Origin of the sequence: Croceitalea vernalis (assembly GCF_031846405.1) — a bacterium.
Lineage (GTDB): Bacteria > Bacteroidota > Bacteroidia > Flavobacteriales > Flavobacteriaceae > Croceitalea > Croceitalea vernalis.
In genome coordinates this window covers 1,095,761-1,326,446 of sequence record NZ_JAVRHU010000001.1, presented here as the reverse complement: position 1 = coordinate 1,326,446, position 230,686 = coordinate 1,095,761, and the positions used below count along the sequence as shown (strand labels likewise).

The 230,686-nt window shown below is 34.8% G+C and carries 196 protein-coding genes, 3 tRNA genes and 2 riboswitches (2 of these 201 cut by a window edge); of the genes, 70 read left to right on the top strand and 129 right to left on the bottom strand.

Annotated elements, in window-relative coordinates; all coding sequences use genetic code 11:
- A protein-coding gene (gene yihA, locus RM520_RS06000) for a ribosome biogenesis GTP-binding protein YihA/YsxC (RefSeq protein ID WP_311387323.1) crosses the window boundary here: on the top strand, nucleotides 1-7 show its 3' portion. Its footprint begins 605 nt before the window's first position; only the last 7 of its 612 coding nucleotides appear in the window; the start codon falls outside the window, past its left edge; it ends in the stop codon at nucleotides 5-7.
- On the opposite strand, the gene RM520_RS05995 is transcribed toward yihA, so the two are convergent.
- Complete coding sequence (locus RM520_RS05995; protein WP_311387322.1) at nucleotides 8-382, bottom strand: GTPase; 375 nt, start codon at nucleotides 380-382, stop codon at nucleotides 8-10.
- 78 nt (nucleotides 383-460) lie between these two features.
- On the opposite strand from RM520_RS05995, the gene RM520_RS05990 reads away from it, so the two are divergent.
- Nucleotides 461-934: a hypothetical protein gene (locus tag RM520_RS05990; RefSeq protein ID WP_311387321.1), complete on the top strand. Its 474-nt coding sequence runs from the start codon at nucleotides 461-463 to the stop codon at nucleotides 932-934.
- A gap of 29 nt (nucleotides 935-963) precedes the next feature.
- On the opposite strand, the gene gldC is transcribed toward RM520_RS05990, so the two are convergent.
- Both gldC and gldB read right to left on the bottom strand, forming a co-directional pair.
- Nucleotides 964-1,299 (bottom strand): gliding motility protein GldC, encoded by a 336-nt coding sequence (gene gldC, locus RM520_RS05985; protein WP_311384794.1) that lies wholly within the window; start codon nucleotides 1,297-1,299, stop codon nucleotides 964-966.
- Entirely contained in the window at nucleotides 1,300-2,274 is a 975-nt protein-coding gene (gene gldB, locus RM520_RS05980) for a gliding motility lipoprotein GldB (RefSeq protein WP_311387320.1), read from the bottom strand. It abuts the gene before it with no gap.
- 65 nt (nucleotides 2,275-2,339) lie between these two features.
- Here gldB and nadE point away from each other — a divergent pair, with 65 nt between their 5' ends.
- A complete protein-coding gene (gene nadE, locus RM520_RS05975; RefSeq protein WP_311387319.1) occupies nucleotides 2,340-3,143 on the top strand; it encodes an NAD(+) synthase in 804 nt (267 codons plus the stop codon).
- A 160-nt stretch (nucleotides 3,144-3,303) separates the two neighbouring features.
- On the top strand, nucleotides 3,304-3,933 hold the full coding sequence (locus RM520_RS05970; protein WP_311384791.1) for a response regulator: 630 nt from the start codon (nucleotides 3,304-3,306) through the stop codon (nucleotides 3,931-3,933).
- Nucleotides 3,934-3,985: 52 nt separating this feature from the next.
- On the opposite strand, the gene dnaG is transcribed toward RM520_RS05970, so the two are convergent.
- Nucleotides 3,986-5,956 (bottom strand): DNA primase, encoded by a 1,971-nt coding sequence (dnaG, locus tag RM520_RS05965; protein WP_311387318.1) that lies wholly within the window; start codon nucleotides 5,954-5,956, stop codon nucleotides 3,986-3,988.
- A 74-nt stretch (nucleotides 5,957-6,030) separates the two neighbouring features.
- On the opposite strand from dnaG, the gene RM520_RS05960 reads away from it, so the two are divergent.
- Complete coding sequence (locus RM520_RS05960; RefSeq protein WP_311387317.1) at nucleotides 6,031-6,270, top strand: zinc-ribbon domain-containing protein; 240 nt, start codon at nucleotides 6,031-6,033, stop codon at nucleotides 6,268-6,270.
- A gap of 77 nt (nucleotides 6,271-6,347) precedes the next feature.
- On the opposite strand, the gene RM520_RS05955 is transcribed toward RM520_RS05960, so the two are convergent.
- From RM520_RS05955 to rsgA, 13 genes are all read right to left on the bottom strand, one after another.
- On the bottom strand, nucleotides 6,348-7,433 hold the full coding sequence (locus RM520_RS05955) for a hypothetical protein (RefSeq protein ID WP_311384788.1): 1,086 nt from the start codon (nucleotides 7,431-7,433) through the stop codon (nucleotides 6,348-6,350).
- 81 nt (nucleotides 7,434-7,514) lie between these two features.
- Complete coding sequence (locus tag RM520_RS05950) at nucleotides 7,515-8,252, bottom strand: hypothetical protein (RefSeq protein ID WP_311387316.1); 738 nt, start codon at nucleotides 8,250-8,252, stop codon at nucleotides 7,515-7,517.
- A gap of 10 nt (nucleotides 8,253-8,262) precedes the next feature.
- Entirely contained in the window at nucleotides 8,263-8,835 is a 573-nt protein-coding gene (locus RM520_RS05945) for an RNA polymerase sigma factor (protein WP_311384786.1), read from the bottom strand.
- A gap of 136 nt (nucleotides 8,836-8,971) precedes the next feature.
- Nucleotides 8,972-9,949, bottom strand: coding sequence for a polyprenyl synthetase family protein (locus RM520_RS05940; protein ID WP_311384785.1), 978 nt, complete (start codon nucleotides 9,947-9,949; stop codon nucleotides 8,972-8,974).
- Between the two features lie 132 nt (nucleotides 9,950-10,081).
- Entirely contained in the window at nucleotides 10,082-11,122 is a 1,041-nt protein-coding gene (gene rlmN / locus RM520_RS05935) for a dual-specificity RNA methyltransferase RlmN (protein WP_311387315.1), read from the bottom strand.
- Nucleotides 11,123-11,138: 16 nt separating this feature from the next.
- Nucleotides 11,139-12,323 carry a hypothetical protein gene (locus RM520_RS05930; protein ID WP_311387314.1) on the bottom strand — a complete coding sequence of 395 codons (1,185 nt, stop codon included), beginning with the start codon at nucleotides 12,321-12,323 and terminating at the stop codon, nucleotides 11,139-11,141.
- Nucleotides 12,324-12,457: 134 nt separating this feature from the next.
- On the bottom strand, nucleotides 12,458-13,507 hold the full coding sequence (gene queA / locus RM520_RS05925; protein ID WP_311384782.1) for a tRNA preQ1(34) S-adenosylmethionine ribosyltransferase-isomerase QueA: 1,050 nt from the start codon (nucleotides 13,505-13,507) through the stop codon (nucleotides 12,458-12,460).
- Between the two features lie 84 nt (nucleotides 13,508-13,591).
- Complete coding sequence (locus RM520_RS05920; RefSeq protein ID WP_311387313.1) at nucleotides 13,592-14,821, bottom strand: 3-phosphoshikimate 1-carboxyvinyltransferase; 1,230 nt, start codon at nucleotides 14,819-14,821, stop codon at nucleotides 13,592-13,594.
- Nucleotides 14,822-14,863: 42 nt separating this feature from the next.
- Entirely contained in the window at nucleotides 14,864-15,190 is a 327-nt protein-coding gene (locus RM520_RS05915) for a nucleotide pyrophosphohydrolase (protein WP_311387312.1), read from the bottom strand.
- Between the two features lie 4 nt (nucleotides 15,191-15,194).
- On the bottom strand, nucleotides 15,195-17,207 hold the full coding sequence (locus RM520_RS05910; RefSeq protein ID WP_311387311.1) for a DUF3858 domain-containing protein: 2,013 nt from the start codon (nucleotides 17,205-17,207) through the stop codon (nucleotides 15,195-15,197).
- A 3-nt stretch (nucleotides 17,208-17,210) separates the two neighbouring features.
- Complete coding sequence (locus RM520_RS05905; RefSeq protein ID WP_311387310.1) at nucleotides 17,211-19,106, bottom strand: DUF3858 domain-containing protein; 1,896 nt, start codon at nucleotides 19,104-19,106, stop codon at nucleotides 17,211-17,213.
- 83 nt (nucleotides 19,107-19,189) lie between these two features.
- A complete protein-coding gene (dtd, locus tag RM520_RS05900) occupies nucleotides 19,190-19,642 on the bottom strand; it encodes a D-aminoacyl-tRNA deacylase (protein ID WP_311387309.1) in 453 nt (150 codons plus the stop codon).
- Nucleotides 19,642-20,592: a ribosome small subunit-dependent GTPase A gene (gene rsgA, locus RM520_RS05895; protein WP_311387308.1), complete on the bottom strand. Its 951-nt coding sequence runs from the start codon at nucleotides 20,590-20,592 to the stop codon at nucleotides 19,642-19,644. The genes dtd and rsgA overlap by 1 nt, the downstream gene beginning before the upstream one ends.
- A gap of 107 nt (nucleotides 20,593-20,699) precedes the next feature.
- Between rsgA and RM520_RS05890 the strand changes: the two genes are divergently transcribed.
- The gene (locus RM520_RS05890; protein ID WP_311384775.1) at nucleotides 20,700-21,137 is read left to right on the top strand and encodes a hypothetical protein; all 438 of its coding nucleotides are present in this window, start codon (nucleotides 20,700-20,702) and stop codon (nucleotides 21,135-21,137) included.
- A 67-nt stretch (nucleotides 21,138-21,204) separates the two neighbouring features.
- Here the strand turns inward: RM520_RS05890 and RM520_RS05885 are convergent, their stop codons facing one another.
- From RM520_RS05885 to RM520_RS05865, 5 genes are all read right to left on the bottom strand, one after another.
- On the bottom strand, nucleotides 21,205-21,879 hold the full coding sequence (locus tag RM520_RS05885) for a head GIN domain-containing protein (protein WP_311387307.1): 675 nt from the start codon (nucleotides 21,877-21,879) through the stop codon (nucleotides 21,205-21,207).
- A gap of 114 nt (nucleotides 21,880-21,993) precedes the next feature.
- Nucleotides 21,994-23,076 (bottom strand): bifunctional 3-deoxy-7-phosphoheptulonate synthase/chorismate mutase type II, encoded by a 1,083-nt coding sequence (locus RM520_RS05880; RefSeq protein WP_311387306.1) that lies wholly within the window; start codon nucleotides 23,074-23,076, stop codon nucleotides 21,994-21,996.
- A 62-nt stretch (nucleotides 23,077-23,138) separates the two neighbouring features.
- A complete protein-coding gene (locus tag RM520_RS05875) occupies nucleotides 23,139-23,996 on the bottom strand; it encodes a prephenate dehydrogenase (protein WP_311387305.1) in 858 nt (285 codons plus the stop codon).
- Between the two features lie 32 nt (nucleotides 23,997-24,028).
- Entirely contained in the window at nucleotides 24,029-25,174 is a 1,146-nt protein-coding gene (locus RM520_RS05870; protein ID WP_311387304.1) for a pyridoxal phosphate-dependent aminotransferase, read from the bottom strand.
- Nucleotides 25,171-26,001: a prephenate dehydratase gene (locus tag RM520_RS05865; protein WP_311384769.1), complete on the bottom strand. Its 831-nt coding sequence runs from the start codon at nucleotides 25,999-26,001 to the stop codon at nucleotides 25,171-25,173. Before RM520_RS05865 ends, RM520_RS05870 begins: the two co-directional genes overlap by 4 nt.
- Before the next feature lie 321 nt (nucleotides 26,002-26,322).
- On the opposite strand from RM520_RS05865, the gene gldA reads away from it, so the two are divergent.
- A complete protein-coding gene (gene gldA, locus RM520_RS05860; RefSeq protein ID WP_311387303.1) occupies nucleotides 26,323-27,216 on the top strand; it encodes a gliding motility-associated ABC transporter ATP-binding subunit GldA in 894 nt (297 codons plus the stop codon).
- Here the strand turns inward: gldA and RM520_RS05855 are convergent.
- The 22 genes from RM520_RS05855 to RM520_RS05750 all read right to left on the bottom strand — a co-directional run bounded on the left by RM520_RS05855 (nucleotide 27,213) and on the right by RM520_RS05750 (nucleotide 53,239).
- Nucleotides 27,213-27,872 carry a metal-dependent hydrolase gene (locus RM520_RS05855; protein WP_311387302.1) on the bottom strand — a complete coding sequence of 220 codons (660 nt, stop codon included), beginning with the start codon at nucleotides 27,870-27,872 and terminating at the stop codon, nucleotides 27,213-27,215. The genes gldA and RM520_RS05855 overlap by 4 nt on opposite strands.
- Before the next feature lie 17 nt (nucleotides 27,873-27,889).
- Nucleotides 27,890-28,927 (bottom strand): serine hydrolase domain-containing protein, encoded by a 1,038-nt coding sequence (locus RM520_RS05850; protein WP_311387301.1) that lies wholly within the window; start codon nucleotides 28,925-28,927, stop codon nucleotides 27,890-27,892.
- Nucleotides 28,928-29,067: 140 nt separating this feature from the next.
- Nucleotides 29,068-29,880: a head GIN domain-containing protein gene (locus tag RM520_RS05845; protein WP_311387300.1), complete on the bottom strand. Its 813-nt coding sequence runs from the start codon at nucleotides 29,878-29,880 to the stop codon at nucleotides 29,068-29,070.
- 8 nt (nucleotides 29,881-29,888) lie between these two features.
- Entirely contained in the window at nucleotides 29,889-30,989 is a 1,101-nt protein-coding gene (locus tag RM520_RS05840; RefSeq protein ID WP_311387299.1) for an acyloxyacyl hydrolase, read from the bottom strand.
- Between the two features lie 257 nt (nucleotides 30,990-31,246).
- On the bottom strand, nucleotides 31,247-32,245 hold the full coding sequence (locus RM520_RS05835) for a nucleotidyl transferase AbiEii/AbiGii toxin family protein (RefSeq protein ID WP_311387298.1): 999 nt from the start codon (nucleotides 32,243-32,245) through the stop codon (nucleotides 31,247-31,249).
- A gap of 3 nt (nucleotides 32,246-32,248) precedes the next feature.
- Entirely contained in the window at nucleotides 32,249-32,851 is a 603-nt protein-coding gene (locus RM520_RS05830) for a DUF6088 family protein (protein ID WP_311387297.1), read from the bottom strand.
- A gap of 481 nt (nucleotides 32,852-33,332) precedes the next feature.
- A complete protein-coding gene (gene metF / locus RM520_RS05825; protein WP_311387296.1) occupies nucleotides 33,333-34,286 on the bottom strand; it encodes a methylenetetrahydrofolate reductase [NAD(P)H] in 954 nt (317 codons plus the stop codon).
- 118 nt (nucleotides 34,287-34,404) lie between these two features.
- Nucleotides 34,405-37,557 carry a vitamin B12 dependent-methionine synthase activation domain-containing protein gene (locus RM520_RS05820; protein WP_311387295.1) on the bottom strand — a complete coding sequence of 1,051 codons (3,153 nt, stop codon included), beginning with the start codon at nucleotides 37,555-37,557 and terminating at the stop codon, nucleotides 34,405-34,407.
- Nucleotides 37,557-37,838, bottom strand: a complete 282-nt coding sequence (locus RM520_RS05815; RefSeq protein WP_311387294.1) for an antibiotic biosynthesis monooxygenase family protein — start codon at nucleotides 37,836-37,838, stop codon at nucleotides 37,557-37,559. The genes RM520_RS05820 and RM520_RS05815 overlap by 1 nt, the downstream gene beginning before the upstream one ends.
- On the bottom strand, nucleotides 37,835-38,833 hold the full coding sequence (locus RM520_RS05810) for a homocysteine S-methyltransferase family protein (RefSeq protein ID WP_311387293.1): 999 nt from the start codon (nucleotides 38,831-38,833) through the stop codon (nucleotides 37,835-37,837). The genes RM520_RS05815 and RM520_RS05810 overlap by 4 nt, the downstream gene beginning before the upstream one ends.
- Before the next feature lie 77 nt (nucleotides 38,834-38,910).
- Nucleotides 38,911-39,013: riboswitch (SAM riboswitch) on the bottom strand.
- A 145-nt stretch (nucleotides 39,014-39,158) separates the two neighbouring features.
- Nucleotides 39,159-40,220: an NAD(P)/FAD-dependent oxidoreductase gene (locus RM520_RS05805; protein ID WP_311387292.1), complete on the bottom strand. Its 1,062-nt coding sequence runs from the start codon at nucleotides 40,218-40,220 to the stop codon at nucleotides 39,159-39,161.
- Entirely contained in the window at nucleotides 40,217-41,035 is an 819-nt protein-coding gene (gene cobA, locus RM520_RS05800; protein WP_311387291.1) for a uroporphyrinogen-III C-methyltransferase, read from the bottom strand. Before cobA ends, RM520_RS05805 begins: the two co-directional genes overlap by 4 nt.
- Before the next feature lies 1 nt (nucleotide 41,036).
- Nucleotides 41,037-43,127, bottom strand: coding sequence for a HEPN domain-containing protein (locus RM520_RS05795; RefSeq protein ID WP_311387290.1), 2,091 nt, complete (start codon nucleotides 43,125-43,127; stop codon nucleotides 41,037-41,039).
- Nucleotides 43,128-43,246: 119 nt separating this feature from the next.
- Nucleotides 43,247-44,494, bottom strand: a complete 1,248-nt coding sequence (locus RM520_RS05790; protein ID WP_311387289.1) for a sulfate adenylyltransferase subunit 1 — start codon at nucleotides 44,492-44,494, stop codon at nucleotides 43,247-43,249.
- 2 nt (nucleotides 44,495-44,496) lie between these two features.
- The gene (gene cysD / locus RM520_RS05785; RefSeq protein WP_311387396.1) at nucleotides 44,497-45,435 is read right to left on the bottom strand and encodes a sulfate adenylyltransferase subunit CysD; all 939 of its coding nucleotides are present in this window, start codon (nucleotides 45,433-45,435) and stop codon (nucleotides 44,497-44,499) included.
- A gap of 96 nt (nucleotides 45,436-45,531) precedes the next feature.
- The gene (locus RM520_RS05780) at nucleotides 45,532-46,149 is read right to left on the bottom strand and encodes a phosphoadenosine phosphosulfate reductase domain-containing protein (protein ID WP_311387288.1); all 618 of its coding nucleotides are present in this window, start codon (nucleotides 46,147-46,149) and stop codon (nucleotides 45,532-45,534) included.
- Between the two features lie 6 nt (nucleotides 46,150-46,155).
- Nucleotides 46,156-46,422 carry a DUF2061 domain-containing protein gene (locus RM520_RS05775; RefSeq protein ID WP_311387287.1) on the bottom strand — a complete coding sequence of 89 codons (267 nt, stop codon included), beginning with the start codon at nucleotides 46,420-46,422 and terminating at the stop codon, nucleotides 46,156-46,158.
- A 161-nt stretch (nucleotides 46,423-46,583) separates the two neighbouring features.
- Nucleotides 46,584-46,994 carry an RrF2 family transcriptional regulator gene (locus RM520_RS05770; RefSeq protein ID WP_311387286.1) on the bottom strand — a complete coding sequence of 137 codons (411 nt, stop codon included), beginning with the start codon at nucleotides 46,992-46,994 and terminating at the stop codon, nucleotides 46,584-46,586.
- A gap of 34 nt (nucleotides 46,995-47,028) precedes the next feature.
- Complete coding sequence (locus RM520_RS05765) at nucleotides 47,029-47,286, bottom strand: hypothetical protein (protein ID WP_311387285.1); 258 nt, start codon at nucleotides 47,284-47,286, stop codon at nucleotides 47,029-47,031.
- A 22-nt stretch (nucleotides 47,287-47,308) separates the two neighbouring features.
- Entirely contained in the window at nucleotides 47,309-48,475 is a 1,167-nt protein-coding gene (locus RM520_RS05760; protein WP_311387284.1) for a trans-sulfuration enzyme family protein, read from the bottom strand.
- Nucleotides 48,475-51,858: a bifunctional aspartate kinase/homoserine dehydrogenase I gene (thrA, locus tag RM520_RS05755; RefSeq protein WP_311387283.1), complete on the bottom strand. Its 3,384-nt coding sequence runs from the start codon at nucleotides 51,856-51,858 to the stop codon at nucleotides 48,475-48,477. The genes RM520_RS05760 and thrA overlap by 1 nt, the downstream gene beginning before the upstream one ends.
- Before the next feature lie 88 nt (nucleotides 51,859-51,946).
- Nucleotides 51,947-53,239 carry an O-acetylhomoserine aminocarboxypropyltransferase/cysteine synthase family protein gene (locus RM520_RS05750; RefSeq protein WP_311387282.1) on the bottom strand — a complete coding sequence of 431 codons (1,293 nt, stop codon included), beginning with the start codon at nucleotides 53,237-53,239 and terminating at the stop codon, nucleotides 51,947-51,949.
- A gap of 121 nt (nucleotides 53,240-53,360) precedes the next feature.
- A riboswitch (SAM riboswitch) is annotated at nucleotides 53,361-53,468 on the bottom strand.
- A gap of 198 nt (nucleotides 53,469-53,666) precedes the next feature.
- Between RM520_RS05750 and RM520_RS05745 the strand changes: the two genes are divergently transcribed.
- Together RM520_RS05745 and RM520_RS05740 are read left to right on the top strand one after the other, a co-directional pair.
- Nucleotides 53,667-55,379, top strand: a complete 1,713-nt coding sequence (locus tag RM520_RS05745; protein ID WP_311387281.1) for a purine-cytosine permease family protein — start codon at nucleotides 53,667-53,669, stop codon at nucleotides 55,377-55,379.
- A gap of 3 nt (nucleotides 55,380-55,382) precedes the next feature.
- Entirely contained in the window at nucleotides 55,383-56,849 is a 1,467-nt protein-coding gene (locus RM520_RS05740; RefSeq protein WP_311387280.1) for a mannitol dehydrogenase family protein, read from the top strand.
- On the opposite strand, the gene RM520_RS05735 is transcribed toward RM520_RS05740, so the two are convergent.
- The 3 genes from RM520_RS05735 to metK form a co-directional block, all read right to left on the bottom strand.
- The gene (locus RM520_RS05735; RefSeq protein ID WP_311384744.1) at nucleotides 56,846-57,373 is read right to left on the bottom strand and encodes a DUF4442 domain-containing protein; all 528 of its coding nucleotides are present in this window, start codon (nucleotides 57,371-57,373) and stop codon (nucleotides 56,846-56,848) included. The genes RM520_RS05740 and RM520_RS05735 overlap by 4 nt on opposite strands.
- A 7-nt stretch (nucleotides 57,374-57,380) precedes the next feature.
- On the bottom strand, nucleotides 57,381-59,312 hold the full coding sequence (locus RM520_RS05730) for a CocE/NonD family hydrolase (protein WP_311387279.1): 1,932 nt from the start codon (nucleotides 59,310-59,312) through the stop codon (nucleotides 57,381-57,383).
- A gap of 144 nt (nucleotides 59,313-59,456) precedes the next feature.
- The gene (gene metK, locus RM520_RS05725; protein WP_311387278.1) at nucleotides 59,457-60,710 is read right to left on the bottom strand and encodes a methionine adenosyltransferase; all 1,254 of its coding nucleotides are present in this window, start codon (nucleotides 60,708-60,710) and stop codon (nucleotides 59,457-59,459) included.
- Nucleotides 60,711-60,970: 260 nt separating this feature from the next.
- Here metK and RM520_RS05720 point away from each other — a divergent pair, with 260 nt between their 5' ends.
- Together RM520_RS05720 and RM520_RS05715 are read left to right on the top strand one after the other, a co-directional pair.
- Nucleotides 60,971-61,585: a deoxynucleoside kinase gene (locus RM520_RS05720; RefSeq protein ID WP_311387277.1), complete on the top strand. Its 615-nt coding sequence runs from the start codon at nucleotides 60,971-60,973 to the stop codon at nucleotides 61,583-61,585.
- A 148-nt stretch (nucleotides 61,586-61,733) separates the two neighbouring features.
- Nucleotides 61,734-62,438 (top strand): energy transducer TonB, encoded by a 705-nt coding sequence (locus RM520_RS05715; protein ID WP_311387276.1) that lies wholly within the window; start codon nucleotides 61,734-61,736, stop codon nucleotides 62,436-62,438.
- An 80-nt stretch (nucleotides 62,439-62,518) separates the two neighbouring features.
- Here RM520_RS05715 and RM520_RS05710 read toward each other — a convergent pair whose 3' ends face one another.
- The 4 genes from RM520_RS05710 to RM520_RS05695 all read right to left on the bottom strand — a co-directional run bounded on the left by RM520_RS05710 (nucleotide 62,519) and on the right by RM520_RS05695 (nucleotide 69,260).
- The gene (locus RM520_RS05710; protein ID WP_311387275.1) at nucleotides 62,519-64,903 is read right to left on the bottom strand and encodes a sodium-translocating pyrophosphatase; all 2,385 of its coding nucleotides are present in this window, start codon (nucleotides 64,901-64,903) and stop codon (nucleotides 62,519-62,521) included.
- Between the two features lie 124 nt (nucleotides 64,904-65,027).
- The gene (locus tag RM520_RS05705) at nucleotides 65,028-65,558 is read right to left on the bottom strand and encodes an inorganic diphosphatase (protein WP_311384738.1); all 531 of its coding nucleotides are present in this window, start codon (nucleotides 65,556-65,558) and stop codon (nucleotides 65,028-65,030) included.
- Between the two features lie 70 nt (nucleotides 65,559-65,628).
- Nucleotides 65,629-68,124, bottom strand: a complete 2,496-nt coding sequence (locus RM520_RS05700) for a DUF5686 family protein (protein ID WP_311387274.1) — start codon at nucleotides 68,122-68,124, stop codon at nucleotides 65,629-65,631.
- A gap of 155 nt (nucleotides 68,125-68,279) precedes the next feature.
- The gene (locus RM520_RS05695) at nucleotides 68,280-69,260 is read right to left on the bottom strand and encodes a pyruvate dehydrogenase complex E1 component subunit beta (protein WP_311384736.1); all 981 of its coding nucleotides are present in this window, start codon (nucleotides 69,258-69,260) and stop codon (nucleotides 68,280-68,282) included.
- 170 nt (nucleotides 69,261-69,430) lie between these two features.
- Here RM520_RS05695 and RM520_RS05690 point away from each other — a divergent pair, with 170 nt between their 5' ends.
- From RM520_RS05690 to RM520_RS05665, 6 genes are all read left to right on the top strand, one after another.
- Nucleotides 69,431-70,177: an electron transfer flavoprotein subunit beta/FixA family protein gene (locus tag RM520_RS05690; RefSeq protein WP_311387273.1), complete on the top strand. Its 747-nt coding sequence runs from the start codon at nucleotides 69,431-69,433 to the stop codon at nucleotides 70,175-70,177.
- A gap of 4 nt (nucleotides 70,178-70,181) precedes the next feature.
- Entirely contained in the window at nucleotides 70,182-71,150 is a 969-nt protein-coding gene (locus RM520_RS05685; protein WP_311387272.1) for an electron transfer flavoprotein subunit alpha/FixB family protein, read from the top strand.
- A 91-nt stretch (nucleotides 71,151-71,241) separates the two neighbouring features.
- Nucleotides 71,242-71,871 (top strand): bifunctional nuclease family protein, encoded by a 630-nt coding sequence (locus tag RM520_RS05680; RefSeq protein WP_311387271.1) that lies wholly within the window; start codon nucleotides 71,242-71,244, stop codon nucleotides 71,869-71,871.
- A 13-nt stretch (nucleotides 71,872-71,884) separates the two neighbouring features.
- On the top strand, nucleotides 71,885-73,336 hold the full coding sequence (locus RM520_RS05675) for a NupC/NupG family nucleoside CNT transporter (protein WP_311387270.1): 1,452 nt from the start codon (nucleotides 71,885-71,887) through the stop codon (nucleotides 73,334-73,336).
- 151 nt (nucleotides 73,337-73,487) lie between these two features.
- Nucleotides 73,488-74,312, top strand: a complete 825-nt coding sequence (locus tag RM520_RS05670) for a thymidylate synthase (protein WP_311387395.1) — start codon at nucleotides 73,488-73,490, stop codon at nucleotides 74,310-74,312.
- Between the two features lie 14 nt (nucleotides 74,313-74,326).
- A complete protein-coding gene (locus tag RM520_RS05665) occupies nucleotides 74,327-75,583 on the top strand; it encodes a sensor histidine kinase (RefSeq protein WP_311387269.1) in 1,257 nt (418 codons plus the stop codon).
- 80 nt (nucleotides 75,584-75,663) lie between these two features.
- On the opposite strand, the gene RM520_RS05660 is transcribed toward RM520_RS05665, so the two are convergent.
- On the bottom strand, nucleotides 75,664-77,409 hold the full coding sequence (locus RM520_RS05660) for a hypothetical protein (RefSeq protein WP_311387268.1): 1,746 nt from the start codon (nucleotides 77,407-77,409) through the stop codon (nucleotides 75,664-75,666).
- 222 nt (nucleotides 77,410-77,631) lie between these two features.
- On the opposite strand from RM520_RS05660, the gene RM520_RS05655 reads away from it, so the two are divergent.
- The 5 genes from RM520_RS05655 to RM520_RS05635 all read left to right on the top strand — a co-directional run bounded on the left by RM520_RS05655 (nucleotide 77,632) and on the right by RM520_RS05635 (nucleotide 82,313).
- On the top strand, nucleotides 77,632-78,336 hold the full coding sequence (locus tag RM520_RS05655) for a response regulator transcription factor (protein ID WP_311387267.1): 705 nt from the start codon (nucleotides 77,632-77,634) through the stop codon (nucleotides 78,334-78,336).
- Nucleotides 78,333-79,826, top strand: coding sequence for a sensor histidine kinase (locus RM520_RS05650; RefSeq protein ID WP_311384728.1), 1,494 nt, complete (start codon nucleotides 78,333-78,335; stop codon nucleotides 79,824-79,826). The genes RM520_RS05655 and RM520_RS05650 overlap by 4 nt, the downstream gene beginning before the upstream one ends.
- Nucleotides 79,827-79,889: 63 nt before the next feature.
- The gene (egtB, locus tag RM520_RS05645) at nucleotides 79,890-81,050 is read left to right on the top strand and encodes an ergothioneine biosynthesis protein EgtB (protein ID WP_311387266.1); all 1,161 of its coding nucleotides are present in this window, start codon (nucleotides 79,890-79,892) and stop codon (nucleotides 81,048-81,050) included.
- A 16-nt stretch (nucleotides 81,051-81,066) separates the two neighbouring features.
- The gene (locus tag RM520_RS05640; RefSeq protein ID WP_311387265.1) at nucleotides 81,067-82,029 is read left to right on the top strand and encodes an L-histidine N(alpha)-methyltransferase; all 963 of its coding nucleotides are present in this window, start codon (nucleotides 81,067-81,069) and stop codon (nucleotides 82,027-82,029) included.
- 2 nt (nucleotides 82,030-82,031) lie between these two features.
- Complete coding sequence (locus tag RM520_RS05635) at nucleotides 82,032-82,313, top strand: DUF427 domain-containing protein (RefSeq protein WP_311384725.1); 282 nt, start codon at nucleotides 82,032-82,034, stop codon at nucleotides 82,311-82,313.
- 25 nt (nucleotides 82,314-82,338) lie between these two features.
- Here RM520_RS05635 and RM520_RS05630 read toward each other — a convergent pair whose 3' ends face one another.
- Both RM520_RS05630 and RM520_RS05625 read right to left on the bottom strand, forming a co-directional pair.
- Nucleotides 82,339-82,635, bottom strand: coding sequence for an isoamylase early set domain-containing protein (locus RM520_RS05630; RefSeq protein WP_311384724.1), 297 nt, complete (start codon nucleotides 82,633-82,635; stop codon nucleotides 82,339-82,341).
- Nucleotides 82,636-82,789: 154 nt separating this feature from the next.
- Nucleotides 82,790-83,875 carry an aminotransferase class V-fold PLP-dependent enzyme gene (locus tag RM520_RS05625; RefSeq protein WP_311384723.1) on the bottom strand — a complete coding sequence of 362 codons (1,086 nt, stop codon included), beginning with the start codon at nucleotides 83,873-83,875 and terminating at the stop codon, nucleotides 82,790-82,792.
- Between the two features lie 61 nt (nucleotides 83,876-83,936).
- On the opposite strand from RM520_RS05625, the gene RM520_RS05620 reads away from it, so the two are divergent.
- Together RM520_RS05620 and RM520_RS05615 are read left to right on the top strand one after the other, a co-directional pair.
- Nucleotides 83,937-84,323 carry a 2TM domain-containing protein gene (locus RM520_RS05620; protein ID WP_311384722.1) on the top strand — a complete coding sequence of 129 codons (387 nt, stop codon included), beginning with the start codon at nucleotides 83,937-83,939 and terminating at the stop codon, nucleotides 84,321-84,323.
- Complete coding sequence (locus tag RM520_RS05615; protein ID WP_311387264.1) at nucleotides 84,320-84,817, top strand: dihydrofolate reductase; 498 nt, start codon at nucleotides 84,320-84,322, stop codon at nucleotides 84,815-84,817. The genes RM520_RS05620 and RM520_RS05615 overlap by 4 nt, the downstream gene beginning before the upstream one ends.
- On the opposite strand, the gene murI is transcribed toward RM520_RS05615, so the two are convergent.
- The 8 genes from murI to RM520_RS05575 all read right to left on the bottom strand — a co-directional run bounded on the left by murI (nucleotide 84,814) and on the right by RM520_RS05575 (nucleotide 92,882).
- A complete protein-coding gene (gene murI, locus RM520_RS05610; protein WP_311387263.1) occupies nucleotides 84,814-85,596 on the bottom strand; it encodes a glutamate racemase in 783 nt (260 codons plus the stop codon). The two genes, RM520_RS05615 and murI, sit on opposite strands and share 4 nt — an antisense overlap.
- Before the next feature lie 70 nt (nucleotides 85,597-85,666).
- A complete protein-coding gene (locus tag RM520_RS05605) occupies nucleotides 85,667-86,176 on the bottom strand; it encodes an OmpH/Skp family outer membrane protein (protein WP_311384719.1) in 510 nt (169 codons plus the stop codon).
- 53 nt (nucleotides 86,177-86,229) lie between these two features.
- Nucleotides 86,230-87,057, bottom strand: coding sequence for an OmpH/Skp family outer membrane protein (locus RM520_RS05600; protein ID WP_311384718.1), 828 nt, complete (start codon nucleotides 87,055-87,057; stop codon nucleotides 86,230-86,232).
- A 104-nt stretch (nucleotides 87,058-87,161) separates the two neighbouring features.
- Complete coding sequence (locus RM520_RS05595) at nucleotides 87,162-89,834, bottom strand: BamA/OMP85 family outer membrane protein (protein ID WP_311384717.1); 2,673 nt, start codon at nucleotides 89,832-89,834, stop codon at nucleotides 87,162-87,164.
- The gene (uppS, locus tag RM520_RS05590) at nucleotides 89,806-90,546 is read right to left on the bottom strand and encodes an undecaprenyl pyrophosphate synthase (RefSeq protein WP_311387262.1); all 741 of its coding nucleotides are present in this window, start codon (nucleotides 90,544-90,546) and stop codon (nucleotides 89,806-89,808) included. Before uppS ends, RM520_RS05595 begins: the two co-directional genes overlap by 29 nt.
- A gap of 2 nt (nucleotides 90,547-90,548) precedes the next feature.
- Nucleotides 90,549-91,232 carry a type IX secretion system protein PorG gene (porG, locus tag RM520_RS05585; protein WP_311384715.1) on the bottom strand — a complete coding sequence of 228 codons (684 nt, stop codon included), beginning with the start codon at nucleotides 91,230-91,232 and terminating at the stop codon, nucleotides 90,549-90,551.
- Nucleotides 91,233-91,341: 109 nt separating this feature from the next.
- Complete coding sequence (locus RM520_RS05580; protein WP_311384714.1) at nucleotides 91,342-92,223, bottom strand: NAD kinase; 882 nt, start codon at nucleotides 92,221-92,223, stop codon at nucleotides 91,342-91,344.
- 2 nt (nucleotides 92,224-92,225) lie between these two features.
- Nucleotides 92,226-92,882, bottom strand: coding sequence for a CBS domain-containing protein (locus RM520_RS05575; protein WP_311384713.1), 657 nt, complete (start codon nucleotides 92,880-92,882; stop codon nucleotides 92,226-92,228).
- A 90-nt stretch (nucleotides 92,883-92,972) separates the two neighbouring features.
- Between RM520_RS05575 and RM520_RS05570 the strand changes: the two genes are divergently transcribed.
- The 7 genes from RM520_RS05570 (at nucleotide 92,973) to clpX (ending at nucleotide 100,022) form a co-directional block, all read left to right on the top strand.
- Nucleotides 92,973-93,689, top strand: coding sequence for a pyridoxine 5'-phosphate synthase (locus RM520_RS05570; protein WP_311384712.1), 717 nt, complete (start codon nucleotides 92,973-92,975; stop codon nucleotides 93,687-93,689).
- A complete protein-coding gene (locus RM520_RS05565; protein ID WP_311387261.1) occupies nucleotides 93,689-94,456 on the top strand; it encodes an alpha/beta fold hydrolase in 768 nt (255 codons plus the stop codon). The genes RM520_RS05570 and RM520_RS05565 overlap by 1 nt, the downstream gene beginning before the upstream one ends.
- Nucleotides 94,457-94,581: 125 nt before the next feature.
- A complete protein-coding gene (locus tag RM520_RS05560) occupies nucleotides 94,582-96,084 on the top strand; it encodes an SGNH/GDSL hydrolase family protein (RefSeq protein ID WP_311384710.1) in 1,503 nt (500 codons plus the stop codon).
- 67 nt (nucleotides 96,085-96,151) lie between these two features.
- Nucleotides 96,152-96,502 (top strand): phage holin family protein, encoded by a 351-nt coding sequence (locus tag RM520_RS05555; RefSeq protein WP_311387260.1) that lies wholly within the window; start codon nucleotides 96,152-96,154, stop codon nucleotides 96,500-96,502.
- 96 nt (nucleotides 96,503-96,598) lie between these two features.
- Complete coding sequence (tig, locus tag RM520_RS05550) at nucleotides 96,599-97,921, top strand: trigger factor (RefSeq protein ID WP_311387259.1); 1,323 nt, start codon at nucleotides 96,599-96,601, stop codon at nucleotides 97,919-97,921.
- 85 nt (nucleotides 97,922-98,006) lie between these two features.
- Nucleotides 98,007-98,684, top strand: coding sequence for an ATP-dependent Clp endopeptidase proteolytic subunit ClpP (clpP, locus tag RM520_RS05545; protein ID WP_311384707.1), 678 nt, complete (start codon nucleotides 98,007-98,009; stop codon nucleotides 98,682-98,684).
- Between the two features lie 102 nt (nucleotides 98,685-98,786).
- Nucleotides 98,787-100,022: an ATP-dependent Clp protease ATP-binding subunit ClpX gene (clpX, locus tag RM520_RS05540; protein WP_311387258.1), complete on the top strand. Its 1,236-nt coding sequence runs from the start codon at nucleotides 98,787-98,789 to the stop codon at nucleotides 100,020-100,022.
- Nucleotides 100,023-100,061: 39 nt separating this feature from the next.
- Here clpX and RM520_RS05535 read toward each other — a convergent pair whose 3' ends face one another.
- Both RM520_RS05535 and RM520_RS05530 read right to left on the bottom strand, forming a co-directional pair.
- Nucleotides 100,062-100,637: a hypothetical protein gene (locus RM520_RS05535; protein ID WP_311387257.1), complete on the bottom strand. Its 576-nt coding sequence runs from the start codon at nucleotides 100,635-100,637 to the stop codon at nucleotides 100,062-100,064.
- 191 nt (nucleotides 100,638-100,828) lie between these two features.
- On the bottom strand, nucleotides 100,829-102,358 hold the full coding sequence (locus RM520_RS05530; protein ID WP_311387256.1) for a GH3 auxin-responsive promoter family protein: 1,530 nt from the start codon (nucleotides 102,356-102,358) through the stop codon (nucleotides 100,829-100,831).
- Nucleotides 102,359-102,425: 67 nt separating this feature from the next.
- Between RM520_RS05530 and RM520_RS05525 the strand changes: the two genes are divergently transcribed.
- Entirely contained in the window at nucleotides 102,426-103,220 is a 795-nt protein-coding gene (locus RM520_RS05525) for a DUF2797 domain-containing protein (RefSeq protein ID WP_311387255.1), read from the top strand.
- Nucleotides 103,221-103,237: 17 nt separating this feature from the next.
- On the top strand, nucleotides 103,238-104,533 hold the full coding sequence (locus RM520_RS05520; RefSeq protein ID WP_311387254.1) for a serine hydrolase domain-containing protein: 1,296 nt from the start codon (nucleotides 103,238-103,240) through the stop codon (nucleotides 104,531-104,533).
- 29 nt (nucleotides 104,534-104,562) lie between these two features.
- On the opposite strand, the gene RM520_RS05515 is transcribed toward RM520_RS05520, so the two are convergent.
- The 5 genes from RM520_RS05515 to sppA all read right to left on the bottom strand — a co-directional run bounded on the left by RM520_RS05515 (nucleotide 104,563) and on the right by sppA (nucleotide 111,177).
- Nucleotides 104,563-105,441, bottom strand: a complete 879-nt coding sequence (locus RM520_RS05515) for a phosphatase PAP2 family protein (protein WP_311387253.1) — start codon at nucleotides 105,439-105,441, stop codon at nucleotides 104,563-104,565.
- Between the two features lie 82 nt (nucleotides 105,442-105,523).
- Nucleotides 105,524-105,862, bottom strand: a complete 339-nt coding sequence (locus tag RM520_RS05510) for an ArsR/SmtB family transcription factor (protein ID WP_311384700.1) — start codon at nucleotides 105,860-105,862, stop codon at nucleotides 105,524-105,526.
- Between the two features lie 115 nt (nucleotides 105,863-105,977).
- Complete coding sequence (locus RM520_RS05505) at nucleotides 105,978-108,668, bottom strand: AsmA-like C-terminal region-containing protein (protein WP_311387252.1); 2,691 nt, start codon at nucleotides 108,666-108,668, stop codon at nucleotides 105,978-105,980.
- A 36-nt stretch (nucleotides 108,669-108,704) separates the two neighbouring features.
- Entirely contained in the window at nucleotides 108,705-109,412 is a 708-nt protein-coding gene (locus RM520_RS05500) for a queuosine precursor transporter (protein WP_311384698.1), read from the bottom strand.
- 4 nt (nucleotides 109,413-109,416) lie between these two features.
- Nucleotides 109,417-111,177, bottom strand: coding sequence for a signal peptide peptidase SppA (gene sppA, locus RM520_RS05495; RefSeq protein WP_311387251.1), 1,761 nt, complete (start codon nucleotides 111,175-111,177; stop codon nucleotides 109,417-109,419).
- Nucleotides 111,178-111,246: 69 nt separating this feature from the next.
- Here sppA and folK point away from each other — a divergent pair, with 69 nt between their 5' ends.
- Nucleotides 111,247-112,404 carry a 2-amino-4-hydroxy-6-hydroxymethyldihydropteridine diphosphokinase gene (gene folK / locus RM520_RS05490; RefSeq protein ID WP_311387250.1) on the top strand — a complete coding sequence of 386 codons (1,158 nt, stop codon included), beginning with the start codon at nucleotides 111,247-111,249 and terminating at the stop codon, nucleotides 112,402-112,404.
- 112 nt (nucleotides 112,405-112,516) lie between these two features.
- On the opposite strand, the gene RM520_RS05485 is transcribed toward folK, so the two are convergent.
- Nucleotides 112,517-113,047, bottom strand: a complete 531-nt coding sequence (locus tag RM520_RS05485; protein ID WP_311387249.1) for an RNA methyltransferase — start codon at nucleotides 113,045-113,047, stop codon at nucleotides 112,517-112,519.
- 128 nt (nucleotides 113,048-113,175) lie between these two features.
- On the opposite strand from RM520_RS05485, the gene mutS reads away from it, so the two are divergent.
- From mutS to RM520_RS05465, 4 genes are all read left to right on the top strand, one after another.
- The gene (gene mutS / locus RM520_RS05480; RefSeq protein ID WP_311387394.1) at nucleotides 113,176-115,758 is read left to right on the top strand and encodes a DNA mismatch repair protein MutS; all 2,583 of its coding nucleotides are present in this window, start codon (nucleotides 113,176-113,178) and stop codon (nucleotides 115,756-115,758) included.
- A gap of 118 nt (nucleotides 115,759-115,876) precedes the next feature.
- A tRNA-Gly gene (locus RM520_RS05475) sits at nucleotides 115,877-115,949 on the top strand.
- 61 nt (nucleotides 115,950-116,010) lie between these two features.
- Nucleotides 116,011-116,097, top strand: a tRNA-Leu gene (locus tag RM520_RS05470).
- A gap of 100 nt (nucleotides 116,098-116,197) precedes the next feature.
- Complete coding sequence (locus tag RM520_RS05465) at nucleotides 116,198-116,797, top strand: Crp/Fnr family transcriptional regulator (RefSeq protein ID WP_311384694.1); 600 nt, start codon at nucleotides 116,198-116,200, stop codon at nucleotides 116,795-116,797.
- Between the two features lie 102 nt (nucleotides 116,798-116,899).
- Here RM520_RS05465 and RM520_RS05460 read toward each other — a convergent pair whose 3' ends face one another.
- Nucleotides 116,900-117,769: a bile acid:sodium symporter family protein gene (locus RM520_RS05460; protein ID WP_311387248.1), complete on the bottom strand. Its 870-nt coding sequence runs from the start codon at nucleotides 117,767-117,769 to the stop codon at nucleotides 116,900-116,902.
- Nucleotides 117,770-117,979: 210 nt separating this feature from the next.
- Here RM520_RS05460 and RM520_RS05455 point away from each other — a divergent pair, with 210 nt between their 5' ends.
- The 12 genes from RM520_RS05455 to RM520_RS05400 all read left to right on the top strand — a co-directional run bounded on the left by RM520_RS05455 (nucleotide 117,980) and on the right by RM520_RS05400 (nucleotide 130,020).
- Nucleotides 117,980-119,791: an acyl-CoA dehydrogenase family protein gene (locus RM520_RS05455; protein ID WP_311387247.1), complete on the top strand. Its 1,812-nt coding sequence runs from the start codon at nucleotides 117,980-117,982 to the stop codon at nucleotides 119,789-119,791.
- An 83-nt stretch (nucleotides 119,792-119,874) separates the two neighbouring features.
- Nucleotides 119,875-120,648, top strand: a complete 774-nt coding sequence (locus tag RM520_RS05450; protein WP_311384691.1) for a glucose 1-dehydrogenase — start codon at nucleotides 119,875-119,877, stop codon at nucleotides 120,646-120,648.
- Between the two features lie 9 nt (nucleotides 120,649-120,657).
- Complete coding sequence (locus RM520_RS05445) at nucleotides 120,658-121,869, top strand: acyl-CoA dehydrogenase family protein (RefSeq protein ID WP_311387246.1); 1,212 nt, start codon at nucleotides 120,658-120,660, stop codon at nucleotides 121,867-121,869.
- Between the two features lie 8 nt (nucleotides 121,870-121,877).
- On the top strand, nucleotides 121,878-122,957 hold the full coding sequence (locus RM520_RS05440) for a phosphotransferase family protein (RefSeq protein WP_311384689.1): 1,080 nt from the start codon (nucleotides 121,878-121,880) through the stop codon (nucleotides 122,955-122,957).
- Nucleotides 122,958-122,962: 5 nt separating this feature from the next.
- Nucleotides 122,963-123,349 carry a DUF1330 domain-containing protein gene (locus RM520_RS05435; protein WP_311387245.1) on the top strand — a complete coding sequence of 129 codons (387 nt, stop codon included), beginning with the start codon at nucleotides 122,963-122,965 and terminating at the stop codon, nucleotides 123,347-123,349.
- 14 nt (nucleotides 123,350-123,363) lie between these two features.
- Complete coding sequence (locus RM520_RS05430; protein ID WP_311387244.1) at nucleotides 123,364-124,119, top strand: SDR family NAD(P)-dependent oxidoreductase; 756 nt, start codon at nucleotides 123,364-123,366, stop codon at nucleotides 124,117-124,119.
- A 7-nt stretch (nucleotides 124,120-124,126) separates the two neighbouring features.
- Complete coding sequence (locus RM520_RS05425) at nucleotides 124,127-124,897, top strand: enoyl-CoA hydratase/isomerase family protein (protein ID WP_311387243.1); 771 nt, start codon at nucleotides 124,127-124,129, stop codon at nucleotides 124,895-124,897.
- 47 nt (nucleotides 124,898-124,944) lie between these two features.
- On the top strand, nucleotides 124,945-125,946 hold the full coding sequence (locus tag RM520_RS05420; RefSeq protein WP_311387242.1) for an NADP-dependent oxidoreductase: 1,002 nt from the start codon (nucleotides 124,945-124,947) through the stop codon (nucleotides 125,944-125,946).
- On the top strand, nucleotides 125,946-126,923 hold the full coding sequence (locus tag RM520_RS05415) for an NADPH:quinone oxidoreductase family protein (protein ID WP_311387241.1): 978 nt from the start codon (nucleotides 125,946-125,948) through the stop codon (nucleotides 126,921-126,923). The genes RM520_RS05420 and RM520_RS05415 overlap by 1 nt, the downstream gene beginning before the upstream one ends.
- Before the next feature lie 2 nt (nucleotides 126,924-126,925).
- A complete protein-coding gene (gene fabG / locus RM520_RS05410) occupies nucleotides 126,926-127,663 on the top strand; it encodes a 3-oxoacyl-ACP reductase FabG (protein WP_311384683.1) in 738 nt (245 codons plus the stop codon).
- A gap of 5 nt (nucleotides 127,664-127,668) precedes the next feature.
- On the top strand, nucleotides 127,669-128,133 hold the full coding sequence (locus RM520_RS05405; RefSeq protein ID WP_311384682.1) for a MaoC family dehydratase: 465 nt from the start codon (nucleotides 127,669-127,671) through the stop codon (nucleotides 128,131-128,133).
- A gap of 66 nt (nucleotides 128,134-128,199) precedes the next feature.
- Nucleotides 128,200-130,020: an AMP-dependent synthetase/ligase gene (locus RM520_RS05400; protein ID WP_311387240.1), complete on the top strand. Its 1,821-nt coding sequence runs from the start codon at nucleotides 128,200-128,202 to the stop codon at nucleotides 130,018-130,020.
- Nucleotides 130,021-130,026: 6 nt separating this feature from the next.
- On the opposite strand, the gene RM520_RS05395 is transcribed toward RM520_RS05400, so the two are convergent.
- Complete coding sequence (locus RM520_RS05395; RefSeq protein ID WP_311384680.1) at nucleotides 130,027-131,037, bottom strand: alpha/beta hydrolase; 1,011 nt, start codon at nucleotides 131,035-131,037, stop codon at nucleotides 130,027-130,029.
- A gap of 9 nt (nucleotides 131,038-131,046) precedes the next feature.
- Nucleotides 131,047-131,709 (bottom strand): hypothetical protein, encoded by a 663-nt coding sequence (locus RM520_RS05390; RefSeq protein ID WP_311384679.1) that lies wholly within the window; start codon nucleotides 131,707-131,709, stop codon nucleotides 131,047-131,049.
- 64 nt (nucleotides 131,710-131,773) lie between these two features.
- Here RM520_RS05390 and RM520_RS05385 point away from each other — a divergent pair, with 64 nt between their 5' ends.
- Complete coding sequence (locus RM520_RS05385) at nucleotides 131,774-133,027, top strand: NRAMP family divalent metal transporter (protein WP_311384678.1); 1,254 nt, start codon at nucleotides 131,774-131,776, stop codon at nucleotides 133,025-133,027.
- Nucleotides 133,028-133,031: 4 nt separating this feature from the next.
- Here the strand turns inward: RM520_RS05385 and RM520_RS05380 are convergent, their stop codons facing one another.
- The 7 genes from RM520_RS05380 to RM520_RS05350 form a co-directional block, all read right to left on the bottom strand.
- Nucleotides 133,032-134,966, bottom strand: coding sequence for an OmpA family protein (locus RM520_RS05380; protein ID WP_311384677.1), 1,935 nt, complete (start codon nucleotides 134,964-134,966; stop codon nucleotides 133,032-133,034).
- A gap of 11 nt (nucleotides 134,967-134,977) precedes the next feature.
- Nucleotides 134,978-135,970, bottom strand: coding sequence for a PorP/SprF family type IX secretion system membrane protein (locus RM520_RS05375; protein ID WP_311384676.1), 993 nt, complete (start codon nucleotides 135,968-135,970; stop codon nucleotides 134,978-134,980).
- A 7-nt stretch (nucleotides 135,971-135,977) separates the two neighbouring features.
- Entirely contained in the window at nucleotides 135,978-140,909 is a 4,932-nt protein-coding gene (locus RM520_RS05370; RefSeq protein ID WP_311387239.1) for a T9SS type B sorting domain-containing protein, read from the bottom strand.
- Nucleotides 140,910-141,028: 119 nt separating this feature from the next.
- Entirely contained in the window at nucleotides 141,029-141,910 is an 882-nt protein-coding gene (fabD, locus tag RM520_RS05365; protein WP_311387238.1) for an ACP S-malonyltransferase, read from the bottom strand.
- An 80-nt stretch (nucleotides 141,911-141,990) separates the two neighbouring features.
- Nucleotides 141,991-142,500: a gamma carbonic anhydrase family protein gene (locus RM520_RS05360; protein WP_311387237.1), complete on the bottom strand. Its 510-nt coding sequence runs from the start codon at nucleotides 142,498-142,500 to the stop codon at nucleotides 141,991-141,993.
- A gap of 39 nt (nucleotides 142,501-142,539) precedes the next feature.
- Nucleotides 142,540-143,271, bottom strand: coding sequence for a LytR/AlgR family response regulator transcription factor (locus tag RM520_RS05355; protein WP_311384672.1), 732 nt, complete (start codon nucleotides 143,269-143,271; stop codon nucleotides 142,540-142,542).
- A gap of 16 nt (nucleotides 143,272-143,287) precedes the next feature.
- Nucleotides 143,288-145,483 carry a tetratricopeptide repeat-containing sensor histidine kinase gene (locus tag RM520_RS05350; RefSeq protein WP_311387236.1) on the bottom strand — a complete coding sequence of 732 codons (2,196 nt, stop codon included), beginning with the start codon at nucleotides 145,481-145,483 and terminating at the stop codon, nucleotides 143,288-143,290.
- Between the two features lie 206 nt (nucleotides 145,484-145,689).
- On the opposite strand from RM520_RS05350, the gene RM520_RS05345 reads away from it, so the two are divergent.
- Complete coding sequence (locus RM520_RS05345; protein ID WP_311384670.1) at nucleotides 145,690-146,868, top strand: VWA domain-containing protein; 1,179 nt, start codon at nucleotides 145,690-145,692, stop codon at nucleotides 146,866-146,868.
- A 47-nt stretch (nucleotides 146,869-146,915) separates the two neighbouring features.
- On the opposite strand, the gene RM520_RS05340 is transcribed toward RM520_RS05345, so the two are convergent.
- Complete coding sequence (locus RM520_RS05340) at nucleotides 146,916-147,911, bottom strand: PorP/SprF family type IX secretion system membrane protein (protein ID WP_311384669.1); 996 nt, start codon at nucleotides 147,909-147,911, stop codon at nucleotides 146,916-146,918.
- Between the two features lie 210 nt (nucleotides 147,912-148,121).
- On the opposite strand from RM520_RS05340, the gene RM520_RS05335 reads away from it, so the two are divergent.
- From RM520_RS05335 to RM520_RS05320, 4 genes are all read left to right on the top strand, one after another.
- Nucleotides 148,122-149,018 carry a NifU family protein gene (locus RM520_RS05335; protein WP_311384668.1) on the top strand — a complete coding sequence of 299 codons (897 nt, stop codon included), beginning with the start codon at nucleotides 148,122-148,124 and terminating at the stop codon, nucleotides 149,016-149,018.
- 68 nt (nucleotides 149,019-149,086) lie between these two features.
- Nucleotides 149,087-149,287: a dodecin family protein gene (locus RM520_RS05330; RefSeq protein WP_311384667.1), complete on the top strand. Its 201-nt coding sequence runs from the start codon at nucleotides 149,087-149,089 to the stop codon at nucleotides 149,285-149,287.
- A 138-nt stretch (nucleotides 149,288-149,425) separates the two neighbouring features.
- On the top strand, nucleotides 149,426-151,453 hold the full coding sequence (locus tag RM520_RS05325) for a thioredoxin domain-containing protein (RefSeq protein WP_311387235.1): 2,028 nt from the start codon (nucleotides 149,426-149,428) through the stop codon (nucleotides 151,451-151,453).
- Nucleotides 151,454-151,539: 86 nt separating this feature from the next.
- The gene (locus tag RM520_RS05320; protein WP_311387234.1) at nucleotides 151,540-152,364 is read left to right on the top strand and encodes a mechanosensitive ion channel family protein; all 825 of its coding nucleotides are present in this window, start codon (nucleotides 151,540-151,542) and stop codon (nucleotides 152,362-152,364) included.
- A 2-nt stretch (nucleotides 152,365-152,366) separates the two neighbouring features.
- On the opposite strand, the gene tsaB is transcribed toward RM520_RS05320, so the two are convergent.
- From tsaB to gtfA, 25 genes are all read right to left on the bottom strand, one after another.
- Entirely contained in the window at nucleotides 152,367-153,041 is a 675-nt protein-coding gene (tsaB, locus tag RM520_RS05315) for a tRNA (adenosine(37)-N6)-threonylcarbamoyltransferase complex dimerization subunit type 1 TsaB (protein WP_311387233.1), read from the bottom strand.
- Between the two features lie 71 nt (nucleotides 153,042-153,112).
- Nucleotides 153,113-154,453, bottom strand: coding sequence for a TolC family protein (locus RM520_RS05310; RefSeq protein ID WP_311384663.1), 1,341 nt, complete (start codon nucleotides 154,451-154,453; stop codon nucleotides 153,113-153,115).
- 28 nt (nucleotides 154,454-154,481) lie between these two features.
- The gene (locus RM520_RS05305) at nucleotides 154,482-155,624 is read right to left on the bottom strand and encodes an efflux RND transporter periplasmic adaptor subunit (protein ID WP_311387232.1); all 1,143 of its coding nucleotides are present in this window, start codon (nucleotides 155,622-155,624) and stop codon (nucleotides 154,482-154,484) included.
- Between the two features lie 43 nt (nucleotides 155,625-155,667).
- Nucleotides 155,668-156,930, bottom strand: a complete 1,263-nt coding sequence (locus RM520_RS05300) for an ABC transporter permease (protein WP_311384661.1) — start codon at nucleotides 156,928-156,930, stop codon at nucleotides 155,668-155,670.
- A 1-nt stretch (nucleotide 156,931) separates the two neighbouring features.
- Nucleotides 156,932-158,167, bottom strand: a complete 1,236-nt coding sequence (locus RM520_RS05295; RefSeq protein WP_311384660.1) for an ABC transporter permease — start codon at nucleotides 158,165-158,167, stop codon at nucleotides 156,932-156,934.
- On the bottom strand, nucleotides 158,157-158,861 hold the full coding sequence (locus tag RM520_RS05290; RefSeq protein ID WP_311384659.1) for an ABC transporter ATP-binding protein: 705 nt from the start codon (nucleotides 158,859-158,861) through the stop codon (nucleotides 158,157-158,159). Before RM520_RS05290 ends, RM520_RS05295 begins: the two co-directional genes overlap by 11 nt.
- Nucleotides 158,862-158,956: 95 nt before the next feature.
- The gene (locus RM520_RS05285) at nucleotides 158,957-160,066 is read right to left on the bottom strand and encodes an efflux RND transporter periplasmic adaptor subunit (protein WP_311387231.1); all 1,110 of its coding nucleotides are present in this window, start codon (nucleotides 160,064-160,066) and stop codon (nucleotides 158,957-158,959) included.
- A 29-nt stretch (nucleotides 160,067-160,095) separates the two neighbouring features.
- On the bottom strand, nucleotides 160,096-161,355 hold the full coding sequence (locus RM520_RS05280; RefSeq protein WP_311387230.1) for an ABC transporter permease: 1,260 nt from the start codon (nucleotides 161,353-161,355) through the stop codon (nucleotides 160,096-160,098).
- 17 nt (nucleotides 161,356-161,372) lie between these two features.
- Nucleotides 161,373-162,623, bottom strand: a complete 1,251-nt coding sequence (locus RM520_RS05275) for an ABC transporter permease (protein ID WP_311384656.1) — start codon at nucleotides 162,621-162,623, stop codon at nucleotides 161,373-161,375.
- Between the two features lie 105 nt (nucleotides 162,624-162,728).
- On the bottom strand, nucleotides 162,729-162,950 hold the full coding sequence (locus RM520_RS05270; protein ID WP_311387229.1) for a hypothetical protein: 222 nt from the start codon (nucleotides 162,948-162,950) through the stop codon (nucleotides 162,729-162,731).
- Nucleotides 162,950-163,480, bottom strand: a complete 531-nt coding sequence (locus RM520_RS05265; protein WP_311387228.1) for a DUF420 domain-containing protein — start codon at nucleotides 163,478-163,480, stop codon at nucleotides 162,950-162,952. Before RM520_RS05265 ends, RM520_RS05270 begins: the two co-directional genes overlap by 1 nt.
- Nucleotides 163,481-164,221 (bottom strand): SCO family protein, encoded by a 741-nt coding sequence (locus RM520_RS05260; RefSeq protein ID WP_311387227.1) that lies wholly within the window; start codon nucleotides 164,219-164,221, stop codon nucleotides 163,481-163,483.
- A complete protein-coding gene (locus RM520_RS05255; protein WP_311384652.1) occupies nucleotides 164,202-164,834 on the bottom strand; it encodes a hypothetical protein in 633 nt (210 codons plus the stop codon). The genes RM520_RS05260 and RM520_RS05255 overlap by 20 nt, the downstream gene beginning before the upstream one ends.
- Before the next feature lie 96 nt (nucleotides 164,835-164,930).
- Nucleotides 164,931-165,314: a cytochrome C oxidase subunit IV family protein gene (locus RM520_RS05250; protein WP_311384651.1), complete on the bottom strand. Its 384-nt coding sequence runs from the start codon at nucleotides 165,312-165,314 to the stop codon at nucleotides 164,931-164,933.
- A gap of 51 nt (nucleotides 165,315-165,365) precedes the next feature.
- Nucleotides 165,366-166,340 carry a cytochrome c oxidase subunit 3 gene (locus RM520_RS05245; RefSeq protein ID WP_311384650.1) on the bottom strand — a complete coding sequence of 325 codons (975 nt, stop codon included), beginning with the start codon at nucleotides 166,338-166,340 and terminating at the stop codon, nucleotides 165,366-165,368.
- A 92-nt stretch (nucleotides 166,341-166,432) separates the two neighbouring features.
- Nucleotides 166,433-167,014, bottom strand: coding sequence for a cytochrome c oxidase subunit 3 (locus RM520_RS05240; protein ID WP_311387226.1), 582 nt, complete (start codon nucleotides 167,012-167,014; stop codon nucleotides 166,433-166,435).
- A gap of 8 nt (nucleotides 167,015-167,022) precedes the next feature.
- A complete protein-coding gene (gene cyoE, locus RM520_RS05235; RefSeq protein ID WP_311387225.1) occupies nucleotides 167,023-167,922 on the bottom strand; it encodes a heme o synthase in 900 nt (299 codons plus the stop codon).
- A 139-nt stretch (nucleotides 167,923-168,061) separates the two neighbouring features.
- Nucleotides 168,062-168,766 carry an energy transducer TonB gene (locus tag RM520_RS05230; RefSeq protein ID WP_311384647.1) on the bottom strand — a complete coding sequence of 235 codons (705 nt, stop codon included), beginning with the start codon at nucleotides 168,764-168,766 and terminating at the stop codon, nucleotides 168,062-168,064.
- Nucleotides 168,767-168,835: 69 nt separating this feature from the next.
- Nucleotides 168,836-169,222 (bottom strand): VanZ family protein, encoded by a 387-nt coding sequence (locus tag RM520_RS05225; RefSeq protein WP_311387224.1) that lies wholly within the window; start codon nucleotides 169,220-169,222, stop codon nucleotides 168,836-168,838.
- Nucleotides 169,215-169,595, bottom strand: coding sequence for a glycine cleavage system protein GcvH (gene gcvH, locus RM520_RS05220; protein WP_311387223.1), 381 nt, complete (start codon nucleotides 169,593-169,595; stop codon nucleotides 169,215-169,217). Before gcvH ends, RM520_RS05225 begins: the two co-directional genes overlap by 8 nt.
- A gap of 139 nt (nucleotides 169,596-169,734) precedes the next feature.
- Nucleotides 169,735-176,898: a T9SS outer membrane translocon Sov/SprA gene (gene sov, locus RM520_RS05215; protein WP_311387222.1), complete on the bottom strand. Its 7,164-nt coding sequence runs from the start codon at nucleotides 176,896-176,898 to the stop codon at nucleotides 169,735-169,737.
- A gap of 5 nt (nucleotides 176,899-176,903) precedes the next feature.
- Nucleotides 176,904-177,485, bottom strand: a complete 582-nt coding sequence (gene ruvA / locus RM520_RS05210; RefSeq protein WP_311387221.1) for a Holliday junction branch migration protein RuvA — start codon at nucleotides 177,483-177,485, stop codon at nucleotides 176,904-176,906.
- Nucleotides 177,486-177,501: 16 nt separating this feature from the next.
- On the bottom strand, nucleotides 177,502-179,796 hold the full coding sequence (locus RM520_RS05205; protein ID WP_311387220.1) for an NADP-dependent malic enzyme: 2,295 nt from the start codon (nucleotides 179,794-179,796) through the stop codon (nucleotides 177,502-177,504).
- Between the two features lie 88 nt (nucleotides 179,797-179,884).
- The gene (locus tag RM520_RS05200; protein ID WP_311387219.1) at nucleotides 179,885-181,210 is read right to left on the bottom strand and encodes an MFS transporter; all 1,326 of its coding nucleotides are present in this window, start codon (nucleotides 181,208-181,210) and stop codon (nucleotides 179,885-179,887) included.
- Nucleotides 181,211-181,333: 123 nt separating this feature from the next.
- Complete coding sequence (gene gtfA / locus RM520_RS05195) at nucleotides 181,334-182,791, bottom strand: sucrose phosphorylase (RefSeq protein WP_311387218.1); 1,458 nt, start codon at nucleotides 182,789-182,791, stop codon at nucleotides 181,334-181,336.
- 166 nt (nucleotides 182,792-182,957) lie between these two features.
- Here gtfA and RM520_RS05190 point away from each other — a divergent pair, with 166 nt between their 5' ends.
- On the top strand, nucleotides 182,958-183,983 hold the full coding sequence (locus tag RM520_RS05190) for a LacI family DNA-binding transcriptional regulator (RefSeq protein WP_311384639.1): 1,026 nt from the start codon (nucleotides 182,958-182,960) through the stop codon (nucleotides 183,981-183,983).
- Here the strand turns inward: RM520_RS05190 and queG are convergent.
- Nucleotides 183,972-184,895, bottom strand: a complete 924-nt coding sequence (gene queG, locus RM520_RS05185; protein WP_311384638.1) for a tRNA epoxyqueuosine(34) reductase QueG — start codon at nucleotides 184,893-184,895, stop codon at nucleotides 183,972-183,974. The genes RM520_RS05190 and queG overlap by 12 nt on opposite strands.
- Before the next feature lie 157 nt (nucleotides 184,896-185,052).
- On the opposite strand from queG, the gene RM520_RS05180 reads away from it, so the two are divergent.
- Both RM520_RS05180 and RM520_RS05175 read left to right on the top strand, forming a co-directional pair.
- Complete coding sequence (locus tag RM520_RS05180) at nucleotides 185,053-185,808, top strand: ABC transporter ATP-binding protein (protein WP_311384637.1); 756 nt, start codon at nucleotides 185,053-185,055, stop codon at nucleotides 185,806-185,808.
- Between the two features lies 1 nt (nucleotide 185,809).
- Complete coding sequence (locus RM520_RS05175) at nucleotides 185,810-186,988, top strand: ABC transporter permease (protein ID WP_311387217.1); 1,179 nt, start codon at nucleotides 185,810-185,812, stop codon at nucleotides 186,986-186,988.
- A 26-nt stretch (nucleotides 186,989-187,014) separates the two neighbouring features.
- Here the strand turns inward: RM520_RS05175 and RM520_RS05170 are convergent, their stop codons facing one another.
- Both RM520_RS05170 and ruvB read right to left on the bottom strand, forming a co-directional pair.
- Entirely contained in the window at nucleotides 187,015-188,358 is a 1,344-nt protein-coding gene (locus tag RM520_RS05170; RefSeq protein WP_311387216.1) for a cytochrome P450, read from the bottom strand.
- A complete protein-coding gene (gene ruvB, locus RM520_RS05165; protein WP_311387215.1) occupies nucleotides 188,359-189,381 on the bottom strand; it encodes a Holliday junction branch migration DNA helicase RuvB in 1,023 nt (340 codons plus the stop codon).
- An 86-nt stretch (nucleotides 189,382-189,467) separates the two neighbouring features.
- Between ruvB and RM520_RS05160 the strand changes: the two genes are divergently transcribed.
- Nucleotides 189,468-191,729 carry an acyl-CoA dehydrogenase family protein gene (locus RM520_RS05160; RefSeq protein ID WP_311387214.1) on the top strand — a complete coding sequence of 754 codons (2,262 nt, stop codon included), beginning with the start codon at nucleotides 189,468-189,470 and terminating at the stop codon, nucleotides 191,727-191,729.
- A 31-nt stretch (nucleotides 191,730-191,760) separates the two neighbouring features.
- On the opposite strand, the gene RM520_RS05155 is transcribed toward RM520_RS05160, so the two are convergent.
- From RM520_RS05155 to RM520_RS05115, 9 genes are all read right to left on the bottom strand, one after another.
- Entirely contained in the window at nucleotides 191,761-192,660 is a 900-nt protein-coding gene (locus RM520_RS05155; protein WP_311387213.1) for a GIN domain-containing protein, read from the bottom strand.
- Nucleotides 192,661-192,739: 79 nt separating this feature from the next.
- Complete coding sequence (locus RM520_RS05150; protein WP_311384631.1) at nucleotides 192,740-194,569, bottom strand: cytochrome c oxidase subunit I; 1,830 nt, start codon at nucleotides 194,567-194,569, stop codon at nucleotides 192,740-192,742.
- A gap of 42 nt (nucleotides 194,570-194,611) precedes the next feature.
- The gene (locus tag RM520_RS05145; protein ID WP_311387212.1) at nucleotides 194,612-195,676 is read right to left on the bottom strand and encodes a cytochrome c oxidase subunit II; all 1,065 of its coding nucleotides are present in this window, start codon (nucleotides 195,674-195,676) and stop codon (nucleotides 194,612-194,614) included.
- 26 nt (nucleotides 195,677-195,702) lie between these two features.
- The gene (locus tag RM520_RS05140; RefSeq protein WP_311387211.1) at nucleotides 195,703-197,058 is read right to left on the bottom strand and encodes a quinol:cytochrome C oxidoreductase; all 1,356 of its coding nucleotides are present in this window, start codon (nucleotides 197,056-197,058) and stop codon (nucleotides 195,703-195,705) included.
- Between the two features lie 13 nt (nucleotides 197,059-197,071).
- Nucleotides 197,072-197,641 (bottom strand): c-type cytochrome, encoded by a 570-nt coding sequence (locus RM520_RS05135; protein WP_311387210.1) that lies wholly within the window; start codon nucleotides 197,639-197,641, stop codon nucleotides 197,072-197,074.
- A gap of 1 nt (nucleotide 197,642) precedes the next feature.
- Entirely contained in the window at nucleotides 197,643-198,170 is a 528-nt protein-coding gene (locus RM520_RS05130; protein WP_311384627.1) for a DUF3341 domain-containing protein, read from the bottom strand.
- A gap of 2 nt (nucleotides 198,171-198,172) precedes the next feature.
- On the bottom strand, nucleotides 198,173-199,885 hold the full coding sequence (locus RM520_RS05125) for a helix-hairpin-helix domain-containing protein (protein WP_311387393.1): 1,713 nt from the start codon (nucleotides 199,883-199,885) through the stop codon (nucleotides 198,173-198,175).
- Between the two features lie 30 nt (nucleotides 199,886-199,915).
- The gene (locus RM520_RS05120; protein WP_311387209.1) at nucleotides 199,916-203,035 is read right to left on the bottom strand and encodes a TAT-variant-translocated molybdopterin oxidoreductase; all 3,120 of its coding nucleotides are present in this window, start codon (nucleotides 203,033-203,035) and stop codon (nucleotides 199,916-199,918) included.
- Nucleotides 203,036-203,064: 29 nt separating this feature from the next.
- A complete protein-coding gene (locus RM520_RS05115) occupies nucleotides 203,065-204,417 on the bottom strand; it encodes a cytochrome c3 family protein (protein WP_311387208.1) in 1,353 nt (450 codons plus the stop codon).
- A gap of 324 nt (nucleotides 204,418-204,741) precedes the next feature.
- Between RM520_RS05115 and RM520_RS05110 the strand changes: the two genes are divergently transcribed.
- Nucleotides 204,742-205,116 (top strand): SPOR domain-containing protein, encoded by a 375-nt coding sequence (locus tag RM520_RS05110; protein ID WP_311384624.1) that lies wholly within the window; start codon nucleotides 204,742-204,744, stop codon nucleotides 205,114-205,116.
- 70 nt (nucleotides 205,117-205,186) lie between these two features.
- On the opposite strand, the gene infB is transcribed toward RM520_RS05110, so the two are convergent.
- The 4 genes from infB to RM520_RS05090 all read right to left on the bottom strand — a co-directional run bounded on the left by infB (nucleotide 205,187) and on the right by RM520_RS05090 (nucleotide 210,023).
- Nucleotides 205,187-207,943: a translation initiation factor IF-2 gene (infB, locus tag RM520_RS05105; protein WP_311387207.1), complete on the bottom strand. Its 2,757-nt coding sequence runs from the start codon at nucleotides 207,941-207,943 to the stop codon at nucleotides 205,187-205,189.
- 43 nt (nucleotides 207,944-207,986) lie between these two features.
- Nucleotides 207,987-209,219, bottom strand: coding sequence for a transcription termination factor NusA (gene nusA, locus RM520_RS05100; protein ID WP_311384622.1), 1,233 nt, complete (start codon nucleotides 209,217-209,219; stop codon nucleotides 207,987-207,989).
- Between the two features lie 12 nt (nucleotides 209,220-209,231).
- Nucleotides 209,232-209,693 (bottom strand): ribosome assembly cofactor RimP, encoded by a 462-nt coding sequence (rimP, locus tag RM520_RS05095; RefSeq protein ID WP_311384621.1) that lies wholly within the window; start codon nucleotides 209,691-209,693, stop codon nucleotides 209,232-209,234.
- 258 nt (nucleotides 209,694-209,951) lie between these two features.
- Nucleotides 209,952-210,023 (bottom strand) — tRNA-Gln (locus RM520_RS05090).
- Between the two features lie 194 nt (nucleotides 210,024-210,217).
- On the opposite strand from RM520_RS05090, the gene RM520_RS05085 reads away from it, so the two are divergent.
- Entirely contained in the window at nucleotides 210,218-213,565 is a 3,348-nt protein-coding gene (locus tag RM520_RS05085) for a protein O-mannosyl-transferase family (RefSeq protein WP_311387206.1), read from the top strand.
- A 67-nt stretch (nucleotides 213,566-213,632) separates the two neighbouring features.
- On the opposite strand, the gene RM520_RS05080 is transcribed toward RM520_RS05085, so the two are convergent.
- The 3 genes from RM520_RS05080 to RM520_RS05070 form a co-directional block, all read right to left on the bottom strand.
- Nucleotides 213,633-213,929, bottom strand: coding sequence for a thioredoxin family protein (locus tag RM520_RS05080; RefSeq protein WP_311387205.1), 297 nt, complete (start codon nucleotides 213,927-213,929; stop codon nucleotides 213,633-213,635).
- A gap of 91 nt (nucleotides 213,930-214,020) precedes the next feature.
- Complete coding sequence (locus tag RM520_RS05075; RefSeq protein WP_311387204.1) at nucleotides 214,021-215,256, bottom strand: metallophosphoesterase; 1,236 nt, start codon at nucleotides 215,254-215,256, stop codon at nucleotides 214,021-214,023.
- A gap of 54 nt (nucleotides 215,257-215,310) precedes the next feature.
- On the bottom strand, nucleotides 215,311-216,033 hold the full coding sequence (locus tag RM520_RS05070) for a copper homeostasis protein CutC (protein ID WP_311387203.1): 723 nt from the start codon (nucleotides 216,031-216,033) through the stop codon (nucleotides 215,311-215,313).
- An 86-nt stretch (nucleotides 216,034-216,119) separates the two neighbouring features.
- On the opposite strand from RM520_RS05070, the gene RM520_RS05065 reads away from it, so the two are divergent.
- The 3 genes from RM520_RS05065 to RM520_RS05055 all read left to right on the top strand — a co-directional run bounded on the left by RM520_RS05065 (nucleotide 216,120) and on the right by RM520_RS05055 (nucleotide 220,978).
- A complete protein-coding gene (locus RM520_RS05065; RefSeq protein WP_311387202.1) occupies nucleotides 216,120-217,106 on the top strand; it encodes an isoaspartyl peptidase/L-asparaginase family protein in 987 nt (328 codons plus the stop codon).
- A 495-nt stretch (nucleotides 217,107-217,601) separates the two neighbouring features.
- Entirely contained in the window at nucleotides 217,602-220,436 is a 2,835-nt protein-coding gene (gene polA, locus RM520_RS05060) for a DNA polymerase I (protein ID WP_311387201.1), read from the top strand.
- Between the two features lie 167 nt (nucleotides 220,437-220,603).
- Nucleotides 220,604-220,978, top strand: coding sequence for a hypothetical protein (locus tag RM520_RS05055; protein ID WP_311384614.1), 375 nt, complete (start codon nucleotides 220,604-220,606; stop codon nucleotides 220,976-220,978).
- A gap of 35 nt (nucleotides 220,979-221,013) precedes the next feature.
- Here the strand turns inward: RM520_RS05055 and RM520_RS05050 are convergent, their stop codons facing one another.
- Together RM520_RS05050 and RM520_RS05045 are read right to left on the bottom strand one after the other, a co-directional pair.
- Complete coding sequence (locus RM520_RS05050; RefSeq protein WP_311384613.1) at nucleotides 221,014-221,184, bottom strand: hypothetical protein; 171 nt, start codon at nucleotides 221,182-221,184, stop codon at nucleotides 221,014-221,016.
- A 158-nt stretch (nucleotides 221,185-221,342) separates the two neighbouring features.
- The gene (locus tag RM520_RS05045; protein ID WP_311387200.1) at nucleotides 221,343-221,798 is read right to left on the bottom strand and encodes a MarR family winged helix-turn-helix transcriptional regulator; all 456 of its coding nucleotides are present in this window, start codon (nucleotides 221,796-221,798) and stop codon (nucleotides 221,343-221,345) included.
- A 189-nt stretch (nucleotides 221,799-221,987) separates the two neighbouring features.
- Here RM520_RS05045 and hppD point away from each other — a divergent pair, with 189 nt between their 5' ends.
- From hppD to RM520_RS05020, 5 genes are all read left to right on the top strand, one after another.
- Nucleotides 221,988-223,121, top strand: a complete 1,134-nt coding sequence (gene hppD / locus RM520_RS05040) for a 4-hydroxyphenylpyruvate dioxygenase (protein WP_311387199.1) — start codon at nucleotides 221,988-221,990, stop codon at nucleotides 223,119-223,121.
- 75 nt (nucleotides 223,122-223,196) lie between these two features.
- Nucleotides 223,197-224,354, top strand: coding sequence for a homogentisate 1,2-dioxygenase (locus RM520_RS05035; RefSeq protein ID WP_311387198.1), 1,158 nt, complete (start codon nucleotides 223,197-223,199; stop codon nucleotides 224,352-224,354).
- A 30-nt stretch (nucleotides 224,355-224,384) separates the two neighbouring features.
- A complete protein-coding gene (gene fahA / locus RM520_RS05030; RefSeq protein ID WP_311384609.1) occupies nucleotides 224,385-225,605 on the top strand; it encodes a fumarylacetoacetase in 1,221 nt (406 codons plus the stop codon).
- The gene (locus tag RM520_RS05025) at nucleotides 225,602-226,504 is read left to right on the top strand and encodes a flavin reductase family protein (protein ID WP_311387197.1); all 903 of its coding nucleotides are present in this window, start codon (nucleotides 225,602-225,604) and stop codon (nucleotides 226,502-226,504) included. The genes fahA and RM520_RS05025 overlap by 4 nt, the downstream gene beginning before the upstream one ends.
- The gene (locus tag RM520_RS05020) at nucleotides 226,504-227,601 is read left to right on the top strand and encodes a pyridoxal phosphate-dependent aminotransferase (protein WP_311387196.1); all 1,098 of its coding nucleotides are present in this window, start codon (nucleotides 226,504-226,506) and stop codon (nucleotides 227,599-227,601) included. The genes RM520_RS05025 and RM520_RS05020 overlap by 1 nt, the downstream gene beginning before the upstream one ends.
- Nucleotides 227,602-227,633: 32 nt before the next feature.
- On the opposite strand, the gene RM520_RS05015 is transcribed toward RM520_RS05020, so the two are convergent.
- On the bottom strand, nucleotides 227,634-228,221 hold the full coding sequence (locus tag RM520_RS05015) for a hypothetical protein (RefSeq protein WP_311387195.1): 588 nt from the start codon (nucleotides 228,219-228,221) through the stop codon (nucleotides 227,634-227,636).
- A 72-nt stretch (nucleotides 228,222-228,293) separates the two neighbouring features.
- Nucleotides 228,294-230,686, bottom strand: the 3' portion of a protein-coding gene (locus RM520_RS05010; RefSeq protein WP_311387194.1) for a DUF5916 domain-containing protein. 289 nt of this gene lie beyond the right edge of the window; 2,393 of the gene's 2,682 nt are visible here — the last part of the coding sequence; its start codon lies beyond the right edge, outside the window; its stop codon occupies nucleotides 228,294-228,296.

Here is a 230,686-nt window from a genome sequence, read left to right as displayed (position 1 = left end):
CCACTAATTAAACCCGTTCTTTGATTAATCTAATTAAAGCATGAGGTGTTTTTAGACTATTCATCTCATTTGCTGAAACCAATACTTCTAATCCCTTTTCACTTTCGATTAGTGCTATAGGAAACTCAAATTTATAACCAAACTTACTTGCGTACTTTTTAGCAAATTCATCCTTATGTAAGAATGTCATTTTATGGTCACTATTTTGTCGAAACTTTTTCCACGTGCTATTTTCACTAACTATACCAAAAGTTATTTCACAGAGCTTACAATCATAAGTAGATGGACTAAAGACCTTTTGCATGCTATCAAGTATTGCGTTCCTAGTACCTGATTTAGCATTATACACAAAAATAATTTTTTGCCTCAATTTCTTTTTCATTAGATAAAAATACGACCTATGATTAAAGAAGTAGTCTTATAAAAATGTAATTTACACTAGGAATACTAAAACTAGATAATGACCATGACGTCTCGAAACTTTTTAAAAACCATATCCATTATACATTTGGCAATGGTTATTGGTCCATTATTCGCTGCTACTATTTTTTACATGAATACTGAGATCATAACCAACGGTACACAAAATGATATTTTTATCTATGTATTTCCATTAATTGCTTTGGGTGGTATTTTTGCAAGTAAATATATGTTCAATCTATTTATTAAAAATTTAAAAAACCATAAAACCCTGCAAGCAAAACTCACGGGTTATCAAACCGCTTCTTTAATTAAATATGCACTAATTGAGGGTCCAGCTTTTTTAAATATTGTCTGGTTCAGTCAAACTGGTAATTTACTCTTCTTGACCATTGGGGGTGTACTAATCATATTTTTATTCACACAAAGACCCCGAGCTAATAAGATAGAAATTGACCTAAATTTAAACAGTGAGCATAAAAGCCAATTTCGAGATCTTGACAGGCCTATGTAGAAAACAAGAAATAGTTGCTTTAGTGAATATTAAGACTTCAACTCTAGCTTTTCTGCAAAATAGTCGCAAAAATCCTTCATGGTTGCTGTCATCTTTTCATCCTGAGTTGCTTTCATAAAAGTATCTGACATGGTCACCAAGGTCTGATGAAAGAAAATTTTCATTTCATCAACAGGCATATCTTTGGTCCAAAGATCAATCTTTAAAGATTCTTGGTTTTTACTATCCCAAACCGAAAGCATCATTGCTTTCGCGTCTTCATTATCAATTCCGCCATCTTGAGCCGACCAATTTAAGGATTCGGGTACGCGGTTTTCATCAAGACCTACAGTCAATTTAATTTCTGAAGTATGTTCAATTGCCATTTACTTTTTGGGTTTGTAGTTTGCTAATTTAAAAATATCATCTGCAGGCATATCTAAAAGTTCAACTATAGAAACTTCTTGATTCTTCTCCATGAAAGCCCTAATTATTTGCCATCCTATAAAACGACCAACTCGACCTGGAGATTCGTTATCAATTTCTTCTAAACCGAATTTAGAAAAAGGTGCGGGATCTAAGAACCTTCGATCTAGCTTCGCATCTGTACTATACAGCAACTCCCGTTCAATAAAATACCGCCACATTTGTTGCTCATTAGTTTTGGCCCATGCCATCTCGTCTTGCGTATAATTGATGCGCTGAAAATCTTCAATATCAGGTAGTAGCTTATCTTTTAAATATAGTTCCTTTCCATAATGAAGCATTCTTGAAAGAAAGGTTCTATTTCGAGGATATCTATTAATGGTTTTAGCAAAAGCACTTGCAATATCGGAGGTGAGATATTTTTCATCTAAGTTCTGAGCTACATAATTGGGTAAGCCGGCATAAAATTTATGATTACTACCTAAATAGTTGTCGAGGCCAATTAATAACAAAGTATCGGCAAGAACAATTCTATTTTCATATTGAACATCAGATATGATTGTTACTACTTTTGGAACTTTAAAAGAAGGAAAGTAATATTTGATATGCTTAAAAAGAGTGGTGATGTCTTCTTCTTTAACAACAAAACTTGCTAGATTCTTCTTAATTTCTTGCTGTAACTCTAATTGCAAAGTATCGGATAATTTACTAATCCAAACGCTATCACTATACTGCGGAGGAAATAAATAAGGATACCTAATCTTTAAAACTGGAATATCTTCTGGGGTTGCCTTTCCAAATTCAAGATCAAATCGAGATAGTTCAATCTTAAGTGGGATTTTAGCTATTTCCGTTTCTACTTTATTCTGGTCTTCACAAGCAGCAAGGCTTACTACTAATAAAGAAATTAGAAAGAATTTTAGGTTCCACTTCATTTTTAAGGTTCGACGGTTTAAATTTACGAAGCACAAAGGTAAATTTTTGAACTTAAAAGAAAGCTATGCAAACAGAAAAGGTCATTGATCATATTGTAACTTGGTTAAAGGATTATGCTCATAATGCTAATATCAAAGGATTCGTAATTGGGGTATCTGGTGGAATCGACTCCGCCGTAACATCAACATTATGTGCTAAAACTGGTTTAGACTTGTTATGTCTTGAGATGCCTATTCATCAAGGCAAGAATCAGGTGTCTAGAGCCGACAACCATATTGAATGGTTAATGACCAACTTTAAAAATGTGAACCGACAGCCGGTTAACTTAACTCCTGTTTTTGACAGTTTGGTTGATGCCTTACCTGAGGTGGATAATGAAGAAGAACGATTTATGTCATTGGCAAATACTAGGGCACGTTTACGAATGACCACGCTCTACTATTTTGCAGCAATTGAAGGATATTTGGTTGCAGGCACTGGTAATAAAGTAGAAGACTTTGGTGTTGGGTTTTATACAAAATATGGTGATGGTGGTGTTGATTTAAGCCCTATTGCCGATTTATTAAAATCTGAAGTTTGGGAGATTGGTCGCGTTTTAGGAGTTAGTAAAGAAATTATTGAAGCAGCCCCAACCGATGGCTTATGGGGAGACAGCAGAACAGATGAAGATCAAATTGGCGCTAGTTACCCAGAATTGGAATGGGCTATGCAGATGGATGATGATGGAAAAACATTAGAAGACTTTTCTGACAGAGAAAAAGAAGTGTTTGCGATATATAAAAGATTCAATACTGCAAATAAGCATAAGATGATTCCTATACCTATTTGCGAAATACCTGATTCACTAAAAGTTACCACTCAACGCTGATTACGTTAGTTAAAACGAATAAAACCCCAAAGATTCTGTGGTTTTAAGAAAAAAATTACAAATTTGTCCAAGTAAATAGTTAACTTGCCTTGCGTATTTTGTAAGCATTTATGTACTAAACACTATTTTAACTAAACAAATTAAAGTAAAATCTACCACAATGATCAATGTATTAATCGCTGACAGTCACCCGATTGTAAGACTTGGAATTAAACAAGTTTTAAACGCAACTTCAGATTTCGAAGTAATCGGTGATGCGTCAACAACTACTGAACTTTTTAAATTATTAGAGAAAGTTTCCCCTGATGTAGTAATGCTAGAAATGGACATTCCAGAAATCAACGGTATTGCAACTCTAAGAAAAATTAAGCAAGATTTTCCGAATACTAAGGTATTAATGTATAGTGGACAATCTGAAGATGTTTATGCTCTAAGTACTATTAGAGCGGGCGCTTTTGGCTATTTGTCAAAAACTGCAGACATTGACTATATTATTTCTGCTATTCGAAAAGTCGCTGAAGGAAATATGTTTATCACTAACGAATTAGCACAACGCCTAGCTTTTGATGAAGGCACACAGAAACCAAGAAGGTTCTTTAGAAAATTATCTACTCGTGAGGTTGAAGTACTTAAGCTATTAGCTAGTGGTAAAAGAAACAAAGAAGTTGCTGAAGGTTTAAACTTAAATGAGAAAACTGTAAGTACTTATAAAGCACGTTTGATGCGTAAATTAAATGTTGACAACTTGGTTGACTTGTTGCAACAAGCAAAAGCTTTAGAATTGTACTAGAAATTTTATAATTGAAATTTAAAAACCCCAGAAACCCTGGGGTTTTTGTTTTTTAAGAAAGCACTCGATTTAGTTTTGCATTTAATAGCTTGTTTAATTGCAAGTAATTCATGATTTCTTCTAAAACTTCTTGATTCTCGGTTTTAGCTTGGGTATCCTTTTGAAGATTAGCGATTCTGCCTTTTATTAAGTTGCAACGAAGTGTCAGAATAGTTTCACTCACTAATTGAGCTATTCCTTTATCTTTATCTTTAGGATAGATATCTTTTCTTTCCCAATCATGTAAAACATAACGCTCCTCTTCCATTAAAATTGAAGATACTTCCTGCACCGTTTCAGTATCTAATTCTGCCAAAAAAAGTTTTACAGAAAATTCTTCTGAGGCATTCAAATTTTCAATTAGGCGATAATAAATATTCTTAAAATTTTCATTTGATAGTTCAATTTCATCTTCTTGAAGGTCAAGATAAATCTTTTCGTAAACCTTAGCCTCAGTAGTTTCGGGCTCTAGAACTAAATCACCGTCTTTTGATTCTTTTAAAACTAAATCTTCAAATTCTTGTTTTTGGCTCCCATACAATAACAACAACTCAATTATTTTACGCTCGAGTTCAAATTGAACATCAACTTTTTCAACAACAGTTTCACTTTTTACAACTTGAAAAGCCTTTTGCTCTTGTTTTAACTTCTTATTAGAATCATAAGCTTCCTTCTTATCTATTTGTGCCAAGGTATTGTAAAGTACCTCTTCAGAAATCTGCATGATTTTAGCACACTCTTGAATATAAATCTCCTTTTGAATTCTATCAGGAATTTTAGCGATACTATTCACAATATCGCGAACAGTATCAGCACGCTTTATTGGGTCATTTGCAGCTTCTTTAGCTAATAAAGAAGTTTTGAACTGAATAAAGTCTTTTGCATTTTCTTCTAGATATAAAACAACATCTTCATAGGCATTATTCTTGGCAAAACTATCAGGGTCTTCTCCTTCAGGAAATGAACAAACCTTTACGTTCATTCCTTGTTCTAAAATTAAATCAATCCCTCGTAAAGAAGCTCTAAGACCAGCAGCATCCCCATCGAAAAGAACAGTTATATTCTTTGTGAGTCTATTAATTAATCTAATCTGCTCCGGAGTTAATGCCGTTCCGCTGGATGCTACCACATTCTCAATTCCTCGCTGATTCATTTGAATGACATCAGTATAGCCTTCAACTAAAAAACAGTTGTCTTCTTTAGCTATTGCTTGTTTGGCATAGTAAATACCATAAAGCACCTTGCTCTTATGGTAAATATCACTTTCTGGTGAATTTAAATATTTAGCCGCCTTTTTGTCATTACTTAAAATTCGCCCACCAAAGCCTAATACCCTACCACTCATAGAATGAATAGGGAACATTACTCGTCCTTTAAATCTATCAAACTTTCTAGTTTCACCTTCGGCTTGGTCTTTTACAATTGTTAAACCTGTTTTTGAAAGATATTCTAGTTTATAACCATCTTCCAAAGCACTTTTGGTAAAAGCATCCCATTGGTCCAGATTATAACCTAGAGCAAACTTTTTTATAGTTTCATCAGTAAAACCACGCTCTTTAAAATAGCTCAAGCCTATTGCCTTGCCCAATTGTGAATTCCATAGCGTTTCTATATAATGTTTGGACGCATATTCAGAAACCAAATACATACTCTCACGTTCATTAGCTTGCTCTTTCTGTTCGTCAGTTTGCTCAGTTTCTTCTATTTCAATATTGTACTTTTTAGCTAAGTATTTAATGGCTTCCGGGTAACTAAAATGTTCATGCTCCATTAAAAAAGCGACCACGTTACCGCCTTTACCACTGCTAAAGTCTTTCCAAATCTGTTTAACTGGCGAGACCATAAAACTTGGAGTACGCTCATCAGAAAAAGGACTTAGACCTTTAAAATTTGAACCAGACTTTTTTAACTGCACAAAATCACCAATAACTTCTTCCAAACGAGCCGTTTCGTATACATTATCTATGGTGGTTTTTGAAATCATTAAGCCTCTTTGCAGTTTCCGTAAATAGGAAAATATTAATTCTGTAAATTACAAACTCAAATGTAATACTAAAAATGATTCTTTTTTTCGGAACTAAACGCGGTAAGCGAAGCATTCAAAAATTACATAACGTTTCTTGTTTATACTGCACTCAAAATGATACCTTGACTGCCGTTTCACAACCCAATTATTTTCATTTATTTTGGATTCCCTTAATAAAAATAGGAACATCCCGCTATGCAGAATGTTCCCACTGTAAACGTGTTTATTATAAAGAAGAATTTTCAACTGAAATGGAAAAAGCTTTTGTCTAATTCTTCATTTTTATCTCCTTTATTTAGGATTTAGATAAACATAACTCTGCTTCCATACGGGAGATTGATTATAGTCTTTACAAATCAAATCGCAGACCTAAAGAAATGTTTCGTTGCTCAATTGGTGCATCTTGAAATATTGGGTTTAAATCATACTTAATGTATAATTGTGTTCCTCCAACGCCCGCATAAGCGCTTAAACCATATATTAAATCAGCCGTATTGTAATCTCTTTTAAATTTTTCTTTTATTCGATTTCCATTCTCAGAATATTTCAATTTTTGACGAGTGCCAATGTTAAACCCTCCATAGCCCCCAATTCCGAAACGGAAGCTTCTATCAATATCATATCGAATGGTTTTTTCAGTTTCTCTCACTCTGGAAGAGCCGAATTCAAGGTGGACCGGAAAGACCAAATTGTCCATTCTTAGTTTAGACTTATTCAATTCTAACGGGAATTCTTGTAATTCTGTTTGATCATCATTTTCAACAAAATACTGATTATCTTTAGGCTTCAACCCATTAAATTGAAAAGAAAAACCATAATTAATTCTTAGAGCATTTGAGTTTTCAAAAACCCTAGTTCTCCATTGCCAACCCATTTCGAAAAATCTACTTCCTCCTATTTTATAAGGTGAATCACTTAAAGATTGATCTTCAATCAATGCGTTATTTAAACCTATCGCAATAACAAAATCCGAGTAAGTACGTCGGTCATACTTCAAATCTCTTTTCCAATTTTTAGTACTGAAAAAAAACTCTTCTGCAGGTTTCCCATTAATATCTACCCCTATTCTTATTTGGTCTTCAACTAAGGTATCTGAATCAGTCATCATATCAGAAATTACAACTCCATCATTTCTTTCTAACAAAGCAATACGATTATCAATAATAGCAACTCTATTCTCTATATTCATAGCTCTTTTCTTCGCAGCTATTTCTTTCATTTCTTGTGCTTTTTCAGCCGTTATTACACCTCTTTCAAGTTGCTCATTGATACTTTTAATTTCAATTTTTAACGCATCTTTTTCTTGTGCTGTAATTCTTGCTTTTTGCTTCTCAAGTTTTGCGGTTTTTGTTTTAAAGCCGTCGTTTTGAGCTAATACGTTCTGTGTCAAAAATGCTAGAAACAAGGCTACTAAAAATGTACTTAATTTTTTCATGATAATTTAATTTAAGCCCTACTTACCCTATCCCTGGTTTAGAACCAGGGATTTGGATGAGTTGGATTGATTGATGAATATTTAATTATTTCGGTCAGCTACTGCAGTACGAACTTTAAAAAAGCCGTCTTTTAGTTTTTCAAACAGTTGTCCTCTAAAGGTTCTCTCAAGTTCATCTTCAGCTTCAGTAAGTAAAGCCATAGCATCTACTTTTCCATTTTCTCGTAATACTTTATCAGTTAACAGTTCCCGTTGAGCATTCATTAACAAAGAGTCAATTTCAGCATCTGTGACTTCTATATTCCGTTCCTCTAAGCTTGCAACCACATTAAGAACTTGATTCAACTTATTCTCTATTAATTCCTGTTCATTGATTGCGGCCTTTTTATAGTCTAAAATTTTCGTTTCTTTAGAATCGTTTAGTACCAAGTTCTTTTGCGCAGATTCTTCGATATTTAAAGTGGATTTCAACTCTTCTTTTAAAGGAATATCGATATCCGGAGTTTCTTGAACGATTAATACTTTATTCCGTTCTGTCTTTTCTTCTAAACTATTTTCAACCTCAAGTTTGCTTGGTTCCTTTTCAAGGGTATCGACAACTTGCTTGGTTACTGCATTTTCAATATCTGAATTGAAGTAAACAATTGAAATTAATAATACTCCAATAAAACTTGCGGCAATTGCATACCAATAGACATTTTTTCTCGCAGGTTCCACAACTTCACCAAGTTGAGACTCTATTTTATCCCAAGCACCATTAGAGGGCTGTACTTCCCTTTCTTGGAGTTTTTCTCTAATATGTTTCTCTAACTTATCCATTATTATGTTTTTAATTTCCCCCGAAACTAGTTCGAGAAGAAATTCCCTTTAATTTTAAATTTTCTTGAAGCAATTTTCGTGCTTTAAATAATTGAGATTTTGATGTACCCTCTGATATTTTTAACATTTTAGCTATCTCATTATGCTTATAACCCTCAATTGCATACAATACAAATACCATTTTATAACCTTCTGGCAAACTGTCTATCAAGTCTTGTACATGCTCCATGTCTAATATGGAATTGTTCTCAGAACTTATAAGCTCATTTTTCTCAAATACCTCGTCGTCAAAAACTACAAATTGTTTTTTCCTTAAATAAGAGATACTTTCTCTAACCATTATTTTACGAATCCAGCCTTCAAAACTCCCTCTATGTTCAAAAGTTTGCAGATTCTTAAAAACCTTCACAAAACCATTAACCATGACATCTTCTGCAAATTGAGCATCTTTAATATACTGACGACAAACACTTAACATCTTAGGTGCGAACTTTTCATAAATAGTTCGTTGTGCCTGACGATTACCTGCAATTGCCTTTTTTAACAACTGCTTTTCGTTACTATAAATTGAAATTATTTTCAATGGTTCTCAATTAGTCTTCTATAAAGATAGACGAGTGAAGTTTTAAAATGGTTGCCTGGTATTCTAAAAAAAATAATGTCGAATAAAGTGAAATTCCAAGATATTGAAAATGAGGCATTTTAAAAGAATGAAATAATTACTTCTTACGTTCAACAACGTAGTTCACCATCAAAGTCAAAGAAGCTTTATAAGGCGAATCGGGGTAATCATTTAACAAGGATAAAGCTTCATCTTTAAATTCAAGCATTTTCTTAACCGCATAATCAAGACCCCCTTGTTCTTTTACATAAGAGATGACTTCCTTGACACGTTTTTTATCCTTATTGTGATTTTTAATAGAATTGATTATCCATCTTTTCTTATCCTTATCACTTGTATTTAATGCATGAATTAAAGGCAAAGTCATTTTTTGTTCTTTAATATCAATTCCAGTAGGTTTACCTATACGTTCACTCCCATAATCAAAGAGGTCATCTTTAATTTGAAATGCCATTCCGCACAGTTCTCCAAATCTTCTAAAAATTTGAACTTCTTCCGAGTCTGGCATTACAGAAGCAGCGCCCATACTGCAACATGAGGCTATTAATCTGGCAGTTTTCTGACGAATAATTTCGTAATATACATCTTCAGTGATATCCAGTCTTCGAGCTTTTTCAATTTGAAGTAACTCACCTTCACTCATTGCTTTGACTGATTCTGAAATGATATGTAGTAAATCGTAATCTTTAGATTCTAAGGCGGTTAAAAGCCCTTTTGAGAATAGAAAGTCACCAACCAAAACAGCAATCTTATTTTTCCAAAGTGCATTTATTGAGAAAAAGCCTCGTCTTTTATTACTATCATCAACAACATCATCATGAACCAAACTAGCGGTATGAATAAGTTCTATTATAGAAGCTCCCGTATAAGTTCTCTCATTTACTTTTCCATTGTTCAGAAGTTTTGCCGTTAAAAAAACAAACATGGGCCGCATTTGCTTCCCTTTTCTATTTACAATGTAGTATGTGATACGGTTAAAAAGTGCCACTTTTGAAGACATAGATTCACGGAACTTATTTTCAAAAAGTTCCATTTCTTCTTCAATTGGTTCTCGTATTTGCGCAGCTACTTTCAACTAGAGAAAACTATAAATTGATTGGTTTTGTAGGTCAAAAGTAGGTAAAAAGCAACTCTTAGAATAGGTTGATAAAAAGTTTTCGGTAGAGCCCCTAAAACTGGGGTTATAAAGCAATAGCAATGCTTTTAACTATGATTTATTTGCTAGCTGCCCACATGCCGCATCAATGTCTTTACCACGAGAACGGCGAACTGTTACGGTAATATTATTTGCCTCCAATGTTTTTTGATACATATCAATGGCATTATTGGAAGCTTGCTGGAAAGCACCGTCATCAATTGGATTATACTCAATAATATTAACCTTTGAGGGAGCAAAACGACAAAACTTCACCAAGGCTTCAACATCTGCTTGTGTATCATTAATACCCTTCCAAACAACATATTCATAAGTAATTCTATTTTTAGTTTTACTATACCAATATTGCAACGCTTCTCGCAGGTCTTTTAAAGGAAAATTTTTATTGAATGGCATTATAGAAGTTCTTACTTCATCTATTGCTGAATGTAACGATACTGCTAAATTAAACTTCACTTCTTCATCCGCCATTTTTTTAATCATTTTTGGCACACCTGATGTCGAAACGGTGATGCGTTTAGGTGACATTCCTAAACCTTCTTTTGAAGTTATTTTTTCAATTGATTGGAGCACGTTTTTATAATTCATAAGGGGTTCTCCCATACCCATAAAAACTATATTACTCAAAGGTTTGTCAAAATATAGTCTACTCTCATTGTCAATGGCAACCACCTGGTCATAAATTTCATCAGGATTCAAATTGCGCATGCGTTTAAGCCTTGAAGTTGCACAAAATTTGCAGTCTAAGCTACAACCTACTTGACTTGAAACACAAGCCGTTGTGCGCGTGGCAGTAGGTATTAAAACAGATTCAACAATTAGTCCATCATATAACTGAACTGCATTTTTTATGGTACCGTCACTACTGCGTTGCATTTGATCAACTTTTATATGGTTGATTACAAAGTTTTTCTCCAACATTTCACGAGTTTCTTTTGAAATATTAGTCATAGTTTCAAAAGAATGTGCAGATTTTTGCCAAAGCCATTCATAAACCTGATTTCCCCGAAAAGCTTTATCGCCATTGGCAACAAAGAAATCACGCAATTGGTCCTTGGTAAGTGCTCTAATATCTTTTTTGGCGGATTCCATAATTAAAATAAGACTACTAGAGTTTTAAGCCAACTAGGAGCGATGCACTCCAAAATCTTCCCTCTATATTCACAAAATTGCTAAGAATATCTTGTGGTGTTTCGACCCTTAACCCAATAGAAAATTTTCCTTTATGATTATAGCCGCCTCCCACACTAAAATTAGATTCGGCTTTACCTTCTCTCTTATCTGTACCAACAGTTAATGAAGGATTAAAACCAAACTCGATATTGGTATAGGCTTCTAAAAATAATTTAGATTTATCATTAAGGAAAAAATAGTGCCTTAAGCCAATGGGGAATTCTAATGAACTAAATTCCACCGTAACATCTACCCCATTAGATGTGCTAGTTTCGTTGCTAACAAGTCTATAATTTGGATCAATAACTGCAGCCCACTTATTTTTATTAAAAGGAAAAACAAATTCCAATTCTGCCCCAAACCTATATCCAATTAAACCATTAACCTCATAAACTTGATCGATTGCTGTTTGTATCGAATTTGTGCTTATTCCCGCCTTTAAATAAAAATTGAATTTTGTTTTTTCCTTGTCATATTCAACGACAGTAGAATTACCGAAACAATTATTTATTTCTTTGAAAAATTTCTTTAATGAACTTTTTTCATAATTTAAACTATTCAGTCTTTTAAGAGTAATTACATCACAAGAGATGGTATTCTTTATTTGCTGTTTATATAATTGGTTTGTGCCAATTATATTGTCATTTTGCTTGTACCTCTTATAAACCAGTAGTTCAGGAATCATGTCTTTTTTTCCATAAAAAAATCGCCTTAAACTTTGATCAACATATTCATACAACACATATTCCCCTTCTATCAAAATTTTAAGGAATAAAGTTTCTTCTTTCAAACTAGGATTTCTTTCATAGCCTAATTGACTCATTGCATTACTACTTCTGTCAATTAAAACTTTGGACCTAAAATATTTAAATTGATTTTCAATTTCGAAACCAGAAACTGATTCGATAGATAAAGTAACAAATTGAGCGTCTAAATCAGTTTTGAATTGAAATTCAGTTGGATTGCTTTCCCAATCAATGTTTTTAATAAAACCGTCAATTCTGTTCTTATCATTATCAAAATAATACGCTTTTTCGAATGAAATTTGACCGACTGCATTGTTAAAACTTAAAGTTATTGCTAAAAGCACTAGGAGGTTCTTGAAAAACTTTTTATCCATTTTTATCATTTATTTAATATTTAATTAAAAAATATCAAGGAACTCAAGGCTCATCTATTCTGCCAAGAACAGATTCCATTAATAACGATACTTTGATTAAGTATTCAAGAAAAAAGAAAGTTTAAAACTCTTTCCTACAAGATTAACATCGCATCACCATAAGAATAAAACTTATAGCCTTCTAAAATTGCTTGTTTGTATGCCTTTTTCATTAAATCGTGACCCACAAAAGCAGAAATCATCATTAATAAAGTAGATTTTGGCAGGTGAAAGTTAGTCACCATGCAGTTAGCTATACTAAAATCATATGGAGGGAAAATAAATTTATTGGTCCAACCTTCAAAAGTATTCAGCTTATGATCTGATGAAACTGCACTCTCTAAACCACGCATTACAGTGGTACCAACGGCGCAAACTCTTCGTTTATTCGCTTTGGCATTATTTACAATCTCTGTAGCTTTTTCATCGATAACTAATTCTTCACTATCCATTTTATGTTTAGACAAATCTTCAACCTCAACAGGGTTAAAAGTACCTAAACCTACATGCAACGTGACCTCAGCAAAATCAATTCCTTTAATCTCCAATTTCTTTAATAAATGCTTAGAAAAGTGAAGCCCAGCTGTTGGTGCAGCAACGGCACCTTCGTGTTTTGCATAAATAGTTTGGTAACGCTCCTCATCTTCCGGAGTTACATCGCGCTTGATATACTTAGGTAATGGTGTTTGACCTAGCTCTCTTAATTTTCTTCTAAAATCAGTATATGAACCGTCATATAAAAAACGAAGTGTACGACCCCTAGAAGTTGTATTATCAATAACCTCAGCCACCAAACTTTCATCTTCGCCAAAATAAAGTTTATTACCAATTCTTATTTTACGAGCCGGATCAACCAAAACATCCCAAAGACGTTGTTCTTCATTTAATTCTCTTAATAAGAATACTTCTATTCTTGCCCCAGTCTTCTCTTTATTACCATATAAGCGAGCTGGAAATACTTTTGTGTTATTCAACACCATTACATCATCTTCATCAAAATAATCAATCATGTCTTTGAACATTTTATGCTCAATCTTTCCAGTTTCACGGTGAATCACCATTAACTTGGATTCATCACGATTCTCTGCTGGATACTCAGCTAATAATTCATCTGGAAGTTCAAAACTAAAATTTGATAATTTCATAAGCGTTTTTCGGTGTTTTATAAAGACGGCAAATATACAATCTGCGAATAGGGGTTGTCAAGTAAATAGACATTTAATTCAAACCTAAAGTTCCTTTACTTGAATTCCAAGGTGTTTCATATCACTCCAAAAATCAGGGTATGATTTAGATACTACCTCAGCATCGTTCATTTTTAATGGAATTTTTAACACTAAAGGTGCAAAGGCCATAGCCATTCTATGGTCATTATAAGTATCAATAGCTACATTAGGTATCATTTGATTTTCTTGCTTTAGCGTCAAGCTTTCGGCAGTAATAGCAACCGATCCACCAACTTTTTCAAGTTCGGTTTTCATTGCAGCCAAACGATCTGTTTCTTTAATTGGTAAAGTATGTAGCCCCGTTAAATGACAACCTATTGAAAGACCAAAACAGGTCACCGCAATTGTTTGTGCAATATCAGGAGCATTTTCGAGAGCTACCTCTATATGGTCAGTACTTATATCTTTTTCTTTGGTCAATTTTATCGTGTTATTTAAAAAAGTGGTCGAAACTCCAAAATCTTTATAAATTTCAGATAGGACGCTATCGCCTTGCAACGAATCTTTCTTATAGGACGAAAGTTTAATTTCACTACCCACTTCACTTAAAGCTACAATACTATAAAAGTAACTTGCAGCACTCCAGTCTGATTCTACTGTTAAAACTTCATCCTTTGCGCTATTCTTGGGGTAGACCTTTATTTGATTTCCTTCAAATTCTGTTCTTATTCCTATACTATTCAGCAGACTTAAAGTCATTTTAATATAAGGAACAGAGGTTATCTTACCGACTAGATTTATAACTATGCCATTCTCTAAACTTGGTGCTGTAAGCAATAATGATGAGATATATTGACTACTAATATTTGCTGGTAAATTAACAGTGCTCTTTACAAGTTTTTTACCCTTAATTTTTATAGGCGGATAGCCCTCATTACCATGATATGTGATTTCAGCTCCCAAATCTTTTAAAGCGTCAACCAATACCTTAATCGGTCTTTCCTTCATTCTTTTAGAACCAGTTAATACCACTTCTTTACCTTCTTGAGAAGCAAAAAACGAGGTTAAAAATCGCATAGCTGTGCCGGCATGGTGAATATCAACAGTTCCGTTGGTAACTTCCAAACCTTTTTGCATCACTTGTGCATCATCCGAATTGGAAAGGTTTTCAATTTTTAGATTAGGAAAAAGAGCTTGTAGCAATAACAATCTATTGGTTTCACTTTTTGAACCAGTAATCTGAATTTTGGAATTAAGTAAATTGCTTTGTGGAGCAGTAAGTTGAAGTTTCAATACGACCTATTTATAAATAAAAAATAAAAGCTCAAATATAAGTTATTTGAGCTTTTCATTATTGTGGTGACGGTCATGATCACGCTTTGTTTTCAAATCTAACTTTTTATCAAAAGCATGTTGCAAATCTATACCTGTTTGATTGGCCAAACATAAGACAACAAATAGCACATCAGCTAACTCTTCACCTAAATCCTTATTCTTATCGGATTCTTTTTCGCTTTGTTCACCATAACGACGAGCAATAATTCTAGCTACTTCGCCAACTTCCTCTGTAAGTTGGGCCATATTAGTCAATTCATTAAAATAACGAACTCCGTGAACCTTAATCCATTTGTCAACTGCTTTTTGTGCATTTTCAATTTGCATGGGTCTAGATTTTAGACAATACTATTTTTTCATTGTGTTTTACAACCATTTGGTTGTAAAACTCTTTCAAAGATGCATAATAATTTGGTGGAATTAAGCTTTTATTGATTGCCGTATTTGAACTAAATTGAATTTGATTTCCGTTCTGTTTGAATGTAAACTGAAATGAACCAAGGCCATCGGGTAATGCATATGAAGCTGATTCAGGTATTGATTCTATTTGATATCCTTCCGGAAGTTTATAATTAACCACTATTCTTTTAACTTGCGGATATATAAAATCAACAGGGTATTCTCTTGTTTCAAGCTTAAATGGGTTCTCATCTAAAGCCAAAAAAAGTGCTGGCCTAAAATAAATCTTTTCTGAAATTATTTCCGCTTGATTTTCTTTAACATATGCACAAGATTCTAATACTGGCTTACTATATTCTTTTTCGTTTTTAACTTCCAGTTCATCAATTTCCATCTCAACATATTTTGACTCCATTTCATCCATGATGTCTTCGACGCTTTCATCTTTATGATTTTTACGATAATTAAAGGCCATTTGCCCTGTGTTCTGTGTTCGCATCTTACCAGACACACTGCCATCATCTGACAGCTCTGCATTCATAAAGATTGATTTTTTAGAAACTAATCTATTAACCATGGAAACTTCCATTGAAGTACCGTCTTCTCTAATTAATCGACCATTCCAATTAAGGGCTCTACTTGGTAATATATTGATAGCACCCATTTTTTCGGTAGCATCCATTAAGTCTATTGATCCATTGCTATTTTCAATGGCTGCCACTACATAGTTAAAACCATCAGTGGTTGGAAAAAGTGGAATACCATGGGTTTTTGTGCTTACTAAGACGGGATTAGCTTTAAATCCAGCATAGCGCAGCATGGAAGTTAATAGTAAATTAATGTCTGCAACGTTCCCTATTTTATCTTCATAAGCTTTTTTAACTCCCTTATCACAACCAACACCGTTGTATTCATTCCAGTTCATTTTGTCTTTCACATGTTGATAAATAGCTTTTTTCAATACCGCAGATTCTGATTGACTCGAAATTAAAGCATCAATATCATCCTTAAAAAAACGCTGCTTTTTCAATTCATCACCAAAATCATCATATTTATAAATAGTTTCAGCGACATCATCCCATGACTTGCTATAGTTTTTAAATGGGCTGTTTGGAAATTGAGTAGAGGCAAGTTCAAAAGTTATTGCACTTCGATAATTATTAATGTTATCAGTGTAAGGCACTTTTTTTAGAGCCGGAATATTCCGTGATGAAACCTTATAAACATTCTCAAAAAATTCTAATTCACTTGTTCTTTTACCACCATTCAAACGTCCTGGATCACTTTCTTCTCTGTATTGTACCGTAAGTTTTCTATTTTTTCTTGATTGTTTAAGATTTATAGGATAAAAGCCTTTGCTGTACCTTTTGAAAATAAAGTATTGTGGAATTTCCACACTAATATCAACATGATTTACAGGAATACCATACTGAAACTGAAAATCATCCATATAACCACTTAAGTCAGACGTAATACTATATTCTAAGTCTATTACACTGCCTTCTTTTACGTTTGGCATACTGATAGAAACCTTGTTTCGATATTTACTTACATTCTCTTTGAAAACACCATCCTTTTTAAGTTTAACTTCATTAATTTTTCCGTTCTCATCATTAAAAGTATATCCTTTAACTTGACCAATTCTTTCCTCACCAGAGGTTGAAGTGTATAGCGGAATCTCAAAAGTGCCCCAGTCCAGACCTGATTTTTTATAAACTTTAATTCGGTAATGTGCGGACCTAACTGTTCTAAAACCTTCTGTCCCGTCGTATTTATAAAATAAGCGTTCTTTTTTATACAGAAAAGCGGCTTCCGCATCCTTATCTAAATGATGTTCTTTTTGAAGAACTTCTTCTTTTGACACTTTACCAAACTTAATTTTATTGTCTTGTGCAATAGTTATTGCACTTACCATAATGGCAATAATGAGTAATTTTAACTTCATAGTTTAGGCTTTAATCAATACTATTTTTGAATTATCTGATCTCGCAATTTTCTTTCTAAAATTTCTAAAATCTTCATAGCTATCTTTAGAGTATTTACCAGATTTAATGAGAAGTCTCCTTTTATAAATTAATCGATTCTCTGCTATTTTCTCCATGCTTATGGTGTATTCACCAAATTCAGTCTTAAGATTCACGGAAGAAATTAAAGACTCCACTTTAAAATCATCAGGAAGCGCTATTGTAAACTCGTCTTCATCTAAATAACCTCGTTTAATGATGACATCATGCCTTCTATTCCTGTAGCGTTTTGGAACAAAAAGATTTCGGTTAAGCATATTTGGAGCAAAAAGCACCTTATCTCCAGCTTTTGACAAGTAGCTATTTGAAGAAAGTGAAACTTTTTCTTTTAGTTCTATATTGTCTTTATCATTTTCAAATGAAATTTTAGTAAGATTGATATCATTAACATAATCCCAATACTCTTTATAATGAGATTCTTTTTCTTGTTCATCTTTTAAAGGCAATCTAAATTTTTGATTGTATTGAGTTCCACTACTTACAATTTCAACATTGGCCTGAACTCCATTTTCCTCAGAAATTGTAATATCAGCTTTGGTAAGCTGCCAATTATCTTTGTTTTCGTAAGCCCTAGATTTAACCAACTCACCACCATCAGGTGTAACTTTTAGCACATAACGGTTATCGGTAAAAGTGCCCAAATAGTCCGCAGGAACTATTTGACTTGTACATTCTAACCACAGCTCTTTATCATTCAAGGGTACATTTAAAAAGACATGATTACCTTGTAAAGAAGGGAATTCAGCATCGAGACTTCTTTGATCAGCATCAGCGTAAACAACCGTATAATAAGAATTAATACCAACAGCTTTCAATAGGGCCATTGTATAATTAGTCAATCCTTTACAATCACCATACTTTACTCGATTGACCTCTTCAGCACTAATAGGCATCCAACCACCAATACCCAATTGAACACTTATATACCTTGTATTGTTTTGAACGTACTCATAAATTTTTTCAACCTTCTTTTTAGGATCTTCTATTCCCGCAACTAGGGATTTTACTCCATTTATTGTTGATAAATTTAATTCTGCTTGACCCCTTAAAAGTGAATTATAAATCCATTTGCCATAATCACTCCAATTCTTGGCTTGACCATCAACGCCTTTTAAATGGAAACGCTCTAAAGCCAATTTAATAGACGGGGCAAAATCATAAAACTCAGGAGAATAATTTTCACCTTCAATCGCCTTTAGATTTTCAGCAGTATACTTTAATTTGTTACCAACAGATTCAACTGATATAGCGTAATCTTCAAGATTTTGTTCTTTTTTTCTTAAGGGAATTTTAGTTTTTAAATCAAAAATAAACTCACTCTTTTCAGTACTTACCCTATAACCATCTAAAAAGTACCAGTGCGGTAAAAATGCTGTATCCGCTGTTGTATATGTTTTCTCAAAAACTATGGTATACGGATAACTTACAGGAGTATATCGCAAAAACTTAACTCGAGAATCCGAATATAAAGTACCATCACCTGAAGCGCTTTGATCAATAAAATCTTTCTCCTTTATTTTCTTGATTTCTTTTCCTTGACTATCATAAACAAATGCTGAAAGAGTTTTTATCTTACTATTATCATCATAGAACGCGTAGGCATCTACATGTTTTTGACCATTTTCATTTAATACAGTAACTACTCTTCTCGAAGAAACTTCCATTGCATTATAAGCTTCAACAGTTATCATCATTTTATCTAATCGCACAACTGCATCGGCATCTTCTAATAATTCTGAATTAATAGAACTAAGGCTATATTGTTGATTTTGAGCAGATAAAAAAAGAGTAGTGAAGAGTAAAAAATAAAATAAGCGCATGCAGTGGTTAGGTTGGTTAGTACCTTAACGAAAAACTGCCAAGATTCTTACAAAAAAGTAGGAGAAAAACGATAAAGCTTTCTTTACTCTTTGTTTTTAGTATCTATGATGATTGTAACTGGTCCATCATTTAACAAGTCAACTTTCATATCAGCTCCAAAAATTCCAGTTCCAACATTTTTACCTAAATCCGTTTTCAATTGACCTATAAAACTCTCATAAAGCGGTATGGCTATATCTGGTTTTGAAGCCTTCATATAAGAGGGTCTATTTCCTTTTTTAACGGCCGCATGCAAGGTAAATTGACTAACAACAATAGCGTCGCCATTTGCTTCTAATATAGATTGATTCATGATGCCTTCAGAATCATTAAAAATTCTAAGGTTTGCTATTTTTCTTGAAAGCCAAGTAATATCTTCTTGGCTATCTTCATCTTCTATTCCAAGTAAAACTAACAAGCCCGTTTCAATTTGAGAAATGACATTTTCTTTAACGGTAACGCTCGCTCTAGAAACTCGTTGTATAACTGCTCTCATCAATCACTTTTATAAATATCCACACGATAATTTTCATCTTCACCTAAAATCATTTGCAAATAACTTCTATACCTGCTCCAAGCGATTTTATCATTATCTAAGGCTTCTTTAACAGCACATTTAGGCTCATCAACATGTAAACAATCATTAAACTTGCAAAAGCCTTTTAAGGCAAATAATTCTGGAAAGTAATCACCAATTTCATCATTTTCCATATCAACAATACCAAAACCTCTTATACCTGGCGTATCAATAATTTTAGCTCCAAAAGAAAGATCATACATTTCAGCAAAAGTGGTGGTATGTTGACCTTGAAGGTGTTGCTCAGAAATTTCGGCTGTTTTTAGCATTAAATTCTTTTCAATAACATTGACTAATGTTGATTTACCTACCCCCGAATTACCAGAAAACATACTAATTTTGTCTTTCATTAGGGTTTTTACCTCTTGAACATTTTCTCCTTTCTTTGCAGACAATTCAATGCACTGGTACCCTATTTTTCTATACAATTTTACTAGGGATGAAACTTCTTCTTTTTCTTCTTTACTGTAAGTATCAGACTTATTAAAAAGCAGTATTGCAGGTATTGCATATGCTTCTGCGGTAACTAAAAATCGATCAATGAAACTTGTATAGGTTACGGGGTTATTTAAAGTAACCAATAAAAATACTTGGTCAAGATTAGCAGCAATAATGTGTGTTTGCTTTGATAAGTTGACCGACTTGCGAATAATATAATTTTTACGGTCTTTAATTTCAGAGATAATTCCAACTTCTTCATCTCCATTTTTCTCTAGACTAAAAGTTACCAAATCACCAACAGCTATGGGATTGGTGCTCTTAATTCCTTTAATTCTAAACTTCCCTTTTATGCGACAATTATAGAAATCACCCTCCTCCGATTTAACGGTGTACCAGCTTCCGGTCGATTTATACACGATTCCCTGCATCAAAAGGTTTGTTCATAACAATTCATACAATAACAAAGAAACAATTTTCTTTTCTTAAAAATTGGTATTAAAATTGATAAGTCTTAATCAACAAAAACATATCAATTATGAAAAAAGTACTTTTTATTGCCTTTGTTGCTCTATTAGCAACATTTGAAATGAACGCTCAACAGTTCAAAGTTATCACTAGTGTTGAATCAATTGTACCTAATGGTTTAGGAAGATCAAGAATTGTGAATGCCATCGAAGAGAAAGATTACAAAGAATATACTAGTGTACAAACGGATGAGGACAATACTAGAAACAAATCAAAAAGAGGCGAAATTCGTGTAAAAAACTTTGAAGAAACTAAGCTTTTGAACTTTTTTAATATTGGAGGTATCCGTTTTCAAAACATCGCAGCAAATGATGCTTTATTAACTTCAATGATTAATGACATGGTTGCCAATGGATGGGAACTTGCTTTTGTAACAAGTGCTGTTGAAAGTGCAGGCAAAGGTGATAATCAAGGTATTTTTATTACGAGATATATCTTTAAAAAATAACCCTTCTTTCTCCAAATAAAAAAAGCCTCTCATTTCTGAGTGGCTTTTTTTGTTTTACATCTGATGGTTAATCAATTATACGTACTCTACCACCTACAAATGTTTTCTTATTCACCTTTTTAGGTTTTCCGTAAACCGTTACATCACCTCCGGCCTTTACATTTACATCAATTCTGTCTGATGCGAATACTTCTGCTTCTCCACCAGCTGATATTTTTACATCTGCAACAGCAGTTCTTAAATCACGACCTTCAAAGATTCCACCGGTATTTAATACAATTGTCTGATTTTCTGCCAAACCAGAGGCTTCAATAATACCACCTGTAACGGCACGCATCTCCGCATAATTCACATCCATACCTATCGTAATCTTAGCACCTTCTTGGGCTCTAAGTTCAATTTTATTCTTATCTATCAATTCATTACAAGTGATATGCGCACCTTCATTGGCATCAATCACATCCACATTTGTATAATACACTTCTATAAAAGTATCTTCACCCGTAAACTTTTTATCCAATTGCATACGGAGTTTCAGAATACCATCTTTATTCGCCCAAGTAATATCTTCCGTATTTCTTCCTTTTATAGTAATTCGATTTTCTTCTGATTGTATCAAATTGACCTCAATCAAGTCAAATACTTTGATTTCATTAAATTCTCCAACTTCCGTATCTATGGTTCTTTGAGCGTAGGTAGTAAGGGTAAATAATACCAAGCAAATAATATGTATTGATTTCATTCTAGTGTTTTTTGTTTCTTAAAAGATGAAGCAAGAATTAATTTGTTACAACTTAGAACAAAAAAAAGCCATTTCTTACAAAATGGCTTTTTTAATTAACATTATCTAAATCTTTTAGGCTTTTAAAATTCGCTCTTGGTGATTTATTGATTCTTGGTGGATGGCTTTAAACATTCTTAAAACAAACTCTTCACTCAATCCTTTACTTTCGCCTTCTAATATCATTTTGCCTAAAATGGCATTCCAACGGTTTGATTGTAATACCGCGACATTCTTCTGTTTTTTTAGTTCTCCAATACCATCAGCAACTTTCATTCTCTTCCCAAGTGTCTCGATAAGTTGATTATCAATAACATCTATTTGAGTTCTAAGATTACTTAATTTAGAGTTGTATTCAGCCTCTTTATCGTCTTCTTTACGAATTTTTAAATCTTCCATAATCTGAACTAAAGTATCCGGTGTTACCTGCTGAGCTGCATCGCTCCAAGCGTTATCAGGATCAAAATGTGTCTCAATCATTAAGCCATCAAAATTTAAATCCAATGCAGTTTGAGACACATCAAAAATCATATCGCGCTTACCAGTAATATGTGATGGGTCATTTATTAATGGTAAATCAGGGAACCTGTTCTGAAATTCAATAGCTAATTGCCATTCCGGAATATTTCTGTATTTAGTCTTCTCATAGGTAGAAAAACCTCTATGTATTGCACCTAACTTTTTAATACCAGCAGTATGCAATCTTTCAATACCACCTAACCACAAAGCCAAATCAGGATTTACTGGGTTCTTAACCAAAACAATTTTATCAGTGCCTTTTAAAGCATCTGCTAAATCTTGCATTATAAAAGGGCTAACAGTTGAACGAGCACCAATCCATAACAAATCAACATCATGCTCTAAGGCCAATTCAACGTGAGCCTTATTCGCTACTTCTGTAGCGGTCTTTAAACCAGTTTCTTCCTTTACTTTCTGAAGCCATTTAAGACCAATTGCACCTACACCTTCAAAATTACCTGGACGGGTTCTCGGCTTCCAAATACCAGCTCGGTAATAATTAACATCCGTATCTTTTAGCTCATGAGCAATTTTCAATACTTGTTCTTCAGTTTCAGCACTGCATGGTCCTGCAATTACTAATGGATGATGCAACGCCATATCATCCAACCATGTTCTCATCTCTTTTGAATTTTCCATAGGTACTCTTATTCTCTGTTTATTTCCACTTCGCTTAAACCAGCTTAGTATGTTTGTTGTTATTACTTGGTTAACGGTATTCCGTTTAAAATTTGCTTGATTTTATTGGTATTATTCATTTCACTGTAGACCCCTTCAAAATCATTCTTTTCAATCATCTTTTTAAAATGTTCTAGATTTTGAATGTATTCCGCTAAGGTCTCAATCACATTATCTTTATTTTGCTCAAAAATGGGTGTCCACATTGCTGGAGAACTTTTTGCAAGCCGCACTGTACTTTCAAATCCACTACCAGCCATGTCAAAAATATCACGTTCATTTTTTTCTTTTTCAATAACCGTCTTTCCCAACATAAATGAACTTATATGTGACAAATGAGATACATAAGCGATATGTTTATCATGAGCTTCAGCATTCATATATCGTATACGCATACCCATAGCTTGAAACAATTGCAAAGCTTTTTCTTGTAGCTTAAAAGCTGTTTTCTCTACTTCGCAAATAATGTTTGTTTTGCCATCATATAAATTCTCAATAGCAGCCTCTGGTCCTGAAAATTCTGTCCCTGCGATTGGGTGACATGCAAGAAAATTTCTTCTTTTGGAATGGTTTTCGACCACTTTACAAATCAAAGTTTTGGTAGATCCGGCATCAAAAACCACAGTATCTTCTCCGGCAGCATCTAATATTTTTGGCAACTCCTTAACTAAAACATCAACAGGAATCGCTAGTAATACCATATCCATTATAGCCAGTCCATCATAGTTTGTTTTTTTGTCAATCAACCCTAAATCAAGGGCTTTTTTAAGATGGGCTTCATTAGCATCAAAACCATAAAGTTCAGCAGCGGGGTAAATTCGTTTCACATCTTTTGCAAAAGAACCACCTATTAATCCAACACCAATTATTGCTACTTTCATAAGCCATATATAACCCTTCCAAAAGGAATTAATTACTCAAATCTTTTAATTGCCTCTCTTATTTTTTCTTCTTTTACGCAAAGTGAAAATCTAATATAACCTTCGCCATTACTACCAAAAATGGTGCCTGGTGCTATAAAAATATCTTTTGAGTAAAGCAAATTGTTTACAAAATCTTCAGCTTTGACTGACCCTTTCGGTAATCGAGCCCAAACGAACATACCTACCGCATCTTTGTCATAGGTTGCTCCAATTTTATCTATTAATTCGTACATCAAATTTCTTCGACTACGGTAAACTATATCTAATTCTTGAAACCACTCTTTGCCGCTTTCAAGAGCCGCAATAGCTCCTTTTTGAATCCCATAAAACATTCCAGAATCCATATTACTTTTCACTTTCAAAATAGCCTTGATATTCTCTTCATTACCTAAAACCATTCCAACTCTCCAGCCAGCCATGTTAAAAGTTTTACTTAGACTATTTAATTCTAAACAATGACCTTTAGCACCTTTAACAGAAAGCAAACTTATCGGGTCTTCCGTCAACACAAAACTGTAGGGGTTATCATTAACTAATATTATCTTATGTTCTGTTGCAAATCTTACCAACTGTTCTAATTTTTCTTTAGAGGCGGTCGCTCCTGTCGGCATATGCGGATAACTACACCACATGAGTTTTACTTTAGATAAATCTTGTTGACCTAAAGCCTTTAAGTCTGGAAACCAAGCATTCTCGGCATTTAAATCATAGGTCCTTGGTATCGCTTCGACCAGTTTCGTTACTGCGGCATATGTTGGATACCCTGGGTTCGGAATCAACACTTCATCTCCTTTATTCAAATATGCCATGCTTATATGCATGATACCCTCTTTAGAACCCATTAAAGGTAAAATCTCGTTCACTGGGTTTAAAGAAACACCAAACTTTAAATCATAAAACTTCGCTATAGCTTCGCGAAGTTTTGGTAAGCCCTGGTAGCTCTGATATTGATGCGCACCAACATCACTAATAGCATCTTTCAACACTTGTAAGACTTTTGCAGATGGCGCCAAATCAGGACTACCAATACCCATATTTATAATTGGCTTGCCATCATCTATCAAACCTCTTACCTCTCTTAATTTTTTAGAGAAGTAATACTCCTGAACCGATTTTAATCTATCTGCAGTTATCATCCTTTTCTCGCATTTTTATACTCGCCTAAAATTCTTAAATCTTCAGACATAATCTTTAACAAGGCTTTTCCTTTTTCAAAGTCTTCATACTTATCAAAAGTAACATCAACAAAAAAGGCATATTTCCAAGGAGTTTCTATTACTGGTAAAGATTGAATCTTGGTTAAATTCATATTACAATCACTCATAACATTTAAAACGGTTGCCAAACTGCCTCTTTTGTGATCAGTGATGAATCGCAATGAAGCTTTATTAATTTCTTTTTTTGGTAAAACCTTATTCTGTTTTTTCAGAATGATAAAGCGGGTGGCGTTATTTTTAATGGTTTGAATTTCAGGACTGATGATTTCTAAATCATACAATTCCGAAGCAACTTTAGGTGCAATGGCACCAATAGTTCTTAAATTTTGCTCTTGAATTCTTTTCGCAGTTTCAGCTGTATCAACATCTTCTACTAATTTAATTGTAGGGTATTGCTTGAAAAACTCCTTACATTGTAATAGTGCCATCGGATGAGAATGCACCTCGACTAATGATTCAATTGATACGCCTGGTTTTACCATTAGATTATGATGAATACTTAAGTAATGTTCACCTATGATATGCAGATTGTTGTGATATATCAGATTATAATTCGGAATAATTGATCCTGCAATTGAATTTTCAATGGCCATAACGCCTTTATCAGCTGTACCTTCTATCAAATGTTCAATAAGTTTGTCAAAGGATAAACACTCCACCAAATCAATGTCGTCTCCAAAAAAGTCCTTAGCGACCTGATGATGATTACTCCCCTTTATTCCTTGTATGGCTACTTTAAGTTTCATTCAATAAAAAAGTCCCGATGTTATATCGGGACTTCATTTGTTTTTTATACTTGGTGTATACTACAACAGTCCCGTACTTCCTTTAAAAAAGAAGTAGAAATAAAATCTGTTCCAGAAATACGTTTTTGTCATTTCGTTGTAATTCGTGGCTAAGATTAGGCAATACATTGAGAAATCAAAGATAGTGCTCAAGTTTTCAGAATTTTTTTAAGAATTTCAGTATTCGCTGAAAATAAATATGCTTAATTCTATTTTTTTTAAGAATATCGAAACGAATAATTAAGAATAGAAAATCTTATTTTTGAAATCAAATTCCATTTCATGTCCATATTTGTTGAAAACATTACCAAAACCTTTGGAAATCAAAAAGCCTTAAATGCTATTTCTTTTTCTATAAATAAAGGAGAAATTGTTGGGTTTTTAGGCCCTAACGGAGCAGGTAAGTCGACCATGATGCGTGTGTTAACAACATACCACCAGGCAGATTCTGGCAAGGCCAAGGTCAATAATTTTGATGTGAATGATGAAAAAAGTAAGGTTCAAAAAAATATTGGCTACTTGCCAGAGCACAATCCCTTGTATTCAGAAATGTACGTTAAAGAATATCTGGCCTTTAATGCAGATGTCTACAAGGTGGCTAAAGAGCGAATTGGTGTTGTTATTGAACAAACAGGATTAACTACTGAAGCTCATAAAAAAATAGGACAATTATCGAAAGGATATCGCCAACGCGTTGGTCTAGCAGCGGCTCTATTACATGACCCGGATGTACTTATTTTAGATGAACCAACTACCGGTTTAGACCCCAATCAACTTATTGAAATAAGAAAACTGATTCGTGAAATTGGTAAAGAAAAAACCATTTTACTTTCAACACATATCATGAAGGAAGTAGAAGCAGTTTGCGACCGAGTTATCATCATAAATAAAGGGGAATTGGTTGCGGACAAAAAATTGGAAGATTTAAGAGAAGATGAGCAACAAATCATTGAAGTAGAATTTGATTATCGTGTTGAGGAAGTTGTGCTCAACAAATTACCACACGTTATAAGTGTTACAAATACTGGTGGTTTTGTATATGACATCACCTTTAATACGTCAAAAGATATGCGCCCTGCAGTTTTTGACTTTGCTCATGATAACCAGTTAAAAACGCTTCAGCTTAGTAAAAAGAATAAAAATTTAGAAAGTCTATTTACAGAGTTAACCTCTTAAATCCTTTTTTTATCTACCCAAAAGGCTAATCCTGCCAGTATTAAAAAAGAAGCAAGTGCAGAAAAGGTCAATGCTTTTAAATCATTGTTAGCTGGTAATACATAATAGTTCAAATAATTAACTCCTATTAAAAATAGAACAAGACCAAAAGCTCCATATTTGCCCAGTTTAGTTTTAGCAACAGTTTGCTTCAGATAATACCAAAGTCCTAGTGCTAATAAAACTGCTTCTAAAATAAAAGTAGCAGCCTTGTTATGCCATAGACCAAGGCCAAAATAGGGTTCTTCATAAAGCAATGGTAAATCAGGGGTATGAACAAATAGGTCGGCAAACCAATGCGATAGCACTCCTAAGCCCAATACTATTGCCACTCTTTTACCTCGAGATCTTTTACGACCCCAAATCAAAAAATATATTCCACCAAAAATTAAAGCCCAAACTACACTACCTAGCAAACTGTGGGTAAACGGAAATTCCATTTTATAGTCATTGGTTTGAGTAAAACCAGGAATAAATTCCATAGACTCTAGGCCACAAAGAGCGAAAGGAAAAAATAGAATGTCAACAAATTGAACAGCCACAAACAACCAACCTAGCGAAGAATTCTTTTCTTTTCCTTTTAATGCAAATGCTGCTGCATAATGACCTACAAACATATTTTCAATTTTTTAAATTAGACCATCTGCGCTAAGATGCTTTCTATTGCCTTATCAAACTCCTTTTGCACTTTTGAATCTGTACAATTTACTAAAATAGAAACCACCATTTCTTCTTCAGGATAAATAAATAGGTTGGTATAAGCTCCAACATTACTTCCAATATGTCCATAAAAAGGTCTCCCTTGCTCATCTTGACTAACTTGAAATCCTAAGCCATAATAAGTTGATTTGCCATTGATCAATTGAGCGTTTAATAATGTTTTATAGGTTTCGGATTTTAATAATTTCTCTTCTAAAACAGCTTGACCCAATTTGGTAATATCTTCACATGTAGCCAAATAACCACCACCTGCTAGTTTATAAAAATTATTTACAGGGATTGCCTTTTTGAACCCAATTGGAGTTTTGGTGTAAAATTCGGCTTGGTTCTGAATTCGACTTGAACTATCGGTTTTATTTTCTGAGGGAGGAAAGGTGTTTAACATTCCAAGTGAAATCAAAATCTTTTCTTTAACATATTCTTCAAAAGGAATTCCACTGGCTTCTTGCATAGCCAAAGAAAGTAAGACAAAATCAAAGCTATTATACAGATACCCTTTTCCTGGTGCGAAAACTAGGGGGTCATTCTCAAATACTTGAATACTTTCTTTTATAGTGTATGGTTGGTTTAATGCAAATTCTTTTCCTCTATATGCACGAATACCTGCGGTATGACTAGCCAATTGTTTTAGTGAAAAATCAAATTGTTTGGAAGGGAAATAAGGTACGTGCTTATAAAAAGAATCATCCCAATCTAAAATGCCTTCTTCAACCATTTTACCAAAGGCTAGACCAGTTATGCATTTTGATATACTAGCAGTTCTAAAAATAGTTTCCTTGGGATTTACTTGAGTTTTATTCTCAATATCTGCATAACCAAATCCTTTTTGAAGCAGCGTTTCCCCATTTTTCAAAATGGTTATAGCTAAACCAGGCACCCTTTTCTCCACAACAAGATTATGCAAAATAGCTTCACTCCTATCTATACCTAATAAACCCTGTAAAGATTTCACTTTTGGAGTATTTGTGAAGAGGTTTTTTAAATATGTAACTAGTGAATTCACATTATGATTTTGTTATTTCGAACACAGTTAAAAATCTAACGAATCAAAAAAGAATCTTCATTTCATTCAGGATAGAAAGCAAACTTTAATTAATCCCTAAATAGTAATCTCCCGTTAAATAGCGCTTCTACTTCTATCTCAGGCGGACGGTTACTACTTATAACATCTCCATAACCTCTAATGGTGCCAGAAATTCGTTGTTGAGGATTCACAAAAATATCGTTAGAACCACGGTGATTTAATCCAACATTTTCCGCTATTAAACCTTCCGCTTCAATTCTTGAATCACCAGCAGCTATGAAAATATCAATATTTTCGACACTACCCTGAAGTTTAAAAAATGCTATACCATTAGTTAGAATAGAGATATTTTCCGAATCAAGTTCTAAATTGAACGAACCGTCTGTTGTTTCTGTCTCTGGCTGACTAAAACTTTCTGACAATAAACTTATAGCTGAATAGTTTAAAACCCCATCACTTGAAATTAAGCCCCCGGTACTGCTTCTTATTTCTGAAATATTGGGAGCGGTTAAGTATATAGTTGTTAGTCCATAATCGCGAACATAATTACAACTATTTTCATTGCGTAAGATTAAACGACTGCCTTCCACTATAGCACTAATATCATTTAATAAAAATTCGCCGGTTTCAATTTCTATTTTTTGTGTGTTGCCTTGTTTTACAACCACGTTCAAATTTTCAAAAACTGTAATTGTTGTAAATGCAGCTACATCAACTTCAACCCGAACTATATCGCCCGAATTTTGAAAGCAGTCAGAGGCATTTTCGGAGTTACAGCCTAGGATAAAAAAAGAATTCACCAGTAATAGAAATACGTAGAAAAGGCCTCGACTCCGCTCGACCTGACGGGCATTTTTGATTAAAATTCTATTATCTAACATATATAAATCTATAATCGTATTCCTATTCCAAATTCAACCGCTTCAGCTGCAGCAGCATGAGATTTTAGGGTAACACTACCAAACATTTTATCTCCAAAATAGCGTTTTAAACCTATTCTATTATACACCTTACCTTCAAAATCAAAAGGATAATACACATAATACCCCAATTGGGTGATAACACTCATTTTATTAATGAATAATTCATGACCCACAAATAAACCTACCCTTTTAAAATCAGTATCTGGGGCAACTTCCATTTCAGGAAAAGAGGTGCTTTGAAAACGAATTAATTCTTTTAAAAAATTAGAAAAGAAAACATCAGCACCTAATTGTAGGGCACTTTTTCTACCTAATCGTTTATCTGCATAACCAGAAAAAATAACAAAGCCATACTGCCCTGAACCAATAACATCACTTTCATTAATACCTGCCCTTAGCACCAAATTGTATTTGATGGGTTCGGTTAGCTTTTCTTTAGGTTGTTTTGGAATAAAATCATAAACAATACCCCCATCTAAATCATAGGTCAGACCAAAATTTAAGGCAGCTGTATTGGTTGATGTATTTGGAGCTCTAAAATTTGCATTGGAATAATGAATAAGCGATATACCTGCTTTAAAACCCAAACCAGCTATCAAATTCTCTTTATGATAATTCAACATCATCATAGTAGAGCTTAAAAAATCGGACCCGTAAGCGTTATTTCTAAAGTTGGTGTTTTTATCGTAGGGATTGGTCGTGTAGGCTATTCCCTGCCCTATTCTAAACTGTACATTGCGTTTAAAAAAATAAAAATTATAGTGCGCATACAAACCAAAATTTTGACCCAAAACTGGGTTTTTCATGTTTTGATACGCAAAGGTAAACCCAGTATCAGGGTACCCATAGTCGCGTTCCCAAGCTTCTTTGCCATATCGTTTTCTATTAAACCCAAGAATAAAACCCCCAGGGTGTTCTGTTATTAAATGTGATATATCTGTATTGTGTAACAGAATAGAACCATTAAACTGGCTCAAATCAAGAACATATTTTCTTGGGTTATCGGCTTCTTGAGAAAAGCAACAAAGGGCCGAAAAAAGAAGACAATACAGAAACTTTAGATTCATCTGTACCAAAAGTAAAACTAATCCCTATTTAAAGTTGAAAATTAGATGAGCTTTTTTAGTAACGGTTGAGCTATTAACAGTACGGGAGTAAACTGGCGTTTATTTTCTACCACGCACATAACAAAATCTTTTTGTTTTGATTTATTTTTTCCTGTCCAGAGCAAAATCCAAAAGATTTTGCGGACTTCATAAAAATACACAAACCCTGCGATTAAGCCCGAAACCCGTATTGTTTATAGGTTGTGTTAGGGAGAGTTTTATTGGAGTTCATTAATCCGGCTATTTAATTTTTTCAACTTTTTGATTAAATCTACAAATGATTCTGTTTCTCCATAAAACATACTCTCTTTCATAGCAGAATAGTCTTTTTCATATTCTTCTATAATTTCTTTTGGTGGAATAAAATTCAAAGTTTTATAATTATGGGTACTATAATCCACCCATGATATTTTCGTCAATTTACTTCTATGGTTTACGATTGTTTCGTATAATTTTTTATTGTTAATAGCTCTTTCTAAATATTCGGTATCAATAAGTCTGGAAATATCATACAAATGTCTAGTCATTCGTTCACTTCTGATTTTTTTATCTTTTGGCTTTTGAAATTCCTCATGCAATAAAAACATTTTTTCAAGCAAAGTCCTAGTTGGTGTGACAGTAGGAACTATGATAGGTTTATCAATAAACTTTTGTCCTGAATAAATGGTACTAATTATTGAAGATAATTTTTTATTTTCAAATGGCTCTATTAGCGACCTTGAACTAATTTCTATAAGAATGCGTGGTTGAAGATATTCTTGTTTTTCAACTAAGGAATTATAATTTAACTCTATGGCTAATGGGTCTGTATCTGACTCTTCAAACTCTGTGACTTTTAACTCAAATTCTTTTACACCATTATCCAAAAGAGCTTTTGCTAGAAGTTTAGGAAATTTTTCATCTACATATTTGCAAGATGCTTTTCTAAGGTTTTTAACTTGTGACCGATTTAGATTACCATTAAAACCAAAGAAAGACCTATCTATGGCTAAATCAATATCTTCGGAGAATCGCTCAATTATTCCCCAGGCTTTACTTAAGGAAGTTCCACCTTTAAAGACTAAGTGTTCAGCTAATTCAGTAGAAAATATCGCATTTAGAGCTATCATTACCCATAAATCTTTTTCTACCGCCACAGGAAGTAATCCAGTTTTTGAGCTTACTTGATTTATTACTACTCTTCTGTCTTCTTCTGATAATTTAAACCATTCTTTCATAATTTATAGTTCAATTAATTCTTTTACAATTTGGGTAATCCATTGTGGAGCTAATTTCGCATCGTGTATTATTAAATCTTTGTCAACAGTAAGCAATATTTGTTTTATCCTTTCTTTTACTTTTAAGGTTATATTTTTTTGCCCTAATTCTTTTAGAGCTTGAATAATTAGTATGACTTTGTCACTTTTTACCGAAAGTAATTTTGGTGAAGCTTTTTTAAATTTAATACTTCCATTATTCACTTTTATTGACCTTGAAGAACCATCAGTTAGATATATAATGTTCATTGGAACTTGTGTAGATAACCCTAATTTATTCAGAGCATGAATACCTGTGGGTATTATTCTAGCTTTATCTCTTTTGGCAATTGCGATAGCGATTTCTTCAATACTTGGATATAAAATACCAAATACCTGATGCTTTTTTGGATATAAATAAATACCGTGAGCTAAACGCAAAAGGAATTTATTATCCTCTAATCTATTTAAGGCTTGTCTTATAGCAGTAGAAGTTCCTATTTTTGAAAAATCTGACGGGAAAAATATTTTGCCCGTCTTATAATTTGAAATTGTCTTTTTTACTTTATTTTCAATAGATACAGCCATTTTTTAAAATAAATTCTGTCACAAATATAGTAAATAATTGTGACAGAATTATATTAGGTTTTTAGACGATAATTAACTTTTTGTGAAGATATCTAAAGGTGTGAACAACAGAACAAGGAAGAAAGCGGCTTAAGCCGCTTTCTTCCTTGTTCTGTACTTTTTACCATTACTAAGTCCTTTACTTAAAGTTATTACGTCTGTGAACTAACTATTTATTACACTTTAAGTAAAGGACTTAGTAATGGCGAAGTTAGTGTTTTTTTTTGAGAAAGTCAATAGTTTAAAAATGGCTATTTTCAAATTCTCCCTAACACATAAATATATGCAACTTTAAGCTTATTAAGAACACCATGTTAACATATTGATTTTTAGATGATAACAAGTTATTTCCGTTTACAAATATTTACAAATGGTGATAAACGTTTAAATTTTTCCAATCAGCTAGTATTACTTTAAGAAAGTAGGTGTACTTCTTAAAACCCTAAAAAACTTCTTTGGTAATGGCTTTAATATTATCAGATTTACCCATAGAGTAATAGTGTAAAACGGGCACACCTGCAGCTTTGAGCTCTTTAGATTGTTCAATAGCCCATTCTACCCCTACTTGCCGAACCTCTTTATTGGTAGTGCATTGCTCCACAGCGTCAACTAAATCTTCAGGAATATCTATGCGAAAAACTTGCGGGAGTAACTGTAAATGTCGTTTTACAGCCAAAGGTTTGATACCTGGTATAATAGGTACTTGTATGCCCATACTTTTGGCAGCGTCAACAAATTCAAAATACTTTTTATTGTCAAAAAACATTTGAGTAACCACATAATCCGCACCAGCGTCCACCTTTTCTTTTAATCGTTTTAAATCTGATGTTAAAGAAGGGGCTTCTAAGTGTTTTTCTGGATAGCCTGCTACCCCAACACAAAAATCTGCACAGTCGTCGGTCTCTATAACCTCATGCAAGTATTTACCACAGTTTAAGTCTTGTATTTGTTTTACCAAGCTAGTTGCATAAGGATGGCCTCCTTTTGTGGCCTCAAAATACTTTTCTTCACGCATGGCATCACCCCGCAGCGCCATTACATTATCAATGCCCAAATAATGACAATCTACCAGCAGATACTCGGTTTCTTCTTTGGTAAAGCCGCCACAAAGTACATGCGGGACGGTATCAACGTCATACTTATGTTTAATAGAAGCGCAAATACCTACGGTACCTGGGCGCATTCGTGTCAGTTTTTTATCTAAAAGTCCATCTTTATCAATATAAACGTACTCTTCACGTGAAGTAGTTACATCAATAAAAGGAGGTTTGAACTCCATTAATGGGTCAATATTGCTATATAATTCTTGGATGTTCCGACCCTTAACCGGTGGAATTATCTCAAAACTAAATAGTGTTTCGCCCTTTGCCTTTTTTATATGGTCTGTTACTTTCATGAGCCCCCTAGCCCCCAAAGGGGGAATTTTAAGTTAGAAATTTTCAACTGTATTCTGTTTTTCATTCTGTATTTGTTATTTAATCTATCCAACACTAATAGTGTCCCCCCTTTGGGGGTTAGAGGGCTTCCGCAATATTTGGTGCTAGCCATTTTTTAGCCATCTCCAATTCAATACCTTTTCTGATTGCAAAGTCTTTTACTTGGTCTTCTTTGATTTTTCCTAAACCAAAATATTTTGCCTCCGGATTCGCAAAGTAATACCCACTAACACTAGCAGCTGGCCACATGGCCAAGCTTTCTGTTAATTTTACTCCAATCTTTTCTTCTACTTGCAACAGTTTCCAAATGCTTAATTTCTCCAAATGGTCCGGACAGGCCGGATAACCTGGAGCCGGACGTATTCCTTTGTAAGATTCATTAATTAAATCCTCATTACTTAAGTCTTCATTAGCAGCATAACCCCAATGCTTGGTGCGAACTTCTTTGTGCAAATACTCAGCAAAAGCCTCTGCAAGCCTATCTGCCAATGCCTTAATCATTATGGCACTATAATCATCTAATTTTTTTTCAAATTCTGCTGCCAACTCTGCAGTACCAAAACCAGTAGAAACACAAAAGCAACCTATATAATCTTGAAGATCCGTTTCCTTTGGAGCTATAAAGTCGGCTAGAGCATAATCAGGAACTCCAGCCCTTCGTTCTAATTGCTGGCGGAGGGTTCTAAAAATGGTCTTCTCTTCTTCCTTGTTCTCGACTCCTCCTTCGACAGGTTCAGGATGACAGCTCGAACTGACGGAAATTGGATCTACCTCAATATCATCATCATTTGTACTATTTGCAGGAAACAATCCAAAAACAGCTTTAGCCTTAAGCTGTTTCTCTGCAATAATTTTATCAAGCATGACTTTGGCATCGGCAAATAATTCGGTAGCTTGTTCGCCAACAATCTCATCTTTTAATATCTGAGGGTACTTTCCATGTAAATCCCAACTTCTAAAAAAGGGTGACCAGTCGATAAAATCAACCAATTTCTCCAGTTCTAAATCCTCAATAATTTGAATACCTAGTTCCTTTGGTTTGAATATCTCCGCAGTGGTCCAATCAATTTTAAACTTATTGGCTCTCGCCTTTTCGATAGATTTATATTCTTTTTTCTTCGTTCTTTTTAAAAACTTATCTCTAAAAACTTCGTAATCGAGTTTTAAATTTTCTTTATAAGCATCAGCACTGTCCTTTTGAAGTAAGTCGCCCACAACAGTAACCGCTCTTGACGCATCATTTACATGGACTACAGCGCTATGATATTGAGGGTCTATTTTTACAGCTGTATGTGCTTTACTTGTTGTTGCACCACCAATTAATAAAGGTACTTTAAACTGCTGCCGTTCCATTTCTTTGGCTAAAAACACCATCTCATCAAGTGAAGGTGTTATTAGTCCGCTTAATCCAATAATATCAACATTATGCTCGATAGCGGCATTAATAATCTTTTCCGGAGGCACCATCACCCCTAAATCTACAATCTCATAATTATTACAAGCCAATACCACACTCACGATATTCTTACCAATATCATGAACATCTCCTTTTACGGTTGCCATTAATATCTTGCCTGCTCCAGCCCCCTCTAACTCCCCCAAAGGGGGAGGACTTAAAAGTTTTTCGTGTATTTCTTCGAGAACTTTTTCAAGATTTCCAAGAACTTCATCATTAGTAAATCTTATAACTCTGTAGCCTTCACTCTCTAGCCAAGAAGTTCGTTCAGCATCATTCTTTTTATTTTCAGGTAATTGATGATGTAGTCCATCAACTTCGACAATTAAATTTTGTTTTAGACAAATGAAATCCGCTATGAACTCTCCAATAATATGTTGTCTTCTGAATTTAAATCCATCTAAGTTTTTATTACTAAGGGCATTCCAGAGCATTTCTTCTAAAGGGGTCGGGCTATGACGCATTTTTTTCGCAAACTCCTTAAGTAATTTATATACGACAGGATTAGCGGTTTTCCAATATTGCTCCCCCTTTGGGGGTTGGGGGGCAGATTTTAATTTTTCCTCTTCAATGTAGGGTTCCAAGTAGGCTACAGCCTTTTTCATTACTCTAGCAGATTTTACCACTTGCGGCAAAAACATTTTTCCGCTGCCAAATAAATCGCCAACCACATTCATACCAGTCATTAAATTACCTTCAATAACTTCAAGAGGTTTTGTAGCTTTTTGCCGTGCTTCTTCAATATCTTCAATAATATATTGATCAATACCTTTTACTAAAGCTCTTGTTATTCGGTTTTGCAAGGGTTCTTCACGCCACGACAAATCAATGGTACTTTCTTTGGCCTTACCAACAACTGTTTCAGCAAAATCGAGCAATCGTTCTGTGGCATCATCTCTACGGTTAAGAATAACATCTTCTACATGTTCTAATAGGTCTTTTGGAATATCATCATAAACCTCGAGCATAGCAGGGTTAACAATACCCATATTCATTCCTGCATTGATGGCATGATATAAAAAAACAGAGTGCATGGCTTCTCGAACAGGATTATTTCCTCTAAATGAAAAGGAAACATTACTAACACCGCCACTTACGCTGCAATGCGGCAAATTTGCTTTAACCCAGCGTGTTCCCTCAATAAAATCAAGGGCATTTAATTTATGCTCATCCATACCTGTAGCTACAGGGAAGATATTGAGGTCAAAAATGATATCTTCTGGAGCAAAATTGACTTTATCTACTAAAACACGATAAGAACGTTCAGCAATTTCTATTCTTCGTTCAAAGTTATCCGCTTGTCCAACTTCATCGAAAGCCATAACTATTACAGCTGCTCCGTATCTTTTTATCAATTTTGCTTGGCGAATGAATTCGGATTCACCTTCTTTAAGGCTAATTGAATTCACCACACATTTGCCCTGAACCACTCTAAGACCAGCTTCAATAATTTCCCATTTAGAACTATCAATCATGATTGGAACACGGGCAATGTCTGGTTCGGCGATAACTAAATTTAAAAATTTAACCATGGCATGTTTACCATCAATTAAACCATCATCCATATTTATGTCAATGATTTGGGCACCGCCCTCAACCTGATGTCTTGCTACTTCTAATGCCTCATCAAATTTTTCTTCTTTAATGAGTCTCAAAAACTTCTTGGAACCAGCGACATTAGTTCTTTCCCCAACATTTACAAAATTAGTTTCAGAAGTTATCACTAACGGTTCTAGACCTGAAAGCTTCAAATATTTTGATTTTTGTTCTGTCATCAACTGTAGTGTAAGACCTCTGGAAAGGGTTCATAAAAATGATGGAGTAAATTCTTCCATTCTTGATATTCCTTTGATTTTCGAAAGCCTTGTTCATGGTCTTCAATGGTTTCCCAATTAACAAGTAGTAAATATTGATTTTCTTTTTCAACACATTTTTTCAATTGATGATTGAGATATCCTTTCATATGAGAAATAATCAAACTAGCCTTCTGAAAATTTAGTTCGAATTCTAAACTCATTCCGGCTTTAATCTGTAAAACAGCGACTTCTAAAATCATACGTTTACTAGTTTTAAAGGTCTAGGCTCAAATTCTTTTGCAACCTCTGCAATCGCGCTAATATGTTCTGGAGTAGTGCCACAGCATCCACCAATAATATTAACCAAGCCTTTTTCTACATAATCTTTTATTTGAGCGGCCATTTGTTCAGGGGTTTCATCGTATTCTCCAAAGGCATTTGGTAATCCAGCATTAGGGTGGGCTGATGTGAAATGATTAGATTTAGCAGAAATCACCTCTAAATGAGGCACCAATTGTTTAGCCCCTAAAGCACAATTAAAGCCAACCGATAAGATTGGAATATGGGAAATTGAAATTAAAAATGCTTCAGCTGTTTGACCAGATAGTGTTCTACCTGATGCATCGGTAATAGTGCCACTTACCATAATAGGCACATCAATATTACGTTCTTCTTTCACCTCTTCAATGGCAAACAATGCTGCTTTAGCATTTAAAGTGTCGAAAATAGTTTCAACCAACAAAATATCTGCTCCACCATCTAGCAAAGCCTCAACTTGTTGTTTATATGCAATTCGTAATTCGTCAAAAGAAACCGCTCTAAATCCAGGGTCATTTACATCTGGCGACATGCTTGCCGTTTTATTGGTTGGCCCAATACTACCAGCCACAAATCGTGGTTTATGAGGTTCATTTTCAGTAAACTCTTGAGCAACTTCTTTAGCAATACGTGCAGATTCATAATTGAGCTCGTAAACCAATTCTTCCATATGATAATCGGTCATGGCAATAGTAGTGCCCGAAAAAGTATTTGTTTCCACAATGTCAGCCCCAGCTGCAAAATACTTTCGATGGACCTCAGCAATAGCTTTTGGTTGGGTTAGTGATAATAAGTCGTTATTGCCTTGTAACGGATGTTCCCAAGCGCCAAAACGCTCACCTCTAAAATCTTCTTCACTAAATTTATAACGCTGAAGCATGGTGCCCATGGCTCCATCTAAAATCAATATTCTTTTATTCAGTATTTCCTTAATCATGTTACAATTTTCCCGCTTATAACGTAATTATAAAATTGTATAGATCAAGTAAGGAAAAGGTAAGACTAGCTTTCTTTTGGTTATCTAATCCCAAATTGGGTAGAATGTAGCACCTTCTTTAAAGTTAAAGGGTTGCTAAGGCTTCATTGGGTCTAATCCCTCCGCCTTTCTTGATAACAATTTCAGTTTATAAATGAACTAGATGCAAATTAAAGTCACAGTTTGTTCTTACACAAATTATAGCTTCCTTTTTTTAAATTTTAAGCTTAATAAAAACCCTCTAACCAGCTTTTGAATTAGAGGGTCAATAGCTAATTACTCTTTTTTATAAAATACTCTGTACTACTTCTTTTTTTGCTTCTTTTATAGAACCATCAAATCCCTCAACTCCTCCAACGGTGGTATATTTCATAATGTATCGTTTACCAGGGTTAATCAGTTGATATGCATATTGGCACATAATTGCCGCTTCATGAAATCCTGATAAGATTAATTTAAGTTTCCCTTCATAGGTATTCACATCACCAATTGCAAAAACACCCGGTATGTTAGTTTGGTAATCTTTAGCGTTATTAACTTTTATTGCATTTTTTTCAAGAGTTAAACCCCAGTTCGCAATGGGTCCTAATTTTGGTGAAAGTCCAAATAATGGTATAAAATTATCAACCTCTAAATAGGTTTCCCCTTTTTCTTGATTATTGTGCTTTATAACAACGGCTTCTAATTTTTCATCTCCATAAAGTTTTTTTACTTCGGCTTCGGTGAATAATTTAATTTTACCAAGTTTAGCTAATTCCGAAGCTTTTTCAACGGAATCTAACGCGCCTCGAAATTCATTTCTTCGATGGACTAACGCAACCTCAGAAGCTACATTTGCCAAGAAGATTGCCCAATCAAGGGCGGAATCACCGCCACCTGCAATGACTACCTTTTTATCACGATATACTTCAGGGTCTTTTACCATATATGCAACCCCTTTGTCTTCAAAATCAATGATATTATTAATTGGTGGTTTACGTGGTTCAAAAGAACCCAATCCGCCAGCAATTACTACTACTGGAGCTTGATGTTGAGTTCCTTTGTTTGTAGTAATGATATAGGAGCCATCTTCTTGTTTATCTAAGGTTTCTGCTCTTTCTCCCAAAGTAAAACCTGGTTCAAAAGGTTTTATTTGTTCCATTAAATTAGAAACTAAATCACCTGCAAGAATTTCAGGAAAAGCGGGAATATCATAAATAGGTTTTTTTGGATAAATCTCAGAACATTGACCTCCTGGTTGCGGCAAAGCATCTATTAAATGACATTTTAGCTTTAATAAGCCAGCTTCAAAAACTGTAAATAATCCAGTTGGTCCTGCTCCAATAATTACTATATCTGTTTTAATCATTTCAAATTCGTTTCTAATTCTTGTTTTTTAGCTAGTGCCATTAGTTGTTCTCGGTGCCTTACAACTTCACCTATAATTATAATTGCTGGGTTGGACAACTGCTGCTCCCTTGCCTTGGATTCAATCGAAGCAACAGTGCCAATTCCTATTTTCTCTCTTTTTGTTGTGCCATCTTGAATAATGGCAACCGGAGTTTCTGCCTTACCAGCTACTTTGAATAATTCCATAATCTCCGGTAATTTTGACATTCCCATTAGAATAACAACAGTGGCCGAGGATTGCGCTGCCAAGGCTATATCATTTGAAAGCTTATGTTCTTTGGTCGTTCCTGTGATTACCCAAAAACTTTCTGACGAACCTCTTTTAGTCACAGGAATATGCTGACTACCAGGCACTGAAAGTGATGAGGAAATCCCTGGAACAAAATCTACCCTTAGGCCTCGTTCGGCTGCAAATTCCATTTCTTCTGCCCCACGACCAAAAACATAAGGATCACCTCCTTTTAATCGAACAACATGTTTTCCTAACTGACCTCTTTCAACAATTAATTCGTTTATTTGCTCTTGTTGAAAGCTATAGCATCCCTTTTTTTTGCCTACAAAAATTAATTCAGCATTAGGGGCAAATTCAAGTAGTTCTTTATTCACCAAAGCATCATAGAGTACTACTTCTGCAGTTTTTAAAGCCTTAATTCCCTTTAAAGTAATTAATTCTTTATCTCCTGGTCCGGATCCTATAACTGTTAGACGTCCCTTCCTTTCTAAGTTACCTAAAGGGGGTGTATTCTTACTTGAGTTATTTATAGCATATCGCATGTTATACTTCTTGAAGTTCCTGTTTTCTAAATTTTTCAACTTGAATCAAATATTCTTTTGCATCTACTAAATAGCTTTCGGCGAAAGCTTCATTAGGTTCATTTTTATTTAATTGAAGTACCAATTTTTCAAAACCCCCGTCGACTATAAACCTCCCAGAGGTTACAAATTTTTCGTCAAAATCCTTTATAATACTCGCATGGGTATTTACCTTAGTTTTTTCGGCAGTTAATAAGGCTTTTGCAGAATTAATCATCGATGCATAAGAATAATAAATACTTGCAGCCCATTTACCCTCTTCATAAGCCTCGGATGCACTTTTGATCTTCTCTTCACTTTCATAAAGTAGTGTAGCTATTAAATCAATAACCACTCCTGCACATTCCCCAATGCCTATAGCCTTTTCGTAACGTTCTTTATTTCCCCAATCGATAAAATCTTCTTGAGCAAGATTGTCTATAGCGGTTAGAGGTTTTAAGAATTCATAAAAATAATGTTCGCCTTTGTAGCGATAATAATCAGCATAAGACATTCCATTCCCGTTCCTATCAAAATCATCTAGAATTAAACGAAGTGCCTGTGGACCTCTTTTACTTGGTACTTTAACAACTTTATCTGCAAACCGACCTTCTCCATTACCAATGTTACCACCACCCAATAACACTTGAAGAGCGGGTGCCACCAATTTATCTTTAGTTCTTATAGACATACCCTGAAAACCAATATTGGCCATATTATGCTGTCCGCACGCATTCATACAGCCACTAATTTTAATGACTACATCTGAATTAGAAATGTATTGTGGATATTCAGTCTTTATTATTCGTTCTAATTCTACAGCAATGCCTGTGCTACTCGCAATACCTAAATTACAGGTATCCGTTCCTGGGCAAGCGGTAATGTCCAAAGCTTTATTATAACCAGCACTTACAAAACCTAATTTTTCTAATTCAGTATAGAAAAATGGAATAAGTTCTTTTTTAACAAAAGGAATCAAAATATTTTGTCTCAGTGATAATCTGAATTCTCCTGCTGCATAATTTTTAACCAAATCAGCTAAGATTCTAGCTTTATCAGTATAAAAATCTCCCAATAGCACTTTAATTCCAATCGCTACAAAACCACCTTGTTTTTGAGGTATTAAATTGGTCGATTTCCATTGGTTGAATTTTTCTTGATTACCAATCTTTACATTAGGTATTGCGGTATTGGCTACTTTTATCTTTGGATAAGACAAGGCATTAATTGGAACTAAAACATGAGGAATAGCTTTTTGCTCTTCAGCTAACAATTTTTTAAACCCCTCAAGACCTAAATCTTTCAGTAAAAATTTCATTCTAGCTTTTGCTCGACTTTTACGTTCTCCATACCGGTCAAACACTCGAATCACTCCATCCATAAGAGGAATAATTTTATCAGAAGACAAAAATTCAAATAAGACATCGGCATGACGTGGTTGAGAACCTAAGCCTCCACCAAGCATAACCTTGAATCCTTTTACGCCACGTTGTATTTTTGCGATAAAACCTAAGTCGTGCATATAAGACAACCCAGTATCGGCGTCACTAGCAGAAAAGGAAACTTTAAATTTTCTTCCCATTTCTTGACTAATAGGGTTTCTTAAAAAGTACCTAAATAAAGCATCAGCATATGGTGAAACATCAAAAGGTTCATTCACATCTATTCCAGCTGTTTCACTAGCGGTAACATTACGGACAGTATTGCCACATGCTTCCCTAAGAGTAACTTCATCTTTCTCCAGCTCTGCCCATAATTCAGGCGTTCGATTTAAATCAACATAATGAATTTGTATATCTTGACGGGTTGTTATATGTAATCTTCCAGTAGAATATTCATCAGATACATCACATATACGTTTCAATTGTTTAGACGAAACTTTACCGTAAGGAAGTTTTATTCGAATCATTTGAACGCCTTGTTGCCGTTGGCCATAAACTCCACGAGCTAAACGAAGACTTCTAAATTTCTCTTCATCTAATTTTCCATTTTGGAACTCGTTGATTTTATGTTCTAATTCTAGAATATCTTTTTCGACTACTGGATTTTCTATTTCTGTTCTAAAACTTTTCATTGTTAGGCTTGACCCCTCAAAAAGAAAGTGTCATTTTATAGTTTCATTAATTTATTTTTCCTATAGGATTACTAGGTTTAAATTATTTAGTAACCTTATTCATATTAACGGTTTCAAATTCAATTAATGAAACCTACGCCTGCTGTGGCATTTGTTTGTTCATCGATTAAAATAAATGAGCCATTAGCTTTGTTGGCTACAAATGAATCATAGAAAATAGGCCTACTCAATTTTATATCAACCTCACCTATTTCATTTAAATCTAATTTTCCTTCAGACGGCCTGCTTCCTGAAAAATCTGTGGTAATGGTATTTTTAACCGCCGAAATTTTTGACAAAACACGGTTAGTATTGTGTTGAACAAAATATTTATTACCTGCACGCAATTGTTTATTATCCATCCAACAAACAGTAGCACTCATTTCTTTATTTACAATGGGAAGCTGGTCATTTTTAACTAACATATCGCCTCTTGTAACATTTACCTCATCTTCCAATGTGATAGTGACTGAACTGCCTGGACTAGCCCTATCAAATACTTCATCATAAAAATAAATTTCCTTAATCTTTGATTTAGTTAAGGACGGCAAAACCGTAATTTCATCTCCAATTTTTAAACTACCTCCATATATTTTTCCAGTAAATCCCCTGAAGTCATGAAACTGTTCTGTTTTTGGTCTAATAACAGATTGAATGGGGAAACGAACAAAGTCAATGTCATTACTAGTGACTGAATCTATTTTCTCTAATCGTTCTAAAACTGTTTCACCATCATACCATGACATGGCCTCACTTTTATTTGCCACATTATCTCCATTTAAAGCACTCACTGGAACATAACTTACATTTTGCTCATCATAAGTACTCTTGGTATTTAGTTTTTCGAAATTGGCTTTAATATCTTCAAAAACTTCTTCAGCATAATCTACCAAATCCATTTTATTGACAACAACAATCACCTCTTTAATTCGGAGCAAATTATTGATAAAGAAATGACGGTAGGTTTGCTCTATAACTCCTTTTCTAGCATCAATTAAAATTAAAGCAACCTGAGATGTTGATGCACCTGTAACCATGTTACGAGTGTATTCTATATGCCCTGGTGTATCGGCTATAATGTAGCTTTTTCGTGGAGTTGAAAAATAAATATGGGCCACATCAATGGTAATACCTTGCTCACGTTCAGCTACCAAACCATCTGTAGCTAAAGAAAAATCGAGATAATCATAACCTTTTTTCTCGCTACTTTTTTTAATAGCTTCTAACTTATCGTCTGTTAATGATTTTGTATCGTAAAGTAACCTTCCTATCAAAGTACTTTTACCATCATCAACACTACCGGCTGTTGCAATTTTCAATACGTCCATACCTAAAAATAACCTTGTTGTTTTCTTTTTTCCATTGCCGCCTCTGAGCGTTTATCATCAATACGTGCTCCTCGTTCAGAAATTTTTGAATCTCTAATTTCTGCAACCACTTTTTGAATGGTATCTGCATTAGATTCAACTGCCGCCGTACACGACATGTCACCAACAGTTCTAAAACGCACTATACGTTCTTCAACAACTTCGTCTTCTGCTCTAAAAACTACCTCATCTTCAGCGGACCATATTAAACCATCTCTTAAAAAAACACTTCTTTCATGCGCAAAATAAATAGAAGGAATCTCTATTTCTTCGCTTTCAATATAACTCCATACGTCAAGTTCAGTCCAATTACTGATTGGAAAAACACGAACGTTTTGACCTAAGTCAATTTTACCATTTAATAAATCAAATAATTCTGGCCTTTGATTCTTCTCATCCCATTGTCCAAAATCATCGCGTACAGAAAAAACACGTTCTTTGGCTCGAGCCTTTTCTTCGTCTCTTCGAGCTCCACCAATACAGGCATCAAACTTAAATTCTTCTATCGCATCTAGAAGTGTAGTCGTCTGTAACATATTTCGACTAGCATATTTTCCGGTCTCCTCTATTACCTTACCTTGGTTAATAGCATCTTGTACATTTCGTACGATAAGTTCAACACCTAGTTCTTCCACTAATTTATCTCTAAAGGCAATTGTCTCTGGGAAATTATGCCCAGTATCAATATGCATTAAAGGAAATGGAATTTTAGCAGGCCAAAAAGCCTTTTGCGCCAAACGAACCAAAGTAATGGAGTCTTTACCTCCTGAAAATAGTAGAACTGGTCTTTCAAATTGCGCTACTACTTCTCTAAAAATATATATTGCTTCGCTTTCCAGAGCATTCATAGTTAAAACCCCTTCTTGAGCATTGGTCTTCGGCTGTTCTATTTCTTGTAAAATGTTGTTCAAATCAATTTGTTTTATGATTACACCTTCCTCACCATTCTTTTTTGTTGATTAATCTGAGGAAGGTATAATATCCGTTTTCTGATTGTATTATGTATGAAGTCCGCACTCTCTATTTTCAAGTACTTTAGTAGGATCAAAATATTTATGTTCATTAGGTAAATTATGTTCGGCCAAATACACGTCTAATTGGGTGTCTGTCCAATAGAAAAAAGGACTCACCTTTAAAATACCATTACTACCTAAACTCAAAATATCAAGAGAATCTCGATGCGTAGTTTGCCCCTGTCTTAAGTTGGTAAACCAAACGTCTGGTTGGTGTTCATCCATAGCTCTTTTGAATGGTTCTAATTTTACTTGTTCAGTAAATTGTTTATGTTGTGGGTCATTAATATCTGGTATGCCCATAACAGAGTCACGGTGTGAAGCAGTCTGTTTAGGCACATATAACTTTATGTTCAACCCTAAGCGAGCTATTAATTCCTCGGCATGTTTATAGGTTTGTGGTGTATTATAACCAGTATCGCACCAAACTACTGGAATATTAGCATCGACATCGGTAACGGCATGTAAAATAGCCACCTCGTAAGGTCTAAAATTAGTGGTAACCACTGGCTTCATACCGTGCTGAATTGCCCAAGCTATAATTTCTTGTGGTGGTATACCCTTTAACTGAGCATTCCATATTGGTAATTGGTCTTCTGACATTGCTTTTTATTTACCCCAATTAATCGTATTCCATATTCGCTCATGAAAAAAATAGAGCACCATTTTAGTGACCAATTCAATTATTCCAATAGAAAAAGCTAAACTCAATGTACCAGTAACAATCCATGAAATAAGTATAGTATCTAGGGTCCCGATTGCCCTCCAACTTATTGTTTTAGCTATACTTCTTTTAGGACTTTCAGAACTTTTATCCTTTTTATAAGTACGTTTATCTCCTTCTTGTGAGCCTAAAATCAATTGATCTGTAATCATAATTATATTATCCTATAGATTTAATAGGAGTTACAAACATAAAAGATTATTATAATACCTAAAGCCAAAATTGACTTAAATATTAATTAATCCTATAGTTTTAGTAGATTATTAAAAACAAGCCTAATTGTTTGTGAATTTGTAATCGAAAAAACTAAATTTTAAGTGATTAAGTCTTCAAGTGTGGTGTTTCTATATACCTCTAAATTCGCATCACGAACTTTTAACATCAATTTATTTACCGAGCATTCTCCCTCTTCTGGGCAATCTGCACATTTTTCATAAAAGTTAAGACTTACACAAGGTACCATAGCAATAGGTCCTTCTAATACTCTCATAACGGCAGTCATTTGAATAGTTGCTGGATCTTTGATAAGATAATAACCGCCACCTTTACCTTTTTTAGAACCTAAAAAACCATTACGACGCAATGTCAATAAAATGCTCTCTAAAAATTTTTGAGATATATTCTTTTCTTTAGCTATTTCTGCTATTTGCACAGGACTTCTATCGGTTTGAGAAGCCAAGAATGTCAATGCTTTAAGTCCGTATTTTGTCTTTTTAGAAAGCATACGGCTAAGATAGGAAAAAAGTTAATGGTTAGCTCTAAAACAAAAACCCTTCAGCAATCGCTCCAACGGCTAAATTTGCCCAAATGGAAAAAATAGCTAAAACCATCTTTATCCAGACAGGAAGCGTAAATCCGAATTGTTTTTTGATATAGTTGGTCACGGGAGGAAAATACAACAATGCTAAAAGCATTAGGAATACTCCAAAATCAGCATCGTTTCCAAAAACTATGTTTAGGATACCCACTGTAAGTAACAATCCGCCAAAAAACCAACTTATTAGCTTACCAAACATAATTGCAACAAGTTAGTTGAAATTATTGTAGTGCTTGGTCTATATCTGAAATGATATCTTCAATGTGCTCTAACCCAACTGAAACTCGAACCAAACCATCCGAAATACCCGATACAAATCGCTCTTCTTTGGTCAATTTACTATGCGTTGTAGAGGCAGGATGAGTGATAATACTTCGAGAATCTCCCAAATTTGCGGAGAGAGACAATAATTTAATCGAATTAAAGAATTTTTGACCCGCTTCCAGCCCTCCTTTAACTTCAAAAGCTATAACACATCCGCCGGCTTTCATTTGCTTTTTGGCAATTTCAAACTTTGGGTGCGATTTCAAAAAGGGATATTTCACCCAATTCACTTGAGCATGACCTTCTAAAAATTGCGCCAGTTCCAAGGCATTAGCACAATGCCTATCGACGCGAATCGCAAGTGTTTCTAAACTTTTGGAAAGCACCCAGGCATTAAAAGGAGAAAGTGCAGGACCAGTAATTCTTGAAAAGCGATAAATTGTATCTATTAAATCTGCTCTACCTACAGTTATACCAGCTAAAACCCTGCCCTGACCATCCATTAGTTTGGTGCCTGAATGAATAACTAAATCTGCTCCAAATCTAATAGGTTGTTGTAAATAAGGTGAAGCAAAACAATTATCAATCACCAATAACAAGTTATGTTTTTTGGCAATTCTGCCCAGTTCCTCTAAATCTAATATATCAACCCCAGGATTTGTGGGGGATTCGGCGTAAATAAGCTTGGTTTCCGATGTAATTTGACTTTCAATACGATCCAAATCATCTATTGGAAAATAACTATGGGATATCTTCCATTTTGGTAGAAAATTATTAAAAAGTGAATGTGTAGAACCAAATATATTTCCTGCAGATAAAATATGATCACCACTATTTAATAATGCCGCTAAGGTTGAAAAAACTGCGGCCATACCAGATGCAAAAGCAAAACCTGCCTCAGCACCTTCCATTTTGCATACCTTATCTACAAATTCATTAGAATTTGGATTGGAGTATCGAGAATATATATTTCGATGTTTTTCTTCGGCAAATGAAGCCCGCATATCCTCTGCATCTTCAAATACAAAACTTGATGTTAAATACAAAGGGCTTGAGTGCTCTAAGAATTGGGTTCTTTCTGTTTGAGTTCTTATTGCCTCGGTTTCAAATTTTCTATTATTCATTACAACTTCTCTGCAATTCGTAATACATCTCCAAAAACACCTCTGGCTGTTACCGCGGCTCCTGCCCCTGCCCCTTGAATGACAATCGGGTTTTCGCCATAAGATTCAGTGTAAATCTCAATTATTGAATCTGCTCCACTAATTTGACCAAGTGCACTTGCTTTGGGCACTGAAACCAAGTTGACATCTAAAATCCCTTTTTGCTTTTGTAAATCACCATGCAAATCTCCAACGTAGCGCAAAACATGATTCGGTTTTTGATTTTGTTTAATTGAGTTGAACTTTTCATCAATAATTTCTGGTTTCGCTAAAAAGTCTTCCAGGCTAATTTCACCTAAATCATCAGGAATTAGACTTTCAATTGATACATCAGAAAATTCATTCCCTAATTCTAATTCTCTGGCCAAAATCAATAATTTTCTAGCAACATCGTTACCCGATAAATCCTCTCTTGGGTCTGGTTCGGTATACCCATTTTCCATTGCAGATTTTAAAACTTGTGAAAATGATTGATTGCTTTCGGAATAGGTGTTGAAAATATAACTAAGAGAACCCGAGAAGACACCTTTAATTCGTGTTATATTCTCTCCGGAAAGATGTAATAATTTTATCGTATCAATTAAAGGCAAACCAGCACCTACATTAGTTTCATATAAATATTGCTTTTGAAATTTTGCCAAGTTTTCACGCACCAATTGATAATAATCAAAATCTAAAGTATTAGCAATTTTATTTGAAGAAACTAAATCAAAACCGCCGGCTATTAAATCAAAATAATGATTTACGAAATCTGTGCTTGCTGTATTATCTATAGCAATAAGGTTTTCTAAATGATTATTCTTGGCAAATGCTATAATATCACTGACGTCATAGGAAATCGCATCTTTTTCAAAATTAGTTTTCCAATCGCCATGTATTCCATTTAAATTTAATAATGCTTTCTTAGAATTAGATACAGCGAAAATTTTTAAATCAAGACCTTTTCGTTCCTTAATTTTTTCATAGGATTGTAGCACCTGATATATCAATGTACTACCAACAGTACCATGTCCGAAAATTGCTAAATTAATCCTCTTACTTACCCCAAATATTTGCCCATGCATTACATTGAGAGCTTTGTTCAATGTCTGGTTTTCAACTACTAAACTGATATTTTTACCAGAAATGGTATTGTTAAATAATAATGGAACAATTCCATTTTTTATTAAAGCATTATAAGGATGATGAAAAGTGCTCAAATCTTGACCCACAATAGAAATGACTGAAATATCTTTTTTTATGGTTATCGTATTGACGTCTTGAGCGAAAAAATCAATTACAAACTCTGCATCTAAAGCTTTCTTTGCCGCTTCCGCATCAGCAGCTAGAACAACTAAACCAATACCTCTTTCAGATGATCCTTGTGATATAATACTAACATTAATTTGCTGCTTTCCTAAACTTGCAAAGATCCTAGCATCAATACCAACTTTTCCCAAAAGTCCTCTTCCTTCAAGATTAATCAAGGCCACATCTTCAATAACAGATAACGATTTAATGCCCTCTTTAGTGGTTTTAGAACTAATTAGAGTACCAGAAGAATTCTGATTAAAAGTATTTAAAATACGAAGCGGAATGTTTTTCTCAATTAATGGTATAATTGTTTTTGCATGTAAAATCTTTGCTCCAAAATTTGCTAATTCATTTGCCTCAGCATAGGAAAGGTTTTCTATTATTTTAGCCTGATTCACATAATCAGGATTCGCAGTAAAAATTCCGTCAACATGGGTGTAATTTAATACCTCAACAGCATCTAAATAATTTGCAAAAATAGCCGCGGTATAGTTACTTCCATTTCTACCTAAGGTAGTAGTTTCGCCCTTTTCATTTGAAGCAATAAAACCTGTAATAATAGGAACCTCATCCGATTTTAATTCAGAAAAACGTTGTAATACTTTTGCTTTGGAAATTCCTTCTATGATTTGGGCATTACCAAATTCACTATTGGTCTGCAAAAGCTCACGAGCATCAATTAGTACTGCATTAATCCCTTGTTCTTTCAGTAAGGAAACAATTAATTTACAAGAAATTAATTCTCCAATAGAAAGCACCTCATCTTTCGTTTTTAAACTATAATCACCGATTAGTGAAACTCCTTCTAATCGTTTGGACAACTGGCCAATTTCTTTTGTAAAATCTATGGTTGTACTAACAGATTTTTGATAATCCTCAAAAGCCTCCAAAGTTTTAAAATCCAGTTGGCCATTTGCAGCTTTTGCCAACAAGCCTTCTAATGTATTCGTAGCCTGTTGCCTTGCAGACAGCACTACCGCTATTTTCTCTTTATTATTTTTACGTTGTTTAATAATTTTAAGTACCCGTTCTAAACCCTCACCATTGCTCAGGGATTTTCCTCCAAACTTTAAAATTTTCAAACCTTGTTCTTCTTCTGTCTGAAATATTCCCTTTAGTAGTTTTTCAAGCTGTTGAAACTCCATTAAAAAAGCATCGTGACCATGTAAGGATTCTACTTCTCCATAAGTAACGTTATTGTTAGTTTGAGCCAATTGTTTGAATGTTTCCTTATTTTCCTCAGCTGTAAAAAACAAGTCCGAGTTAACCCCGATGATATGTATATTGGTATTACTTTGTTGGATGGCATCAAAAGCTTGATTCCCATTTCTTGAAATATCAATGGTTTTCAATAATTGGTTCATTAATTTATAAGCCGATAATTGAAATCGTTCTTGGAGCTTTTCACCATGATGTAGCAGCCAACTTTCAACATTAAATACTTGCAATTCTTCATTAGTACCACGTTGAAAACGTTCCTTAAACGATTCTGGAGTACGATAACAAAGCATGGCATGCATTCTGGCGTCATGCACTGGTTCTATGGAGTTTATTAAAATTTGCTCTTGAATTTGACAATTTGCAATAAGCCAATCTGTAGACTTCCAATCGGATGCAACAGGGATTAAATTTTTTGTAATACTCGGTTCAATTGCGGCCATTTCCCATGCAATTCCACCACCTAGTGAACCCCCTATAATGGCATATAATTCGTTAATTTCTAGCAGTTCTAATCCATTCAAAAAAACTCTTGCGATATCACCCGCTACAAATTCTTTATAATTTTCTACGACAAATCCATCATACCCATTCCCCGGAATATTGAAAGCAAGAACCGTATAAGTAGTTGTATCAATACATTTACCTACTCCAATAATATCAGACCACCAACCATTTTCACCAGCTACGCTGGAATTACCCGTGAGTGCGTGATTGACCAATACAATTGGTGCTGAATGCAATGGCCGACCAAACAATTCAAAAGACAATTGAATGTCTTGCTTGTAGCCGCTTAGTGTAGAAAAATCCTTTATTTCAAGTTTGTGGAGCATGTTTCAAAATTAAATTACTGTCAGATTGAGCGGAGTCGAAATGACTTCTAAATTATTTACGACACCGCCCGAAATGACAGGTAAAACATTAAGCTAGAACAGGTTTGTCAATGGCCGCAAACGCTTGCTCTAAATCTTCTTTTAAATCATTGATATCTTCTAAACCTACGGAGAGTCTAATCAAATCTTGGGTAACCCCAGCACCCTTCTGCTGTTCTTCAGTTAGTTGTTGATGTGTTGTACTTGATGGGTGTATAATTAACGATTTGGTATCTCCAATGTTTGCAAGTAGTGAGAAAACCTTAGTCGCGTCTGTTAGTTTCTTGGCCGCATCAAATCCACCTTTGACACCAAACGTTACTAAACCACTCTGACCTTTTGGTAGGTATTCTTTTGCTAAATCATTGTATTTACTGCTTTTAAGTCCAGGATAATTCACCCATGCTACTTCCTCTTTTTCTTCTAACCATTCTGCCAATGCTAAAGCATTTTCGCTATGTTGTTTAATTCTGACCGGTAAAGTTTCTAAACCTTGTATTATTTGAAAAGCATTAAAAGGGCTAATGGCACCACCAAAATCTCTTAAACCTTCTAAAATCAATTTAAAAGTAAAGGCCGCTGCACCTAAGGCTTCACTATATACTAAACCATGATATCCTGCAGAAGGTTCGGTAAATTCAGGGAATTTTCCATTGGTCCAATCAAATGTTCCAGCATCAATAATTGCTCCTCCTAATGCAGTACCATTACCATTAATATATTTTGTTAAGGAATGAATCACCAAATTAGCACCATGTTCAATCGGATTTAATAATCCGGGCGTAGCAACAGTATTATCTACTATAAATGGAACTTTAGCGGATTTAGCTTCTTTAGAAATTGCTTTTAAATCTAAAACATCCAGTTTTGGATTTCCTAAGGATTCTACAAAAATTGCTCTAGTATTTTCTTGAACAGCCTTACCAAAATTTGTTGGGTCTTGTGGGTCAACAAAAGTAGTTGTAATACCCAGTCGCGGTAGTGTAACACTTAGCAAATTGAAGGTGCCACCATATAAACTACTTGATGCCACAATATGATCTCCTGCTCTTAAAAGTGTTAATAAACCTGTGGAAATAGCTGCTGTTCCAGAAGCGAATACTACCGCTCCAACTCCACCTTCTAAGGCAGCGAGCCTTTCTTGTAATATTTGATTTGTAGGATTATTTAAACGAGTGTAAATAAAACCAAGTTCTGCTAATGAAAATAGATTCGCTGCATGATCGGTATCATTAAAAACATAAGAAGTAGACTGATAAATTGGTACGGCTCTAGTTCCGCCTGTTTGCGTTGTGTCATGCCCCGCATGTAATGCGTTAGTTGCTAATTTTTGATTACTCATGATTTTGTTTTTTAAAAATTAATTAAATGATTAAAAAAGCCAAACCCTTACTATCCGACGATAGTCTGGTAAAATCAAAAAGTTATAAGAAAGAGAAAAAATAGCGCTAGCTATTAGTTTTTCGTTATCTATTCTGCGAATGCAGATAGAATTTAGCACCTTCTTTGCATAGAACAAAGGGTTGCTAAGGCTTCAAAGGGTCTAATCCCTCCACCTTTCTTGATAACTATTCAATACGTGTTTGAACTTATTAGTACAAATATAACGTCGGAATAAATTAATATCCTAATAGAATTTAGAAATTTAACAAAATCCTAGTGATTTGGTGGGATATCCTTTCATCTGAAATATTAAAAATATTGCTATCTCAATTGTTCTGACTATTTTGAACCATGAAATTAACTACTAACCAACAACAAAAAGCATCATGAATACTTCTGAAGATTTTAAAAATTTAGAACAATTAGACGAAGAACAACTTCCAGTTGCAAAGCACAAATTACATGATTGGACACACTTTGCTGGCTTGTATGCAGCTGAACATGTAGCGGCAACAGAATTTGTTATTGGTGCGACTTTTGTCGCCCTTGGTGCAAAAACCATGGATATTTTATTAGGCCTTTTAATTGGTAATATTTTAGCTGTTCTTAGTTGGACCTTTATTACCTCTCCGATAGCTGTTGACACAAGACTAAGTCTTTACACATACCTAAACAAAATAGCAGGCGACTCCATGACTAAGCTCTACAATTGGGCCAACGTCATCATTTTTTCTGTGATTTCTGCTGCAATGATTACAGTATCGTCAACCGCAGTGAGGTTTGCCTTTAATATTCCGGCCCAGCTAGATTGGTATCCGACTAACCTTTGGTTTGTATTTATTGTTTTAGCCGTGGGTATTGTTGTAGTTTCTATTGCTATTTACGGCTTTAATGCAGTCTCAGACTTCTCTGGAGTTTGTGCACCCTGGTTATTTGTTATGTTTACAAGTGGTGCCATGGTATTACTACCGGCTTTATCAATAGATGTTCTCGATAAAACTTTACCTAGCGGCTGGAATGACTTTATAAATTTAGGTAATCAGTCAATTTGGACTGGACTTGATAGTAATGGTGAGCCCGGTATTGGTTTAATAGAAGTAATTGGTTTCGCATGGGCTGCAAATACTATAACACATTTTGGCCTTATTGATATGGCTCTTTTACGCTTTGCCAAAAAGAAAAGCTATGGTTTAGCTACTAGCACAGGAATGATGTTTGGCCATTATGTTGCTTGGATAGCAGCAGGAATTATGGGTGCTGGGGCAGCAGTAATTTTAGGAAAATCAATTGTAGCTCTTGATCCTGGTGATGTAGCCTATTATGCCTTAGGCTGGTCCGGTTTTGTTATTGTAATTGTTGCCGGATGGACCACAGCAATCACTAATCTCTATAGAGCTGGATTAGCTGCTCAGGCTATTTTTGTGAATAATTCTAGAAAAAAAACAACACTTATCGTTGGTCTAGTAACTATGGTAATTGCATGTTTTCCTTTTGTTTTTTCTCAAATACTACCCCTTCTCACCTATGCTGGACTATTAGTTGTACCAGTGGGAGCGATAGTTTTTGCTGAACATCAAATTTTTCCAAGAATTGGCTTTACAAGATACTGGTCTTCATATAAACAACTTTCCTTTAGCTTTCCAGCAGTTGCTTCCTGGGCAGTAGGTCTTGTTTTTGGTTTTGGTTTGAATGCATTTAATGTAATGTCTTTCTTTTATCTCTTTATCCCAACTTGGATTTTCACCATACTTATTTATACAGTTTTAGCTTCTAGATATGGAGCGAAAGAAGCATATCTGGAAGAAATCAAAAAAGATAGCCTTCAAAAGGAGCAAATTGAAAAATTTCAAGAACTTAAGGCTAGTCAAGAACCAGAAAAGAAACGCGATGTTTCAATTCTTTCGAAACTACTGAAGGTTATCGCCATAATCTCTTTAGGGATTACATTGGCCTTAGCTGTTAATGTTTTGTTTGGTAGCCCTACTGAAATTAGCTACATCGAAAACCGAGAAACCTTTTACACTTATGCATTTATTTGCACCGTAGTTTACTTTATTACAGCCTACTGGAATCTACAGCGTGGAAAATCAAAAAAGTAAAACATGCAGCACTTAAATCAACAAAACCTAGCTTCAATAGATAACCAGATTTCAAAGCCATCCTTTAATAGAAGTATGCTCAAAACGGGTATGGTTCATATTGGTGTTGGTGGTTTTCATAGAGCACATCAAGCTTACTATTTACAAGAACTAGCAACAAAAACCAACCAATATGACTGGGGTCTTTGCGGTATTGGTTTGCGAGAAGAAGACCGCAATATCAGTACTATCCTAAAAAAACAAGACCAGCTATATTCATTATTGATAAAGCACCCTAATGGCACGATTGAACCTCATATAATAGGTGCTATTGTTGACTACAAATTCGCAATTGAAGACCCTCAATCTGTTATTGATAAATTGGCCCATGAAGACACCAAAATTGTTTCATTAACCATAACTGAAGGCGGCTATAATTTCAATCCTTCTACAGGCGAATTCGATTTTGAAAATTCCATTATTCAAGAAGAATTAAAACATCCTAAAAATCCGAAATCAGTTTATGGGTTTTTGGCAGCAGCCTTGCAAAAAAGAAGAGATAATAAACTACCAGCCTTCACCATTTTGTCATGCGACAATATTGAACATAATGGAGATGTAACTAAAAAGATGTTATTAGCGTTTACCCAAAAGCTAAATCCTGAGTTAGCTGATTGGATTGAAAAAGAAGTGAGATTTCCGAACAGTATGGTAGACCGAATAACACCTGTAACTACTGCCGAAGACATTTCTTTTCTAGCTAAAAATCATGATTTAATAGATGATTGGCCGGTTACTTGCGAACCCTTTATACAATGGGTTATTGAAGATAAATTTTCCAATGGTCGACCGGCATTAGAACAGGTTGGAGTACAGTTTGTACCTGATGTAAAACCTTATGAAAAAATGAAGCTCCGCTTGCTTAATGCAGGGCATTCTGTCTTAGGTATTCTAGGAGCAATACACGGGTATCAAACCATTAACGAATGTATTGATGACCCCCTTTTTAATACATTTCTCAAGCAATTTATGGACAAAGAGGCGACCCCAGTGTTAGATGCTGTAAAAGGTATTGATTTAGATACCTACAAACAGAGTTTACTAGATCGTTTTGCCAACCCAAATATTAAAGATAGTGTAAGCCGAATTTGCTCAGAGAGCGCAGCAAAACTTCCTAAGTTTTTGATTCCGACGATTAAGGAAAACTTAGACAATGACGGAAATATTGCTCTAAGTACTTTAGTGATTGCGGCATGGTGCTTTTATTCTGATAAACAAACCGACCTGAACAACAAGCCATTAGAAGTAATTGATAGCCAAAAGGTAGTATTGCAAAATTCTGCTCAAATAGCCCCGCTTTCTTTTATTCAACAAAAGGCTATTTTTGGTGATTTATCAAAAAGTGAACGATTTACAAGCCTTTATGAAGTCATGGCAAAAGAGTTATATAACAATCGTGGTGTAAAAAAGCAGATGCAGAAATTGGTTTAGCTTTTTTTAGATTTTTTTCTTTTCTCTTTGTAAAACTCCTTATCGGCAACGTAAATAGTTTTATGTACTTCACAAAATACTTTAGAGCCCTCTTTGTTCTTTAAGAAGGTAGTTTTTACCAATTCAATTTCATTTTTTTCTACAACATCTTCCTTAATTTGATTGACCTCTTCGGGAGTAAAACTGAATTCCGCATACAAGTCTTCTTTGGCAGGTCTTTTAAAATTTATTTGGGCAGATTTATCCCAAACCACATAATTTTTATCCAATAAATTAATGAGTTGTACCATTGGTATAGGATCAACCGCCGAAAACATGCTTCCACCAAAAATTGAATTCACATAATTTTTATTTTTATAAGAAATAGAAAGTTTGACTTTTATAAAAGACAAGTCTTTACTTACCTTAATAATCTTTCCAGTACTTCTTCGATACATTGGTGAAAGATTAAAACCATATTTAAATAGTTTATGCTTGCTTTCAAACCTATTACCGATTGCGGTTAGTTTCTGATAAATTGACATTCTTCTATTATCTCAATATTGAAAATTCTAAACTAGAATCAGTAAACACCGTATGGGTCTGTGTTTTAAAATCTTCCTCATCCGCTTTAAAAATATTCTCAACATAAGTTTGAGGATTTAAATCAATAAGCGGAAACCAAGTGCTCTGCACCTGAACTTGAAGTCGATGCCCTTTTTTAAACGTATGAAATACATCTTGTAATTTGATATTTACATCAGTCTTTTTATTGGGTGTAAATGGTTCAGGCTTAGAAAAACTATTTCTAAAACGACCTCTTAAAACTTCACTCCGAACCATTAAATGATAGTTACTCATTTTCAAATGATCTTGCATTTCTTCATTGGTTTCTGTATCTGTAGGATGAACATCAATAACCTTAACAATCCAATCAGCTGCGTCACCTGTAGTAGCAACCTTAAGTTTTGCCAAAATATCACCAGCTAGGGTTAAATCGTCTTCTAAAACATCAGTCTCAAAAACCAATACATCAGAACGGCGTGCAGCAAAACGCTGATCATCGGTCATGTATTTTCTTGGTGTAAATACCGATTTTATATCTTCAGAATAAGGCACCGGCTTTTTGACATTACTAACAAATTGAATACCTGTGCTGGCTTGTTGCTCTGCAGATAATACTTGATTTTCAGATAAAAACATTGCTAGTTTTTCCACCCCTTTTGGTGGCCATGAATCATATTCTTTCCATTCTTTTCGTCCAGAGTCAAACACATACGCCTCAGGTAATCCACTATTTGCATCCCCTTTTCCTTTTAAGAAATGATTAAAAAACTTCGTTTCAATATTATCTTGAAAAAAAGTTGAAATAGAATCACCAAAATAATAGTTACCTACTAAATTACGTTCGCTTCTTCTTGCCCAACGCCCGTGATCCCAAGGTCCAAAAACCATCGTATTATAACCCTCTCCATTCTTTTCAATATTCTTATACGTTTCTAAAGGACCATACAAATCTTCAGCATCAAACCAACCGCCAACAATCATGGTGGCGACATGTGATTTTGATTTATCTAAGTGTTGAATCAATCCTTTACTTTGCCATAATTCATCATAATTTGGATGTTCTTTCAACTCATTCCAGAAATAATCATCTGTCAATTCATTTGGTGCCAACGATGGTTGGTCCTTTAAGTCGTATTCAAAATAAGAGTTCAAGTTTTTCAGTGGTCCTTTATCTAGAAAAAATTGGTATTGATCTTCGGTTTTTAAATCAGGTAAAGTATACCAAGCAGTGTCAATAGGTTGGTCGCCATTAGGTCTAGGCGTTCCAAATAAAGAGGTCGCCCTAAAATAACTCAATAGGTAAGCACCATTATGATGAAAATCATCAAAAAAGAAATCACCAATACATGCCTGAGGTGAAGAGGCTTTTAAAGCTGGGTGTGCATCTATTGTTGCATAGGTAGCATACATACCTGGATATGAAATTCCCCATACGCCAACATTGCCATTATTACCTTCTATATTGTTTATCAGCCAATCAATGGTATCATAAGTATCAGTGCTCTCATCTACTTGAGTACTATCCGTTTTATTAGGGATATAGGCACGCATATTCTCGTAATGCCCTTCACTTAACCAACGGCCACGAACATCTTGATAGACGATAATATTACCTTCTTTCATCAGGTTAACATTCGGACCTATTTGTCTTCTATATTGCATTTCTCCATATGGCCTAGAACTATATGGCGTACGCTGCATAAGAATTGGATATTCTTTTGAGGCGTCTTTAGGGGAGTATATGGTCGTATGAAGTGTTGCACCATCTCGCATTTCAATATCAACCTCTTGCTTGTCATAGTTATTGGCAACATAATTCTCCTCAATTTCTACCACGCCTTCTTTGGTGGTTTTCTTGCAGGAGACAATAAATAGCGCTAACAAGACTAAAATGACAGGTTTAAATATGAACTTCATAATGATTGATTTGATTTCATAAAACTACAAAGGAATATGAGGCAACCCAAATAAAAAAGAGGGCATTATAAAGCCCTCCTTTTTATATTTATTATCCGTTTTTAATTTGTGGAATCAGAAGAACAATATAGCCAACTTTAAATTCTAAATACCGAAACTAGCTTTTACTTCACTCACCTTGTCTAATTTTTCCCATGTAAAAAGCTCAACATCTTTTTCGATTCTACCGTTATATGGTGATTCAAAAACTTTAGTGACGATTTCAGGATTTTTACCCATATGACCATAAGCAGCAGTTTCCAAATAAATAGGATTTCGCAGTTTTAGTCTTTCTTCAATAGCAAAGGGACGCATATCAAAAAGTTGAGCTACTTTTTTTGCAATTTGACCATCCGTTAAATCTACTTGTGCTGTGCCATAAGTATCAACGAAAATCGAAGTGGGTTCTACAACCCCAATGGCATAACTAACTTGAACCAATATTTCATGAGCTACTCCAGCAGCTATTAAATTTTTAGCAGCATGTCGAGCTGCATAGGCAGCACTTCGGTCTACTTTACTTGGGTCTTTACCACTAAAAGCTCCTCCTCCATGAGCACCTTTTCCACCATAGGTATCCACTATAATCTTTCTTCCTGTTAATCCAGTATCACCATGCGGGCCCCCGATAACAAACTTTCCCGTAGGGTTAATATGATATTGAATTTTATCATCAAAAAGTTCTTGAACATGAGTTGGGAATTGCTCCACCACTTTAGGAATCAAAATAGAAATAATATCAGCTTTGATTTTCGTAAGCATTTTCTCATCATCATCAAAATCATCATGTTGCGTTGAAACAACAATAGTATCAATCCTTTGTGGTACATTATCATCGGAATACTCGATAGTTACCTGAGCTTTCGCATCTGGTCTTAGGTATGGAATTTCAGATGAAGCTTTGCGTAAATCTGCTAAAACCTGAAGAATTTTATGAGAGATATCTAGTGCCAAAGGCATATAGTTTTCTGTCTCTTTAGTTGCGTAACCAAACATCATTCCTTGATCACCTGCACCTTGTTCCTCTTTTGTAGCTCTATCAACCCCTTGGTTAATATCTTGTGACTGTTCATGTATTAAAGAAATAACACCGCATGAATCTCCGCTAAACTGGTATTCTCCTTTGGTATACCCGATCTTATTAATCACCTCACGCGCTATGGTTTGTAAATCTAAATACGTATTACTCTTGACCTCACCAGCTAGCACTACTTGACCTGTTGTAACAAGCGTTTCACAGGCGACCTTACTTTCTGGATCAAAAGCCAAAAAATTATCTAAAAGCGCATCACTAATTTGGTCTGAAACTTTATCTGGATGTCCTTCACTTACAGACTCCGATGTAAATAAATAAGCCATTAACTATCATATTATAAGAAGATTTGACGGAAAGGCTTAAAGAAGTTTACACTGCTTTTTAGCATTTTTTAAAGAGGTTGCAATCAGTCAAATCCGTCCTCATTATTGAAAGGCAAAAATACATATTTGATATTGAAATTAAAATTTTCAAATCAAAATAAAACCTTGATGTATTTCAACATATATTTTTCTTGTAACTGGATATACTTCGTATATTGCAGACCCCCGTTTTTAAACTAATTAGCCAAAAACACCAAACCATGCACATTGCAGTTGCCGGAAATATTGGAGCAGGAAAAACAACCTTAACCACTTTATTGTCAAAACATTACAAATGGGAAGCCCATTTTGAAGATGTTGTTGACAATCCATATCTCGACGACTTTTATACACAAATGGAGCGTTGGAGCTTCAATCTACAGATTTACTTTTTAAATAGTCGTTACCGACAAATTCTAAATATCAGAGAAGGTGGTAAAAAGGTAATACAAGATCGAACCATTTATGAGGATGCTCATATTTTTGCGCCTAACCTTCATGCAATGGGTCTGATGACCAATAGAGACTTTGAGAATTATAAGAGTCTATTTGAACTGATGGAAAGTTTGGTACAACCACCAGATTTACTGATTTATTTACGTAGCTCTATCCCTAATTTAGTTGATCAAATACATAAACGTGGGCGTGAGTATGAAAACAGTATTTCAATTGATTATTTAAGTCGTTTGAACGAACGTTACGAGGCTTGGGTAAATACCTATGAAAAAGGAAAACTATTAGTAATTGATGTTGATGCTTTAAACTTTGTTGATAATCCTGAAGATTTAGGTGAAGTCATCAATAAGATTGATGCTGAAATTCATGGTTTGTTTTAAACCAGCTAAAAATTAAATATCATCCTAGATTCAATATTTCTTGTTTTTAAAATATATTCCCTCATTCAAAACGTCTGTTCCCTCATTCTAGCTTTTTAAAGCATTAGCGATACGCTACTTTCATTGTATAACTATAAAATTTGATACGATGGAAGCTAAAAAGAAAGAACATCTTAAATTAGAAAAACAAAGTGGCCTATACTTTGCAATCGGAATGACCTTAATTCTAGGATTAGTTTACGCCGCCTTGGAATGGAAGACATTTGACCAAATAATAAATGGCACATTTGGTCAGTTAGAAATACCTGATTCATTGGAAGAAGAAATACCACCTTTAGTGCAGCTACTACCTCCGCCACCACCAAAAATTCAAGTTCCAGAATTCCTTGAAATTATTAAAAATGATGACCCTGAGCCAGAAACTTTTATTGAGCCTACAGAAGCTAACCAAAATACTGAAGTTGCATCTGTTACTTCAATCGAATTTGCAGAGGAAGAAACCCCGGAAGAGGTCATATTTATAAATGTCGAAGAAGTCCCTGTTTTCCCTGGTTGTGAAAAATCAGATGATAAACGTGCCTGCTTTCAAGAAAAGATGCTAAAACATGTAAGAAAGAACTTTAAATACCCAGAAAATGCCATTGATATGGGTTTACAGGGAAAAGTTTACTTACAATTCACTGTTCAAAAAGATGGCACTATTGGGGGGTTAAAGATGCGAGGTCCTCATCAAATTTTAGAAAGTGAAGCAGCAAGAATCATTTCAAAACTTCCAAAAATGAAGCCTGGAAAACAAAGAAATCAAGCAGTGAAAGTTCCGTTTAGCATTCCTATTACCTTTCAGTTGCAGTAACAAAAAAACCTGCAAAGCTAACTTTACAGGTTTTGGTTGGTTGGAGGACCTTCCGATTAATTCGGAAGGTCTAGCCAAACTTATTCTATCGTAATAGACTTATTATAAGCCTCTACTTGAGTTTTTACCTCTTCTTTAGTAGCTCCAGTAAATTCTTTTACTGTTTCTGTTACCACTTCTCCATTAGAAGTAGCAGTTGAAGTAACAACAGCTTTGAAAGAACCATCTTCAACATTGCTCACTTCAACACGAATTTGTTGTTCCATTTGTTTTTCAACAACCTCTGTAGCAACTTTTTCTTGATTATAAGCCATCATGCTATCTGCGCTAATTGCGATACTTGGTGCAATTACCAAAGCTACAACCGACATTAATTTCAATAAGATGTTTAACGAAGGACCTGAAGTATCTTTAAATGGATCACCTACAGTATCACCAACAACAGCGGCTTTGTGGGCATCAGAACCTTTTTTACCGTCACTTTCGATAGTTTTCTTTGCATTATCCCACGCACCACCAGCGTTAGACTGAAAGATTGCCATTAATACACCACAAGTAGTAACACCTGCCAATAGACCACCTAACATTTCTGCACCACCAATAAATCCAACAGCTACAGGCACAGCGATTGCTAATAAACCTGGTAATACCATTTCTTTAATAGAAGCTTTGGTTGAAATATCAACACACTTATCATATTCAGCTAAACCATCAGCAGCATCAAAAGTTGCTCTTTGTTCTGGTGTAGCTTTAGACATATCTGAATCAACATCTCTCATAACTTCCAACGCAGCCTTTAATTCAGGAATATCTCTAAACTGACGACGAACTTCTTCAATCATTGCCATCGCAGCTCTACCAACCGCATTCATAGAAAGGGCAGAGAAAACAAATGGTAACATACCCCCTACTAGCAAACCAGCCATAACTGTTGGTTTTGAAACATCAATAGCAGTAACATTGGCAGTTTGCATGAAAGCAGCAAATAATGCTAATGCCGTTAAGGCTGCTGAAGCAATTGCAAAACCTTTACCAATCGCAGCTGTAGTATTACCAACAGCATCTAATTTATCAGTACGCTCTCTTACTTCTGGTTCTAATTCTGCCATTTCAGCAATACCACCAGCATTATCAGAAATAGGCCCGTAAGCATCAACGGCTAGTTGGATACCAGTGTTTGCTAACATTCCCACCGCAGCAATTGCAATACCATAAAGACCAGCAAAATGATGAGAAACTAAAATTGCAGCAGCAATTAGAATAATAGGAAACATAGTAGACATCATACCTACGCCTAAACCAGCAATAATGTTTGTTGCAGCTCCTGTTTCAGACTGACGTACAATTGAAGTTACTGGTTTTGTACCTGTACCTGTATAATATTCTGTTACTTTACCTACGGCAAGACCAGCAACTAAACCAGCAAGTACTGCCCAGAAAACACCCATTGCTCCGTATGTTTCACCACCGAATATCCAGCTTTCTGGTAACATGTTTGTGATGATAAAATAAGAAGCAATTAACATTAAGAAAGCAGACCCAAATTCACCAATATTTAAAGCGGTTTGTGGGTTACCACCATCTTTAACTTTTACAAAAAAGGTACCTATTATGGACATAATAATTCCTATAGCAGCAAGCACCAATGGAAGGTAAACTGCACTTAAACCATCAAAACCATCAGCTTTAAATACGTCCATTCCAACAAACGCAGCGCCAAGAACCATAGTACCTATTATAGACCCAACATAAGATTCAAAAAGGTCAGCTCCCATACCAGCAACATCACCTACGTTGTCACCAACGTTATCTGCAATTGTTGCAGGGTTCAAAGGGTGATCTTCAGGAATACCAGCTTCTACTTTACCAACTAGGTCAGCACCAACATCAGCAGCTTTGGTATAAATACCACCACCAACACGAGCAAATAATGCAATTGAAGATGCTCCAAGAGAGAAACCAGATAGTACATTCAATACTTCACCAAGCTCCCAACCTTGTCCACTATATATCATAAAAAGTCCGCTAAGGCCTAAAACACCAAGACCTACAACACCAAGACCCATTACAGCACCACCAGCAAAAGCCACTTCTAAAGCTTTACCCAATGAAGTTCTAGCAGCATTCGTTGTACGAACATTCGCTTTGGTTGCCACTTTCATTCCGATGAAGCCAGCTAAAGCTGAACAAATAGCACCTACAATAAATGATACAGCGACCATTCCGTTAGATCCTTCTTCACTTGTTCCTTTAAAGAATAATAGAATTGCCACAGCAACAACGAAGATGCTCAATATCTTGTATTCCGCTTTTAAGAAAGACATTGCACCATCTGCAATATTTTTGGCGATTCTTGCCATTTTAGCGTCACCAACTTCTTGCTTTGATACCCATCCGCTTTTAATAAAAACGTACAATAGGGCCAAAACTCCGAAGGCAGGTAAAAACTTTACGATTAATTCCATAGTTGTTAGTTAATTATGAGTTTTTTAAGAAATTTTTAATGCCAGCAAATGTAGTAAAATAGCCACTAATAAAAAAAGCATCCCGAAAATTGCGGAATGCTTAAAATCAAATACAAAGAATTGATTAAATCATAAATGTGCGCTTCAGTTTATGCTCACTTTCATCGTAGCGTTTTACGCACTCATGATAAATTTCAATTGCCTCTTTGGCATCGCCCCAACCACCAGTATCGACCTTTTTTTCCTCTAAATCTTTATAGACCTTAAAAAAATGCTCAATCTCTTTAATACGATGAGGGTTTATATCATTGATGTCATCCTTTTTATTCCAAACTGGATCATTTACCGGTACACAGATAATTTTTTCATCTGGGCCTTTTTCATCGGTCATATGAAAAACCCCGATTGGTTTTACCTCCATCACTACCATTGGATATGTCGGTTCTGTGGTCATTACCAAAACATCAAGTGGATCATGGTCTAAAGCCAAAGTTTCTGGAACAAAACCATAGTCACCAGGATACATCATTGATGAAAACAATGTTCTATCAAAACGAATTTTATTTAAGGTAAAATCGTATTCATATTTATTTCTACTTCCTTTTGGTATCTCTATTAAAACATCAAAAGTTACTTCTTCTTTTTTCTTTGACATTACAACTATTTATAGTTCTTAATTGGGTATAAACGGCTAAAATACCCCTTAATTGCTTCCGATACATTAACTAAAAATTAAATCCGAATGTTCCGGTGACACCAAAGGCTCGAGCATCGGGATTCTCTAAATAATTTCCTCTAAAATTAAAATCAATTCTAAAGATTTTAAAAATATTACCTATCCCTAGTGAATACTCCCAGTAGATTTCATCACTTGGTGCTAACAACGGAATGTTTGTGGGTGCACTCAAAGCAATATTCTCATCAGAAATTGTACCCCAGGCACCTCGTAATCCTACTATTTCACGAAGATTGAGTTTTCTCAAAAAAGGAATTCTCGAAAAAAGACGCCCATTAAAATTATGTTCTAAATGCAAAGTAGCATAGGTATCAGTTACAAACTCATAAAAGTCGAGGTTTGGAAAAGTATTATATAGTGAAAACAAAGTTTGATTACCAGGTACCACACTCAATAGACCCAATGGAACTTCACCGAAAGTTTTACCTAACTCCACTGTACTGGTCAAACGGCCAAAACCTCCTAATTGCCATGGCTGCGTATATGAAAACTGTAATCTTTGATAATCAAAATCACTTTCTAAAAACTCACTCAACCCAACGGTGCAATTCAATAAAAGCGTACTGTAATTCTCATTAACATCATACCGTTCCACACCATATCCAATAGTTTTTTTACCTGGTGTGTAAATTATGGTGGTATTAATATCAAATTGCTTTATTTCTGAAGATATACCGGTAGGTGAATCTTCATCTATATAATCTAAACTAAAATCTTCTGGTAGTGCTGAGCTTAAAGTTCTGAAAGAACTACCTAAAGAGAATCTGAAGTTTTTGACAGGCTCCATTTCAAGATTAATAACCCCTAAATTAATACTAGTCAACCTATTGTTATTACCCACGGAGACTAGCGCTGACGATGCTATACTTCTGCCAAGCACATCATTCGTGCTCGTTAGGCTTATTCCAAGTTGCTCAACATCCCGCCTATGGCCACCAGATAAAATCAGCCTACTTTTTCTGTCTAACATAAACTTGCCAGAAAGTCCGTGTTTGAACTTTTTGTCGGTAAAGCCGTATGCCGTATAAGCTTCAATTCTCCATGGATCATTCTGACTAAAAAATGTTCTTGCACCAGCTCTCACTCTTATTCCTTCGGCATCATTAAAACCAAATGTGCTGTACAGGTCTCCAATATCAAGATTCCACTTGTCAATTTCAACATAACCCGAGGCCAAAATACTGGCTACGTTATAAAAAGTATTAAACTTTGGAACTGTTTTTAAAGTATCTAACAACTTGAAAATCCCAGCTTCATCTTCATTTAAACTTTCTAAACGGGCGTTCTTCCAAAAGATACTATCGCGTTGAAAAACATTGGTGTCATATGGATCGGAGACTGATTTATAAAAAGATTCTGGATGCTTTACGTTAAAAATATAATTGTCATAAACCGTAGTTCGTTTACCATATACACCTTTTGATTTCTCTTTTTTAGAGAAGGCAAAATCACTTAACATATAATCCCGCTTGAGTAAGAATACAGAATCACTTATCACATCAAAATCTTGTTCAATATAAATCTCTTTTACCCAATTAATGTTGGCACTTTTGGTAACCTCCATATTGATTTTTTTAATGGCAAAAGTGGTGTCATTGACCCAAAAATCTCCTTTAAAGGTAAGTTCATTTTTTCTACGTGGATAGTAAATGATATTGTAACACCATTTGTTATCAATATAAGTACTATCTGATAAAACGTAATTATAGGTATCAACTCCTGTTTTTGATAAAGGACTTGTAAAACTCTTATCAAAGAATTTTAAATAGTTGTTATATATATCATAATCAGTGTATAAATCTTCAACAAAAGCAGTAATAGCTTGATTGCCACCAAAACCCGAGTTTTTATTTCCCAGAACCTCTTCTTTCTCCAGTTCAAATTCATTATTACCATAAATTTTTGAAGAAACTTCATTTAAAAAGATTGGGAGATAAGTTTTACCAGTTATTCTAGAAGTATCCAAATCATTAAAAACAAATTCCATCCCTTTAAAAACCTTACTTTTTATTAAAGCACTATCGATAGTATTTAAATCAAACTCAATTTTCTCATACTTATCGTAGTCATAGCTTTTAAACTTTCGAACGCCGTTTTCCCTTTTTTTAGCCCATATTTTTTTAAGAATGTCTATCGCTGGATTATTTTTCTTGGATTGCTTACCGGTGTAAACAATAACCTCATCTAATTGTTCCGTAGATTCAACCATGATAATTTTCATATCATAATTTACTTTTTTATCCAGTACAATCTCTTGAGTATCATACCCTATAAAAGAGACTATTAAAGTATCATAAGTACTATCGGCCTCTAGGTAAAATCTCCCATTATCATTGGTAATTGTTCCTTCTGATGAATTCTTAAAAACAATATTCGCAAAAGCTACTGGGGCATCATATTCATCAAGAATAATACCACTCACTTTTGATTGCGAATGAACAATAACAACTACTAAAAGAAAAAGAGTGAATAGGAACTTCTTCATGTTTTGATATGTCGTATTAAAATGAAAATCTTAAAAGTTTTCAATTCAATGTGGTCAATTTGATTTTAAAAGTAATTTTCTATCAAAAACTATTCCTTAAAAAAAAGCCTTGCCGATTTTAATCGACAAGGCTAATATAACTTACAATTTGCTATTTAGTCCTTATATAACACTTTCTTAACGCCCTTAACGACATCACTACTGTTCGGTAACCATTCAGCTAAAAGTACTGGTGAATAAGGTGCAGGAGTATCTGCCGTATTTATTTTTACCACTGGAGCATCCAAATAATCAAACGCTTTGTCTTGAACATGATAAATAATTTCGGTAGAAACATTACCAAAAGGCCATGCTTCTTCTAAGATTACCAATCTATTTGTCTTTTTAACTGAATTAACAATAGAATCAATATCCATTGGCCTAACAGTTCTTAAATCGATTATTTCACAACTAATGCCTTCTTTTTCTAATTCATCAGCAGCTTTATAGGCTTCTTTTATAATCTTCCCAAAAGAAACAATAGTTACATCTTTTCCTTCACGTTTAATATCGGCAACACCTAAAGGGATGGTATAATCACCCTCAGGCACATCTCCTTTATCACCATACATTTGTTCAGACTCCATAAAAATTACTGGGTCATTATCACGTATAGAGGCCTTTAATAAGCCCTTTGCATCAGCTGGGTTTGAAGGCACTACTACTTTTAAACCAGGGCAATTAGCATACCAGCTTTCAAAAGCCTGCGAATGTGTTGCTGCCAGTTGACCTGCAGAAGCCGTTGGGCCTCTAAATACTATTGGACATGGTAACTGCCCGCCAGACATTTGTCTAATTTTGGCGGCATTATTGATAATTTGATCAATACCAACCAAGGCAAAGTTAAAAGTCATAAACTCTATAATTGGTCTATTACCTAACATGGCCGATCCAACGCCAACTCCAGCAAAACCAAGCTCGGAAATTGGGGTGTCAATAACACGTTCAGCACCAAACTCATCTAACATACCTTTTGATGCCTTATAAGCACCATTGTACTCAGCTACTTCCTCACCCATTAAATAAATGGAATCATCAGTTCTCATCTCTTCTGACATCGCCTCACATATAGCCTGTCTAAATTGTAGTGTCTTCATATTCTATTGAAGTGTAATTGGGTTTTGAAATTTAAAACGCAAGCAAAAATAGCAAATAATAAAGGAATCATTACAGCTAAAAAATCAAAAAAAGAACAAAATTTTACTATGCATGCATAGTAAATTTGAGAATTTATAGCTATCTTTACGCTCCAAAATTAAAACAACAAATGAAGATTTTAGTTTGTATTAGTAATGTCCCTGACACGACTTCAAAAATTAACTTTACTGAAGGCGATACGCAATTTGACACCAATGGTGTTCAATTCGTTATTAACCCAAATGACGAATTTGGATTAACCAGAGCGATGTGGTTTAAAGAAAAACAGCAAGCAGTAGTTCATGTAGCCACTGTTGGTGGTGCTCAAACTGAACCTACAATTAGAAAAGCGCTAGCGATTGGAGCTGATGAAGCCATTCGAATTAACGCTGAACCTAAAGATGGTTTTTTTGTAGCGAGACAACTTGCTGAAGTTGTAAAGAATGGTGGATATGATTTAGTTATTGCTGGAAGAGAATCTATTGATTATAACGGTGGCATGGTACCAGGTATCTTAGCAACTTTATTAGATATGAACTTTGTCAATACTTGCATTTCATTAGAAGTAGACGGTAGTTCAGCTAAAGCAACTAGAGAAATTGACGGAGGAAAAGAAACTATTGAAACTTCACTACCCCTAGTCATTGGTGGCCAAAAAGGTTTGGTAGAAGAAAGTGATTTACGCATACCAAACATGCGCGGTATCATGATGGCTCGTAAAAAGGTTCTAAATGTAATTGATCCTGTCGATGCTCCTTCACCAACACAAGATATTAAGTTTGAAAAACCAGCCGCTAAAGGACCAGTAAAACTAGTTGATGCTGGTAATATTGTTGAGTTGATTGAGTTATTACATAATGAAGCTAAAGTAATCTAAAGATATGTCAGTACTAGTTTATACAGAATCAGAAAAAGGTAATTTTAAAAAGAATGCTCAAGAAGCAGTTTCTTTTGCATTTGAAATTGCCCAACAAATGGGAGAGACAGTAACTGCAATTTCAATCAATGCAGATAACAATGGTAGCCTAGGCCTTTACGGAGCAAGCAAAGTACTAGAAGTTAAAGACGATTCACTTACAACTTTCAATGCGAAGGCTTACGCATCTGCTATTGCTCAAGCAGCGGCAGCAGAGGGAGCTAAAGTTGTCATTTTGAGTTCTAGTGCGGATAGTAAATTTTTAGGTGGAATTTTAGCTGCAAAACTAAATGCAGGTTATGTTCCAAATGTGGTGGCAGCCCCTGAAAGTACTGCACCATTTGTGGTTAAGAGAACTGCTTTTAGTAACAAGGGTTTTGCACATACCGAAATTAGTGCAGAAACAAAAATTATTGGAGTCTCAAATAACGCCTTCGGAATTGTTGAGAATGAAACCTCTGCCACAGTGGAGGCATTTGCTGCAAATATTAATGAAAATGATTTTGGCGCGAAATCAATAGAAATTGATAAAGTTGTCGGTAAAGCAACGATTGCAGACGCTGATATCGTTGTTTCAGCCGGTAGAGGATTAAAAGGGCCAGAAAACTGGGGAATGGTTGAAGAATTAGCAGATATATTAGGCGCTGCAACAGCTTGTTCAAAACCAGTTTCAGATTTAGGCTGGAGACCTCATGGTGAGCATGTTGGCCAAACCGGAAAACCTGTGGCGAGTAATCTTTACATTGCTATTGGAATATCTGGAGCTATTCAGCATCTGGCTGGCGTTAGCTCTTCAAAAACTAAGGTTGTAATAAATAATGATGCCGAAGCTCCCTTCTTTAAAGCAGCGGACTATGGTATCGTTGGCGACGCCTTTGAAGTGGTTCCAGAACTCATTGAAAAATTAAAAGAATTTAAAGCACAGAACGCTTAAATTTTGTTAATTTGCTTCTTTGAAGCGGCTGTTCAAATAATTGTCATTGCCACTTATTTGAACAGCTTTTTTATGTTATAGCAGGATATTTATGAGTTTAGTTCGATTAAAAATTAAGGGGATTTCATACAGCCAAACACAAAATGGTGCTTATGCCCTAATTTTGAATGAAGTAGAAGGTGACCGCAAACTCCCAATAGTTATTGGTGCTTTTGAAGCTCAGTCGATAGCGATTGCATTAGAGAAGGAAATAAGACCACCGCGGCCTTTAACTCACGATTTATTTAAAAACTTTGCTGATAGATATGATATTGTTGTCAAACAAGTTATTATTCATAAACTAGTGGATGGCGTGTTTTACTCCAGTGTTATTTGTGAGCGAGATAAAGTTGAAGAAATTATTGATGCCCGAACTAGTGATGCAATTGCATTAGCACTTCGTTTTGATGCACCAATATTTACGTATAAAACTATCTTAGATAAGGCAGGTATTTTCTTAAAATTTTCTTCAAAGGAAAGTGAAGATGAAGATAGTAGTGATAGTATTGTAGTAGATGAAATTTTGCAGGAAGGTGAAACAGTTGCCATAGAATCAGGAGCTGGTGATGGATATCGTGAAATGAATATTGATGAACTTTATAAAGAGTTAGATAAGGCTGTAGCGAATGAAGATTACGAAAAAGCCGCTAAGCTTCGAGATGAGATATCCAAAAGAAATTAATTCCCAACTTTTTATGAAATCTGCTAAGATTTGGATTTTTCTTATTATTTGTTTGTTATCAATTCAAGTTTCAGCGCAAACTGCTCCACCAAGTGAAGAATTACAAACACTTGTGGAAACTTTTGTTACTAATCAAACATCTTCAGAATTAGTACCTAATCAGGGTTTTACCTTATCCACGTTAGGTCGTGGTGCCTTAGGTATGGCGGTTCTTATTCTGATAGCATTTTTATTTAGTTCAAATAGAAAAGCAATCAACTGGAAAACTGTTGGTATTGGTTTAGGAATTCAAGTCATTATCGCAATTGGTGTTCTGAAAATCCCTTTTGTACAATCAATTTTCGAGGCCATTGGTCAAGTATTTGTCAATATATTAGATTTTACTAGAGCAGGAAGTCAATTTTTATTTGAAGGGTTAGTGGTGGATATGGATACCTTCGGTTACATATTTGCTTTTCAAGTGCTCCCTACAATTATTTTCTTTTCAGCATTAACTTCTGTCTTGTTTTATTTAGGTGTAATTCAAAAGGTTGTTAAATGGCTGGCCTGGTTGTTAACTAAATCTTTAGGTATCTCCGGAGCAGAAAGTTTATCTATAGCAGGTAATATATTTTTAGGTCAAACAGAAGCTCCTTTATTAATTAAAGCCTATTTAGAAAAGATGAATAAGTCAGAGATCTTATTAGTCATGATTGGTGGTATGGCAACAGTTGCTGGGGCCGTACTCGCAGCTTATATAGGTTTTTTAGGTGGTGATGACCCTGTATTAAGATTAGTATTTGCGAAACATTTGTTGGCTGCATCTGTAATGGCAGCCCCTGGTGCAATAATTATCTCGAAAATTCTTTACCCGCAAACAGAACCTATTAATACTGATGTCAAAGTATCACAAGAACGTATTGGGGCCAATCTTTTGGATGCCATCGCTAATGGAACAACAGAGGGACTTAAACTGGCTGTCAATGTAGGTGCCATGTTACTTGTATTTGTAGCTTTTATTGCAATGATCAATGGCATTTTAGGTGGTATTGGTGATTGGACTTCCTTGAATTCTTGGATTGCTGCAAATTCTCCTTATGACAAATTTTCATTGGAAGCTATTCTAGGAACAGTTTTCGCGCCCCTAATGTGGCTCATTGGAGTGGCTAACGAAGATGTAATGCTTATGGGTCAATTACTCGGTATAAAATTGGCTGCTAGTGAATTCATAGGTTATATTCAACTTGCCGAATTAAAAAACATGGCAAGCTCCGCTCATTTCACTTATAACAAATCAGTTATAATGGCAACTTATATGCTTTGTGGTTTTGCAAATTTTGCTTCCATCGGAATTCAAATTGGGGGTATAGGATCGCTCGCACCAGGTCAGCGTAAAACGCTTTCGGCATTTGGAATGAAAGCTGTATTGGGTGGTTCTTTAGCTTCTTTGCTTTCCGCGACCATTGCTGGGATGATTTTAGGGTAAAGATTTATCCAAAAAGGAAAGGTTACTTCTTAAAATTGGTTGATAACTGGTTTATAACCAAACCTGTTTTTTATATTCAATTACTACGATTACTTTTATTTTAGCAGATAATTTAAGTATCTCTCTAAATAGAGAGATGGAAGAGGGCCTTATGAAACAATATCACGATTTACTTCAACATGTTTTAGAAAACGGAAACCAAAAAGGAGACCGAACAGGTACGGGCACTAAGAGTGTTTTTGGCTACCAAATGAGATTTAATTTATCTGAAGGCTTTCCGATGGTAACTACCAAAAAACTACATTTAAAATCAATAATATATGAATTGCTTTGGTTTTTAAAAGGTGATACAAATATTGATTATCTAAAAGAAAACGGTGTACGTATCTGGAATGAATGGGCCGATGAAAATGGGGATTTAGGACCGGTTTATGGACATCAATGGCGCAATTGGAATAGCGAAGAAATTGACCAAATAGAAGATGTTATACAAACTTTAAAGAACAACCCTAATAGCAGAAGAATGTTAGTTTCTGCATGGAACCCAAGTGTATTACCTGATACTTCAGTTTCTTTTGCAGAAAATGTAGCTAATGGTAAGGCTGCATTGCCACCATGCCATGCTTTCTTTCAATTTTATGTCGCAGATGGTAAATTGAGCTGTCAATTATACCAACGAAGCGCAGACATCTTCTTAGGTGTACCCTTTAATATTGCATCTTATGCCTTATTTACCATGATGATGGCTCAAGTTTGCGGTTATGAGGCCGGGGATTTTGTGCATACTTTTGGTGATGCTCACATTTATAACAACCATATGGAGCAAGTTGAACTTCAATTATCTCGAGAACCAAGACCGTTACCGAAAATGGTATTAAATCAAGAGGTTAAAGATATTTTGGACTTTACTTTTGATGATTTCACCCTTATGGATTATAATCCACATCCGCATATCAAAGGAGTGGTCGCGGTATAAACCTCATATTCAAAATGCTCTCTATAAAAAAAAAGACAAATTTAAATTATGTTTTAAAAGTCGTTCATTTAATATCCGCTTTAGGGGCATTACTGGTATTTTTCATCACGATTACATCATACCCTCAACGATTACGTATTTTCATACTATCAGTAGCTGGGTTATATCTTTTACCTGTATTTATAAAATACAATAGCTTCTCTAAATTTTACTCTATTTATAATGCCTTTATAATTCCTTTATGGTTCGCAATGGCAATTTTTTTGTTTGGAGGATATTTTGCGCAGGCCTTGGCATCATTAACTTCAATATTTATCAGCCATTTATTAATGAGAAAAACTCCCAAACTGAGAAAATGGGCTTTTTTTGTACAAATCTCTTTATTTGTTTTACCGACAATATACGTTAATCTTTATGGTCCATTATTTGAAGAAATCAACATTCCATTTGATGAGCTTGTCGTATACTTTTGCTGTCTTATTTGGCTTTCAATAATTTTTGTGATTTATGATGAACAAAAGACAAAATCATTTACGAGAAAATTAGAATTAAAAAATGATTCTTTAATCGAATTGAATAAAAAGCTAAAAGATAAAAATCGTCAGATTAAGGAATTTACTGATATTCTGCACCACGATTTACAAGAACCAGTTAGAAATATTTCTGAATTTGCAAAGCAAATACTAGATAAGAAAGAAAAAACTTCAAAAAATTCAAAATCAGAAATAAATAATCAGCTTGAGTTCATTTATCAATCATCAACTAGGATGGGTCAGTTAGTAAATAGGGTTTCGGAATATGTTCAAATTGGAGTAACACAATCCAAAAAAAATATTGATTGCAATAAACTTATAAGAGAAGTACTCGAAGACATTGCTTTAAGAATTAAAGAAACTAATACTAAAATTAATATCACCGTTTTACCAAAAATAAAAGGTCAGGAAACTGAAATAAGGATGTTGTTTCAAAACCTCATCTTAAACGCCATTAAATTCTCAAAAACTAGTTTAAATCCAAATATTGAAATTTCAGCTTCAAACGCTGATAGTAAGTTTCATTTCATTGTAAAGGATAATGGTATTGGAATACCAGAACATCAATTAGTTCAAATATTTCGTCCTTTTTTTAGGTTACACTCTAGAGACAAGTATGAAGGAATAGGTCTTGGACTTCATAATTGCTTAAGAATTATTGAATTACACAATGGCACTATTTGGGCAGAATCAAAGGAAAATAAAGGAACAACTATTCACTTCACTATAGAAAAATAAAAGCCCAAACTTTCATCTGGGCTTTCAACTAATGAACAAAAACAGCTCATTACACGAGTCGTATCTCTTTCATAGCAATTTTACTGTCTTGTCACCGTTATAAAATTAGAGAGGTCAAAAAAGCCATCTAAATCATTGGCGTTTTGCCCCATAGCTAATCCCATTAATCCATCTTCGTAGGTCAGGTGCCAAATGTAGCAAATCCCTACTCCAGCTCCATCAAAATCAACTCCTTCAACCGCCTCTAAGGTTGGAGGTATTCCTAAAATATTTCCTGCATCATCTGTAATAACATAGGTTTGGTTTGTTCCATTTAAATTGGTGGCATCTAGCATAAAACCACTCACCATATCAGGTGTACCATCCACTGTAAACGTATATGGCCCACCAGAAAGTGTTCCTGCATCTAGTGGGTTTCTAGTCACCGTTATTGAGTTTGATAGTCCATAAAAACCTTCAAAATCAGACACATTGTTACCAGCCATCAAACCTGTAAGTCCATCCTCATAAGTTAAATGCCAAATCAAACAAACACCTGCTCCAGCAGCGTCAAAATCTACACCTTCGACATTGGCTATCATTGGGGGGAGACCCAAAATATTATTCTGGTCATCCGTGATTACCCATGTCTGGTTTGTTCCTGTCAATTCGGTATCATCCAAAGCAATTCCGGTTACCATATCTGGCATGCCATCAACAGTAAATTCAAAAGGACCGCCAGAAATAACACCACCGTTCAATCCATTCCTAGTCACGGTAATAGAATTTGAAAGTGCGAAAAATCCATCTAAGTTACCTGCATTCATACCTGCTTCTAAACCTACCAAACCATCTTCATAACTAATATGCCATATTAAACAAACGCCTACACCTGCTCCGTCAAAATCAACTCCTTGGGCAGCTTCTAAAGTTGGTGGTAGACCAAGAATATTTAAATCAGCATCGGTAATGACAAAACCTTGGTTTGACCCTGTTACCTCGCTATCATCTAACGCTAGACCAGTTGCCATATCAGGCGTTCCATCAACGGTAAAAGTATATGGGCCGCCAGAAAGCACTCCAGCATTTAATCCATTACGATTTACTTCAATAAAATTAGAGAGGTTAAAATTCCCCATCAAGTCATCAAGATTCTCACCCATGGCCAAACCTGTTAAACTTCCAGAATAGGTTAGGTGATAGATATAGCAAGAACCTATTCCAGCACCATCAAAATCTACACCTTCAACTGCTTCTAAAGTTGGAGGCAGTCCTAAAATGTTTTTAAAATCATCAGTTATCACATAAGATTGTGTTTCGCCATTTAGCTCAGCATCATCTAAAGTGATTCCGCTGACCATATCGGGCACTCCATCAACCAAAAATTCAAATGGCCCTCCAGCTAACGAACCCGCATTTAGTGCATTTCGATTAACCACAATAAAATTGGAAAGGTCAAAATCACCTATCAAATCATCAAGGTTTTCACCAGCTTCCAATCCACTCAAACCTTCTTCATAGGTGATGTGATAAATATAACAAGATCCAACCCCAGCACCATCAAAATCAACACCCTCAACGGCCATTAAGGTTGGCGGTAGACCCAAAATGTTTCTTTGATCATCAGTGATTACGTAATTTTGAATACTTCCCGTAAGGTCAGAAGCGTCTAAAGCAATACCGCTGACCATATCGGCCTGTCCATCAACAGCAAAAGTGAAAGGGCCTCCTGAAAGTGTTCCCGCGTTCAATACCACGGTCGCATCATCATCAGAATCTCCAATACATCCTGTCATTAAAATTCCTAAAGAAAAAATACTTAGAATTGTTTTTAAGTTGTTCATCATTTCTAGTGTTTAAAATTTTTATTCAAAGAAACCCTGAACTTGTAACAGAAGTATCACACAAAAATCAACTTTTATTAATAATTGATTTTCAGGTACTTAAAACTATTTAAACATATAAGTGCAAGTAAATTGGTCTCATTCCGACTTTATAAATCAAGATTTGCAGTTTTAAATTGAAAACCGTGAACTTTCCGTGAGATTTTACCCTTTATTTCGTATCGCATGAAAAATGTACTGATTATTGAAGACGACATAGAAATCATTCATTTGTTAGAAATACATTTGAAAGACCTAGGTTGCGAAGTAACTAAAGTTACCCAAGGTGACGATGGTCTAAGAAAAGCAATTGAACTTATTCCAGATTTAATAATTCTTGATGTTATGCTACCTGAAATGGATGGTATAGAAGTATGTCAAAAAATAAGAGCAAATAACATTCAATCTCCAATAATGATGTTAACTGCGCGTTCGGAAGAGATAGACAAGGTATTGGGTCTAGAAGTTGGTGCTGATGATTATCTTACAAAACCCTTCAGTGTTCGTGAATTTATTGCGAGGGTTAAAGCCATCTTCAGAAGGCAAAAAATGTCAGTTAAAGAAGACGGGGGTTCTTCCAAGGAAAAAGTAATGCATTTTGACAATCTATCTGTGGATGTTGAAATGCGAAAAGTAATACTAGATGGAATTAAAATAGAACTTTCTCCTAAAGAGTTTGAGCTACTTGTTTTTCTATCAACAAATCCTGGCAAAAGTTATGATCGCACCAAATTATTAAATCTAATATGGGGTTATGACTTTCAAGGTTATGAGCACACAGTAAACTCTCATATTAACCGCTTACGTTCCAAAATAGAGCCTGATATGGGCAATCCAAAATTTATATTAACCACTTGGGGAGTTGGTTACAAATTCAATGAAGAATTATGAGCACAAACATACTTTCTAATCGATTGGTAAAAAAGTTGACATTTTCTTTCTTAGCAATTCTTTTATTGGCTGGTTTGGGATATACTATTTCAACAATTTACTTTTCAAACCAATATTTTTATGAGACAACGCAAAGACTACATGCTAACCTTGCTCAAGATTTAATTGATGAAAAATTCGTTGATGCGAGCCCTATTGATAGTACCGGAGCCATAAATAAAATATTATTTGGCGACATTATGCATGATATGATGGCGGTAAATCGTGCAATTGAAGTGTACTTATTGGATATGGATGGACATGTACAATATTCCGTAGTGTTAGACCATGATGCTCCGAAAACAAATCAAAAACAGATATCGTTACTTCCTATCAAAGAATTTATAGGCAATAAGGGTCAGAGTTTTATTCTTGGTGATGATCCAAAAAACACGGCATCTAAAAAGGTTTTTTCCGCTGCAAAATTCAGCAAAGGCAGTAGCGAGGGTTATATTTATATTATTCTGGCAGGGGAAGAATATCTTACAACAAGAGATAATTTATTTAGAAGCTATGCCCTAAAACTTGGTTTAGGAACCTCAATACTTACCTTGTTTTTTGCTGCCCTTCTTGGTGTTTTATCGGTTTGGTACTTGACTAAAAACCTACGAGAATTAGTTTTTGCTGCGAAACGTTTTCAACAAGGAGATCTTGAATACAGAATTAAGAATGCTGAAAAAAGTGATTTGGCCGGAGTTACAACAACGTACAATAATATGGCTAAAACCATATTAGAAGATATAGATAAAATTAAATCCGTTGAAAAATTGCGTAGAGAGCTTATTGCTAATATCTCTCATGATTTACGTACTCCTTTATCTATCATCCAAGGATATATAGAAACCCTTCAAATGAAGGACGAAGATTTATCAAAACATGAACGTTTAGATTACTTAAAAACGATTAACTCAAGCGGAGAAAGGCTTTCTAAGTTAATTGCTCAATTATTTGAATATTCAAAACTAGAAGCTAATCAGATTGAGCCACAAAAGGAACCCTTTTTAATTAGCGAACTAGCCAATGATATTCATAGAAACTATCAAGTGTTAGCTGATCAAAAAAATATTGATTTAAATCTAGAAATGGGAGCAGGCATTCCTTTAGTATTTGCTGATATCTCTTTAGTTGAAAGAGCAATACAAAATTTAATGGATAATGCATTAAAATTTACGCCTGAAAATGGTCGAGTAACCGTCATAATTACACCAAATAATAAAGATGTAGAAATTACCATTAAAGATTCTGGTCCAGGAATTAAAAAAGAAAATCAAGCCCTTATTTTTGAACGATATAGACAAACTAAAACTGCAAGAAATAAAGAGGGTGCTGGGCTTGGATTAGCTATTGTAAAAAAGATAATAGAACTACATAATGCAAGTATAAAAGTACTAAGCAGGCCTAATGAAGGAACCTCTTTTAGCTTTAGCTTACCAATTTATCAAATGGCATAAAAAATACTTCCTGAGCTCGTTAGAGCGCTGACATTTCTTTATATTTAGAGTAAAATTGATTGCATGATTGCTATTGATAATCTCCTTGACTTTTTTCTGGAAACACGACAGTATTCAGAAGCTATTTGTAAACCACTTGAAATTGAAGATTATGTTGTGCAGCCAATTGTGGATGTAAGCCCCCCTAAATGGCATTTAGGTCATACCACATGGTTTTTTGAAGAATTCATCTTAAAGGCTCATTTAAAAAACTATCAAATTTTTGATGATGATTTTTCTTTTGTATTCAACAGTTATTACGAAGCAGTTGGAAAAAGAGTAGTGAGATCCGATCGCGGTAATATGAGTAGACCCTCAGTTAAAAGAGTTTATGAATATCGTAGTTACGTAACTGCTGCAATTAAAACTTTATTTGAAATTGAACAGTCTAAAAATTTAAATGACCTGCTTGAAATTGGTATACACCACGAAAAACAACATCAAGAATTGCTATTAACAGATATCAAATATATTTTAGGTAATAATCCTTTACAACCAAAATACTCAGAGACTTTTTTAGACAACCCTATAGAGAATCATGAACAAGATTGGGTTTCTGTTGAAGAAGGTATTTACGAGATTGGCCATGATTCTGAAGGTTTTTGTTATGACAATGAATTAGGTTTTCACAAAGTCTATCTTCATGATTTTGAAATTTCTAACAAGTTAGTTACCAATGGCGAATACATAGATTTTATTAAGAATAATGGTTATAAAAAATTTGAACTTTGGCATGCCGAAGGTTGGGATTGGGTTAATCAAAATAATATAAAAACACCTATGTACTGGCATCAAATTGATGATGTATGGTATTATTATACTGCTCAGGGTCTTCAAAGAATAGCTCTAAATGCTCCTCTTTGTCATATATCTTATTTCGAAGCTTTTGCCTTTTCACAATGGAAAAACTGCAGAATACCAACTGAATTTGAATGGGAGATTGCACAGCAGTTTTTTCCATGGGGTAAACGTTGGGAATGGACAGAAAGTGCTTACTTACCCTATCCGAAATATCAAAAGGCTGATGGTGCTCTTGGAGAATACAACGGTAAATTTATGGTCAATCAAAAAGTACTTCGCGGAGGTTCAGTTGCAACGTCAAATAAACATACACGATATACCTATCGTAATTTTTTTCAACCCAATTTAAGATGGCAGTTTACCGGATTAAGGTTAGCCAAATAATCACGACAGATTAAGTATGCAAGAAAAAACAAAACCTTTAATAAACACTACATTTAAAAAAGAGGTTTATGAAGGCTTGACAGCATTTCCTAAATTTTTATCATCTAAATATTTCTATAATGAAGTTGGTGATAAGCTTTTTCAAGATATTATGGCTATGCCAGAATACTATTTAACCAATACAGAATTTGATATTCTATCGGAACATAAAGATAAAATCACTTCATTATTTGGAAATGACTTTAGCCTTTTTGAATTAGGTGCGGGTGATGGAAAAAAAACTAAAATATTACTCGAACATCTTTCCAAAAATAACATTGACTTTGATTACAGACCAATAGACATCAGTCAAAATGCACTGGAACAATTAAAGAAATCGGTAAATGCAGAATTGCCTAATGTTGTCATAAATACGCTTCAAGGCACCTATTTCGAAACACTTAAAAATATTGATGAAAATAGTACTAAAAGAAAAATAATTCTTTTTTTAGGTTCTAATATTGGTAATCTTTTGCATCCTCAAGCAATAGATTTTTTACAAAAAATTCATGCCATTTTAGACAAAGAAGACTTGGTTTTTATGGGTTTTGATCAAAAGAAGAATCCACAAACTATTTTAGATGCGTACAACGATAAAACCGGAATTACAGAGGCTTTTAATAAGAACATCTTAACCCGTATTAATGCAGAGATGGGTGGTAATTTTAATCTAGAAAATTTCACACATTGGGAAGTTTATGATCCGGAATCTGGCACTGCTAAGAGTTATTTAGTATCAAAAGTAAAACAAGAAGTAGTTATCAAAGCATTAGAATTACAACTACATTTTGACGCTTGGGAAACTATTCACACTGAAATTTCTCAAAAGTATGACGACAAAGTTGTAACATGGTTATCAGAGCAAGCCAATCTAAAAATTATTGCTCAGTTTGCTGATAATGAAAACCTATATAAAAACTACATTTTTAAAAAAGCATAGCTATGAAAGCAATCTGGAACAATACGGTAATTGCAGAAAGTAAGGATACTGTGGTTATTGAAAACAACCACTATTTTCCCGCTGATAGTATTAAAAAGGAATATTTTATTGGCAGTGAAACCAAAACTAACTGTCCTTGGAAAGGTGTTGCCTCGTATTACACATTAAATGTGAAGGGAAAAGAAAATAAAGATGCAGCCTGGTTTTACCCAGAAACTAGTGAGTTAGCTCGTTCGATTAAAAGCTATGTAGCTTTTTGGAAAGGGGTAACCATTGAAGAATAGAAATTCCTCAATGGTTTAATTACTTTTAAACTTCTAAAACCGCGTTTTCAGTGCCTGCGTAATCATTCCATTGGTAACGATCAGCTTCACTTTCATTAATATAGTTACTATCAACTATATAACGAAACTCATACGTGTTCTCTTTTGGAAGTTCAAACGTTCCTTTGAAAGTTCCGTTTTTTAATTTTTTAAGTGTGCTTCCTTTTGGATTCCAGTTATTGAAATCTCCAACAACAGCAACTTTTTTTGCTTCTTCAGCTGGTACAGTAAAAGTTACTTTACAAACAGGTTTACTTTTTAGGTATTGCTTTTTGATTGCCATAGCTAACTAATTTTCATGATTAAATTCATGACAAAGCAATATATAAAAGCATTAGAAGTCAATAGGTTAGATACGATTTATCAATTTGACAAAAAAAACTTAATGTAATGTTGACTTTGCAATAAAATACTTTGAATTTGTCCTTTAATTTAAATTAGTTGGCATTTTTAAGAATTTCTGCAATTGCTTTAATTTCATTTATGGTATTGTAAAAATGGAAACTAATTCGGATTCCGTCACCTCGCTGTGCGCAAATCACATTTTCTTGCGTTAGTTTAGTAAACACCTCTTGACTTGCTTTAATATTAAAAATAGTACTATGTTGTTCTCGATTGACTACATTTTTTTCTAAAAGACCTAATTCGGTAAAAATTTCTTTAGCAGTAGTAGCTAATTCTTTCATTTTTAAATCAACGGTATTCATACCTATTCCAGATAAAAAATTAAGACCAAATTCAAGACTTCCAAAGTTTAAAGAGTCTAAATGGCCTGGCTCCAGTCGCTTACAAAAAGTTCGTTTATGACCTTGCTCAACCACATTTCTTCCTGAACCATAGCCATTGGAAACTAAAGAAAATCTGTGCATAACCTTTTCGTCAATTAGTAAAAGCCCATTACCAAAACCTGCTAAAAGCCATTTATAGGCGCTTGCCCCTATAATATCTAATGCTGACGAACTAAAATCAAAATTTGAAGTGCCTAAAAACTGAGTTCCATCAGCTATTATCATCAGTTCTGGAAAACTCGATTTTAATTTAGTTAAAAATTCCAAATCTATTTTTACGCCATTCAACCATTGAACCATACTTAATGCTAATACAGTAATTGATTCTTTTTTGACCTTATTGAAGATTTGTTCTTCGACATCGTGCGTAATATCAACAAACTGAATATCAAAACCTCTACTTTCAAAAGGCCAATTAAGCGAAGGGTAGTCGCCTTTTAAGAGTAATATTTTTTCATTTTTATCAAGTCCTTCTAAAAGCATATTTAACCCGATTGTAAAACTTGGTACTAAGGCGACATTATCTGAAGGGCAATTAAAAAACTCACCGACCACCTTTCTAGTTTGAGAGTGCAATTTGTTAGAGTTCATCTTCATCATACTCCCACCTATCAGGTAATCTAAATCATGCTCTTGACGCCATTCTAACAAATCTTCTGATAAAAGACCAGTAGCTGCGGTATTGGCATAAATATACTGTTGCAGTACAGGGAATTTTTTTCTTATTTTTTCCATATTAAAGTGTTCTTCTCAATCTGTTATCTTTGTTGTTAAAGATAGTAACGAACTAATTAAGATGTTTTTTAAAAATAAAGAAAAGAGCAAGGTGGCTATTGAGCAACATGAGTTGCTTGAAAATGCACAAAACCGCGTTAAACAAAAGAAACGTCTATTTTCTCACTTTGTTATTTTTTTAATCGGTAGCGTTTTTTTGATTTTAATCAATAAAATTTTAAAATTTCAAGAACAATATGATTGGTTTATTTGGGCCATTACAGCCTGGGCTTTTTTATTTATTATTCACGCTTTTAATGTGTTTGTTACTCATCAATTCATGGGAAAAGATTGGGAAAGAAAACAACGCGAAAAATTAGTATTAAAACAAAAAGAAAGAATCGCTGAACTACAAAAAGAAATAGAAACCGATTTTCCAATTTCTCAAATCAATAAAAAAAAAGAGTGAGTGAGATTATAATAATCGCAGCCGCGGCAGAAAATAACGCTTTAGGTATTAATAATGATTTACCTTGGCATTTACCTGATGATTTTAAACGTTTTAAAACCTTAACAACTGGTCATAAAATTATAATGGGCAGAAAAACGCTTGAAAGTTTCCCGAGACCACTACCTAATAGAGAACATATAGCAATAACTAGATCTAAGAGCTATTGTCCAAAATTCCCTTGCACCTTGGTTCATACTATTGCGGATGCGATTGAACTAGTTAAAAATGATGAAAAATCTTTTATCATTGGAGGTGGAGAAATTTATCGCCAATCCCTCACTTATGCAACAAGAATAGAATTGACTAGAGTGCACACCGAAGTTGAAGCAGATACTTTTTTTCCTGAAATAGATTTAAGTATTTGGCACCTGGTTAAAGAAGAACACTATTCTAAGGACGAAAAACATCAATACGATTTTAGTTATTTAACGTATGTCAGAAAATCAGTTTAAAAATTGAGTTTAGAAACTTCATATTGACCAAGCCCTAAAAAGTCTTTCAAAATTATGGCATCTCCATTGGTATAAAATTTATGGCGTACTAAACCATCAGTTTCTTGATTTAATAAATCATTTGTTTTAAGAATATTCCTTGTTTGTTTAGCTACTGCAGTACCAGAGTCAATAATATTAATATGCTTAGGAAGTAATTCTTTTAATAATGGAACTAAATACGGGTAATGGGTACAGCCCAATACCAAGCAATCTATATTTGCCGCCAACATTGGCTGCAGGTAAGAATGTAACAAGGTTCTCATTTTCGAAGATGTAACTTGACCAGCCTCAATCAATTCAACGAGACCTTTTCCCTCCTTCTCTATGATTTCAATGCCCTCGGTGTATAGTTTTGATGTATTGTGGAATAAAGCACTAGATAAAGTGCCTTTGGTTGCTAAAACTCCGACTTTTTTTGTCTTTGTTTTTAATACTGCTGGTTTTATTGCTGGTTCAATACCAATAAAAGGAACATTATAATTTTCTCTAAGATATTGAATAGCGTTAGTTGTTGCCGTATTACAAGCAACAACAATTAGCTTGCATTGTTTACTTAATAAAAGCTCTGTGTTTTTAATAGACAATTTAAGAATTTCATCTTTTGATTTATTTCCATAGGGTGCATTTTGACTATCAGCGAGATACAAAGTACTTTCTTGAGGCAATAATGTCTTTATTTCTTTCCAGATTGAAGTGCCACCAAGACCAGAATCAAAAACACCTATAGAATTCTTCATTTTCAAATATAAAAAAACCGCAGTAGGCTAAAATTACCAACTGCGGCTTAATTGTTCTTAACTTGTTTAGTTAGAAGCCTAACTCTACTTTTACCTCTGGCAAAAGATCTTTACCTCTGGCAACGATTAACCCTCCTCCTTGAGAGGCATCAATAACATAATCAAAACCTTGTGCTGCTGCCACTTTTTCAATAGCGGCTTTTGCACGGTCTGATATAGGAGCAAAAAGTTGTGCTTGCTTATTCTGCATATCTTTCATTGCCTCTTGTTCTACACCTTCTATATTTTTTTGAATCTCTTGAAGCTCTAAAGCTCTTTTCTCATTCTCTTCTCTAGATTTAGCAGTAGATTCATTTTGGTACAAAGTGGCTTTATTCTGAAATTCAGTCATAGCACCTTGTATATCTGCTCTATAGGTTTCTTGTAATTGCTTTAACTCTGCTTGAGCAGCAATCATCTCTGGCATTTGTTGTAATAGCTCACTGACATTAATATGTGCCACTTTGCTTTGTGCGTTTACAAAACTTGTAACTGCTACAAACAGTAACATCGCAACAACAATCTTCTTTACATTTTTCATAATTCTAAGTAACTTTAATTTTGAGTGTTAAATTTTTAGTGTCTAGTTTTTATTTATTGATTTATTGTATCCTTAACAGTCTCTTCTCGTTCCGATTGTTTGGCTTTTCTTTTAGCCTCACGCTCTTCAAGCAATTTCTTTCTTCTATCTTCATAAGCCTTTTTACGTTCTTCACGTAATTTTAATTGTTCGGCTTTTCTATCAGCGGCAGCCTTGGCTCTTGATTCCTTGTCAGTACTTGCTTTTTCTTGTCTTTCTCTTAAAGCATCACTGATTTCTTTGTTATCTTCAGCTTCAGCCTCTTGGAAGTCTTTTAATTTATTTGCAAGCTTTTTATCTTTATTTGACTTGCTTATTTTTCGCGTTCTTCCTATTTCCCTTAAAATCAAGTCACTAATGTCGTGTCTTTTTTCGGAGTACAACATTACGACATCTGCTGATTTATCAAAAATAAAATCATATTTTTTATTTTTTCCGATTTTTTGCACCTCAACAAAAACTTGATCCTGAATAGGCTGAATTAATAGTCTCTTTTGCAAAACCAAATCACCCTGTGGACCAAAACGGTCTTGTTGATAATTCAATACTTCAGTTTCTAAAATCTGAATCTCTTCTTCTCGTTCGGCAATTAACTCATCAGTTAAAAGCACTTTTTCGGCCATTAAATCTTTTTTCATTTGCTCAACTGTACTCAATTTGAGTTCAATTTCTTGCTTCCATTTATTAGCTTTAATGTTTAGCTGATCAGTTGCTTCACGATACTCTTCTACATTTTCTAAAATGAATTCCATATCAACATATCCGATTCTAACTCCTCGCTGAGCGAAAGAGAATAGAGAACATAATAAAATGGTAATTACTATAAGCGCTTTTGTCTTCATTTTTAATTCCGCTAATTACATAGAAAATATCATGCCAAAATACATAAATAACTTATAATGAATACATTAGATTATTTAAATACTGCAGGATATTCCAATTATGATTAAAATTGCTGACCAATAATGAAGTGGGTTTGCCATCCGCTAGGTCCGTTACCTATTGATTGTGGTCTAAGGTCTTCATCGAAGCCGTAACCGAAGTCAATTCCTAAAAGTCCAAAAGCTGGCATAAAAATACGTAGCCCCACTCCAGCTGATCTCTTTAACTGAAACGGATTATATTCGTTAAAATTGTTGAAAGCGTTACCTGCTTCTAAAAAAGCAAGACCATATATGGAAGCTGATGGCTTAAGAGTCAATGGATAGCGAAGTTCCATTGAGAATTTATTATAAATAACACCACCATCTTGTTGTTGTTGACCGCTAATTGCATTTGTCACAAAAGGCGTTAACGAGCTATTTTCATAACCTCGAAGTTGAACAACATCTCTGCCGTCTAGTGTAAAATTACCTAGACCATCACCACCAACAAAGAAACGTTCAAAAGGCACATCTCCAATGTCTTGGTTATAATTACCTAAAAAGCCAAACTCAGCATTTGTTCTTAAAACAAGCTTATCTATTAAAGTAGTATACCAATCTCCTTTAAATTTAACCTTATAATATTCCAACCACTTAAATCGCTCTTCTTCTAAATCTTCAATATCAGCTTGTAATTCTTGAAACTCTTGTTGTTCTTGAATGGTAGATGGGTTTTGACCAATTTCAAAAAGCCGTTCACTTTTTTCATCTATACTATTACTTATTGCTTTGAAGTCTTTACCAGAAAACAGCGAATAAGGCGGTGTGAATTTTGCCGTGATTTCAAAGTTAGAACCAGACATAGGGAATATCCTACTTGGACCTTGTGAACTTCTTGAAAGACCTACGGTATACGTAACTGCATTAGACCTTCCATTACCAAAATTAAAAAGTCCAATATTATAATCATTGAATTCATAAAGCTGGTACCCTAGTGAATGCGAGATAGTAAAGAAATCATCAGGCCACTGTACACGTTTTGCTAAACCTGCAGACACGCCTGTGATAGCAAAACCTCTATCCTTATCTACTTGAATTTGACCTTGGTTGCTAAAGTTTGACGCAAACTGTTGTGTTCTTGAAAATGAAAGATTAAACCTTACAGGCTTTCTACCACCTAACCATGGTTCAGAAAAATTTAAACTATAAACTCTAAAGGTTCTACTTGCTTGCAATCGTAGAGCAAATGTTTGTCCATCACCCATAGGTACAGGCTTGTAAGACTCTCCTTTAAAAATATTTTGAATTGAAAAATTATTAAAAGATAAGCCCAGAGTACCAATGAAGCCACCGCCACCATAGCCACCTTGTAACTCTATTTGACTGGATCCAGCCTCAACTAAACTATAGTTGATATCAACGGTCCCAGAATTAGGGTCCGGATTTAAAACATCTGGCGCAATTTGTTCCGCATCAAAAAACCCTAGCTGACCAAGTTCTCTAATACTTCGAATAATATTGTCCTTACTATATTTTTGACCAGGTTTCGTTCTGAGCTCTCGAAAAATTACATGATCGTTGGTTTTATCATTACCAGTAACAGTAACATGATCTAAAAAGGTTTCTTTACCTTCAATTATTCTAATTTCAAAATCAATAGTATCATTTACAGCAGATACTTCTACTGGATTTATACTTGAAAATAAATAACCATTGTTTTGGTATAAATTAGTTAAATCTTGAGCATCGGGCTTACTATCGTCAGCAATTTGTTTTTTAAGCAAAACTCCATTGTAAGTATCCCCTTTTCTAATACCTAATACCCGAGTCAATATTTGGTCATTATAAACTGAATTACCGACAAAATTGATATCGCCAAAGTAGTACTTATCACCTTCTTCTACTTTTATTTTAAGCGCTATATTATTTTCATTGATTTTCACAAAAGTATCCGACAAAACCCTGGCGTCACGATATCCCTTTTCTGCATAAGCATCTACCAAGGCAGATAAATCTTCTCTAAAATCATCCTCTATATATTTTGACTTTTTCCAAAAACGATAGAATTTTTTCTGCTTTGTATTTTTTAATGCTTTTTTTAGTCTTTTAGCGGCTAACTTATCATTACCTTCAAATACAATATCACTAATTTTTACTTTGTCACCTTTTTTAACATTGATGACCATACTTTCTGAGTTGGTTCCAGAAGTGTCTTTGGCGGTAGCAATGGTAGTTTTTGCATTTAAATAACCTTGTTTCTTGTACTTATTTTCTAGGTACCCTTTCGTGTTTGCTATAAGACTTTCAGTTATTTTCTTTCCTTTTTTAAGGTCAGTATCGTCAATTATAGCTTGAATTTTTCTCTTTTTTATACCATAAATAGTAACTTTTGATAAAGTTGGACGTTCTAGTATATTAAGTTCTAAAAACACCTTACCATCTTCAATCTTGGTCTGATACATTGCCACATCAGAAAACAATTCAAGTCCCCAAAGCTTTTTAATAACTGCACTGATTTCTTCACCGGGTACGGTAATTTCTTGACCTATTCTAAGACCAGTATAGGTTTTAACTGTCTGCTCGTTATAACTTTGCAGACCTGTTACTTCTATACCACCCAAAATATATTTTTGCCCCGATTCAAGGGAGGTTTCCTGTGCTAGGTTTACCTGGCTTATTAAAAAAAGTAGAAGTAATAGTTTGTATGAAGTAATTCTTTTTAACCCCTTAATTGAGTTGTTCGCTAGTTTTTCCAAATCGTCGTTCTCTATTCTGGTAATTGATTATTGCATCCACCAAATGTTGCTCACTAAAATCGGGCCAAAATACGTCAATAAAATATAATTCGGCATATGCTATTTGCCAAAGTAAAAAATTGCTTATTCTATGCTCCCCACTTGTTCTAATAAGTAAGTCTACATCTGGCAGGTCATGCGTGTAAAGATGAGTATTTATAATGGCTTCATCAATATCTTCAGGTGAAATTATATTATTTTTAACTTTGATACTTATCTCTTTTATGGCTAATTTTAGTTCTTCCCTTGAACCATAACTTAAGGCTAAAGTCAGCGTCATACCAGTATTTTCCGAGGTCTTTTTTATTACTTCTTCCAATTCCTGAGCTGCTTTTTTTGGTAAAGAATCAATATTACCTATAGCGTTTAACCTGATGTTGTTTTTGTTAAAAGTTTTAAGTTCTTTACGCAATGAAGAAACTAAAATTCGCATTAAAGTCTGCACTTCTAGTTTAGGTCTATTCCAATTTTCGGTTGAAAAAGCATATAAAGTAAGGTACTCTATATTTAGTTTGGTACAACTTTCAACAGCAGAACGCACGGCTTCAACACCATGTTCATGACCAAAAACTCTTAATTTGCCACGCTGTTTAGCCCATCGACCATTACCATCCATTATCATGGCAATATGTCTCGGTAATTTTGCTTTGTCAATTTCGGTAAAATGATTCATTGTCACTCAAAACAGTCTTGACATGGTTTACGTCCAAAGGTATATGTTAAGGTTATACCTGAAAATACGTACCAGTCGTCACTAAAAATATTACCAAATCTAAACGGTTCAAAATTAGAACCTTCAGGGTTACTGGCATCCAAATTATCAGTAAAGGTATATCTAGCACCTATTTCAGCCCCTAAGATCAACACTTGACTTAAACGATATTTGGCTCCGACTGTCATCGGAATCGCGAAACTACCATCTTTTTGGTTAATATCCTGCACTTGTAGTGCATCAATGTAGTTAAAATCATATCTAAAATACGTGAGACCAGTATATAGATATGGAGTAAAGGCCGGACCAAGCTTATGTAAATTGTATTCTACAAAATTGAATTCAATACCTAAAGAATATTCTAAAATTGAATTCTCTACCTTATAACCTCTTTGAGCTCTAGATGGCATACTGCTTTTAGTATCATCAGCTGTGAAGTCACCTTTAAAGATACTAGCACGAAAGGCGTAGCGTTTACTCTTATTCCATTTGAAAAGTGCTCCATACGCAGGGCCCGACGGTAAAATAAAGCTAGTTCTACCTACGTCACCAATATTATTAGTACCACCGGCAAATAAACCAATTTCATAGGTTTGAGCATTCAAAGTGCACATTGTGAGCAAAAAAGCTACAATACATAATCTCATAAATAAAGCTTACCAATATAACGTTTACAATGTGCTAAATAAGCAACATCGTCATATTATGTTCTCATTGTAAAACAGTATTTACCCCTATTTATTGTTTAAAAAATGGTCAATTGCGCCTGTCTTGACCCCAAAGTAATTTATTACGCAATGTTTTAAGAAAGCTCTCTGATTTATACTCAATCATTTTAACAGTAAACGCTGATTTTTGAATAATGATTTCCTTACCATTCGGTATCGTCGCTATTCTTGAATCTAATGAAACCATGTGGGTCTCTTCTCGCCCTGACACTCTTAGCCTAATTTTAGTATCATCAGCAATAACAAAAGGACGTGCATTCAAATTATGAGGTGCAATCGGAGTTAATACCAATGATTTGGTTGTTGGGGCAATTACTGGTCCTCCGCAACTTAAGGAATATCCTGTAGATCCTGTGGGAGTGGAAACAATGAGTCCATCGGCCCAATAAGAGGTAAGATACTCGTCATTAAGGTAAGTTTCAACAGTAATCATCGAAGTAGTATCTTTTCTACTAACCGTTATTTCGTTCAATGCAAAGTTAAGCTCACCAAAATGCTTCACATCACTATCCATACAAATCTCTACCAAACTTCGCTCTTCAATAATATAGGCACCGGCCACAAATTCGGTTACTACTTTTCTAACATCTTCTTTTTTAAAAGTTGATAAAAAACCTAACCTGCCTGTGTTTACACCGACCATTGGAATACCATAATCCTTGACATAAGTGACAGCGCGCAACATTGTACCATCACCACCAAAACTCACAAACATGTCAAAAGAAGAATCTAGACCTATTGCAACGGAAAAAGTATCATAACTTTTAATATCACTTGTCTGAATCAAGAATTTAAGAAAACCTTCCTCTATAAAAATATTGGAAGAAAATTTTTCTAACTCTTCAATTAATTCGAAAACACATAGAATATCATGGTCTTGAAAAGATTGACCGTAAATGGCAACCTTCATAGCTATACGTTTAAATATTTATCTAGATAATCTGAACGCTGTTTTAGATCATCCATAAATTGATCGTCATTATTATCAAATAAAATAGTGTAATTATATCTTCTAAAAGTTTGAATAACTTCATTTAGGTTCGCAGCATTTATTTTAATGGTAACCTGTACAATATCATTGAAACTTTCTGTAATAAAAGCTCCAAGTATTTTGTTATTATTACTTTCTACTATTTGTGAAATCTCACTAAAGGAATAATCTTTAATTCCTTTAGACACCACTATAATACCTCCGGGTTCAGTAAAAAAAGGCGTCCCTATAAAAAGAGCTACGATATCATTTAAATCATAATACCCAACTACTTTTCTATCGTCATTCAAAACCGGCAGTATGTTTGCTTCATTTCTAGAAAATTTTTCTAAAACATCTAACCAAGAAGTTTCAGAGGTAACAAAAAAAGATTCAAGCTCATAACGTAAACTTTCTATTTTTTTCCGCGCTTCAAAACAGTCATGATCATTTTCAGAAAGCAAACCAATAAAGACTCCTTTTTCTACAACAGCTGCGTGTGAAAAGGTCGTTTCTTCAAAAAACAACAAGGGCTTTTTTAAGGTCTCAGAGACTTCAAACGTTGGTAATGTCTTTAAAATAAGATTCTGAATCTGCATAGCTATTATTTCGGTTGCAAAATACGAATTTATATAAGGCAAAACGCGTGCCTAATTTGTATTTTTGTTATTCTTTGCTTAAAATAAACTATGACTAAACTAAGTGTCAATATTAACAAATTAGCCACTTTACGAAACTCTAGAGGCGGTAACGTACCAAATTTGATAAAGGCAACTAAAGATATTGAATCGTTTGGAGCTCAAGGCATAACTATTCATCCTAGACCAGACGAAAGACATATAAAGTACCAAGATGCTAGAGATTTAAAAGCTATTGTTACCACTGAATTTAATATTGAAGGAAATCCTATTCAAAAATTTATTGATTTGGTTCTTGAGGTTAAACCTACTCAGGTGACTTTAGTGCCAGATGCGGAAGATGCTATTACTTCAAATGCTGGATGGGACACTGTTAAACATAAAGACTTTTTAAAGGATGTAATTACAACTTTTAATAAAGAAGGAATTAGAACATCCATATTTGTTGATCCAGATATAAAAATGGTGAAAGGTGCTGCCGAAACTGGTGCGCATAGAATTGAGCTTTACACTGAAAGTTTTGCCCACCAGTACGCACAAGGAAATAAAAGTGCTATTCATAACTTTACAAAAGCGGCATTAATGGCTGAAAAAGTTGAACTTGGTATTAATGCAGGTCATGATTTAAGTTTAGAGAATATCAAATTTTTCAAAGAACAAATCCCTAATCTTTTAGAGGTTTCTATTGGCCATGCGTTAATTTGCGAATCACTTTATTTGGGGCTTGAAAATGTTATTCCTATGTATTTACAAAGACTTACATTGTAATGATTTTACATTCAAAAATAATCGGAGCTGGCAAACCGCTACTCATTCTTCATGGTTTTTTAGGGATGTCTGACAATTGGAAAAGTCTAGGAAATCAGTTCTCAGCAAATGGTTTTCAAGTTCATTTGATTGATCAACGCAATCATGGCAAAAGCTTTCATTCAGAAGATTTTGACTACGAATACTTATCGGAAGATATCTTGCAATACATCAAGGATAAGGAAATTGAAAAAAGTATTGTAATTGGGCACTCCATGGGCGGAAAAACTGCTATGCAATTTGCATGTTCACATCCAAGCAAAGTTGAAAAGCTTATCATAGCTGATATCGCCCCTAAATATTACCCTCCTCATCATCAAGAAATAATTTGTGGTCTCTTACAATTGAACTTCGCCGAGATTACTACTAGAACTCAAGCAGATAAAGAACTAAGTCAATATTTAACTGACTTTGGTATTCGCCAATTCTTATTAAAAAATTTGTATTGGGTCCAAAAAGGTAAACTTGCTTTTCGTTTCAATCTCCAAGTTCTTAAAAACAAAATGGAGGAGATTGGTGAGAATATTAGTTCAATTGACACTTATTTGGGAGAGACCTTATTTTTAAGAGGTGATAGATCAGAATACATCCTTAATAATGATTTTGACACTATCAAAAGACACTTTCCAAATGCGACAATTGATACCATCTCAAATGCAGGTCACTGGCTGCATGCAGAAAACCCAAAAGAATTTTTTAACAAGACCATCACATTCTTAAATCGTTAAAAATTATGTGATTTTATTATGCATGCATAATTTTTTTTACCCAATTATTGTATGTATCGTAATTTTCAGCTAGTTTTGGAAACACTGTATTAACAATAACTTAAACTAACGCAAATATTTTCTCTATGAAAAAGTTCCTCTCTTTTGCAGGATTTTTAGGGCTGTTATTTATTTCATGCTCTGATGACGACACAGTACCTGAAGAAATGACTATGACCCCTGAACCAGTAGTTTACACTAGTGGTTCGGCAGATTTTTCTAATTATGTTTCCTTGGGTAATTCATTAACAGCAGGATTTTCAGATAATGCACTTTTCATTGACGGTCAAGAGAATTCTTATCCTAATATGTTAGCTAGCAATTTTGCTTTAGCGGGAGGAGGAACATTCAATATTCCTTTGATGGCTGATAATTTAGGTGGCGCTACCTTAGGTGGACAACCAATTTTAGGCAATAGACTTATTCTCTCTTTTGCAACTGGATCACCCCTTCCAATTGCGGTTGAAGGACAAGGTTCAACAGAAATTTCGAATGTACTTTCCGGTTCGTTCAACAACATGGGCGTGCCTGGAGCAAAAAGCTACCACTTATTAGCACCTGGTTATGGTAATTTAGCCGGAGTACCTATTGGAGCGGCAAATCCATATTTTGCACGATTCGCTTCAAGCCCTAATACAACTGTTTTAGCTGATGCCGCAGCTCAAAACCCTAGTTTTTTCTCGCTCTGGATTGGTAATAATGATATACTGGGCTATGTAGCTTCTGGAGGCGCTGGTACAGATCAAACTGGAAACTTAGACCCTTCAACTTATGGAGGCAGCGATATTTCAGACGTAAATGTTGTAGCTGGTTCTATTAACGGAATTCTACAAACAATGACTGCTAATGGTGCAAAAGGCGTTATTGCAAATTTACCTGATGTAACTAGTATCCCATTTTTAACCACGGTACCTTACAACCCAATTCCATTAGATGCGGCAACGGCAGAATTAGTAAATGGTGCTTATGCCGCCTATAACGGAGGTTTAGCACAAATTCAAGCTTTAGGTTTAATCACAGCAGAGGAACTAGCCCAAAGAACCATATCTTTTGCAGCAGGAGCCACTAATGCTGCAGTAATTATTGATGAAGATTTGACTGATTTAACAGCATTTAATCCTGCTCTTATAAACATGCGTCAAACTACGGCTGATGACTTACTTGTATTAACTTCAAGTTCATTTATTGGCACTCTCGCTAATCCAGCAGATCCAACTTCAATAAACGGAGTTGCTGTTCCTTTATCTGACCAGTGGGTTTTAACGCCTGAAGAGCAAGCTACAGCTAATACAGCACTTGCCGCTTTTAATCAAGTTATTGAATCATTGGCCACACAATATGATATCGCCTTTGTAGATGCAAATACTTTGTTTAATGGCATAAGAGATAGTGGATTTCCTTTATCTGATGGTAGCCTTGTTACAACAACATTCGGAACAGGTGGTGGTTTTTCTTTAGATGGTGTTCACCCATCCCCAAGAGGTTATGCCATTTTGGCAAATGCTCATATTGAAGCTATTAACGCCAAATATGGCTCAAATCTACCAGGTGTTAATCCAATAAATTTCACTGGCCTTTATATCGATTAAGAATTTTTGACATAATTAATAGAAAAGGCATCGTTTTTGCGATGCCTTTTCTATTAAATACAAACTCATGAAATTTATTTTAAGAATTCTATTAAGTGCTTTAGCAGTAATTCTATTATCAAATATTTTACCAGGCATCACTGTAGACACTTATATCACTGCCATAATTGTAGCTATTGTACTTAGTTTATTAAACTTTTTGGTTAAACCAATTTTAATAATCTTGACACTACCCGTAACTATTGTCACCTTCGGTATTTTTCTGTTATTTATTAATGGAATTATAATACTTTTAGCTGACTATTTTATTACAGGATTTGGAGTGGTAAACATTTGGTGGGCCCTAGCATTTAGTTTCTTACTTTCTTTTCTACAATCTATTTTATTTTCGTTGTTAAAAAGTGACAAAAAAAAGTAAGTTTTTAATTGATTTACAACTAATTAAAAACTTGTTGTAGAAAATAAATTATAGTATTTTTGCCACCCATTTCGAGAAAAGCAAATCAAAGCATAGATGAATATTACAAAAGAACAGATTGATGACCTTAATGCAGTTGTAAAGGTAGCTATCACAAAAGATGACTATCAAGAAAAGGTTGACACAATTTTAAAAGACTATAGGAAGCAAGCCAATATTCCGGGATTTAGAAAAGGGCAAGTACCAATGGGACTTATCAAAAAACAATACGGAAAAGCTGTTTTGGTAGACGAAGTAAACAAATTACTTCAAGACAATTTGAACAAATATCTTACTGAAGAAAAATTAGATGTTTTAGGCAACCCACTACCAAAACAACAAGATGGTTTTAATTGGGATGCTGATGAATTTGACTTTGAATTTGAATTAGGTTTAGCGCCGGCTTTTGAAGTAAAATTAAAGACCAAGAAAGCTGTTACTCAATACAAAATAGTAGCCGACAAAAAAATGGTCGATGAACAGGTTGAACGTATTCAAAAACAATACGGTAAAATTATTTCAAAAACTGAGGTAGAGAAAAACAATGAGGTCAACGGTACTTTCAAAAACGAAGCAGAAGAAATTGAACATAAAACTACCCTTGAGCTTGATAAAGTAAAAAGCAAAAAAGCATTAGATACGCTTATAGGTAAAAAAGCCGGTGAAACAGTTTCTTTAAAAACTAAGGGGTTATTTAAAGAAGATTATTTCTTATCTGCTGCTCTAGGTATCGACCGTGAAAAAGCTGAAAAATTAGCGATTGATGTAGAATTTACCATTGACGAAATCAATGAAAGAGAAGCTGCCGAACTAAATCAAGAGTTATTCGACAAACTTTTTGGTAAAGATGAAGTAAGCTCAGAAAAAGAATTGAAAGAAAAAATCAAGGAGGATTCTGAAAAACAATTTGAACAACAAGCTGATCAGAAGCTTTTGAACGATATAACTGAAAAACTTATTACTGAAACAAAATTTGAACTTCCAGCTGACTTTTTAAGAAAGTGGATTCAAGTGAGTGGTGAAAACCCACTTACTGATGACCAAGCCAAAGAAGAGTATGAAAAATCTGAAAAGGGCTTACGTTATCAGTTAATTGAAAGTAAGATTTTAGATGAGAATAATTTATCAGTACAGTTTGATGAATTAAAAGAATTCGCAAAAGGTTTTATTAAATCTCAAATGGCACAGTATGGTCATTTAGATCCACAAGAAGAGGAGCTTGAGAACATTGCAACTCGAGTAATGGGCAATCAAGATGAAGTAAAGCGATTATCAGAGCAATTAATGAGTCAAAAACTATTGACGTTGTTCAAAGAGAAAGCAAACCTTAAAACCAAAGAAATCAGTTATGAGAACTTTGTGAAAGAGGTATACGGATAAACGTTCTAAATAATATGTATATTTACGGTTCTGAAATTTCGCGTTTCAGAACCGTTTTTGTTTAAAAAATCAAGCGAGAAATTCTATGGATTACGGAAAAGAATTTAAAGATTACGCTACAAAGCATCAAGGAATAAACAGTATGTATTACGACAAAATTGTGAGTAGTATGTACCCTGTTAATTTGACTCCGAATATTATTGAAGAACGTCAAATGAACATTGCAGTATTTGATGTTTTCTCTAGATTAATGATGGATAGGATTATTTTTCTAGGCACTGGTATTAATGACCAGGTCGCCAATATAGTTCAAGCGCAATTACTGTTTTTAGAAAGCACTGATGCCAACAAGGATATCTCAATTTATATTAATTCACCTGGAGGAAGTGTTTATGCTGGTTTAGGTATTTATGACACCATGCAATTCATTAAACCTGATGTAGCAACAATTTGCACTGGAATGGCAGCATCAATGGGTGCTGTACTCTTATGTGCAGGTGAAAAAGGAAAGCGTAGTGGCTTAACCCACTCTAGAGTTATGATTCACCAGCCAATGGGCGGAGCTCAAGGACAAGCAAGTGATATTGAGATTACTGCAAAAGAAATATTAAAGCTAAAAGAAGAACTTTATACCATTATTGCTAATCATTCAGAACAAACCTATGACAAAGTATATGAAGATAGCGATAGAGATTACTGGATGAAGGCAGAAGAAGCAAAGAAATATGGAATGATTGACGAAATTTTAGTAAGGGAGCGTTAATAATTTCGTACAAAGTATTACACGGAACTAGAAAGTCACCAGGTAAAACAAACCAAAAACTGATTTTTTCCGTTTAGATGAAGAAGAACTTTAAATGTTGGGATGGCAAAGGAAAATTTAGAATGTTCATTTTGTGGTAGAAAAAAACCAGAAACCAATCTTTTAATAGCTGGTTTAGATGCTCACATCTGTGATAGATGTATTGAGCAAGCTCATAGCATTGTTGCAGAAGAATCGAAGCAATCAAAGAGCAATGACCTATCTTCTGAGTTGGTTTTAAAGAAACCTCTTGAAATAAAAGATTTTCTTGACACTTTTATAATTGGGCAAGAACGCACAAAAAAAGTGCTTTCAGTCGCTGTATATAATCATTATAAGAGGTTATTGCAGTCTAAGAGTAAAGATGATGAAATTGAAATTCAAAAGAGTAATATCATCATGGTTGGTCAAACCGGAACAGGTAAAACCTTAATGGCAAAGACTATTGCTCGAATGTTGAACGTACCTTTGGCTATAGTTGACGCAACTGTTTTAACCGAAGCTGGTTATGTCGGTGAAGACGTTGAAAGTATACTTACAAGACTATTGCAAGCCGCGGATTATAATCTTGAAAAAGCAGAGCGAGGTATCGTATTTATTGATGAGATTGATAAAATCGCGCGCAAGAGTGATAATCCTTCAATCACAAGAGATGTTTCTGGTGAAGGAGTACAACAGGGACTTCTAAAATTACTTGAGGGTACTGTGGTGAATGTACCTCCAAAAGGAGGTAGAAAACATCCTGATCAAAAATTCATTGAAGTAAATACAGAAAACATCCTTTTTGTAGCCGGCGGAGCTTTTGATGGTATTGAACGTATGATTACCAAAAGGTTGAATATGCAGGCTGTTGGTTATAGTGCGTCAAAAGCCGAGGATCAACTTGATAATGAGAATATCTTACAGTACATTATTCCTAAAGATTTAAAAGATTTTGGCTTAATACCTGAAATCATAGGCAGACTTCCTGTTCTAACACATATGAATCCGTTAGATAAGAAGACTTTAAGAGCAATACTTACAGAACCTAAAAATGCTATCATCAAGCAATATGAAAAATTGTTTGGTATGGATGATATTTCATTTAGTATTACCGAACAGGCCTTAAATTATATTGTTGATAAGGCTGTAGAATATAAACTTGGTGCAAGAGGACTTCGCTCTTTATGCGAAGCTGTTTTTACTGATGCCATGTTCACTTTACCGAGTAGCGAAGAAAAAGAATTCAAAGTAACTAAAGCTTACGCGGAAGAAAAGCTATCTTACGAAACTATTAAGAAACTAAAAGCAGTTTCTTAACTCTCAAAAAAATCAAAGGAAAAAATGAAAGGGGCTTGATTAAGCCCCTTTTTTATATTGTTTTTCTACTGAAACAACCTTTTCTTTATACATTACCTTTTTCAAAAGGTTTTTACAAACTTCAGCGATGATTTTTTCATCTGAATAAAGTTCATGTCCAAAACTAGGTGTAATCTTCAAGTCTACCCCTACTTGTTTAGCCCAAATCATTCCAGGTTTAAAGTCATCACATTCGCCGTAAACTAAATTAATGTCGCAGTTAGGGCTTTCATTCTCTAAACGAATTCTTGTTGCAGAAACAGCCGTTAGTGACTTCATAGGAAAACCTTTAAGTCCTGCTTTCCATGCAATAGTTCCGCCAGTACTAAAAGCTAGTACATGACACGGCTCTTTTTCCTTCTTTAAAAGATGGGCAACAGCAGTATCAATACCTCCTTCAACAAATGCTCTGTGTAAATTTTCTTTGGTATTAACTAACTCATCAATGTTACCTAATTGTTGGCAGTCATAAAATTGAATATCATAGTACTGTTGTAAATATCCGAAGTAAGAAGTAATCCAAAGACCCTTCTTAACTCCCCACATGTCTGAGATAACGAGTAATTTTTCTGCCATAACTTTAATTTTGTTTGGTTTAATTTATTTTATAAGATTCGGGAACTATCGAGACCAAACTTCAGACTAAAACGACAGAAATCAATATTTATTGGTCCAATTTCCGTTTTTGTTCGATGAGTGGTAAAATTTTACGAAAACGTTTTCGTAAAATAGTTAAGACTCAAAACCTGAAAAGATTAGCAACGTAACTATAAATGTGTAGAAAGAATCGACATTTGTAATAACTCTTCAACGTAAGCCCTTTCATTTGACAATCGTGGTATCTTATGTTGACCTCCAAGCTTATTTTTTGTCTTTAACCAATCGTAAAAAAGATTTTCTCTAGCAATATGTACCTTAGGCATTCGAAGCGTAATGTTATTGTAACGTTTAGCCTCATAATCTGAGTTTAAAGATTTTAAAGCATTATCCAAGACTTCGGTGAAGTAACCCAAATTCTCTGGGTGCTTTCTGAATTCAATAATCCATTCGTGAGCTCCTTTCTCATTATTCACCATAAATATAGGAGCAGCTGTATATTCTTTAATTTCTGCACCTGTCTTTAAACATACTTGTTTTAGAGCCTCTTCTGCATTTTCAATTATTAACTCTTCACCAAAAGCATTAATATGATGTTTTGTTCTACCTGTTATTCTAACTCTATATGGGTTTAAAGATGTAAAGCGAACTGTATCACCAATTTTATAGCGCCAAAGTCCTGCATTTGTAGTTATCATTATGGCATAGTTTACTCCAACTTTTACTTCCCAAAGTGGAATGGCACTCTCCTCTTCTAAACCATACAGGTTCATGGGAATAAACTCATAGAAAATTCCGTAATCTAACATTAATAACAAATCTTCGGAGTTATTCCTATCTTGAATAGCAAAAAAACCTTCTGAAGCATTATAAGTTTCGTAGTAATTAAAACGTTTCCGGGGTAACAATTTCTTGTATTGCTCTCGATACGGAGCAAAACTCACTCCTCCATGAAAATAGACTTCAAGATTTTCCCAAATTTCAAAAAGATGGTTCTTACCCGTTTTTTCAATAACATTGTTCAGAAGTACCAACATCCAAGAGGGTACACCCGCCAAACTAGTAACATTCTCTTTAATACTTTCTTCAATTATAGCCTCTAGCTTAGACTCCCACTCACTCATTAAAGACACTTTACTACTTGGGGTACTGCTATACTCAGCCCAGAGCGGCATATTATCAATAAGAATTGCCGATAAATCACCGAAGAATGTCCCATTATCCTCATACAATTCTTTACTCCCACCCAAGCGAAGACTTTTACCCGTAAATAGTTGAGAATTCTCATTGTTATTTAAATACAGGCATAATAAATCTTTTCCTGACTTGTAGTGACAATCTTCAAGAGCTTCTGAACTTACTGGAATAAATTTACTCTTAGCATTTGTAGTGCCACTGCTCTTAGCAAACCATTTAATCGGTGTCGGCCAAAAAATATTCTGTTCTCCTTTGCGTGTGCGTTCAATAGTTGGTGCTAAGGTTTCATAGTTTTGAATGGGGACTCTTTGTGCAAATTCTTCATACGATTTAATAGATTCAAAGCCATACTCCTTGCCTATTGCGGTGCTATCTGCAAAAGCGACCAATTGCGTAAGAACTTCTTTTTGAACATCTAATGGATATTTTAAGAACAACTCAATTTGATGGTACCGTTTTTTAAGCAGCCAAGAAGCAATAGAATTAAATAAAGGTATTGCCATTTTAGGTATATTTAGGTCGTAAGGCTATAAGCTAAAATACAAATTCATTATTAAGAAAGTACACAATATGTTATACGAAGGTGTTTTGCGAAAAATGCGTACCGAATTGGGTAGTCCTATTCAGTATTTTTTAGTTTTTAAAAACGACTTTATTAACTTTAATCAAGTCTTAAATAAAAAACTTAAGCTTGAATTTATCAAATTTGAATGTTTAAGCTGTGGTCGAGACCGCAAAATTTATCGCCAAGGTTTTTGCCAAAATTGTTTTTATGAAAGTCCATCAGCTGGCGATTGGATTATGAAACCGGAATTAAGTACTGCACATTTAAACAAAGAAGATCGTGATTTAGAATATGAGAAAAAAGTTCAGTTACAACCTCATATTGTTTATTTGGCGAATTCTAGCAATGTAAAGGTGGGGGTTACAAGAAAAGCGCAAGTTCCTACTCGTTGGATTGACCAAGGGGCTCATGAAGCAATAGAAATTGTTGAAGTGCCTAATAGATATTTAGCCGGTATTACTGAAGTAGCCTTAAAAAACTATGTCGGTGATAAAACGAACTGGCGTAAAATGTTACAAAATGATATTGAAGATGTCAACTTGGTGGAATGGCGTGAAAAGCTAAAAAACCATATTCCTGATGAAGTTATGGAGTACTTTATCACTTCAAATACAGAAACCAATTTAGAATTTCCAGTATTACAATACCCTGAAAAAGTAAAAAGTTTGAATTTGGATAAAACTCCTTCTTTTGAAGGAGTACTAAAGGGGATTAAAGGCCAATACCTCATTTTTGAAGACAATATCGTTTTTAACGTTCGTGGCAGTGAGGGTTATTTTGTAGGTATTAATATCAACTAAAAATCAACTTTAAACATATGAAATCAATTTTCTTATTTACCATAGTACTAATGACTATTTTTTTTACTTCATGTCGAGAAAAAGCAAAAGAAGTTATTGAAGTAGAAAAATATCAATTTGCCACACCTGCAGAGGTAGGCATGTCTTTGGATAGTTTAGTACAAATTGACGAAATGGTGATGGAATTTGTCGAAGCCGAGAAATATCCGGGAGCTGTTACTTTAATTGCTAAAAACGGTAAAATTATTTATGAATCAGAAGTAGGTTGGTCAGATTCAACCAAAACAGAAGCCTATAGAAAAGATCATTTATTCAGAATGGCATCAATGACCAAACCCATAGTATCAGTTGCTGCTATGCAACTAATCGAAACAGGTAAATTAAAACTAGACGACCCAGTTGGAAAATACATTCCATCGTTTATGGATACCGAAGTTTTAGAAGATTTTAATTCATCAGATACTACATGGACAAGTAGTACTTCTACCAGTATACCAACCGTACGCCAGCTGTTAACTCAAACAGCTGGAATACCTTACGGATTTATGAACCCACCAATAAATGGGGCTATACTTGCCAAACATGGTATTCCAGATTTAAGCACTCACTTACCTATAACTATTGAAGAAACTGCCGATAAAATGGGTGATTTGCCACTGGTTCATGAGCCCGGCGCACAATGGATGTACGGTCTTAATACGGACATTCTAGGCCGTGTGGTTGAAGTGGTATCAGGAATGCCTTTAGATAAGTACATCCGTGAAAACATTACCAAACCTATAGGTATTGAAAAGCTTGATTTCTACTTTAATGATTCACTTACACCTAAACTTTCTAAGGTATTTTTAACCGGGCCTGATGGTAAAATAATGCAAGCACCACAAAACATGGGTCCTTTTTATATTCCGAATTATCCAACTGAAGGGGCCAAAACTTATTTATCAGGTGGTAGCGGAATGACAGGGACCGCAAGAGATTACTTTTTGTTTTGTCAAGCTATGCTTAACGATGGAACATTAGGTACTGCTGAAATTCTAAAATCCGAAACTGCTCAAGAAATGCATAAAAACCAATTGGATACGATTACCTACCCCTGGGGTTCTGGCAGTTTTGGCTTTGGTTTTCATGTGGCTCAGGATGAATCTTCTAGACCTGACGGCACATATAGCTGGGGCGGGGCTTTTAGTACAACCTTTTGGATAGACCCAAAAAATGAACTAATAGTAATTCAATTGAGACAAGTATTACAGTCTCCTTATAACCAAGAAATTGATGGTAAGCTCGAGAAGCTGGTTTACAGTGCATTGAAATAATAAATATATCCATTCATTTAACATAAATACTATTGTCGCCACTCCAATTGTGCGGCTTTTAAATCAGACGCAAAATCTGTATTTGACCACATTTTCGTTAACATAGCATGGGCCAATATACGTGATGCTTCATCGTCGCTTGGATAATGTATGCCCATAATCTCACGAGATTCTCCGATTTCATAAGCCAACGCTAAAAAAGCAGCTCGTTTTGAAGGAATTAATTCGCTCCAGGTAAAAGCATGCAGATAAGCCCATAAAGTATGCCCACTTGCAAAAGAGGGAGAACCCATTATTTGTAAAGGCTCTAATTTTGGTTCTAATTCATATGGCCTAGGGCGCAACAAATGATATTTTATGGTAAACTCCATTAAACGCATGTCATTAGTAATTCCTTTTAGCAATTTTGTTGTTGCAGGGTAGTTTTTATGTGTAACCTTCGCCCCCATTACTTCTCGGCCTTCAAAAAGCAAATCATCAATATTAGCTTCATAACTTTTATGGTCTTTCATGACATCAATATGTGGCCAATACCCAATTGGTGCCAAAACTTTTGAAGTTCTATACTCTTGTTCTTTAGTTCGCTTTTTTTGCCATTCCAAAAGAAAATTAAGTTCTGCTTGAGTTTGTTCAGAACTGTTGGCCGGGAATTTAAGTAAGTTTTTAAACCCATCAACCTGGTTATCAGTTAAATAAATTGGGGATGCCAATGTATACAACAAAGCGACAGGATTATAGCTTGACTCCGGAAAACGCATACTATCTAATTCTGCTCTTTTTTCATTTGGGAGTGCACTTAAAGCTTTTAAAGATGCATAGTGATGCGACGCGGGCTCTAGCTGATGTAATTCTTGAGAAACACACAGCGAAGTTTGAATTAGAACGAAGAATAATATGATTTTTTTCATTTACAAAAAATTTAATATATCGTTTATAAGCGATATACGAATTTAAATAAAACAACTGAGTCTAAAAAATTATAATTTTAAACTATTCTTGAATGATTTTAGAATTAAGCGATTCTGTAAAAAAACTTAAGAGCTCCGTATTGATATAATAATGACTATACTTATCCTTGCTCTCTGTAATCACTAATTCGGCATCTTTCAAGATTTTTAAGTGCTGTGATATTGTTGACTGCGAATAATCAAACATTTCCACTAAATCTTTATTACAAGTAATATTGTCTACTCCTTTTCCACTGTTCTTGTTAAGAAGGTAACGCACTAACGCCACACGTAATGGATGGGCCAAAGCGTTTGCAAGTTTGGCAATGTTATGGTCTTCTTCAACAATGTATTTATTTGAAATTTCAGCTCTTATCCGCATTCATCCTTGTTTAAAGTAAAGATACAATATTGTCCCCTTTAGGTTATAAAGAAGGCATTCCGTGACCTCAAAAGCATTTCAGACCAAGAACTTAACCTAATAATGAGGTTAACACTTAATTCACGGTATCCTTTTTCTTCTTTTTACCTAACAATCCTCCTAAAATAGATGATGCTGCATCTTTAACTGCATCATTATTTTGGGTTGAATCTGTTTTTACCGAGTCTTTCTTTTTATTTCCCAAAAACCCTCCTAAAACATCAGAAGTTGAATTCTTGGTTGAGTCTATTTTGGTAGAATCTTTTTTACTACCCAATAATCCACCTAAAAGATCTTTTGCTTTTTCTTTACCTTGGTTAAGCAACTTTTGTTTTTGAATATCAACTAAACGTTTGGTCAAATCAGTAACTCCAGACTTGAAGTCGCTGGTAACATTCGGACTGGTATAATTACCTACAATATTAGCCGTAACCGGAATTGTCAAACCGTCTAAGCTTGAATCATTTAATTTTGCAATCAAGCTATTCACGTCTTCACCTAAGTATTTTGAAGGCACATCTAAGACAGCCTTGTATTGCAGTTGCTTATCAAACGTATGACTACCGTCAATTTTTATAGCTACATCTTTATAGTTCACCGCAAACGGTTTCACCTTTACAGTTCCGTTTTCAAAAGATATCGCTGTTTTTAAATCATTTACGTTGAGGGCGTCCAAATCTATAAAAGTGAAACTATTGTTTAAAGCATTCAAAACCGGAGCATCTTTTGTAGTCACCTTTGTGGCCAAAAGCTCACCTAACAAATCTCCAGTTAATGTTGCCAAATTAGGGGTCATATCATCTTTTAAATTTCCTGAAAGTTTTACAGTAGAATTCAATTTACCCTGTAAGGCTTCTGCAACGGGAGCGAGCACTTTGAATAAATCTAATGCCTTGAAAGACTCACTTATTTTAAAACCATCCATTTCTAAAGCCATATCAAAAGTAGAAATAGGGCCTTTTGTTGATACAAAACCATTCATGTTTAGTTTACCATCGAACAAATTTGAATTCAAGTTTTGAATGGTCGCTCTCTCATCTTTAATAAGCAATTGGCCCGAAACATTTTTTAAATTTAAATTATCATAAATAACATTTAAAGCAGTAGCATCTATGGTAGCATCTAAAAATGAAGGGATTTTGATGCGTTCAGTTGGTGTTTCTTCTTTTTTACTCGAATCTTCAAATTCGGGTTCTTCCACCATAAAATCACTCATGTTAAAAGTATCCGATTGTAATTTAAAAATACCCTCTACGTTTTCGTCATTAAATAGAAAACCTAATAAATTATTAATTGTTCCATTGGCTTTAAAATCAGTTTGACCTGTTTTACCGTCAAAAGAATTCAATGTTACTGTTTTAGCATTAAATGTGACCGATGCATTATTTATGGCAACCGGATTCTTTAATTCTTGCGAGCTGTATTTAAAATTTGTTAAACTCAATTGACCACTTGTTTTGGTGTTCTCGTATTGCTTATTTTCAATAGAAGCCATATCAAATACAGTAGTCATATCTGCACTTAACAATCCTGATAAATTAAAATCACTAGGCAAAGGGTAAGCCTTTGAAATATTATCTAAATTCATTTTACCATCTGCATGAGCATTGACTTTTGTATTACCCAACACATCTTTCACCTTAGCATTTAGGTTAAATTTATCTTCATCAATTTGAAACGACAACCGGTTGATATTTATATAAGTATCTGCAGTAATTCCGGTTTCATTATTGATTTCTGTATCAATAAATACATTCTTCACGGCCTTAGGTAAATCAGAATATTTAAATGAAGCGTTGTCAGAGTTTATTTTGATTTCAAATGTTGGAATATGTTCCTCATCAACTACCCCTTTAAATTCACCATTAACTTCAAAATTACCTGTTGTTGTTACATCTTCAATATTATTGGCATATGCTTGAGGAATAATGGCTAAGAAATTTTTAAATTCTGAAGAAGGAGTTTTGAATGTTATATCCACTTCTTGATTTTCCTCATTAACTTTTACATAACCATCAAATATTAAGACCAATTGATTTATTAATGCTTTATTCTCTAAAAAAGTATATTTATTTTCTTGAAGATTTACTCCAATAAGAGCATCTAGTGCAACTGTATTGTTGTTTAAGTATGTTGTACTATCCATTTCAAAAGATACCATGGCATCTGTTCTTGTTTGTAGTTCAGAATTGTCTAAAGACAAATCACCAGAACCAAAGTGATTCATTTCTGAAACTACCAGGTGCATCCCTGTAGAAAAATCATCATAAATGATTTCAGAATTGGTTAGACTATAAGATTGAAGTTCTAAATTAAAACCGCCACTAATCTCATCCAACTGTTCATCTTGGGGACCCTCAGAAGTTAAGGCTATATCATAATTCGCATTATCATCTTGATCTACTTTTATGTGAAGTTTTGCATTGTCAAGAGTGATGTTCTTAATGAAAATGGGTTCTTCAGCACTTTTGAATAATTCTTTAATCGACATTTCTAAAGCTAAATCCCTGGCTGTGAATAACGTATCACCCTCAAACGGAGCTTTGTTTATTAAAGAAATGCCCTTTAAATCTAAATAGGCATCAGGAAAACTTTTGATTAGGCTAAGATTTGCATCTTCAAAATCGAGTGTCGCATTAATGCTCTGGTTTACCTTATTCTTGATAATATCGGTAATTTTACCCTCTAAAAACATAGGTATCGCAATCAATAATCCAACTAAAATCAAAAGGGTTATCCCGCCTATTTTTAAAAGCTTTTTCTTCATACTACTACTTTAGAACCCTAGTTTAGAAAAAAGTCATCAATCAAGCATGATTTCTTCCCCTAACTTTAGGTTAAATCTTTTCCGCAATAGATATACGAAGAAATAGAGTAAAGGGGTGTCGAGCAGCGCAATAAATATTTTAAAGACAAACCCACTAATGACTAATCCGTAGAAAAGTTCCCAAGGAATTTCACCAAAAGAACATAATAAAAGTACCACTGTGAAGGTATCAATAAACTGTGATGAAAAAGTTGAAAAGTTATTTCGTAGCCATAAATATTTTCCTTTTGTTAATCGTTTCCAGAAATGATAAATCTGAATATCAACAAATTGGGCTAATAAATATGCCATCATCGAGGCAAAAACTGCTACTATAGTATTACCAAAAACATCTGAAAACATATTGTTTGTTACCGGCGACCAATCCGTTGCAGGCACAGCTGCAGCCGTATAAACAATAACAAGAGAGAAGAATGAAGCAAAAATACCAGCAATGACAACTTGATTCGCTTTTCTCTTTCCGAAAATTTCAGAAATCAAATCTGTAATTAAAAAGGTAATAGGATAAGGTAAAATACCGACAGATATTTCAAATAAAGATGCACCAAACAATTCAACATCTCCAAAAGGTTTCCAATAAAAAAACTTTTGAAAAATCAAGTTAGAAACAACTAATGATGTAATGAAAAGTGCGCCTAAATAAAGATAAATCTGAAACGCAAATCTTTTGTCCTTTTGCGTCATTTATCTACTTAATATTTAAGGTATATGGCATTCGAGCTTGAATATCTCTTTGTTTCGACATCTCTTTAATTTCTTTCAAAGATTGGTAAAGCTCGTTACCCAATTCTTCTTTTACAAAAGCTTCTCCAATACTGGCCTTAGCACTACCTAAATCATCCATCAGTCGCTCAAAATCAGATTTGTATTTTGGGTATTTTCTAATTCCAAAATTCTCCAACTCTACCATTTTAGCGGCAGCTTCAATTGCATCGTCTAAATTTCCAATTTCATCAACTAAGCCCAAACTTTTAGCATCGACCCCACTCCAAACACGACCTTGGGCAATTTCATTAACGTCTTCAACAGTCATACTTCTTCCAGCGGCAACACGTTCTAAAAAGGTATCATACGTATTTTCAATACCTTCTAATATCTGATTTCTAAAACTATCAGTCATTGGTTCAAAAAGTGAATAATCAACAGAATTCGCGTTTGTTCCCACTTGTTCTGCGTTAATACCAATATTATCTGCTAGTTCGGTCATGTTAGGGACTGTTCCAAAAACTCCAATAGAACCTGTTATCGTAGTAGGTTCAGCAAAAATCTTATCTGCTCCAGCAGCAATATAATATCCACCTGAAGCAGCCACATTACCGAAAGAAACCACAACAGGTTTCTTCTCTTTTGTCAGCTCAATCTCTCTCCAAATAATATCAGACACTAAGGCGCTACCACCAGGTGAATCTACTCGTAATACAATTGCTTTTATATTATCGTTGTCTCTTGCTTTTTTTAAGGCCCTATTTATAACTCCTTGACCTAAATAGTCTTTTCCACCTTCACCGTACAAAATTTCACCCTGAGCAAAAATCACAGCAATTTTATCTGTTCCTGAACGTATTGATTTTGTATTCGCTAGAGTTGAATAATCTTCTAGAGAAACATAATTGAGTTTAGCATCAGCATCTATTCCTGATTGTTCGCGGAGCATACTTTCATATTCATCAAAGTAAAATGTTCCATCTATTAATCCTGAAGCTACAGCATACTTTGGCATACGCCCACCCAAAGTGTCTGCAATAGTATTTAAACTTTTGATGTCTATTTCTCTTGTTTCAGAAATATCTTCCAACATACTGGTCCAAATTGAAGTTATCAACTCCTTAATTTGTGAACGATTTTCATCGCTCATCGTATCTGAAAGAAAAGGCTCAACGGCACTTTTGTATTTTCCATGGCGTATAACCTCCATTTTCACTCCTGATTTTTCTTGCAATGACTTATAATAAAGCACCTCTGAAGCCAAGCCTTTGAAATCTAGTATTCCCTGAGGATTCAAATACATTGCATCAGCAACACTTGCTAGATAATAGTCCTTTTGGGTGTAGAAATCAGAATAAGAATACACAAACTTTCCAGCTGCTTTAAAATCCTCTAGAGCTCTTCTGATTTCCTGTGTTTGTGCGAAACCAGCTTGTAAAAAGCTAGTATTCATACTAATACCTTTTATCTTACTATCATTTTTGGCAATGGCAATAGCATGTAATATTTCATCTAGACCTTGCCCTTCTTCAAACAATGCTCCAAAAGGGTCATCAGAGTTCTTTCCTAAATAATCACTTATGGGTTCAGAAAAACTCAATTCTAAAATACTATTTGATTTTATTTTGACACCGTCATTAGAACTACCCACTAAAGCAGCAAAAATGAAAAACATCATAAACATAATTCCGAAAGCAATAAGACAACCCAAAATGGCTGCCAGTAGATTTCTTAGAAACTTCATTTCAATAATTTTATAAACCCTCAAAGATAACTATTGTCACTTTGTTTTACTTACTTTGTTCACATAATCATGAACAAAGACAATACAACATACCTCTCTATCGGTAGTAATCTTGGCAATCGTTTTTTGAATATTCAAAAGGCCATATTTAGATTAAATACTGATGATTCGGTTGTTGAAAAAGTATCTGCAGTTTACGAAAACCCCGCTATTGGTTTTCAAGGTGCCGATTTTTTGAATGCTTGTTTTTCGGTGCGCACGAATTTATCAGCAGAAAAATTATTACAGTTAATTACTCAAATTGAAAATGATTTTGGTCGAGAACGCAGCTCAGACGGTACCTACACTTCTAGAGTTATCGATTTAGATATTTTGTATGTCAGTGAAAAGGTTATGGATACGGAAAATCTTGTAATACCTCATCCAAGAATGACTGAGCGGAATTTTGTGCTAAAACCACTTGCAGATATTGCCCCCCAATTTTATCATCCTACTTTAAAAAAAGACACTAGAAATTTATTGCAAGAATGTAAAGATGAAAGCAACCTAACAAAAACTACTTTTGCTTTACATAATTCAAGAAAAAACCTTTTTAGTCAACTACAATTCTTGTCAATTGAAGGAAATATCGGCGCTGGAAAAACTACATTAACCAAAATGATTGCAGAGGAATACAATGCTAAATTGGTATTAGAAAGGTTTGCAGAAAACCCGTTTTTACCGAAGTTTTATGAGGACCAATCACGTTTTGCTTTCCCTTTAGAAATGTCCTTTTTGGCTGATCGTTACCAACAATTTACAGATGACACCTCTCAATTTGACTTATTTAAGAACTTTATGGTTAGCGATTATGATATTTTCAAATCATTAATTTTTGCAAAAGTCACCTTGCAAAAAGAAGAGTTTGAACTTTATAAAAAGGTTTTCAATTTTATGTATAAAGAAGTTAGAAAACCTGATATCTACATCTATTTATATCAAGGCACTGAACGACTTTTAGAAAATATCAAAAAGCGCGGACGCGACTACGAACAGGGCATAACAGCAGAATATCTTGATAAAATCAATCGAGGATATTTAGATTTTATTAAAAGTCATCCTCAACAAACAACACTCTTAATTGATTTAGATAGTTTAGACTTTGTTACCAATAGGAATGATTATGAGTACATTTTAAACTCTATAGAATCCAAATTAATTGAAGTACTACATTCTGATAATTTTTAGAAAATATTTGGATATAACAAAAGGTTTTTATTTATTAGCAGCCCGTTAAACGGAAACTAACTAACTCAAACTATATGTTATGCCCCTGATGCAAGTCAGGGGTTTTTTTGTTTTAAGCGTTAAGCTTAGACCAAAAATCCCAGATTACCACTCCAGCACTTACTGAAATATTTAAAGAGTGTTTTGTTCCATATTGCGGTATTTCAATCACTTCAGAACTTGCAGATACTACTTCTTGCGATACCCCTTTTAACTCATTACCAAAAACTAAGGCATAGGTCTTTTTCTTATCAGTTTCAAAACTATTTAACTTACAAGCATTTTCAGCCTGTTCAATGGAAAGTACTTCAACCTTTTTAGCTTTCAATTCGTTTACCAATTCAAGCGTGTTCTCCTTGTATTCCCATGCGACACTATCAGTGGCTCCCAATGCAGTGCGACGGATATCTTTATGAGGTGGTTTTGCAGTTATACCGCATAAATAAATCTTCTGAATTAAAAAGGCGTCCGCAGTTCTAAAAACCGAACCAATATTATTCAAGCTTCTAATATTATCAAGAATGATAATCAAAGGACTTTTTTCAGCCTCTTTAAAACCATCTATATCTAATCGGTCTAATTCGCTATTAGCAAGCTTACGCATATATTTATCCACTTTTAGCTTAGAAATATCAACAAAAGTTAAAGATCCAAAAGCTAGTTGTTATTTTAGACAAAATTAAACTTTTCGATTTGAGCAAAGCATCAAAGCCAAAAAAGGTCACCCCTTTAATGCAACAATACAATACTATCAAGACTAAACATCCTGATGCTTTGTTACTTTTTAGGGTTGGTGATTTTTATGAAACTTTTGGTGATGACGCCGTTCGTGCTGCAGAAATTTTAGGCATTGTTTTAACTCACAGAAATAATGGTGGTGATAAAACAGAGCTTGCGGGTTTCCCGCATCATTCCTTGAATACTTACTTACCCAAATTAGTAAAAGCAGGGCTTCGAGTGGCGATATGTGACCAATTGGAAGACCCTAAACAAACAAAAAGTATAGTAAAACGAGGTGTTACGGAATTGGTAACACCTGGCGTGGCACTAAATGATGATATTTTAAATGCGAAGAGCAACAATTTTTTGGCTGCTGTTCATTTTGGTAGAAATAAACTGGGGGTATCTTTTTTAGACATTTCAACGGGAGAGTTTTTAACTTCTGAAGGGTCAGCAGAACAAGTTGATAAATTACTGCAAAATTTCAGCCCTAATGAAATACTAATTTCAAAAGCTCATAAAAAAGAGTTTTTAGAAGGTTTTGGAAGTCACTTACATTCTTTTTTTCTAGAGGATTGGATTTTTCAAGAAGACTATTCCAATGAAAGTTTGACCAATCATTTTAAGACAAAAACACTACAAGGTTTTGGAGTTCAGCATTTACAGCACGGCATTATTGCTTCAGGTGCTATTTTACATTATTTATCTGAAACGCAACATCGGCAATTGCAGCACATCAATGCCTTACATCGTATTGCTGAAGAAGAATATATATGGATGGACCGTTTTACCATTCGAAATTTAGAATTATACCAATCAACCAATCTGAATGCTGTAACCTTGCTTCAAGTTATTGACAAAACTATTTCACCTATGGGTGGTCGTTTGTTAAAACGATGGTTGGCCTTACCTCTGAAGAATAAAGAAAAAATTCAGGACCGTCATCAAGTAGTTTCTTTTTTAAAACAAGAAGAAACACAATTGCAAAAATTGCAACAATGGATAAAGCAAATGGGCGATTTAGAACGCCTCATATCAAAAGTTGCAACCGGTAAAATAAATCCACGAGAAGTAATTCAACTTAAGAACTCTTTAGAAGCTGTTGTACCAGTTAAACAAATAGCTATGGAAAGTTCTAATACCGCTTTGAAAACTATTGGTCAGCAACTTTTTTCTTGTGATTCCCTGCGTTCGAAGATAAAAGAAATGTTAAATGAGGAAGCTCCAATCAATATTGCAAAAGGTAGTGCTATTGCTCAAGGATATTCTGATGAATTGGATGAACTCAGAGGCCTAGCATTTTCTGGTAAAGACTACCTAGATAAAATGCTGCAACGTGAAACGAAGGCCACTGGAATTACCTCTTTAAAAATAGCTTCTAACAATGTATTCGGTTATTATATTGAAGTGCGTAATAGTCATAAAGACAAAGTACCTGAAAACTGGATTCGCAAACAAACCTTAGTAAATGCTGAACGTTATATTACAGAAGAACTAAAAGAATATGAAGCTAAAATTTTAGGAGCTGAAGAGCGTATTTTCAGTTTAGAACAACAATTGTTTGAGCAATTACTGGTTTGGATGCAAGCTCATATAGAGGAAGTTCAACAAAACGCACAATTAATAGCCCAATTAGATTGTTTATGTGGTTTCTCACAACTTGCCAAAGACAACCATTATGTGCAACCAGAGATGAATGATTCCACCTCATTAGAAATAAAAGATGGCCGTCATCCAGTTATTGAAAAACAACTTCCTTTGGGTGAAAGTTATATTACCAATGATGTTTTACTAAACCGTGAAACACAACAAATCATTATGATTACTGGGCCCAATATGAGTGGTAAATCTGCTATTTTAAGGCAAACTGCGCTCATTGTGCTTTTAGCACAAATGGGAAGTTTTGTACCCGCAACTTCAGCATCAATTGGTGTGGTGGATAAAATTTTTACTCGGGTTGGCGCTAGTGACAATATTTCAATGGGTGAATCAACATTTATGGTTGAAATGAACGAAACCGCCTCTATTTTGAACAACTTATCTGAACGTAGTTTGGTCTTGTTAGATGAAATTGGGAGAGGTACCTCAACTTATGATGGTATTTCAATTGCCTGGGCTATATCTGAATATTTACACGAACACCCTTCAAAAGCGAAAACACTATTCGCTACACATTATCATGAACTTAATGAAATGACCAATACATTTGGTCGTATTAAAAACTATAATGTTTCTGTAAAAGAGCTTAAGGATAATGTTCTTTTTTTACGAAAACTAGTAGCTGGTGGTAGTGAACATAGCTTTGGCATTCATGTGGCAAAAATGGCTGGAATGCCACAACAAGTAGTTCAAAAAGCAAGTAAAATGCTTAAGAAATTAGAAAAGTCGCATTCAAGTGACGAAATAGCTGATAAGTTACAAACCGATCAAGATGAGATGCAATTAAGTTTTTTCAACCTTGATGATCCTTTATTAGAAGAAATCAAAGAAGAAATTTTGCATTTAGACATTGATACCCTGACACCAGTAGAAGCCTTGATGAAATTAAACGAAATCAAACGTTTGTTAAGCAAAAAGAAGAAGGCGAGTTCTTAATTATTGTTTTATGATAACTTCAAAATAGTAAATCTTTTCATTGAAAAATTCTTTTAGATTTAAAGAAATATATTAAATTTGCATCCGCGCTTAAGAAAAGCGCTATGTTCATTAAAATGCGAAAATAGCTCAGCTGGTAGAGCATCACCTTGCCAAGGTGGAGGTCGCGGGTTCAAGTCCCGTTTTTCGCTCAAAAGAACGCTGCAGAGCAGCGTTTTTTTATTTAAGTCCTGTCTTGCCTTTGGCAGACACGCTCGAGTGGTGGAATTGGTAGACACGCCGGACTTAAAATCCTGTGGGCATTAGCCCGTGCGGGTTCAAGTCCCGCCTCGAGTACCAATAAGAGAAAGCCAGCATTAAAATGCTGGCTTTTTTGTTTTAAAGACCCTAAAAAACCTTCCTAATTAGCTATATTTAAAATGAATTAATTCTCATTTTTTTGAAAACCTCTACACAAACAACTATTTTTAAAAACATAAAAAACAAGGTCTTATCATACACTCATGTTGATGACGCCCCTTTAAAATATGCTCTTGATTTTTATCAAATTATCCATTTAAAAAAAGGGGAGCGTTTGGTTTCTCCTGGCAACCTCGTTGACCATTTTTATTACATGGAAAAAGGGTGTATCAGTTTTTACAAAATAAAAGAAGGCGAAATTAAGGTGCTAGAATTCTACACCGATGATGTTTTTTTCACAGACCTGATTGCTTATGTAAAAGAAACCAAATCAAATTGTTATTTAGAAGCCACAGAGGATACTACCGTTTTTGCTGTCAAAAAAGAGCTTGCCGAAAAATCGTTTCAAAAATCACATCAATTAGAGCGCTTTGGAAGACTATCTATGCAAGAAGCATTTCTTAAAACCTTTAATAGAGTAGATCGCCTAAACAATCGCAGCAATGAAGAGCGGTATTTACGCATTTTGAACAAACGCCCAGATTTATTGCAGCGAGTACCACAATACTTAATTGCATCTTACTTAGGGCTTACCCCTGTAGGCTTATCTAAGCTTAGAAAAAGATTGGGTAAGGGATGAGTTAAGTTCAAACTCAAGAATCAAACTCAAGTTCAAGTTCAAGTTCAAGTTCAAAAATAGATTAACTTCGAGAATCTGATTTCCTACTCTACTCGGACTTCTTTATTCTTTTATTTGCCTACTCAATTGCAAATTGCTCCAGTAAATAAATAGTCCGGCTGTTATAAACATGAGTACACCATAAACTGCAGGAGCCACAGCATAGGCCGTGTTACTTAATAAAATGGTTGCAATTGTGATACCTAAAGTTCCATTTTGAATTCCACCTTCAATTGTTATAGAGATACGTTGCTTTAACGAAAGTTTAAAAAGATATCCTAAGCCATATCCAACGGCCATGGTAATTATATTAAGTAATAATGATACAAGTCCAGCCTCTTCTAAACTAGAAAACAACAAGTCACGTTCTTTGATTATTACAGCTAATAATACTACCACAAAGAAAATACCAGAAGCTCTTTTCACTGGTTTTTGCATTCTTGAAGAAAAATTAGGGCGATAGTGGTTTAAGATCATTCCTAAAGTAACTGGCACTATCACAATAACAAAAACTTGCAAAATGGTCTGTACTATATCTAATTGTATTAGGGTGCCAGCACCCAATACATGCTGTAGGCCTAAATTAATTACAAAAGGTATGGTTAATAGCGTAATAAAACTACAAGCTGCAGTTAACGAAACTGAAAGTGCCGTATCACCATTGGCCAAATGTGTTATCAAATTAGAGGTTGGTCCGCCAGGGCAGGCTGCAAGAATAATTACACCTATAGCAATATCAGACTGTAATGTAAAGACCGATATTAAAGTAAACCCGATTAAAGGCAATAGTATTAATTGGCATAAAAGACCTAACAGAATGGCCTTGGGTCGCGTAAAAACAGCAGCAAAGTCACGTAGACCTAGTGACAAACCCATACCGAACATGATAATAATTAACGATAAAGCTAAAATGGCATTAGAAATATTATCCATGATGGTAAATGGAATTTGGTTGGTTAAGGTTAAAATTAAGAGATTTAATCGATAATCTTCCTTTAAATTACCTAGATCCTTTCGCTAATAAGTCTACAGAAGTTTTTACCTTCTTAAAATACGTTTAAAACTTTTATTAAACGGGTTTAATGAATTTCACACGAATAACAATTAACTTGAGAAGCAATCTTTTAAAAAGACAAATTTCAAATGGCACAGCAATATTTTGACCTAGATACTCTTAAGTTTCTATTATATCAAGTTCATAATGTACAAGAAGTTTTAAACCAAACGAAATACAGTGATCATGATGTAGCATCTATTGACCTTTTTCTAAATTCTGTAAAAGACTTTTCTGATAAAGAACTTTACCCCTACTTTAAAGAGATGGATGAAAATCCTGCTCATTTTAAAGATGGTGAAATCATTGTACATCCTCAGGTTAATAAATACATGAAAGCTGCGGGTGAAATGGGTTTGCTGGCTGGAAATTTTTCATATGATGATGGTGGCTTGCAACTACCCGCCATAGTTAATAATGCATCTACTTTTATTCAAGAAGCAGCAAATAACCATTTACCAGGCTATATTGGGCTTACCGTAGGCGCAGCAGAATTAATTACCCATTTTGGAAATAAAATGCTTAACGAAACTTACGTATCAAAAATGCTCGATGGTACTTGGGGTGGCACCATGTGTTTAACCGAACCCCAAGCAGGTAGTTCTTTATCAGACATTATCACCTCAGCAACCCCAGATGGAGACACGTATAAAATACACGGACAAAAAATATTTATTTCGGGTGGAGATTACAAAGGAGCTGAAAACATAGTCCACTTAGTACTGGCAAGAATTAAAGGTGCACCTGCAGGGACCAAAGGAATATCTTTATTTGTTGTACCAAAAAATAGACCAAATGCAGATGGTAGTTTAATATCAAACAATGTTCAAACGGTTACCGACTTTGAAAAAATGGGTCAAAAAGGCTATTGCACCACACATTTATTTTTTGGTGATAAAGAAAACTGTCAGGGTTGGTTGGTTGGAGAACCAAACCAAGGCCTCAAATATATGTTCTTGATGATGAATGGAGCTCGTATTGCAGTAGGTAGAGGGGCGACCGCTATTGCTACAGCTGCCTATCACGCCTCTTTGCAGTACGCTAATGAAAGAGCACAAGGGAGAAAACTCTCAAGCAATGGTAAAAAAGATGCAGAACAAGAGCAAACCTTAATTATTAATCATCCTGATGTTCGCAGAATGCTTTTACTTCAAAAAGTTATAGCAGAGGGTTCATTAAGTTTAGTTTTGTTAACCTCTAAATATCACGATTTTTCTAATTCACTTTCTGATGAAAATGAGCGTGAAAAATATAGATTATTACTTGAGATTTTAACTCCCATAGTTAAAACCTACCCTTCAGAAATGGGTAAACTAGGTGTTGATAACGGAGTTCAAGTTTTAGGCGGTTATGGTTTTTGTTCTGACTACATACTTCAGCAATATTTGAGAGATATCAGAATTTCAGCTATTTATGAAGGTACCACCGGTATTCAATCGCAAGATTTATTGGGTCGAAAAATAACAATGGATAACGGCAAAGCACTTCAGCTTTTGTCTGAAGAAATTGTAAAAACAATCAAAGTATGTTCTTCTTATGAATCCTTGGCACCTAATGCTCAAAAATTGGGCTTGAAATTAGAATTGGCGCAACAAGTAATTCAATCATTAATGGCATATGCCATGAAAGGTGATTACGAGCGCTTTTTAGCTGACGCTTCCCCATTTATGGAATTTTTCAGTACTATTCTTTTGGGCTGGCTTTGGTTAGATATGGGAAAAGAAGCTCAAGAAGCTTTGAATGATGGAAATCAAGAATACAGTTCAGCTTTCTACGAAAGCAAATTACATTCTATGAGATTCTTTTTCAAATATGAACTTCCTAAAACAAGCGGACTTGCCGAAATTTTAATGGATAAAGAATCATTGACTATTGGTTCTGATAATAAGGTGTTTCAGTAAATGGTTGATGGTAAAATTAAATTTTAAATAAATCGAAGTAAAAAATACGCACAGCTTGAAGAGTAAAGCGAATAACAAAAAATATGAGCATAAAAAAGAAATTTGATCTTACTGGAAAAGTGGCCGTAATTACGGGTTCAAGTAAAGGAATTGGTAAAGCTATAGCTCAAGGTTTGGCTGAAAATGGAGCAAAAGTTGTTGTAAGTAGCAGAAAGCAAAATGCTGTTGATGAAGTTGCCGAAAATTTTAAAAGTATGGGACTTGAGGCTATCGGAATAGCCTGCCATATTGGAGATGAAGACCAGCGTAAAGATTTAATCTCTAAAACCATTGCACATTATGGTCGAATTGATATTCTGGTGAACAATGCAGCCATCAATCCTTATTATGGTCCATTAGAAGGTTCAGATGAAGCTGTTTTTGATAAAATCATGAACGTTAATGTAAAAGCACCGTGGCTACTTTCCAACTTAGCTCAAAGTCATATGAAAGAGCAAGGTGGTGGAAGTATCATTAACATTTCTTCGGTAGAAGGAGTACACCCTGGTTTTAGATTAGGGCTTTACAGCATGACAAAATCAGCAATGATTATGATGACTAAAAACCAGGCTAAAGAATGGGGTCGTTATGGTATTCGTTCTAACGTGGTTTGCCCGGGTCTTATCAAAACAAAGTTTAGTGAGAGCCTCTGGTCTAATGAAAAACTCATTGCTGGGTATGAACAAATGGTACCTTTAAAACGAATGGCCGAACCAGAAGAAATGGCTGGTTTAGTAATGTTATTAGCCTCCGACGCTAGCTCTTATATGACCGGTGGAGTTTATGTGGCAGATGGCGGATACTTAATTTCAGGATAAACTAAGCTTATGAATTTTGACTACAGCGAAAAATCTATTACACTACAAAAGAAACTAAAGGTATTTTTTGATACTCATATCTCCCCTATTGAAAAAGAAGTAGAAGCTTTTAATCACGATCCGGAGAATGCCTGGAAAAAATGGCAAGGATTGGAAGGTTTAAAGGAAAAAGCAAAAAAAGAAGGTCTTTGGAATTTGTTTCTACCTAAAGCTTATGGTGAATTGAGCGGAGGACTAACGAATTTGGAATATGCCCCTTTAGCAGAAATTATGGGACGAATGACCTGGTCATCTGAAGTCTTTAATTGTAGCCCTCCCGATACTGGCAATATGGAGGTATTGGCAAAATACGGAACGAAGGCCCAAAAAGAAAAATGGTTAACTCCCCTAATGAATGGTGAAATTCGCTCTGCATTTTTAATGACGGAACCTGATGTTGCCTCATCAGATGCTACTAATATTGAAACAGCTATAGTTGCTGATGGGGATGAATATGTAATTACTGGACGAAAATGGTGGTCATCAGGTGCTATGGACCCCAATTGCAAAATTGCTATAGTTATGGGGAAGACAGATTTTGATGCCCCAAGACACTTACAACAAAGTATGATACTTGTTCCCATGAATACACCAGGGCTTGAAGTGGTCAGACCTCTAAGTGTTTTTGGTTATAACGATTCCCCCGAAGGTCATGCTGAAATCGTATTAAACAAAGTTAGAGTACCTAAAGGAAATTTATTGGTAAGTGAGGGAAAAGGATTTGAAATAGCACAAGGTCGTTTAGGCCCTGGTAGAATTCATCATTGCATGCGTCTTATTGGCATGGCTCAGCGGTCTTTAGAAATCATGTCTAGAAGGGTGACAGAAAGAAAACCCTTTGGCCGAAACTTAGACACCTATAGCAGTATCAGACAAGATATCGCTGCATCAGCTTGTGAAATAGAACAAACCAGATTATTAGTGCTTTCCGCCGCGGACAAAATGGACAAAGTAGGTAACAAAGAAGCCAAAGATATCATAGCCATGATAAAAATTATCGCTCCGAATATGGCTCTTAAAGTGATTGATAGAGCTATTCAAGTTTTAGGAGGTTTAGGCGTTAGTGCTGACACTCCACTTGCCCATTTTTATGCTGGGGCACGTATTCTTAGATTGGCAGATGGCCCAGATGAAGTACATATGAGTCAGTTGGGTAAAAGTGTAATAAAAAAATACTCCTAAATTAAAATATGAGCATAACCAATTATACCAAATCGGTTCGAAAGGGAGAAGAACTTAACGAGGCAAAGTTAAGGCAGTTTTTACTGGAGAATGAACTGATTGCTAATCTTAATAGTGAGCTAATCATTAAACAATTTTCAAATGGTTTTTCTAATCTGACCTATCTATTGGAGTTTGAAAATAAGGCCTATGTTTTACGTCGTCCACCTTTTGCAGCTCCAAAAAGAGGTCATGATATGGGGCGAGAATTTAAGGTCTTACATCATTTGAACTCAATCTTTGATAAGACACCTACCGCATTTGCATACACAGATAATACTGATATCATTGGAGCTCCTTTTTATATAATGAGTAAATTAGATGGTCCTATTTTAACCGCTAAAGAAGCCAAAACACAACAAATTAAACCAAGTGCTTTTCAAACAATTTCCAATACTTGGTTAGATACTTTTGTTGAATTTCATCAAATAGACTACAAAAAAGCAGGGTTAGAAGATTTAGGTAAACCCAATGGCTATGTAGAGCGACAGGTTAACAATTGGGGAAAACAATATCTAGCAGCTGCCACAGATGATGTGCCTTCTGCTGAGAAAGTGATGCTTTGGATGCATGAACATCAACCATTGCAATATGACCATACTTTGATTCATAACGATTTCAAATATGATAATGTAGTTTTCAAAGATGATAGTTGGGAACAAATCATAGCAATACTAGATTGGGAAATGTGTACGCTTGGTGATCCTTTAATGGATTTAGGAACTTCATTAGGGTACTGGACGACAGCTTCAGACCCAGACTTTATGAAACAAGGCTTACAATCTCCAACCGTAATGCAAGGCAATCCGTCGCGATCAGAAATCGTACATCAGTATGCTTTAAAAAGTGGTCGAAACGTTGATAACCTTGTCTTTTATTATGCCTACGGACTATTTAAAATTGCGGTTATCGCCCAACAGATTTATTATAGGTTCAAGAATGGACATACCTCGGACCCAAAATTCGCTCATCTGAATAAAGCTTCAGTATTATGTTGTAACACAGCTTGGCAAGCAATTCAAAAAAAACAGATTGATAACTTATTTTAAAAACAATGGGGACCTCAGCATATATAGATATCAATCAAAATCAATTTAAAGCATTTTCAAAATTGGAGCCTCAAGAACCGGTGGTAATGTTGAACTTTTTAAGGTTTAAAAAAGTAGTGTTTGAATCCGAAATTTCTGGCGAAGAAGCATATCAGAGATACATGAAAGCTGCAATCCCATTTTTTAAAGAAGCAAATGCTGAAGTCCTATTTTATGGAGAACCTAAACACATGTTAATTGGTCCATTAGACACTGAACTATGGGATAAAGTACTGCTTATAAAATACAATACACTAAATGGGTTTTTGATGATGGTTCAAGCTAAAGGCTATCCTTCACATTTAAGAAAACAAGCCTTAATAGACTCGAGATTGATTCATTGCAAACCATAAATACAAGCGACTAAATGAACTTAGAAAACAAAATTGTAATCGTAACAGGCTCTGGAAGCGGTATTGGCGCTGCCACTGCGAAGCTCTTTTCAGCACATGAAGCAATTACAATCGTGGCTGACATTAACTTAGATAATGCTAAAAAAACCGTTTCCGAAATAGTAAAACAAGGTGGAACCGCAACAGCTTCAAAAGTTGATGTAACGCAATATGATGAAGTTGAAAAATTGATTCGTTCAACTGTTCAAACACATGGAAAATTAGATGTCATGGTCAATAATGCTGGTATTGGCGGAAAACAACAATTAAAAACCGCAGATCATACTCATGAAGATTGGCACAATGTAATTGCCGTAAACCAAACAGGTGTATTCTATTGTATGAAAACCGCATTACAACAAATGTCAAAACAAGGTCATGGAAGTATTGTTAATGTTGCGTCATTGGCGGGTTTAAAGGCTTCTGGAAATAATTTATCATACAGCGCCAGTAAATTTGCTGTAGTTGGGATGACTAAATCGGCTGCATTAGAATATGCTAGAAAAAATATTCGAATCAATGCGGTTTGCCCAGGATTTACACATTCTGCATTGTTGAATCAATTATTAGCCTCAGCACCAAACATGGATGAAAAGTTAAAACGATTTATACCCATGGGTAGATTTGGTGAAGCTGATGAAATTGCGGAAGCAATTTGTTGGTTAGCATCGGAAAATTCAAAATTTATCACTGGCCAAACCATAACCTTAGATGGTGGAACCTCATTATAATCCAACTATGAATAATCTTATTATTACACAAAAAGAAGGCTATGCCATTGTTCAAATGAATCGTGGGAAAGTTAATGCTATTAACCATAAAATGGTTAATGAATTGCGAGAGGTATTTACTTCTTTGGAAAAAAATAATACCGTACAAGGCGTCATTTTAACTGGACAACCACACTATTTTTCTGCAGGATTAGATTTGATAGAATTATTTCAATACAATAAAGAGCAAATCACAGCATTCTTTAATGATTTTGGAAGTTTATATCTAGAACTAGTACAGTTTAAAAAACCTTTCATTTCTGCTATCACAGGCCATTCCCCAGCTGGAGGATGTGTTTTAGCAGTTACTAGTGATAATAGATACATGGCCGAAGGAGAGAAATACGTCATTGGTTTAAATGAGGTTGCAGTGAACATTCAAATAAGTCAAAACCTTACTGAAATCTATGCCTTTTGGATGGGCGATGGATTAGCAAGCCGCTATATTCTTGAAGGAAAATTATTAAACGGAAATGAATCATTAAAAGCAGGTTTAGTCGACGATTTAGTACCCTTAGAACAAGTGTTGGAACGCGCTGAAAAGCAAATGAGAAAATATCTTAAAGCAGATCAAGAAATTTTAGTCAATACGAAACAAAAGTTACGTAAACATTTATTGGAGAAATTGGATTTAAAACCAGGGAACTCTTTAAAAGAGGCTTCAGAGTTATGGTGGAAACCAGAAATAAGAGCAAAAATGAAAGCTTATGTAGAAAGCTTTACAAACAAAAAGAAATGATTAAAACAGATACCGTCTTCACAAGAATGAATAAAAATACTATTTAGATGAACAAACAATTATTATTTGTAAAAAGACCTGTCGGCGAAGTGGACGCTTCAACTTGGACTTTAGAAACGAATCCTATTCCAAAAATTGAAGATGGGCAACTCCTCATCAAACAGCATTATATTTCCTTGGACCCCGCAATGCGAGGCTGGATGAACAATTCAAAATCTTATATTGAACCAATGGCTATTGGATCGGTAATGAGAGCAGGTTCTGTTGGCGAAGTGATTGCCTCAAAAAATCCGAAATTTAAAGTAGGTGAGTATCTTGCGGGTACTGGCGGCGTACAACAATATACGTCTACGGACGGTAAAGGATATTATCCTGTTGACCCTAAAATGGCGCCGTTACCAACATACATTGGAACCCTGGGTATGCCAGGAATGACAGCCTATTTTGGAATTACAGAAGTTGGTAAAATTAAAGAAGGCGATACCGTTCTTGTTTCCGGTGCCGCTGGTGCCGTTGGAAGTGTCGTTGGCCAAGTAGCTAAGATTAAAGGTTGTAAAGTAGTCGGTATAGCAGGTGGTCCTGAAAAATGTACATATGTAGTGGATGAATTGGGTTTTGACGCCTGCATAGATTATAAGAATGAAAATGTGGCCTCACGTTTTAAAGAAGAATGCACTAAGGGAATAGATGTTTATTTTGATAATGTGGGAGGAGAAATATTAGATATCGCTTTAAGCAGACTTAAAATGCATGCCCGGATTGTTATATGTGGTGCAATATCACAATACAACAACAAAACTGCTATTAAAGGCCCTAGTAATTATTTGGCACTTCTTGTAAGTAGAGCAACTATGCAAGGTATGGTCGTTTTTGATTATGCAAACAGATATAAAGAAGGTGCAATGCAATTAGGGCAATGGATGGCGCAGGGAAAATTAAAAACTCGAGAAGACATCTATGAGGGTATTCAAAATTTTCCAGAAACTTTTCAGCGTTTGTTCTCTGGAGATAAAATGGGCAAGCTTGTTTTAAAAGTAATTGAAGACTAATGAAAGCCATTCGATGCAATAAATATGGTCTACCATCAACTTTAATACTTGAAGATATAGATGCTTTAAAACCAAATGAAAAAGAAGTATTAGTAGAAGTAAAAGCATGTGGTATTAATTTTACAGACACCTTAATAATTCAAGGCCTTTATCAATTTAAACCAGAGTTGCCTTTTACACCAGGCAGTGACTTGGCTGGTATAGTTAAAGCCGTAGGTAATGGTGTCACCCATTTAAAAGTCGGTGATGAAGTTTTTGGTTTTGTAGCATATGGAGCAATGGCAGAAGAAGTGCTTGTTCCATCTAAAGCCTGCTTTCTAAAACCACCTCAGATGGATTTCCCTACGGCTGCTTCTTTCATGATGGCTTATGGAACGTCCTTTCATGCCCTCAAAGACAGAGCTAAATTGCAAAAAGGAGAAACTTTATTAGTATTAGGTGCCTCGGGTGGCGTAGGCCTTGCTGCAGTTGAACTTGGCAAATTAATGGGGGCTCAAGTAATTGCAGCTGCTTCTTCCGACGATAAATTAAAACTCTGCGCAGCATATGGTGCTGACCATCTAATCAACTATACAACTGATGACCTAAAAGCTTCTATCAAAGATTTAACCAATAAGAAAGGTGTAGATGTCATTTACGATCCTGTAGGCGGCAACTTTTCAGAAGCTGCTTTTAGAGCAATGGCTTGGAACGGACGACATTTGGTTATTGGTTTTGCAGCTGGTCAAATTCCGAAACTGCCTTTAAATCTGCCACTATTGAAGGGAGCTTCTTTAGTCGGTGTGTTTTGGGGCGGATTTGCAATGGGACAACCAAAGGAAAATATGCAAAATACCATGACCCTGATGCAATGGCATACTGAAGAAAAATTAAAGCCACATATTGATAAAATATATGAACTTCAGGAAGCCCCCAAGGCCCTGGAAGCTATGATGAATCGAAAAGTAAAAGGAAAACTTGTTATTAAAATAAACTAAACATGAGACTTAAAGATAAAGTTGCTATCATAACTGGAGGTGCCCGTGGAATTGGTGAGGCCATTGCCAAACTATTTGCAAAAGAAGGAGCAAAAGTTATGATAATTGACCTTCTAGATCAAGGAATCGAAGTTGCCGATAACATTAATAAAGGTAATGGTATTGCAGAATACCATAAAATATCTGTCACAGATAAAACAGCTGTCGAAAACTGTTTTGCTTCCATTCATAAAAAACATGGTAGTATCGATATTCTAATTAATAACGCAGGAATTACGCGAGATCGCACACTCGAAAAAATGAGTATAGAAGAATGGGATGCCGTTATTGAAGTTAATTTAAAAGGTGTTTTTATTTGTACCCAGACGGCAGCTCCATATATGAAAGCTAATAAATATGGACGTATTGTAAGCGCCGCATCTAATGTTGGTTTACGTGGAAACTTTGGCCAAACTAATTATGCTGCTACAAAAGCAGGGGTAATTGCAATGTCTAAAACTTGGACAATGGAATTGGGTAAGTATGGAATTACTGCTAATGCAGTAGCACCGGGTTTTACTTTAACTGATATGGTCGCGGAAATTCCCGAAGCACATTTAGAAGCTATTAAGGCCAGTATACCATTAAAAACAGCGGCTCAACCTATTGATATTGCCTATGGTTACTTATACCTAGCTTCAGATGAAGCACGATTTGTTTCAGGTATATGTTTAACAATAGATGGCGGAACCGCAAGATAAAAGCTATGTCACAAATAGAGATTAAAGATTTTAAAGAATTTAAAACGCTAACCGGCAAAGAATTAGAACCTGGAGCTTGGCTCAAGGTGACACAAGAAATGATAAACGATTTTGCCAAAGCAACACAAGATTTTCAATGGTTACATGTTGATTTAGAAAAAATTAAAAAATACTCTCCTTTTAAAAAACCAATTGCTCATGGTTTCATGTCTGTCTCATTATTATCAAAGTTATTAATGGATTTAATAAAGGTGGAGTCAACTACAATGGGAGTTAACTATGGTCTAAATAAAGTCCGATTTCCGAACCCCTTACTTGTAGATAGTGCTATTCGATTACATTGTATAATATCACACATGGAGTCGTATGGAGATAATGGTTTAAAAATTACTTGGAATTGTACTGTTGAAATTAAAGGAAAAGACAAACCGGCTTGCGTCGCCGAATTCCTTAGTCTCATGTTCGAATAGTTATGGCTATTCTTTCAATAGAATATTTCGTAACTTCAAAGGATAACCAAACATACTATTCTTACGATGACCAGACTATTTGATTTGCTTTATAATCAAGCAGCGAACTACCCTATTGAAAAATCTTTAAATACAAGACTAGAAACTGGTGAATGGAAATCTTACAGTTCAGAAGATGTTCTATCAATGGCAGAACAAGCTGCTTCCGGCCTTATAAAACTCGGATTAAAATCAGGTGACAAAGTTGCTATAGTTTCTTATAAGAATAGGCCCGAATGGGTCATTATGGATTTTGCTATTCAAATGGCTGGCCTCATCAGTATTCCACTATACCCCACCATAAGTTCTGGTGAATATGAATATATATTAAACGAAGCAGAGGTTAAAGCAGCATTTTGTGGTGGATTAGATCTATTTGATAAGCTTTCAGAAGCACAAAAAAATAGCAAATCTTTAAAAAATATTTATGTTTTTGATGAGGGTTCTATGGGAGTTCTTTGGACAAGTATTTTTGATACTTCACAAAAAGATGAAATAGAAAAAATAAAAAATGATGTTACCGAACAAGACTTAGCGACTATCATATATACTTCCGGTACCACAGGAAATCCAAAAGGAGTGATGTTGACCCATGGCAATATCATGCATGTAATAATAGAAACAGCTAAATTTCTACCGCTAAAAAAAGGAGAGAATGTTATTAGTTTTCTTCCGCTTTGTCATATTTACGAAAGAGCAGTTTCTTTTGCATATTGTTATAAGGGTGGCTCGGTTCATTATTGTGGAACAGATAATCTTAGCGGCCCAGAAGGAGATTTAGCTTCAGTAAAACCTGTAGTATTTACAACTGTCCCAAGGTTATTAGAAAAAGTATACGAAGCCATCTATAACAAAGGTTTAGCTTTAGAAGGAATAAAACGAAAACTTTTCTTCTGGGCACTTGGATTGACCAATGATTTTGAACTAGATCAAAAACTGTCTTTTGGCAAAAAGATAAAATGGAATATCGCGGATAAGCTAATTTTTAGTAAATGGCGTGACGCCCTTGGAGGAAATATTCGAATGATTGTGACTGGTGCAGCACCTTGTCCTTCAAAAATAATGCGCGTATTCTGCGCAGCAGGTATTAATGTACGAGAAGCTTACGGGCTTACAGAAACTTCTCCTACTCTAACGGTTAACAGTTTAGAACCAGGAGGAACTTTAATAGGAAGTGTTGGAAGTATTATACCTGGTGTAGCTCTAAAAATTGATGACTCTGATGGTAATTATGCTGAAGAGGAAGGTGAAATCCTGGCACATGGGCCTAACGTGATGCAGGGTTATTATAAAAAGCCTGAGATTAATGCCCAGGTCTTTAAAGAAATAGATGGTAAAAAATGGTTCTGTACTGGTGATGTTGGTAAATTGGTTAAGGGTTCATCAGGTAGGGAATTTTTAAAAATCACAGATAGAAAAAAAGAATTACTCAAAACATCCGGTGGTAAGTATGTAGCGCCAGCTCCGATAGAAAATAAAATGAAAGAGGACTTTTTAATTGAGCAAATGATGGTTGTTGGTGATAAACAAAAGTTTGTAACTGCCTTGATTGTTCCGGCTGAAGAAGCCCTAAAAAACTGGTGTTTACATAAGGGATTATCATGGACGACATTGACAGAAATGATAGAACTTAACGAAGTACTAGCAAAATATGAGAAGGTGATTCAAAGTATCAATCCTCAATTTAGTCATATTGAGCAGGTTAAAAAGTTTAAACTAGTAAGTTCACAGTGGTTACCAATTCATGAAGATGGTTCTGAAGCTGAATTGACTCCGACTCAAAAGTTAAAACGCAGAGTTATCAGAAAAAAGTTTCAAAAAGAAATTGAGGAAATGTACATGGATTAGACTTATCTAAAAGCTCGGTTTCAAACCAAGTACTTGTTCCATAAATAAATTGGTTTCTCTTTGAACGGATTCTAAGTCCTTTGAAGACACATAAGAAGTCATTACATGATCACCAACATCTGGAAAAGCCACTTTCTTCTTTTGGGCCATTGCAGTACCCAATTCATCAAACATTTTAAGCATAGCCGGCACAGAAACCACATTGTCTTGAACGGTTTCATTTTTAAAGAAGTATCCCAAAAACACTGGTTGGGTTACCTCATTAAAAGTCTCTGCCGTCATGGTATAATCCATCATTACCTGTAATTGGGTTAATGCTTCCAATCTATATCTTGTTGTCCAATACTGGTTTTTAAGCTCAACATCAGTGTCAAATTCATGATAATCAGCTCCCTTTACGAGTTTAGCTAACTCTAAACCCCATGGCTTTGTTAATAATTTGGCACTTGGATCATAAATTTCAATATTAGGAGAATAGAGAAGTAAAGCAATAATATCTTCATCTCCACCAGCGAGATGCAATGCTAATGTACCTCCAGTTGAAGTAGCCATTAAAATAACTTTTTCTCCTAATCGTTTTCCAATGGCAATTGCTTCTTTTGCGGAATTAATTAGTTGATCAGCGGTTAAATTAAGCATTGGTTCTTCTTCACTCAAACCATGGCCGGTCAATCTTGGTAAATATAGATTGCATCCAAAACGTTTTGCTGTTTGAAGATGAATTGGATCACCTTCTTCTTGACTAGCAGACCAGCCGTGGAGGTAAACTATACTAAACTCCGTCTTTTTGGGAATACTATCAAACCAAATAATTCTCGCTTGATTATCTGGCCTTATATTAGAAATAGCCAGTTCTCGCGAGTTAATTTCCATTTCTAAAGTAGTTAAATCGGAAGTAACAACTGGCAAAGTTTCGTCCATATCAGGCGCATTTACCTTAGGTCCCAACATATAAACCACCACTAATAAACCAATAGCAATTAGAACTGCTTTAAAAATTCTAAAAATCAACTTCATGTATTCAATTTATTGACAATCTAATGCATAAGTATCCATCTCATCTTTACTCCAATCAGTTGGGATATTGTCTAATTGATTTTGATTAACTCGAATACAATCTAAAGGGTTCATAGTGATACTAAAATCTGTCAAGGCATTATTAGTGGAAACATCTATACTACTTAAATCATTATCAGATAAAGTAAGTAATTGCAATGCTGTGTTATCAGTAACTGTAATTGTACTGAGTGCATTTCTATCAGCACCAACTTTTTCTAAAATTGTTAGTCCCTCAAGGTCTATTTCGCTAACAGCATTGTCTTCACACCATAAAAACTTTAATTTTTTATTTAAAGATACATCGATGGTGGTTAGATTATTATTTCTAACACTCAAATTCTCTAAATCTCTAAAACCTGCAATTCCTGTTAAGTCTGAAATTTCATTTTCATCCAAAATTAAGTTTTGTATGATTTGAATTCTACTATTCAAGACTTGACCATCCAGTTCTTCATCAAAGTTTAAATCAATGAGAGCTTGTTCAAAAGCTGCATCCGCAATCGCCGTTGTAGCCTGCTGAAGTATCTCTTCGTTAGTTTCTTCATCTATGGATTCCGAATCAATAGAATCTGTGGAACATGAGACCAAGAATAAAAAGCAAAATAGGTAGTAAAAGTTAATTTTTTTCATAGCGGTGCAAAAATACAATTTTTCATATGAATCAAATTGTAGTAAATTCAGGACCTCATTTGATATGGAACGTCTTAGAACATTTTTAAAAACACTTGGGCCCGGATTGTTATTTGCGAGTATGGCAATTGGTACATCGCATCTAGTACTATCCACAAAAGCTGGAGCTCAATATGGCTGGGTAATGATAATACCCATCATATTAGCAAATCTATTAAAGTATCCTTTTTTTGAATTTGGTGTACGATATACAAGTATTACAGAAAATAGTCTTATTCAAGGGTATTTAAATCTAGGAAAAAGATACCTTGTTCTTTATGGTTTAATAACACTAGTTAGTGTTTTTACAATTTTGGCCGCACTCTATGTGGTAACCTCAGGGCTTTTTATCAATTTATTTCAAATTACTAGCATTAACATTAACACGGTCGCCGCAGGTTTGTTCGCCTTTATTAGTTTATTATTAATTGTTGGTCGCTACCGTTTTTTAGAAATCTCGTTAAAACTGGTCATTTCAATTCTCTTTTTAGCTCTAATTGTAACTACATTTTTAGTTATTAATAAAGGCCAAGTACCTAGCGTTGTTGGTTTTGAACCCTTACATATTTTTAATGAAGTTGGTGTTCTATTTTTAATTGGATTAGTAGGATGGATGCCTACAGCCGTAGAAGCTTCGGGCTGGGTTAGTATGTGGAGCATGGAAAAGATAAAATCTATGGACAGAAAACCAACTCTAAAAGAATCATTGGCTGAATTCAATCTGGGTTACTTTCTAACTGCTTTATTAGCAGTTTTTTTCCTTATTATAGGATGGCTGACATTGTATGGAACGGGAACTGAACTAAGTGGAAACGCCGTCATTTTCGCTGACCAAGTAGTAAGTCTTTTTACGACTCATGTTGGTGATTGGGCCTATTTTCTAATTGCGATTGCTGCTTTTGCTACAATGTTTAGCACCTGCATGACGGCACATGATGCAGTTGCAAGAGTTAGTTTAGATGTAATAAACAAACTATACCCTAAAAATAGTTCTTTCCAGAAAAAATCCTCCTTCGGTGTAACCGTAATCTTATTAGCTTTAATTAATTGGATTGTTATTTCGGCATTTGGTGGGAATATGGCTAATCTAGTAGCTCTAGCAACTTTTGTTTCGTTTGTTATGGCTCCTTTGATAGGATGGATGAACTTAAAAACAGTCAGTGGAAAAGATATATTAAAAAAGTATCACCCATCAAAAGGCCTACAGATACTATCTTTTTTAGGAATGCTATTTCTTTCCGCTTTTGCGCTTTACTATTGCTCGATAATTATTTTTTAAGCTATTAGTCAAAAAGAATATTATTGTTCAAAACAACAACAAGAGACCTTTGGTTTCTTTTATGTAACATTTCAATACAGTAAACCCCATTTGTGCAGTTATTTAATATTTTATCTTCACCGTACCCAACGGAATATAGAATATTCGAATTTGAAACGCCTTTTTCTAATAGATACTTTTTAATGGCATCTGATCTTCTTTGTGTAAGTCTAAAATTTGTTGCACCGCCCCCTCTACTATCAGTATGAGTTTCAATTCTCAATTGTAACTGTGGGAACAATTGGATAGCCTCAACTACTTTGTCCAGTTCTGTTGCAATTTCATAATTAACCGAATATTGACCCCTTTGAAAATAGAACTTGTTTAGTTTAATAACTGTTTGTCCTTCTTTCTCTTCAACGATATCCTCATACGCTACCAATTCTATATTCAATTCTTGGGACTGAGTCTCTTCCAGTTTTAAAGAATCATAATTGTACTTGTAAGACGAGTATTTTTCTTTGGTTACTTCAAGAGACACATCATCTTGCCATGGCACTTCAATGCGGTAAGTACCATCATTAGCAGAAACCATATTCTTTAAAACGTCTCCATTTTTAGTCTTTAAAACCAAAGTTGCGTTTGAAATGGCAATTCCTGATTTATTCGAAATAACCCTCCCTTTTAAAACCAATGTTTTTACACCTGGTTTTTCATCAACCATAAACCCATATACATCATCACCGCCTTTTCCTCCATTTCTGTTTGATGAAAAATAGCCAAGCAAACCATCATTATAATTCCTTATAACAAATCCAAAATCATCATCTACTGAATTTATGGAACTGCCCAAATTAAGTGGAATACCTAATTCATCAATGCTAATATTTGCTTTGTAGATATCCATACCACCAAGGCCATAAAACACGTCAGAAGAAAAGTATAAACTATTTTCAAAAATAAAAGGTGCAATTTCATTTCCTGGCGAATTAATTCTAGGCCCAAGATTTACTGGCGCTGACATAATATTACCTTTGTTAGTATTGACATAATAGATATCTGTTCCGCCATAACCACCTTTTAAGTTCGCTGCAAAATACAATCTATCAGTGTTTGCATCAAAAAATGGGTAGTAAAAAGACGTACTCAAATCTCTCCATAGAAAATTAAATCCACCGTTGATTTTTTGAAGTCCAATTGCTAAAGAATTTCTCCCATTATCATCATACTCTAAATCGCCGTCTAAGGTGTTTGAAAGAACATAAAAAATGCTATTAAGTTTCTGAGAAAAATATGGAGTCGCTTTATGATATTTTGAATTGTTTAATTTATCAAATGGCATAGGAGCATCAATTTGACCATTAGGCATAATTTCTCCTTTAAAAATATCCAAATAGGACTCACCTGTAGGTTCATATTTTGTTTTTTTACCAATTGGCCTTCCACTTGTGAACAGTAATTCATTTTCGTAAAAACTAGGTGAAAAATCAGATTGAATACTATTTGCCTCTAAATTAAATATCTGAAAGTCTAACTCCGAAATATTGCTATCTGTTGCTAACAAATCATTATTAAATTCAGCGTTTTCTAGTAATTCTGAGTTCAGATTAAGACCTTTAGTTGTAAGAAATTCTTTTACTTTACCTTTCTCAGAAGTTTCGGAAAAAGCCCGTAAGAGTCTATTTAAACGAAAATTATCTACAATAGTATCATTCGAAAAATATTGTAAATACATCTCTGAGGCCTTTTCAAAATTCCTTTCTTGAAAATATGAATCTGCTAGATTTAAATTTTGCTTTGGTGAAAGTAGAATACCCTTCGAGATATCATTTTCATAGGCTTCGATAGCCTCAGAATAAGAATACTGAAAAAAATAATTATCTGCTTTAGATTTTTTATTTTGAGCTAACGCACCAATAAAAACAAAAAAGAATATAATTAAGCTTAAGGTGTTTTTCATTTTCAAATGGATTAAAAGAATCTAGGCGAATCAATCTGTTTTGGTTTTCCTTTCAATTTTTTGTTCTTTTCTCTATTTCTTGTTTTATCTGAATCATTACTTCCTCTTCCCAAGTAAAATTTCAAGATAACCTCATGTGAACCGCTATTGAATTCACCAAGACTGTTAGTGTTGTAATCATAAGAATAACCTAAAAACATTCCTTGAGAAATTTGAAAGCCGGCTAAACCACTTACAGCATTATTAAGTCGATAAGAAGCCCCTATGGTCACAGCATCAGCAAATAAGAAATTTGCAGAAAGATTAACTGTTGCACCTGCACCCTGCAGGTAATTAATTAAAAAGGCCGGTTTAAACTTGGATCTTTCGGCAATTTGAAAAATATAACCTCCAATGAAATTATATTGAATTTTATCTTCAACAATGGTAGCAATTTCATCATTGTAAATACCATTGGTTAAAAAATTTGGTATAGATGCACCAAGGTACCAGTTATCAGAATACATAAACAAACCTGCACCTATGGTTGGATAAAAGCTGTTTTGTTCTTGACCAAATAATAATGGTTCATTTGGATTCTGAAAGTTTCCTTGCGAATAGTCAATCTTCAAAGTTGAACCACCAGCATCAATACCAAATGACAACCAAGAATTGTCTGAAAGATTAACTTCGTATGAATAGGCTACATCAATATAAGTTTGTGAAACAGGGCCAAGTTCATCGCTTATCACATTAAATCCTAAACCCATTTTATCGTTTCCTAATGGTACATTAGCCCCAAAACGCAATGTTCTAGGAGCGCCTTCAATATCAATCCATTGTGCTCGATATAGCCCCATAATTTCGGGAGTTTCGACAGATCCAACATATGCCGGGTTAAAGCTTCCGATATTATACATGTATTGGGTATACTGTGGTTCTTTTTGAGCCCAACTAAATGTTGATGCTAACAAATATGCAACACCTGATAACAAAAGAATTTTACAATTTATTTTTAATAACATGCTTGAGCTATCGTATTATTTGAATCCAACCCTTTGTTGCTTCAGTTCCATCACCTACTAAATCGAGTATATAAAAATAAGTTCCCTTTGGCAGATTTCCATTCTCACCAGTACCATCCCATGTACTATTATAACCTCTACTAGCATAGACATTATTACCATATCTATCATAAATCAAAAGGGTATTATTAGGATAGTTTTCATGCCCCACCAGAACTAAAAAATCATTAATTCCATCGCCATTTGGAGTAAACAAATTACATATTGTACCTAAGTCAACACAAGAACTTCTATTAATATTTAGTTGAACTGTAGAAGTGTTATTTGATATATTATCATCTAAAGGAGTAGATCGCATCAGAGTCGCAGTATTTGAAAGTAGACCAAAAGTTCTCACGGTTACCGTTAATTCTAAACTTACTTCTTGTTCTGGTAATAATTCATCAATGGACCACACACCCGTCAATACGTCATAAAAACCATTCGAAGTAGTACTTGACACATACTCAAAACCTGACTCGTCAGAAATTAAATCATCAACCTCTATATTAATGGCCCGATTCATACTCAAATTAGACAACGTAATAGTAAAAACAATGTCGGTATTAATTAATGGTGCTGCAATATCAACTGTTTTTAGAACCTGCAAATCAACAGGATCTGCATTACAATCATCCGTCAAAAAAGGATCACAACTATCTAATGGATTTGTTGCTTCTTCAGGAATAGCCGTGGTAGAAGGATCATCTACAACTAATACCTCTTCACCATCTGTTAGACCATCTCCATCAGTATCAGCATCAAAAGGATCAGTACCTAAGTCCGCTTCTTCACCATTCGTTAGCCCATCAGCATCACAATCACCGTCTGGTAATGGTGTTCCACCCAGCGAGTCGCAATCATCTAAAGGATCTGTACCATCAACAACCTCAGTCCCATCTAGAATGCCATCACCATCAGTATCAGGATTATCAGGATCAGTGCCTATATCTTCTTCAATATCATCATTCAATCCATCGTTATCATTATCAAGATTACAATCTACAACCATTATTGTAACATTAATAGCTTGATTTTCACAAGGTGCAACCGCATCAGTTGTAGTGTAAGTAAAAATGTAATTACCCGAAGGCAAACCATCAAAATCAACGACATTTTCTTCATCTATAACTACAAGACCTGAAGGATCATCAAAAATTGACCAAATACCAGGATTAGCATCCGTTAAAACATCATCTAAATCCGTTAAGGTTGTTCCATCTTCTTCGGCTTCATTGCAGCCAGTCGTGCTAACGACCATACCAGGGTTTGGTTCAATATTTACCGTAGCAATTACCTCTAATCTTTCTGAAAAACAACCATTAGCGGTAGCTTCAACAAAAAACGAAGTAGTTTCTGTTACGATTGGCGTCGTAAAATCACTTCCCGTTCCTAAAATAGTGGTACTAGACAAAGAATCATACCAATTTAAAGTAGCCCCTGTACTTCCAACTGCCGTTAAATTAACGGTACCGGCTCCACAACGAACATCCCCGGAGGTAGCATCAATTGATGGCGTTATGTTTAATACTAAAGTAATTTCTATAGTTGGACTAGAGCAATCAATACTATTGGTTCCATCGGCATCATCAAAGAAAAAACCAAAATATGTTCCAGGTGAAGTCACAAAACTACTTCTATGCGCTGAAACCTGTAACGGGTCAGGACTAGTACTCCATGTAAGAACACTTCCTGCAGGTGCACTATCAGTCACATAATCATTCAAATCTGTATTGACAACATCACAAAAATTTGTTGGTTGAGAACTATCAAGTGTTGGAGCAAAATCTCCACCATTACAATTAATAGAACAATCAGACACCGTAATTGTTAAATCACTCGATTGATTTTCACATGGAGCATTAGCACCAGTTGTTGTGTACCTAAATTCATATATACCGGCAGTACTTCCATTGAAATTAACTTGATTACTAGCACTAATAGAAATTGCGCCACCTGAGGGGTCCGTTACTATTGTCCAAACACCATCGTCGGATCCAGTAATTTGAGCATCTAAATCAATTGAAACTGGACCACCATTACCAGTAACATTACAAGCAGCAGCGTTAGTGGTAGTACCGGGTGATGGCGTAACACTAGCCGAAATTTCAATGACAAGCTCTGGGCTCACACAATTATTTGCAGCATCAAAAAAGAAGCCATAATAAGTACCAGGAACACTTACTACTGGGTTATCTAAATGCGTATTTATGTCTTCTAAGTTAGTATTTGACGAACTCCATTTTAAGACAGCATCAAGAGGTGCTGTACTTAAAGTATAATTGTCTAAATCTTGATTAAAATCATCGCAAAATGTAGTAGGTTCTCCAGAATTTAATACCGGAGCTATTGTACCTGCTGCGCAGCTGTCATCATTTATGATTAAAACTTCAGCAGTATCAGATATGTCAATTGAAAAAGGAGTACTTGCTAAATTTAAAAGCTCTATCACTAAATTTTCATCTGGCTCTATAATAACATCAGCTGTTGGTGATACCGTGAATGTTTCGACTTCATTCGCTACGCCAGAAAATATTAATTGCTGATTGGTTATTTGAGTGTAGTCATTATCAGCTAAGGTTGCAGAATCATCAGCCGTAGCAACACTAACATTAAAACCGTTTGAAACTGGGTTATCTAAAACAACAGAAACTGTTATTGGCCCATCATTTTCAGCCCCTGATACATCAGCAATAGTAAGAGCAGCACTATCATCATTTAAAATGGTTCCTATACCTTGACCACCTGTTATTCCAGCACCTACAGCTCCGGTTAAGTTAACTTCAAATGATTCCGTACCTTCAACTTTTAGATCACCGTTTACTGTAATTGATAGGGTAGTAGTATTATCTCCCACATTAATTTTACCAGAACCTGTAATCACTTGATTGTAATCTCCATCTACAATTTCTGCAGTACCATTTTGTGTACTGTAGGTAAATTCAATTTCATTAATTGCGTTGCCACCTCCATCTATACTAACGACAAAATCAAAAGATGTTATACCTGAATCTCCTTCATTTAAAGTAACATCACCTATACTTATAAAATCTTGATCATCATTTTCAATAGTACCAATTCCCTGACCATTATTTATAATTGCATTAATTGGGTTGCTCAAATTGACTCTAAAAAATTCATCAGCCTCTACCTCCGTATCACCGTTAACTTCAATATTAAAAGAAGTACTTACTTGCCCAGTTAAAATCGCGCCACTTTCTGCAAGTTCGGCCTCATAATCTGAATCTGCCGTGGTAGCTGTGCCATCTGCTGAATCGTAAGTAAAGGTTATATCATTTGAAGCAGGCACTCCACCGTCAACACTAACGGTAAAAACATAGTTTACCGAGCCGGCGTCTCCTTCGGCCTGAGTTACACTATTAATACTAATTGCATCTAAATCTTCACTTTCAATATTTACTAGAGCTTGATTATCAATTCCAATAGTATAATCGGGACCGGTATCCAAATCTATTATAACCGTTTCAACCGGTTCAATTTCCGTATCGTTTATTGGAGTTACCGTAATTACTGCTGTTTGATCTCCATCTGGTATTTCTATAGATGTTCCTAAAGCAACAAAATCTGTTATTGAGGTAGCTGTTCCAGATACACTGTAATTTATCTGAATTGGATTACCTGTGTTGTTAACTTGGTCAAGACTTATTGTAAAAGCACCCGTAGTAGTTCCTACTTCAGTTGCAGTATCATCGGTTGCAAGAATAGTAACATCAAAAACATCATCATTTAAATTTGTTACCACAACCTCTTGATTAGGAAGGTTATCAAAATCGTCATCACTTTGGGCATTATTAACAACTAATTCAATATTAAAAGCCTGATCTCCATCAACCAAAGCGTCATTTTGACCAGTAACAGTAACCGTTTGGGCTATATTATAATCTGACGGAGTAAAAGTTAATTCAGAAGGAGTAACAACACCTTCTGTTATATCATCTGAAGCAACATCAATTACCACATTTGAAATGGGTTCACTATCCAAAACCACTGTGAAAGTATCAGACGTTCCACTTTCATTAGTTTCTGTATTTCCATCAGACTCCAAAATTGTAAAACCTGCCAAATCATCATCAGCAATAAAAATATCATCTCTATCAGAACCAACCCCAGTTGCAGCTAAAGGGAATAAAACCGGTTCACTTGTACTTTGAAGATTCAACCGAACCCGCTCACTAGCTTCAATTAGATTATCATTTATTGGTGTTAAGACAATATTAGCGGTTTGCTGCCCAACTGGTATATCTAGGGTAAGAGGTAAAAGTTCAAAATCCGAACCATCTAATTCGGCAGTAGAAGCCCCACCATAAGTAAAATTTATTGTAATCGGAGCCGACGTACCATTGATAGCCCCTAAATCCACCTCGAATTCACCAGTATCTAAACCCGCTTCAGCTGCATCTGCATCTATTGCAATCAAGGTAACATTACCGAAATCGTCATTGAGAAAAGAACTGATTCCTGTATTATCTAAAATTGTTGCGTTAGCAGAAGGGTTTGACAATACAATGGTAACTATTTCATCGGCTTCAACAATAAAATCTCCGGTCGTGGTAACATCAATTGTTTGATCATCCGTGCTAAAAACTGGAAAGGTCACCGTACCGGTTGTACCATTCTCAAGACCTCCAAAAACCTCATAATCAGCAGTAATTTGGGCGAAAGTTAAAAAATCAGCAGCATCTATAGATACAATAAAAGTAATTGTTGCTACACCAGCATTTCCTTCATTTACAGATATCGGATCATTGATGGATATTTGTTGGCCATAAACACAAGATTGTCCAATTAGAGTAAAGAACAACGATATTTTAATGCAAAAAAATAAAGTTCGTTCAGAGAAACTTTCAATTTGTAAACCAAGATTTTTAGCAAAGTTCATTATACCTATTTACTATTTGGGCGATGGGCAAGATAAATAAAAAATGTAGTAACCAATTAAGTTTACGATTAAATCTAAGTTATTGGGTTAAAGTGCATTTAGACAAAATAAAAACGATATTATACAACAGCAGAACTAGCTTCAATTGAAGAATCAATTTTTCTAGCTAAGCCTTGAAGCACTCTTCCCGGACCTACTTCAATAAATACTTTTGCGCCATCAGATACCATGTTTTGAACACTTTGAGTCCATTTTACTGGAGAGGTCAATTGAGCAATCAAATTCTCTTTTATCTCATTAGACACATCAACTGCAGTGGTAGTCACATTTTGATATATTGGGCAAGATGGCTTATTAAATGTTGTAGATTCAATAGCAGCAGCCAACTCCTCTCTAGCGGGTTCCATTAAAGGCGAATGAAAAGCACCTCCTACAGGTAAAATCAACGCTCTTCTAGCACCAGACTCCTTTAATTTTTCACATGCTATATTTATTGCCTGAATTTCACCAGAAATGACTAATTGCCCTGGACAATTATAATTTGCGGGAACAACGATACCTTCAACTTCTGAACATATTTTTTCAACTAAGTCATCATCTAATCCTAAAACTGCAGCCATGGTGCTGTCTTGAATTTCACAAGCTTTTTGCATAGCCAAAGCTCTCTGTGACACCAACTTAAGACCATCTTCAAAGTTCAAACTATTATTAGCCACTAAGGCGGAAAACTCCCCTAAAGAATGACCTGCAACCATATCAGGCACAAATTTATCACCTAATACCTTACTCATAATCACCGAATGCAAAAAAATTGCTGGTTGAGTTACTTTTGTCTGTTTCAAGTCATCAGGGTTACCTTCAAACATGATATCTGTAATTGAAAAACCCAATACTTCGTTAGCTTGCTCAAAATACTCTTGAGCCATTGGATAATTTTCATATAAATCTAATCCCATACCCACAAATTGGGCGCCTTGACCGGGAAAAACATATGCATTCATGAGTGTTCTTTTTTAGAGCGCCAAAAATAGGAAATTAATGATACAACAAACTAGGTTATTGTCATCTTAGCTCAATACAGCTATTTAAACCAACTACTATACTTCACGTAGTTTTTGGCTATTCGGTCTATTTCACCTGTGCTTAATTCAGGACTAATATTTTTTAATTTTTTAGCCGGCATTCCTGCAAAAATTGTTCCTGAAGGGACACGCGTTCCTTTTGTAACAACTGCGCCTGCTGCTATGATACTATTGCTCTCAACCACACAATCGTCCATTACAATTGCACCCATACCAATCAAGACATTACTTTTTATTGTACAGCCGTGAACAATAGCATTATGACCTATAGATACATTATCTCCAATTGTTGTTGGCGACTTTTTATAGGTGCAATGGATTACTGCGCCATCTTGAATATTGACCTTGTTACCCATTTTAATAAAATGAACATCACCTCTAATTACAGCATTAAACCAAACACTGCATTCATCACCCATTTCAACTTCTCCAACAATAGTAGCATTCTCGGCAATAAAGCAGTCTTTACCTATTTGAGGTGATTTTCCGTTTACAGGATATATAATCATAAACTTTATAAATTTCTCACGTTGCTAATAATTACTAAACTATTTAAAATAAGCTAAAAGCTGAGCTTTTCTTGATGCTGAGACAGATAATTCTTTTCCGTTGGATAAAATAACACTTCCACCTTTACCTTTTTTGTATTTCTGAATTTCATTGACGTTTACTAAGTATGATTTATGTATTCGTGAAAAAGGAAATTCACTTAAGGCCTCTTCAAAATATTTTAAGGTCTTACTAACCAATATTTTCTTTTCTTCTAAATAGATTTCTGTGTAATTATCATCTGCCTTGCAAAAATAAATATCGGAAACTTCTAAAACTTGAAAACCGTCTTGTTGAGGCAGAGTTATCTTCCCTTCCGCCTTTTTTAGTTTTGCCTGCAACACCTTGCCCTCTAAAGCATTCTCACCAGATTTTATCTCAATCACATAATTCACCGCCTTAATAAGTTCATCAATGTTTATGGGTTTCATCAAATAATATGCAGCATGATTATTCAGAGCTTCCATCGCGTACTGATTGTAAGCTGTAACAAAAACAACTTCAAAAGTACGATCAGGGATTTTGTCCAATAAGTCGAAAGCGTTGCCAAAAGGCATTTCAACATCTAAAAAAACTAAATCGGGCTGGTGTTCTTTAATGAGGGATAAACCTTCGTTTATCGTGGCCGCTTCAGCAAGTAACTCAACATTACTGCAGTATTTACCTAAATAATTCCGAAGAATCTCTCTGCTGTTCGCCTCATCTTCTACGATAATAGATTTCAATTTCATTGTCAGTATATTTCGCTTAATCTTTTTTCAATTTTAATACCACCTTTGTACCTGTTTTATCTTCGTATAAATCAGAAATACCTACCTCTACTTTATTCTGATACATATCATTCAAAATTGCAATACGTTTTTTAATATTACCCATACCTTTTGAACGTTGCTTCTTTTGATTTTGGGTTTTTAGTTCTGCTGATTTTTTTCTACCAATTCCGTTATCTTTAATTTCAATTTGAAGAAGGCTTTGCGTGAGCTGTCTTACTTCAATCTTTAAAAAACCCTTAACTTCTTTGTAGCGCAGTCCGTGCCAAATTGAATTTTCAATATATGGTTGCAATAACATAGGAGGAATTTCAAAAGCTGCAACATCTACATTAGAATCAATTTGTACTTCATAATCAAACTTGTCAGGAAATCTTGAATGTTCCAACTTTATATATAGTTCTAAAAGTTCCAACTCCCTAGTTAGGGGTATAAAATCTTCCTCTGAGTTTTCTAGTACAGTTCTCATTAATACAGAAAATTCACTTAAAAATCTATTTGCACTGCGTTCATCACTTTTTGCTATGTAATTGTTAACCGAGTTTAAGGCGTTAAATATAAAATGTGGATTCATTTGAGTCCGTAAAGATTTTAAAGCCAGTAAATTATTAGCTAATTTTTGTTGATTGTTACTACGATAATAAAAGAATGCTGCTATACCTAATAAAAACATTCCAAACAAAAGAGAATAAATTAGCCATTTTTGCCTCTTATTATTTTCTTCAAACAATTGTTGCTCTGTTACCGCTAAACTGTATTTACTTTGGGATAATTGTCGCTCTTGTTCTAAACTTGAAATACGATTTTGTTTTGCGGCAATATCTCTATTCAGCCTAGCTAAACGGGATATTTCTTGTTCTTTTCTAAAATAAAAAGTATCAACTATAGTACCATACTTTTGGTAGTTCTCGAAAGCTTTTTCGAAATCGCCTTTATAACGATATACTTCTGAAAGTTTTCGGGTAGCGTCCTTCTGTACTACTAAATCATCTTCCTTATCGGCCTCTATAATACTGCGCTCTAAAAAAGGTATAGCTTCTGTAAGTTTATCCTGTGATATATAAGCTTTTGCGATCTTATAATTAATACGCTGCGATGTAATGGAATCGGCACCTAAAATACTTTTTGGCTTACCAACTACCTTTGAAGGTAACTGCTCTAATTCTTTTAACGTTTGTTTTCTCAATTCTATTTCATCATTAAATCGACTGGCTTGATTATAGAAGTCAGCAACTTTATCCCCTTCTTGTATAGCCCTTTGAGGTGTTTGCTTTTTTGAAAGCGAAAGTGAATTATCGTAGTAATCTTGAGCCTCAATATTACGGTCTGAAGCTGCAAAAGCAGCTGCAACTTTTGAATTTAAATCGATAACCTTCGGTGAGACCTGATTCTTTTCCGCAACCTTTAAACCCTCTCTATAAAAACTTAGCGATTTTTCCAGGTTACCTTGCGCCTTATAAACATCTCCTAAGCCTTCATATAGTTCTATTTTTTGGAAGGGTATCATCTTCTTTACATCTAATAATGGTCTAAAAGTTTCTTCTGCCTCCTTATAGTTCTTATTCAACAAAAAGGCTTGACCTAGCAGAATAGTTGTAGGGCTTGTCTTATTAGCAACTAATGCATCCTGTATATTTGTAATAGCCAAATCATATTGTTTGTGGTAAATATATATTTGACCTAGAATTGTTAATGCCTTGGCTAGCTCTTTTTTATTACCGCGTGGCCCAATTGAGGCAATTGATTGAGCTACAAAATCAATACTTTTTTCAATACTTATCTTTTTATAATACTGAGCAGAATCTAATCCGATTTTATATGGTGAAGAATTACCGATAATCTTTCTTTCCTTATAATTCGAAGAAGTGTAATTCTCAACCTGTAGGACAATATCTTCATCTGAATTAATCCGATAGCGTACAGTATCAAAATCTGGGCTTTGAAAAATTAATATATCACCTATATATGTATCAATTACAAACTCTCCTAAACCATCGGTAATTGTAAAAACTCCCCTATTGGTAGAAACTTCTACATTAGAAATAGGTTCATAATTTTCTTTACCCTTAACAGAACCTTTTATTCTAACCTTATCACCCTCATTCATATCCTGAGGAAATGCGATTAAACTAAAGAAAAATGCTATTAGTAATATGTAATTTTTTTTGTGCATTGTCCATTTAAATCAAAGTAAACTTAACGGTTTAAAAGCGGTTTTAAAAATTACTATTAGCTCAAAACAGGTATTAAACAAAGCGTTTTACCCTCTTTACTAAAAGTTTTATACTCTTAACGCATTAAAGTGACCTATTCACTCATTTTCGATTTTTATTCTGTGACCCCGTGGCTAAGTTTACATCAGTAATTAAAATAAAATTTATGAAAAATCTAAAGAATATTATTGGACTGAGTTTAATGGTCCTCGGAATTGGCACCATATACGGATGTGATATCAAACCAAAAAAAGATGATAAGACAAAATTAATTGTAACCGCCATCGCCCCAGAGGTTGATCAACCCGCAAAACAATATGTCAAAATTGCCTTGTTACTTGATACTAGTAATAGTATGGATGGGTTAATTAATCAAGCAAAATCTCAACTTTGGGATATTGTCAATGAATTTACTTATGCTAAATGTGGTAATAACAATCGACCAGATTTAAAAATTGCCTTATATGAATATGGTAATGACAAGCTTTCTTCAAGGGAAGGATATATTCGCCAAGTAATCGGATTCAGCGATGATTTGGATGAAATTTCAGAAAAATTATTTTCTTTAACTACTGATGGTGGTGAAGAATATTGTGGAGAAGTTATTAATACTTCATTAGAACAATTAGAATGGGGTAAAAATGCTGATGACCTTAAAATGATTTTCATTGCTGGTAATGAGCCTTTCACACAAGGAAAACTAAACTATCGTGATGCAGCCTCACAAGCTAAAGAAAAAGATGTCGTTGTCAATACTATTTTCTGTGGCAACTATGAACAAGGCGTTGGTAGTAAATGGAAAGACGGTGCTATAACCACCGGTGGTGAGTATATGGCTATTGATCATAATCGTCAAGTAGTTCATATTGAAACTCCGTATGATGATATTATTATCAAACTAAATTCTAAACTCAATCAAACCTACGTTTCTTATGGGGCTTTGGGTGCTTCAAAAGTACAGACTCAGGCAAAACAAGACAATATGGCCTACGATGTCAATGAAGAAGTTGCGGTTAAAAGGGCCATTAGTAAAAGCTCTCGTTTATATAAAAATTCTCAATGGGATTTAGTTGATGCTTCAGATGATAAAGAATTTGAAGTTTCAAAACTAAAAAGGGAAGAACTACCTAAGGAATTAAAAGATAAATCTGAAAAAGAAATTAAAGACTATATCTTAAAGAAAAAATCAGAGCGCACACAAATTCAAAAAGAGATTCAAGACCTAAATACTAAAAGAAAAGCTTATATAGCTAAAAATCAAACTGAGGAAAAAGGAGAATTAGAAAATGCTATGATTCGTGCTATAAAAAATCAAGCATCTAGAAAAAACTATAAATGGGACTAAATTTTTATGACTCTTAAATAAGAGCTCATCTTAACCGATGGGCTTTTTTAATAATTTGCAGCAGGACAGTAACAATCGTATCTATTTTCTTGTTTTTCGCCCAAATCAATACCTAAAGTAATTTGATGAAAACCACCATTATCAAAACGAATATCTCCAGATTGGTACGAATAATTGTAAGAAAACATAAATCGATTAATATTTACACCAACTATAGGAGTAAATAGCTGTAATCGCTGTTCTCCAAAAGTTCCGTTTTGTTGAAATTGTGCACCATCAAAACTTCTTCTATAAGAAAGTCCTCCCCATACTGTAGCATTACCAACGTCCTTGTAGACCTTAGCATTCATATCAATTGTTTTCTCTTGAGTAAAATCTGTGAGTTGAAATAGAATTGAAGGTTCTACTCGAAAATCACTTTTCCCGAATATATAGCCTGCCGATAATAAATACCTTCTCAAATTATCAAATTCAGCGACGGTGTATAAATCGCGACCGGTTCCTAGTATATTAAGAATAGCACCATGTGCATAAAATTCAAGATAATTATAAGACACCCCTAAATCAAGATTAAAATAACTACTTGTATTCTTTATTCCAGTTATAACCGGATCGGGTATAACCGAACGAAATTCTGTTTCATCTAAGCTACTTAAGATGACACCAACACTCATACCAAAAGACAATTGATTTAAATTTCTAAAATCAGAACTCAATTGTAGATGATGAGCATAAGTTCCTTTAAAGCCTGTTTGAGAATGATAACCATTGCTATCATTAAACAAGATTCCTCCAACTCCACTCTTTTCTCCAACTCTGAAATGGGCATTAAATGTTTGAAGGCTTGGGGCCTCATCAACATTAAACCATTGTTTTCTGGCGGTTAATCTCAATTTACCTCCTTGACCGATGCCAGCCATTGATGGATAAACTAAATAATAGTTGTCCGCTAAATAATCAAAATAAACAGGAATACCCTCTTGTGCACGCATATTAGTTGCGAAAAAAAGGCTTAAAATCAATAGTGTCTGCAGTTTTTTCATCAAGATTCTGGGGCTAAGTGTTAGTTACTGCGTTGTACAAACAACTAGTATAACGATTTAAATGTAACATTATTATATCTTTTAATCCCCATATATCCTTTGTATTTTTACCAAAAAATAGGTTCCAAGTTGTAGACGTTATTTTATTTTGTTTATTGCGAAAAAGCTTAATGGCACCCTAGAAATCTTGATAGAAAAGACTTAATCGACATGAAAGAATATCATTTAACACTACAAGAAACAAATAACCCCGCTATATTAAAGTTTGAGGCCAATCATTTTTTGGTAAAAGAAAACTATGAATTTAAAAATATAGACGATGCAAAAAATTCGCCTTTAGCACAACAACTATTTTATCTGCCTTTTATAAAAACAGTATATATATCAGGTAATTTTATAGCCTTGGAGCGTTTTGACATTGTGCAATGGAATGATGTTAAGGATGAAGTAGCACAACAATTAGTAGACTATTTAAATGATGGTGAACCTATAGTGATTGAAGAGGAAACCAGTAAAAAAGTTGCTGTAACTGTATACGCTGAAGTAACTCCAAATCCGGGGGTTATGAAGTTCGTTGCCAATAAACCAATTGTACCATCCATATTTGAATTTAAAAATATAGACGAAGCAAAAGACTCGGAATTAGCAAAACAGTTATTTCATTTTCCCTTTGTTAAAGAAATATTTTTTGATCACAACTATGTATCGGTCACCAAGTATGATGTAGCAGAATGGGACGAGGTAACAATGGAATTGAGAGAAGCTATTCGTGATTTTTTAGCTGATGGTAAAGAAGTTGTTTCTGAAAGTTTGCAACAAAAAAAATCAAACTCAACCGACAATGAAAATTCTGAAACTGATTATGATGACACTTCAAAACAAATCATAGATATTCTCGAAGAATATGTTAAACCAGCCGTTGCAAGCGATGGTGGTAATATTCTTTTTCAATCTTATGAAGAAGAAAGTAAAACCGTTAATGTTATTTTACAAGGCGCCTGTAGTGGTTGCCCATCATCAACATTTACCCTTAAAAATGGCATTGAAACCATGCTAAAAAATATGCTTGGTGATAAAGTACAAGAGGTAATAGCGCTCAACGGATAATTTTTATATTTCTTTAAGTAGGTATTGTATAGAATTTCTTAAATTGAAGAACATAAAAAACACTAACTATGGCAGTTTTAAAAGTTATCGAAGTATTGGCAAATTCTAGTAAAGGTTGGGAAGATGCTGCAGCGAATGCAGTTGCCCAAGCATCTAAATCAGTAAAAAATATTCGCTCAGTTTATCTTAATGAGCAAAGCGCTACTGTTAAGGATGGAGAAATTACAGATTATCGAGTAAATGTTAAAATAACATTTGAAGTAAAATAATAATCCTCAAAAGAAATTTATAGCGCCTTTATAGGCGCTTTTTTTATTTCTAAGGCTTTATATCATATGACACGAAGCATTACCATTTTTTTGATTTCAATAATTCTTTTGAATAGCTGCGCACCTAAAAAGGAAGAAATGACACATAAGTATACCAATGCTTTAATTGATGAAACTAGCCCGTATTTATTACAACATGCCCATAACCCAGTAAATTGGGAAGCTTGGCACCCTGAGGTTTTAGCAAGGGCAAAAGATGAAAATAAGCCAATTCTTATCAGTATTGGTTATGCTGCATGCCATTGGTGTCATGTAATGGAAGATGAATGTTTTGAAGATGATGAAGTAGCCAAATTAATGAATGAAAACTTCATCAACATCAAAATAGATCGCGAAGAAAGACCTGATGTTGACCAAATCTACATGGATGCTCTTCAAATGATGACTGGTAATGGAGGTTGGCCATTAAATATTATTGCTTTACCTGATGGGCGTCCATTTTGGGGTGCCACCTATTTACCAAAAGAAGATTGGTTAAAATCATTAAATCAACTAACGAAACTATTTAAAGAAAATCCTGATAAGATTATTGAATATGCGAGTGATTTAGAGCGCGGCATTCAGTCTATTAATCTTGTAGAAAATAAAACTGATGCTTCGCAATATACTCTTGAAGAAATAAATCATTCAGTTGAAAATTGGAGTTCTTATTTTGATACCTATTTAGGTGGGTACAAAAGTGCACCAAAATTTATGATGCCTAATAATCTTGATTTTTTGCTGCACTATGCTACCAGTCAAGATGATAAAGAAGTTCTTGAATATGTAAATACCACGCTAACACGTATGGCTTATGGTGGTGTATTTGATCAAGTAGGTGGAGGTTTTTCACGTTACTCGGTTGATACTAAGTGGCATGTTCCTCACTTTGAAAAAATGCTCTATGATAATGGCCAATTGATTAGTCTTTATTCTAAGGCCTATGCTGCGACAAAGAATCCACTTTACAAAACAATTACAGAAAAGACCATTGCTTTTGCCCAAGAAGAACTTTCTGATAAAAGCAGTGGATATTATTCTTCACTTGACGCCGATAGTTTAAATGAGGCTGGTGAGCTCCAAGAAGGTGCGTATTATGTTTGGTCTAAAGAAGAGCTTATACGATTATTGAAATCAGATTTTGAAATCTTTAAAGACTATTTCAATATCAACTCTTATGGGGAATGGGAAGAAAATTATGTGCTAATTCGCGATAAGCCAGATTTTGAAATTGCAGAAAAACATGAAGTCTCTATTGATGAATTAAATGAAAAGATTACAAACAGTCTGAGCATTTTAAAAGAAACACGTCAAGACAGAACAAAACCAAGACTAGACGATAAAATTTTAACCTCTTGGAATGGTTTAATGCTCAAAGGTCTTGTTGATGCCTATCGCTATTTACAAAATGATAATTACCTTAAACTGGCATTAAATAATGCTTCTTTCATAGAACAAGAAATGATTCGAAGTTCAGGTGGTCTATACCGAAATCATAAAAATGGCCAAAGCAATATTAATGGTTTTTTAGAGGATTATGCTTCGACCATAGAAGCATTTATTGGGCTATATGAAGTCACTTTTGATATGAAATGGTTAAATCATGCTAAGGAATTAACTGATTACGCATTAACGCATTTCAATGATGATATTAGTGGTATGCTATTCTTCACATCTGATGAAGATGAATCATTAATCAGACGAACCCTTGAAACCAATGATAATGTTGTTTCAGGTTCCAATTCAATTATGGCTAATAATCTTTTAAAATTACACAAGGTGTTTTCAAATGAAGGTTATGGAAAACGTGCTCATCAAATGCTGAAAAATATTCAGGTAAATTTTACTGAGAATGGACAGAGCTTTTCAAATTGGATGCACTTGGCTTTATTTGAAAATTTAAATTTTTATGAAATAGCTGTAGTTGGCGATGATTACAAGAATATCGGTAAAGAAATTCTATCTCATTATATTCCAAATAGTATTCTTGTTGGGTCTCAAAAAGAAGGAGATATTGATCTTCTTAAAAGTAGATATAACGAAGGTGAAACATTGGTTTATGTTTGTATTGAAGGTACCTGCAAACTACCGGTAACTTCAGCTAGTCAAGCCATAAATCAACTTTAAATTAATTGAACTTTAACCTAACCTTAAGATGTTCAATTTGACTTTAAATATCTTAAGCTCTATGTTGTCAGTAAACTAATAAAAATATGCTAGAGGAATTTACCAATTTAGAACAACACATTGAAAATGCTATCGATTGGCTTTGGAAACTAATGCCAAATATTATTCTTGCTCTTGTTTTATTGGTTGTTGGTTTATGGATAGTTCGGTTTTTAAACCGCATGGTCAAAAAGTTTTTTGATCATAAAGACTATGACCCGACGCTTGAAGGTTTCTTACAAAGTTTTATAAGCATTGCTCTAAAAGTAGTACTGTTTGTTTTAGTTGTTACACAACTTGGCGTCAAGACTTCTTCTCTTGTTGCAATGATTGGTGCTGCAGGTTTGGCTATTGGACTAGCCTTACAAGGGTCATTAGCTAATTTTGCAGGTGGAGTATTGATTTTATTATTCAAGCCTTTTAAAGTAGGGGATTGGATTTCTGCACAAGGTGTTGATGGGGCGGTAAAAGAAATAACGATTTTTAGCACTAAGCTAAACACATTTGGCAATCAAGTCGCCATCATTCCTAATGGGCAGCTTTCAAATGGGAATGTAATCAATTATAATGCCGAGTCAATCCGCAGAGAAAATTATATCGTTGGTATTGGTTATAGTTCTAATATAAAAACTGCCAAAGACATTTTACTGAAAATTTGTGAAGAAGATGAACGCATATTAAGTGATCCAGCACCAGAAGTTTATGTAGGCGAACTAGGAGATAGCTCAGTAAATCTCACTTTACGCTTTTGGGCCCCAAATGAAGTTTTTTGGCCAGCTCGTTTTAATGTTATTGAGCAATCGAAAATTCGTTTTGACGAAGCTGGGATAGAGATTCCATTTCCCCAACGCGTTATGCATAGTTCTGAATAAGACTATGCCTTTTTGGTTTGCAAAACAAAATCTTTTAAATAATAAGGTTCAAAGTAAGCGACATCCTCAAAGTCGTTTACCTTGAATTTTTTATACGATAATGTTACCATTTCTTTAGCTGAAGGAATATTAGTAGTATGAAATATCATATTAGGAGATTCTAAAATGGTTTTGCACTTTTCTGAGCCATTACCGACTAAATGAACCTCTTTATATTCTAAATAATCAGAAAAACTACTTTCATCAATAATCTGTGCTTGTGTATTGCGAATCTCTTTTAAATTATGATCAAAAATGCAAGAATAAACCTCCATTCTTCGAGCGTCTAATAAGGGTATTATCACGGCATCATCATCTACTACTATTTGTTGCGCAATGCTTTTAAGAGTTGGTATTGAAATCAATGGTAAATCGAGAGAAAAACATAGCCCTTTAGCAGCGGAAACACCTATTCTAAGCCCTGTATACGACCCTGGTCCTTTACTTACTGCAATAGCATCTAAATCAGAAAAACTTAGTGTAGCTTTTTTTAAAACCTCTTTAATAAAAACATGTAGTTGTTCAGAATGAGAATAATTAGGTGTATTTTCTTCTAATAATGAAATACAATCTCCATTTACGCCTATACTTACCGAGCAGTTTGTTGTTGCTGTTTCTATATTTAAGATAGTCCCCATGATTGAAGCGAATATAGAAAGACCTGTTAAGTTTTTATACTTAACAGGTCAAAATTTATTTAATGTAATTATTAATCTAAAGAAAGTGGAATACCGTAAAAGAATTCAAGTATCTTAATTCTAAAAATATAATCGTATTTGGATCTGATTAAAGTAGCCTCGGCATTATCAACACGTGCCTGAGCTTGTCCAAAATCAAATGCGTTCAATAATCCAGCGTCATAACGTTCTTTCGAATATTCATAGGCTAAGCGACTTGACTCCAAAGTTTTACCCGCAGCTTCATAAGATTTACCAAAAGTATTTACATTTACGTAAGCCTGTTGTATGTCTGCTTCTAAGTTCAACTTATCTTGTTCAAGTTGTAACTCAGCTTGCTTCAATGAAATTTGAGACCTTTTCACGCTATTTCTTGTGCTCCATCCATTAAAAATTGGAATGTTTAATTGGGCACCATAGGAAATACCATCATTAATCCATAACTGATCTTTAAAACCAATTAAGTCACCAGTTATAGGGTCTAAAAATTGATCCGAATATCTTGTATTATAATTAAAAAATGCGCTTAAAGTAGGATAATAACCACCTTTATTAATTTCAACATCTTTTTTAGCTAATTCCACACTCATTTCAGAAAACTTAATATCATTTCTAAAGGTTAATGCTTTATCAAAAATAACTTTTGCAGAATTATCTAAAATATCAGATGGAGGTACATCAAAAGTTTCATTAGCTATATCAAAATTTTCATAATCAGTAATTTGCAACAATTGCGCTAAGCTTACTCTAGAAATAAGTACTAATGCCTCATTATTTACTATTTGTTGTTCTTGGGTAGCCGCAGTTGCTTCTATTTCTAACAAATCACCTCGCGGTAAAACACCAGATTCTACCAATTCCTTTGTTCTATTTAAATCTTGCTCTGTTACTATATACTGTGCTTTAGAAACCTTTAGAGCTTCCTTATTAGACAATACAGATAAATAAGCATTAGCTACATTCAAACGTATATCATCTTTGAGATCTTCAAGTCGGTACTGACTTGCTAAGGCATTCATTTTTGCTCGATTAAGACGATTATAATTTCGTAAACCATCAAATAAATTCACCGCAGCGGTTGCATTTCCTGAAGATGTTAAAATTGTTGTCGTTGTAGGCTGATTATTTGTTGGATCAAATGATAATCCAGTATTACCAGAACCACTAATCTGTGCATTAAAATTTGGTAAAATATTACCAATTGCATCAGATTTATCAATCTTAGCATTTTCTAAATCAAGCTCAGATTGCTTTACAGATAAGTTATTTTCTACTGCGTATAAGACACATTCTTCGAGTGTCCACTGTTTCATTTGTGCATTTGTGATGAACGTAGCACAAACCACTAATAATATGGTGATTTTTAATTTCATCCGTTTTTTGATTTTCGTTATTGATTGATTATTCTTCTGATTCTTCACCTTCCTCTTCGTCTTCAACACCCTTCTTAATTGGTTCAGTTTTATTCCATTGCTTGACCTCATCATTCTCTTCAAGACCTGATACAATTTCAACATTGACACCATCGGAAATTCCAATTTCAATATCTCTCCGCTCAAACTGTTGTTCACCTGTTGCGACCTCCACGTATGGTTTATTGGTTGTTTTATCAAATTGAAGTAATGACTCTGAAATTACCATAATACTATCTTTCTTTTCCAAGATTAACGAAGCATTGGCACTATAACCAGCACGAATTAAAAAGTCATCTTCAACCACAACATCACCTTCAATTTTAAATTGAACAGCACCAGCTTCTTCAACTCCTTTAGGGGCTATAAACTTCAGTTTAGCTTCAAAAGTTTTATCTTCAATAGCACCTAAACTAATTTCAAGGGGCATTCCAACTGCAAGTTTACCAACTTCGCCTTCATCAACTTGACCTTCAAAAATCATGTTACCTAAATCAGCAATAGATGCAATAGTAGTACCATCATTAAAGTTGTTACTTTGAATAACTTGATCACCTTCTTCAACAGGAATTTCTAGAATAGTACCGTTCACAGTAGCTCTAATATTTGTATTAGCGCTAGAAGAGCCACCAAAAGATCCTTTCCTAATGATTTGATAATCATTTCGAGAATTCGTTAACTCTTGCTCGGCTTGCTCATAAGCTAGTTTTAAGGCAATAAAATCTTGATTGGATACAACACCTTTATCATACAAAATTTTATTTCTATCATATTCGATTTTGGAGTTATTCAAAGCCAATTCAGCATTACGAACTCTACCTTGAGCTTGGTTCAAAGTCTGCTCATTAGGCACCACTTTAATAACTGCGATTAAATCTCCAGCATTTACTTTCACACCTTCTTCAAGGTATATTTTTTGAATGATACCAGAAATTTGAGGCTTAATCTCAATTTCATCTTCAGGAATTACTTTACCTGTAGCTACTGTCTTCTTTTCTATACTTGCGGTAAATGGCTTGTGAGTATCATATTCAATAGCAGACTTGCTATTTGATTTCATAAAAAATACTGCAGCCCAGAGTGCTCCTAATATCAATACTCCAAGACCGACCCATTTTAAAATTTTCTTCATTTTAGTGATTGTTTAGTTATGTAAAAATGGTTTTTTGTTCTAATTATTCTTCTCTTAATGCATCAATAGGTTTGATACTAACCGCTCTTTGTGCAGGGATTAAACCTATAAGCACCCCCAATATTACCATCAGTAATAATGACCCAATAACGTAGGGAATTGGCACTGTTGGATTGGCATATGGAAAATCTGCACCTTGAGTAAACATATCTATAATTTTTAAGGTAAATGCACCTGCAATGATTCCAATAATTCCAGCCAATAAGGTTAGAAATAAGGATTCAATGATAATTTGATTTCTTACTTCAGCAGGTGTGGCACCTAATGCACGGCGTACACCCAGCTCTTTGGTTCTTTCTTTAACAGAAATCAATAGTATATTCCCAATACCAATGACACCTGCCAAAATAGTAGCAATACCTACTATTAAGGAGAGAAAAGTCATTCCGTTTGAAAAGCCCATTATTTTATTGAAGATTTCTCCTAGATTAAACGAACCAAAAGCTCTCTCATCTTTTGGGTCAACACTATGTATTCCCTTTAGTACGGATTTAATGTCCTCTTCAACTTTTATAACATCAGCATCATCATAAGCTGCAATCGTAAACCAAGAAACGTTATCACCTGTATTATACAATTTTTTAAATGTGGCAAATGGGATAAAAATGTCGCTATCACTTTCAAAGCCACCACCTGGCGTGAACTTATGAACCCCTACAACTTGAAAATTGATATTATCAATCTTAATATATCCACCAATAGGATTTTCATCTTCGTCAAAAAGCTCTCTTTGTGTTCTTTCACCTATCACACAAACCTTTCTTGCCTGTTGAATATCAGCATCATTAATAAAACGACCTCCTTCATAAATTTTCTTAGTTGCTATTTCAGCAAATGCCGGAAAATCTCCATAAACAGAATAATTTCCAGATTTTAATCCTCTAGTTATAATACCGGGACTAGAACCAAAAATACCTTTCACATTACGTGGTGCTATTGTTTCAATTTCAGGAACTCTGTTGTACAAAACATCGACATCACCCAACTTCAATTGTATTTGACGGCCTGTTTTGAAACCTGCGTACGGCATACTCGTTGACTGACCCCATGCAAAAAGACTATTCTTAGCAATGGTTTCAAACTGGCGCTCAAAACCATTATCCAAACCTTTTGATGCGCCAGAAAGTCCTATATAAATGTAGATTCCTACAAATACTCCAATCATTGTTAAAAACGTTCTCAATTTATTTTTTGAGATGGATTGAAAAATTTCTTGCCATGTATTTCCGTCAAATAACTGTCTCATATTATTCGTCTCTTAGTGCTACAATTGGTTTTATCTTAGCAGCTCTACGCGCCGGTATATACCCCGCTATAGTTCCACAAATGATTAATAATATCGTTGCAAATATTGCAGTCCCAGTTGCTATATATGGGTTGGTAATAAAGTAGTCGTCTTCCAAGGTTTTTCCTCCAATTTGAGCTAGAACAAAAACCCCAATCAACATACCTACAAAACCTGAAATTGTTGTAATAAAAATAGATTCAAACAAAATTGAATTTGTAACTTTTCTTGGTGTCGCCCCTAGCGCTTTTCGGATTCCAATTTCTTTCGTTCTTTCTTTTACCACAAAAACCATGATATTACTAATTCCAATAATACCAGATATGATAACCGCAAATGCAATAGCAGATATAATTATTTGAAGTACCCCTGCAAATTGTTGATTCTGTTTAAGATTATCCGCAACATTTCTTATAAAAATACCATTAGGATCAGCCGGACTGATATATTTTTTATCCCTAAGAAAAGCGTCTAACTTTTTTTCAAAAGCCATAGCTCCTGCATATCCAATTTCTGGTCTAAATGCCAAAATAATTTGGTCAATTTTATCGGTGTTTTTTTCAATTAACTGTCTTGTGGTATACGGAATGTAAATGTTTCTTTCTTCATTGTCACCACCATCATCTTGAAAAACACCTATCACTTTAAAAACACTGCCTCCAACATCTATGAATTTACCAATAGCATCTTCCCCTAAGAACAAATCACGCTCTACCAATCGTCCGATAACTGCATATTTAGTTCTATTTTTTACATCCAAATTATTGATGTAACGACCCTTCATTATAATGGTCTTCTCAGCGAATAAATGTGCTGGACCAACGGCTCTTGTATTATAATTATCTGACTCTTCTTTATATGTTACCAATGCGTTTCGTTGAATACGCGGAGTAATATATTCCATCAACATAGCGAAATTCTCTTCTATGTCTTCTAAATCTTGATTTTCAAATTCAATTCTTCTATTAGCCTTGTAACCTTTAAAAGGAATAGTGGTTCTGCCTGGAAAAACAAAAAACACATTAGTGGCATCATCACCAAAAAATTTAGCAAAAGTATTGTTCAACCCATTACCCATACCGAATAAGGTCACAAATATGAAAATACCCAAAGCTACCGTAAAACCTGTCAAAAAGGTTCTCAACTTGTTTTTTTGAATAGTTTCAAAAATTTCTTTCCAAGTATCTCTACTGAACATACTGAGCGGCTCTTACTTGTTTTACTTTTTTATCTTCAACAATTACTCCATCTTTTAAATGTATGACCCTCTTACACATTTCAGCAATATCAGGTTCGTGAGTAACAACCAAAATAGTGTTACCCTCGTCATTGATTTTTTGAATTAAATCCATTACCTCATATGACGTTGTACTATCAAGTGCACCAGTTGGTTCATCTGCCAATAATACTTTAGGTTCAGCCGCCATTGCTCTAGCAATAGCAACACGCTGTTTTTGACCACCAGACAACTCACTTGGCAAGTGTGTTGCCCATTCTTTAAGTCCTACTCGATCTAGATACTCAATAGCTTTTTCTTGTCTTTCTTTTCGAGCCACTTTTTGATAATACAAAGGCAAAGCAACATTTTCCATTGCACTTTTGTAATTAATCAAATTAAATGACTGAAAAACAAAGCCTAAGAACTTGTTTCTGTATTGAGCAGCTTTGGTCTCAGTTAGGTTTTTTATTGGTACATTATCAAGAGTATATGCACCAGAATCGGCTTCATCTAACATCCCTAAAATATTCAGTAATGTTGATTTACCGGATCCCGAAGAACCCATTATGGCTACTAATTCGCCAGATTCGCAAGAAAAATTGATTCCTTTTAAAACGTGAAGAGAATTACTTCCCATTTTATAAGATTTATGAAGGTCTTTGATTTCGATCATGATTGGTTTATTAGCTATCTGAATGTAATCCCTAATAGGACTAGCAAGTTGTTAATTTGTTACAAGAATTATTTAAAAGTTTTGTTAAATGATTACTAACCCTCTTCTTCAGGGCTTGTTCCATTCCAAATTTTTATTTTATCACTTTTCGCGAGGCCTGATTTTACCTCTACAAAAATGCCATCACTAACACCCAATTCAATATCCTTTCTTTCAAATTGTTGTTCTCCAGTTTGTATTTCTACATATGGTTTTTTGGTATCATCATCAAATTGAACTAATGCCTCTTTAATAGCTAAAACACTATCCACCTTGGCAAGTATAATGGAAGCGTTTGCACTTAAACCAGCTCTAATAAAGGTAGTGTCCTTCTTTTTTAAAGTACCTTTAATTTCAAATTGAATAGCGCCATTTTCTTCTTTCCCTTTTGGAGCTATATAATCTAATACTGCATCAAATACTTTATCTTCAATAGCACCAACTGTTATTTCTAAAGGTAAATTTTCAGCGATTTTACCCACTTCGGATTCATCAACCTTTCCTTCAAAAATCATTTTCTCAACGTCAGCAATAGCCGCAATAGTTGTTCCTTCATTAAAGTTATTACTTTCAATTACCTGATTACCGACCTCAACAGGTACGTCAAGTACCATACCGCTTACTGTAGCCCTGATTAAAGTATTAGCTGCGTTTTTAAATCCGCTAGTTGTGCCCGTATTTACAATATCAAAGCGTTTATTGGCTGCACGATAAGCCTGTTTTGCTTGATCATAGGTTACTTGTGCTCGATCTAAATCTGCCTGAGAAATAACTCCTTTATTAAAAATAGAAAGCTGTCTTTCATAATTTCGTTTTTGATCATCAAGATTTATTCTAGCATCATCAATGGCGTTTCGCGCATCATTCAGAGCATTTAAATTTGGAACAACTTTTATCTTTGCTAAAAGATCACCTGATTTTACATAATCTCCTCCTTCGACATAAACTTCATCTATAACACCTGAAATATTTGGTTTAATCAACACTTCTTCAAGTGGTAGAATACTGCCTGTTGCTACCGTTTTCTTTACAATAGTTTTAGTGGCTAATTCTTCAGTTTCATAGATAACAGGGTCTTCAGAATTTTTCTGATATAAGTAATACATTGAGCCTCCAAAGGCAATAATGATTACTAATAAAATAATAATGGTTACGGACTTTTTCATGTTTTAAAATATAATTTGATTGATTGATTTTATTCTGTTCTTAAAGCATCAATAGGTTTTACTTTAATTGCACTCTGAGCGGGTATGAACCCTGCTAATAGACCTGAAATAATTAGTATTGTCAACGCTGCTGTTACGACTCCAATACCCACACTTGGATTCAAAAACATATCTACAGGACCTACACTATCTAATAAGGTATTGATTCCGAAAATAAATAACGAGCCAAATATGATTCCTGTCATTCCGGAAATTATTGTCAAAAAAATAGACTCCATTAATATTTGTTTTTTAATAGACCATGGGTTCTCACCAAGTGCTCTACGAATACCTATTTCCTTTGTTCTTTCTTTTACTACAATTAACATGATATTACTGACACCAATAACACCTGAAATTAAAACCAGAGTTCCAACGATTATTGCTATCCACCTCATAGCTGCAAACAAACTTTCAACTCTATTAAACTCTCTATATAAATCAAAATAACCAATAGCTCGTTCATCATCTGGGTGTACTTTTCTACTTTGTTTTACAGTGCTCACCACATCAGGCAATAAATCAGAAATTGACTTACCATCCTTAGCAGTTATTGCCATCCATCCTACATTATCTGCTCTATTAAAGGCTTGAGAAAAAGCTGTAAAAGGCACATAAATTTGTCGCTCACTATTCTGTCCACCACCATTACTTGATTTTTCTTTGTAGGTACCTACGACCATAAAATTGACGCCTTGAATTTTAAGATATGTTCCTAAAACGTCTTCATCTTCTTCGTAAAGATCTTGCCTAATACCATCACCTATAACAACTACTTTTCTTTTTTGAACAATATCATTATAATTCAAAAACCTGCCTTTAGCCGTATACATAGAATTCTGAAAAATTATCTCCGGATAATCACCAAAAACTCTATAAGTACCGCTTTCAGTTCCGTAAAAAACATTATCAACTCCTGTTGTTGTTCTTAACCCATTTCGTGGAGAGACTATTCTCAAATCGGGAACATTGTCCTTAATCAATTGTACATCACTAAGCTTGAAATTAAAATTTCTTCCTTCTGGCAATCCTTCATAAGGCATAGTTGTACTTTGGGTCCACATAAACATGGTGTTAGTAGCCACTCCACTAAAGTCTTGTTTAATTCCGTTTTCTAATCCTTTACCAGCAGATAGTAGAATTATTAAAATTAAGATACCCCAGAATACACCAAAAGCCGTTAATAAAGTTCTGAACCAATTTGATGTTAGTACTTCTAATATTTCTTTCCAACGATCTCTATTAAACATCTTTAATTCTCTTTTGGTTATTCATCTCTTAAGGCATCAATAGTATGAACTCTAACTGCTCTCCATGCAGGAAAAAAACCGGCTATAGCACCGGCTACCACTAAAACAATAACAGTTGCAAATGCTACTTGAAAATTAACAGATGGATTTAATACATAGTCAATTTCAATATTAGGTCCAACAATTTCTAAAAGGGCCATACTCAAAATTAAACCTGAAAATCCGGAAATTGCTGTTACGAAAATCGACTCATGTAAAATCATCGCTATGATACCCAGAGGTTTTGCTCCCAATGCTTTTCTAATACCAATTTCACGTGTTCTTTCTTTCACAACAATCATCATAATATTACTCACGCCAACAACCCCAGCTATGATGGTACAAACGCCAACAAACCAAAAGAAAAATTTGATATTCCCAGTAAGGGCATAATAACGCTTGGCCTCTTCAATAGGGTTCCAAACTCTTATAGCTCTCTCATCTTCAGGTGAAACCCCATGAACTTCATTGAGGTAACTCTTCATTTCTGTTACAAATTTTTCAGAGTTAGCTACTGTTTCGCCAATAGACCCTTGGTCAGGCAACATATAATTAAGATTATTAATTTTATCACCTCCATTAAAGGTGAGCTGCGCAGTTGAAAGGGGAATAAATATTCTTTCTTCTTCACCTTCATCATCTCCATATTCTCCAAAAACTCCAATAATCTTGAAACCTGCTCCAGAAATGGTGATATACTCTCCCAAAGGAGAATCCAAATCTGCAAAAACCTCTCGCTTTATTTTATTGCTAATTACAGCGACTTTACGATTGTTATGAACATCAGCTTCATTAATATAGCGACCTTCAGAAAGGTATTCGTTTTCAATAGTTTGTAAATCTGGTGTTGTACCAGCCACATTATAAACTAGAAGATTATTATCGTATACTACCTTGACATTTTGCGGAAAGTAAAGCACGGAAGCTTTTTCGTATCCTTCACCCATTTGATTGGCGATGACATCGTAATTTTCATTCCTTAGTTGTATTCTTCGACCGGGATTCAAACCTTTATATTCAATTGTTGTTCTCCCAGGCCAAACCCAAATACTTGTCGCAGCATCGCCTTTAAACTCGGCCTCAATGCCATTTTGCATACCTTGACCAAAACCTAATAAAATAACTAAGATGAAAATACCGGAGGCAACAGATACACCTGTTAGAAAGGTGCGTAACTTATTCTTACGAATAGTATCAAATATCTCTTGCCATCTTTCGATGTCAAACATTGGGTTGGATTTAATTGATTGATGAAATACGCTAGCGTACATTATTAAGACTAACGTGAACCCGAAATGTTACAGTTTTTTGAAAAAAAATTAAAAAAAAATGAATTAGCTATTACGAAGCTTTCTGTAAATGAAGTAAAACAAGCCTCCAACCAAAACATAAGGTATAGCCATAAGGTAAACGATACCATTGTTTATGCCTTCTGCTTGACTATTATCGGATTCACTTTCAAGTGCCGCTCTGCACATGGCACATTGCGCTTCAACATCATTTGAAATGAGAAAAAAACTAGCAAAAACCAAAAATATAGTGACGCTCTTCTTCATTAGCTATAATAAGGTGAAATCATTAGATAAACTACAACGCCGGTTACAGCTACATATAACCAAATTGGAAAAGTATATTTTGACCATCTTTTATGAGCTTCAAAATCTCCAAGGTAAGTTTTGCTGTAGGTTATTAACACCAAAGGAATTATAGCTATAGACAGTGTTATATGAGAAAATAATATAAAAAAGTAAACATATCTTATAAAACCCTCACCACCAAAAGAGGTGGATTCAGAAGTCATATGATAGGCCACATACATCACCAAAAATAGTACCGATAATACTATACAAGTAGTCATCACATTTTGATGTAATTTTTGTTTACCATTTTTAATAGCAAGTACTGCAATAATTAACAGTATAGCTGTAAGTCCATTTATACCTGCGTAAATTGGAGGTAAAAAAGTTAAAGGCTCTACATTTGGTATTTTATAACCAAATAAAATGGCTACTACCAAAGGTATAGCTACTGATAAAATGGTAATCCAAATTTTAATCTTCTTTTCATTCTTTGCAACTGCTTCCATCTATTCTGCTAATAATTTTTGAATATCCTCTTTTAAAATTGTTATTTGTTGTGCTTCACCCTCATTGTTTACACCCTGTTGTTCCGTAATTGTTCCTCGATAATATATTAATGGATTACCAAACCTGTCAGTTCGTGAACGAATGTAGCCCTGCTTATCTACTAAGGCAAACATGCCTGAGTGCTCGAAACCACCAGGAGCGTCCTCTACCTCATTAGCCAATATATAAAACCCTTCGCGAGCTAGATTATAAATTTCTTGCTGATCACCTGTCATTAAATTCCAGTTTTCATTAGTAATACCATACCGTTTTGAATACCTCTTTAAAACTAAAGGCGTATCATATCGAGGATTAATCGTAAAAGATGCAAAGCCCAATTCCGTATCAGAAAAAGTGTTTTGCAACTCAACCAAATTGGAGGTCATTACCGGGCAAATAGTAGGGCATGTAGTGAAGAAGAAATCAACGACATAGACTTTACCTAAATAATCCTTATTTGAAACCAGAACACTGTCTTGATTCAAAAATGAAAAATCAGGCACTTTTCTTTTTTGCCCATTACTAACAATATAAGATAAAGGTGAAACAACAACTGTACTGCCAAGTCTATCATTTTCTACTACCGTGCCTTGTTTTAAACGCTTTGTAATTTCATATACGGCAAAGACACCAAAAATTAATATGATTGCTGAAACCCAAACGTAGGTGTATTTCTGTTTTTTATTTGCTCCTGTCGGCATTGTTCTTTTTTAGCGCTAAGCGGTACTCAGCAAGAATGATTTTCATATCATCTTCCATCTTATTATTCAAATCTGCTACAGATGTTGTATTGAAGCCATATTTAGTGCCCAAATCTTCATCATCATCACGACCCCTTAAGTTTCTATCTTTATCAATAATAAATACCTGAGGTGTTCCTAATTGAGCATCTAAACTTGTATTGGTTTTTAAACTATCAAAAAGAGATTGGATTTCATCCGGACTTGCGAAGACAAAGTTCCATTTATCGACTGGGGATAATTGACCCAACTCGGTTTTTAATTTTTTTACATCCTCCTCTTGTCCAATCGGTACAACCATAACCAATTGAAAATCATTAAACTCATGAAACCTTTTGTAGATTTTTTGATTTAGGTTAAATGCATTACCCTTGCGCTTTTCAACATTTGAACCTAAAAATCCTAAAATAGTAATCTTATTTTGTAAAGTCACAGACTTGTCTAAATGGACAACATTATCAACTTGTGGAGTTAAGACAGGCAATTTTCCAAAATTATTGACACCAGAGGCAAAAAATAAGTACGCTACCAAAGGAAAAATAAACAATACCACTAAGACTAATGTTTTTTTCATGGAGCTAACTTAAAACAAAGATTATTTCAATTGTAAAAATAAAAAAAGACGGTTATAAAACCGTCTTAAATACTATCAATAATACCAATGGGCTATCTAAAAATTCCAGGCAAAAAACCCATTTGTAAATACCTCATATATATATGTGGCTTCTAGAAGCAATATAAAAACTAAATAAGAAACCAAAAAGATTGGTGTCCAAACAATAGCTCTTCTCAGAGAACTCTTTTCATCTCTAAGATGCATAAAATCCCATGCTATGTAATACGCCTTTACTAAGGTTAGAATAATGAATATCCAATTCAATAATTTCATTCCTAAAAAAGACGTTTTAATCAAAAATTCAGGTTTAACAATACCCAAACCTACCTCAACAGCGGTAACAATAGTCAAAAAGATTAGAACACCCCAAATCTTTTGAGTGTTTGACTTAAACTTTAATAAGCCTCTGAAAATTTCTAATTTATGCTCGTGTGCCATGTATGTGCGTTATTATAAAGATTCCCGTGTTATCGGGAAGACAACTTATTTTTATACCAAATAAAAGAATGTAAATACAAATACCCACACTAAATCTACAAAGTGCCAGTATAATCCAACTTTTTCAACCATTTCATAATGCCCTCTTTTTTCATAAGTACCAAGTATGACATTAAAAAATATAATTACGTTAATCACAACTCCTGAGAATACGTGAAAACCGTGAAAACCTGTTATAAAGAAGAAGAAGTCTGCAAAAAGTCTACTCCCATATTCGTTTCGAATAAGATTTGCACCTTCAACAACTCTCACTGCATCGGTTAATCGACCAAGAGATTCTTCTCTGTTTAATAAAGTCTTTTCTCCCTCTTCATTTATAGTCTCTGTTCTTATCAGAATGTTAGGGTTCGCCTTAAAACCAGCTATAACTTCATTTAAAGATACTGTTGGTAACGAAGCTTCCGATGTGTACCAAACTCCTTTATCAGGTGTGTCTTGTACTCTATCTTCTTGAATTGTTGTAGCAAACGAAGTAATGGCAGCTCTTTCTCCAGTATCAGCCTTTACAAATTGTAAGACACGACCACCTTTGGTTTCTAAAGCTCCGTAATCACCTTTAATGAATGTTGCCCATTCCCAAGCTTGAGAACCAACGAAAATAGCTCCACCAATAATAGTTAAAAACATGTACCATATCACGGCGTTCTGTTTCATTTTATGACCTGCGTCCACAGCTAAAACCATGGTTACAGAGGACATAATCAAAACAAAAGTCATAAATGCCACATAAATCATAGGATAGTTACCATGGAAGAAGGGCACGTGCGTAAAAACCTCATCGGCTATTGGCCAAGTTTCAATAAACTTAAATCGTGAAAATCCATAAGAGGCAAGAAAGCCTGAAAAAGTCAAGGCATCAGAAACTATAAAAAACCACATCATTAATTTTCCATAGCTCGCTCCTAGTGGTCTATTGCCACCATCCCAAACGTTTTCTTCATTACCGGTAGTTACCGTTGTATCCATAAAAACAATCGTTTTAATAAAACTTTAGCAAAAATACATCTTTTGCTGTATTGAAAAAGTCATTCTTTCTAGAAAACCAATCTTTCTAGTATTTATTTTACAAAAAACATGAATAGGATTAAATAAACCCATAAAAAATCTAAAAAATGCCAAAATGTTGCCCCTAATTCTAAGCCCAACATATTTTCAGAAGTATACTTACCTCTAACCTGTTGAACAATAACAACCAATAGTGAAATCAAGCCCGCCACTACGTGTAAAATATGAACAAAAGCTATTAGAAAAATGTACGACATTTTAATATTGCTTGTTGGCCCAGTGAAATAATAGCCGCTTTCTAACATTTGAGAAAAACCAACAAACTGCAAAACAATGAAAGCAACTCCTAAGCCAAGCGTTGTCCATAAAAGTAATGTTGCTTTTTTCTGGTCACCATCCTTGACGCTTTTCTTGGCAAAATAGTAAGTCAAACTACTTATAATTATTAAAAGCGTACTGACAAAGAAAGCTTGAGGTAAATCAATGTTATCAAGCCAATCTTTTCTCTTACTACTTACAATATAAGCACTAGTCCATCCAGCAAAACCCATAATCAAACTAATGATACCAAACCATAGCATCATTTTCTTTGCTCTATTATTCTTCTCTTGTGGTGTTCCTTGGGTTAAATCCATATCATTAATCAAATAAACTTATCTATAACAAATACTATCTGCATTAAAGTGATATATGAAACACTTGCCAGCATCAGTTTTCTGGCAGATATATTATCTCTTTTTTCATATAACTTAAAAGCAAAAATTAACATAACTACTCCCATCAAGAAAATGATGATTGCGGCAATCACTGAAAGTTCTAATCTACCGGTAAAACCAAATGCAGGCATTATAGAGATAACAATCATCCAAATTGTATACAATATAATTTGTAAAGCGGTTCCTGTATCTTTCTTACCAGTAGGAAGCATTTTAAAACCTCCCTTTTTATAATCTTCATCCAACATCCAACCCAGTGCCCAAAAATGAGGAAACTGCCAAAAAAATTGAATCATAAATAAGGTACCTGGTTCAATTCCAAAATCATTAGTTGCGGCAACCCAACCTAACATAAACGGAATGGCGCCAGGAATTGCACCAACAAATACTGATAAAGGAGTTTTTGTTTTTAGTGGGGTATACAGACTAGTGTATAAAAAAATTGAAATTGCTCCAAAAAGAGCAGTCTTAGGGTTTAAAAAGTAAAGAGAGACTACTCCGAGGATGGTTAAAACGATAGCTATAACCAAAGCATTCTTTCTAGTCACTCTGCCAGCTGGTAGAGGTCTATTCTTAGTACGTTGCATCAACGCATCTAAATCTTTTTCTATTATTTGATTGTAGGCGTTAGATGCGCCCACCATACAATATCCGCCAAACGCTAAAAGAAGAATTGAGACAAAATCAACTTGATAAGCTCCTAAAAAATAACCAGCTATAGAAGAAAAAACGACACTAACGGCTAAGCGAACTTTAGTAAGTTCTTTAAAATCAGACATGGTCATTGACCATGTTGCTTGTTTTATCGTTCCTGCAGCTGTTTTCATAATGGCTTGCAAAGATAAGGTCGCATGATTTCATTTGCAACGAATTGAATATGTTTATCTTATTTAGGTATAGGGCTTCAACCAAACAAAAAACCCTTACCAAAAAGTGGTAAGGGTTTTAAAAAATTATATATAAAGTTTACTGCAACTTAAATGTAATTGGAATACTAAAAGGAACTTTTACCGCTCTTCCACGTTGTTTTCCTGGAGTCATTTTAGGTAATTTATTGATAATTCTTAAAGCCTCAGCTTCTAAGTTTTTATCTGGTCCACGCATTCTAATGTTTCCGATACTTCCATCTTTCTGAATAACAAAAACTACACTTACACGACCTTGCACACCCATTTCTTGAGCAATTTCAGGATAACGGAAGTTCTTACGAATATGTTTTTGCATTTGTTCTTGAAAACATTGCTTCTTATTACTTGCGCCTTCACAACCTGGAAAAACAGGCACATCTTCAATTACAGCAAACGGAACTGAGATATCTTCGTCAATCTCTTCAACCTCTACATCTTCAACTTCCATAACCTCTTCTTCTTGGCTAGTCTCAGTTGATTCAATAACAGTTTCTTCAACCTCTTCTTCGTCTTCCACGACTTCAATAACTTCTGGAGCAGCAGGTGGCGGTGGAGGTGGTGGAGTTTTAATTTGCTCCGTCATTGGAACCTCTTCGTCCAACTGATCTTCAATATTTAAGGCAATATCATAATCATTACCCTTATCATATTTTTTCCACTCTAAACCTACATAAACAAGCAACATAACTGCTGCAAGGCCAATTACAAAGTAAAGAGCACTATTTCTGCCTACATCAGCTTTCGGATTCTTCTTTGGTTCCATTTGTTTAAATTTTAATGTTCGCTAATTTAATTATTAATTCGATATATAAAAACCTAAAATGCGTCATTTTTACTTTGCAGTGAGTGAAAGGTACTTTTTAATGAGTAAAACACCTGCAAAGGCACCTAGTGTATTCGCAAGTACATCCCAAATTTCTGCAGCGCGATTAAAAGGCATTACATATTGCAAAACCTCAATTGATATGCCATAAATAATAGAAAAAAGAACCAACTTACTGAGCGTCTTTTTTAAATTAAACACATCATTTTGATTTTCTTTAAAAGAAAACACACCAAAAATGACAAGTACACAATGAAAAATAAAATGGACTATTTTATCAAAATAAGGAATATTAATACCGCTTGACACGTCTTCTGAAAAAGAAAATAAGCTGGCAAGTGTTATTAAAACCAGCCAGCTTACAAAACTTATTGTAAATAAATGCTTTTTAAGCACCTATCAATTCTTTGTATTCAGCGTCACTCATTAATTCTTCTATTTCCGCTGGATTGCTAAATCTTATTTTCACCATCCACCCTTCTCCATAAGGGTCTGAGTTTACTTTTTCTGGTTCATCTTCTAAAGCCTCGTTAAACTCAATCAGTTCACCAGTTAAAGGAAGAAACAAATCAGAAACAGTTTTTACAGCTTCAACGGTACCAAATACCTCTTCTTTGTCTAAAGTTTCGTCAATAGTTTCTACTTCTACATAAACAATATCACCAAGTTCACCTTGAGCAAAATCAGTTATGCCAACGGTCGCAACATCACCGTCTATCTTTACCCACTCGTGGTCTTTTGTATATTTTAATTCTGGTGGTAGATTCATCTTGTTCTATTTTGTCTAGTAACAAATGTAAACGTTATAATAAAGGTTTTCAAAAAATTGAGGACGAGATTTTAATTAAATCTGCAACTAAATAAAAGACCTTTAAGTTGCTCTGCGCTTTCTTTAAATAAAGAAAACATTAATTACCAAAATTATACCTTAGAGTGAAACCTGCATTGACCGTAGTTTGTGGAAAGGCAGTTGATACTTTAAATTGAGAAAATGAGTGGTCGTAAAAGAACAAAGCATTTAAACTTTTACTTAAAGCATAATCCGCAGTAAACTTTATAGACCATAATTCTTGACCCGCTGTAATTTGATTGTTATCTATATCAAGATTACGAATTAAGGTGATATTATCACGTAACGATAAATCTGCTTTTAAGTTCAAATCGCCCTTTAAACGAGTTTTCTCACCACCAATATTTGCAACAAATTTTACTTCTTTAAATCGATACCCAAGTCCGACAGTATATTCCTTACCATTAATTTCAGTTAGTAGGTTATTGTCAAAACTTAAAGAAAATGTTCTATCCGTTCTGACTTCAGCCAAGACACTCATTGAATTTTTCATTTCAAAATCCATTCGAATTAGTGGATTGAATTCATCAGTCAAGACAACATTATTAATGATATTTTCTGATAAAATATTTCCTGTTTCAGAATTTATTGGAGCGAAACCGTCTTTAATGAGCTGATTACGTTCTAAATTGGTTTGAAAAGAATTAATACTATATGCAGAACGATAACCATGTTGAATAGAAAAACGTTTAAATTTTTTCTTAAACCACTTGTTCTTCATTAAACCGGTATACTTAATATTCCAGTTAGGTATCGGAATTTCACGAAAGGCATCTAGGTTAACGCGGTCTACATCTTGTCCAGTTATAGCAGCAAAAAATGCAGGCAATAAGACATCTTGACTCGTTTTTCCATAACCAATAGGAAAACCATCTTCATCAACCCCAGTAACATTCGCATTACGATCAGACACTATTCTATTCGCAATTGTAATTCGGTTGGCTTTGAATTCTTCAAAAGTCGCAGAATCAAATTCATCGCTTTTTCTAAAAGCCGTTCCAATCATCATTGTTGAGATACTGAAATTTCCAAAATTATTGGCCAGTAATTGATTGTATTGCAATCCTCCATTTATATCATCCGGTATTACCTCAAAGGTTTCTTGAAGGCTATTAGAAATTTGTCTGTCAGCGGTTAAATCAATGGTTAAATCTTGAGTAGGTTGAGCGGTAGCTGTAATGCTCAGTTGTTTTGAATTATTCTGTAAAAATTGTGAATTGAAACCATCAAACTGAGTTAACCATCCTCTTTTAGCTGCTTCAAAACGCACATCACGTTGACTACCAAAAACAAAACCTAAAGTAGGCCGAGCCGTACCTAAAAAGCCTATAGATTGAGTATAACCAGGTAATACTTTTCCACGATTTTCACTATAATTAATATTAACACGTTTGACCATGGTCAATATATCAATAGCAGTATTCAAGCCTTTACTTGTTTTCTTCTTAGGTTTTTCATCTTCGCCATCAGCGGTGTTACCCGCTTTATCTCGTCTTGCTCGTACAGCTGCTGCAGCTTCTTTTCCAGTCCTTTTTTTAAGACCCAGATAATCATAAAAGCTCTGCATGGTTAAATTTGCTGTCAAATTATGAGTGCTCGCGTTCTGAACGGTATTAATATCTTCTCCCGCAACCTCCAACAATGCATCACCACCGCGTTGCCAATCAAAATTACTGGTATAAGTATACTGTGCGTTAATAAAATTTAAGAATGGAAATTTACTAAAAGGCAATTCATAATTCAATTGCATTTGTTGCGCATGACGGTTAGGCTCACCAATATCGAAGAAACCATCCCAAAGATTAAGAGAATCTTCAATTAAAGGTCTTCCTTCATTATCAACATCATTGCTAAAATAATTACGTACAATATTGTTATTTGAAGTAGTAAGATTAATTCGTAGCGATTTACTCAAACTATAGTTTAAGGCATATTGCCAATTGAACAAATAATTACGCTGTTGCAACAAAGGCAAATCCAATGCCTCAATACCGGGCTCTAGAACATCACGAAAACGTTGCTGATTAAAGGAACGATTGTAATTAGCATTAACCGAAACACTGGTTGGCAAAAGATTGAAGTTTAAGTCTTTCAACCACTTCCAATATTCACTGGTGAACAAGGAATCTTTTTTGGCGAATGGAGCAACAGGTGCAGGTTTAAAATTATGATTGTAAACAAAACCAGTAGTCACATTCTGATCTCTCAAATTTGCTACTTCAAAATCTCTATGATTTGTCTCATTATAAGAGTAATTGAAAGTGAAATTTTCAATATCATAAAAATTCGCATCAGCTTCATCTCCCCTATTTTTTCGCACTCCAATTAAATTTATACTTCTTCTTTTGGTATAATCTTCAGCTTGCTCAAGTATAGTTTCAGCTTCTTGTTCCGTATCAGCAGCAGCAATTCTATCATCTAATTTTAAATCATCATAAACAGGGTCAAACTCAGGTGTTATAACCGTTTCAGAAATTCCATAATTAAAGGGAATTTGGATTCCCCACTTTTTTGGTAACAACTGCCCTACATTAACATTCGTAACAACATCATAAGAAATAGCATCTTCTCTAGCCCTTTCATTTGGCATCTGGTCAATAGACCCAAAACCAGATGTACTCGTGCTACCTGTTGCCGTTACATTTGCAAAATCAGCCATATTAGCGTCTAGTGCTGCGATAGCAGCCCAACCGCCATTATTATCTAAACCAGCTAAACGTAATTCATTAAACCAAACTTCACCTTGAGCTGGCAGGTCATCAATGTTTTTAATACCAACCATCATACTTCTAATACTACCTAAAGATGGATTACCACGAATACCTATTCTTACTTGGCCAAGTGTTCTAGGTGAGAATTCGTCAACTGCCACAACTTCGCCACCTTGAACTTCATAATAATTGATATCGTTTAAACTTTGGTTGGCTATACCCAACGATTTGACTTTATTTAAATCGGCTAGTACAATCTCTAGTTCATTTACTTCAGGCCAAATTTCTTCTGCCGATGAAGACCCAAAAGGTGTAAATTGTAATGGTAATTCTAACTGATAAAAATTTTCCGAAAAATCTGTTCCAATTCTTAAAAAACCTACTAAAGGAGTATCATCATCTGAATAATCGGTATTTAATATTTTTTCGGCATGCATGAACATTTTAATCTTTTCATACTGACGAACATCAATATTCACATTCTTAAATACTCCTCGGGAATCTTCTGATTCCAAATTTTCAACCACAAAAGAAAGTGATTGTTCATTTTGGCGAATAATCGTGTTATTATTATTGAGTTGTTCTCGAATAACCCCTGGAGGTAAAACATATGGGATTGGTATTCTTCCACTATTTTCCTCAATATTTACGGTGTTTACATCAGTAACCGTTCCATCATCTGCTGGATTGTTATCAATATCCGGATCTTGCAATGTGTTCGTATAAGTTCTCCAATCTCCACGGACAAGATCAAGAGTTGCAAAACGAAGCACAACATCATCTGTAAACCCAGTCATGTACATTCTCATGAAACTGACAGATCTAAAATCGGTAATACCTCCAATAGCACCTGTAAAATCGCTTAAAGGAATCTTATATTGAATCCACCTGCGATTTAATTGGGTATTGTTAGGTAGCGTCGGGGTTTGTCCTTCACGGATATCAGTAACGTATTGGTCATCTATGGTAGTATTTGGTTTGATTTGAATACGATATTCATAATAACTATCAACCGTATTCATGGTCAAATCGCGATCTACATCTTCCACATCAGGAAGCGTTGTAGACCCCCTATTGGTATTTGTAACTTCTACTGGAGAATTACCTTCAGGATTATTAAAATCTAAATATCTTTCTAAAACTCCACCTTCGCGATTTAAATAATACACATAATTATCTAATGCAGGATCTTCAATTGGACCATTATAAATTGCAGCTTCGGCTGTATCATCAAAACCATCAAAACCAATATCTTGTTGTGCTCTATTGTTTTCATCAGCATCGAATGCATACACTAAAGATTGTGTAGAAGGCACCTGACCCCAAATAGTTGGTCTTGGTGTTTCTGTTGAAGTTGTACTCGGTAATCCGTTTTCGTACTGTTTTCTTCCATCAGGTAAAATGTCTTCGGAAATATTACCTAAATTCAGGACTAACTCACCAATATTAGCACCAGTGGTCTCTCCATCAACATAAGGATCTAAAACCCAAAATTGAACGAATTCAACATTTGACTGTTCAAAATTTGTACTACTTAAGGATCTCATTATACCGGCCCAGTTATCTTGAGGAACGGCTCCGAAACCATCACTAGCATTATAAGGTCCTTTTTGGGTTGGATAATACGCTAAATCTAAAGTTCCTTGAACCGTAGTTTGTCCTTGTGCAATATCAACTTGCGGAAATACCTCATCAATAAAAACCCTTCGCGTTGAGTTTAAAGATATATCGCCATCCGTAACACCATCTGGTCGTTGGTTGGTGTAAAATATTGGATCAATAGTATACCAGGCTAATTTAGCTCTTTCATATCCAGCTGCTAAACCATCCTCATCATTTGGCACACCAACTGGTGGACTAGCTAAAGACCAACCTAAAGAAGAACGAATATCTATTAAAGCCTGAGCCCCTTCAAAATCATCTAGATACGTAGTTGTTTCACCCTGAAAATCAGCGTTTTTAGGTGAATTAGGCGTTAAAGCTGCTATTTCACCTCGTATTGAAATATTGGAAGGAACATCGGTGTCAATATTTGGTAACTTATTGGCTAACCTTGTTAAAAATGGAACCTCAGTACTAAAATTACCATTGAAACCATAAATAGTATTATTAACTGGTTCCACACCAAAATTTGATTTTTGAGTTAGAGGTCTTTCATTTAAGTTTAAAAGCGTACCTCCGATAACAAAGTTTTCGCTAATCTTATGTTCAACATTTACTCCGGTAAATCTTCTGGTTTGCTGTCCGAAAACTGCATTATTTTCTACTGAAATATTAATTGGTGTATTGGAGGCTTCTAAACTAGGATCTAGTAACTGAACAGTACCAGCTTGGTAATTTACAGTATAATCAATACCCTCTTGTAATTGTCTACCACCCGCAGTAACTCTAACAGAACCTCGAGGAACATTAAATGCTCCGATAGGAATACCATTATTTCCTTGAGATTTATAACGACCTTTTAATTGAAACCGGTTCTTTTCAGCATCTTGTAAAGAGGCTGCTTTTGTCTTAGCATACATGTTTCTAAAAACATAACGCTGTTGATTTTCATTATAACCTTGATCGTTCTCAACTTCATAAGTACCACCACCGAGTTCGTTAAATAAATATTTACCAAACGGTTCAACTTTTGTAAAAATAATACGCCCACTTTGCGTATCAACTGTGATTCCAGGGACGTAATCAAAAAATCCGTCACCGCCTGGCTGCACATCATTATAGACATTTAAGCGGTCAAGATTAAAAATATTTAATAGTATTCGGTCTTCAAAACCTTCAGGCCAACCCACATCTGGGTTAACAGGTGTAATGTAGTTTCTAGGGGTTGGATCTGAATATAAAATATTCAACTTAAAATCTTCTTGACTCAATTGAAAAGCACCTGTCGAATAAATATTTTTCATCATCAAATCCCAAATAGGATCACTGACATTTGTGATATTACTTTTCAATAATTTTAGAATCAATGTATTGTTTTCTATAATAGGATTTGCACCACCAGAAACGGTTGTAGCGTCAATGCCTCCATTAGCAAACTCACCTACTTGAAATACATCACCGTTAAAAGTATATTGAAAAGCAACCCCTAAAACCTCATCATTACTTAATCTTTGATTTAATGAAATATATCCTAATTGAGTATCAAACTGATAATCTCTACCTAATTCTAATTTTCTAGCATTTTCTAATATCGCATAATCGAACCCTTGATTTGGGGTATATCCATTTGAAAAATTAAAACCATTATCAACAGTAGCAATATCTCGGATAGCGCTATTGAGCACTCCACCTGCATCAATTAAAGCAGGGTCATAATCATTTGCTCCATTTCGAGGTAAAGCACCTATATCAAAAATATTAAAGAAACCGGCCGGAACTTGACCTTCACGACCTACTCTAGTCTTCTCTTGCCCATCAGGTCCCAATTGTGCTTCACCTAAATCTTGGAGGGCTACTATATTTCGAACATTTAACGTCTGTTGATTTCTATTTGTCACCCATACTTCTAATCGGGTGATTTGAACTTGACTTTGGATAAATGGGTAATTAGTAAGAGCAGCATCATAATTATCTCTAAAGTATTGGGCGAGAAAAAAGTGTTTATCTTCATCATAGTCTAAGGCTGTTAACGCAAATTCATTCAAGGTGCCTCCACCCTGAGCTACAACCGTATTATTCTGTGAGCGCTGTTCAGAAAAAACTGCTGTCACTGTAGTTTTTCCAAATTGCAATTGTGTTTTTACACCAAATAGACTTTGAGCGCCGGTAATCAATGAACTATTGAGCGGCATATTGACATTACCAACTTCTATTGAGCGTAAAATATCATCCTCGGTTGGCGTATAATCTAACTTGACTAGATTTTGAAAATCAAAAGTGGCCTCAGTATCATAGTTAGCTGTTACTTGTAATCGTTCGCCAACCTTACCCAGCATACTCAAACTTATACGTTGATCAAAATCAAAAGATAAATTTGTTCGATTCCTTGGAGACAACGCAGGATTATCATTTTTCTGCCAAATAATTCCTAAGTCCATCGCGACAGAACCTTGAGGTATTACTTCAATAGTATTACCACCAAAGACAGATTCAAAAAAGTTGCTGTTGACATAAAAATTTGGAAGTAGATTTTTCCTCGCTTCTTCACTTCCTTCCTTTCTACCAGAAAAAGCATCAATCTTTTCTTTGAAGTAAGATTTCATGCTCTCTTTTCTAACCAATTCATAATATTGGTCAGGAGTAAGAAATAAAGGATAGTTCACATTAAAATCACCAACACTTTCGGTATAAACATAGCGATCAATTTTAGAATCGTAATTGTATTTTGAAACAATGCTATCTGGATTGTCTAACAAGATTTTACCAAGAGTAAAACCTGTCTTAACCGAATCAACAGGTTGCTGATTGGTTTCTTGGGCTTGCAAAGATGCAATACCTAAAAAAAATATTAATAAGAAAAAACCCTTAAACCAATAAGGCTTAAGAGATGCTTTTACCCCTCTTTTCAAACTAGTTACAAATTTTTCAGCGCCAATTTTATAATGTTCTCGACGCTCAGCGAGGAATCTTGCGAAAGAACCCGATCTACAACCTTTTCAGATTGTCTTCTTACAAAACCAAGAACCTCTAAAGCAGATAACGCTTCTTCTTTTGTAGTATTGTTTGATTGAAGGGAAACTTCGTCCATATCGTAGACTTTAAGAATCTTATCTTTTAAATCTAAAATTACTCTTTGGGCAGTTTTTGCACCAATACCCTTGATTGTCTGTATTTTAGGTACATCGCCCCCGGCAATAGCCTCCTTAATTTGGGTAGGGTCTAATGATGACAACATTGTTCTGGCTGTACTTGCACCAATACCGGAAACAGATAACAATAATCTAAAAATTTCTCTTTCCGCCTTTTGAGCAAAACCAAATAAGGTGTGAGAATCTTCTTTGACCTGAAGATGGGTAAATAGTTGAATATTCTCATCATCTTTTAGCTGAGAAAATGTATGAAGTGAAATATTTAGAAAGTATCCTACTCCATTGCATTCAATTACAACATAAGTGGGGTTCTTCTCAACTAACTTTCCTTTAAGATGATGAATCATTTATAAATTTTATATTTTATTTTCCAGTCTTAGCCTTCTTTCGCTTTTCTCTTTCTTGTGCATCAATTACTGCAACCGCTGCCATATTAACCATTTCATCAACACTAGCTCCCAATTGTAATATATGGACAGATTTTCTAAGACCGACCATGATTGGTCCAATTGAACTTGCTTTATTCAAGCCTTTAAGCAACTTATAGGTAATATTCGCTGCATCCAAATTTGGGAATATAAAGGTGTTCACTTTTTTACCTGCCAACTTCGAAAAAGGAAAGTTATTATGACATAACTCTTGATTCAAAGCAAAGTCAGTTTGAATTTCACCGTCCACTACTAAATCAGGATTCTCTTTATGCAAAATACGAACAGCCTCCCTTACCTTCGATGCTTCTTTATGACTTGAAGATCCAAAATTAGTATATGATAACATAGCCATAACGGGATTAAAGCCGAAAGTAGTAGCCACATTTGCAGTCATCTGGGCAATCTCTGCTAATTCTTCTGCGTCAGGGCTAATATTTATGGAGGTATCAGCGAGAAATAATGGCCCTCTTTCAGTTATCATAATATTCACAGTTGATGCATTACCAACACCTTGTGCTCTTCCGATTACTTCAAATACTGGTTTAAGCACTTTTGGATAAGCTCTAGAATAACCAGAGATCATTCCATCAGCATCACCTTCAACTAACATCATTGATCCAAAATAATTGCGCTTACCCATATTTACCCGAGCACTGTAACGAGTTTCGCCTTTACGCTTTCGCATTTGCCATAACTTATCAGCATACATTGTGCGCACGGTATTGGATTCGTCAGACCTTGGATCTATAATCTCTACATCAGCATTGAAATCTAATTCCTTTTTAAGTGTAGTTATGGTTTCTTTATTTCCGAGCAAGATTGGAATTGCAATGCCTTCATCATAAACTATTTGAGCAGCTTTAAGCACATCTAAAAGCTCAGCTTCGGCAAAAACAATTCGTTTTGGATTTACCTTTGCCCTATTATGGAGCATTCGAACCACTTTATTGTCATTACCTGATCGCAACAGAAGTTCTTCCTCGTATTTACCCCAATCTTGAATAGGTGCTTTTGCAACTCCACTCTCCATTGCCGCTTTTGCAACAGCCGGAGGAATAGTTGAAATCAATCGAGGATCAAAAGGTTTAGGAATTATATATTCTTCACCAAATGTTAATCGCGTTGTATCGTAAGTAATATTTACTTGTTCAGGAACAGGTTCCTTTGTTAAATCAGCTAAAGCTCTTACTGCAGCCATTTTCATGGCCTCGTTAATCTTAGTTGCTCTAACATCTAGTGCACCTCTAAAAATGAAAGGAAAGCCTAAAACATTGTTCACTTGATTGGGATGGTCTGAACGACCAGTTGCCATAATTATGTCTTTACGCGTTTTACAAGCCAAATCATATTCAATTTCCGGATTTGGGTTTGCCATTGCAAAAACTATAGGGTTTTTTGCCATAGATGTTAGCATGGCTGGCGAAACAATATCTGCCATAGAAAGACCTATAAAGACATCCGCATCTTTCATAGCATCATCTAAAGTTGCAATATCTCTGTTCGTTGCAAATTCAGCTTTTTGAGAAGATAAATTATCTCGGTCTTTTCTTATAACACCTTTGCTATCAAGCATTACAATATTATCTCCTTTGGCACCAAAAGCCTTGTAAAGCCTAGTGCAAGAAATAGCAGCAGCACCAGCGCCACTAACTACTATTTTTACATCTTCAATTTTCTTTTTGATTAATTCTAAGGCATTCAACAATGCTGCAGCTGAAATAATTGCTGTACCATGTTGATCATCGTGCATTACAGGAATGTCCAATTCTTTTTTTAACCTCCGTTCAATTTCGAACGCCTCAGGTGCTTTAATGTCTTCAAGATTGATACCACCAAAAGTGGGTGCAATTATTTTTACAGTTTCAACAAATTTATCTACATCTTCAGTATCCAATTCAATGTCAATACCATCTATATCCGCAAAGATTTTAAAGAGTAAACTTTTACCTTCCATTACAGGTTTAGAAGCTTCAGGGCCAATATTGCCTAAACCTAAAACAGCTGTTCCGTTAGATATAACGGCGACAACATTACCCTTTGCTGTATACTTGTAAACATCATCCTTATTTTTTTCAATTTCCAAACAAGGTTCTGCAACACCAGGAGAATAGGCAAGTGCCAAGTCTCTTTGAGTTGCATATGGCTTTGTAGGTACTACTTTAATCTTACCGGGTTGCGGTTTGGCGTGATATATTAATGCCTCTCTGCGTTGTTTCTCTTTACTCATACCTTCGGATTGGAGTGCGTAAATTTAAGGGTATTCAATGGAACACAAGTTGGTGTATTAAACTAAATATGTAATTGTTAATCAATTATTATTTGGCTTCAATTTCAGAATTTGATTTACTAATATTCAGTCTTGTGGCAAGTATTGCTGAAATCAAAAAGAATACTCCGGCAAACAATATAGCATTTACAGCATTACCGCCTAACAAGTATTTATAAATTGGACCGAATGTTAAAGTCTCTATGCCCATAGGAATTACAATCATCATATTAAGAATACCCATGTAAACCCCTCTTCTTTCTTGAGGTACAACTTTAGAAACCATCGTGTAAGGGATACCCATCATTGCTGCCCAACCAATTCCGAATAAAACCATAGGTATTAACACTAATAAAGAATCATCGATGAAAGGAATAACAAAAAGCGCCAGTGCTGTACCAACTAAACTATAAGCGTAAACCTTTTTACCTCCATATTTTAGAGTTAAGGGCACCAAAGCTAAGGCTACAACCATTGTAACAATATTATAAGTTAAACTCATCTGTGCTGATTGCGAGGCCGCCTCAGATGTTGAATAGCCCATTGTCAATTTGAACAAGGGTGTAATATATTGCCAATAAATAAATAAAGCATACCATTGAAAAAGGTACACCGCTCCAATCTTCCACATAAAAGAAGGCATCTGCTTAATCGCAGAACTAATTTCTTTAAAAGGTTTAGCAAGACGAACGCCAAAAGGTTGTCCTTTGTCATGATTTATTTCCTCCAATTCCTCATCTGAAGGAGGGATTTCGGGCGTTTTAAATACCGACCATAGAATTGTTGCTATTGAAAGCATTCCACCGATATAGAATGAATAATAAAGCCATTGCGGAATTTCACCAGCGACCTCAACGGATTCTCCGCCGAATAAGTACTGAAACAAAACAATGGAACCGTTAGCCAATAATATACCGGCCCCAACAAAAAGACTTTGCATTTGATACCCTAGGCTCAATTGTTTCTCCGGAAGTTTATCACCTACGAAAGCTCTATAAGGTTCCATAGCCATATTGTTACCAACATCAAGAATCCATAGTAATCCTACAGCAAACCATAGAACTGGACTACTTGGGAAAGCAAACAAACATATGCTTCCTATTATTGCTCCAATCAGAAAATAAGGTTTACGCCTACCCCATTTGGGTGACCAAGTTTTATCTGACATTGCGCCAATTATAGGCTGAATTACTAAACCAGTGACTGGACCTGCGATATTTAAAATGGGTAACATTTCTTCTGGAGCACCTAGATAAAGAAATATTGGATTAATAGCGGTTTGTTGTAAACCGAAACTATATTGAATTCCTAAGAATCCAACATTCATATTAAAAATTTGCCAAAAACTTAAACTAGGTTTTTTAATCAAGCTCATATCTTCAGAAGTTTGTTGGTTTTAAGTTGCACAATAATGTTTCAAAAATTTCAACTTTATTGAAAATATTCCTGTAATCTAAAGAAATTATTGTAAAAATCTTTTATGAAAATTAGGAACTTTTTAAAAAAGGACCTTTTCTTTTTCTATTTCATCATAAAAAGTAATATTTAGTTTCATTTCTGATAAATTAATAGCTAGAACAGCCCAAGTATCTTCATTCGTCCATTTCAGTTGTAATTCATTATTTAAAGTATCTAAAACCTCAAATTGGCCATTAAATGCAGAGTGCTGATTTCTAAAAAGAATCAATTTCTTAAAATCATTAAAAAACCTTGATTTCAAAACAGCATCTATTTCTTCCTGACTATAATAATGTCTATTGATATCTCTACCTACATTCGTATTTGATAATAATTCCATGTCATTATCACCTGCAAATAATCCCACGTAGTATACTTGCGGAATTCCGGGTACAAAAAACTGAATAGCTCTAGCTATTAAGTAAGCATTTTCATCTTTGCCTAAAGCCTCAAAATAAGTACAATTAACTTGGTATAAGTCTAAATTACTCGCAGCAGCACCAGTAGCTTTTTTGCTTGAATCTTTACTATTTATGTGAATTTGTTCTACAATTTTTTCTAAGGTTGTATCAGGTATTAGTCCAGCGCGGTTACCTTCTGATGCTACATCAACTACGCCTATTCCATCATGAGTATCTAAAACGGTTATCACATTTTTGGGGGCAATCTTCAACCAATTTTTTAAGTTGCTTGAATTTGCATTGAAAATAGTATCAAGTACTAAAACTGGTAGAGCAAAATCGTAAACATAATCTACTTTCTTTGCTATTTCAATTTGAGTTTGGTAAAACGAGTGAATCTCTACCAATACCTCTATCCCCTTTGACTTTGCTTTTTGAGTTAAGTCATCAATAAAATCAAAAGTCTCTTTTATCATAAAACAAGAAGTACCAGCTTTTTTGATGGCATAACCGGCCGCATCTAAACGAATCATACTAACGCCCGCTTTCTGAAAAACGGTTAATATATTTTCTAAATAAGCAAGACCAATGTTAGAGTTAACATCAATATCAATTTGGTTTGATGTAAAAGTGGTCCATACAGCCAGCTCTTTACCATCTTTTAATTGAAACTTCGTAAAGGGTGAACCAGGTCTTGGTCTATAAATTTTTAAAATTTCTTCTTCACTAATATCTTCGGAAAAAACCTTATCCCTTGTGAGTACTAAATCGAAAAACTCAGATTTACTGCCTTTCTCTAAAAAATCTTTAAACTGCGAAGATTCTGCAGAGATATGATTCACAATCAAGTCTGCCATTACTTCTGATGCTTTAGCCAAACTCTTTAAATCATTCCAATCTCCCAATCTAGAATCAATTTGCATATGATCTATTGGATCAAAACCGGCATCTTTACCATCAATTGGATAATAAAATGGCAGCAAATGAACTCCACCAAAAAGCCCATTTAATTTACTTTGCAACATGTATTCTAATTCAGATATTGAATTACAACCAATTCTATCTACATAGGTTATTAATTGAACTTGGTTCTTCATGAAAGTTAAAATTTAGACTTGGACAACATTATAATTTTAATTTTTAAAAAAAAACATCTTAAAGTTAAGTCACAAATTAGTTATAAGATTTTGGATTCTGTTTAGATATTTAACGAAAACGTTTTTGTTCCGTCGTACTGACATTTTTTCTCTATCTTGAAAGAATATGAGCAGAACAACACTACAGCAAATTGCTATTAGTTTAGATATTTCTGTAACAACAGTTTCTAAGGCTTTAAGATCTTATCCTGATGTAAGCAAAGAGACGATTGCCAGAGTAAAAGAAGAGGCTAAGCGATTAAATTATAAACCCAATGCCTTTGCTGTAAATCTAAGAACACAAGAATCAAAAACAATTGGGCTTGTAATACCTGAAATTGTTCATCAATTTTTCTCTAGCGTAGTCAAAGGTGTTATTGAAGAAGCAGAAAAACATGGATATGTCGTCATTATTCTTCAGACAGATCAGAAAATGCAAATTGAGAAAAAAAGAATTGAATTTTTAATTGAAAAACAGGTTGACGGTATATTATTAGCCTTAGCTGATGAGACTATTAGTTATGATCATCTATATGAAGTAAAATCATTAGATCTACCCTTAGTAATGTTTGACAAGATTGCAAAATTAGTTGAATGTTCTAAAGTCATTATAGACGACAAAAAGGCTGGCTACATGGCAACAAAACATCTTATAGATACAGGATGTAAAAATATTGCACATTTTAGAGGGCCAATGATGTCGCAAAACTCAATCGACCGTTTTCTTGGGTACAAAAAAGCCTTAGCTGAACATAATATTGTTTTCAAAGAAAGCAACGTATATAGTTGTTTAAAAATGAGTTTTGAAGAAGGTCAAGAAAATGGAAAAAAAATGATTGAAAAGAACAACGGTATTGATGGTGTTTTTGTCAATACCGATTTGGTAGCAGTAGGTTTAATTACTCAGCTTAAGAAAATGGGAATTAAAGTACCCGAAGAAATTTCGGTTATCGGCTTTAGTAATTGGTTTTTATCTTCGATAACCACACCCTCACTCACAACAATTTCTCAACCTAGCTTTAGTATGGGGCAGCTCATTTTTAAACTACTTTTATCTGAGATTAAAAATCGAAAAAATAATATACCTGTCGAGTTTGAAACTGTTATTATGCCTACAGAACTTATCGTAAGAGAATCGACTTTAGCTAGATAAAAACTTCACATTCCTTTGGAGTCCTGAAAACTTTGTTCTTTTTACGGCAGACTTCTGAAAAATCTTTTTAAAAACATCTTCAGTAATTTCTTCCCAATCTTTTTTGGTCATTGAAAGTAAATCAGCATTGGGATTAAATAAGGGTTCTCTATGTGGTTTAGAAAATTTATTCCAAGGACAAACATCTTGACAAACATCACAACCAAACATCCACTCATCAAACTTACCTTGAAATTCATTCGGAATTTCATTCTTTAGTTCAATAGTGAAATAAGAAATACATTTACTACCATCTACTTTATATGGTTCTACAATAGCTTGAGTCGGACAGGCATCAATACATGCAGTGCAAGTGCCACAATGGTCAGTTACCGGAGTATCATATTCCAAATCTAAATCCACTATTAACTCAGCAATAAAATAGAAAGAACCTACTTGTTGCGTTAATAAATTACTGTGCTTTCCAATCCACCCTAAACCGCTTTTGGCTGCCCAAGCTTTATCCAAAACTGGGGCTGAATCAACAAATGCTCGGCCATTGACTTCTCCAATTTCTTCAGAGATAAACTCTTGGAGAATTTTTAATTTAGATTTGATGACATGATGATAATCATGACCATAGGCATACTTTGAAATCTTATAGGTATCCTCTATTTGCTCATCTTGAGGGTAGTAATTCAATAATAATGAAATAACTGATTTTGAACCTTCAACTAACTTGGTTGGGTCTAGTCGTTTATCAAAATGATTAGTCATGTACGACATTTCACCATGCATATTTTGATTTAACCAGCTTTCTAAACGTGGAGCTTCTTCTTCTAAAAACTCAGCTTTTGAAAAACCGCAAGACAAAAAACCAAGCCGTTTGGCCTCGTCTTTAATCAATTTTGAATAGGTCTCTTTAGAACTCATTTTGGCATTAAACAGCTATTAGCTAAAATACACATCAAAAAAGAAAAACTTCGTTAATTTAGAGTTCAGAGGAAAAAAATATAAAACCAAGTAGAACAAAAAATGTAACATTTTTTGTTTTTAGATACTAACTAACGTATTCTATTAAACCAACGACATGATACGAATAGATAATCTTACCAAATCTTTTACCTCGAAAACAGGGAAAGGTTTTAAAAAAGAAACCGTTACCGTCAACGCGGTCAACAATGTTTCATTTGAATGTAAACCAGGAAGAATTTTTTCGCTTTTAGGGCCAAATGGGGCTGGTAAAACAACTACACTAAGAATGATTGCTGGTATAATTAACCCAACTTCTGGTAATGCAGTAGTTGACAATGTTGATATATCTCAAGGTAATGATGAAGTTAAAAAGCGAATAGGTTTTTTAACCGGTTCTACCGGGCTTTATGAAAGACTAAATCCTGATGAAACTCTAGATTTCTTTGGAAAGTTATACCGATTACCAGAACCATCTTACTCTGAACGTAAAGAATATCTTTTTGAAAAATTAGGTATTAATGAGTTTCGAAAAAAGAAACTAGGACAAATGAGTACGGGTATGAAACAAAAAGTTTCCATAGCCAGAACACTTATTCATGATCCAGAGGTATTGATTTTTGATGAGCCTACTTCAGGTCTAGATGTTATTACTGCAGATAGTATTATTGATTTGATTAGAGAATCCAAAGAGAATAATAAAACTGTTATTTTCTCATCTCATATAATGAGTGAGGTTGATTTATTATGTGATGACCTTGCCATTATTAGTAAAGGTTCTATTATTTATAATGATTCCTTTGACAACTTCAAAAAGGAAATGAAAGCTGACAACCTAACACAAGAATTCATTAACCGAGTAAACGAAGCATAAGATGAGAGATTTATTTATAATCGTAAAAAAAGAGCTAACCGAGCTTCTAAGAGATAAAAAAACAATTATCAATTCAATTGTTCTTCCTACCCTATTAATTCCAATTTTAATGTTTGGAGGGATTAAGGTGAGTCAAATGATTCAAGAAAGCAACCAACAGAAAAAAGTTAAGATTGGTCTTGTTAATGCCCCTGCAGATTTTGTAAAATTGGTTGAGAAAGACACTTTAAATCAAATAACAAACTATACAAAAACCGAAGTTTTTAAAACATTGATAGATGACGGAACTATTGGCTCAGCCTTAGTCTTTCCTGAAAATTGGCAAACTCAAATGGATAGTTTATCAACTGCTAATGTGCAAGTTTTTAGAAATGGCACAAAAGACAATATTAATGGACGAGTATCTAAATTAATTGAAAATTATAGCGCAAAGTTGAAAGAACAACGTATTGCTATCTTGCAAATACCAACTGAGAAAATGGTTCCTCTAGTTCAGAACTTCGTCGAAGTCGGTGAACAAAAGGAACTCATTGGTAAAAGAATTGGAGGTTTTATACCTTACATTTTTATTTTAACTATGTGGGGGGGCTGTCTATTAGCAGCAATTGATTTGGTAACTGGAGAAAAGGAAAGAAAAACAATAGAAACAACACTTTCTTTACCAATTTCAAAATTCTCGGTTCTAATGGGCAAGGCCATAGTGGCGTCTCTTTTAGGGTTTATCCCAGCCTTATTGAACTTAACAGGATTGATAATTGGCTTAAATTTTATTGATGATATTCCAGACACTTTCAAAGTGGCGCTAACCGAGATGTTGAATCCTCAATCTATCATTATGATTTTGTTGCTACTAATTCCTTTTTCACTTTTTCTAGCTGGATTAATCATTTCACTGGTAGCTGGAGCTTCAACATTTAAAGAAGCACAAAGTAAGGCTTCACCAATAATTATTCTAATCATAATTCCTTTAGTAATGGCCTTAATGCCTGGAATAGAATTTACTTGGGCAACAGTTTTTATACCTGTACTTAATATTGGATTAGGTGTGAAAGAAATAATGGCTGGAACCATAAATATTGGTATGTATGCAGCAATGTTGCTATCATTATTAGCCTTTGCTGTTACTGCTATCTATTTTAGCTATAGAAAATTCTCTGATGAAAATGCAATTTTGAGCTAGGGAATTCAAATAATTTAAGTTAAGGCCTAAGCAGAAATGCTTGGGCTTTTTCTTTTTTTAAATCGAAGTTTTACTTCTTTTGGCTTTAATGTAATCATCGGATTAATTTCAACCGATTCCATTTCAGTGGAAATGTGATATTTTTTAATAAGCGTGGCAACCACCATAATCATTTCATAGGTCGCGAATGCATTACCAATACACATTCTAGGCCCAGCACCAAAAGGGTAGTAGTAATCACTATGCTTTTTATCCTCAAAATCTTTAAAACGTGAACCCGAATAACTTGCTGGTTTATTCCAGAAATTTTTATAACGATGCAGTTCATATAAAGACAGTAATACCAATGAATTCTTTTTAAATTGAAACCCTGCAATTTCAACTTCTTCCACGGCTACACGATCTATAAAATAAGCTGGTGGATATAATCTCATCGCCTCATTAATTGATGATTGCGTTAATGAAAGTCGTTGTAAATCTTCCATTTTTATAGTTTCGCTATCTACTTTTGAAACTTCATCAAAAAGCTGGTTTTGTAAGTTCTTATCCTTTGCTACAAAATATAAAGTAAACGATAATGCATTGGCAGTAGTTTCATAACCAGCGGTAAACAAAATAAACAACTCATCAATCAACTGGTTTCGAGGCATTTTACTTCCATCTTCATAAGTTGCCTCTAAAAGCATATCCAATAAATCTGTACTCTTCTGTTGACTTGCAATTCGCTGTTCTATGAGTTCATTTAAAATCTCTCTTGCCATTTCTGACTTATTTAAAGCAGCCCCAATTTTTCCAGAAAATTTAAACCACCATTTTAGATAAGGTTGCCGCATTTCTTTAATAAGCATCAGTTGATTTTCTTCTGCGATAGCCTTAAGTTTTGCCATAGGCTCATCAATATCAAGCGCATTGAAAAGTGATTTTGCAACTACCTTAAAAGCTACATCGCCCATTAATCCAAAAATATCTTGTTCTTGATTTGGTTCGACCACATCTAACTCATCTTCGATAGCTTGATGCATTATCCCTAAAAGAGACTTTAGATTTTTTAAATGAAACTTTGGTTGAATCATTCTGCGATGCGTTCGCCAATGTTCACCCTCTGATGTCAACAATCCATGACCAATATATTTGGCTAAGTCCTTGGTTTGAAGTTTAGATTTTGAAAATGATTTTTGTTTTTTTTGAAGTACCTGCTTTACAACTTCAGGGTTTCTAGAAAAAATTAATTTTCCGTCTCCTAGTGTAGTAATCTCAAAAGTATCTCCTAGTTTTTCAAAATTTTTATGATGAAATGGAAGTGGGTTTTTTAAAATTTGAGCACTATTTCTTAAAACCTTAAAAACAGAAACCTGTGGTAAATTTTTCATTTAAAATAATCCCCCTTGTATATCACCTTTTATTCTACCCAAATGTTTGTAAGCTAATTCAGTAACTTCGCGCCCTCTAGGTGTTCGCATAATAAAACCTTGTTGTATTAAAAATGGCTCATACACTTCTTCAATTGTTTCTGCACTTTCAGATACCGCCGTTGCAAGAGTAGTAATACCAACAGGTCCACCTTTAAACTTATCGATAATGGTAGTTAATATTTTATTATCCATTTCATCTAAACCATGAGCGTCTACATTCAGTGCTTTTAGACTGAACTTTGAAATCTCCATATCAATATTTCCATTCCCCTTTATTTGAGCAAAATCACGAACTCGTCTTAATAAAGCATTACAAATTCGAGGTGTACCTCGGCTACGACCAGCAATCTCAATGGCAGCCTCATTAGTAATAGGCACTTTTAAAATATCGGCGCTACGCTCAACTATTGTTGAAAGCAATTCTGTACCATAATATTGTAACCGACTCTGTATTCCGAATCTAGCGCGCATAGGTGCGGTTAATAAACCTGACCTAGTAGTTGCTCCAATTAATGTAAATGGACTAAGATTAATCTGAACTGTTCTAGCATTAGGGCCAGTCTCAATCATAATATCAATCTTGTAGTCTTCCATAGCAGAGTAAAGATATTCCTCCACTATAGGGCTAAGTCGATGTATTTCATCAATAAACAAGACGTCTCTTTCTTCAAGATTTGTCAAAAGACCTGCTAGGTCCCCAGGTTTATCCAAGACAGGGCCAGATGTAATTTTAATACCAACACCTAACTCATTTGCTAATATATGCGCAAGAGTTGTCTTTCCTAATCCGGGAGGGCCATGAAATAATGTATGATCTAAAGCCTCATCCCTTTGATTAGCAGCTTGTACAAAAACCTTAAGATTTTCTAATACTTGTTCTTGCCCGGTAAAATCATCAAAGCTGATAGGCCGTAAAGCCCTTTCAATATCCATCTCTTCCTGAGAGAAATTACTGTTTGTGGGATCAAGATTATCATTCATACCTAACAAAGATAAAGTAATTCCGCTATAAGATTTTCAAATAAAGGAGTTTGAAAAATTCATTGAATTTATTGTAAATTCAACGCATGGATATATCAAACTACAGTAATTCCATTTTACCTTACATCCCATTTTTTTACGTGATTTGGTCTGATGATTTACTATCTACATCGGAAATAGATGTAGTAAAAACTGCTATTGAAGAAGACAACTCCTTATCCAATTCTGATAAGCAACAGCTAAAAAGTTGGTTAAAAAAAGATAGCCCACCTAAAAATGAGCTTGTCAAAAGTTGGCAACAACTCATTACAAACAGCAATGCCAAATTAATTGAAAGTGAAGTTTATCCTTTAGAATCATTTTCGCAAAAAGTTGCTAGTTTTTATTGCAAAAACTGCACTGCAAATGAAAGCTTACAAAATATTGAGCTTCACCTAGGTATTCAACCAAATCATTATAATCATCTTTTTAATGTAGAGGTAGTTCATCAAGCTTATTCGGACCGTTTTTCTGGTAGCGATATAGATGCTATAGTCAATGCACCATTTTTACAAGAAATTAATACGTTTAAAGAATTTCTTAAAAATCCAGTTTTTAAATGGGATGTTGTTCGCGATAAAAGCAAAGCCAGAAAAATAGTTTTAAAACAGGTGCAAACATTAGCTGCGGGAGGATGGGGAGCTTTGGCTTACCCAAAGGCATACGGTGGTACAAATAATATTGAAAGCTACGCATCAATTTTTGAACAACTCATGTTTGTAGATGGTAGTCTAGCTATAAAGTTTGGAGTGCAATTCGGCTTATTTGGCGGTAGCATTCAAAATTTGGGTAGAAAGTATCATCATGACAATTATTTAAAAGAAACTGGCGAAACTAAATTACTTGGTTGTTTTGCAATGACAGAGACTGGTCATGGGAGTAATGTTCGAGGTATAAAAACCACTGCAACATATGTTCATGAAACTCAAAGTCTAATTATTCATACACCCGGAAAAAATGACAACAAGGAATACATAGGGAATGCTTTAGATTCTAAAATGGCTTCAGTTTTTGCCCAACTCATAGTTGGTGGCAAAAACAAGGGCGTTCACGCAATTTTGGTCCCTTTAAGAAATGAAAAACACGAACTTTTACCAGGTATTAGAATTGAAGATAATGGTTATAAATTAGGCCTAAATGGAGTTGATAATGGAAAAATTTGGTTCAATCAGGTCATGGTGCCGGTTGTAAACCTTTTAGATAAATATGGCCAAATTGATGACCAAGGTCATTACCAATCTAAAATCAAAAACCCTAACAAACGTTTTTTTACTATGTTAGGGACTTTGGTTGGAGGTCGAATATGCGTTGCAAAAGGAGCTTTGGCAGGAGCCAAAATGTCTTTAACAATTGCTATAAAACATGCTCTTCAACGTCGACAATTTAATGACTCAATTAAAGTTCAAGAAGATTTACTGATGGATTATCCATCACATCAACTACGATTAATCCCAAAAGTTGCCTCAAGCTATGTCTATCATACTGTTTTACAAAGAGCCATGCATGAATATGCGAATAGTACGGAAGATAAACGCAGAATTGAAACACAAGTAGCTGGGCTTAAAGCCATCATAACTTGGTTCGCCACAGAAACTATCCAAGAGTGCCGTGAAGCCTGTGGTGGCAAAGGTTATTTATTAGAAAATAGAATAGCTGATTTAAAAAACGACACTGATATTTTTACAACTTTTGAAGGTGACAATACGGTTTTATTACAACTTGCTGCTAAAGGAGTTCTCTCTGATTTCAAATCAGAATTGAACGCTGGTGGATTTGTTAGTGTTTTAAAATTGATAGGAGGTCGGTTTACTGATAAACTGGCAACCATAAATCCGGCATATTCAAATAAAGTTGATAAAGCTCATTTATATAACCCGAAATTTCATTTGCACGCTCTTGATTTCAGACTAAGAAGATTAACAGATTCTGCTGCCATGCGTATACGTGGTTATATTAAAAAAGGGATTCCTAGCTATCAAGCATTCTTAAAAACCCAAACACATCTTTTAGCTCTTGGCAAAGCCTATAGCGAGGTATTAGCTATGAAATGGTTTTATGAATTTACTTCAAAACTCGATGATGGACTATATAAAGATTTACTTTATCAAATTGGAGCACTTCATGGTTTATCAGTAATAAGAAAGGATGCAACTTGGTTTTTAGAACATGGGTATTTAAGCGGCACAAAATCAAAGGCGATCCGACAAAGAGTTGAACGTTTAAGTACAGAGTTGAGACCTCATATAAATACTTTGGTCGATGGTTTTGGAATACCCCAACATTCAATGACCGCTCCAATAGCTAATTAAAAAGTAAGGTTAACTTTATAATACCGGAGTTCTAATTTTTCTTTTTAATCAGTTGAGAGGTATCTAAAAATTCAAGAATACTGATTCTTGGATCCCCATATAGATAGGTTTTTGAAGTACCTCTTGATTGTAGCTCTAGGTCACGTGTAGCAAATACACGTGCAACCGAAGATTCCTCAAGAACAATATTTGCGCCTCCTGATTGCATTTTTTCGCCTTTGAACCTAGCATTATTAATGGCCTTTAATTGCAAAGTATCTGTAGAACCATCTATTGAAAGGGCAGCGTTATTCAATAATTCAACATGTTTTGCTCCAGTTACCGCGTAAATTTTTGCATCGGATCTATGTTTCATTTTAATATCTAAAGAATCCACATCAAGACTAAAATCAGAATTACTATTATCTTCTAAATTCAGATATGCAACAAACGCATCGGCTTTAAGCTTTAACTTGGAAGGTCCAAAAACGTTAATATATAATTCGTCAGCTTTAATGATATCTTCACATTCTATTTTTCCATCACGCTGAGTTATAGCTTTTAATTCCTTGTAATTAACAATGATTTCAAGCTTTTTCTTGGCTGTTACATCATAGAAAGAAGATATTACTAAAGTGCTATCAACGACTTGAAATTTTAAAATATCGATAAGATTATCATCAGCAATAATTTCATAGCCTTCACCGAAAGACTTTTTTAATTCAATATCGAGATTATCATTTAGTTCAATCGCATTAAAAGGAGGTAATTCTTCCCTTACTTCTATCACTGATCTATTGCCTTTTATTTTTGGTTTGCGCTGAGCCATGCTCATTATCGGTAAACTAGCTATTAGTATTAAAACATATTTCTTCATTATTACAGGCTTTAAATGATACATTGGATTAGACACCATTTCATCAAAAAAGTCATCCAATAGTATCTGTATCATGAAATTTCCATGCCAAATTAATCAAATAAAAAAGCCATCCTTAAAAAGGATGGCTTTTTTATTTAGCTGTATCACCAAATTAATGGTGCATTTCTTCTTCGTTTTCTTGTAATGGAATATGCTGTGGAACATAATCTTGTCCCTCAATTATATACTCACCATTTTCATACGTCTTACTATAATCATATGCCCAACGATGTACTTCAGGAATAGGTCCATCCCAATTTCCATGTATGTGTTTCATTTCAGCAGTCCATTCTAGTGTATTTGACTTCCATGGGTTTTGAGGACCTCTCTTACCATAAAAAATACTACTGATAAAATTATATACAAATATCAATTGTGCCGCACCTGCAATAAGAGCAAATACAGTCATTAATATTTGAACGTTCGTTAATTCATCAAACATTGGAAAAGCCGTATTCTCGTAATATCTTCTTGGAACACCTGCCATACCTACAAAATGCATTGGAAAGAAAACGCCGTAAGCACAAATTGCAGTTACCCAAAAATGAATGTAGCCTAAATTCTTATTCATCATGCGCCCTTGGAACATTTTAGGGAACCAATGGTATACTCCAGCAAATAAACCGTATAACGCAGAGATACCCATTACTAAGTGGAAGTGGGCCACTACAAAATACGTGTCATGAACATTAATATCAAGGGTACTATCCCCCAAAATTATTCCAGTTAAACCTCCAGTAATAAAAGTTGAAACCAGACCAATTGAAAAGAGCATTGCTGGATTAAGCTGTAAATTACCCTTCCATAATGTTGTTATATAATTGAACGCTTTCACTGCAGACGGAATAGCTATCAACAAGGTTGTAAATGTAAATACAGAACCCAAGAACGGATTCATACCTGAAATAAACATATGGTGACCCCAAACAATCGTTGATAAAAATGCAATTGCTAGTATTGAAGCAACCATTGCACGATAACCAAAAATTGGCTTTCTGGCATTTGTCGACATTACCTCAGACGTAATACCCAATGCTGGTAATAATACGATATAAACTTCTGGGTGCCCTAAAAACCAAAATAAGTGTTCATACAAAACTGGGGATCCACCCTGATAGTGCAAAACTTCGCCCTGAATAAAAATATCAGAAAGGAAGAATGAAGTACCAAAGCTTCTGTCCATAATCAATAATAATGCCGCTGATAGCAGCACAGGGAAAGAAATTACACCAATAACTGCGGTTACAAAAAATGCCCAAATAGTTAAAGGTAATCTCGTCATTGACATACCTTTTGTTCTAAGATTAAGAACAGTCACAATATAATTTAATGACCCCAATAATGATGATGCTATAAATATCGCCATGGAAACTAGCCATAAAGTCATCCCCATACCAGAACCTGGTTGGGCCATCGGGAGTGCACTTAAAGGCGGATAAATCGTCCAACCAGCAGCAGCTGGTCCGGCTTCAACAAATAATGAAATAACCATTATAACCGTTGACACAAAGAACATCCAAAAAGAAAGCATGTTCAAAAAGCCCGATGCCATATCTCTAGCACCTATTTGTAATGGAATTAATAAGTTACTAAAGGTACCACTCAGTCCAGCGGTTAATACAAAGAACACCATGATTGTTCCGTGCATTGTAATCAATGCTAAATACACATCAGCATCCATTACCCCATCAGGGGCCCACTTACCAAGGAAAGCTTGGAAAACAGAAAATGATTCTCCAGGCCACGCCAATTGCATTCTAAAAAGCAATGACATTGCAATACCTATGAAGCCCATAACCAATACACCAGTAATGAGATATTGCTTAGCAATCATCTTATGATCTTGACTAAATATGTATTTAGTTACAAAAGTTTCTTTATGATGATGTCCATGATCATCGTGTCCATGACCATCTCCGTGTTCGTGTGCAATCGCTGACATAATCCGTAATTTTTATTTTTATTTCTTTTTCTAGCCTAATTTTTATTCCATTGAAGCCATTAATGCTCCAAAGGTACCCTGCTCTGCCATCCACTTGTTATATTCCTCTTCCGTCTCTACAATAATCTTCATTTGCATGTTGTAGTGAGATTTTCCACAAATCTTATTACAAAGTAGTACATAATCAAACTCCCAAGGATCTTTGTTTGGAACACCTTGTGCAGCCTGTTCCGCTCTAATCGCATTGGTACGTTTTACCTTATCAACGACATCAGGGTTTAATCTCATTTCTTCGGTTGTTATCATTGGGGTAAATGAAAATTCAGTAATCATACCAGGAACACAATTCATTTGTGCTCTAAAATGCGGCATATAAGCTGAATGTAATACATCTTGAGAACGCATGTAAAAATTAACTTTACGCCCTACTGGTAAATGTAATTCTTTTACAATAACATCATCCGTTGCGTTAGGGTCCGATTCATCAAGACCTAATACGTTTGCTCGATCAATATCAATTAATCTAACACTTGCATCTCCTAGAACATTATCTTCACCTCCATATCTCGCCTGCCAATTAAACTGTTGCGCGTATAACTCAACAATTAATGGATCATCTTCATCGTTAACGTCCATAATATTGGTCCATGAATATAAACCCCAAATAATTAAACCAGCTAATACAATCACAGGTATGATAGTCCAAATAAACTCTAACCTATCATTGTCAGCATAGAAAAGTGCTTTTTTTCCTTCTTCACCTCGGTATTTATATCCAAAATAATGCAGTAATGCCTGAGTTATTGTTTGCACAAAAAAGATAATGGCAAACGAAATCCACATGAGTGTATCATATTCGCCACCATGAGCTGAAGCAGCTTCAGGTAATAACACTTTGGAATATTTGGCAAAACTAAATATGGTGATACCATAAATGAAAATTAGAAAACCAAAGAGCAAATACCCATTGGTTCTATTATCAGCATCATTAGCAATTTGAGAATTCGCTGAATCTGCTTTAAGTTGTGAAAGTTCAAATATTTTGGTCATTTGCCAAACTGCAATTGCCACTAAAACTAGAACTGTGAAAATTAATAATGTTGTCATTCTTTAACTACTTTCTCTTATCACTATTAGTAATGGAAATGCTTACTCTCCTCTATAAACGGATTACGTTTCGGAGTTAATTCCTCTTTAGTCAATGCTGTGAAGACCCAAAAGATAAAGAGTCCCGCAAAAAACAAAATACCACCTATCTCAGGTACTCCTAAATACCACTGATTACCGACAGTTGCTGGCATTACCATGTTAAATACATCCATGTAATGACCAAACAATATAACCAAGCCCGCCATTACAACAAACCAATTGACTCTTTTATAATCACTATTCATTAAAACCAATAAAGGGAATAAAAAGTTCAATGCTAACATACCAAAGAATGGAAGTTTATAATCCTCAATACGTGTAACGAAATAAGTTACTTCTTCAGGAATATTAGCATACCAAATCAACATGAACTGACTAAACCATAAATAAGTCCAGAAAATACTAATACCAAACATGAATTTAGCTAAATCATGAATGTGACTATCATTTACCTCTGGTAATAAACCTTTTGATTTTAAGTATATTGTAACCAAAGCAATTACGGTAATACCCGAAACAAACATACTAGCAAATACATACCAACCAAATAATGTACTAAACCAATGAGGGTCTAAACTCATTATCCAATCCCAAGACATCATAGATTCTGAAATCAGATAAAAAACTAAAAACCCAGCAGACCATCTGAAATTCTTTTTAAAATTAGAATTGTCATCAGATTTGTCTTGAGCTAATGACAACTTTCTTGAATACTGACGGTAAAAAATCCATCCACCTAAGAAAATTGCCGCTCTTATTAAGAAAAATGTTGGGTCTAAATAGCCTTGCTTTCCTTGTAATAATTTATCATGAGCCACTACATCAGCATCCATCCATGTGAACAAATGATTAAAGTGTAAGGTAGATAACACCAAAATAACAAAGACAATAATACCACCAGGTACTATGTATGATGTTATCCCTTCCATAACTCTAAAGAGCAAAGGAGACCATCCAGCTTGAGCAGCTCTTTGAATTGCATAAAAAGCAAGAACCCCGAGAGATATCATAAAGAAAAAGAATGCTGCCACATAAAGTGCAGACCAAGGTCTGTTTTGAAGTTGATGTAACAAATGCTCATCATGACTTGACGAATGACCACTTTCAGCAGTTTCGTTATGGTCATTGGCATGACTTTCAGCTACTGTTGCATGTTCTTCACCATGAGCCGCATCAACAGCATGGTCACCTCCGTGATCATCACCATGTGAAGCTGCCACTATTGCCTTGGCCTCCTCGACAGTGCTCGGAGCACTCCAGAAACCAGATGCAAGAAAGATGAATCCGACAGCCATCAAGATGTAAGATGTTATTTTAAGTCTATTTGAAAACGTGTACATACTTAATGTCTTCTTATTTTGTTAGGTCTGCTTTTAATTTCATAACGTACTCCGCAACTTGCCAAAGCTCTTCTTCACTGCTCATTTGAGAAGCATATGAACCCATGGAGTTTAATCCGTAATACATAGTATGATAGGTACTACCTACTGATATATTTCTAGCGCCGTCGTCATAGCTTGGAACGCCAAGAATTTTTTCTCGTTTAACCAAAGTACCTTGTCCTTTGCCTTTTGGTCCGTGACAAATTGCACAATACACATCATACAATTCTTTACCTTTTGCAAGGTTTACTTCCATGCTTAAAGAATCTAAAGGGCTCGGTTGTATACGCGCCATTTCTTTACCTTCAGGGCTATTGTCATATTCATAAGGCATCCATTCTCTTGAAATAGAACCTTCGGCTGGCAACATAGCTTCTGTTCCTTGAGGAAACAAGCCATTATCAACACCTTGATAGGTTTCATACCCAACTGGTTCGTACATGTTCGGCATATATTGGTAATTAGGTTCGTTTTTGTTAGAACAAGAGGCTACTCCTATTAACAAAACAAGACCAAGAACTATTTTCGCGAATTGCTTCATGCTATTCATCCTTTTCTGTAACTTTTACTTCGATTGCACCTGTATCAATCAACAAACTCTTTAATTCTTCCTCATTATCATGAATGCCAATTTCCATTAAAAACATATCATCCGTAGTTCTTTTATCTGGATTTTCAGCATTCTTAAATGGCCACATTCTACTTCTTAAATAAAATGTTATTACCATTAAGTGAGCAGCAAAAAATACAGTTAACTCAAACATAATAGGAACAAATGCAGGCATGTTCTCTAAATAACTAAAGCTTGGCTTACCACCAATATCTTGTGGCCAATCTTCAATCATGATAAAATTCATCATTACAATGGCCACCGTTAAGCCTAAACAGCCGTACATAAAAGATGTAATTGCTATTCTCGTATCCTCAAGACCCATTGCCTTATCAAGACCGTGCACCGGGAAAGGCGTATACACCTCTTCGATATGGTGATGCTCAGAACGAACTTTTTTGACAGCATTCATCAATATGTCATCGTCGTTGTAAACCGCATGTATAACTTTTGATGCCATAATTAGTTTTTCTTGTTTAATTTTTTCGCTTGACCAGCCCAATCATCACGCTGTGCTCTACCTGGAAATTTTTCCGTAATAGAATCTAATAAATCATATTCTTGAGCAGTCATTTTACTTACTTGAGCAAAAGTGAAAATTCCAATTTGATTTAAAACTTGCTCCATTTGAGGTCCGACTCCTTTTATTTGTTGTAATTCATCAGCAGTGTCAGTATCCGCATTAAAAGAACCAAGCTTTTCCATTAAAGCTGAAACCTTTTCATCTTTGTTACCACTTTTTTGAGCAGTTGCTGCTTTTACAGCACCTTTAGGCATTTCATATAAGGGTTTGCCAGCATCTCTTAACTTCTTGTACTTAGAACCTGATGCTTTGAGTATAGACTTTACTTCTGCTTGAGCAATCACTGGAAAAGTTCTGGAGTATAGTAAAAAGAGTACAAAGAAAAACCCAATTGTACCAATGAAAATACCGATATCAACAAAAGTTGGTGAGAACATTGTCCATGATGATGGTAAGTAATCTCTATGTAAAGAGGTAACTATAATTACAAAACGTTCAAACCACATTCCTATGTTCACTACAATTGAAATAAAGAATGAGAACATGATACTTGTACGTAATTTTTTTGACCACATAAACTGTGGAGAGAACACATTACAAGTCATCATCGACCAGTATGCCCACCAATAGGGTCCAGTTGCTCTATTTAAAAATGCATATTGCTCATATTCCACACCGGAGTACCAAGCCACAAAGAGTTCCGTTATATAAGCACAACCAACTATAGAGCCTGTAATCATAATTACAATGTTCATTAACTCAATATGCTGAACAGTGATATAATCTTCAAGACTACATACTTTTCTCATTATAATCAACAGCGTATTTACCATTGCAAATCCTGAGAAAATCGCTCCAGCAACAAAGTATGGTGGAAAAATAGTGGTATGCCATCCTGGTATTACCGAGGTAGCAAAGTCAAAAGATACAATCGTATGAACTGAAAGTACTAATGGTGTAGCCAGACCAGCTAATACTAGTGAAACCTCTTCAAATCGTTGCCAGTCTTTAGCACGACCTGTCCAACCGAAACTTAGTAAACTATATATTTTTTTCTGAAATGGCTTTACAGCTCTATCTCGAATCATTGCAAAATCAGGTAATAAACCTGTCCACCAGAACACTAATGAAACTGATAAGTAAGTTGAAATTGCAAATACATCCCAAAGAAGAGGAGAATTGAAGTTTACCCAAAGCGAACCAAATTGATTAGGAATTGGCAAAACCCAATAAGCTAACCAAGGTCTACCCATGTGAATTATTGGGAAAAGACCAGCCTGAATTACAGAAAAAATGGTCATTGCCTCAGCAGAACGGTTAATTGCCATTCTCCATTTTTGACGGAATAATAAAAGTACCGCAGAAATCAAAGTACCCGCGTGACCAATACCTACCCACCAAACAAAATTGGTGATATCCCAAGCCCAGTTAACTGTTTTATTCAATCCCCAAACTCCGATACCAGTTGAGACCGTATAAATAATACAACCTAGACCCCAAAGAAATGCAATTAATGCTATGGAAAAAACAATCCACCAATGTTTATTGGCTTTTCCTTCTACTGGGCGGGCAATATCCACAGAAACATCGTGGTAGCCTTTGTCTCCAAGTACTAGGGGTTTTCGTATAGGTGCTTCGTAATGCGCCATAATCTATATTCTAGTTTCTTGCTTATTAGTTGGTTATGCTTCGTTGTTGTTTCTCACCTTTACATGATAGAACACATTTGGCTTTGTGCCAACATGCTCTAATAAGTGATACATTCTATCATCTTCTTTTAACTCAGCTACTTTACTTTCTTCATCATTGATATCTCCAAAAATTATTGCTCCATTGCTACAAGCAGATGAACAAGCTGTTTGGAATTCACCATCTGTAATAGGACGGCCATCTCGCTTAGCATCTAAAATGGTCTTTTGTGTCATTTGAATACACATTGAACATTTTTCCATTACACCTCTTGAACGAACATTAACATCTGGGTTTAATACCATTCTACCCAAATCATTGTTCATATTATAGTCAAACTCGTCGTTACCATTATATAAGAACCAGTTGAACCTTCTTACCTTATAAGGACAGTTGTTCGCACAATATCTTGTACCTACACAACGGTTATAAGCCATATGGTTTTGACCTTGACGGCTATGCGCTGTAGCTGCCACTGGACAAACTGTTTCACACGGAGCGTGATTACAGTGCTGACACATTACAGGTTGAAATGCAACTTGTGGGTTAGCCGAAGGACTCTCCATTTCACCAAAACCACCTAGAGATCCATTATCACCCCAAAGGCCATCCATGTTCTCTTTTTTCTCATTATCACTTTCAAAAGTTTCTTCAGAAGAATAATATCTATCAATTCTCAACCAGTGCATGTCACGTGACTTACGAACCTCTTCTTTACCTACAACAGGAACGTTGTTCTCTGAATGACAAGCAATAACACAAGCACCACAACCGGTACATGCATTCAAATCAATTGACATATTAAAATGATGACCAATTGAACGGTCAAATTCTTGCCATAAATCAACTTCCGGCGCTGTAACGGGAACTTCTTGATGATTTAAAGAAACCTCAGGAATAGGATTCCATTCATGATGATTTTTAGTATTAAAAATCTCAAGAGTGGTTTCTTTAATAATATCTCCACGTCCCATTAAAGTATTATGCAATTGCACACAAGCAAATTCATGCATACCACCAGCTTTCGAAACAGAAACTGATTGAACGTTATTGAAATTTTTATATAATTGAAATGCATTAACACCTGTTTGCATTTCTTCTTTCATTCCAGCTTTTTTACCATATCCAAAAGACAAACCTAGTGTTCCTTTTGCTTGACCAGGCTGAATGATTACTGGAACATTATTTAGCGAAATTCCATCAACAGTCAAATTCGCGTAACTTCCATCAAGACCTCCATTAGCAACATTTTCATTTACCAACTCAAGTTCTTGCGCGTCTTCTTTAGAGACGGTAACATAGTTATCCCATGAAACTCGAGTAATTGGATCAGGGAATTCTTGCAACCAAGGATTACTTGCCTGCTGACCATCGCCCATACCTACTTTGGAGTATAACGTTAACTCCATTCCAGTAGTTGTCGAATTCGATAAAGAACGTAAAGCCGACGCCAATGGCACCGTATTTTGTTCTTCGTCTTCTTCATTTTCTGTTTCAACATCGCTAGTTTCATCATTTTCAACCATTGCTGGTGCTGCAAAAACACCATCTTGCAATGCTTTACCCCAGCTACTACCGTTTAAAACAGATGCAGACCAATTCTCTTTTACGAATTCGTAATAGCTTTGATCACTTCCCATCCATGATAGTAAACAGGATTGAAATTGTCTTGTATCAAACAACTCACGTATGGTTGGTTGCATCAAACTAAAATGACCTTTTTTCAACTCAAGATCATTCCATGATTCTAAATAGTGAGAAGATGCAGCAACATATTTTGATGCTTCTGCTGTTTCATCATTATTGAAGGAACAATTTACAGTAAGACCTACCTTAGCTAAACCTTCTACAAATTCAGTTGAATTAGGTAAGGTATAAACTGGGTTAACACCATCAATCAACACAGCACCTACTTTACCAGCATTCATATCAGCAACTAACTTAGCTACCTTTGAAGCATTTCCTTGTCTAATATATTTTGGTTTTTCAGCATCAAAAGCTTCGCTCTGCAGCAAAGTATTGATTGCCAAAACAACCGCCTGAGCGTTTTGGTCATTTAGACCACATACAACAACAGCTTTACTTCCAGCCTTTCTAATTTCTTTAGCAACACCATCAACATAAGCGTCAACTTCTGAACTACCTCCACCAACAGCACTGCCATTTAGTTTACCATACAATTTTGCCAAAGCCACTTTTAACTGAGATGGCTTCATTGGCACTCTTGTATCGGCATTAGCTCCAGTTAATGACATATTAGCCTCAAACTGAATATGCCTAGCCATTTTACCATGCACGGGCACTCTTCCTTTAGCATAACCAGAATCGTAACCACCACCTTGCCAATCGGCAAGAAAATCTGCTGCAAACGATACTATTAAATCTGATTTTTCAAAATCGTAATCAGCCAAAGCTCTTTCACCATAGGCTGCTTCAAAGGCGTTCAATGCAGCATCTTCAGAAATAGCATCGTAAACCACATGATTTACATTTGCGTATGTTTCAGAAAATGCTTCAATTAATTTTTTTGTAGATGGACTAGCATATGTCTGGGTTAATAAAGCAATTTGCTTACCCGAATTACTAGCTGCTTTTAATCCACCCTTAACTCTATTATCAAAATCCTCCCAAGAAATAGGATTACCTTCAAAAGTTGGACCCTGAAGTCTCGTGCTATCATATAATGACAAAACAGATGCGTTAACTCTAGCATTAGCACCACCATTTACTTTTGCTCGATCATTGTTCTCAATCTTGATAGGTCGTCCTTCACGGGTTTTTACTAAAATACTAGCAAAATCAAAACCATCTGCAATAGTCGTTGCATAGTAATTGGCAACACCAGGAACAATACTTTCTGGCTGTATTACGTAAGGAATAGACTTTTTGACCGGACCTTCACAGGCTGCCAAAGATGCAGCTGCAGTACTAAAGCCCACATACTTTAAGAAATCTCTTCTATTAGTAGAAGAAGCTGACAAATTTTCTTTATCGCCCAAGAACTCATCTACAGGAATAGACTCTGTAAATTCATTCTGCCTTAGCGTCTCAACAATGGAATCGTTCGGATTTAACTCCGCTTCACTTTTCCAATATTTTTTGTTTGATGCCATACTTTTAATGTGAAATATCTTCTTTTTTATTAATAGTGGCATTTACCACATTCCAATCCACCCATTTGAGCCGCAGTCAACTTATCAACACCATACTTCTTTGAAAGCTCATTATGAATTTTTTCATAATAACCATTATCTGAAACCTGAACCTCAGTTTCTCTGTGACAGTTAATACACCAACCCATGGTTAACGGTGAGTACTGATACATAATCTCCATTTCTTCCACCGGTCCATGACAGGTCTGACATTCAATTTTACCTACTTCAACATGTTGTGAGTGATTGAAATATGCGAAATCAGGTAAATTGTGAATTCTAACCCATTCAACAGGTTGTGACTCTCCTGTGTATTTTTGATTTTCTTCATCCCAACCTACAGCCTTATAAAGTTTCTTGATTTCTTTTGTGTAAAACTCATTGGTATACCCATTAGCTAAATCATCAGCAGTTGGCCCTTCAGGATTACCCTTGTAATCGTAAATAGATTTGTGACAATTCATACAAACATTTAAAGAAGGAATACCTGAATGTTTTGAAACTCTTGCAGATGAGTGACAATACTTACACTCTATTTTATTGTCACCAGCATGTATTTTATGAGAATAGTGAATAGGTTGCACTGGTGCATATCCTTGGTCAATACCTATTTGAGACATCCAGCTGTAAGCGAAGTATGCACTACTCAATAAAAGAACAACTACAGAGCATAAAACCAAAAATTGATTTTGAATAAAGGCTTTCCAAATTGGAGTTCTTTTTTCAGCATTTGCCTTTACAACTTCAACACCATTGGCCTCGGCTATTCTTCTTAATGTATTATTAACCAAGAAAAGCATTACAACAAGTAAACCAAAAACTAAAGCAAGGGCCCCTAAAATAATTTCGTTAGAGATTCCACCAGAGGAACTTCCCGAAGACACTTCGCCGACAGGAATAGCGGCTGTCACCGGAGCTGGCGCTGGTGCTGCCGTGTAGGCTAAAATATTATCAATATCAGCATTAGAAAGTGTTGGAAACGCTGTCATTGCCGCTTGGTTGTACTCAGCGTAAATTTTATTAGCATAAGCATCACCAGATTTAATCATGCCAGGGCTATTCTTAATCCAAGCATACAACCATTCTTTTTCTAAACCTTCATCATCATAAAGACGTTGTTCTACATTTGCCAATGCAGGACCAGTCATTTTTCTATTCAAAGCATGACAGGCAGCACAGTTTTGATTAAATAACTGTTTTCCCGCAACTGGGTCACCACCTAAATCAGCAGCAGGCTCAGCTTCGTCTTGCGCAATAACAGATGTTGATAAAAACGTTAGGAGTAATAGTAAACTAAGACCAAATACTTTTGAAAATTGAACGCGGCTAAAAACCTTTTTCATTTGTTACTTGTTATTTCTTAAAGCGGTCAAATGTAATTTGCCAAACGAATTAATGATTATCCAAATCTTAAATTTCTGGCGCATTAACATGGTAACGCATTTGCTATCAGAATTTTGGCACGATATTTTCTGTTTTGGACTACATGAGCCGCTTATATCATGCTGGAAATTGAGGACAAAAATACGACACAGCAGGCTTTTTTAAAATGTTAAGGGATTGATAATATCTAATTTATAACAATTCTAAATAATACATTTTAGTTTTGTTTAATACTTAAAAAATTACTTTTGCATAGTTCACACAAACACAGTACATTGACACTTATGAGAACCCCTGTATTCATTATCGCAGCCTTGTTTTGTTTTCAAATAGCAGGAGCGCAAGAGGGCACTATAAACATTCAACAAGACCCTAAAATTGATCAACTAGTAAAGGTTTATAAAACCGTCAATTCTAAAGTTGATTACTATCAAATTCAAGTAGGTTTTAAAACCAATGACCAGTCAGCTCAACGACTTTTAGATCAAGTTCAAATTGATTTCCCAACCTGGTATTCTACCATAAAATTTCAAGAACCAACTTATAGAGTGCGCTTAGGCAAATTCAGAGATAAATTAGAGGCTGAAAGAAAGTTTATCGAGGTAAGAAAAAAATATCCAAATGCAATGTTACTTAAACCAGAGAATAGCGCAAAATAATTTACAAATTGTTACCAAAAACAAAGAAACCCGCAATAGCGGGTTTCTTTGTTTTTAAAATATAATTATTTTATAGCTTCTTTTTTACTGCTACTTCTTGGAATGCCTCTACAACATCATCAATTTTAATATCATTGTAGTTCTTAACCTGAAGTCCACAATCATAACCTTTTGAAACTTCTTTTACATCATCTTTGAAACGTTTTAAAGATGATAACTCACCAGTGAATATGACTACACCATCACGAATTAATCGAATGTTAGAGTTTCTAAAGATTTTACCATTCTGAACCATACAACCCGCAATGGTTCCAATTTTAGAAATCTTAAAGGTTTCACGTATTTCAGCAGTACCTGTAATTTCTTCTTTCATTTCAGGTGAAAGCATACCTTCCATGGCATCCTTCAAATCATTGATAGCATCATAAATGATAGAATACATTCTGATATCAATTTCTTCTTTATCAGCAATATCACGGGCATTACCCATTGGTCTTACATTAAAACCAATAATAATTGCATCAGAAGCACTTGCTAACAACACATCAGATTCTGTAATGGCGCCAACGCCTTTATGAATAATGTTTACCTGAATCTCATCAGTAGATAGCTTTTGGAAAGAATCTGTTAAAGCCTCAACGGAACCATCAACATCACCTTTAAGTATAATATTTAATTCTTGGAAATCACCTAGAGCAATACGTCTTCCGATTTCATCAAGTGTGATATGTCTTTGCGTTCTAACAGATTGCTCACGTTGTAATTGAGAACGTTTTGCTGCAATCTGCTTAGCTTCTCTCTCATCATCAAGAACATTAAACTTATCACCAGCTTGTGGAGCTCCATCCAATCCAAGAATTGATATTGGCGTAGCTGGACCAGCCTTTTTAATATTTTTACCCCGTTCATCTTGCATGGCCTTAATTTTGCCACTGCAGGTACCCGCTAAAACATAGTCTCCAATTTTAAGCGTACCGGCTTGCACTAATATCGTACTAACATACCCTCGACCTTTATCAAGAAAAGCTTCGACTACCGTTCCGTTTGCCAGTTTATCAGGATTTGCTTTTAACTCTAACAGTTCTGCTTCAAGCAAAACTTTTTCTAATAGGTCTTTTACACCATCACCTGTTTTAGCCGATATATCATGAGATTGTATTTTACCACCCCAATCTTCAACCAACAAATTCATTTGTGCAAGACCTTCTTTAATCTTATCAGGATTTGCAGTAGGTCTATCTATTTTATTAATTGCAAAAACAATTGGCACACCTGCTGCTTGAGCATGGCTTATTGCCTCTTTAGTTTGCGGCATAATATCATCATCCGCAGCAATTACAATAATAGCAATATCAGTTACTTGCGCCCCTCTAGCCCTCATCGCTGTAAAAGCTTCGTGACCAGGAGTATCTAAAAATGTCATTTTTTGACCACTTTCAAGTGTCACTCCATAGGCACCAATATGCTGTGTAATTCCACCGCTTTCTCCGGCTATTACGTTCTCTTCTCGAATATAATCTAACAATGAAGTTTTACCGTGATCAACATGACCCATTACTGTTACAATAGGTGCTCTAGCTTTTAAATCTTCAGGACTATCCTCATCTATCTCAATTGATTCTTCAATTTCAGCTGTTACAAACTCAACTTCATAACCAAATTCTTCTGCAACAATAGTTAAGGTTTCGGCATCTAAACGTTGGTTCATCGTTACCATCATACCTAAAGACATACAAGCTGAAATAATATCAGTTGTTGAAACACTCATCATCGTAGCCATCTCATTAGCCGTAACAAATTCTGTTACTTTTAATAATTTGCTTTCAAGCTCTTGTTGTTCAAGATCTTTCTCTGTTTGTTGACGGTGTTGATCTCTTTTATCTCTTCGATATTTAGCACCTTTACCCTTGTTACTCTTACCTTGAAGTTTTTCAAGAGTTTCTCGTACTTGTTTTTGTACCTCTTCTTCGGTAGGCTCTACCTTAGGTGCATTTGATCTTGGGTTACCACCTCGCCTATTACCTGCAGCCGGACCAGTACCTCTTGGTCTATTTCCACCTCCTGGTTTAGGACCACTAACAATTCTTCTTCTTCGCTTTTTACGATCTGCAGAAGCATCAGCTTTTTTAGGTTCCTCCTTCTTCTTTTTAGGCTTATTGAATTTGGTTAAATCAATTTTATCACCTGTAATTTTTGGACCAGAAAGCTTTTGATATTTAGTCTCAATAGCACCTGGTTCAGCGGTAGTTTCTTCGGCACTCTCAACTTTAGGTTTCACCTCTTCTGCCTTAGCCTCTTCTTTTTTAGCCTCTTCTTTTTCTACGGGAGCTTCTTCTTTAGCTACCACCTCTTTGACGGGCTCAACCTTGGGCTCTTCTATTTTCTGAACCTCTACTTTAACCTCTTCTACTGGTTTTTGAACTTCTTCTTTTACTTCTTCAACTTTAGCAACAGGCTTCTTCTTATCTAAATCAATCTTACCTACCGTTTTTGGTCCGGTAAGTTCAACCTTGCCCTTAATAACTTCTGAAGCGGCTTGTCTTCGTTCACGAGCCAATCTACGCTCTTCTTGTTCACGCTCCAATTGAAGTCTAAGTTCTTCCTTCTCCTTTAGCTTTTCTTCAGCAACTTCTTTAGAGGCAACTTTCTTGCTTTTATCTGTCTGAAATTCATCCAACAGCACTTGATATACCTCATCAGTGATTTTAGTTGTAGGCCTCGCCTCAATATCGTGCCCTTGAGACACAAGGTGGTCTACAGCTCTATCAAGAGAGATATTCAATTCTCTTAGAACTTTATTTAATCTTATTGTTGGGTTTCCTGCCATAAAAACTTTGCTATCCCTTTAATTTTATGTGCTAATATATAGTTTAATCTTCAAATTCTTCTTTGAGGATACGAACCACTTCTTTAACAGTTTCTTCTTCTAAATCTGTACGTTTTATTAAATCAGCAACATCTTGTTCTAAAACACTACGAGCTGTATCTAAACCAATCTTTTTAAACTCTTCGATGATCCAAGCATCAATTTCATCTGAGAACTCAGTTAATTCTACATCTTCCTCAACTCCTTCACGGAATACATCAATCTCATAACCAGTTAATTGACCTGCCAATCTAATATTATGACCTCCACGACCAATAGCTTTAGACACCTCTTCAGGTTTTAAATAAACCTGTGCCGTCATTTTTTCATCATTCAATTTAACTGAAGATACACGAGCCGGACTTAAAGCTCTCGTCACCATCAATTGTGGATTACCTGTCCAATTGATAACATCAATATTTTCGTTACCCAATTCACGAACAATACCATGAATACGAGACCCTTTCATACCTACACAAGCGCCAACTGGATCTATACGGTCATCGTAAGAATCAACAGCAACTTTAGCTTTTTCACCTGGAATACGAACAGCTTTTTTAATGGTAATTAAACCATCAAAAACCTCAGGAATTTCTTGAAAGAACAACTGCTCTAAAAACTTAGGTGCCGTTCTTGACATTATAATTGAAGGTTTATTTCCTTTTAAGTCAACACTTTCAATAATACCACGGACGTTATCTCCTTTTCTAAAGAAATCAGATGGAATCTGCTTCTCTTTAGGCATAATGATTTCATTACCTTCATCATCTAACAAAATAATTGCTTTGTGACGAATGTGATGCACCTCTGCAGTGTAAATCTCACCTTCTAAGTCTTTAAATTGCTTGTATATGGTGGTATTATCATGTTCATGGATTTTTGAAATCAAATTTTGACGTAATGCCAAAATTGCGCGTCTTCCTAAATCCATTAGCTTCACTTCTTCCGAAACATCTTCACCAACTTCAAAATCAGGTTCAATTTTTCTAGCTTCTGTTAAAGAAATTTCTTCATTTGGCTCTTCTACTTCTCCATCTTCAACAACGATTCTGTTTCTCCAAATTTCTAAATCACCCTTATCAGGGTTAATAATGATATCGAAATTCTCGTCAGAACCGAATTTTTTCTTCAACGCATTTCTAAATACGTCTTCTAAAATCGCCATTAAGGTTACTCTGTCTATAAACTTATCATCCTTAAATTCCGAAAAGGATTCAATAAGCGCCATGTTTTCCATTGTGGTCTACATTTAAAATTTTAATACAACTTTTGCCTCTTTTATATCAGAAAATGCAATGTTCTGTTTTTTCCGAACCGTATGCTTTCCTTTACCTATTGGTTTTGGTTCTCTCGTTTTCCATTCAAGCGTAATCTCTTCATCTCCTGCAGCCGTAAGATTTCCTTCAAGCTTTTCAGTTTCAGTTTTTACCTCCAGCGTTCTTCCAATATTCTTTGAATACTGTCTTGGTAAAGTCAAAGGTGATGTCGCACCTGCAGAAGTTACCTCTAAAGAAAAATCTTCTTCCTCTCGATCTAAATTATGTTCAATCGCTCGACTAACCTCCATACAATCTTTTAAGTTAATTCCATCGTCACCATCTAAAATAACTCTGATTTTATTACCAGAATCAACCATGAAATCAATCAAAAAAAGATCTTTTCGTTTGTCTAACGCTTCATTTAAAAGATCGGTTACTTTTTGCTTAAACATAAATCTAAGTAATAAAAGAGGGGACTAAAAGTCCCCTCATGAATACCAAATATCCGTTCAGTGGTGCAAATATACGATAATTCTCTTGTTTGCAAAATTCATGGTTAAACAAAATAATTACTGTTCAAAGTCATTAATAGCATCTTGTTTTTCAACACCTATCATGCTTGCTTTTTACTTTTAAATAAAACAAACTTTCAAAAACATACTCAAAAAAAATCCGACACCTTGTATGGTATCGGATTTAACTTAAACTTGTTGGCCCACAAGGACTCGAACCTTGAATGACGGTACCAAAAACCGGAGTGTTGCCAATTACACCATGGGCCAGTGCCAACTACAATCAAACTACTGTTTGATATTAAGAGGGTGCAAATTTAAAACAAACTTTTGTTTCAGCAAACAAATTTAATGACAATTAAGAGAAAAACGTACGCTTAATTCGTGTTAAAGGTTTTTAAAAATTACCTATAGAACTCTTTTTTATTTGGTAATTTCGCCCCAATCGGTAAAGTACGTATTACATGTTTGCAAAAAACTTTGAAAAATGGGATACCATTTTGGGTTGGTCATCTTTTTCTATTGCACTAATTATTTATTTAATTACCGTTGAACCCACAGGTAGTTTTTGGGATGCTGGAGAATACATTACCACTTCTGCCAAACTACAAGTAGGTCACCCACCTGGGGCCCCATTATTACAAATGATTGGGGCATTTTTCTCAATGTTCGCTTTGGATAATACCCAAATTGCAAGAATGGTAAATTCCGTTTCAGTAGTTTCTAGCGCATTCACAATACTCTTTCTTTTTTGGACAATTACCAATTTGACAAGAAAATTAATTACCAACGGACTAGCATTAACCAATAGCAAAGCGATAGCAATTTTTGGTTCGGGCTTAGTTGGTGCTTTGGCTTTTACTTTTTCAGATAGTTTTTGGTTTAATGCTGTTGAGACAGAAGTGTATGCAATGGCAAGCCTAATCATGGCTTTGTTACTTTGGATGGGACTCAAGTGGACTGATAATTTAGAAAGCCCCAGAGGTAATAAATGGCTGATTCTAATATGTTTTGTGGTTGGCTTAACCTTTGGTATTCAATTCATGGGGTTTTTGGCAATACCTTCAATAGGTCTATTATACTATTTCAAAAAATACAAGAGTACTACCGTCAAAAACTTTTTAATTGCCAATGCATTGGTCGTTGGGGTTTTAATGCTAGTTTATAAATTTTCACTGACCTATGTTTTACAAGTTTTTGGATGGAGTGAAGTATTTTTTATCAATCAATTAGGATTACCGTTTAATTCTGGAACGCTAATCATGGGGTTTGTATTTATTGCAGTCTTTTACTTTGCCTTAAGATATACTCGCAAGAATCAATACTACAATGCCAATACAATCGTATTATGTTTTATGTTTTTAATACTTGGTTTTTCATCTTGGCTCATGTTACCTATTCGAGCTAATTCACAAACTGTAGTAAACGAAAACAATCCAGAAGATGCTCGTTCATTATTAGCCTATTACAATCGTGAACAATACCCTGGAGTAGAAAGTCCTTTTTATGGGGCTTATTTCTCTAATACGTTTGCCGGCCCGGGTGATGATATCGATGATAAACCTAAATATGAAAAAGACGAGGAGCTCGGTAAATATATTATAGTAAACAACTATGAAGATGCGATGCAGGGGCCAAATAAAAAACATGTTGGTTTTTTACCAAGGCTTTGGAGCGAACAACATGCTGAAAATTATATGCGCTATTTCGGTCGTTTAGACTTCAAAATAAAAGCGGAGTATATCTCTAACAATGATTTAAGGGAAGCTGTAAATCAATTCAAACAGTTGGACGCAGCGGGAGAAATTGATACAGAGCAGTATATTGAGTTTTTAAGAAGTTTTAGCGATTATATCAATATTGAACCGCCAAGCCTTGGGCAGAATATAAAGTACTTATTCGAATTTCAGTTTGGGTATATGTATATGCGTTACTTCATGTGGAATTTTGTCGGAAGACAAAATGATATGCAAGGTAGGTATGACGAAAATGGCCATTGGCTAAGCGGAATAAAAACAGTTGACAAAGTCTTTTTGGGTAGTCAAGACAACTTACCAAGTGATGTATTAAACAATAAGGCAAGAAATACCTATTTCTTTTTACCTCTGATACTGGGTATCATCGGAATTTTGTTTCAAATCTCCAAGAACCCCAAACAGTTTTGGGTACTTTTTGTGTTTTTTATGTTCACGGGTATCGCGATTCAATTTTACACTAATCCTTATATATTTCAGCCACGTGAGCGCGATTACTCATTAGTAGGATCGTTTTACATTTTCACTATTTGGATTGGCCTAGGTGTATATGGTTTATTTGAAGAAGTAAAAAAGTTACTCAAACCTAAATTAGCGGCACCGGTTATAACTATCGTTTGCTTATTAGCGGTTCCATTTTTAATGGCCTTTCAAAATTGGGATGACCATGATCGTTCAGGACGTTATACTGCAAAATCGACCGCTAAAGCATATTTAGATTCTTGCAAAGAAGATGCTGGTTCTATTCTTTTTACGATTGGTGATAATGACACTTTCCCGTTATGGTACGCTCAAGATATTGAAGAACACCGTACAGACGTGCGTGTGGTCAACACCAGTCTTTTCGCAACGGACTGGTATATTGATCAAATGAAACGAAAAGCGTATGATAGTGACCCAATACCTTCGCAATTAACACATGATAAATACCGTTACGGTTCAAGAGATGCGGTGTATTATCAGGGTATAACTGAAAGTAGATGGAATATCAAAGATTTCATGAATTGGATTGGTAGTGATAAACCACAAACTAAATTCAAACATTTATTTGAAAAACAAGGTCGCGATATTAGTGCCTACCCTAAAAGCACTCAAGAGATTGTATATTACCCAACTAACAAAATTCGTATTCCTGTTAATAAGCAAAATGTCTTAGAAAGTGGTGTGGTAAAACCTGAAGATGCTGATTTAATATTAGATTATATCGATATAGATTTGCCCGAGAGTGCCTTACCTAAAAACCGGATTTTGATGTTAGATGTTATCGCTAATAATGATTGGAAACGTCCTATTTATTTCTCTGGTGGTAGCTTTGATAAAGCGGAATACATTTGGATGAAAGATTATCTACAATTAGATGGTTTAGTGTATAAGTTGGTCCCTATAAAAACCAAAAATGCTAGTCCGTTTGAGATGGGCCGTATTGATACCGAGCTCATGTATGATATTGTTAAAAAATGGGAATGGGGCAACTCATCTAGTTCAGATATTTATCATGACACTCAAACGCGTTCGCAAGGCCTTTCTTACAGAAGTAATTTAGCCCGTTTGATGGAACAACTTATTGAAGAAGAAAAGATTGATAAAGCAAAGGATATCATTGAAATTGCAATGACTCATATTCCTTTTGAACATTATGGTTTCTACACTTTTGTTGAGCCCTTTGTTGATGGTTATTACAAAGTTGGTGAGCAACAAAAAGCACATGAGCTTTTTAATAAACTTAAAAAGGTATACCAAGAACGTTTGGAGTATTACGCTGGGGTTTCAAGAGACCAACAGTATGAGCAAATCGAGGCTATACTTGCCGATATGGAAGCTTATAGAAGAAATATTGATATTTTAATTCGAAATCAAGATAGGGAGCTTGCTGAAAAAGAAACTTTGATATTTAATGAATATATAGACAAGTTTTCTCAGTTCATTGGAGAAGAGAATCAAGAATACCTTAGTGATCCAAATTATGGTAATCCTGAAATAGAAGACACCATGCAATTAGATAGTACCGTATTCGATACGATTCCTGTTGTTGAAGATGGAGTAATGATTGAGAACTAGATGTAATTCTAGTAAAATCTAAAGAAAGCTAACTTGGACTAAAGTGACTAAAACTTATCATCTAGGTCTAAAGATATTCGTTTAAAATACCTATCAAGGTGTTCGCATCTTGCTCACCACTTTGACGCCAAACCATTTCACCTTTTTTATAAATCATTAGGGTTGGCAAACCTTTAATACGCAATGCTTGTGAGAGTTCTTTGTTTTTATCAACATCAATCTTAATCACTTTACCCTTATCACCAAGAGCAGCAGCTACATCTCTGAGAACAGCATGCATTGTAGTAGATTGTTCGTTCCAGTCGGCATAGAAGTCTAACAGCACAGGAATGTTTAAGTCAATTAACTCGCCAAATTTCGACATTGCAAATAGGTTATTTTACTACTCAAAAGTAAGAAAAAATGTTAAAGTAATACATTCAGCAAAGCCTTTACACAATTGATTTGGGTTAAATTCACGTTAAACCTTTCTTTTTTAAGGTGATTACAGAAATTTCAGGCCAAATTCCTACACGACCAGGATATCCTATAAAACCAAAACCTCTGTTAACATTAATATACTGCCCTAACTCTTGATATAAACCTGCCCAATACTTGTAACGCCATTTTACTGGACTCCATTTTATCCAACCAGGTATTTCAACCCCAAATTGCATCCCGTGGGTATGACCACTTAAAGTTAAATGAAAATGATATTCATCATTAATGACAACGTCTTCCCAATGTGAAGGGTCATGGCTCATTAATATTTTAAAATCATTTTTAGCTATTCCTTCCTTAGCTTTATTCAAGTCTCCAGCTTTTTTAAAACCTCCTCTACCCCAATTTTCGACTCCTACCAAAGCAATTCTTTCACCATTTCTCTCTAAATAACGATGAGAATCAAGAATTAAATCGAATCCAATATCTTTCTGAAGCTTTTTTAAATCAACTAAATTTTGCGCTTTAGCCTCTATACTTTCCCATTGAGTATAATCGCCATAATCATGATTTCCTAAAACAGAGAATACACCGTCTTTAGCTTCCAGTTTAGCAAAAGAATCTTTCCAAGGCTCCATTTCCGTAGCCTTATCATTTACCAAATCTCCTGTAAATAAAATGACATCACTTTTTTGTTTATTAATTAAATCAATACCATAAGATACTTTTTCATGATTATCAAAACTACCGCTATGTACATCAGAAATTTGTGTGATTTGGTATCCATTAAAAGCTGCTGGAAGATCCTCAAACTCCAATTCATATTTCAGTACCTTATAATTATACTTTCCTTTGTACATACCATATAACAAAGCACCGAATGGCAATGCGGCAATACCTAGACCAATAACACTAACAAATTTCCGTCTAGACGGAAAATAACTAGTGTTGCCTTCCGACAGTCCAACTATCTTGTTGTAACCTAAAGTAAGTAATCTTATGATATCTTCTATCAATAAGAAAAACCCTAAAAAGAGAGCTAATAAAAAGAAAGAGAAAAATATTCCTCCAGCTATTGAAATTGAACCTCTAAGACCATCGCCAGGTACATAATTTATAGCTCTAACAACTAAATTTATCAATGCAAAAAAGAAGAGCACTGCATAAAGAACTTGCATCCAAGAACTTTTGAATATCGTTTTAAAACCTTGAAAACCATAGAACGCCAAGACGATATAAAGAATTGAGAGAATAGTAAGAAATCGAGCCATAGACTATTTTTTACGAAGATATTTGATTATAAACTCTAATACTTTGCTTTCGTTTTATTTAATTAATTGCACTATTTGACGTACAATTTTTTCATTTGTTACTGCTACTTCATTCTCGGCCAAATGTTTTTTAGAGTTCATTGTAATTTTTGTAGAAGTATCCACCTGATTTACAAATGATGAGCCCGAAAAATGAATTGCTTTAAATTCCGCTTTTTTAAATGCGCTAATATTAGCTGCGTTTACTCCACCACCTGGCATAATCGTTATTCTAGATGACAAGCGCTTTAACTCTTTGAGCTGGTTAATTGCGTCTTCAGCCGCCCCTAGTTTTCCAGAAGTTAATACCGTATCAATACCTAATTCTTCTAATTGCAACAAAGCCTTCTTTTGGTCATCAATCCAATCAAAAGCACGATGAAATGTAAAGTGTAAAGGTTTTGATTTCGAAATTAAAATCTTAGTCTTTTCAATTGCAATAGTGTTATCTGAATTTAGTGCACCCGACACGATACCGTCTACACCTAGTTCTATGCAGACTTCAATATCTTTATGCATAACCTCGAATTCGGTATCGGTGTATGTAAAATGACCACTGCGAGGCCTCAAAAGCACATGAATTGGAATGTTAATATGTTTTTGAACCTGTTGAATTAATCCCGAAGAAGGCGTTATGCCTCCAACACCTAACTCTGAACAAAGTTCAACGCGATCTGCACCAGCACTCTGAGCATTAATGGCAGATTCTAAAGAATTACAACAAACTTCAACTAGCATATCATTATATTTAATGTCATTCCCGTACAAAAGCAATATTCAAAGATATAGACTAATACGAGATATTCACTGTAAAGCAAAAAACCATGAAACGTCGTAAATTCTTAAAAAACTCAAGTCTTACTTCTGCAGGAATACTATCTGCTTCAATTCTCACATCGTGTAAAACAGAAGAAAAAAAAGAAACCATAGTAGCCGTTACCTCTTCCATAAAGCCCATAGTGATTGCAACTTGGAACGTTCCTAATTCAACCGCTGAAGCATGGAATGTTTTAAAAAAAGGTGGCAATAGCCTAGATGCTGTCGAGATTGGTGTTCAAATGGAAGAAGCAGATGTGAGCAATCAATCTGTCGGCAAAGGCGGTCGTCCTGACCGAGATGGCAATGTAACCTTAGATGCTTGTATTATGGATTCAAAAGGAAATTGTGGTGCTGTGGTTTATATGCAAAATATCACCCACGCAATATCAGTAGCCAGAAAAGTGATGGAAGAAACCCCTCATGTTATGCTAGCCGGAAAAGGGGCGGAACAGTTTGCTTATGAGCAAGGCTTCCCGAAAGAAAAACTTTTAACCGAAAAATCAAAAACAGAATGGTTAGAATGGAAAAAGGAATCAAAATACGCTCCCGTTATTAATATTGAAAACCATGACACGATTGGTATGTTAGCGATTGATGCAGAAGGAGATATTTCTGGGGCTTGTACCACTAGCGGGATGGCTTATAAAATGGCCGGGCGTGTTGGTGATTCTCCAATTATAGGTTCAGGATTATTTGTTGATAATGAAATTGGTGGGGCAACAGCCACGGGGCAGGGTGAAGAAATCGTAAAAACGGTTGGTAGTTTTTTAGTAGTTGAATTAATGCGACAAGGACGAAGCCCTCAAGAAGCCTGCGAAGAAGCAGTAAATCGGATTATAAAAAATGAGCCAGATTATGAGAACATTCAGGTAGGATATATTGCCATAAATAAAAATGGAGAAACCGGTGGTTATTGCATCCATCCTGGTTTTAGTTATCGCGTATTTTCCGAAAAAGGCCATGAGAATGTGGATTCACGCAGTTATTTGTAGGCTTTATGGATTTTCTTTGGCTTTAGCTCTACCTCAAATTTAAGATTAAGATCTTAATTTCTGATTTTTATTTTATGCGCATTCTTTTTTTCATTATTCTAAGTATTATTATAAGCTACTTGTACATCTATATTAATTTTTTATTCGGTGGTGATAATAGTTTAATGGGAATGGTCATGGTAATGGAGGTTGTTTTTATTGTTCCCGCTTGTATCTTAAATGCTATTTTCCTTGAATTTTCTAGTGATTTTAAGATAAAAACTTATCGCCTATTATATGGGAATATTATATTTTTATTGATACTAGCCATCTTTTTCTATAATCCAATTATGTTATCAAATTCTTGCATTATTCTTCTTGTAAGTTTATTCATAACAAATACAATTTGGTTTTTATTGAAAAGTGCAAAGAATTGATTCTTGTCTCTTTTTTCTTGTCTGTTTTTTCTACTTTTAAAAACTGTCTATTTTTAACAATTAACTGACGATACAAAACATGTCTGACCAAAAAAGACTCTTTCTTCTAGATGCTTATGCCCTTATATTTCGTGGGTATTATGCCCTAATAAAAAACCCAAGAATAAACTCAAAAGGCATGGATACCAGCGCTATTATGGGTTTTATGAATTCACTATTTGATGTAATTAAACGAGAAAATCCAGATCATTTAGCTGTAGCCTTTGATAAGGGAGGTAGTGTTGAACGAACAGAACTTTTTGAAGAATACAAAGCTAATCGAGATGAAACACCGGATGCCATAAAAATAGCCGTACCCTATATACAAAACATCCTTAAAGCAATGAAGATACCAGTCGTTGAATTAGCGGGTTATGAGGCCGATGATTTGATAGGTACTTTAGCTAAACAAGCAGAGAAAGAAGATTATAAAGTTTTTATGGTTACCCCTGACAAAGATTTTGGTCAATTAGTCTCAGAAAATATATTTATGTACCGCCCTGCTCGTATGGGTAATGGCATTGAAATTTGGGGAATTCCAGAAATTCAAAAGCGATTTGGAGTACAACGACCAGAGCAGGTGATTGATTATTTAGGCATGATGGGCGATGCTAGTGATAATATTCCTGGACTTCCGGGGGTTGGCGATAAAACTGCTAAAAAGTTTCTAGAACAATTTGAAGACATGGAGGGATTGCTGGCCAATACCGACCAATTGAAAGGGAAAATGAAAGAAAAAGTTGAAGCTAATGCTGAACTTGGACGTCTTTCAAGAAAATTAGCTGAGATAAAGCTAGACTGTGATGTTACTTTTAAAGCCGATGACTATGAAATGTGTAAGCCAGATGCTGAAAAAGTTCAAGAAATTTTTGAGGAACTTGAATTTAGAAGACTTAAAGACCAATTTATAAAACTATTCTCGGACGAAACTGAAACTTCCTCTCCAACAGAAAATAGCCCTGCACTCAAAAAAGAAAACCAAGCTGCAGGAAGTGGGCAATTTTCTCTTTTTGGAGGCAATCCATCCGAAGCCCCATCCACTATCAAAGACACCAATAGTCGTAATACAATTGAAGACATAGATCACTTTTATCAATTGGTTGAGCCTGGTTTAGCCACAACTCTTTTTATTGATAAACTAATGTCTCAGCAGGCAGTATGCTTTGATACGGAAACAACCTCTTTAAACCCTTTAGAAGCAGCATTAGTTGGTATTGCGTTTAGTTGGGAAAAAGGAAAAGGGTTTTATATCCCCTTTTCTGAAGACAAAGAAGAAGTCCATAAATTAATTGAAAAATTACGACCTTTCTTTGAATCAGAAACTATTGAAAAAATTGGCCAGAATCTAAAATATGATGTCAAAGTAATGCAAAACCACGGTGTTGAAGTTAAGGGCAAATTATTTGACACCATGCTAGCACATTATCTAATTAATCCAGACATGAGACATAACATGGACGTTTTGGCCGAGACCTATTTGAATTACACACCGGTCTCCATTACTAATCTTATTGGTAAAAAAGGAAAGAACCAACTAAGTATGAGAGATGTTCCTATAGAAAAACAAACAGAATATGCGGTTGAAGATGCAGACATAACATGGCAATTAGCTCAGCATTTTAGACCAGAGTTAGCAGAAGCAAACACTGAAAAACTTTTTGAAGATATTGAAGTGCCTTTGCTCCGAGTTTTGGCAACAATGGAGAATGAAGGTATTAATCTTGACAAAGAATTTTTAGGTTCACTATCTGACGATTTAGATAACGATATCAAAAATTTAGAGCAAAAGATCTATAATGCCGCAGAAACTGAATTCAATATTGGTTCTCCAAAACAATTAGGAGAAATATTATTTGATAAGATGAAATTGGTAGATAAACCTAAAAAAACTAAAACTGGTCAATATTCTACAGCAGAAGACGTACTCTCTTATTTAGCCAAAGATCATGAAATCATTCAAAATGTTTTAGATTATCGCGGTTTAGCAAAATTAAAAAGCACCTATGTAGATGCGTTACCGGAACAGATTGAAGAAAAAACAGGGAGAGTACACACGGACTATATGCAAACCGTTGCTGCAACTGGCCGTTTGAGTAGCAATAACCCAAATCTTCAAAATATACCAATAAGAACAGAACGAGGTCGACAAGTTAGAAAGGCTTTTGTTCCCCGAGATGAAAATTATGTTTTGTTGGCTGCAGATTACTCTCAAATTGAACTACGCATCATTGCAGCTTTAAGTGAGGAAGATACCATGATTGAAGCCTTTAAAAATGGAATGGATATTCATGCCTCAACAGCTTCAAAAGTATTCAATGTGCCTCTTGAAGAAGTTACTCGAGAACAACGTAGCAATGCAAAAACGGTAAATTTCGGTATTATTTATGGGGTATCTGCTTTTGGTTTAAGTAATCAAACGGATTTAACCAGAGCGGAGGCTAAAGAACTAATTGACACGTATTATCAAACCTATCCTAAACTACGAAGTTATATGAGTGAACAGGTAGATTTTGCGCGCGATAACGGGTATGTACAAACTGTATTAGGTCGAAGAAGGTATTTGAAAGATATTAATGGTAGCAACGCCATTGTTCGTGGTGCTGCTGAAAGAAATGCTGTTAATGCTCCAATACAAGGAAGCGCTGCAGATATCATTAAAATTGCTATGATCAATATTCAGAATAAACTAACCGAAGGCAACTATAAAACTAAAATGCTACTACAGGTGCATGATGAGTTGGTTTTTGATTGTTACAAACCGGAATTGGAGGAAATGAAAGTGTTGATTAAGACTGAAATGGAAAGTGCATTTAAAATGAAGGTACCATTAGATGTTGAGGTTGGTATTGGAGAGAATTGGCTACAGGCTCATTAAAAAATAATAAAAATCAAAGTGTTAAGTAAGAATTAATTTACTTGTATTTCATTGAATATAGGTTCTATAACATTTTCAACAAACAGCCTCTGAATTTATAACATATTGAAATACTATTTTTAACGGCTTATTATTGAAATCATTAAACACCGTTCAGGTTCTATAGAATGTCGTACTACATTGATTTAGAAATTAAGCATAAATCTGCCATTTGTTATTTAACTGGAATTCGAGAAAAAGATTTAGAAAAAGAAGCCGCAGCCATGATCTGGCAAGAAATTAATGAGCACAATTCTATTCCCAGAATAAAAAAAATACTTGTAATTTCTAAATTAAAAGGACCACTACCAAAACATTCAATTTTTATCTTTATTCGTCAACAATTTGGAGAGGAAGCCAAAGACCTTAAAGTTGCCATAGTAAATCTTGATAAAAAATCTAGATCCGATGTAGATTTTATAGAAACAGTTGCTTTAAACAACAACCTAAACTTTAAGGTGTTTACTAAAATCAAAGAAGGGAAAAAATGGCTCGAAATATAACTACTTAAAAACTGTAGTTTTCCATTTGAATTACACTACATTCCGAGGGCAAGCTTAACCTTATTGGTGTTTTCTTTTTTACGCTTTTCACGTGCAATACTATTCTCTTTATTTCTCAATCTTGCCTCTTTTTCAAAATGTGCAAACATTTCCATTGAAAATGGTGCTGCTTGCCAAACACTAGGGTAATGCTTTAACTTTTTCATATTGAAATTTTCTTTAATTATTTAAGAGGCAAAATTGGAATAACAAACGACGCTTAAAAACAGCATATTTTTCCAATTTCTATACTATTTTACCTTAATAAAAATTTGATTAAATGAGGAGCAAAAGAAAACAGGTACCACAATTAAAATCCGAAATACTATAAAATTGAATTCTGAGAATAATTATCTCCAATACGATCTAAAACCCTTAAAAAAGTTTCAAACTCGAGAGTATCTAATCCTTTAACTGCCTGTTTTCGTAAATTTTGTGCATGAGGTTCAACAATAGTTATTACTTTTTGACCTTTGGAGGTAAGCTCTAATTTAAATCGCTTCATATCTCCTTCAAATCGAGTTTTCCTTATCCATTCTTTACGTTCGAGTCCACCAATTACCCGCGATGTAGTGGCACGATTACGAAAGTTTGACTTGACTATATCCGTTTGTGAAGCATCATCACCACTTTGAAAAATTCGGTAAAGAATTACCCATTGTTCAATAGTAAGATCTAATTGTAGTTCTTGAAACTTACGCAAATAGGCATCTTGTACTTTTCTTAAGACCATATCTAAGTGCAGTCCTATTCCAGAAATTTCGTCAATTTGATGAAGCATAACTCTTGTTATTATTTAAAACGAAAACTAAAAATCTTCAAAACAAGATTATTGCTTCGCTTCACTTTTATCAAAATGATTTCGCATAACAGCGAAAATTAATCAGTAAAAACCATTTTGTTTTCCAAAAATAATTATTTTTGTTGCATCAACAACAATTTTAATTAAAAGGATTTAAAATTACTCCTTATGGAAACGACTACATTACCAAAATTACACAACGATGCTAAAGATTTTATGCCTATCAACGGCACCGATTATTTAGAGCTATATGTTGGTAATTCTAAACAAGCTGCACATTTTTATAAAACAGCTTTTGGATTTCAATCATACGCCTATGCAGGCTTACAAACGGGCTTAAAAGATCGAGAGAGCTATGTGGTCATACAAGACAAAATTCGTTTAGTATTAACCTCACCATTAAAAAGTGGTACTGAAATTGGCAAACATATAGACGCTCACGGAGATGGAGTTAAAGTAGTCGCACTTTGGGTAGATGATGCCACTTATGCTTACGAAACCGCAGTTGCCAAGGGTGCTAAATCTTATATGGAGCCTATAATCGAAGAAGACGACGAAGGGAAAGTAATTCGTTCAGGAATTTACACTTACGGAGAAACCGTTCATATTTTTGTAGAACGAAAAAATTACAATGGTACATTTTTACCTGGTTTCATAGCTTGGGAGACACCAGATTATAATCCAAAACCAACAGGTTTAAAATACGTGGACCATATGGTTGGCAACGTAGGCTGGGACCGTATGAACTATTGGGTGGAATTCTATGAAAAGGTAATGGGTTTTGTTAATATTTTATCTTTTGATGACAACGATATTTCTACCGAATATACAGCCTTGATGAGTAAAGTAATGAGTAACGGTAACGGGAGAATTAAATTCCCTATCAATGAGCCTGCCGAAGGTGCTAAGAAATCTCAAGTTGAAGAGTATTTAGATTTTTATGAAGGGGAAGGGGTTCAGCATATTGCGGTTGCCACCGATGACATAATTGCTACCGTTCGAGATTTAAAAAGTCGAGGTATTGAATTTTTGACTATACCTGATACCTATTATGAAGCAGTAACTGATCGTGTGGGAAAAATTGATGAAGATATTGCACCATTAAAAGAACTCGGAATTTTAGTTGACCGCGATGATGAAGGCTATTTACTTCAGATTTTCACAAGACCAATTGAACCGAGACCAACTATGTTTTTTGAAATCATTCAAAGAAAAGGTGCTCAATCATTTGGAAAAGGTAACTTTAAAGCACTCTTTGAAGCTATTGAACTTGAGCAGCAGTTAAGAGGAACATTGCATTAACAAGTTAAAAGTTATGAGTTCATCATTACTAAACTGATTTTGAACTCGTAACTCATAACGCATAACTTTAAGAAGATGCCGATATATCATAAACTTGGAGCTTTTCCGCAAAAGAGACATACACAGTTTAATAAAACAGATGGAACTCTTTATTATGAACAACTATTTGGAACCATTGGTTTTGACGGAATGTCATCATTGCTATACCATGTTCATAGACCAACACAAATAAAAGAGATTGGTGATGCTATTGATATGAGCCCAAAAATTGCAGAAGCAAAGCACATAAAATCACGAAAATTAATAGGTTTTGATGTTGCCCCAAAAGATGATTTTCTAGAATCACGTGAGCCTATGATGGTGAATGGCGATGTACATATTGGCTTAGCAGCTCCAAAAAAATCAATGACTTCTTATTTTTATAAGAATTCAGATGCCGATGAAATGCTTTTCATACATAAAGGTACTGGAACGCTTAAAACCTATTTAGGTAATATTCCTTTTGAATATGGCGATTACTTAATCATTCCAAGAGGAATGATTTATCAAATTGAATTTGATAATGAGGAAAATCGTATATTATTTGCTGAGTCTTTCCATCCAATTTATACACCTAAACGTTATCGTAATTGGTTTGGTCAATTATTAGAACATTCGCCTTTTTGTGAACGAGATTATAAACTGCCTCAAGATTTACAAACGCATGATGAAAAAGGTGAGTTTGTAATGAAAATAAAGAAGCAGGGTATGCTACATCATTTAGTTTATGCTTCGCATCCATTTGACGTTGTAGGATGGGATGGGTATAACTATCCATATGGATTTTCCATTCATAATTTTGAACCAATTACCGGTCGGGTACATCAACCACCGCCAGTGCATCAGACATTTGAAACCAATGCTTTCGTAATTTGTTCTTTTTGCCCAAGAATGTACGATTACCATCCAAAATCAATTCCTGCTCCATATAATCATAGTAATATTGATTCTGATGAAATGTTGTATTATGTTGACGGTGATTTTATGAGTAGAACTGATATTAGTCCAGGACATATTTCTCTACACCCGGCAGGTATACCACATGGTCCTCATCCAGGTACATACGAAGCGAGTATAGGAAAAAAAGAGACAAAAGAATTAGCAGTAATGATTGACACTTTCAAGCCGTTACAATTAACTGAAAATGCCATGAAAATTGATGATGGCAAATATTACAAATCTTGGGTAGAGTAGTTAATTCAAGATAATCAAATACAACTTAAAATGATTATAGATATACCTGAAAACTCAGATTTCTCCATACATAACATCCCTTTTGGGATTTTTTCAACACAAGAGCGAAGCCCCAGAGCTGGGGTAGCTATTGGCAATCACATATTAGACTTAGTGGCTGTTGCAGAGTTAGATGTTTTTGAATTTAATACTGCCGTTTTAGAAAAAGAAACCCTCAATGACTTTATTGCTTTAGGTAAACAAATCACTAAAAAAGTTCGTCGTAATATTCAATTATGGATAGAAGATGAACATTCTGTTTTAGCAGGTAAGCCAGAACTTTTTGTAAAACAATCTGAGGCACAAATGCACATGCCGGTTTATATTGGTGATTATACTGATTTTTATTCAAGCATTGAACACGCCACCAATGTCGGAAAAATGTTCCGTGACCCAGAAAATGCGTTATTGCCGAACTGGAAACATATTCCTGTTGGCTATCATGGCAGAGCAAGTTCTATAGTTGTGAGTGGAGTTCCTGTACATCGTCCAAAAGGACAAACAATACCCAATGATTCTAAACAACCAGTTTTTGGAGCTTCACAGAGAGTTGATTTTGAACTAGAAATGGGTTTTATCACGGGCAAAAACACAAATCTTGGTGAATCAATAGTCACTAAGGATGCTGATGACTATATTTTCGGATTAGTTTTATTTAACGATTGGTCTGCACGTGACATTCAAAAATGGGAATATGTGCCTTTAGGCCCTTTCTTAGCCAAAAATTTCGCATCACATATTTCACCATGGATTGTAACCTTAGAAGCGTTAGAACCATTTTCCGTTTCTGGTCCAAAACAAGATCCTGAAGTTCTTCCTTACTTAAAATACGAAGGAGACAAAAACTTCGATATTAATTTAGAGGTTGGTATCACGCCAGAAGGTAGTGAAGAACAAACCGTTTGCCAATCTAATTTCAAATACATGTACTGGAATATGGCTCAACAATTAGCACATCACACCATTAATGGTTGCAATATTAATATTGGAGATTTATATGGTTCAGGTACTATTTCTGGAAAAGACGAAAAGTCTTACGGGTCCATGTTAGAACTAGCATGGATGGGAACAAAACCAATAGAAATGAAAGATGGTAGTGAACGAAAATTTATCAATGATGGTGATACCGTTACCATGAGGGGTTTTGCCGAGAAAGACGGCAAAAGGGTTGGGTTTGGAGAAGTTTCAGCAAAAATTTTACCAGCAAAATGATTAGAACATTAGACCCTAAAAAATTACCACAACCTGAACTGCATAACATTCTTTTAACCGCTGTGGCACCAAGACCTATTTGTTTTGCCAGCACCATAGATAAAGATGGCAATGTAAATCTTAGCCCATTCAGTTATTTTAATGTTTTTAGCTCAAACCCACCTGTATTAGTTTTTTCACCAGCTCGCAGTGGGCGCGATAATAGTTTAAAACATTCGCATCAAAACGTTAAAGAAATCGCTGAGGTGGTTATAAACATTGTTAATTATAACTTGGTTGAGCAAATGTCATTATCAAGCACTGCTTATGACAAAGGAGTGAATGAATTTGTAAAAGCAGGGTTTACTGAAGTGCCCAGCTCTGTTGTAAAGCCGCCTAGAGTTGGTGAAGCCCCAGTTTCTTTTGAATGTGAGGTTACAGAAGTGATAGAACTGGCGAATACGCCCGGTGCTGGAAACCTGGTTCTTTGCAAAGTGTTGCAAATTCATATAAATGAAGATTATTTCACTGATAATGAATTAGACACCAAAAAGCTTGATTTGATTGGGCGAATGGGTGGTAGCTGGTATACTCGTTCTAACGGCGCTTCTTTATTTGAAATTCCAAAACCGATACGAACAAAAGGTATTGGTGTAGATGCCTTACCAAAAAGTATTCGTGAAAGTAAAACCCTAACAGGAAATAATTTAGGAAGATTAGGAAATTTAGAAGCTTTGCCATCAGAAGAAGATATCAAAAACATAAGTCAAGATGACGAAATCAAAATGATGAGTCAAAAAGTAGGAGAAGATAAAACTACCTATAAAAACCAGTTACACTGGTTAGCGCAGCGCATTTTAGAAGAAGGAGAAACTGAAAAAGCTATGGCAATTTTATTGCTTGCCGAAAATTTGCACTAATGGAAAATATTGCGTCAATTTTTAAGTCTCATTTAGAACCAAAAGAAGTCTATAAGGGTGGTAAAAACCTTCCTTCCTCGAGCAAAAAAATATATAAACTTTCTTCAAATGAAAACCCTCTAGGAGCTTCACCAAAAGCCGTATCTGCTTTAAAATTAGCCGCAGAAACCATTGACATATACCCGGACCAAACGGATATAAGGTTGCGTGAGGCTTTAGTCCAGGATTTCAATAATGAGTTAACGGTAAATCAATTTATTTGTGGTAACAGCGGTTCTGAAATCATTGACATGTTGCTTCGCGCTTTTATTAATGAAGGTGATGAGGTGATTTATTCTAATCCTTGCTTTTTACCTTACTCCGTATTCTCTAGATGGTACGGAGCAAAACAAATTGACATACCCCTTACAAATCCGAATTATGACTTGGATGTAGAAGGAATTCTAGCCGCCATAACCAATAAAACCAAAGTCATTTTTTTGACTAGCCCAAATAATCCAACAGGAACTTATATTCCAAAAACTGTTTTAGATGAATTTTTAAATCACATTCCAAAAAATATCATAGTCGTTTTCGATGAAGTGTACCGTCATTTTGCAGATGCTAAAGACTATATTACAGCATTACCTTATGTGAAAAAAGGTCATAATATTATTGCGATTAATAGTTTTTCCAAAACTTATGGATTAGCTGGTCAACGAATTGGATATTGCTACACTACTACAATTCTTGCAAATTATATCAGACAAATACAAAAACCATTTTTATTACCTAGTACTTCAATTGAAGCTGCAATTGGCGCTTTGAAAGACCAAATTTTTATTAATAAAACTGTAGAATTAGTAAAAGAAGGTAGACACTTTTTAGCTGAATCTTTTACTTCATTAGGAATTCGATTTTGGCCCACACAGGGTAATTTTTTCATTATTGACCCCCCATTAACAGAAATGAAATTTACCGATAGGCTTATGAAAGAAGGTATTATGGTTAGACCTGTTAGTCAATTTGGAGCACCTGGAAAAGTTAGAATTACTATAGGTACCCAAGAAGCCAACAAGGCCCTAATTGAAGCATTAAAAAAAATAAAGCCCGAATAACTCGAGCTTTATTTTTATTAATATGAATATTACTATTCTGCTCTTCTGATAAAGACAGCATCAGCTCCAACGTAATTATTCTCATCAATATCTTGACCTGCTATAATTAAAGTATTTTCATCTTCCAAAACTATAGTTATCGTCTCTTCTTCCTGCATATCATTAACAAATGTTAACTGATCACCTTCCAAAGACCATAAAGTAGACTCTATATCACTATCTTCAGGACAAGGAATTTCAAGTCCGCCGACACCTAATCCAATTTCAATATAATTTGCCTTACTTTCTGAATCAACTGTTCCGTCATCCTTAAAATTAAAAGTTATTAAATCGCATTCAGCAGCGACTAAAAAATTCAGAATTTCGCCAGCAAAATCTAAATCATCATCATCAACAGATTCATCAACTCGTAATTCCGTTAGTATCCAAAGACCAACTAATTCATCACTGTCAGACATTTCATCGTCCGTATCGTCATCATCAGAATCCATTTCATCATCGAGCATACCATCATCTTCCATTCCAATTTGGTCGTCATCCATAGTCTCTCCCTCGCTATCGGTAGAGCATGAAAAAACTAAAAAACACATTACAACTAATAGACTTAAACTAATTTTCATAACCTTATATTTTTAGGTATATAGAATTAGTAACGAGAAAAAGACTTGTCTAGTGTAAGAATCAGATTCTTCTTACAGAACAAAACGGTAGGTTGCTTTCAGTAAAAATATATTCTGTGGGGTTTGACCAAAAATATTATCGTTTAAACCAGTCAGTAAACCATCTGACGGATTACCTGATTGGGATACATCTTGCGACCAAACTAAAAATATTTCTGAACCCGGAATGTATTCCCACCTCACAACCAAGTTCGAACGAAATTGAACAAAAGAAAAATCGGGGTTCCCAAAACTAAAATCAGTATTTCCATCTAAATTCTCATCAACGGAATATGTATCATCTAAAAATGAAACTTGTTGCGCATTGTATTGCAAAAATCTATCTTCAAAATTCTTTGCCGTTGCATTAGTAACATGCTTAAAGTTAGAATAACGACCTCTTGAAATAAAAGGTTGCCCCCAATATTGGACCGTTAAATTCGGGTTGATATTGAAATTTAGTCTAACAGACATACTTAAAGTTCGTTGTTCTATTTGCCCATTCAAATATCGAACACCATCATCTGTATCAATATTACTAATGTATTGGAGCTTATCATTATTAATACTATATTCAGGAAATATCGAGATGCGCAAGGCATCAATGGGTTGATATCGAAAACCAAATTCTACATAATATCGCCTCATGGAGTTATCTAATGCTTTACGACCATTATGAAATAGATTAAATCTTAGTTTTTTACGCCCATCAGTTCCTATTCCATTCCAAAAAGAAACTTCTGGCGTTAATCGCAATCTTGGCCCACCCCTTAATGCAAAGTTTGAATATCTGATTGGTGCATAATTAAAACCAACATTTGAAAACCAGTTATTAGACCAGTTTTGCCAAGAATTGGTGTTAAAACGAAGTTCATTTTGATTTCCTGCAAAATCCCATGCGCTCCAATGGTTATAATTAATACCCACCCGTCTAAAAGTACTATCTGGTTTTAATGTTTGATAACCTACCCATGTATAGTGACGAATGTCATCTGCTTGTCTTTGAAAACCAATATCATTAAGCTCCAATTCTGGGGAGCGCCAAGTACCACCTGTTTCAAAACGCCAATGGCCATCGCCAATTTTTCCTAATTGAATATTACCACCTGATCCAGTTAATGAGGTTTTATCTTCATCAACTTCCACATGTTCAGCATCAACCCTTTGAAATAAGCGAGTAATTGACTGTTGTGTATTTTGAATAGCCTCTTCACTTCCCTGAACATGGCTTAAAATAACATTACCACCTAAATACCAAACCCTATCTTTCCATTGATGTTTAAAATCTAATCCACCGGTGTAAGCTGATTTATGAAGAAAATCTAATCCTTCAGTTAAATTATCACGATTAGTGGCTGTAAAAACACCGCCGACGTATGAGTTACGATCATTAAAATCTTTTTGGGCGCGACCAACAAAATAATTCGTAAGTGGCTCAACCACTTCACGTCTTCTATCACCATTATTATCAATTGTTGCATATTTTTTTGCAGTAACACTTTCCAAAACACCGATAGCCCAGCCATTTTCAGTTTTACCACTAAACTTCGCCGCTCCAATGATTTGAGTATTATCTGGAATTTCAACAAATTCTCCTTCATTTGTATTTGGATAGCCTTGTGGACTCCTACCAATTCTTCGGGAGTAGAAAACATTATCTGAACCAAAAGTATTACCTGCTTCAGAACGAGAAACATTAAAATCAAAAATGTTCTTGTTTTCTACAAAAAATGGGCGCTGTTCCCTAAAAAATATTTGAAATCCATCTAAAGCAATCGCTGAGGGGTCTGCTTCAACTTGCCCAAAATCAGGATTCATAGTTAAATCTAAAGTTAAATCATTCGTAATACCAATTTTTGCATCTAATCCGAAAGCGATATCTGTCTCGCTTCCATCTCTAAATGGGTTTCCGACTTCAGCTTCATAAGTTTCGCTGCTAGCAACCGTATATGGTTGAATTTCTAATTGTTTTTGAGGTTCAATATTCTTAAGCCCATGAAGTTCTCCAAACTCACTCACCCAACCTGGCTGGTCTATTGGTTTGCGCTGCCAAAGAGATCTTTCTTCAGCTCTAAAAAAACGTCTTGTTGATTGTAATCCCCAAACTTGATTATCCGCACTACTAAATTTTAGCTGACTTAATGGTATACGTAACTCAGCTGTCCAACCTTCATCATCAATATTTGATTTGGTATACCATATTGGATTCCAACTACCATCCCAGTTATTTCCATTATTTGATATAAACTCATCTCCCTTTACCCCTGCTGCAGTTACTGTAAAAGAAAATGCTGTTCTTTTGTCGTGATAACTATCAATATTAAATTCTACCCAATCCCCCTCAAAACCATCTCGCCTAGACAATCTTTTTATTATTTTATCGGGCTCTGCGTCATAGCAACGTACACCTATATATAAGTTCTTAC

What these genes read in the sequence shown, in the direction of transcription:
- RM520_RS05820 (WP_311387295.1), bottom strand. Translation starts at nt 37,557, where the DNA reads ATGACAGAACAAAAATCAAAATATTTGAAGCTTTCAGGTCTAGAACCG.
- RM520_RS05760 (WP_311387284.1), bottom strand. Translation starts at nt 48,475, where the DNA reads ATGAATAATAGAAAATTTGAAACCGAGGCAATAAGAACTCAAACAGAA.
- RM520_RS05320 (WP_311387234.1), top strand. Translation starts at nt 151,540, where the DNA reads ATGCTAGAGGAATTTACCAATTTAGAACAACACATTGAAAATGCTATC.
- nadE (WP_311387319.1), top strand. Translation starts at nt 2,340, where the DNA reads ATGCAAACAGAAAAGGTCATTGATCATATTGTAACTTGGTTAAAGGAT.
- fabD (WP_311387238.1), bottom strand. Translation starts at nt 141,910, where the DNA reads ATGAATGCATATGTTTTTCCCGGTCAAGGCGCCCAATTTGTGGGTATG.
- RM520_RS05790 (WP_311387289.1), bottom strand. Translation starts at nt 44,494, where the DNA reads ATGGACGTATTGAAAATTGCAACAGCCGGTAGTGTTGATGATGGTAAA.
- mutS (WP_311387394.1), top strand. Translation starts at nt 113,176, where the DNA reads ATGCAACAATACAATACTATCAAGACTAAACATCCTGATGCTTTGTTA.
- ruvA (WP_311387221.1), bottom strand. Translation starts at nt 177,485, where the DNA reads ATGATTCATCATCTTAAAGGAAAGTTAGTTGAGAAGAACCCCACTTAT.
- gtfA (WP_311387218.1), bottom strand. Translation starts at nt 182,791, where the DNA reads ATGAAGAACCAAGTTCAATTAATAACCTATGTAGATAGAATTGGTTGT.
- RM520_RS05455 (WP_311387247.1), top strand. Translation starts at nt 117,980, where the DNA reads ATGGCACAGCAATATTTTGACCTAGATACTCTTAAGTTTCTATTATAT.
- RM520_RS05420 (WP_311387242.1), top strand. Translation starts at nt 124,945, where the DNA reads ATGAACAAACAATTATTATTTGTAAAAAGACCTGTCGGCGAAGTGGAC.
- RM520_RS05025 (WP_311387197.1), top strand. Translation starts at nt 225,602, where the DNA reads ATGATTAGAACATTAGACCCTAAAAAATTACCACAACCTGAACTGCAT.
- queA (WP_311384782.1), bottom strand. Translation starts at nt 13,507, where the DNA reads ATGAAATTATCAAATTTTAGTTTTGAACTTCCAGATGAATTATTAGCT.
- RM520_RS05890 (WP_311384775.1), top strand. Translation starts at nt 20,700, where the DNA reads ATGAAAAAAGTACTTTTTATTGCCTTTGTTGCTCTATTAGCAACATTT.
- RM520_RS05020 (WP_311387196.1), top strand. Translation starts at nt 226,504, where the DNA reads ATGGAAAATATTGCGTCAATTTTTAAGTCTCATTTAGAACCAAAAGAA.
- RM520_RS05510 (WP_311384700.1), bottom strand. Translation starts at nt 105,862, where the DNA reads ATGCGGATAAGAGCTGAAATTTCAAATAAATACATTGTTGAAGAAGAC.
- RM520_RS05915 (WP_311387312.1), bottom strand. Translation starts at nt 15,190, where the DNA reads ATGCAAATTGAAAATGCACAAAAAGCAGTTGACAAATGGATTAAGGTT.
- RM520_RS05070 (WP_311387203.1), bottom strand. Translation starts at nt 216,033, where the DNA reads ATGCTAGTTGAAGTTTGTTGTAATTCTTTAGAATCTGCCATTAATGCT.
- RM520_RS05370 (WP_311387239.1), bottom strand. Translation starts at nt 140,909, where the DNA reads ATGAACTTTGCTAAAAATCTTGGTTTACAAATTGAAAGTTTCTCTGAA.
- RM520_RS05835 (WP_311387298.1), bottom strand. Translation starts at nt 32,245, where the DNA reads ATGAAAGAATGGTTTAAATTATCAGAAGAAGACAGAAGAGTAGTAATA.
- sppA (WP_311387251.1), bottom strand. Translation starts at nt 111,177, where the DNA reads ATGAAGTTTCTAAGAAATCTACTGGCAGCCATTTTGGGTTGTCTTATT.
- RM520_RS05265 (WP_311387228.1), bottom strand. Translation starts at nt 163,480, where the DNA reads ATGGAAGCAGTTGCAAAGAATGAAAAGAAGATTAAAATTTGGATTACC.
- RM520_RS05830 (WP_311387297.1), bottom strand. Translation starts at nt 32,851, where the DNA reads ATGGCTGTATCTATTGAAAATAAAGTAAAAAAGACAATTTCAAATTAT.
- RM520_RS05700 (WP_311387274.1), bottom strand. Translation starts at nt 68,124, where the DNA reads ATGAAGAAGTTCCTATTCACTCTTTTTCTTTTAGTAGTTGTTATTGTT.
- RM520_RS05670 (WP_311387395.1), top strand. Translation starts at nt 73,488, where the DNA reads ATGAAACAATATCACGATTTACTTCAACATGTTTTAGAAAACGGAAAC.
- ruvB (WP_311387215.1), bottom strand. Translation starts at nt 189,381, where the DNA reads ATGAATGATAATCTTGATCCCACAAACAGTAATTTCTCTCAGGAAGAG.
- RM520_RS05430 (WP_311387244.1), top strand. Translation starts at nt 123,364, where the DNA reads ATGAACTTAGAAAACAAAATTGTAATCGTAACAGGCTCTGGAAGCGGT.
- RM520_RS05970 (WP_311384791.1), top strand. Translation starts at nt 3,304, where the DNA reads ATGATCAATGTATTAATCGCTGACAGTCACCCGATTGTAAGACTTGGA.
- RM520_RS05955 (WP_311384788.1), bottom strand. Translation starts at nt 7,433, where the DNA reads ATGAAAAAATTAAGTACATTTTTAGTAGCCTTGTTTCTAGCATTTTTG.
- RM520_RS05160 (WP_311387214.1), top strand. Translation starts at nt 189,468, where the DNA reads ATGGATATATCAAACTACAGTAATTCCATTTTACCTTACATCCCATTT.
- RM520_RS05200 (WP_311387219.1), bottom strand. Translation starts at nt 181,210, where the DNA reads ATGAGCTTGATTAAAAAACCTAGTTTAAGTTTTTGGCAAATTTTTAAT.
- RM520_RS05205 (WP_311387220.1), bottom strand. Translation starts at nt 179,796, where the DNA reads ATGAGTAAAGAGAAACAACGCAGAGAGGCATTAATATATCACGCCAAA.
- egtB (WP_311387266.1), top strand. Translation starts at nt 79,890, where the DNA reads ATGATTGCTATTGATAATCTCCTTGACTTTTTTCTGGAAACACGACAG.
- RM520_RS05270 (WP_311387229.1), bottom strand. Translation starts at nt 162,950, where the DNA reads ATGAAGAAGAGCGTCACTATATTTTTGGTTTTTGCTAGTTTTTTTCTC.
- RM520_RS05555 (WP_311387260.1), top strand. Translation starts at nt 96,152, where the DNA reads ATGAAATTTATTTTAAGAATTCTATTAAGTGCTTTAGCAGTAATTCTA.
- RM520_RS05530 (WP_311387256.1), bottom strand. Translation starts at nt 102,358, where the DNA reads ATGGCAATACCTTTATTTAATTCTATTGCTTCTTGGCTGCTTAAAAAA.
- cyoE (WP_311387225.1), bottom strand. Translation starts at nt 167,922, where the DNA reads ATGAAAACAGCTGCAGGAACGATAAAACAAGCAACATGGTCAATGACC.
- metK (WP_311387278.1), bottom strand. Translation starts at nt 60,710, where the DNA reads ATGGCTTATTTATTTACATCGGAGTCTGTAAGTGAAGGACATCCAGAT.
- RM520_RS05440 (WP_311384689.1), top strand. Translation starts at nt 121,878, where the DNA reads ATGAGCATAACCAATTATACCAAATCGGTTCGAAAGGGAGAAGAACTT.
- RM520_RS05990 (WP_311387321.1), top strand. Translation starts at nt 461, where the DNA reads ATGACCATGACGTCTCGAAACTTTTTAAAAACCATATCCATTATACAT.
- RM520_RS05885 (WP_311387307.1), bottom strand. Translation starts at nt 21,879, where the DNA reads ATGAAATCAATACATATTATTTGCTTGGTATTATTTACCCTTACTACC.
- RM520_RS05355 (WP_311384672.1), bottom strand. Translation starts at nt 143,271, where the DNA reads ATGAAATTGAAATCTATTATCGTAGAAGATGAGGCGAACAGCAGAGAG.
- RM520_RS05775 (WP_311387287.1), bottom strand. Translation starts at nt 46,422, where the DNA reads ATGATTACAGATCAATTGATTTTAGGCTCACAAGAAGGAGATAAACGT.
- porG (WP_311384715.1), bottom strand. Translation starts at nt 91,232, where the DNA reads ATGAGATTATGTATTGTAGCTTTTTTGCTCACAATGTGCACTTTGAAT.
- RM520_RS05565 (WP_311387261.1), top strand. Translation starts at nt 93,689, where the DNA reads ATGATTTTACATTCAAAAATAATCGGAGCTGGCAAACCGCTACTCATT.
- RM520_RS05870 (WP_311387304.1), bottom strand. Translation starts at nt 25,174, where the DNA reads ATGATAACTGCAGATAGATTAAAATCGGTTCAGGAGTATTACTTCTCT.
- RM520_RS05620 (WP_311384722.1), top strand. Translation starts at nt 83,937, where the DNA reads ATGTTTTTTAAAAATAAAGAAAAGAGCAAGGTGGCTATTGAGCAACAT.
- RM520_RS05300 (WP_311384661.1), bottom strand. Translation starts at nt 156,930, where the DNA reads ATGAGACAGTTATTTGACGGAAATACATGGCAAGAAATTTTTCAATCC.
- RM520_RS05600 (WP_311384718.1), bottom strand. Translation starts at nt 87,057, where the DNA reads ATGAAGACAAAAGCGCTTATAGTAATTACCATTTTATTATGTTCTCTA.
- RM520_RS05330 (WP_311384667.1), top strand. Translation starts at nt 149,087, where the DNA reads ATGGCAGTTTTAAAAGTTATCGAAGTATTGGCAAATTCTAGTAAAGGT.
- RM520_RS05695 (WP_311384736.1), bottom strand. Translation starts at nt 69,260, where the DNA reads ATGAAGACACTACAATTTAGACAGGCTATATGTGAGGCGATGTCAGAA.
- hppD (WP_311387199.1), top strand. Translation starts at nt 221,988, where the DNA reads ATGGAAACGACTACATTACCAAAATTACACAACGATGCTAAAGATTTT.
- fabG (WP_311384683.1), top strand. Translation starts at nt 126,926, where the DNA reads ATGAGACTTAAAGATAAAGTTGCTATCATAACTGGAGGTGCCCGTGGA.
- murI (WP_311387263.1), bottom strand. Translation starts at nt 85,596, where the DNA reads ATGAAGAATTCTATAGGTGTTTTTGATTCTGGTCTTGGTGGCACTTCA.
- RM520_RS05140 (WP_311387211.1), bottom strand. Translation starts at nt 197,058, where the DNA reads ATGTACACGTTTTCAAATAGACTTAAAATAACATCTTACATCTTGATG.
- tsaB (WP_311387233.1), bottom strand. Translation starts at nt 153,041, where the DNA reads ATGGGGACTATCTTAAATATAGAAACAGCAACAACAAACTGCTCGGTA.
- RM520_RS05580 (WP_311384714.1), bottom strand. Translation starts at nt 92,223, where the DNA reads ATGAAGGTTGCCATTTACGGTCAATCTTTTCAAGACCATGATATTCTA.
- RM520_RS05395 (WP_311384680.1), bottom strand. Translation starts at nt 131,037, where the DNA reads ATGAAGTTGATTTTTAGAATTTTTAAAGCAGTTCTAATTGCTATTGGT.
- rimP (WP_311384621.1), bottom strand. Translation starts at nt 209,693, where the DNA reads ATGTTTAAGCAAAAAGTAACCGATCTTTTAAATGAAGCGTTAGACAAA.
- RM520_RS05415 (WP_311387241.1), top strand. Translation starts at nt 125,946, where the DNA reads ATGAAAGCCATTCGATGCAATAAATATGGTCTACCATCAACTTTAATA.
- RM520_RS05120 (WP_311387209.1), bottom strand. Translation starts at nt 203,035, where the DNA reads ATGGCATCAAACAAAAAATATTGGAAAAGTGAAGCGGAGTTAAATCCG.
- RM520_RS05080 (WP_311387205.1), bottom strand. Translation starts at nt 213,929, where the DNA reads ATGTCGAAATTTGGCGAGTTAATTGACTTAAACATTCCTGTGCTGTTA.
- RM520_RS05425 (WP_311387243.1), top strand. Translation starts at nt 124,127, where the DNA reads ATGAATAATCTTATTATTACACAAAAAGAAGGCTATGCCATTGTTCAA.
- RM520_RS05260 (WP_311387227.1), bottom strand. Translation starts at nt 164,221, where the DNA reads ATGCCGACAGGAGCAAATAAAAAACAGAAATACACCTACGTTTGGGTT.
- RM520_RS05295 (WP_311384660.1), bottom strand. Translation starts at nt 158,167, where the DNA reads ATGTTCAGTAGAGATACTTGGAAAGAAATTTTTGAAACTATTCAAAAA.
- RM520_RS05305 (WP_311387232.1), bottom strand. Translation starts at nt 155,624, where the DNA reads ATGAAGAAAATTTTAAAATGGGTCGGTCTTGGAGTATTGATATTAGGA.
- RM520_RS05950 (WP_311387316.1), bottom strand. Translation starts at nt 8,252, where the DNA reads ATGGATAAGTTAGAGAAACATATTAGAGAAAAACTCCAAGAAAGGGAA.
- gcvH (WP_311387223.1), bottom strand. Translation starts at nt 169,595, where the DNA reads ATGAATCTACCACCAGAATTAAAATATACAAAAGACCACGAGTGGGTA.
- RM520_RS05085 (WP_311387206.1), top strand. Translation starts at nt 210,218, where the DNA reads ATGTTTGCAAAAAACTTTGAAAAATGGGATACCATTTTGGGTTGGTCA.
- RM520_RS05340 (WP_311384669.1), bottom strand. Translation starts at nt 147,911, where the DNA reads ATGAAAAAACTGCAGACACTATTGATTTTAAGCCTTTTTTTCGCAACT.
- RM520_RS05640 (WP_311387265.1), top strand. Translation starts at nt 81,067, where the DNA reads ATGCAAGAAAAAACAAAACCTTTAATAAACACTACATTTAAAAAAGAG.
- RM520_RS05705 (WP_311384738.1), bottom strand. Translation starts at nt 65,558, where the DNA reads ATGTCAAAGAAAAAAGAAGAAGTAACTTTTGATGTTTTAATAGAGATA.
- RM520_RS05795 (WP_311387290.1), bottom strand. Translation starts at nt 43,127, where the DNA reads ATGAAAAGTTTTAGAACAGAAATAGAAAATCCAGTAGTCGAAAAAGAT.
- RM520_RS05840 (WP_311387299.1), bottom strand. Translation starts at nt 30,989, where the DNA reads ATGAATCTAAAGTTTCTGTATTGTCTTCTTTTTTCGGCCCTTTGTTGC.
- gldC (WP_311384794.1), bottom strand. Translation starts at nt 1,299, where the DNA reads ATGGCAATTGAACATACTTCAGAAATTAAATTGACTGTAGGTCTTGAT.
- RM520_RS05960 (WP_311387317.1), top strand. Translation starts at nt 6,031, where the DNA reads ATGATTCTTTTTTTCGGAACTAAACGCGGTAAGCGAAGCATTCAAAAA.
- RM520_RS05115 (WP_311387208.1), bottom strand. Translation starts at nt 204,417, where the DNA reads ATGAAAAAGGTTTTTAGCCGCGTTCAATTTTCAAAAGTATTTGGTCTT.
- RM520_RS05360 (WP_311387237.1), bottom strand. Translation starts at nt 142,500, where the DNA reads ATGATTATATATCCTGTAAACGGAAAATCACCTCAAATAGGTAAAGAC.
- nusA (WP_311384622.1), bottom strand. Translation starts at nt 209,219, where the DNA reads ATGGAAAACATGGCGCTTATTGAATCCTTTTCGGAATTTAAGGATGAT.
- RM520_RS05035 (WP_311387198.1), top strand. Translation starts at nt 223,197, where the DNA reads ATGCCGATATATCATAAACTTGGAGCTTTTCCGCAAAAGAGACATACA.
- RM520_RS05135 (WP_311387210.1), bottom strand. Translation starts at nt 197,641, where the DNA reads ATGAAGCAATTCGCGAAAATAGTTCTTGGTCTTGTTTTGTTAATAGGA.
- RM520_RS05460 (WP_311387248.1), bottom strand. Translation starts at nt 117,769, where the DNA reads ATGGATAATATTTCTAATGCCATTTTAGCTTTATCGTTAATTATTATC.
- RM520_RS05680 (WP_311387271.1), top strand. Translation starts at nt 71,242, where the DNA reads ATGAGTTTAGTTCGATTAAAAATTAAGGGGATTTCATACAGCCAAACA.
- RM520_RS05635 (WP_311384725.1), top strand. Translation starts at nt 82,032, where the DNA reads ATGAAAGCAATCTGGAACAATACGGTAATTGCAGAAAGTAAGGATACT.
- RM520_RS05435 (WP_311387245.1), top strand. Translation starts at nt 122,963, where the DNA reads ATGGGGACCTCAGCATATATAGATATCAATCAAAATCAATTTAAAGCA.
- RM520_RS05740 (WP_311387280.1), top strand. Translation starts at nt 55,383, where the DNA reads ATGCAGCACTTAAATCAACAAAACCTAGCTTCAATAGATAACCAGATT.
- RM520_RS05875 (WP_311387305.1), bottom strand. Translation starts at nt 23,996, where the DNA reads ATGAAAGTAGCAATAATTGGTGTTGGATTAATAGGTGGTTCTTTTGCA.
- RM520_RS05675 (WP_311387270.1), top strand. Translation starts at nt 71,885, where the DNA reads ATGAAATCTGCTAAGATTTGGATTTTTCTTATTATTTGTTTGTTATCA.
- RM520_RS05285 (WP_311387231.1), bottom strand. Translation starts at nt 160,066, where the DNA reads ATGAAAAAGTCCGTAACCATTATTATTTTATTAGTAATCATTATTGCC.
- RM520_RS05605 (WP_311384719.1), bottom strand. Translation starts at nt 86,176, where the DNA reads ATGAAAAATGTAAAGAAGATTGTTGTTGCGATGTTACTGTTTGTAGCA.
- RM520_RS05995 (WP_311387322.1), bottom strand. Translation starts at nt 382, where the DNA reads ATGAAAAAGAAATTGAGGCAAAAAATTATTTTTGTGTATAATGCTAAA.
- RM520_RS05710 (WP_311387275.1), bottom strand. Translation starts at nt 64,903, where the DNA reads ATGGAATTAATCGTAAAGTTTTTACCTGCCTTCGGAGTTTTGGCCCTA.
- RM520_RS05290 (WP_311384659.1), bottom strand. Translation starts at nt 158,861, where the DNA reads ATGATCGAAATCAAAGACCTTCATAAATCTTATAAAATGGGAAGTAAT.
- RM520_RS05385 (WP_311384678.1), top strand. Translation starts at nt 131,774, where the DNA reads ATGGAACGTCTTAGAACATTTTTAAAAACACTTGGGCCCGGATTGTTA.
- metF (WP_311387296.1), bottom strand. Translation starts at nt 34,286, where the DNA reads ATGAAAGTAACAGACCATATAAAAAAGGCAAAGGGCGAAACACTATTT.
- tig (WP_311387259.1), top strand. Translation starts at nt 96,599, where the DNA reads ATGAATATTACAAAAGAACAGATTGATGACCTTAATGCAGTTGTAAAG.
- uppS (WP_311387262.1), bottom strand. Translation starts at nt 90,546, where the DNA reads ATGAATCATTTTACCGAAATTGACAAAGCAAAATTACCGAGACATATT.
- RM520_RS05805 (WP_311387292.1), bottom strand. Translation starts at nt 40,220, where the DNA reads ATGATTAAAACAGATATAGTAATTATTGGAGCAGGACCAACTGGATTA.
- clpP (WP_311384707.1), top strand. Translation starts at nt 98,007, where the DNA reads ATGGATTACGGAAAAGAATTTAAAGATTACGCTACAAAGCATCAAGGA.
- RM520_RS05720 (WP_311387277.1), top strand. Translation starts at nt 60,971, where the DNA reads ATGCACATTGCAGTTGCCGGAAATATTGGAGCAGGAAAAACAACCTTA.
- RM520_RS05170 (WP_311387216.1), bottom strand. Translation starts at nt 188,358, where the DNA reads ATGAAAAATTTACCACAGGTTTCTGTTTTTAAGGTTTTAAGAAATAGT.
- dtd (WP_311387309.1), bottom strand. Translation starts at nt 19,642, where the DNA reads ATGAGAGCAGTTATACAACGAGTTTCTAGAGCGAGCGTTACCGTTAAA.
- RM520_RS05250 (WP_311384651.1), bottom strand. Translation starts at nt 165,314, where the DNA reads ATGGCACACGAGCATAAATTAGAAATTTTCAGAGGCTTATTAAAGTTT.
- gldA (WP_311387303.1), top strand. Translation starts at nt 26,323, where the DNA reads ATGTCCATATTTGTTGAAAACATTACCAAAACCTTTGGAAATCAAAAA.
- queG (WP_311384638.1), bottom strand. Translation starts at nt 184,895, where the DNA reads ATGAGTTCTAAAGAGACCTATTCAAAATTGATTAAAGACGAGGCCAAA.
- RM520_RS05145 (WP_311387212.1), bottom strand. Translation starts at nt 195,676, where the DNA reads ATGACAACATTATTAATTTTCACAGTTCTAGTTTTAGTGGCAATTGCA.
- RM520_RS05405 (WP_311384682.1), top strand. Translation starts at nt 127,669, where the DNA reads ATGTCACAAATAGAGATTAAAGATTTTAAAGAATTTAAAACGCTAACC.
- RM520_RS05065 (WP_311387202.1), top strand. Translation starts at nt 216,120, where the DNA reads ATGAAACGTCGTAAATTCTTAAAAAACTCAAGTCTTACTTCTGCAGGA.
- RM520_RS05630 (WP_311384724.1), bottom strand. Translation starts at nt 82,635, where the DNA reads ATGGCAATCAAAAAGCAATACCTAAAAAGTAAACCTGTTTGTAAAGTA.
- RM520_RS05130 (WP_311384627.1), bottom strand. Translation starts at nt 198,170, where the DNA reads ATGGCATCAAAAGTTATACATGCGGTTTACAACGACGATGACATATTG.
- RM520_RS05685 (WP_311387272.1), top strand. Translation starts at nt 70,182, where the DNA reads ATGTCAGTACTAGTTTATACAGAATCAGAAAAAGGTAATTTTAAAAAG.
- RM520_RS05345 (WP_311384670.1), top strand. Translation starts at nt 145,690, where the DNA reads ATGAAAAATCTAAAGAATATTATTGGACTGAGTTTAATGGTCCTCGGA.
- rsgA (WP_311387308.1), bottom strand. Translation starts at nt 20,592, where the DNA reads ATGCAGGGAATCGTGTATAAATCGACCGGAAGCTGGTACACCGTTAAA.
- RM520_RS05245 (WP_311384650.1), bottom strand. Translation starts at nt 166,340, where the DNA reads ATGGATACAACGGTAACTACCGGTAATGAAGAAAACGTTTGGGATGGT.
- RM520_RS05575 (WP_311384713.1), bottom strand. Translation starts at nt 92,882, where the DNA reads ATGCAGATTCAGAATCTTATTTTAAAGACATTACCAACGTTTGAAGTC.
- RM520_RS05190 (WP_311384639.1), top strand. Translation starts at nt 182,958, where the DNA reads ATGAGCAGAACAACACTACAGCAAATTGCTATTAGTTTAGATATTTCT.
- RM520_RS05765 (WP_311387285.1), bottom strand. Translation starts at nt 47,286, where the DNA reads ATGTTTGGTAAGCTAATAAGTTGGTTTTTTGGCGGATTGTTACTTACA.
- RM520_RS05335 (WP_311384668.1), top strand. Translation starts at nt 148,122, where the DNA reads ATGAAAGAATATCATTTAACACTACAAGAAACAAATAACCCCGCTATA.
- RM520_RS05275 (WP_311384656.1), bottom strand. Translation starts at nt 162,623, where the DNA reads ATGTTTGACATCGAAAGATGGCAAGAGATATTTGATACTATTCGTAAG.
- RM520_RS05310 (WP_311384663.1), bottom strand. Translation starts at nt 154,453, where the DNA reads ATGAAATTAAAAATCACCATATTATTAGTGGTTTGTGCTACGTTCATC.
- RM520_RS05525 (WP_311387255.1), top strand. Translation starts at nt 102,426, where the DNA reads ATGTTATACGAAGGTGTTTTGCGAAAAATGCGTACCGAATTGGGTAGT.
- RM520_RS05445 (WP_311387246.1), top strand. Translation starts at nt 120,658, where the DNA reads ATGAATTTTGACTACAGCGAAAAATCTATTACACTACAAAAGAAACTA.
- RM520_RS05150 (WP_311384631.1), bottom strand. Translation starts at nt 194,569, where the DNA reads ATGTCAGCGATTGCACACGAACACGGAGATGGTCATGGACACGATGAT.
- RM520_RS05505 (WP_311387252.1), bottom strand. Translation starts at nt 108,668, where the DNA reads ATGAAGAAAAAGCTTTTAAAAATAGGCGGGATAACCCTTTTGATTTTA.
- RM520_RS05665 (WP_311387269.1), top strand. Translation starts at nt 74,327, where the DNA reads ATGCTCTCTATAAAAAAAAAGACAAATTTAAATTATGTTTTAAAAGTC.
- RM520_RS05745 (WP_311387281.1), top strand. Translation starts at nt 53,667, where the DNA reads ATGAATACTTCTGAAGATTTTAAAAATTTAGAACAATTAGACGAAGAA.
- RM520_RS05930 (WP_311387314.1), bottom strand. Translation starts at nt 12,323, where the DNA reads ATGGATAAAAAGTTTTTCAAGAACCTCCTAGTGCTTTTAGCAATAACT.
- RM520_RS05055 (WP_311384614.1), top strand. Translation starts at nt 220,604, where the DNA reads ATGTCGTACTACATTGATTTAGAAATTAAGCATAAATCTGCCATTTGT.
- RM520_RS05535 (WP_311387257.1), bottom strand. Translation starts at nt 100,637, where the DNA reads ATGGCAGAAAAATTACTCGTTATCTCAGACATGTGGGGAGTTAAGAAG.
- cobA (WP_311387291.1), bottom strand. Translation starts at nt 41,035, where the DNA reads ATGCGATATGCTATAAATAACTCAAGTAAGAATACACCCCCTTTAGGT.
- RM520_RS05655 (WP_311387267.1), top strand. Translation starts at nt 77,632, where the DNA reads ATGAAAAATGTACTGATTATTGAAGACGACATAGAAATCATTCATTTG.
- RM520_RS05520 (WP_311387254.1), top strand. Translation starts at nt 103,238, where the DNA reads ATGAAATCAATTTTCTTATTTACCATAGTACTAATGACTATTTTTTTT.
- clpX (WP_311387258.1), top strand. Translation starts at nt 98,787, where the DNA reads ATGGCAAAGGAAAATTTAGAATGTTCATTTTGTGGTAGAAAAAAACCA.
- RM520_RS05375 (WP_311384676.1), bottom strand. Translation starts at nt 135,970, where the DNA reads ATGTTATTAAAAATAAATTGTAAAATTCTTTTGTTATCAGGTGTTGCA.
- RM520_RS05905 (WP_311387310.1), bottom strand. Translation starts at nt 19,106, where the DNA reads ATGCGCTTATTTTATTTTTTACTCTTCACTACTCTTTTTTTATCTGCT.
- RM520_RS05750 (WP_311387282.1), bottom strand. Translation starts at nt 53,239, where the DNA reads ATGAGTAATCAAAAATTAGCAACTAACGCATTACATGCGGGGCATGAC.
- folK (WP_311387250.1), top strand. Translation starts at nt 111,247, where the DNA reads ATGAACAAAGACAATACAACATACCTCTCTATCGGTAGTAATCTTGGC.
- RM520_RS05730 (WP_311387279.1), bottom strand. Translation starts at nt 59,312, where the DNA reads ATGAAGTTCATATTTAAACCTGTCATTTTAGTCTTGTTAGCGCTATTT.
- dnaG (WP_311387318.1), bottom strand. Translation starts at nt 5,956, where the DNA reads ATGATTTCAAAAACCACCATAGATAATGTATACGAAACGGCTCGTTTG.
- fahA (WP_311384609.1), top strand. Translation starts at nt 224,385, where the DNA reads ATGATTATAGATATACCTGAAAACTCAGATTTCTCCATACATAACATC.
- RM520_RS05045 (WP_311387200.1), bottom strand. Translation starts at nt 221,798, where the DNA reads ATGCTTCATCAAATTGACGAAATTTCTGGAATAGGACTGCACTTAGAT.
- RM520_RS05255 (WP_311384652.1), bottom strand. Translation starts at nt 164,834, where the DNA reads ATGAAAAAAACATTAGTCTTAGTGGTATTGTTTATTTTTCCTTTGGTA.
- RM520_RS05815 (WP_311387294.1), bottom strand. Translation starts at nt 37,838, where the DNA reads ATGATTTTAGAAGTCGCTGTTTTACAGATTAAAGCCGGAATGAGTTTA.
- RM520_RS05810 (WP_311387293.1), bottom strand. Translation starts at nt 38,833, where the DNA reads ATGATTAAGGAAATACTGAATAAAAGAATATTGATTTTAGATGGAGCC.
- RM520_RS05050 (WP_311384613.1), bottom strand. Translation starts at nt 221,184, where the DNA reads ATGAAAAAGTTAAAGCATTACCCTAGTGTTTGGCAAGCAGCACCATTT.
- RM520_RS05175 (WP_311387217.1), top strand. Translation starts at nt 185,810, where the DNA reads ATGAGAGATTTATTTATAATCGTAAAAAAAGAGCTAACCGAGCTTCTA.
- RM520_RS05380 (WP_311384677.1), bottom strand. Translation starts at nt 134,966, where the DNA reads ATGAAAAACACCTTAAGCTTAATTATATTCTTTTTTGTTTTTATTGGT.
- RM520_RS05650 (WP_311384728.1), top strand. Translation starts at nt 78,333, where the DNA reads ATGAGCACAAACATACTTTCTAATCGATTGGTAAAAAAGTTGACATTT.
- infB (WP_311387207.1), bottom strand. Translation starts at nt 207,943, where the DNA reads ATGGCAGGAAACCCAACAATAAGATTAAATAAAGTTCTAAGAGAATTG.
- RM520_RS05500 (WP_311384698.1), bottom strand. Translation starts at nt 109,412, where the DNA reads ATGACGCAAAAGGACAAAAGATTTGCGTTTCAGATTTATCTTTATTTA.
- RM520_RS05780 (WP_311387288.1), bottom strand. Translation starts at nt 46,149, where the DNA reads ATGTCAGAAGACCAATTACCAATATGGAATGCTCAGTTAAAGGGTATA.
- RM520_RS05660 (WP_311387268.1), bottom strand. Translation starts at nt 77,409, where the DNA reads ATGATGAACAACTTAAAAACAATTCTAAGTATTTTTTCTTTAGGAATT.
- RM520_RS05450 (WP_311384691.1), top strand. Translation starts at nt 119,875, where the DNA reads ATGAGCATAAAAAAGAAATTTGATCTTACTGGAAAAGTGGCCGTAATT.
- RM520_RS05400 (WP_311387240.1), top strand. Translation starts at nt 128,200, where the DNA reads ATGACCAGACTATTTGATTTGCTTTATAATCAAGCAGCGAACTACCCT.
- RM520_RS05515 (WP_311387253.1), bottom strand. Translation starts at nt 105,441, where the DNA reads ATGAAAAAAATCATATTATTCTTCGTTCTAATTCAAACTTCGCTGTGT.
- polA (WP_311387201.1), top strand. Translation starts at nt 217,602, where the DNA reads ATGTCTGACCAAAAAAGACTCTTTCTTCTAGATGCTTATGCCCTTATA.
- RM520_RS05240 (WP_311387226.1), bottom strand. Translation starts at nt 167,014, where the DNA reads ATGGATTTAACCCAAGGAACACCACAAGAGAAGAATAATAGAGCAAAG.
- RM520_RS05690 (WP_311387273.1), top strand. Translation starts at nt 69,431, where the DNA reads ATGAAGATTTTAGTTTGTATTAGTAATGTCCCTGACACGACTTCAAAA.
- RM520_RS05325 (WP_311387235.1), top strand. Translation starts at nt 149,426, where the DNA reads ATGACACATAAGTATACCAATGCTTTAATTGATGAAACTAGCCCGTAT.
- RM520_RS05280 (WP_311387230.1), bottom strand. Translation starts at nt 161,355, where the DNA reads ATGTTTAATAGAGATCGTTGGAAAGAAATATTAGAAGTACTAACATCA.
- rlmN (WP_311387315.1), bottom strand. Translation starts at nt 11,122, where the DNA reads ATGGAATCCGCCAAAAAAGATATTAGAGCACTTACCAAGGACCAATTG.
- RM520_RS05180 (WP_311384637.1), top strand. Translation starts at nt 185,053, where the DNA reads ATGATACGAATAGATAATCTTACCAAATCTTTTACCTCGAAAACAGGG.
- RM520_RS05625 (WP_311384723.1), bottom strand. Translation starts at nt 83,875, where the DNA reads ATGGAAAAAATAAGAAAAAAATTCCCTGTACTGCAACAGTATATTTAT.
- RM520_RS05570 (WP_311384712.1), top strand. Translation starts at nt 92,973, where the DNA reads ATGACTAAACTAAGTGTCAATATTAACAAATTAGCCACTTTACGAAAC.
- RM520_RS05770 (WP_311387286.1), bottom strand. Translation starts at nt 46,994, where the DNA reads ATGCTTTCTAAAAAGACAAAATACGGACTTAAAGCATTGACATTCTTG.
- RM520_RS05075 (WP_311387204.1), bottom strand. Translation starts at nt 215,256, where the DNA reads ATGGCTCGATTTCTTACTATTCTCTCAATTCTTTATATCGTCTTGGCG.
- RM520_RS05910 (WP_311387311.1), bottom strand. Translation starts at nt 17,207, where the DNA reads ATGAAGTTAAAATTACTCATTATTGCCATTATGGTAAGTGCAATAACT.
- RM520_RS05845 (WP_311387300.1), bottom strand. Translation starts at nt 29,880, where the DNA reads ATGTTAGATAATAGAATTTTAATCAAAAATGCCCGTCAGGTCGAGCGG.
- RM520_RS05865 (WP_311384769.1), bottom strand. Translation starts at nt 26,001, where the DNA reads ATGAAACTTAAAGTAGCCATACAAGGAATAAAGGGGAGTAATCATCAT.
- RM520_RS05560 (WP_311384710.1), top strand. Translation starts at nt 94,582, where the DNA reads ATGAAAAAGTTCCTCTCTTTTGCAGGATTTTTAGGGCTGTTATTTATT.
- RM520_RS05155 (WP_311387213.1), bottom strand. Translation starts at nt 192,660, where the DNA reads ATGATACAGATACTATTGGATGACTTTTTTGATGAAATGGTGTCTAAT.
- RM520_RS05390 (WP_311384679.1), bottom strand. Translation starts at nt 131,709, where the DNA reads ATGAAAAAAATTAACTTTTACTACCTATTTTGCTTTTTATTCTTGGTC.
- RM520_RS05350 (WP_311387236.1), bottom strand. Translation starts at nt 145,483, where the DNA reads ATGCACAAAAAAAATTACATATTACTAATAGCATTTTTCTTTAGTTTA.
- RM520_RS05735 (WP_311384744.1), bottom strand. Translation starts at nt 57,373, where the DNA reads ATGTCAATTTATCAGAAACTAACCGCAATCGGTAATAGGTTTGAAAGC.
- gldB (WP_311387320.1), bottom strand. Translation starts at nt 2,274, where the DNA reads ATGAAGTGGAACCTAAAATTCTTTCTAATTTCTTTATTAGTAGTAAGC.
- RM520_RS05230 (WP_311384647.1), bottom strand. Translation starts at nt 168,766, where the DNA reads ATGGAACCAAAGAAGAATCCGAAAGCTGATGTAGGCAGAAATAGTGCT.
- RM520_RS05880 (WP_311387306.1), bottom strand. Translation starts at nt 23,076, where the DNA reads ATGGAAAATTCAAAAGAGATGAGAACATGGTTGGATGATATGGCGTTG.
- RM520_RS05485 (WP_311387249.1), bottom strand. Translation starts at nt 113,047, where the DNA reads ATGCGTAAGCTTGCTAATAGCGAATTAGACCGATTAGATATAGATGGT.
- RM520_RS05855 (WP_311387302.1), bottom strand. Translation starts at nt 27,872, where the DNA reads ATGTTTGTAGGTCATTATGCAGCAGCATTTGCATTAAAAGGAAAAGAA.
- RM520_RS05110 (WP_311384624.1), top strand. Translation starts at nt 204,742, where the DNA reads ATGAGAACCCCTGTATTCATTATCGCAGCCTTGTTTTGTTTTCAAATA.
- RM520_RS05715 (WP_311387276.1), top strand. Translation starts at nt 61,734, where the DNA reads ATGGAAGCTAAAAAGAAAGAACATCTTAAATTAGAAAAACAAAGTGGC.
- thrA (WP_311387283.1), bottom strand. Translation starts at nt 51,858, where the DNA reads ATGCTCCACAAACTTGAAATAAAGGATTTTTCTACACTAAGCGGCTAC.
- RM520_RS05015 (WP_311387195.1), bottom strand. Translation starts at nt 228,221, where the DNA reads ATGAAAATTAGTTTAAGTCTATTAGTTGTAATGTGTTTTTTAGTTTTT.